Origin of the sequence: Amycolatopsis sp. NPDC051758, assembly GCF_044453095.1 — a bacterium.
Classification (GTDB): Bacteria; Actinomycetota; Actinomycetes; order Mycobacteriales; family Pseudonocardiaceae; genus Amycolatopsis.
The window spans coordinates 171,157-394,493 of record NZ_JBITCJ010000008.1; the positions used below are offsets into that span (position 1 = coordinate 171,157).

General features: G+C 70.6%; 224 protein-coding genes, 1 tRNA gene and 3 pseudogenes (2 of these 228 only partly in view). 102 read left to right on the forward strand and 126 right to left on the reverse strand.

Annotated features, from left to right (window positions below):
• The 5 genes from efeU to ACIA5G_RS33810 form a co-directional block, all read left to right on the forward strand.
• A protein-coding gene (gene efeU, locus ACIA5G_RS33790) for an iron uptake transporter permease EfeU (protein ID WP_395930628.1) crosses the window boundary here: on the forward strand, window positions 1-301 show its end. Its footprint begins 545 nt before the window's first position; only the last 301 of its 846 coding nucleotides appear in the window; the start codon falls outside the window, past its left edge; the stop codon is at window positions 299-301.
• 2 nt (window positions 302-303) lie between these two features.
• Window positions 304-1,428, forward strand: a complete 1,125-nt coding sequence (gene efeO, locus ACIA5G_RS33795; protein WP_395930630.1) for an iron uptake system protein EfeO — start codon at window positions 304-306, stop codon at window positions 1,426-1,428.
• A gap of 61 nt (window positions 1,429-1,489) precedes the next feature.
• Entirely contained in the window at window positions 1,490-2,401 is a 912-nt protein-coding gene (locus ACIA5G_RS33800) for an undecaprenyl-diphosphate phosphatase (RefSeq protein WP_395930632.1), read from the forward strand.
• Between the two features lie 26 nt (window positions 2,402-2,427).
• A complete protein-coding gene (locus ACIA5G_RS33805) occupies window positions 2,428-2,802 on the forward strand; it encodes a BlaI/MecI/CopY family transcriptional regulator (RefSeq protein ID WP_395930634.1) in 375 nt (124 codons plus the stop codon).
• Window positions 2,799-3,716 (forward strand): M56 family metallopeptidase, encoded by a 918-nt coding sequence (locus tag ACIA5G_RS33810; protein WP_395930636.1) that lies wholly within the window; start codon window positions 2,799-2,801, stop codon window positions 3,714-3,716. The genes ACIA5G_RS33805 and ACIA5G_RS33810 overlap by 4 nt, the downstream gene beginning before the upstream one ends.
• Here ACIA5G_RS33810 and ACIA5G_RS33815 read toward each other — a convergent pair.
• On the reverse strand, window positions 3,713-4,345 hold the full coding sequence (locus ACIA5G_RS33815) for a hypothetical protein (RefSeq protein ID WP_395930638.1): 633 nt from the start codon (window positions 4,343-4,345) through the stop codon (window positions 3,713-3,715). The two genes, ACIA5G_RS33810 and ACIA5G_RS33815, sit on opposite strands and share 4 nt — an antisense overlap.
• 67 nt (window positions 4,346-4,412) lie before the next feature.
• Here ACIA5G_RS33815 and ACIA5G_RS33820 point away from each other — a divergent pair, with 67 nt between their 5' ends.
• The gene (locus tag ACIA5G_RS33820) at window positions 4,413-5,660 is read left to right on the forward strand and encodes an alpha/beta hydrolase (protein WP_395930640.1); all 1,248 of its coding nucleotides are present in this window, start codon (window positions 4,413-4,415) and stop codon (window positions 5,658-5,660) included.
• Window positions 5,661-5,936: 276 nt separating this feature from the next.
• Window positions 5,937-6,470 (forward strand): hypothetical protein, encoded by a 534-nt coding sequence (locus ACIA5G_RS33825; RefSeq protein ID WP_395930642.1) that lies wholly within the window; start codon window positions 5,937-5,939, stop codon window positions 6,468-6,470.
• A gap of 123 nt (window positions 6,471-6,593) precedes the next feature.
• Here the strand turns inward: ACIA5G_RS33825 and ACIA5G_RS33830 are convergent, their stop codons facing one another.
• Window positions 6,594-8,219: an alkaline phosphatase family protein gene (locus tag ACIA5G_RS33830; protein WP_395930644.1), complete on the reverse strand. Its 1,626-nt coding sequence runs from the start codon at window positions 8,217-8,219 to the stop codon at window positions 6,594-6,596.
• Window positions 8,220-8,504: 285 nt separating this feature from the next.
• Here ACIA5G_RS33830 and ACIA5G_RS33835 point away from each other — a divergent pair, with 285 nt between their 5' ends.
• From ACIA5G_RS33835 to ACIA5G_RS33845, 3 genes are all read left to right on the forward strand, one after another.
• A complete protein-coding gene (locus ACIA5G_RS33835; RefSeq protein ID WP_395930646.1) occupies window positions 8,505-9,545 on the forward strand; it encodes a hypothetical protein in 1,041 nt (346 codons plus the stop codon).
• Window positions 9,542-10,273 carry a polysaccharide deacetylase family protein gene (locus ACIA5G_RS33840; protein WP_395930648.1) on the forward strand — a complete coding sequence of 244 codons (732 nt, stop codon included), beginning with the start codon at window positions 9,542-9,544 and terminating at the stop codon, window positions 10,271-10,273. Before ACIA5G_RS33835 ends, ACIA5G_RS33840 begins: the two co-directional genes overlap by 4 nt.
• Before the next feature lie 122 nt (window positions 10,274-10,395).
• On the forward strand, window positions 10,396-11,619 hold the full coding sequence (locus ACIA5G_RS33845; RefSeq protein WP_395930650.1) for a hypothetical protein: 1,224 nt from the start codon (window positions 10,396-10,398) through the stop codon (window positions 11,617-11,619).
• A 2-nt stretch (window positions 11,620-11,621) separates the two neighbouring features.
• On the opposite strand, the gene ACIA5G_RS33850 is transcribed toward ACIA5G_RS33845, so the two are convergent.
• The 9 genes from ACIA5G_RS33850 to ACIA5G_RS33890 form a co-directional block, all read right to left on the reverse strand.
• Window positions 11,622-12,251: a transglycosylase SLT domain-containing protein gene (locus ACIA5G_RS33850; protein WP_395930652.1), complete on the reverse strand. Its 630-nt coding sequence runs from the start codon at window positions 12,249-12,251 to the stop codon at window positions 11,622-11,624.
• 148 nt (window positions 12,252-12,399) lie between these two features.
• The gene (locus tag ACIA5G_RS33855) at window positions 12,400-12,684 is read right to left on the reverse strand and encodes a hypothetical protein (RefSeq protein WP_395930654.1); all 285 of its coding nucleotides are present in this window, start codon (window positions 12,682-12,684) and stop codon (window positions 12,400-12,402) included.
• 202 nt (window positions 12,685-12,886) lie between these two features.
• Window positions 12,887-13,663, reverse strand: a complete 777-nt coding sequence (gene uppS / locus ACIA5G_RS33860) for a polyprenyl diphosphate synthase (protein ID WP_395930656.1) — start codon at window positions 13,661-13,663, stop codon at window positions 12,887-12,889.
• A gap of 12 nt (window positions 13,664-13,675) precedes the next feature.
• The gene (locus tag ACIA5G_RS33865) at window positions 13,676-14,398 is read right to left on the reverse strand and encodes a hypothetical protein (RefSeq protein ID WP_395930658.1); all 723 of its coding nucleotides are present in this window, start codon (window positions 14,396-14,398) and stop codon (window positions 13,676-13,678) included.
• Window positions 14,395-14,691 (reverse strand): PadR family transcriptional regulator, encoded by a 297-nt coding sequence (locus ACIA5G_RS33870; protein WP_395930660.1) that lies wholly within the window; start codon window positions 14,689-14,691, stop codon window positions 14,395-14,397. The genes ACIA5G_RS33865 and ACIA5G_RS33870 overlap by 4 nt, the downstream gene beginning before the upstream one ends.
• Window positions 14,692-14,859: 168 nt before the next feature.
• Window positions 14,860-15,831, reverse strand: coding sequence for an aldehyde dehydrogenase family protein (locus ACIA5G_RS33875; protein WP_395930662.1), 972 nt, complete (start codon window positions 15,829-15,831; stop codon window positions 14,860-14,862).
• Window positions 15,746-16,306, reverse strand: a complete 561-nt coding sequence (locus ACIA5G_RS33880) for an aldehyde dehydrogenase family protein (RefSeq protein WP_395930664.1) — start codon at window positions 16,304-16,306, stop codon at window positions 15,746-15,748. The genes ACIA5G_RS33875 and ACIA5G_RS33880 overlap by 86 nt, the downstream gene beginning before the upstream one ends.
• Window positions 16,290-16,922 carry a hypothetical protein gene (locus tag ACIA5G_RS33885; protein ID WP_395930666.1) on the reverse strand — a complete coding sequence of 211 codons (633 nt, stop codon included), beginning with the start codon at window positions 16,920-16,922 and terminating at the stop codon, window positions 16,290-16,292. The genes ACIA5G_RS33880 and ACIA5G_RS33885 overlap by 17 nt, the downstream gene beginning before the upstream one ends.
• Before the next feature lie 449 nt (window positions 16,923-17,371).
• A complete protein-coding gene (locus ACIA5G_RS33890; protein WP_395930668.1) occupies window positions 17,372-18,664 on the reverse strand; it encodes a helix-turn-helix domain-containing protein in 1,293 nt (430 codons plus the stop codon).
• Window positions 18,665-18,813: 149 nt separating this feature from the next.
• Between ACIA5G_RS33890 and ACIA5G_RS33895 the strand changes: the two are divergent.
• Window positions 18,814-19,077, forward strand: a pseudogene (locus ACIA5G_RS33895) (flavodoxin); the annotation flags it as partial.
• Between the two features lie 46 nt (window positions 19,078-19,123).
• On the opposite strand, the gene ACIA5G_RS33900 reads toward ACIA5G_RS33895, so the two are convergent.
• Entirely contained in the window at window positions 19,124-19,804 is a 681-nt protein-coding gene (locus tag ACIA5G_RS33900) for a TetR/AcrR family transcriptional regulator (RefSeq protein ID WP_395930670.1), read from the reverse strand.
• Window positions 19,805-19,915: 111 nt separating this feature from the next.
• Here ACIA5G_RS33900 and ACIA5G_RS33905 point away from each other — a divergent pair.
• A pseudogene (locus tag ACIA5G_RS33905) lies at window positions 19,916-20,581 on the forward strand (3-hydroxybutyryl-CoA dehydrogenase); the annotation flags it as partial.
• Window positions 20,582-20,770: 189 nt separating this feature from the next.
• On the opposite strand, the gene ACIA5G_RS33910 reads toward ACIA5G_RS33905, so the two are convergent.
• Window positions 20,771-21,769 (reverse strand): TRM11 family SAM-dependent methyltransferase, encoded by a 999-nt coding sequence (locus ACIA5G_RS33910; protein ID WP_395931344.1) that lies wholly within the window; start codon window positions 21,767-21,769, stop codon window positions 20,771-20,773.
• 128 nt (window positions 21,770-21,897) lie between these two features.
• Entirely contained in the window at window positions 21,898-22,872 is a 975-nt protein-coding gene (locus ACIA5G_RS33915; protein WP_395930672.1) for a hypothetical protein, read from the reverse strand.
• Window positions 22,873-23,112: 240 nt separating this feature from the next.
• Here ACIA5G_RS33915 and ACIA5G_RS33920 point away from each other — a divergent pair, with 240 nt between their 5' ends.
• From ACIA5G_RS33920 to ACIA5G_RS33940, 5 genes are all read left to right on the forward strand, one after another.
• A complete protein-coding gene (locus ACIA5G_RS33920; protein ID WP_395930674.1) occupies window positions 23,113-24,078 on the forward strand; it encodes a sigma-70 family RNA polymerase sigma factor in 966 nt (321 codons plus the stop codon).
• 173 nt (window positions 24,079-24,251) lie between these two features.
• Window positions 24,252-24,560, forward strand: a complete 309-nt coding sequence (locus ACIA5G_RS33925) for a pilin (RefSeq protein WP_395931346.1) — start codon at window positions 24,252-24,254, stop codon at window positions 24,558-24,560.
• 354 nt (window positions 24,561-24,914) lie between these two features.
• Complete coding sequence (locus ACIA5G_RS33930) at window positions 24,915-26,765, forward strand: hypothetical protein (protein ID WP_395930676.1); 1,851 nt, start codon at window positions 24,915-24,917, stop codon at window positions 26,763-26,765.
• Between the two features lie 12 nt (window positions 26,766-26,777).
• Entirely contained in the window at window positions 26,778-27,821 is a 1,044-nt protein-coding gene (locus ACIA5G_RS33935; RefSeq protein WP_395930678.1) for a PrgI family protein, read from the forward strand.
• 6 nt (window positions 27,822-27,827) lie between these two features.
• The gene (locus ACIA5G_RS33940) at window positions 27,828-29,624 is read left to right on the forward strand and encodes a VirB4 family type IV secretion system protein (protein WP_395930680.1); all 1,797 of its coding nucleotides are present in this window, start codon (window positions 27,828-27,830) and stop codon (window positions 29,622-29,624) included.
• A gap of 17 nt (window positions 29,625-29,641) precedes the next feature.
• On the opposite strand, the gene ACIA5G_RS33945 is transcribed toward ACIA5G_RS33940, so the two are convergent.
• Window positions 29,642-30,454, reverse strand: coding sequence for a HEAT repeat domain-containing protein (locus ACIA5G_RS33945; RefSeq protein WP_395930682.1), 813 nt, complete (start codon window positions 30,452-30,454; stop codon window positions 29,642-29,644).
• Window positions 30,455-30,516: 62 nt separating this feature from the next.
• Between ACIA5G_RS33945 and ACIA5G_RS33950 the strand changes: the two genes are divergently transcribed.
• From ACIA5G_RS33950 to ACIA5G_RS33965, 4 genes are all read left to right on the forward strand, one after another.
• Window positions 30,517-33,042, forward strand: coding sequence for a type IV secretory system conjugative DNA transfer family protein (locus ACIA5G_RS33950; RefSeq protein WP_395930684.1), 2,526 nt, complete (start codon window positions 30,517-30,519; stop codon window positions 33,040-33,042).
• An 18-nt stretch (window positions 33,043-33,060) separates the two neighbouring features.
• A complete protein-coding gene (locus ACIA5G_RS33955; RefSeq protein WP_395930686.1) occupies window positions 33,061-34,137 on the forward strand; it encodes a replication-relaxation family protein in 1,077 nt (358 codons plus the stop codon).
• A gap of 18 nt (window positions 34,138-34,155) precedes the next feature.
• Complete coding sequence (locus ACIA5G_RS33960; RefSeq protein ID WP_395930688.1) at window positions 34,156-35,118, forward strand: C40 family peptidase; 963 nt, start codon at window positions 34,156-34,158, stop codon at window positions 35,116-35,118.
• Between the two features lie 178 nt (window positions 35,119-35,296).
• Window positions 35,297-35,929, forward strand: coding sequence for a hypothetical protein (locus ACIA5G_RS33965; RefSeq protein ID WP_395930690.1), 633 nt, complete (start codon window positions 35,297-35,299; stop codon window positions 35,927-35,929).
• A gap of 77 nt (window positions 35,930-36,006) precedes the next feature.
• Here the strand turns inward: ACIA5G_RS33965 and ACIA5G_RS33970 are convergent, their stop codons facing one another.
• The 18 genes from ACIA5G_RS33970 to ACIA5G_RS34055 form a co-directional block, all read right to left on the reverse strand.
• Window positions 36,007-36,603 carry a hypothetical protein gene (locus ACIA5G_RS33970; protein ID WP_395930692.1) on the reverse strand — a complete coding sequence of 199 codons (597 nt, stop codon included), beginning with the start codon at window positions 36,601-36,603 and terminating at the stop codon, window positions 36,007-36,009.
• 58 nt (window positions 36,604-36,661) lie between these two features.
• Window positions 36,662-37,342, reverse strand: coding sequence for a hypothetical protein (locus tag ACIA5G_RS33975; protein WP_395930694.1), 681 nt, complete (start codon window positions 37,340-37,342; stop codon window positions 36,662-36,664).
• A 76-nt stretch (window positions 37,343-37,418) separates the two neighbouring features.
• On the reverse strand, window positions 37,419-39,197 hold the full coding sequence (locus ACIA5G_RS33980) for a VWA domain-containing protein (protein WP_395930696.1): 1,779 nt from the start codon (window positions 39,195-39,197) through the stop codon (window positions 37,419-37,421).
• A gap of 38 nt (window positions 39,198-39,235) precedes the next feature.
• Window positions 39,236-40,456 carry an AAA family ATPase gene (locus tag ACIA5G_RS33985; protein WP_395930698.1) on the reverse strand — a complete coding sequence of 407 codons (1,221 nt, stop codon included), beginning with the start codon at window positions 40,454-40,456 and terminating at the stop codon, window positions 39,236-39,238.
• A gap of 773 nt (window positions 40,457-41,229) precedes the next feature.
• Window positions 41,230-43,734 carry a transcriptional regulator gene (locus tag ACIA5G_RS33990; RefSeq protein ID WP_395930700.1) on the reverse strand — a complete coding sequence of 835 codons (2,505 nt, stop codon included), beginning with the start codon at window positions 43,732-43,734 and terminating at the stop codon, window positions 41,230-41,232.
• 15 nt (window positions 43,735-43,749) lie between these two features.
• The gene (locus ACIA5G_RS33995) at window positions 43,750-44,157 is read right to left on the reverse strand and encodes a hypothetical protein (protein WP_395930702.1); all 408 of its coding nucleotides are present in this window, start codon (window positions 44,155-44,157) and stop codon (window positions 43,750-43,752) included.
• Window positions 44,158-44,176: 19 nt separating this feature from the next.
• Window positions 44,177-44,614, reverse strand: coding sequence for a pilus assembly protein TadG-related protein (locus ACIA5G_RS34000; RefSeq protein WP_395930704.1), 438 nt, complete (start codon window positions 44,612-44,614; stop codon window positions 44,177-44,179).
• Window positions 44,614-45,063: a TadE/TadG family type IV pilus assembly protein gene (locus ACIA5G_RS34005; RefSeq protein WP_395931348.1), complete on the reverse strand. Its 450-nt coding sequence runs from the start codon at window positions 45,061-45,063 to the stop codon at window positions 44,614-44,616. Before ACIA5G_RS34005 ends, ACIA5G_RS34000 begins: the two co-directional genes overlap by 1 nt.
• Window positions 45,064-45,068: 5 nt before the next feature.
• Complete coding sequence (locus ACIA5G_RS34010; protein ID WP_395930706.1) at window positions 45,069-45,950, reverse strand: hypothetical protein; 882 nt, start codon at window positions 45,948-45,950, stop codon at window positions 45,069-45,071.
• A gap of 19 nt (window positions 45,951-45,969) precedes the next feature.
• Window positions 45,970-46,401, reverse strand: a complete 432-nt coding sequence (locus ACIA5G_RS34015; protein ID WP_395930708.1) for a TadE/TadG family type IV pilus assembly protein — start codon at window positions 46,399-46,401, stop codon at window positions 45,970-45,972.
• 1 nt (window position 46,402) lies between these two features.
• Complete coding sequence (locus ACIA5G_RS34020; RefSeq protein ID WP_395930710.1) at window positions 46,403-46,597, reverse strand: hypothetical protein; 195 nt, start codon at window positions 46,595-46,597, stop codon at window positions 46,403-46,405.
• Between the two features lie 20 nt (window positions 46,598-46,617).
• Window positions 46,618-47,493, reverse strand: a complete 876-nt coding sequence (locus ACIA5G_RS34025; RefSeq protein ID WP_395930712.1) for a type II secretion system F family protein — start codon at window positions 47,491-47,493, stop codon at window positions 46,618-46,620.
• The gene (locus ACIA5G_RS34030) at window positions 47,490-48,380 is read right to left on the reverse strand and encodes a type II secretion system F family protein (protein ID WP_395930714.1); all 891 of its coding nucleotides are present in this window, start codon (window positions 48,378-48,380) and stop codon (window positions 47,490-47,492) included. The genes ACIA5G_RS34025 and ACIA5G_RS34030 overlap by 4 nt, the downstream gene beginning before the upstream one ends.
• Window positions 48,377-49,738: a CpaF family protein gene (locus ACIA5G_RS34035; RefSeq protein WP_395930716.1), complete on the reverse strand. Its 1,362-nt coding sequence runs from the start codon at window positions 49,736-49,738 to the stop codon at window positions 48,377-48,379. The genes ACIA5G_RS34030 and ACIA5G_RS34035 overlap by 4 nt, the downstream gene beginning before the upstream one ends.
• On the reverse strand, window positions 49,735-50,598 hold the full coding sequence (locus ACIA5G_RS34040; protein WP_395930718.1) for a carbon monoxide dehydrogenase maturation protein: 864 nt from the start codon (window positions 50,596-50,598) through the stop codon (window positions 49,735-49,737). The genes ACIA5G_RS34035 and ACIA5G_RS34040 overlap by 4 nt, the downstream gene beginning before the upstream one ends.
• Entirely contained in the window at window positions 50,598-51,296 is a 699-nt protein-coding gene (locus ACIA5G_RS34045) for a hypothetical protein (RefSeq protein WP_395930720.1), read from the reverse strand. The genes ACIA5G_RS34040 and ACIA5G_RS34045 overlap by 1 nt, the downstream gene beginning before the upstream one ends.
• Window positions 51,297-51,383: 87 nt before the next feature.
• Entirely contained in the window at window positions 51,384-52,313 is a 930-nt protein-coding gene (locus ACIA5G_RS34050) for a hypothetical protein (RefSeq protein WP_395930722.1), read from the reverse strand.
• A gap of 50 nt (window positions 52,314-52,363) precedes the next feature.
• Window positions 52,364-52,816 carry a hypothetical protein gene (locus ACIA5G_RS34055; RefSeq protein ID WP_395930724.1) on the reverse strand — a complete coding sequence of 151 codons (453 nt, stop codon included), beginning with the start codon at window positions 52,814-52,816 and terminating at the stop codon, window positions 52,364-52,366.
• Between the two features lie 270 nt (window positions 52,817-53,086).
• Between ACIA5G_RS34055 and ACIA5G_RS34060 the strand changes: the two genes are divergently transcribed.
• Window positions 53,087-53,710 carry a prepilin peptidase gene (locus tag ACIA5G_RS34060; protein WP_395930726.1) on the forward strand — a complete coding sequence of 208 codons (624 nt, stop codon included), beginning with the start codon at window positions 53,087-53,089 and terminating at the stop codon, window positions 53,708-53,710.
• A gap of 97 nt (window positions 53,711-53,807) precedes the next feature.
• Here ACIA5G_RS34060 and ACIA5G_RS34065 read toward each other — a convergent pair whose 3' ends face one another.
• From ACIA5G_RS34065 to ACIA5G_RS34075, 3 genes are all read right to left on the reverse strand, one after another.
• On the reverse strand, window positions 53,808-54,146 hold the full coding sequence (locus ACIA5G_RS34065) for a DUF6355 family natural product biosynthesis protein (protein WP_395930728.1): 339 nt from the start codon (window positions 54,144-54,146) through the stop codon (window positions 53,808-53,810).
• A 165-nt stretch (window positions 54,147-54,311) separates the two neighbouring features.
• Window positions 54,312-55,091: a hypothetical protein gene (locus ACIA5G_RS34070; protein WP_395930730.1), complete on the reverse strand. Its 780-nt coding sequence runs from the start codon at window positions 55,089-55,091 to the stop codon at window positions 54,312-54,314.
• Between the two features lie 42 nt (window positions 55,092-55,133).
• Window positions 55,134-57,434 (reverse strand): tetratricopeptide repeat protein, encoded by a 2,301-nt coding sequence (locus tag ACIA5G_RS34075; RefSeq protein ID WP_395930732.1) that lies wholly within the window; start codon window positions 57,432-57,434, stop codon window positions 55,134-55,136.
• Window positions 57,435-57,669: 235 nt separating this feature from the next.
• Here ACIA5G_RS34075 and ACIA5G_RS34080 point away from each other — a divergent pair, with 235 nt between their 5' ends.
• The 6 genes from ACIA5G_RS34080 (at window position 57,670) to ACIA5G_RS34105 (ending at window position 62,395) form a co-directional block, all read left to right on the forward strand.
• Window positions 57,670-58,086: a helix-turn-helix domain-containing protein gene (locus tag ACIA5G_RS34080; protein WP_395930734.1), complete on the forward strand. Its 417-nt coding sequence runs from the start codon at window positions 57,670-57,672 to the stop codon at window positions 58,084-58,086.
• An 81-nt stretch (window positions 58,087-58,167) separates the two neighbouring features.
• Entirely contained in the window at window positions 58,168-58,719 is a 552-nt protein-coding gene (locus ACIA5G_RS34085; RefSeq protein ID WP_395930736.1) for a hypothetical protein, read from the forward strand.
• Window positions 58,716-59,840 carry an MAB_1171c family putative transporter gene (locus tag ACIA5G_RS34090; RefSeq protein ID WP_395930738.1) on the forward strand — a complete coding sequence of 375 codons (1,125 nt, stop codon included), beginning with the start codon at window positions 58,716-58,718 and terminating at the stop codon, window positions 59,838-59,840. The genes ACIA5G_RS34085 and ACIA5G_RS34090 overlap by 4 nt, the downstream gene beginning before the upstream one ends.
• A complete protein-coding gene (locus tag ACIA5G_RS34095) occupies window positions 59,837-60,283 on the forward strand; it encodes a nitroreductase family deazaflavin-dependent oxidoreductase (RefSeq protein WP_395930740.1) in 447 nt (148 codons plus the stop codon). The genes ACIA5G_RS34090 and ACIA5G_RS34095 overlap by 4 nt, the downstream gene beginning before the upstream one ends.
• A gap of 13 nt (window positions 60,284-60,296) precedes the next feature.
• On the forward strand, window positions 60,297-61,487 hold the full coding sequence (locus tag ACIA5G_RS34100; RefSeq protein ID WP_395930742.1) for an amidohydrolase family protein: 1,191 nt from the start codon (window positions 60,297-60,299) through the stop codon (window positions 61,485-61,487).
• A 20-nt stretch (window positions 61,488-61,507) separates the two neighbouring features.
• Window positions 61,508-62,395 carry a 1-aminocyclopropane-1-carboxylate deaminase/D-cysteine desulfhydrase gene (locus ACIA5G_RS34105; RefSeq protein WP_395930744.1) on the forward strand — a complete coding sequence of 296 codons (888 nt, stop codon included), beginning with the start codon at window positions 61,508-61,510 and terminating at the stop codon, window positions 62,393-62,395.
• A gap of 4 nt (window positions 62,396-62,399) precedes the next feature.
• Here ACIA5G_RS34105 and ACIA5G_RS34110 read toward each other — a convergent pair whose 3' ends face one another.
• On the reverse strand, window positions 62,400-63,386 hold the full coding sequence (locus tag ACIA5G_RS34110; protein ID WP_395930746.1) for a hypothetical protein: 987 nt from the start codon (window positions 63,384-63,386) through the stop codon (window positions 62,400-62,402).
• Window positions 63,387-63,632: 246 nt separating this feature from the next.
• Here ACIA5G_RS34110 and ACIA5G_RS34115 point away from each other — a divergent pair, with 246 nt between their 5' ends.
• The 7 genes from ACIA5G_RS34115 to ACIA5G_RS34145 are packed head-to-tail and all read left to right on the forward strand — an operon-like array spanning window position 63,633 to window position 68,358.
• Window positions 63,633-64,103 (forward strand): hypothetical protein, encoded by a 471-nt coding sequence (locus tag ACIA5G_RS34115; protein WP_395930748.1) that lies wholly within the window; start codon window positions 63,633-63,635, stop codon window positions 64,101-64,103.
• A 55-nt stretch (window positions 64,104-64,158) separates the two neighbouring features.
• Window positions 64,159-64,989 (forward strand): Scr1 family TA system antitoxin-like transcriptional regulator, encoded by an 831-nt coding sequence (locus ACIA5G_RS34120; RefSeq protein ID WP_395930750.1) that lies wholly within the window; start codon window positions 64,159-64,161, stop codon window positions 64,987-64,989.
• Entirely contained in the window at window positions 64,986-65,246 is a 261-nt protein-coding gene (locus tag ACIA5G_RS34125; RefSeq protein ID WP_395930752.1) for a hypothetical protein, read from the forward strand. Before ACIA5G_RS34120 ends, ACIA5G_RS34125 begins: the two co-directional genes overlap by 4 nt.
• A gap of 19 nt (window positions 65,247-65,265) precedes the next feature.
• Window positions 65,266-66,372, forward strand: coding sequence for a radical SAM protein (locus ACIA5G_RS34130; protein ID WP_395930754.1), 1,107 nt, complete (start codon window positions 65,266-65,268; stop codon window positions 66,370-66,372).
• On the forward strand, window positions 66,369-67,001 hold the full coding sequence (gene tmk / locus ACIA5G_RS34135) for a dTMP kinase (protein ID WP_395930756.1): 633 nt from the start codon (window positions 66,369-66,371) through the stop codon (window positions 66,999-67,001). Before ACIA5G_RS34130 ends, tmk begins: the two co-directional genes overlap by 4 nt.
• Window positions 66,992-67,807 (forward strand): endonuclease/exonuclease/phosphatase family protein, encoded by an 816-nt coding sequence (locus ACIA5G_RS34140; protein ID WP_395930758.1) that lies wholly within the window; start codon window positions 66,992-66,994, stop codon window positions 67,805-67,807. Before tmk ends, ACIA5G_RS34140 begins: the two co-directional genes overlap by 10 nt.
• Before the next feature lie 56 nt (window positions 67,808-67,863).
• The gene (locus tag ACIA5G_RS34145) at window positions 67,864-68,358 is read left to right on the forward strand and encodes an NUDIX hydrolase (RefSeq protein WP_395930760.1); all 495 of its coding nucleotides are present in this window, start codon (window positions 67,864-67,866) and stop codon (window positions 68,356-68,358) included.
• Here ACIA5G_RS34145 and ACIA5G_RS34150 read toward each other — a convergent pair.
• Both ACIA5G_RS34150 and ACIA5G_RS34155 read right to left on the reverse strand, forming a co-directional pair.
• Complete coding sequence (locus ACIA5G_RS34150) at window positions 68,348-68,872, reverse strand: GNAT family N-acetyltransferase (RefSeq protein ID WP_395930762.1); 525 nt, start codon at window positions 68,870-68,872, stop codon at window positions 68,348-68,350. The two genes, ACIA5G_RS34145 and ACIA5G_RS34150, sit on opposite strands and share 11 nt — an antisense overlap.
• A 148-nt stretch (window positions 68,873-69,020) precedes the next feature.
• The gene (locus tag ACIA5G_RS34155; RefSeq protein WP_395930764.1) at window positions 69,021-69,734 is read right to left on the reverse strand and encodes a hypothetical protein; all 714 of its coding nucleotides are present in this window, start codon (window positions 69,732-69,734) and stop codon (window positions 69,021-69,023) included.
• Between the two features lie 508 nt (window positions 69,735-70,242).
• Between ACIA5G_RS34155 and ACIA5G_RS34160 the strand changes: the two genes are divergently transcribed.
• Window positions 70,243-73,974: a DUF4365 domain-containing protein gene (locus ACIA5G_RS34160; RefSeq protein ID WP_395930766.1), complete on the forward strand. Its 3,732-nt coding sequence runs from the start codon at window positions 70,243-70,245 to the stop codon at window positions 73,972-73,974.
• Window positions 73,975-74,084: 110 nt separating this feature from the next.
• Here the strand turns inward: ACIA5G_RS34160 and ACIA5G_RS34165 are convergent, their stop codons facing one another.
• Both ACIA5G_RS34165 and ACIA5G_RS34170 read right to left on the reverse strand, forming a co-directional pair.
• Window positions 74,085-74,549: a hypothetical protein gene (locus ACIA5G_RS34165; RefSeq protein ID WP_395930768.1), complete on the reverse strand. Its 465-nt coding sequence runs from the start codon at window positions 74,547-74,549 to the stop codon at window positions 74,085-74,087.
• A complete protein-coding gene (locus ACIA5G_RS34170; protein ID WP_395930770.1) occupies window positions 74,546-75,001 on the reverse strand; it encodes an FRG domain-containing protein in 456 nt (151 codons plus the stop codon). Before ACIA5G_RS34170 ends, ACIA5G_RS34165 begins: the two co-directional genes overlap by 4 nt.
• Before the next feature lie 687 nt (window positions 75,002-75,688).
• Here ACIA5G_RS34170 and ACIA5G_RS34175 point away from each other — a divergent pair.
• Window positions 75,689-78,685 (forward strand): DEAD/DEAH box helicase, encoded by a 2,997-nt coding sequence (locus ACIA5G_RS34175; RefSeq protein WP_395930772.1) that lies wholly within the window; start codon window positions 75,689-75,691, stop codon window positions 78,683-78,685.
• A gap of 6 nt (window positions 78,686-78,691) precedes the next feature.
• Here ACIA5G_RS34175 and ACIA5G_RS34180 read toward each other — a convergent pair whose 3' ends face one another.
• Window positions 78,692-79,093 carry a hypothetical protein gene (locus ACIA5G_RS34180; protein WP_395930774.1) on the reverse strand — a complete coding sequence of 134 codons (402 nt, stop codon included), beginning with the start codon at window positions 79,091-79,093 and terminating at the stop codon, window positions 78,692-78,694.
• A 372-nt stretch (window positions 79,094-79,465) separates the two neighbouring features.
• Complete coding sequence (locus ACIA5G_RS34185) at window positions 79,466-80,038, reverse strand: hypothetical protein (protein WP_395930776.1); 573 nt, start codon at window positions 80,036-80,038, stop codon at window positions 79,466-79,468.
• A gap of 187 nt (window positions 80,039-80,225) precedes the next feature.
• Between ACIA5G_RS34185 and ACIA5G_RS34190 the strand changes: the two genes are divergently transcribed.
• From ACIA5G_RS34190 to ACIA5G_RS34200, 3 genes are read left to right on the forward strand one after another with little or no spacing between them, the layout of a single operon-like run.
• Window positions 80,226-80,888: a hypothetical protein gene (locus ACIA5G_RS34190; RefSeq protein ID WP_395930778.1), complete on the forward strand. Its 663-nt coding sequence runs from the start codon at window positions 80,226-80,228 to the stop codon at window positions 80,886-80,888.
• A 30-nt stretch (window positions 80,889-80,918) separates the two neighbouring features.
• Entirely contained in the window at window positions 80,919-81,317 is a 399-nt protein-coding gene (locus tag ACIA5G_RS34195; RefSeq protein ID WP_395930780.1) for a helix-turn-helix domain-containing protein, read from the forward strand.
• Complete coding sequence (locus ACIA5G_RS34200; protein WP_395930782.1) at window positions 81,314-81,562, forward strand: hypothetical protein; 249 nt, start codon at window positions 81,314-81,316, stop codon at window positions 81,560-81,562. Before ACIA5G_RS34195 ends, ACIA5G_RS34200 begins: the two co-directional genes overlap by 4 nt.
• A gap of 55 nt (window positions 81,563-81,617) precedes the next feature.
• Here the strand turns inward: ACIA5G_RS34200 and ACIA5G_RS34205 are convergent, their stop codons facing one another.
• The 3 genes from ACIA5G_RS34205 to ACIA5G_RS34215 all read right to left on the reverse strand — a co-directional run bounded on the left by ACIA5G_RS34205 (window position 81,618) and on the right by ACIA5G_RS34215 (window position 84,853).
• Complete coding sequence (locus ACIA5G_RS34205) at window positions 81,618-81,908, reverse strand: hypothetical protein (RefSeq protein WP_395930784.1); 291 nt, start codon at window positions 81,906-81,908, stop codon at window positions 81,618-81,620.
• A gap of 339 nt (window positions 81,909-82,247) precedes the next feature.
• Entirely contained in the window at window positions 82,248-83,579 is a 1,332-nt protein-coding gene (locus ACIA5G_RS34210; RefSeq protein ID WP_395930786.1) for a phospholipase effector Tle1 domain-containing protein, read from the reverse strand.
• Complete coding sequence (locus ACIA5G_RS34215) at window positions 83,579-84,853, reverse strand: pentapeptide repeat-containing protein (protein ID WP_395930788.1); 1,275 nt, start codon at window positions 84,851-84,853, stop codon at window positions 83,579-83,581. The genes ACIA5G_RS34210 and ACIA5G_RS34215 overlap by 1 nt, the downstream gene beginning before the upstream one ends.
• A gap of 415 nt (window positions 84,854-85,268) precedes the next feature.
• Here ACIA5G_RS34215 and ACIA5G_RS34220 point away from each other — a divergent pair, with 415 nt between their 5' ends.
• Window positions 85,269-85,448: a hypothetical protein gene (locus tag ACIA5G_RS34220; RefSeq protein ID WP_395930790.1), complete on the forward strand. Its 180-nt coding sequence runs from the start codon at window positions 85,269-85,271 to the stop codon at window positions 85,446-85,448.
• 90 nt (window positions 85,449-85,538) lie between these two features.
• Window positions 85,539-85,961: a DEAD/DEAH box helicase gene (locus tag ACIA5G_RS34225; RefSeq protein ID WP_395930792.1), complete on the forward strand. Its 423-nt coding sequence runs from the start codon at window positions 85,539-85,541 to the stop codon at window positions 85,959-85,961.
• A gap of 694 nt (window positions 85,962-86,655) precedes the next feature.
• Here ACIA5G_RS34225 and ACIA5G_RS34230 read toward each other — a convergent pair.
• Window positions 86,656-87,237, reverse strand: a complete 582-nt coding sequence (locus ACIA5G_RS34230) for a hypothetical protein (RefSeq protein WP_395930794.1) — start codon at window positions 87,235-87,237, stop codon at window positions 86,656-86,658.
• Window positions 87,237-88,178: a RimK family alpha-L-glutamate ligase gene (locus tag ACIA5G_RS34235; protein ID WP_395930796.1), complete on the reverse strand. Its 942-nt coding sequence runs from the start codon at window positions 88,176-88,178 to the stop codon at window positions 87,237-87,239. The genes ACIA5G_RS34230 and ACIA5G_RS34235 overlap by 1 nt, the downstream gene beginning before the upstream one ends.
• 1,136 nt (window positions 88,179-89,314) lie before the next feature.
• On the opposite strand from ACIA5G_RS34235, the gene ACIA5G_RS34240 reads away from it, so the two are divergent.
• Complete coding sequence (locus ACIA5G_RS34240; protein ID WP_395930798.1) at window positions 89,315-90,373, forward strand: YaaC family protein; 1,059 nt, start codon at window positions 89,315-89,317, stop codon at window positions 90,371-90,373.
• Window positions 90,374-91,241: 868 nt separating this feature from the next.
• Entirely contained in the window at window positions 91,242-92,912 is a 1,671-nt protein-coding gene (locus ACIA5G_RS34245) for a recombinase family protein (protein WP_395930800.1), read from the forward strand.
• Here the strand turns inward: ACIA5G_RS34245 and ACIA5G_RS34250 are convergent.
• From ACIA5G_RS34250 to ACIA5G_RS34270, 5 genes are all read right to left on the reverse strand, one after another.
• Window positions 92,877-92,960: transfer RNA gene (locus tag ACIA5G_RS34250), tRNA-Leu, on the reverse strand. The two genes, ACIA5G_RS34245 and ACIA5G_RS34250, sit on opposite strands and share 36 nt — an antisense overlap.
• A gap of 81 nt (window positions 92,961-93,041) precedes the next feature.
• Window positions 93,042-94,685, reverse strand: coding sequence for a BTAD domain-containing putative transcriptional regulator (locus tag ACIA5G_RS34255; protein ID WP_395930802.1), 1,644 nt, complete (start codon window positions 94,683-94,685; stop codon window positions 93,042-93,044).
• Between the two features lie 28 nt (window positions 94,686-94,713).
• Window positions 94,714-95,751 carry a CE1758 family FMN-dependent luciferase-like monooxygenase gene (locus ACIA5G_RS34260; RefSeq protein WP_395930804.1) on the reverse strand — a complete coding sequence of 346 codons (1,038 nt, stop codon included), beginning with the start codon at window positions 95,749-95,751 and terminating at the stop codon, window positions 94,714-94,716.
• Window positions 95,751-95,930, reverse strand: a complete 180-nt coding sequence (locus tag ACIA5G_RS34265) for a hypothetical protein (protein WP_395930806.1) — start codon at window positions 95,928-95,930, stop codon at window positions 95,751-95,753. Before ACIA5G_RS34265 ends, ACIA5G_RS34260 begins: the two co-directional genes overlap by 1 nt.
• A gap of 77 nt (window positions 95,931-96,007) precedes the next feature.
• Window positions 96,008-96,691 carry an NmrA family NAD(P)-binding protein gene (locus ACIA5G_RS34270; protein WP_395930808.1) on the reverse strand — a complete coding sequence of 228 codons (684 nt, stop codon included), beginning with the start codon at window positions 96,689-96,691 and terminating at the stop codon, window positions 96,008-96,010.
• Window positions 96,692-96,857: 166 nt separating this feature from the next.
• On the opposite strand from ACIA5G_RS34270, the gene ACIA5G_RS34275 reads away from it, so the two are divergent.
• A complete protein-coding gene (locus ACIA5G_RS34275) occupies window positions 96,858-97,634 on the forward strand; it encodes a cellulose-binding domain-containing protein (protein ID WP_395930810.1) in 777 nt (258 codons plus the stop codon).
• On the opposite strand, the gene ACIA5G_RS34280 is transcribed toward ACIA5G_RS34275, so the two are convergent.
• From ACIA5G_RS34280 to ACIA5G_RS34290, 3 genes are read right to left on the reverse strand one after another with little or no spacing between them, the layout of a single operon-like run.
• Window positions 97,606-98,658, reverse strand: coding sequence for a cytochrome P450 (locus ACIA5G_RS34280; protein WP_395930812.1), 1,053 nt, complete (start codon window positions 98,656-98,658; stop codon window positions 97,606-97,608). The genes ACIA5G_RS34275 and ACIA5G_RS34280 overlap by 29 nt on opposite strands.
• A 58-nt stretch (window positions 98,659-98,716) precedes the next feature.
• A complete protein-coding gene (locus tag ACIA5G_RS34285) occupies window positions 98,717-98,908 on the reverse strand; it encodes a tryptorubin family RiPP precursor (RefSeq protein ID WP_395930814.1) in 192 nt (63 codons plus the stop codon).
• A 21-nt stretch (window positions 98,909-98,929) separates the two neighbouring features.
• A complete protein-coding gene (locus ACIA5G_RS34290; RefSeq protein ID WP_395930816.1) occupies window positions 98,930-99,823 on the reverse strand; it encodes a LysR family transcriptional regulator in 894 nt (297 codons plus the stop codon).
• Window positions 99,824-99,918: 95 nt separating this feature from the next.
• Here ACIA5G_RS34290 and mdlC point away from each other — a divergent pair, with 95 nt between their 5' ends.
• The 3 genes from mdlC to ACIA5G_RS34305 are packed head-to-tail and all read left to right on the forward strand — an operon-like array spanning window position 99,919 to window position 104,158.
• A complete protein-coding gene (gene mdlC, locus ACIA5G_RS34295; RefSeq protein ID WP_395930818.1) occupies window positions 99,919-101,493 on the forward strand; it encodes a benzoylformate decarboxylase in 1,575 nt (524 codons plus the stop codon).
• A gap of 2 nt (window positions 101,494-101,495) precedes the next feature.
• A complete protein-coding gene (locus tag ACIA5G_RS34300) occupies window positions 101,496-102,923 on the forward strand; it encodes a benzaldehyde dehydrogenase (RefSeq protein ID WP_395930820.1) in 1,428 nt (475 codons plus the stop codon).
• Window positions 102,924-102,943: 20 nt separating this feature from the next.
• Entirely contained in the window at window positions 102,944-104,158 is a 1,215-nt protein-coding gene (locus ACIA5G_RS34305) for an MFS transporter (RefSeq protein WP_395930822.1), read from the forward strand.
• Window positions 104,159-104,218: 60 nt separating this feature from the next.
• Here the strand turns inward: ACIA5G_RS34305 and ACIA5G_RS34310 are convergent, their stop codons facing one another.
• Together ACIA5G_RS34310 and ACIA5G_RS34315 are read right to left on the reverse strand one after the other, a co-directional pair.
• The gene (locus ACIA5G_RS34310; protein ID WP_395930824.1) at window positions 104,219-104,401 is read right to left on the reverse strand and encodes a hypothetical protein; all 183 of its coding nucleotides are present in this window, start codon (window positions 104,399-104,401) and stop codon (window positions 104,219-104,221) included.
• A 52-nt stretch (window positions 104,402-104,453) separates the two neighbouring features.
• Complete coding sequence (locus ACIA5G_RS34315) at window positions 104,454-105,062, reverse strand: HSP18 transcriptional regulator (protein WP_395930826.1); 609 nt, start codon at window positions 105,060-105,062, stop codon at window positions 104,454-104,456.
• Window positions 105,063-105,169: 107 nt separating this feature from the next.
• Between ACIA5G_RS34315 and ACIA5G_RS34320 the strand changes: the two genes are divergently transcribed.
• From ACIA5G_RS34320 to ACIA5G_RS34330, 3 genes are all read left to right on the forward strand, one after another.
• Window positions 105,170-105,610 (forward strand): Hsp20/alpha crystallin family protein, encoded by a 441-nt coding sequence (locus ACIA5G_RS34320; protein ID WP_395930828.1) that lies wholly within the window; start codon window positions 105,170-105,172, stop codon window positions 105,608-105,610.
• 67 nt (window positions 105,611-105,677) lie between these two features.
• The gene (locus tag ACIA5G_RS34325) at window positions 105,678-106,478 is read left to right on the forward strand and encodes an ANTAR domain-containing protein (protein ID WP_395930830.1); all 801 of its coding nucleotides are present in this window, start codon (window positions 105,678-105,680) and stop codon (window positions 106,476-106,478) included.
• 79 nt (window positions 106,479-106,557) lie between these two features.
• Window positions 106,558-107,193, forward strand: a complete 636-nt coding sequence (locus tag ACIA5G_RS34330) for a maleylpyruvate isomerase family mycothiol-dependent enzyme (protein WP_395930832.1) — start codon at window positions 106,558-106,560, stop codon at window positions 107,191-107,193.
• A 2-nt stretch (window positions 107,194-107,195) separates the two neighbouring features.
• On the opposite strand, the gene ACIA5G_RS34335 is transcribed toward ACIA5G_RS34330, so the two are convergent.
• The 3 genes from ACIA5G_RS34335 to ACIA5G_RS34345 all read right to left on the reverse strand — a co-directional run bounded on the left by ACIA5G_RS34335 (window position 107,196) and on the right by ACIA5G_RS34345 (window position 108,544).
• Window positions 107,196-107,642, reverse strand: coding sequence for a nitroreductase family deazaflavin-dependent oxidoreductase (locus ACIA5G_RS34335; protein WP_395930834.1), 447 nt, complete (start codon window positions 107,640-107,642; stop codon window positions 107,196-107,198).
• Between the two features lie 53 nt (window positions 107,643-107,695).
• On the reverse strand, window positions 107,696-107,881 hold the full coding sequence (locus ACIA5G_RS34340) for a hypothetical protein (protein ID WP_395930836.1): 186 nt from the start codon (window positions 107,879-107,881) through the stop codon (window positions 107,696-107,698).
• An 84-nt stretch (window positions 107,882-107,965) separates the two neighbouring features.
• Window positions 107,966-108,544 (reverse strand): TIGR03086 family metal-binding protein, encoded by a 579-nt coding sequence (locus ACIA5G_RS34345; protein WP_395930838.1) that lies wholly within the window; start codon window positions 108,542-108,544, stop codon window positions 107,966-107,968.
• 100 nt (window positions 108,545-108,644) lie between these two features.
• On the opposite strand from ACIA5G_RS34345, the gene ACIA5G_RS34350 reads away from it, so the two are divergent.
• Genes ACIA5G_RS34350 through ACIA5G_RS34360 form a run of 3 tightly spaced genes read left to right on the forward strand, consistent with a single transcriptional unit; the run spans window position 108,645 to window position 111,289 of the window.
• The gene (locus tag ACIA5G_RS34350; RefSeq protein WP_395930840.1) at window positions 108,645-109,907 is read left to right on the forward strand and encodes an amidase family protein; all 1,263 of its coding nucleotides are present in this window, start codon (window positions 108,645-108,647) and stop codon (window positions 109,905-109,907) included.
• Window positions 109,908-109,914: 7 nt separating this feature from the next.
• Entirely contained in the window at window positions 109,915-110,718 is an 804-nt protein-coding gene (locus ACIA5G_RS34355; RefSeq protein ID WP_395930842.1) for a MerR family transcriptional regulator, read from the forward strand.
• Between the two features lie 19 nt (window positions 110,719-110,737).
• Complete coding sequence (locus ACIA5G_RS34360) at window positions 110,738-111,289, forward strand: hypothetical protein (protein ID WP_395930844.1); 552 nt, start codon at window positions 110,738-110,740, stop codon at window positions 111,287-111,289.
• Window position 111,290: 1 nt separating this feature from the next.
• Here the strand turns inward: ACIA5G_RS34360 and ACIA5G_RS34365 are convergent, their stop codons facing one another.
• The gene (locus tag ACIA5G_RS34365) at window positions 111,291-111,653 is read right to left on the reverse strand and encodes an ArsR/SmtB family transcription factor (RefSeq protein ID WP_395930846.1); all 363 of its coding nucleotides are present in this window, start codon (window positions 111,651-111,653) and stop codon (window positions 111,291-111,293) included.
• A 55-nt stretch (window positions 111,654-111,708) separates the two neighbouring features.
• On the opposite strand from ACIA5G_RS34365, the gene ACIA5G_RS34370 reads away from it, so the two are divergent.
• A complete protein-coding gene (locus ACIA5G_RS34370) occupies window positions 111,709-112,689 on the forward strand; it encodes a cation diffusion facilitator family transporter (RefSeq protein ID WP_395930848.1) in 981 nt (326 codons plus the stop codon).
• A gap of 58 nt (window positions 112,690-112,747) precedes the next feature.
• On the opposite strand, the gene ACIA5G_RS34375 is transcribed toward ACIA5G_RS34370, so the two are convergent.
• Genes ACIA5G_RS34375 through ACIA5G_RS34410 form a run of 8 tightly spaced genes read right to left on the reverse strand, consistent with a single transcriptional unit; the run spans window position 112,748 to window position 121,412 of the window.
• Complete coding sequence (locus ACIA5G_RS34375; protein WP_395930850.1) at window positions 112,748-113,935, reverse strand: MFS transporter; 1,188 nt, start codon at window positions 113,933-113,935, stop codon at window positions 112,748-112,750.
• Window positions 113,936-113,978: 43 nt separating this feature from the next.
• Entirely contained in the window at window positions 113,979-115,316 is a 1,338-nt protein-coding gene (locus ACIA5G_RS34380; protein ID WP_395930852.1) for a uracil-xanthine permease family protein, read from the reverse strand.
• A gap of 16 nt (window positions 115,317-115,332) precedes the next feature.
• A complete protein-coding gene (locus tag ACIA5G_RS34385) occupies window positions 115,333-115,941 on the reverse strand; it encodes an SRPBCC family protein (RefSeq protein ID WP_395930854.1) in 609 nt (202 codons plus the stop codon).
• Window positions 115,941-118,298, reverse strand: a complete 2,358-nt coding sequence (locus ACIA5G_RS34390) for a xanthine dehydrogenase family protein molybdopterin-binding subunit (RefSeq protein ID WP_395930856.1) — start codon at window positions 118,296-118,298, stop codon at window positions 115,941-115,943. Before ACIA5G_RS34390 ends, ACIA5G_RS34385 begins: the two co-directional genes overlap by 1 nt.
• Window positions 118,291-118,773 (reverse strand): (2Fe-2S)-binding protein, encoded by a 483-nt coding sequence (locus tag ACIA5G_RS34395; protein ID WP_395930858.1) that lies wholly within the window; start codon window positions 118,771-118,773, stop codon window positions 118,291-118,293. Before ACIA5G_RS34395 ends, ACIA5G_RS34390 begins: the two co-directional genes overlap by 8 nt.
• Window positions 118,766-119,644 (reverse strand): FAD binding domain-containing protein, encoded by an 879-nt coding sequence (locus tag ACIA5G_RS34400; RefSeq protein WP_395930860.1) that lies wholly within the window; start codon window positions 119,642-119,644, stop codon window positions 118,766-118,768. The genes ACIA5G_RS34395 and ACIA5G_RS34400 overlap by 8 nt, the downstream gene beginning before the upstream one ends.
• On the reverse strand, window positions 119,641-120,417 hold the full coding sequence (locus ACIA5G_RS34405) for an alpha/beta fold hydrolase (RefSeq protein WP_395930862.1): 777 nt from the start codon (window positions 120,415-120,417) through the stop codon (window positions 119,641-119,643). The genes ACIA5G_RS34400 and ACIA5G_RS34405 overlap by 4 nt, the downstream gene beginning before the upstream one ends.
• The gene (locus tag ACIA5G_RS34410) at window positions 120,414-121,412 is read right to left on the reverse strand and encodes an amidohydrolase family protein (RefSeq protein ID WP_395930864.1); all 999 of its coding nucleotides are present in this window, start codon (window positions 121,410-121,412) and stop codon (window positions 120,414-120,416) included. The genes ACIA5G_RS34405 and ACIA5G_RS34410 overlap by 4 nt, the downstream gene beginning before the upstream one ends.
• A 164-nt stretch (window positions 121,413-121,576) precedes the next feature.
• Between ACIA5G_RS34410 and ACIA5G_RS34415 the strand changes: the two genes are divergently transcribed.
• From ACIA5G_RS34415 to ACIA5G_RS34430, 4 genes are all read left to right on the forward strand, one after another.
• A complete protein-coding gene (locus tag ACIA5G_RS34415) occupies window positions 121,577-122,185 on the forward strand; it encodes a UbiX family flavin prenyltransferase (protein ID WP_395930866.1) in 609 nt (202 codons plus the stop codon).
• Complete coding sequence (locus ACIA5G_RS34420) at window positions 122,182-123,114, forward strand: LysR family transcriptional regulator (protein ID WP_395930868.1); 933 nt, start codon at window positions 122,182-122,184, stop codon at window positions 123,112-123,114. Before ACIA5G_RS34415 ends, ACIA5G_RS34420 begins: the two co-directional genes overlap by 4 nt.
• Complete coding sequence (locus ACIA5G_RS34425; RefSeq protein ID WP_395930870.1) at window positions 123,111-123,815, forward strand: GntR family transcriptional regulator; 705 nt, start codon at window positions 123,111-123,113, stop codon at window positions 123,813-123,815. Before ACIA5G_RS34420 ends, ACIA5G_RS34425 begins: the two co-directional genes overlap by 4 nt.
• 178 nt (window positions 123,816-123,993) lie before the next feature.
• Window positions 123,994-124,254 (forward strand): hypothetical protein, encoded by a 261-nt coding sequence (locus ACIA5G_RS34430; RefSeq protein WP_395930872.1) that lies wholly within the window; start codon window positions 123,994-123,996, stop codon window positions 124,252-124,254.
• A 1-nt stretch (window position 124,255) separates the two neighbouring features.
• Here ACIA5G_RS34430 and ACIA5G_RS34435 read toward each other — a convergent pair whose 3' ends face one another.
• The 9 genes from ACIA5G_RS34435 to ACIA5G_RS34475 form a co-directional block, all read right to left on the reverse strand.
• Window positions 124,256-124,960 (reverse strand): GntR family transcriptional regulator, encoded by a 705-nt coding sequence (locus ACIA5G_RS34435; RefSeq protein WP_395930874.1) that lies wholly within the window; start codon window positions 124,958-124,960, stop codon window positions 124,256-124,258.
• On the reverse strand, window positions 124,960-126,384 hold the full coding sequence (locus ACIA5G_RS34440; protein WP_395930876.1) for a UbiD family decarboxylase: 1,425 nt from the start codon (window positions 126,382-126,384) through the stop codon (window positions 124,960-124,962). Before ACIA5G_RS34440 ends, ACIA5G_RS34435 begins: the two co-directional genes overlap by 1 nt.
• Window positions 126,381-126,815: an isochorismatase family protein gene (locus ACIA5G_RS34445; protein WP_395930878.1), complete on the reverse strand. Its 435-nt coding sequence runs from the start codon at window positions 126,813-126,815 to the stop codon at window positions 126,381-126,383. Before ACIA5G_RS34445 ends, ACIA5G_RS34440 begins: the two co-directional genes overlap by 4 nt.
• Window positions 126,812-127,093 carry a hypothetical protein gene (locus tag ACIA5G_RS34450; protein WP_395930880.1) on the reverse strand — a complete coding sequence of 94 codons (282 nt, stop codon included), beginning with the start codon at window positions 127,091-127,093 and terminating at the stop codon, window positions 126,812-126,814. The genes ACIA5G_RS34445 and ACIA5G_RS34450 overlap by 4 nt, the downstream gene beginning before the upstream one ends.
• Entirely contained in the window at window positions 127,090-128,058 is a 969-nt protein-coding gene (locus tag ACIA5G_RS34455) for an ABC transporter substrate-binding protein (RefSeq protein ID WP_395930882.1), read from the reverse strand. The genes ACIA5G_RS34450 and ACIA5G_RS34455 overlap by 4 nt, the downstream gene beginning before the upstream one ends.
• Complete coding sequence (locus ACIA5G_RS34460) at window positions 128,055-128,813, reverse strand: ABC transporter permease (protein WP_395930884.1); 759 nt, start codon at window positions 128,811-128,813, stop codon at window positions 128,055-128,057. The genes ACIA5G_RS34455 and ACIA5G_RS34460 overlap by 4 nt, the downstream gene beginning before the upstream one ends.
• Window positions 128,797-129,693, reverse strand: a complete 897-nt coding sequence (locus ACIA5G_RS34465; RefSeq protein ID WP_395930886.1) for an ABC transporter ATP-binding protein — start codon at window positions 129,691-129,693, stop codon at window positions 128,797-128,799. Before ACIA5G_RS34465 ends, ACIA5G_RS34460 begins: the two co-directional genes overlap by 17 nt.
• 686 nt (window positions 129,694-130,379) lie before the next feature.
• A complete protein-coding gene (locus tag ACIA5G_RS34470; protein WP_395930888.1) occupies window positions 130,380-131,579 on the reverse strand; it encodes an MFS transporter in 1,200 nt (399 codons plus the stop codon).
• Window positions 131,576-132,358 carry a DeoR/GlpR family DNA-binding transcription regulator gene (locus ACIA5G_RS34475; RefSeq protein ID WP_395930890.1) on the reverse strand — a complete coding sequence of 261 codons (783 nt, stop codon included), beginning with the start codon at window positions 132,356-132,358 and terminating at the stop codon, window positions 131,576-131,578. The genes ACIA5G_RS34470 and ACIA5G_RS34475 overlap by 4 nt, the downstream gene beginning before the upstream one ends.
• Before the next feature lie 123 nt (window positions 132,359-132,481).
• Here ACIA5G_RS34475 and ACIA5G_RS34480 point away from each other — a divergent pair, with 123 nt between their 5' ends.
• Window positions 132,482-133,069: a TetR/AcrR family transcriptional regulator gene (locus tag ACIA5G_RS34480; protein WP_395930892.1), complete on the forward strand. Its 588-nt coding sequence runs from the start codon at window positions 132,482-132,484 to the stop codon at window positions 133,067-133,069.
• Here ACIA5G_RS34480 and ACIA5G_RS34485 read toward each other — a convergent pair.
• On the reverse strand, window positions 133,066-134,169 hold the full coding sequence (locus tag ACIA5G_RS34485) for a Gfo/Idh/MocA family protein (RefSeq protein ID WP_395930894.1): 1,104 nt from the start codon (window positions 134,167-134,169) through the stop codon (window positions 133,066-133,068). The two genes, ACIA5G_RS34480 and ACIA5G_RS34485, sit on opposite strands and share 4 nt — an antisense overlap.
• A complete protein-coding gene (locus ACIA5G_RS34490) occupies window positions 134,166-134,897 on the reverse strand; it encodes a sugar phosphate isomerase/epimerase family protein (protein WP_395930896.1) in 732 nt (243 codons plus the stop codon). Before ACIA5G_RS34490 ends, ACIA5G_RS34485 begins: the two co-directional genes overlap by 4 nt.
• Window positions 134,898-135,097: 200 nt before the next feature.
• Between ACIA5G_RS34490 and ACIA5G_RS34495 the strand changes: the two genes are divergently transcribed.
• Window positions 135,098-135,292, forward strand: coding sequence for a hypothetical protein (locus tag ACIA5G_RS34495; protein WP_395930898.1), 195 nt, complete (start codon window positions 135,098-135,100; stop codon window positions 135,290-135,292).
• 78 nt (window positions 135,293-135,370) lie between these two features.
• On the forward strand, window positions 135,371-136,225 hold the full coding sequence (locus ACIA5G_RS34500; protein WP_395930900.1) for an SAM-dependent methyltransferase: 855 nt from the start codon (window positions 135,371-135,373) through the stop codon (window positions 136,223-136,225).
• Window positions 136,226-136,303: 78 nt separating this feature from the next.
• Here the strand turns inward: ACIA5G_RS34500 and ACIA5G_RS34505 are convergent, their stop codons facing one another.
• Entirely contained in the window at window positions 136,304-139,159 is a 2,856-nt protein-coding gene (locus ACIA5G_RS34505; protein WP_395930902.1) for an RICIN domain-containing protein, read from the reverse strand.
• 140 nt (window positions 139,160-139,299) lie between these two features.
• Between ACIA5G_RS34505 and ACIA5G_RS34510 the strand changes: the two genes are divergently transcribed.
• Window positions 139,300-139,965 carry a DNA alkylation repair protein gene (locus ACIA5G_RS34510; RefSeq protein WP_395930904.1) on the forward strand — a complete coding sequence of 222 codons (666 nt, stop codon included), beginning with the start codon at window positions 139,300-139,302 and terminating at the stop codon, window positions 139,963-139,965.
• Here the strand turns inward: ACIA5G_RS34510 and ACIA5G_RS34515 are convergent.
• The 3 genes from ACIA5G_RS34515 to ACIA5G_RS34525 are packed head-to-tail and all read right to left on the reverse strand — an operon-like array spanning window position 139,962 to window position 142,236.
• A complete protein-coding gene (locus tag ACIA5G_RS34515; RefSeq protein ID WP_395930906.1) occupies window positions 139,962-140,939 on the reverse strand; it encodes an ABC transporter permease in 978 nt (325 codons plus the stop codon). The genes ACIA5G_RS34510 and ACIA5G_RS34515 overlap by 4 nt on opposite strands.
• Complete coding sequence (locus ACIA5G_RS34520) at window positions 140,936-141,829, reverse strand: ABC transporter ATP-binding protein (RefSeq protein ID WP_395930908.1); 894 nt, start codon at window positions 141,827-141,829, stop codon at window positions 140,936-140,938. The genes ACIA5G_RS34515 and ACIA5G_RS34520 overlap by 4 nt, the downstream gene beginning before the upstream one ends.
• Window positions 141,830-141,840: 11 nt before the next feature.
• Window positions 141,841-142,236, reverse strand: a complete 396-nt coding sequence (locus ACIA5G_RS34525; protein ID WP_395930910.1) for a GntR family transcriptional regulator — start codon at window positions 142,234-142,236, stop codon at window positions 141,841-141,843.
• Between the two features lie 119 nt (window positions 142,237-142,355).
• Between ACIA5G_RS34525 and ACIA5G_RS34530 the strand changes: the two genes are divergently transcribed.
• The 4 genes from ACIA5G_RS34530 to ACIA5G_RS34545 all read left to right on the forward strand — a co-directional run bounded on the left by ACIA5G_RS34530 (window position 142,356) and on the right by ACIA5G_RS34545 (window position 146,689).
• On the forward strand, window positions 142,356-143,129 hold the full coding sequence (locus tag ACIA5G_RS34530; protein ID WP_395930912.1) for a cyclase family protein: 774 nt from the start codon (window positions 142,356-142,358) through the stop codon (window positions 143,127-143,129).
• Window positions 143,126-144,754: a thiamine pyrophosphate-binding protein gene (locus ACIA5G_RS34535; protein ID WP_395930914.1), complete on the forward strand. Its 1,629-nt coding sequence runs from the start codon at window positions 143,126-143,128 to the stop codon at window positions 144,752-144,754. Before ACIA5G_RS34530 ends, ACIA5G_RS34535 begins: the two co-directional genes overlap by 4 nt.
• 92 nt (window positions 144,755-144,846) lie before the next feature.
• Complete coding sequence (locus ACIA5G_RS34540; protein ID WP_395930916.1) at window positions 144,847-145,842, forward strand: hypothetical protein; 996 nt, start codon at window positions 144,847-144,849, stop codon at window positions 145,840-145,842.
• 40 nt (window positions 145,843-145,882) lie between these two features.
• Window positions 145,883-146,689 (forward strand): tyrosine-protein phosphatase, encoded by an 807-nt coding sequence (locus tag ACIA5G_RS34545; protein WP_395930918.1) that lies wholly within the window; start codon window positions 145,883-145,885, stop codon window positions 146,687-146,689.
• Between the two features lie 34 nt (window positions 146,690-146,723).
• On the opposite strand, the gene ACIA5G_RS34550 is transcribed toward ACIA5G_RS34545, so the two are convergent.
• Complete coding sequence (locus ACIA5G_RS34550) at window positions 146,724-147,953, reverse strand: DUF222 domain-containing protein (protein ID WP_395930920.1); 1,230 nt, start codon at window positions 147,951-147,953, stop codon at window positions 146,724-146,726.
• Between the two features lie 93 nt (window positions 147,954-148,046).
• Window positions 148,047-148,493, reverse strand: a complete 447-nt coding sequence (locus ACIA5G_RS34555) for an Lrp/AsnC family transcriptional regulator (protein ID WP_395930922.1) — start codon at window positions 148,491-148,493, stop codon at window positions 148,047-148,049.
• A 154-nt stretch (window positions 148,494-148,647) separates the two neighbouring features.
• On the opposite strand from ACIA5G_RS34555, the gene ACIA5G_RS34560 reads away from it, so the two are divergent.
• Entirely contained in the window at window positions 148,648-152,040 is a 3,393-nt protein-coding gene (locus ACIA5G_RS34560) for an indolepyruvate ferredoxin oxidoreductase family protein (RefSeq protein WP_395930924.1), read from the forward strand.
• On the opposite strand, the gene ACIA5G_RS34565 is transcribed toward ACIA5G_RS34560, so the two are convergent.
• The 3 genes from ACIA5G_RS34565 to ACIA5G_RS34575 all read right to left on the reverse strand — a co-directional run bounded on the left by ACIA5G_RS34565 (window position 152,021) and on the right by ACIA5G_RS34575 (window position 154,195).
• Window positions 152,021-152,647, reverse strand: coding sequence for a response regulator (locus ACIA5G_RS34565; RefSeq protein WP_395930926.1), 627 nt, complete (start codon window positions 152,645-152,647; stop codon window positions 152,021-152,023). The two genes, ACIA5G_RS34560 and ACIA5G_RS34565, sit on opposite strands and share 20 nt — an antisense overlap.
• A gap of 65 nt (window positions 152,648-152,712) precedes the next feature.
• A complete protein-coding gene (locus tag ACIA5G_RS34570) occupies window positions 152,713-153,681 on the reverse strand; it encodes a GlxA family transcriptional regulator (RefSeq protein WP_395930928.1) in 969 nt (322 codons plus the stop codon).
• A gap of 4 nt (window positions 153,682-153,685) precedes the next feature.
• Window positions 153,686-154,195 (reverse strand): ATP-binding protein, encoded by a 510-nt coding sequence (locus ACIA5G_RS34575; protein ID WP_395930930.1) that lies wholly within the window; start codon window positions 154,193-154,195, stop codon window positions 153,686-153,688.
• 98 nt (window positions 154,196-154,293) lie between these two features.
• On the opposite strand from ACIA5G_RS34575, the gene ACIA5G_RS34580 reads away from it, so the two are divergent.
• Window positions 154,294-155,013, forward strand: a complete 720-nt coding sequence (locus tag ACIA5G_RS34580; RefSeq protein WP_395930932.1) for a M24 family metallopeptidase — start codon at window positions 154,294-154,296, stop codon at window positions 155,011-155,013.
• A 70-nt stretch (window positions 155,014-155,083) separates the two neighbouring features.
• Here the strand turns inward: ACIA5G_RS34580 and ACIA5G_RS34585 are convergent, their stop codons facing one another.
• Window positions 155,084-155,725, reverse strand: a complete 642-nt coding sequence (locus ACIA5G_RS34585) for an FMN-dependent NADH-azoreductase (RefSeq protein WP_395930934.1) — start codon at window positions 155,723-155,725, stop codon at window positions 155,084-155,086.
• An 82-nt stretch (window positions 155,726-155,807) separates the two neighbouring features.
• Here ACIA5G_RS34585 and ACIA5G_RS34590 point away from each other — a divergent pair, with 82 nt between their 5' ends.
• Window positions 155,808-156,287, forward strand: a complete 480-nt coding sequence (locus tag ACIA5G_RS34590; protein WP_395930936.1) for a MarR family winged helix-turn-helix transcriptional regulator — start codon at window positions 155,808-155,810, stop codon at window positions 156,285-156,287.
• Window positions 156,288-156,291: 4 nt separating this feature from the next.
• Here the strand turns inward: ACIA5G_RS34590 and ACIA5G_RS34595 are convergent, their stop codons facing one another.
• From ACIA5G_RS34595 to ACIA5G_RS34620, 6 genes are all read right to left on the reverse strand, one after another.
• Window positions 156,292-156,897 (reverse strand): SecDF P1 head subdomain-containing protein, encoded by a 606-nt coding sequence (locus ACIA5G_RS34595; RefSeq protein ID WP_395930938.1) that lies wholly within the window; start codon window positions 156,895-156,897, stop codon window positions 156,292-156,294.
• A 26-nt stretch (window positions 156,898-156,923) separates the two neighbouring features.
• Window positions 156,924-158,705, reverse strand: coding sequence for a glycoside hydrolase family 76 protein (locus tag ACIA5G_RS34600; protein WP_395930940.1), 1,782 nt, complete (start codon window positions 158,703-158,705; stop codon window positions 156,924-156,926).
• Between the two features lie 123 nt (window positions 158,706-158,828).
• Complete coding sequence (locus ACIA5G_RS34605) at window positions 158,829-159,497, reverse strand: HAD family hydrolase (protein WP_395930942.1); 669 nt, start codon at window positions 159,495-159,497, stop codon at window positions 158,829-158,831.
• A gap of 22 nt (window positions 159,498-159,519) precedes the next feature.
• Entirely contained in the window at window positions 159,520-160,119 is a 600-nt protein-coding gene (locus ACIA5G_RS34610) for a lysostaphin resistance A-like protein (RefSeq protein WP_395930944.1), read from the reverse strand.
• Entirely contained in the window at window positions 160,116-161,012 is an 897-nt protein-coding gene (locus ACIA5G_RS34615; protein WP_395930946.1) for an NAD(P)H-binding protein, read from the reverse strand. The genes ACIA5G_RS34610 and ACIA5G_RS34615 overlap by 4 nt, the downstream gene beginning before the upstream one ends.
• 10 nt (window positions 161,013-161,022) lie before the next feature.
• Window positions 161,023-161,955, reverse strand: coding sequence for a DMT family transporter (locus ACIA5G_RS34620; RefSeq protein ID WP_395930948.1), 933 nt, complete (start codon window positions 161,953-161,955; stop codon window positions 161,023-161,025).
• Between the two features lie 74 nt (window positions 161,956-162,029).
• Between ACIA5G_RS34620 and ACIA5G_RS34625 the strand changes: the two genes are divergently transcribed.
• Window positions 162,030-162,953 (forward strand): LysR family transcriptional regulator, encoded by a 924-nt coding sequence (locus ACIA5G_RS34625; RefSeq protein ID WP_395930950.1) that lies wholly within the window; start codon window positions 162,030-162,032, stop codon window positions 162,951-162,953.
• 227 nt (window positions 162,954-163,180) lie between these two features.
• On the opposite strand, the gene ACIA5G_RS34630 is transcribed toward ACIA5G_RS34625, so the two are convergent.
• Window positions 163,181-164,071: a LysR family transcriptional regulator gene (locus tag ACIA5G_RS34630; protein ID WP_395930952.1), complete on the reverse strand. Its 891-nt coding sequence runs from the start codon at window positions 164,069-164,071 to the stop codon at window positions 163,181-163,183.
• A gap of 84 nt (window positions 164,072-164,155) precedes the next feature.
• Here ACIA5G_RS34630 and ACIA5G_RS34635 point away from each other — a divergent pair, with 84 nt between their 5' ends.
• Entirely contained in the window at window positions 164,156-165,103 is a 948-nt protein-coding gene (locus ACIA5G_RS34635) for a threonine/serine dehydratase (protein WP_395930954.1), read from the forward strand.
• On the opposite strand, the gene ACIA5G_RS34640 is transcribed toward ACIA5G_RS34635, so the two are convergent.
• The 5 genes from ACIA5G_RS34640 to ACIA5G_RS34660 form a co-directional block, all read right to left on the reverse strand.
• Window positions 165,057-165,872, reverse strand: coding sequence for an LLM class flavin-dependent oxidoreductase (locus ACIA5G_RS34640; protein ID WP_395930956.1), 816 nt, complete (start codon window positions 165,870-165,872; stop codon window positions 165,057-165,059). The genes ACIA5G_RS34635 and ACIA5G_RS34640 overlap by 47 nt on opposite strands.
• Window positions 165,873-165,957: 85 nt before the next feature.
• Window positions 165,958-166,788 (reverse strand): peptidoglycan-binding protein, encoded by an 831-nt coding sequence (locus ACIA5G_RS34645; protein ID WP_395930958.1) that lies wholly within the window; start codon window positions 166,786-166,788, stop codon window positions 165,958-165,960.
• A 78-nt stretch (window positions 166,789-166,866) separates the two neighbouring features.
• Window positions 166,867-169,029, reverse strand: coding sequence for a heavy metal translocating P-type ATPase (locus tag ACIA5G_RS34650; protein WP_395930960.1), 2,163 nt, complete (start codon window positions 169,027-169,029; stop codon window positions 166,867-166,869).
• On the reverse strand, window positions 169,026-169,928 hold the full coding sequence (locus ACIA5G_RS34655) for a hypothetical protein (RefSeq protein WP_395930962.1): 903 nt from the start codon (window positions 169,926-169,928) through the stop codon (window positions 169,026-169,028). The genes ACIA5G_RS34650 and ACIA5G_RS34655 overlap by 4 nt, the downstream gene beginning before the upstream one ends.
• Window positions 169,925-170,128 (reverse strand): heavy-metal-associated domain-containing protein, encoded by a 204-nt coding sequence (locus ACIA5G_RS34660; protein WP_395930964.1) that lies wholly within the window; start codon window positions 170,126-170,128, stop codon window positions 169,925-169,927. Before ACIA5G_RS34660 ends, ACIA5G_RS34655 begins: the two co-directional genes overlap by 4 nt.
• A 363-nt stretch (window positions 170,129-170,491) precedes the next feature.
• Between ACIA5G_RS34660 and ACIA5G_RS34665 the strand changes: the two genes are divergently transcribed.
• From ACIA5G_RS34665 to ACIA5G_RS34680, 4 genes are all read left to right on the forward strand, one after another.
• A complete protein-coding gene (locus tag ACIA5G_RS34665) occupies window positions 170,492-171,544 on the forward strand; it encodes an NlpC/P60 family protein (protein ID WP_395930966.1) in 1,053 nt (350 codons plus the stop codon).
• Window positions 171,545-171,598: 54 nt separating this feature from the next.
• Window positions 171,599-172,021 (forward strand): hypothetical protein, encoded by a 423-nt coding sequence (locus ACIA5G_RS34670; protein ID WP_395930968.1) that lies wholly within the window; start codon window positions 171,599-171,601, stop codon window positions 172,019-172,021.
• 66 nt (window positions 172,022-172,087) lie between these two features.
• Window positions 172,088-172,288, forward strand: a complete 201-nt coding sequence (locus ACIA5G_RS34675) for a DUF3072 domain-containing protein (protein WP_395930970.1) — start codon at window positions 172,088-172,090, stop codon at window positions 172,286-172,288.
• A 412-nt stretch (window positions 172,289-172,700) separates the two neighbouring features.
• Window positions 172,701-172,874 carry a hypothetical protein gene (locus tag ACIA5G_RS34680; protein ID WP_395930972.1) on the forward strand — a complete coding sequence of 58 codons (174 nt, stop codon included), beginning with the start codon at window positions 172,701-172,703 and terminating at the stop codon, window positions 172,872-172,874.
• Window positions 172,875-172,878: 4 nt separating this feature from the next.
• On the opposite strand, the gene rho is transcribed toward ACIA5G_RS34680, so the two are convergent.
• A complete protein-coding gene (gene rho, locus ACIA5G_RS34685) occupies window positions 172,879-173,940 on the reverse strand; it encodes a transcription termination factor Rho (protein ID WP_395930974.1) in 1,062 nt (353 codons plus the stop codon).
• Between the two features lie 223 nt (window positions 173,941-174,163).
• On the opposite strand from rho, the gene ACIA5G_RS34690 reads away from it, so the two are divergent.
• Window positions 174,164-174,667: an ATP-binding protein gene (locus ACIA5G_RS34690; RefSeq protein ID WP_395930976.1), complete on the forward strand. Its 504-nt coding sequence runs from the start codon at window positions 174,164-174,166 to the stop codon at window positions 174,665-174,667.
• A 175-nt stretch (window positions 174,668-174,842) separates the two neighbouring features.
• Here the strand turns inward: ACIA5G_RS34690 and ACIA5G_RS34695 are convergent, their stop codons facing one another.
• Window positions 174,843-175,055, reverse strand: a complete 213-nt coding sequence (locus tag ACIA5G_RS34695) for a hypothetical protein (RefSeq protein ID WP_395930978.1) — start codon at window positions 175,053-175,055, stop codon at window positions 174,843-174,845.
• Window positions 175,056-175,097: 42 nt separating this feature from the next.
• Window positions 175,098-176,270, reverse strand: coding sequence for a glycoside hydrolase family 64 protein (locus tag ACIA5G_RS34700; protein ID WP_395930980.1), 1,173 nt, complete (start codon window positions 176,268-176,270; stop codon window positions 175,098-175,100).
• 322 nt (window positions 176,271-176,592) lie between these two features.
• Here ACIA5G_RS34700 and ACIA5G_RS34705 point away from each other — a divergent pair, with 322 nt between their 5' ends.
• Both ACIA5G_RS34705 and ACIA5G_RS34710 read left to right on the forward strand, forming a co-directional pair.
• Window positions 176,593-177,498 (forward strand): glycoside hydrolase family 16 protein, encoded by a 906-nt coding sequence (locus ACIA5G_RS34705; protein ID WP_395930982.1) that lies wholly within the window; start codon window positions 176,593-176,595, stop codon window positions 177,496-177,498.
• 15 nt (window positions 177,499-177,513) lie between these two features.
• A complete protein-coding gene (locus tag ACIA5G_RS34710; protein ID WP_395930984.1) occupies window positions 177,514-178,014 on the forward strand; it encodes a methylated-DNA--[protein]-cysteine S-methyltransferase in 501 nt (166 codons plus the stop codon).
• Here ACIA5G_RS34710 and ACIA5G_RS34715 read toward each other — a convergent pair.
• A complete protein-coding gene (locus ACIA5G_RS34715) occupies window positions 178,011-180,245 on the reverse strand; it encodes a PHB depolymerase family esterase (protein WP_395930986.1) in 2,235 nt (744 codons plus the stop codon). The two genes, ACIA5G_RS34710 and ACIA5G_RS34715, sit on opposite strands and share 4 nt — an antisense overlap.
• 159 nt (window positions 180,246-180,404) lie before the next feature.
• Here ACIA5G_RS34715 and ACIA5G_RS34720 point away from each other — a divergent pair, with 159 nt between their 5' ends.
• From ACIA5G_RS34720 to ACIA5G_RS34730, 3 genes are all read left to right on the forward strand, one after another.
• Entirely contained in the window at window positions 180,405-181,988 is a 1,584-nt protein-coding gene (locus tag ACIA5G_RS34720) for an alkaline phosphatase D family protein (RefSeq protein ID WP_395930988.1), read from the forward strand.
• A 54-nt stretch (window positions 181,989-182,042) separates the two neighbouring features.
• On the forward strand, window positions 182,043-182,888 hold the full coding sequence (locus tag ACIA5G_RS34725; protein ID WP_395930990.1) for a helix-turn-helix transcriptional regulator: 846 nt from the start codon (window positions 182,043-182,045) through the stop codon (window positions 182,886-182,888).
• A 106-nt stretch (window positions 182,889-182,994) separates the two neighbouring features.
• Window positions 182,995-183,714 carry an SDR family oxidoreductase gene (locus tag ACIA5G_RS34730; RefSeq protein WP_395930992.1) on the forward strand — a complete coding sequence of 240 codons (720 nt, stop codon included), beginning with the start codon at window positions 182,995-182,997 and terminating at the stop codon, window positions 183,712-183,714.
• A 3-nt stretch (window positions 183,715-183,717) separates the two neighbouring features.
• On the opposite strand, the gene ACIA5G_RS34735 is transcribed toward ACIA5G_RS34730, so the two are convergent.
• Window positions 183,718-184,587, reverse strand: coding sequence for an NAD(P)H-hydrate dehydratase (locus ACIA5G_RS34735; RefSeq protein ID WP_395930994.1), 870 nt, complete (start codon window positions 184,585-184,587; stop codon window positions 183,718-183,720).
• Window positions 184,565-185,284, reverse strand: coding sequence for a histidine phosphatase family protein (locus ACIA5G_RS34740; RefSeq protein ID WP_395930996.1), 720 nt, complete (start codon window positions 185,282-185,284; stop codon window positions 184,565-184,567). The genes ACIA5G_RS34735 and ACIA5G_RS34740 overlap by 23 nt, the downstream gene beginning before the upstream one ends.
• An 81-nt stretch (window positions 185,285-185,365) precedes the next feature.
• Here ACIA5G_RS34740 and ACIA5G_RS34745 point away from each other — a divergent pair, with 81 nt between their 5' ends.
• Window positions 185,366-186,589: a PP2C family protein-serine/threonine phosphatase gene (locus ACIA5G_RS34745; RefSeq protein ID WP_395930998.1), complete on the forward strand. Its 1,224-nt coding sequence runs from the start codon at window positions 185,366-185,368 to the stop codon at window positions 186,587-186,589.
• 19 nt (window positions 186,590-186,608) lie between these two features.
• On the opposite strand, the gene ACIA5G_RS34750 is transcribed toward ACIA5G_RS34745, so the two are convergent.
• Window positions 186,609-186,989 (reverse strand): STAS domain-containing protein, encoded by a 381-nt coding sequence (locus tag ACIA5G_RS34750; protein ID WP_395931000.1) that lies wholly within the window; start codon window positions 186,987-186,989, stop codon window positions 186,609-186,611.
• Window positions 186,990-187,157: 168 nt separating this feature from the next.
• Between ACIA5G_RS34750 and ACIA5G_RS34755 the strand changes: the two genes are divergently transcribed.
• From ACIA5G_RS34755 to ACIA5G_RS34780, 6 genes are all read left to right on the forward strand, one after another.
• Complete coding sequence (locus tag ACIA5G_RS34755) at window positions 187,158-187,538, forward strand: STAS domain-containing protein (RefSeq protein WP_395931002.1); 381 nt, start codon at window positions 187,158-187,160, stop codon at window positions 187,536-187,538.
• The gene (locus ACIA5G_RS34760) at window positions 187,538-189,112 is read left to right on the forward strand and encodes a SpoIIE family protein phosphatase (protein WP_395931004.1); all 1,575 of its coding nucleotides are present in this window, start codon (window positions 187,538-187,540) and stop codon (window positions 189,110-189,112) included. The genes ACIA5G_RS34755 and ACIA5G_RS34760 overlap by 1 nt, the downstream gene beginning before the upstream one ends.
• Window positions 189,109-189,540, forward strand: a complete 432-nt coding sequence (locus ACIA5G_RS34765) for an ATP-binding protein (protein WP_395931006.1) — start codon at window positions 189,109-189,111, stop codon at window positions 189,538-189,540. The genes ACIA5G_RS34760 and ACIA5G_RS34765 overlap by 4 nt, the downstream gene beginning before the upstream one ends.
• Before the next feature lie 159 nt (window positions 189,541-189,699).
• Window positions 189,700-193,785, forward strand: a complete 4,086-nt coding sequence (locus tag ACIA5G_RS34770; protein ID WP_395931008.1) for a SpoIIE family protein phosphatase — start codon at window positions 189,700-189,702, stop codon at window positions 193,783-193,785.
• Window positions 193,782-194,084 (forward strand): STAS domain-containing protein, encoded by a 303-nt coding sequence (locus tag ACIA5G_RS34775; protein WP_395931010.1) that lies wholly within the window; start codon window positions 193,782-193,784, stop codon window positions 194,082-194,084. Before ACIA5G_RS34770 ends, ACIA5G_RS34775 begins: the two co-directional genes overlap by 4 nt.
• A gap of 255 nt (window positions 194,085-194,339) precedes the next feature.
• Window positions 194,340-195,074: an ANTAR domain-containing protein gene (locus ACIA5G_RS34780; protein WP_395931350.1), complete on the forward strand. Its 735-nt coding sequence runs from the start codon at window positions 194,340-194,342 to the stop codon at window positions 195,072-195,074.
• Window positions 195,075-195,083: 9 nt separating this feature from the next.
• On the opposite strand, the gene ACIA5G_RS34785 is transcribed toward ACIA5G_RS34780, so the two are convergent.
• Complete coding sequence (locus tag ACIA5G_RS34785; RefSeq protein ID WP_395931012.1) at window positions 195,084-195,494, reverse strand: ATP-binding protein; 411 nt, start codon at window positions 195,492-195,494, stop codon at window positions 195,084-195,086.
• A gap of 123 nt (window positions 195,495-195,617) precedes the next feature.
• Here ACIA5G_RS34785 and ACIA5G_RS34790 point away from each other — a divergent pair, with 123 nt between their 5' ends.
• The 3 genes and pseudogenes from ACIA5G_RS34790 to ACIA5G_RS34800 all read left to right on the forward strand — a co-directional run bounded on the left by ACIA5G_RS34790 (window position 195,618) and on the right by ACIA5G_RS34800 (window position 199,957).
• Window positions 195,618-198,899: a glucodextranase DOMON-like domain-containing protein gene (locus tag ACIA5G_RS34790; RefSeq protein ID WP_395931014.1), complete on the forward strand. Its 3,282-nt coding sequence runs from the start codon at window positions 195,618-195,620 to the stop codon at window positions 198,897-198,899.
• Between the two features lie 27 nt (window positions 198,900-198,926).
• Window positions 198,927-199,261: pseudogene (locus ACIA5G_RS34795) on the forward strand (DUF664 domain-containing protein); the annotation flags it as partial.
• Window positions 199,262-199,411: 150 nt separating this feature from the next.
• Window positions 199,412-199,957 carry a DUF4232 domain-containing protein gene (locus ACIA5G_RS34800; RefSeq protein ID WP_395931016.1) on the forward strand — a complete coding sequence of 182 codons (546 nt, stop codon included), beginning with the start codon at window positions 199,412-199,414 and terminating at the stop codon, window positions 199,955-199,957.
• Between the two features lie 73 nt (window positions 199,958-200,030).
• Here ACIA5G_RS34800 and ACIA5G_RS34805 read toward each other — a convergent pair whose 3' ends face one another.
• From ACIA5G_RS34805 to ACIA5G_RS34815, 3 genes are all read right to left on the reverse strand, one after another.
• The gene (locus tag ACIA5G_RS34805) at window positions 200,031-200,420 is read right to left on the reverse strand and encodes a hypothetical protein (protein WP_395931018.1); all 390 of its coding nucleotides are present in this window, start codon (window positions 200,418-200,420) and stop codon (window positions 200,031-200,033) included.
• Window positions 200,421-200,493: 73 nt separating this feature from the next.
• Complete coding sequence (locus ACIA5G_RS34810) at window positions 200,494-201,771, reverse strand: HAMP domain-containing protein (protein WP_395931020.1); 1,278 nt, start codon at window positions 201,769-201,771, stop codon at window positions 200,494-200,496.
• On the reverse strand, window positions 201,768-202,457 hold the full coding sequence (locus ACIA5G_RS34815) for a response regulator transcription factor (RefSeq protein WP_395931022.1): 690 nt from the start codon (window positions 202,455-202,457) through the stop codon (window positions 201,768-201,770). The genes ACIA5G_RS34810 and ACIA5G_RS34815 overlap by 4 nt, the downstream gene beginning before the upstream one ends.
• A 101-nt stretch (window positions 202,458-202,558) precedes the next feature.
• Here ACIA5G_RS34815 and ACIA5G_RS34820 point away from each other — a divergent pair, with 101 nt between their 5' ends.
• Window positions 202,559-203,023, forward strand: coding sequence for a hypothetical protein (locus tag ACIA5G_RS34820; RefSeq protein ID WP_395931024.1), 465 nt, complete (start codon window positions 202,559-202,561; stop codon window positions 203,021-203,023).
• Here ACIA5G_RS34820 and ACIA5G_RS34825 read toward each other — a convergent pair.
• Complete coding sequence (locus ACIA5G_RS34825) at window positions 203,020-204,030, reverse strand: aldo/keto reductase (RefSeq protein ID WP_395931026.1); 1,011 nt, start codon at window positions 204,028-204,030, stop codon at window positions 203,020-203,022. The genes ACIA5G_RS34820 and ACIA5G_RS34825 overlap by 4 nt on opposite strands.
• 206 nt (window positions 204,031-204,236) lie before the next feature.
• On the opposite strand from ACIA5G_RS34825, the gene ACIA5G_RS34830 reads away from it, so the two are divergent.
• From ACIA5G_RS34830 to ACIA5G_RS34840, 3 genes are read left to right on the forward strand one after another with little or no spacing between them, the layout of a single operon-like run.
• On the forward strand, window positions 204,237-204,773 hold the full coding sequence (locus tag ACIA5G_RS34830; protein WP_395931028.1) for a YbaB/EbfC family nucleoid-associated protein: 537 nt from the start codon (window positions 204,237-204,239) through the stop codon (window positions 204,771-204,773).
• Window positions 204,770-205,084 (forward strand): hypothetical protein, encoded by a 315-nt coding sequence (locus ACIA5G_RS34835; protein WP_395931030.1) that lies wholly within the window; start codon window positions 204,770-204,772, stop codon window positions 205,082-205,084. The genes ACIA5G_RS34830 and ACIA5G_RS34835 overlap by 4 nt, the downstream gene beginning before the upstream one ends.
• Window positions 205,084-206,868 carry a WXG100 family type VII secretion target gene (locus tag ACIA5G_RS34840; protein ID WP_395931032.1) on the forward strand — a complete coding sequence of 595 codons (1,785 nt, stop codon included), beginning with the start codon at window positions 205,084-205,086 and terminating at the stop codon, window positions 206,866-206,868. Before ACIA5G_RS34835 ends, ACIA5G_RS34840 begins: the two co-directional genes overlap by 1 nt.
• A gap of 4 nt (window positions 206,869-206,872) precedes the next feature.
• On the opposite strand, the gene ACIA5G_RS34845 is transcribed toward ACIA5G_RS34840, so the two are convergent.
• The 8 genes from ACIA5G_RS34845 to ACIA5G_RS34880 all read right to left on the reverse strand — a co-directional run bounded on the left by ACIA5G_RS34845 (window position 206,873) and on the right by ACIA5G_RS34880 (window position 216,186).
• The gene (locus tag ACIA5G_RS34845) at window positions 206,873-208,360 is read right to left on the reverse strand and encodes a PucR family transcriptional regulator (RefSeq protein WP_395931034.1); all 1,488 of its coding nucleotides are present in this window, start codon (window positions 208,358-208,360) and stop codon (window positions 206,873-206,875) included.
• Window positions 208,357-209,427: a DUF917 domain-containing protein gene (locus tag ACIA5G_RS34850; RefSeq protein ID WP_395931036.1), complete on the reverse strand. Its 1,071-nt coding sequence runs from the start codon at window positions 209,425-209,427 to the stop codon at window positions 208,357-208,359. Before ACIA5G_RS34850 ends, ACIA5G_RS34845 begins: the two co-directional genes overlap by 4 nt.
• A gap of 22 nt (window positions 209,428-209,449) precedes the next feature.
• The gene (locus ACIA5G_RS34855; protein ID WP_395931038.1) at window positions 209,450-210,163 is read right to left on the reverse strand and encodes an SDR family oxidoreductase; all 714 of its coding nucleotides are present in this window, start codon (window positions 210,161-210,163) and stop codon (window positions 209,450-209,452) included.
• On the reverse strand, window positions 210,160-211,254 hold the full coding sequence (locus tag ACIA5G_RS34860; RefSeq protein WP_395931040.1) for a DUF917 domain-containing protein: 1,095 nt from the start codon (window positions 211,252-211,254) through the stop codon (window positions 210,160-210,162). The genes ACIA5G_RS34855 and ACIA5G_RS34860 overlap by 4 nt, the downstream gene beginning before the upstream one ends.
• Window positions 211,251-212,321 (reverse strand): DUF917 domain-containing protein, encoded by a 1,071-nt coding sequence (locus ACIA5G_RS34865; RefSeq protein ID WP_395931042.1) that lies wholly within the window; start codon window positions 212,319-212,321, stop codon window positions 211,251-211,253. Before ACIA5G_RS34865 ends, ACIA5G_RS34860 begins: the two co-directional genes overlap by 4 nt.
• Window positions 212,321-213,862, reverse strand: a complete 1,542-nt coding sequence (locus ACIA5G_RS34870) for a hydantoinase/oxoprolinase N-terminal domain-containing protein (RefSeq protein WP_395931044.1) — start codon at window positions 213,860-213,862, stop codon at window positions 212,321-212,323. Before ACIA5G_RS34870 ends, ACIA5G_RS34865 begins: the two co-directional genes overlap by 1 nt.
• Window positions 213,863-213,882: 20 nt before the next feature.
• On the reverse strand, window positions 213,883-215,208 hold the full coding sequence (locus ACIA5G_RS34875) for a purine-cytosine permease family protein (RefSeq protein WP_395931046.1): 1,326 nt from the start codon (window positions 215,206-215,208) through the stop codon (window positions 213,883-213,885).
• A gap of 114 nt (window positions 215,209-215,322) precedes the next feature.
• Complete coding sequence (locus ACIA5G_RS34880) at window positions 215,323-216,186, reverse strand: SDR family NAD(P)-dependent oxidoreductase (protein ID WP_395931048.1); 864 nt, start codon at window positions 216,184-216,186, stop codon at window positions 215,323-215,325.
• A 32-nt stretch (window positions 216,187-216,218) separates the two neighbouring features.
• Here ACIA5G_RS34880 and ACIA5G_RS34885 point away from each other — a divergent pair, with 32 nt between their 5' ends.
• Both ACIA5G_RS34885 and ACIA5G_RS34890 read left to right on the forward strand, forming a co-directional pair.
• A complete protein-coding gene (locus tag ACIA5G_RS34885) occupies window positions 216,219-216,824 on the forward strand; it encodes a TetR/AcrR family transcriptional regulator (RefSeq protein WP_395931050.1) in 606 nt (201 codons plus the stop codon).
• A 40-nt stretch (window positions 216,825-216,864) separates the two neighbouring features.
• Complete coding sequence (locus tag ACIA5G_RS34890; protein WP_395931052.1) at window positions 216,865-217,698, forward strand: alpha/beta fold hydrolase; 834 nt, start codon at window positions 216,865-216,867, stop codon at window positions 217,696-217,698.
• Here ACIA5G_RS34890 and ACIA5G_RS34895 read toward each other — a convergent pair.
• On the reverse strand, window positions 217,685-218,053 hold the full coding sequence (locus tag ACIA5G_RS34895; protein WP_395931054.1) for a DUF742 domain-containing protein: 369 nt from the start codon (window positions 218,051-218,053) through the stop codon (window positions 217,685-217,687). The genes ACIA5G_RS34890 and ACIA5G_RS34895 overlap by 14 nt on opposite strands.
• A gap of 102 nt (window positions 218,054-218,155) precedes the next feature.
• Window positions 218,156-219,154 (reverse strand): LacI family DNA-binding transcriptional regulator, encoded by a 999-nt coding sequence (locus ACIA5G_RS34900; protein WP_395931056.1) that lies wholly within the window; start codon window positions 219,152-219,154, stop codon window positions 218,156-218,158.
• Window positions 219,155-219,275: 121 nt separating this feature from the next.
• Between ACIA5G_RS34900 and ACIA5G_RS34905 the strand changes: the two genes are divergently transcribed.
• Window positions 219,276-220,562 carry an ABC transporter substrate-binding protein gene (locus tag ACIA5G_RS34905; RefSeq protein WP_395931058.1) on the forward strand — a complete coding sequence of 429 codons (1,287 nt, stop codon included), beginning with the start codon at window positions 219,276-219,278 and terminating at the stop codon, window positions 220,560-220,562.
• Between the two features lie 69 nt (window positions 220,563-220,631).
• Complete coding sequence (locus ACIA5G_RS34910) at window positions 220,632-221,861, forward strand: DUF222 domain-containing protein (protein WP_395931060.1); 1,230 nt, start codon at window positions 220,632-220,634, stop codon at window positions 221,859-221,861.
• Between the two features lie 107 nt (window positions 221,862-221,968).
• Here the strand turns inward: ACIA5G_RS34910 and ACIA5G_RS34915 are convergent, their stop codons facing one another.
• On the reverse strand, window positions 221,969-222,370 hold the full coding sequence (locus ACIA5G_RS34915; RefSeq protein ID WP_395931062.1) for an ArsI/CadI family heavy metal resistance metalloenzyme: 402 nt from the start codon (window positions 222,368-222,370) through the stop codon (window positions 221,969-221,971).
• A gap of 84 nt (window positions 222,371-222,454) precedes the next feature.
• On the opposite strand from ACIA5G_RS34915, the gene ACIA5G_RS34920 reads away from it, so the two are divergent.
• Together ACIA5G_RS34920 and arsB are read left to right on the forward strand one after the other, a co-directional pair.
• A complete protein-coding gene (locus tag ACIA5G_RS34920) occupies window positions 222,455-222,817 on the forward strand; it encodes a metalloregulator ArsR/SmtB family transcription factor (protein ID WP_395931065.1) in 363 nt (120 codons plus the stop codon).
• Window positions 222,814-223,337, forward strand: the 5' portion of a protein-coding gene (gene arsB / locus ACIA5G_RS34925; protein WP_395931067.1) for an ACR3 family arsenite efflux transporter. It continues 523 nt past the right edge of the window; the window shows 524 of its 1,047 coding nt (coding positions 1-524); the start codon lies at window positions 222,814-222,816; the stop codon falls past the right edge of the window. The genes ACIA5G_RS34920 and arsB overlap by 4 nt, the downstream gene beginning before the upstream one ends.

Below are 223,337 nucleotides of genomic sequence, written 5' to 3' on the forward strand. Positions count from 1 at the left end.
GATCACCGGCGTGCTGCTCGTCTTCGTGGCCGCGGGCGTGCTCGGCTACGGCCTGCACGACCTGCAGGAGGGCGGCTTCCTCCCCGGCCTGTCCACTTTGGCTTTCGACGCCTCCGGCGTCCTCCCGGAGACCTCGTGGTACGGCACGCTGCTCAAGGGCATCTTCAACTACTCCCAGCAGACCACCGCACTCCAGGCAATCGCCTGGGTGCTTTACGTCGCGATCGTGCTGCCGCTCTTCCTGCGTCCGGCACGAGTCAACGCAACCCCGTCCCCGGCCGCGGCCGAACCGAAGGAGTGACCATGTCGACCGCCCTGCGGACCGGAGTCGCGGTGACCGCGCTCGCCCTCGTCGCGGCGTGCGACGCCCAGCCCTCGGCCGACGCGCCCGGCGGGCCGATCACGGTCACCGCCACGGACACCGCCTGCCAGGTGTCGGCCACCACCGCGCCGGCCGGGAACATCACCTTCCAGATCGTCAACCAGGGCACCAAGGTCACCGAGTTCTACCTCTACGGCGAGGGTGACCGGATCATGGGCGAAGTCGAAAACATCGCACCCGGCCTGAACCGGCGGCTGATCGTCGAGGTCACCGGCGGTGGCACCTACCAGACCGCCTGCAAACCGGGCATGGCCGGCACCGGGATCCGCGGCACGTTCACCGTGACCGGCGGCGCGGCCAAGGGCACCGACGCGAACGCCGAACTGGCCGACGCAACTCGCAGCTACGCCCGCTACATCGGCAGCCAGACCGGCGCGTTCGCCGACGAGTCGAAGAAGTTCGCCGCGGCGGTCAAAGCCGGGGACGTGGCCGGCGCCAAGGCGCAGTACGCCCGCACGCGCGTCTACTACGAGCGGATCGAGCCGGTCGCGGCCAAGTTCGGCGACCTCGACCCGGCCATCGACGTCCGCGAAGCCGACCTCGAACCCGGCCGGAAGTTCACCGGCTTCCACCGCCTTGAAAAGGACCTGTGGGTCACCGGCCTGCAACCGGACTCGGGCTCCGTCGCCGACCGGCTCGTCACCGACGTCACCTCACTCGGCCAGAAGGCCGCCGCTCTGCACCTGAGCGCGCTCGACCTGGCCAACGGCGCCAAGAGCCTGCTCGACGAAGTCGCAACCGGCAAGATCACCGGAGAAGAGGAAGCCTTCTCGCACACCGACCTCAGCGACTTCCAGGCCAATGTGGACGGCTCGAAGGCGGCCATCCAGTCCCTGCGCCCCGTACTCGCCCAGCGCGACCGCGCGCTGGTGACCGCGATCGACAGCCGGTTCGCCGACGTGCAGAAGCTGCTCGACGCCCAGCGCACCGGGGACACCTTCAAGCTCTACACCGACCTGTCGAAAGATCAGGTCAAGGAGTTCGCCGCCGCGGTCGATGCGCTGTCCGAACCCCTGAGCAAGGTCGCGGAGGTCGTGGCCAAGTAAACGTACTTCTACAGTCGGGTAGTATTTCTACATTATCGTAGAGATTCCCCTGGAAGGCGCCGTGCTGGACTACTTCGAAGCGATCGTCGTCGGCGCCTTCCAGGGCGTCACCGAGCTGTTCCCGGTGTCCAGCCTCGGGCATTCCGTCCTGATCCCGGCGGTGATCGGCGGGCGGTGGGCGCACGACCTGAGCGTGTCCACGCCCGAGTCGCCGTACCTGGCGTTCATCGTGGGCCTGCACGTGGCCACCGCCGCCGCGCTGCTGCTGTTCTTCCGGCGAGACTGGGTCCGGATCATCGGCGGGTTCTTCAGCTCGATCCGGCACCGCCGGGTCCAGACGTCCGGCGAACGGCTCGCCTGGCTGATCGTCCTCGCGACCATCCCGGTCGGGGTGAGCGGCCTGCTGCTGGAGCACCTGTTCCGCACCACGCTCGGCAAGCCGATCCCGGCCGCCGCCTTCCTGATCGCCAACGGCGTCGTCCTTTACGGAGGCGAGCTCCTCCGGCGCCGGGCGAACGCGACAGCGGCGCCGGTTCCGGCCGACTCGCCCGGCGCCGCCACCGACAGCGACGTCGCCGCCGACGAACGGCTGTCGCGCATGTCCTTCGGCCGCGGCGTCCTGATCGGCAGCGCCCAGGTGCTCGCCCTGCTCCCGGGGATCAGCCGGTCCGGCGTGACGATGGTCGCCGGGTTGCTGCGCGGGCTGTCCCACGAAGACGCCGCGCGATTCTCCTTCCTGCTCGCGACCCCGGTGATCCTCGCGGCGGGCGTACTCAAGATCCCCGACCTCTTCGGCCCGCTCGGCGCCGGGATCCACGGCCAGGTCCTGGTCGGCAGCCTCGCCTCCTTCGTCAGCGCCTACCTCGCCGTGCGGTTCCTCACCCGTTACTTCCACACCCGGACGCTCATGCCGTTCGCGATCTACTGCGTGCTCGCCGGAGCGGGCGCGCTGGCCGTGCTCACCCTCCGCTGATTACGACAGCGGTGTAGATTCAGGGCATGCGAGACCGGCGGAAGGACACGGCACGACGAGCGCCTGGCACACTCGAGGCCGAAGTGCTGAGCGTGCTGTGGAGTTCCGCCGAACCCCTCGCCCCGGCTGACGTCCAGGCCCGGCTCGAAGACGAACTCGCCTACACCACGGTCGTGACGATCCTCACGCGGCTGCACGACAAGGGCGTCGCGACCCGGGAGAAGCACGGGCGCTCGTTCCGCTACCACGCCGTCGACGACGAGGCCGGGCTGGCCGCGCGGAAGATGACCAAGGTCCTCGACGCCGAACCGGATCGCGACAGCGTGCTGGCCCGGTTCGTGACCCAGCTGTCCGAATCGGACGAAGCCGTCCTGCGCGACCTCCTGCGCGGCCGGCCGTGACCACGGACCTGGTGATCCCGCTGCTGCTGCCTCTGCTGGCGTGGCCGGCGGCGCGGCTGGTCGCGCCCGGGCTGCCGCCGCGGGCCGCGAGCTGGCTGCTCACCGGCGCCTGCTTGGTCCTCGCCGCGGGCAGCACCGCGGCACTGGCGCTGCTCGCGTTCGCCGGGCTGTCCCTGCTCCCGGCGGTGGCCGACCTCGGCAGCTGGTCACCCCAGGCGTTCCGGGCGGAGAGCGGGATCGACGTCCCGGCGTCGATCGCCGGCGGCGTCGCGCTGGCCGTCCTCACGGCTTTGCTCGCGCGCACCATCGTCCGGTACGTGCGATGGGCGCGGCGGCTGTCACGCGAACTGGACGAGCATGGCCGCGACGGCGTCGTGCTGCTGCCGGGCGACGAAGCGGTCGCGTTCGCCGTGCCCGGCCGCGGCGGGCGCATCGCGGTCTCCAGCGGCATGCTGGCCGCGTTGACCCCGCACGAACGGTCCGCGCTGCTGGCCCACGAACGCGCGCACCTCGCCTCACGTCACCATTTCTTCCTGATGGCGCTGACCCTGTCCTCGGCCCTGAACCCGCTGCTGCGCCCGCTGTGCTCGGCCGCGAGCTTCGCCCTCGAACGCTGGGCCGACGAAACCGCGGCACACCGGATCGGCGACCGGACGGTCGTCGCGCACGCGGTCGCCAAGGCCGCCCTCGCCGGTCGCCCGCACCACGGCTTCGCGCTCGCCGCGACCGGCGGACCGGTCCCCCGCCGCGTATCGGCGCTGCTGAATCCCTCGACCGGGCCCCACGGCCTGCTTCCCGTGGTGCTGCTGAGCGCGGTGGTCATCGGAATCGCGGGCCTTTCGGCCCAGACCGCCCTCGACAGCGCGGCCGACCTCCACGACGGCATCGAGATCGCCCAGGCCGACAGCCGCTAATTGCCGCCGTCCCTCCTTCTACCGCGTTTCGCGACGCCGAAGCTCACGACCGCGATGACCGGCGACGCGATCGCGACCACCCGGAGTGCGATGACCGGCAGGCCCGGCTTCGGCTCGGGCATTCCCGGCGGGATGTCCCGTACCTGGAACCGCAGGGTCTTCGTCATGTGGTGCCAGCGGAAGATCTCGTGCCACACGAGGATCCAGCTGCCCGCCCACAGAACGACGGAGACGGCGCCCAGCCAGCTCGCCGTAGCGGTGATTCGCCCGTTCCCGGGGAGGCCCACCCGCAGTCGTTCCGGAAGCACCCGCTGAACAGCAAGCGCCTCCCGCTCCCACGCAGCGCGCTGGGCAGCGGCAGTCCGGTCCCGGCCGGCCCGGCGCAGCGCCGAATGAGGTCCTCGGGGCCGCCACCACCGCGGTGGCACCCCCGGAACCAGCCGTTCCCGGTACTCCCGGAGTTCGCCGTGGCGTCCGGCGAGAAGCAGCCGGGCGAGCTCGAGGTGCTCTGCGCCGATGTAGGGGTGCCCCAGCAGATCCGCCTCGTGATCGGCGACGGCGAGTACGGCCGGGCAGATCGGCTCGGCAGCGAGCGAACGCGCAGCGCGTCGGGTCAGACCTCGGCTCATCGACCAAGGATGGCACGTCTCAGGGAGTACTACGCGTCACGTAGTACGCGCCGTGTACTATCCAGCCATGGACGAGAAGGGGACGGCTGCGCCATCTCGACGTCAGCCGAAGCACCGCCTGATCCGGATTCTGCTGGTCGTGACCTTGTCGATCATGCTGTGCCTCGGCGCCTACGTCGGATACGCCGCGGTCCGAGCGTCGCGTCCGGTCAGCCTGCCTGCTCCGACCGGGCCCTACGCCGTAGGCCGCACCATCACCGAATGGGCCGACCCCGGCCGCGCCGATCCGCTGGCACCTCAGGCCGGCACGCCACGTCGGCTGGCGATCTGGCTGTGGTACCCGGCCGCGCCGCCGCCGAACGCCGCGCCCGCGCAGTACGCCCCGGGACTGTGGGCCGGCCTGCAGCTCGGTGGTGTGCTCGCTTGGAGCGAAACCAGCTTCGACAAGATCCAGGTTCACGCCGCCGCCGACGTTCCGGTCGCGGCCGGGCGGTTCCCCGTCGTGGTTCTGTTGCCCGGTTTGGGTTTCGCCGCGGCGCAGTACACCACGATCGCGGAAGACCTCGCGTCCCGGGGATATCTGGTCGTGGGCGTCACCCCGACCTACAGCGCGAACCTGACGGTCATCGGCGGCGTGACCATCCCGGCGGACGAGGCGGGCAACCCCGCCGTGTTCGAGGGCGGCGACCTGCACGCCGGTGCGGCGCAGGCCGCCGGTGACCGACTGGTCGACGTCTGGGCGGGTGACGCTCGCTTTGCCGCGTCCCGCGCCGCGGATCTGCAGACAGAAGGCCGGTTCGCCGGCCATGTCGACACCACCGCGACCATCTACATCGGTCACTCCTTCGGCGGCGCGGCCGCGCTGGAGGCCTGCCGGTCCGACGCGCGTTGCGCCGGTGCCGCCGACGTCGACGGCACCCAGTACGGCACCGTCGTCCACACCGGGCTCGCCAAGCCGATGATGCTCATCGGCAGCGAGAGCTCTTGCGTGACAGGGGCCTGCGAGCCTGCCGATGCCGGCGAACGTGCCGATCAAGCGACGGCCCGATCCTTGATCGACGCCGGCAAAGCTCCCGTCTGGTGCTACCGGATCACCGGGTCCGAGCATTTCAACTTCACCGACTACGGCGCCTATTACCTCGCCGCTCCTGCCGATTTCCTCATCGCGCTCGGCTCCGTCGACGGCCGGGACGCGCTCACCATCACCAGCACGTACCTCGACGCATTCCTCGACCACGTGGTCGGCGGGCGTTCCGAGCCGCTGCTCACCGCACCTTCGCTGCGGTCAGGCAAAAGTCTGCTATGCCGACGCTAACCTCGCGTTCGATTCACGAGCGTCTTCTTTCTGGCATCGAACAATCATCTGCGAAAAGGCAATGCGCTTGACCCATTGCGGGCGATCCGCCGTGTGCCGTGGTGAGGTGGCGACCTGAAAGAAAGGGCCGATGCCCCACTTGCGTGCGGCCGGAAGGCACCGACCGCCACGGCGATCGCCCTGAGCAGCCCGGCGAGCAACGCGGCGACGGAGAGCTACACTGGTCTCGACACGGCACTGCAGCACAACCTCGGCTTCATCGCGAGCCAGCAGACGGTGCCGGACGCGCAGAGCAGCGCCGCCGACCAAAGCGGCACCAGCCGACAGGGCATGGGCAACCAGACCGGCACCACCGGCCAAAACGGCACTGATCAGAACAGCATGACGGCCCAGCAGAACGCGACCGCGGGCCAGGACTGCGCCGCCATTCTGAGCTACGTCGGCCAGGCCGACCCCAACACGGCCGCGAACCAGCTAGGCATGGCGACCGGTCAGAACGGGGCCGACAACCAGAAGGCGAAGGCTACCGCCGATCAGCAGGCGGCCGACCAGGCAGCAGCCATCGCCGCCGGCTGCGTTGCCCAAGCTTCCGTGAACGGTGCCCAAGCCACCGACACCCAAGCCACCGGTAGCCAGGCCACCGGCGTCGTCTGTTCCGGCTCGACCGTCACCCTCTCCGGCGACGGCGGCTCCCCCGCGGCGTCCAGCAACCAGTTCCCGGTCGGAACCATGCTGAAGGTCACCAATCCGGACAACAACAAGTCCGTCACGGTGCCGGTCCCGCGACGTCCGGCAGCTGCGCGCTGCTGAGCAACTCGGCGTTCGCCAAGATCCGCGAGCCCGGCAAGCAGCTCGTCCGGCACGCGAAGATCTAGCAGGTCGGCTGACCGGCCTCAGGGGTGCCGGCGGAACGTCGGCACCCCTGAGCGCACATCAGTTCAGACCGGGCAGCACCCGCGTGCCTTCCGCACGCACCGCCTGCAACGCGGCCGGGTTCAACCCGAGCAACCGCAGGATCGTCGGCGCGATCTGCGTCGTCGTCACCGAGGCGCCGATCGTCCGCGCTTCCCGCTCCGGTCCGCTCACCACGAGCGGGACCGCCCGGTTGTCAGCCGCGACGCCGCCGTGCTCGGCGATCTTCTTCATCCCACCGGTGTAAACGACGCCGTACTGCGCAACACCGAACAGGTCCGGTACCCGGTCGTCGCCGGGCCGCACCCCGAAGTAACGGGCCGCGTCGGAGCCCGCGTACACCGTCTGCAAACCGGACCGGGTGAACGCCTTCGCCGCGCCGGTGCTGTCGGTGCCCGTTCCGTTCTGCGCCAGCAGATACTGCTTCGCGAAGGACGTCGCGGCGGGCGAGCGATCGGTCAGCCAGAGCAGCATCGCGTCGTCGTCGGTCGACTGGGCGACCAGGTCGCCGGCGCCGGGGTGCAGCGCTCGCCAGGCCGCGTTGAGTCCGTCGAGCAGCTTGCCGTCGTCGACGCGGGTCAGCGCGCGCGGGTCGGTCGGCGACTGGCCGTGCTTGGCGGACAGGATGATCGTCGTGGAGCGGTCGAGGTGCTCCCGGCGCAGCTCGGCGACGAACGCGCCGATCCGGCCGTCCACGAAGTCCAGCGCCGAGCTCAGCACCGGACCGGGCACCACGCCGCCTGCCAGGTAGCCCCCGGCCTTCCCGCCGGACGTCGGCAGCTTCTGCGCGGTGGACACGGACTGGAAGTTGAGGCCGAACACCGCCGGCGTGCCGGTGCGGTGGGTGCGGCCGTGGTCGTAACCGTCGATCTCGTTGAGCACGGCCTGCGCCTTGTAGCCGTCGTACTGCTGGGTGGCGGCGTTGTCGGTGGTCCAGTCGCCCCCGGCCGGGGCGGTGCTGTTGATCTCCGGGGTGAACAGGTCCTGCACCCCGGTACCCGACGGGCCGTTGAGGATCTCGTAGGCCGGGTGCTTGTCCGACCACGCCGTCCGCAGCCCTGCTTGGCGGGCGACCTCGAAGACGGTGTTGACCTTCAGGTACTCGTGCGGCTGGACGGGGCGGCACGTGCGCGGGTCGACCGGCAGGCCGGCCGGGTTCAGCAGGGTCTGCGGGGTGCCGGTCATCCCCAGCACGGACGCGGGCAGCCCGGCCAGGCCCTGCCCGGCGTCGAGGCGGCTCTGGTCGCGGTCGAGGTCCTCGGTGAGGTCGACCTGCGCCCCGGGTTTCACCCCGGCGCACGACGTCGTGCCCGCCGGCAGCAGGCCGTGGTTGTAGGTGGCGTCGTAGTAGATCCCGGTGGCCACCGGGTCGCCGCCGGTGAGCTGTCCGATCAGGCCCGGGAACGAGTCCGACGGCACCGGCGTGCGCGCACCCGTGTAGGCCGTGCCCCGGGCGAGCAGGACGGCCAGCGCCGACTGCGGGTGCCCGGCGGCGTACGCGGCCAGATCGGCCTGATGCAGGCCATCGACGGAGATCAGCAGGACGTGGCGGCCGCCGGGGTGGCCCGCCGCCGCGGCGACGGGGACGGCGGTGAGCAGGCTCAGCGCGGCGAGCGCGGCCGGAATGCGGATCCGGTTCGGGGACAAGGTTTCCTCCTCGGCACGCCCCGGGCGGAGCGTCCCCGGCATCCCACGCCACCGATCCGGCCTCGGGGAGTCGCCGGAGCGAACAGCAGATGAACAGACCTCGGCCGACGATCCACTGTGGACGGTTGCTGGCGTGCACGAGGAACCGGGCGCCCATTCGTCCATTCCGGACAAACTCCCGGTCGCGCCGACACGTGGCGATCGATCGCCGCCCAAGCCCGCGACACCACCTTAAACTACGAGCGTGTAGAACTTCTACATAGGTGTCGTAGACAGGAGTGGGGCATGACTCGCATCGTGATCGTCTCGGCCCGCGTCGGCGCCGGCCACGACGGAGCGGCACACGCGCTGGCCGACCGGCTGACCGGGCACGACGTCGAGGTCGTCGACTTCCTGGACTTCCTCCCGGGCTCCCTCGGTCGCCGGCTGTGCGACGTGTACCACCGGCAGCTGGAAGTCCTGCCGCGCAGCTGGGATTGGACATTGAGCCTGCTCGGCACCCCGTGGGGTGCGGCCCTGGCCGCGCGGGCCGCGACGCTCGCCGGTGACCGGCTGGGCGCGGCTCTCGGCGGCTCCGGTCTCGTCGTCTCGACCTATCCGCTCGCGACCCAGGCCCTCTCCGCACCGCGGACCCGGACCGCGGTCGCCGCGCCGATCGCGGTGTACCTGACCGATCCCTCCGTGCACCGGCTGTGCGTGCACCGCGAGGCCGATCTGCACATCGCCCAGAACCACCACGCCCGCGTGCAGGCGCGCGCCCTCGGCGCCGGCGAGGTGGCCGTCGCGGCCCCGCTCGTCGGCACGCGGTTCCGGCCGGCGACCGCGACCGAGCGAACCCGCGCCAGGCAGGCCTTCGGCCTCCCGGAGACCGCCAGGCTGGCCCTGGTCGTCGCCGGTTCCTGGGGTGTCGGCGAGGTTCGGGAGACGACCGAGGACATCGCGGCGTCCGGCACGGCCCTCCCGGTCGCGGTCTGCGGGCGCAACACCGTGCTGCGCGACCGCCTCGCGGCCGCCGGGTACCCGCACGTGTTCGGCTGGGTCGACGACATGCCCCGGCTGCTGCAGGCCGTCGACATCGTGGTGCAGAACGCCGGCGGGCTGACGACGTCCGAGGCGCTCGCTTCCGGACTGCCCGTGCTCACCTACCGCTGTCTGCCCGGCCACGGCCGCGCCAACGCACAGGTGCTCGACCGCATCGGGCTGGTTCCGTGGCCGCGCGGCCGGGACGAGCTTCGCGTCGCTCTCGCCACGGCCGACCACCCGACCGGGCCCGTCCCCGCAGTGGACGTCGTTCCCCTGCTGGAGAAGCTTGTGGAGGCGGCGTGAAGACCGCCCTCGCGCTCGCCGCTGCCGCCGTGGCTGCCCACGCGGCCCCGGCCGCGGCGTTCCTGCCCGCGCCCCGGCGCGCCCTCCTCCCCCGGCTGGCCGGGGCGACGGTCCCCGGCCGGGTCGCGCTGACCTTCGACGACGGCCCGGCCCCGGCGTCCACTCCGCAGTTCCTCCGGGTACTGGCCGAGCACGACGTGCGCGCGACGTTCTTCCTGCTCGGCTCCCAGGCCCAGCGGTCACCCCGGCTGGTCCGCGAGATCGCCGCGGCCGGCCACGAACTCGGCGTGCACGGCTGGGACCACCGCTGCCTGCTCCGGCGGACACCCCGTGCCACCGAACGCGAACTGCGCACCACCCGCGATCTCCTGCACCGGCTCACCGGCGCCCCACCGCGCTGGTTCCGTCCGCCCTACGGCGTGTTCAGCACAGCGTCGCTGCTCTCCGCGCGCCGCCTCGGGCTCACCCCGGTGCTCTGGAGCACCTGGGGGTTCGACTGGACCGAAGGCTGCACCCCGGCCTCCGTCCGCCGGCGAGTGGCATCCCGCCTCGGCGACGGCGGCACGATTCTGCTGCACGACAGTGACATCACCACCGGGAACGGTGCCTGGCGTGCCACCCTCGGCGCTCTGCCCGGCATCATCGCCGACTGCCGCCGCCGAGGCCTCGACTTCGGCGAGATTCCCGCCGGACAAAACGGATTTTGCCATTCGCTCACGTCACATTGACCGGACGGGAACCCGGTTCTCGCTACGGTGCGCCGAGCCGCGCCGTCGACCGGCCTTTGTAGACAATCACGATTTCGTCCGATTCATGCCCTTCAGCCGAATCCGAGAAGATTGCGAGCCTCATGACGTCAGTACGGGTCCCCGTGTCCAGCCGTGCCCTGGTGAACAAGGTGCCGGAAGTCACGCTCTACTTCTGGCTCATCAAGGTGCTGTGCACGACAGTCGGCGAGACTGCGGCCGACTTCCTCAACGTCGACCTGGGACTCGGGCTGACCGGGGTGTCCGCCGTGACCGGCTTGCTGTTGATCGTCGCGCTGGTCTTCCAGTTCCGCGCGACCCGCTACGTCGCCGGGCTGTACTGGCTCACTGTCGCGATCGTGAGCGTGTTCGGCACCCTCGTCACCGACAATCTGACCGACAACGCCGGGTTGCCGCTCGAGGTCAGCACCATCCTGTTCGGCGCTTTGCTGGCCGCGACCTTCGCGGTCTGGTACGCCTCCGAAAAGACGCTGTCGATCCACTCGATCGTCACGCGCCGCCGCGAGACGTTCTACTGGCTGGCGATCCTGTTCACCTTCGCCCTCGGTACCGCGACCGGGGACCTGATGGCCGAGGTGCTCGGGCTGGGCTACCTCGTCACCGGCGCCATCGTCGTCGCGCTCGTCGCCGTCACCGCCCTCGGCCGGCGCTTCGGCCTGCACCCGGTGCTGGCCTTCTGGTTCATCTACGTCCTGACCCGGCCACTCGGTGCTTCACTGGGCGACTACCTCTCCCAGCCGACGGATCAGGGCGGGCTCGGCCTGGGCGCGACGGTGACCAGCCTGATCTTCGTCGTGGCGATCATCGTCACCGTCGTCTACCTGTCGGTCACGAAGTCCGACGTCACCACGGGCAAGACCGACGAGCCGGTGCGGGGCGGCGGGTGGCAGACGCTCGTGTTCCTGGCCGTGGTCCTGACCGCCGGCGTTGTCGGCTACGGACTGCGCACGTCGGCGTTGCAGGCCGACGCCTCGGCCCCGGTCGCGCCGCAGCCCGTGCCCGGCGGCCCGGCTCAGCCCGCCCCGGCCCGCACGTCGCCGCTCGGTGACCTCTCGACGTTCCGCGACATCACCCAGGACACCCTTAACCTGCTTGAGAGCGGCAACCAGGCGGGCGCGACGAGCCGCGTCGACGACCTCGAAATCCAGTGGGACAACGCCGAAGCCCGGCTGAAGCCCAAGGACAAAGCCGAGTGGACGCGGGTCGACGGCAAGATCGACAAGGTCCTGCGCGAACTCCGCGCCACCAGTCCGGACCGGGCGGCCGAAAAAGCCGCCCTCGACGCCTTGCTGGCGGCGATCGGCTGAGCTCACGGCTTTCCGACGGCCGCACCGGCTTTCGCCCAAGCGGCGCGCAGGTCCACCAGGTAGGTCTGGGCCTGCGCGCCGGGCTTGGTGCCGCGGGCAAACGCTTTCATGTTCCCGGGCCCGGCGTTGTAGCCCAGGGCCAGCAGTTCGTCAGTCGTGTACTGGCCGCTGTGCTTTGCTGGAAGCTGGGCGGCCAAGTCGTGCAGGTACCACGCTTCGGCCTGGATGGCGAGGTCCGGGTCATCCGGCAGCTCCGTCCACTGCCGGGAGGCGAACGGGCGGCCGTGGCGGGTCTCGTCGAACGTCGCGCGGTGCATGTTCGCCACCCCGAACGCCGAGTCCGGCTTGAGGTTCTGCCAGGCCCGCTCGAGCTGCGGGTCGTGTGGCTTGTAGTCCTCGTTGTAGAGGATCGCCAGCACCAGCTGCGGATCGACGCCCGCCTCCCGGGCCCGCGCGATGACCTGCGGGACGAATTTCGCCGGGTCCGGGTTCACCGTCGAGCCGGACGCCGTGTCCGACGGGCTCGGGGGCGGTGCGGCCGACGTCGCGGGAGCCCTGCTCCCCGGGGTCGCCGCCGAGCACCCCGCCAAGGCGAGCGCACACGCGACCGCGAACACACCATACGGCTGCATGGCACCCGCCCTTCCGGTTCACCACCCACCATAGCCGGAGATGCCCAGCTGCCGTTCTTGTTGGCCTGCAGCGCGAACTCGGTCGTGAACGTCTTGGCGAGGTCCACGTTGTGGCCCTTGACGTTGGGGTCGAACGCGGAGAGGACGTTCAGCACGGTCTGCGGGCCGCCTCGGGCATGATCCCGTCCGGGGTGTAGATGCCCTTCTCGTCGGTCAGCGCCGTGACGTAGGCGGCCCGGCCGACGCCGGTGTAGTACTCCGGCGGCATCTGGTCGGTGATCTGGCCGGCGCTGCTCTTGGCGATGAACTTCATAGTCTTGACGAACGCGTTGGCCAGCTTCTGCACGACGTCTTTGTACGCGTCCACATAGGACGTCTGCATGTACAGCGCCGACGCCGGGTCTTGACCGTGGATTCCGACAGCACCGGACATTCGGCGATCTCGCCGGGGTTCACCGGCTGCCGACGGCGAGTGTGCCTCGATCATCGTTCATGCCCCGGATCCGCGGACCGGTCGTCCCGGCCGTTCTCCTCAACGGCAGGAAGGAATTCGGGCCGCGACGTGGTACCGCGGGAGGCTATCCGGCGCGGCGGGTGGTACTGCGGTACGACAGCTCACCGCCGGCGGTGCGGCGTCAAGCGCCGAACCGGCGTTGCCGGCCCGCGTAGTTGCGCAAGGCGCGGAGGAAGTCGATCTCGCGGAAGGCCGGCCAGTAGGCGTCGCAGAAGTGCAGTTCCGCGTAGGCGCCTTGCCAGAGCAGGAAGTTCGACAGGCGCTGCTCGCCGCTGGTGCGGATGATCAAGTCGGGTTCCGGGTGCTCCGGCGCGTACAAGTGGGCAGCGACGTCGTCGACGGTCAGGGTGTTCGCGACCTCGCTGAGCGAACTGCCGGAGCTCGCGCGTTCGATGAGGAGGTCACGGAGGCCGTCGACGATCTCCTGACGGCCGCCGTACCCGATCGCCAAGGTGACGTGGGCACCGGTCGAGCAGTCCCGCGTGGCCTCGGCGGCGTGTTTCAGCGCACGTGCAGTGCTGGCGGGGAGCAGGTCGACGGCGCCCGCGACGTGGACGCGCCAGCGTGCGCCCGGCCGGGCCAGCCGGTCGGTGGCGAGCCGCTCGACGACGTCCATGAGGAACGCCACCTCGCCGCCGGCGCGGTTGGCCAGGTTTTCCGTCGAGCACAGGAAGACCGTGACGTAGCGGATACCCAGGGACTCGCACCAGGACAGCACACGTTCGGCGTGCTCGGCGCCGTACTGGTGGCCGAGGCTGGGGTTGGCCATGCCCTGTTGCCGGGCCCAGCGCCGGTTGCCGTCCATGATCAGCCCGACGTGCTCCGGCAGTTCGGTGCCGGAGAGCTGCTTGCGCAGGCGCCGTGCGTACAGGGCGTAGAGCGGTGCGGTGATGCGCATCGTGTCCGCCTTTCAGGCCGCGGTTTCCGGGGCTCGCAGGACCAGAGGGGTCGCGAGCAGGCACAGCCCGAGCACTGCCGACACGGGCGCCGCACTGACGACCGCGGCGACCGATTGCGTCGCGCCGATGGCCGCGGCCGCCGCGGCCATCACCCGGACCCCGACCCGGAAGCGCCGCGGGGGCACGGCCGGCACGGGGCCGACCCCGGCGAACGCTCTGGCGACCTGGATCACGGCCAGGCCCCACGCACCCCACCAGCACAGGAGCAGCGTGAGCCGGAACGGCGGAGCGAAGGAACCATCGGTCGTGTGGACAACGGCGACCACGAGCCCGCACAGCACGGCGGGCCCGGCGAGCCCGCGCAGGAGCCGTCGCCCGAGGGCCGTCAGCGTGGCCACGGCAGGCCGGGGCGCAACGAGGACCAGGCCGGCGACCACCACCACCGCACAAGCGTCGAGCACCCGGGGAAGTCCGCGAGCGTCCTCGACGGTCAGGTGGACGGCGAACCAGCCGAGGCCTGTCACGATCACCGCCATCGCCGTGACCCGGGCTTGGCGCTGAGCCTCCGAGCGCGCGGGCCAGACAGCGGGGTGCAGCCACACATCGGCCGCGCTCACGAGCAGGTTCGGCCACGACCGGGCGCCGCACGCGCCGACGTCCGCCGCGAGGTCCGCGCCCCAGCGGTCCCGGAACGCACGGGGATAGAGCCGGACCAGCCGCTGCGCGACGGTCATGCCGGCCGCACGCCGAGCCGCCGCAGACCCGCGTCGGCCACCCGGGCCATGGCGCGCAGCTCGCGCTCCAGCACGGCGCGACCTTGCTCGGTGATCCGCACCGGACGCTGCCGACCTTCACCGTCGAGTGCCTCGATCAGCCCCTTCGCCTCCAAGCGGGCGAGCGCGCCGTAGAGGCTGCCCGGCCCCAGCCGTTCGCCGGTCAGCTCGCCGATTGCAGTGTTGATGGCGTAGCCGTGCAGCGGGCCGTCGGTCAGCGCGTAGAGCACCAAGATCTGAGCGTCGTTCGGCATGGTCGGCCCCTCCGGTCGACCGCACATTACTACGCGTTACGTAGTACGTGCAACGTACCGCTCTCCAGACGAATCGGTCACCGTATGGGCCGTCGGCCGTGACCTCTCCCGGCTCGACGACCGCCTCGACCTCCGCGCGGCCTTGCTCTGCTGATCCACTGTGGACGATCAGCGGGACAGGTACATCGACTGCACCGCTTGGTAGGCGGTCAGGCCTTCGGGACCGAGTTCCCGCCCGAGACCGGAGTCCTTGACACCGCCGAACGGAGCGGCCGGGTCGACCTGGTAGGTGTTCACGCCGATCGTCCCGGTCTGGATCCGCTGCGCGACAGCCTGTCCACGCGCCGGGTCGGTGGTCCACACCGACCCGCCGAGCCCGAACGCCGAGTCGTTGGCGATCGCGACGGCGTCGTCGACGTCCTGGTACTTGATCACCGACAGGACCGGGCCGAAGATCTCCTCCTGCGCGATGGTGGAGCGGTTGTCCACGTCGGCGAACACCGTCGGCTCGACGAACCAGCCCTGCGCCTGCCCGGCGGGCCGTCCACCGCCGGTGGTGAGCCGCGCGCCCTCCCCCAGTCCCTTCGCGATGTAGCCCTCGACGCGGTCGCGCTGCCGCGCGGAGGCCATCGGGCCGATCTGGGTGGCGGGGTCGAGCGCGTCGCCGACCGAGAGCCCGCCGGCGAAGGCCGTGAGCGTGTCGACCACCTCGTCGTAGCGGGACGCCGGCGCGAGGACCCGGGTGCCGAGGTCGCAGGTCTGCCCGTTGTTCATCAGGGTCGCCCCGAACAGGCTGTCCAGGTTCGCGACGAGGTCGGCGTCGTCCAGCACGATCGACGCGGACTTCCCGCCCAGCTCGAGCGTGACGGGCCGCAGCAGCCGCCCGCAGGTCTCCGCGATCTGCCGGCCGGCCGCGGTCGAGCCGGTGAACGCGACCTTGTCCACGCCCGGGTGCGCGACGAGGTGGGCACCGACTTCCCGGCCACCCTGAACGACGTTGATCACACCCGGCGGGAATCCGGCCTCCTCGACGGCTTCGGCGAGCAGCTGCGCGTCAAGCACTGTTTCCGGGCTCGGTTTGAGGACGACCGCGCAGCCCATCGCCAGCGCGGGCCCGAGCTTGAACGCCGTCAGTGTCATCGGGAAGTTCCAGGGGACGATGGCGCCGATCACGCCGATCGGGGGCCCGCCGCACGCGGATCTTGCCGCCGAGCATGCCGTCGCGGACTTCGTCGAGCACCGCCGTGCGGATCAGGTTCGCGTAGTAGCGCAGCACCAGCTGCGGGAACGCGCCTTCGGCACCCGTGGCGATGGTGATCGGCATGCCGTTCTGGTTGCTGACCCGACGCGCCATCTCGTCGCTGCGCGCGTCCAGAGCGACCGCCAGGCGCTCGATGGCGTCCGCGCGGGCGCCCGGTTCCCAGCCGCTCCAGCCCGCCGGGTCGTCGAAGGCGGCCCGGGCCGCGGCCACCGCGGCGTCGATGTCGTCCTCCACCGCCTCGGGCACCCGCCCGATGGGCTCTTCCGTGCTGGCGGAAACCACGTCGATGGTCTTCGTCGAGGCAGGCGCGACCCACCGGCCGCCGATGTACAGGGAGTCATAGACCAGCGCCATCGTCTTCAGCCGGCGTCACCTTCCGCCGGGGCGGTCGAGGCGGATCTGCCGCAATCGCATCCCTGACGCAAGTCCTCAAAAATGATGTCAATGCTTTGTGATAAGCCACCGCGGCGTCGTGATGCTGGTACCGCGGGTCGACGAGGTATTGAGCACTACCGTCAGACTGGAGCTTGACGACGGCACTGAAGAACGCGACCTCGTCTAACTCGTCGTTGTCGTTCGGATGAGTGAGTGGATTGCGTATATCGCGCAGGTGGGGGATGCTGGCTTCGAAACTTCGCTGAGCGTCGAGGAGCTCCTGCGGTTGACCGAAGATTTTGATGATCGATATCCCTACGGCACGTAGACGCGCCAGCTCGTAGACATAGTAATCTAGGTCGTTGCCGTCGTCGCCGGTCAAGTCGATGACTTCATGCGGGCTGTCGGGCAAAATTCGCGGCGCATTGGCCGATCGATCGAGGATTCGATGACGCTGTTTCTCAAGGCCAGCTCCGGTGCGCCGCAACGCGCTAAGAAACCGGCTCGCCGCCTTGTCGAAATCCCTCTTCGGCATAACCTCAACATACACCAGGCCTCGTAGGCGCACGCGGTCCAGCGTGGTCGACGTGATCATCAAACTGCACCCGAAACGGGCACGAGACACCTCACGGACAAGCGAAGGCGCTCAACTCAGGAGACTCGTGCGGCCGAAGAGCTGCCGTGCAACACCGGTTCGGCGTAGCGGATGGCGATAGAGCATGCCTCACAGCTCAAACGGGCGAGTCGACGAGACCGCCGTCGAAGCGTGGCGGCTGGCACCGGAGAGGTGGCGCACGCGGGTCTCCCTCGGGTTCCGCAATAGCCTCGGGACCTGCTAGCCGAGCAGCCGTTGCTTCATCATCTCGAGGTTACCGACGCCGGCCGGGCCGACCCTGTTGACCGGGCGACGGTGCCAGCTCGTCGCCAACGAACGCGGCCGAAACTACTTCTCGGAAGTGCCCTTCGACGCGGCCGCCACTACGGACATCGTTGGCATCTACGGGGCACCGGGTCAGCGCCCGCCGCAAACTTGGCACCACTAGGTCAGGACGAGCGGTACAGCTGCGAGACGACCCCGAACTGGTTGAGCATCGCCGACGACAAGTTCTCCGCCGACTCACGGGTTTCTTCGACCGCTGCGGCGGCCGAGATCTCCGTGATCCACGGTTGGATTCGATGAAGTTCCCGCGACCTGTCGGACTTGGCGAACTGGCTGATGTCGTTCCGCTCGGCGCAGAAGTACTTCCATGTCGGCTCCACCCCGCCGCCAATACCGGCGCGAACACCGATCGGTGAGTCGTGGTGCAGGTGCAGGTTCAGCAGCTGCGCCAACACCAAGAACTCCCCGGCCGCGACATCGACTGCTTCCGCGTTGACCACCACCTTCAGGTCGATGGGGCGGTCTTCCATGGTCTTCCAGCTGACGTGCACGGCGAAGGCGACGGTGCCGTCGTGGCCGAGCTGCAGGTAGACGGGGCGCAAACCGTTGCTGTCGGCGGCCGCGAGCGTGTTGCTCACTACCCACGAGCGCAAGCCGACGCGCGCGTTGTGCCTCTGGTCGCCAAGGTTTCGAAGCGCTTGAACACCGAAGCCAGGCCGCGTCCGGAGGCTCGCGCTGTCTTCGAGCGCTCGCTCGAGGATGTGCGCAACGTCGGTGCGGTCGATTCGGCCGGCGAGCCGCGGCACCTGCCGGACCGGCTGCGCCGCGAAGATAGCCCAGCCTTGGTGCACGCCCGGCTGCACCACCAAAGCGTGGGTCGAATCCCACAGGTTCCGCAGTTCCTCACCGTAGCGCTCCTGGGCGGTGAACCGGTCCCGGTACACGCGCGCGATCTGGTGTTCTTCCATCCACGCCGTGTGGTCTCCGTCCCGATACGGGACCACGAAGGCGTTCTGTTGCTTGTCGCGCGCCGAAGTGCCCATGACCGAATGCGGCGCGAGCTCGCTCGCCGGGACCTCAACCACCAGGACGGCCTTTGCCGCGTCGGGCGACCGAAGGACCGTGCAGCGGACATCGGCTAGGAAGGGGCGCACGTGGTTGCGCAGCCACTGGCCGTATTGCCGGTCGTCCACAGCGTCCGCGTCGATCCCCTCCAGACGATGATCATCGGTCACGCCGTAGATCAGCAGACCGCCGCGGGTATTCGCCATGGCGGTGACGTCTTTCGCGAACTCGTTCCACGCGCCGTCCCGGGGTGGCTGTGGGAGGGCTTCCTTCCAGTCCAGGACGTCCGCCTCGGACAGAGCGTCCGCGGCCGCGGCGGCGACGTGCTCGAAGCTGAGCGGTCCCGGACGCAGCCCAAGGTGTTCATGGATTCGCGTCCACGTGCTCGTCATCGCTTCAGGCTAATCAGGAACGCACAGCGAGCCCGGCAACACGCCCGCACCGCACAGCAGCCCTCATCGGGTGAACGAGGACAACGGTCGAGCGGCCCGAGCCACCGACCCACGCAGGTTGCGCGGTCGAAGGCCGCAAACGGGGGGCGGTGGCGCGCAACGTCCGCAAGCAGAACGCCAACGCCCGGCCCGCCATCGCCGGACCGCTCCCGGACATCACCGGTTACGACGTCGTGCTCCTGGCCAGCGGCCTCTGGAACGTCCAGCCGCCCCTGATCATGCGGACCTTCGCCGAGCGTCTCGACCTCACCGGCAAGACCGCCCTGCCGGTGACGACCTACGCCGTAAGCGGCCTGGGCAGGGCGGTTGAGAACTACACACAGGCGTGCCGCGGTGCGACGATCGGAGATGGCCTCGCAGTGCGTGGCGAAGAGGTCGGCCAGTCCCGCGATGCCGTTGTCATGGCTCTAGTGGGCCGGCTTGCGCTGAACGCGGCTCTCCGAGCAGCCGGTGGAGCTCCGGCAGCACGGCGCCGATGTCCTTCTTCGTCCGGAAGACCACGATGGAGCCGTCCTCGTCCCCGCCGGACCGCGCGAACAGGTCGACGGTCTCGGCCATCGCGGCGTCGAACTCCTGCTCCGGTGTGCTCGTCTGCCCGCGCAGCCATCGTCGCAGGACGTGGTTGTGCGCGGTCACCACCGCGCCGGCCATCAGCTCGGCGCGCAGCGCGTTCTCCTCGCCGCCGCCCATCCAGCGGTGCAGGAAGCCGCGGAACAGGCGTTGGTACTGCTGGACTCCGGCGATCTCACGGTCCCGCAGCGCCGGGACGCTGCGCGTCAGGCGGTACCGGGTCAACGCCCGCTCCCCCTCGGCGAGGTAGTGCCGCAACACGAGCCGGGACGCCTCGGTCACGGCGAGTAGGGCGGTGCGGTCGGTCGAGCCCGTCAACCTGGCTTCGATCGCGCCGAGCAGGACGTCGTGATCGGGAAAGATCACGTCCTCCTTCGCCCGGAACGCGCGGAAGAACGTGGTGCGCCCGACGCCGGCCCGCTCGGTGATGTCGTCGACCGTCGTCTGGTCGTAGCCGCGTTCGCCGAACAGCTCGAACGCCGCCTCGCTCAAACGTTCCTTCGCCGACATCACGCACCTCTCGTCGCGGCTCAGCCTAAGGCGTGGCGGCCGTCATACCCGGGCACCTTCACCTACTCGCCGGTACTCAGTACCGTTCTGATGGTACTCAGTCTCAGAGAGGTGGCGATGATGGAACGCGTCGGCGTGGTCGGCTGTGGACAGATGGGGGCGGGGATCGCCGAGGTGTGCGCCCGGGCCGGCCTCGACGTGGTGGTCGTCGAGGCCGATCCGGCCGCCGCAGCCGCGGGACGCGGGCGCCTGGAAAGCTCGCTGGCCCGCGCCGAGAAGAAGGGCAAGATCCCCGACGCCGGCGAGGTCCTGCAGCGGATCCGCGTGAGCGAAACCCTCGACGATCTGGCCGACCGCACCCTGGTCGTGGAAGCGATCGTGGAGGACGAGCAGGTCAAGGCGGAGCTGTTCGGGCAGCTCGACAAGATCGTGGCCGCGCCGGATGCGATCCTGGCGTCGAACACGTCGTCCATCCCGATCATGAAGCTCGGGACCGCGACGCAACGGCCCGCCCAGGTCATGGGGATCCACTTCTTCAACCCGGTGCCGGTACTCCCCCTGGTCGAACTCGTGCCCAGCCTGCTGACCGCCGACGCCACCGTCCAACGAGCCAGGACGTTCGCCCAGGACACGCTGGGCAAGCAGGCGATCTTCTGCCAGGACCGCGCCGGCTTCGTGGTCAACGCGCTGCTGATCCCGTTCATCCTCGCGGCGATCCGGATGCTCGAATCCGGCTTCGCCAGCCGCGAGGCTATTGACGAGGGCTTGGTCCGCGGCGCCCATGGGTGAGGCCGCGTGATGCTGTCGATCACCGTCCCGTCCACGGGCGTGCACATGCCGTCGTTCGCCCGCCTTCGAGTGGTGCAAGGCGATGAATATCCGCTCGTACCCAGATGGAGCAGACCTACCGGAACTGCCCGGCACGGCGTCGCATTCGATTACGCCGACACCGGTATCAAGCGCGCCTCACGCCGCCCATCGGCCGGGCCCGATCGCGCCGTACTCGTCTCGCGCCACAGCCCTCCCGCGAACTGCCCCGCGGCGAAGGCCTTCGACAGGACCACAGTTGACGGCTTTGCGGAACACGATGACGTCCTCGTGCGCGATCAAGTGCAGCGGCAGGCCAGCGTCACGCTGCTTGCGGATGAAGTCGCGCTGGAAAAAGCTGCCGCGCGCGACCAGGTCGGTCTCGGCGACGCGTGCAAGCAGTGCAACGCACCGCTCGACCGGCACCAGCCCGGCGGCGGCGCCGCAAGCGATGACCTGGGAAGGCAAGTCGATCAGCTCGGCGTGCTCGCGCCATGGCCGGACCGTGATCGTCACGTAGCCGCCTGGGCGCAGGACACGCGAGCACGCAGTGAGGATGCGGGTGAAGCCGGCCAGCAGGCGGTGATGGCCGATGTTGGCGAGGTTGCCGCGGTCTAGCGCGCTGCCGTAGCGGTAATGGCGCTTGCTGACCTTGTCGACGCCGGCCTCCCGGTCCGTGCTGACCAGACCGTGCACCGACGGGCCGTACGGCGGCGAGGTGACGACCAGCGCGACCTGACCGACGTATCGCTCCGGCAGCAACTTCGCGAGCTGGCGAGCGTCGCCGCGGACGACCTGGCCGTCGTGGTCGTAGCCGCGCTCGCGCGCAAATTCCAGGTTCGTCCGGGTGACGTCAACCCAGTGCGGTTCGTACTCGACGCCGACCGCGCGGCGACCGAGGTCGATCGCCTCGACCAGCGTAGTGCCGATTCCGCACATCGGATCCAGCACCACCTCGCCCGGCCTCGTGTAGTGCTCGATCGCGTGCGCGGCGACCGCTGGCAGCATTTTGGCTGGGTGCGCGGTTGACTCCGGCACGTACCGGCCCTTGCGCTGCGCGGCCGGCGACGTCTGTGCCGTCGCCCACACCGAGACCGGCAGCTCGTCGCGGTCCGTCGGCACGTCGACGGGCGGGGCGCTCACGGAGCCCTCGGGCATGGACGAGCGGGTGTCGAGGGTGTCGAGGAACGCGCGGGACAGCGGCATGGTCGGCTCGTCGACCTGCGACGGCGAGGTACTCGGCGGTGTAATGGTCATGGTGATGCACCTGTCCTTCTGCTGTTCGATCATCGGAGGTCTGCGGCGTCGGCGTGCGCCTGGCCGAAGACGAGGACGTTGCCGTGCACACGCGTGTGCGGCGCGGGCGAACCGAATTGCTGCGCACAGTGGTCGACGTCGTCGCGCACCGGCCATACGACTCGCGGTGGCGGCTGGAGGCGGCCGTTCCGGATCGGGGTGTGCAGGGTGACGATGTGCTGGAGGTAGAGCAGGTCGGCGTTCTGCGCGGCGGCGACCATCGCCCCTGACTGGTCGATCAGGCGCCCGGCCGAGGCATCGATGTGGGTGTAGACGGCGAGGATGCCGCCGAAGACAAGAAGGCGAGCGGCCGCGATCGCGAAGGTCTCGAGCGAGCTGCCGTCGTCGTTCTCTGTGTTCGACGGCAGCACCGTGATGATCAGGTCCGCCCGTGCACGACCAGCGGTCTGAGCCGAGCCTGGCCCGTCGAGCACGACGGCGTCTGCTGGCGACGAGGCGTCCGGGACGAGTTGGGCCACCGTGGCGTCCCGTCCCAGCGCGCGCCCGGCATCGCGCGCGACGCGCACATCGCGGTCGCGGGCCGCGCGGTGCGCTTCGGAGGCCGGCCATGGTGCGAGCAGCACGCGATCACCGACCGCAGAAAAGCTGGTCGTGATGGGCTCGACGATCGGCACCGGCCAGGTCGCCGCCGATCCGATCGGGTTCGAGCCGGTCGTCCAGACGGTCGACGGGATGGGCGTGAGCTCGCGCGTGCGTTTCGCCGCCGTATTCGTCTTCGCAGAGCGGCGCGGTCGCGCACCCGAGCTGCAGGGGTCGAGTGCGCCCGGGTACGGGATACCATTGGCCGGGCAAGTGCGTCGTGGACTGGTCGAGTCGTCGCGGTTGGACGGTCGATTATTCGAAGACGGCGGACGTCGGACCATGAGCAGAACCTCCGGGAGCGAGCCGCCGACGATCACGCCGGCGGTTCCTGCGCTGTCACCGGCTAACTCCGTGAACTGCATCGGCAAGAGACACCGTCGCACCGAAACAAGATTTCCGTCAGCCGATGACGAACCGTCCTGAGAGGCCGCGTGACAAGGTCCGCGGCACCGAATGAAGTCCATGAATCCGGGCGCACACGCACGCATGAAACGCTTTTGAAGCGACTTTGACACGGCTCTGAACTGGGCGTGAGGCGGTTTTGATGCGGTCGGGCTGACTTCCTGACGACGTCACCTTCCCTCTCGTTCAGGAGTGCCGTCATGGACTTGCCCACGTCACCGAAGAAGCCCGAACCCCGGACGCCGTCAGCTCGCGGTCGTCGTACCGAGTCCGGCGTCTTCGACACCGCCCGCACCGCCTTCGCCTGGCTCGTCACCGGACCGCACCCGGTCGCCCTCGACGGCCACCGGATCCTCGGACTGCCGCCGCGGTTGATGCCGCTGGACGAAATCGGCGCCGCGCTGATCGCAAAGGGATGTCCACAAGAGACGCGGGACGCGGTGTGGACCGCGCTCGTCACGCGGTCGCGGGCCGAGGGCGGCACGTGGACGGTAGCGTGCGTCGGGCTCGCGCTGCCGGTGCTGATCCCGGTCGCGGCCAAGCTCACCAACCGATTCCGCGGCGAAGTCCACGACATCCACGCCGCAGTGCTGACCGGCTTCCTCGAAGCACTCCCCGACGTCGATCTCACCCGGCCGGCGATCCTCGTGCGGCTGCGCTGGGCCGCCTGCCGCGCCGGCCACCGCGCGCTGCGCGATGCCCTCGACGCCGCAACACCAGTGGCTGACCTCGGCGCTCGCGCGCCCGGACCGCACGACGTCGGCGGACACCCGGACTTCGTCCTGCTTGCCGCCGTCGAAGCCGGCGTCCTGACCGCGGCGGAGGCGGCATTGATCGGCGAAACCCGGTTCGGTGAGCTGTCGCTGGCCGATGCCGCGAACGCGCGCGGCCAGACGTACAAGGCGACGCAGCAAGCGCGCCACCGCGCCGAGCGCAAACTCGCCGACCACCTCAGCGCCCTCCGCGATGGCGACGCGGACCTCCCACAGCGAGGTCGAACGGCACGACGGAGCCGGCCTGGTGCTGAGAAGACGCGGCGGCCGGTGTCTCCCCGCCCCTCGAATTCCGGAGTTGGTGATCGCGCGGCCCGATGGCCCGCATGCCCTCACCCATCCCGGTCCGAAGTGGAACCGGGCGCCGTTCAGGAGGCGTCCTCATGCGACTGATCTCGCACCGCACCGGTCGCCCTACCGGCGCTCGCCGGCCGTCGAACCGGCGCGACCGTCGAACGAGTGCCCGGACTCGAACCCACGCGACAAGCTGCCGACGCGACCGTCCTGTGCTGGAAGCTCCGACCTCTCCACGACCGCGACGCCGGTCAGTTGTTCTGCTCGGCTGTATCTTGGTCGCCGCCGCGCTGGTGCTTACCGGGTCGACGGCGCGCGCCGAGACCGTGTACTACGTCGCGCTGGCCCAGACGGTCGACCAGGTTTTGTCGAATATCCGGTCGTGGATCATGGGCATCCTCGCCGGCGTCGCTCTCGTGTTCCTCACCATCGGCGGATTGCGCTACCTGATGGCGTCCAACGACCCCGGCGAGATCGAGAAAGCGAAAGGCGCCTTCAAGGCCGCCGGCATCGGGTTCGGCCTGGCCGCCCTCGCGCCGCTCGTGGTCGAAATTCTCAAGACGATCGTCGGCGGGGTGTAGGCGATGTCTGCCCAGCGCCGGATGGTCACACCTCCAGAACCTACTTGCGCTAACGGACGATCGCGGTGGCGTTGTCGTGCCCGCCGAGCTGGCCTGGTGGCCGCGTCGCTGGTGGTCATACTCGGCCTGATCACGTCGGCCTCGGCGGCCTCGCACCCACGTCCCGCGGAATCCATGGGCCAACTCGATCCCGCGCAACCGCCGCTACCGCTACGGCCCAACCCCGGCTGCGCACCCGGCTCGGCCGAACCTGCCTGCCACCTCCCGAGCGCGACCTCGGGCCCGTCGATTCCGGCTTCTCCCCTGCCACCGATCACCACGCTGCCCGCGCCGCCGTCCTGCTTCCCGGGTTCGATGGCGCCTGACTGCACGCCACCAGCCAGCTCGGTGACGCCGTGCCAGGGACCGAACTGCATCCCGCAGCCCTCCACTTTGGTCCCGAGCACGCCACCGCCGGCACCGATTCCCGACGGCGTCGGCGACGTCGCGGAGTGCGGCCTGACCGACCTCGCGGGCTGCATGATCGTCGCCGCCAGCACACTATTCGCCGCGGTCGTCGCGGCCGGGCTGAACCCGCTGCTGGACCTGCTCGGCAAGACACTGCTGACCACCCCAGAACCGGATCAGCTGCCCGGTCTCGGCGCGATCTGGGTCGGCTCGTGGCACATCCTGCTCGCCTCCTACGTCGTGTTCGTGCTGCTGGCCGGGCTGATCATCATGGGCTACCAGACGCTGCAGGCCCGCTACACCGTCAAGGAGCTCGCGCCCCGGCTCGTCGTCGGGTTCCTCGCTGGCACGCTGTCGTTGTTACTCGCGACCAAGGGCATCCAGATCGCCAACGCGGTCTCCACCGCCATCCTCGGGATCGGTGCCGACCCGGCCGAGATGACCCGCAGGTTGATCACCATGGTGCAGGGCTCCCTGCACGGCGGCGGGCTGTTTCTCGGCATCCTCGGGATCGGCCTGGTGGCGATGCTGCTGGTCCTGCTGGTCGTGTTCGTCGTGCGGGTGATCGCCACGGTCCTGCTTATCGCCGGCGCACCGATCGCGCTGATGCTGCACGCACTCCCCCACACCGAAGGCATCGCCTACCTGTGGTGGAAAGGCACCGGCGGCGTGCTGGCCATCCAGGTCGGCCAGTCGCTCACGCTCGTGGTGACCGTGCGAATCTTCTTCGCGCCCGGCGGCTTCACCATCTTCGGGCCGTCCCTCTCGGCGCTGATGAACCTGCTCTTGTGCATGGCGCTGTTCTACGTGCTGATCAAGATCCCGTTCTGGTTCCTCGCCCCGCTGCGCTCCGGCCGCCCCAGCCTGCTCGGGCGGATCGCGCGCGGTGTCATCGCTTACAAGACGATGGGCCTGCTCGGCGGCGCCGCGGCCGGCCGGGGCGGCGGACGACCTCGCGCTGGCGGGCCGAGCGCACCGGCTGATCCGCCGACGACGCGCTCCGGCCAGTTCATGTTCCCGATGCGGGTGCGACGGGTTTCCCGCCCGTTCCGGACCGGGCGTCGCGGGTGGGACGAACCGCTGCGCGAGGGTGCGCTGAACGAGCTCGGACCCGGGTCCGGTCAACTGTCGATGTTCAGCGCCGCCGTGCGCGACGGGGAGACGACGGTCCGCGCGAACCCACGCGCGTTGCCGTCGAAGGACCTGCCAAACGCGCTGCCGGCCGACCAGCTCGGACTGCCGATGACCGTCCGCCGAGATGCCGATCGCGCGCCGCGGCGCACCCTCGCCGACGAGCTCGCCACTCCCGCGACCGCGCCTCACCGGCAGGCCGGGTTGCTGATGCCGGACGGGCGGATCAACCGCAACGCTCGTCCACCCGCGAAGCTGCCGAACGCGCTGCTCGCGCCGAGCACGGGCATGCTGCCGATCCACCTGCCACCCCAGACCCCGCAGCCGACGCGACGCACCCTCGCCGACGAGCCGACTCGCACCAACCACGTGCCGCAGACCGGCCCGGGACTGCTCACCTCGTCGGGGCAGATCAACCGCGCGGCCCGCGCCCACCGGCGTCCAGCCCCCGACGCCTACAGCCGCAACCGGCCGCTTGCCTCCGGGCAGTACCCGCTGCCCCTCGGCGTGCACCGCCAGCAGAAACCGGCACCGCCGGCCAAGCCTGCGCCGCCATCGAAGCTGGCCGGCAGGCAGCTGCCGTTGCCGCTGGATCTACCGTCTCGGCGGCGTCGTCCCAAGAAGTGAGGTAGCGACGTCATGTCCCGTCCCGTCCGCATTCCCGCCGACGTCGACCGCCCCGACCGCGTGCTCGGCCCGCTCACCGCGCGGCAGCTGGCGATCCTCGGCGTCACCGGCCTGCTGCTGTATGCCCTCTACGGCGCCACCCGCGCCTTCCTCCCACTGCCGCTGTTCCTTCTCGTCGCGACGCCGGTTGCGCTGGCGGTCACGGTGCTGGCGCTGGGTCACCGGGATGGCGTCGCCCTCGATCGGTTGCTGCTGGCCGCGGTCCGGCAGCGTCTTAGGCCGCGCCGCCAGGTCTCCGCGCCCGAAGGCATCCAACCAGCGCCGGCGTGGCTGACTGCCGGACGCGACTCCGCGGACGATGAGGTGGCGCCGACGCCGCTCGAACTGCCCGCGCGCGGCGTCACCAGCGGCAGCACCGCCGGCGTCGTGGACCTCGGACCGGACGGCCTCGCGGTGATCGCCGCCTGCTCCACGGTCAACTTCTCCCTGCGCACGCCCGCCGAGCAAGAGGCCCTCGTCGGCTCCTTCGCGCGCTACCTGCACTCGTTGACCGCGCCGGTGCAGTTCCTCGTCCGCGCCGAACGCCTCGACCTCGTCCCGCAGATCGACGAGCTGCGCACCCATGCCGGCGGGCTCCCCCACCCCGCGCTCGAAGCTGCCGCGCTCGACCACGCCGACTACCTCATCCAGCTCAGCCGGCACGCCGACCTCCTGCGCCGGCAAGTCCTGCTGGTCCTGCGGGAACCCGCGCGGCCCGCCGTCGTGAGCTCGGCGCTGGACCAGCTTCGCCGGAAACCTGCGGCAGCGCCGATCGATCCTGCCGCCCGCCAGGCGGCCGAACAGCGGCTCACGCGACGGTTGAACGAGGCCACCGAGCTGCTCGCGCCGGCCGGCATCGTCGTCACAGCCCTGGACGCCGCCACCGCGACCGGTGTGCTGGCCGCCGCGTGCAACCCGGACACCTTCCTGCCGCCGTCGGCCGCGCTCGCCGGCGCCGACGACATCGTCACCGCCGCACCGATCACCGACCTCTACGACGACTTCGAAGACAGGTGAACCTGCATGTCCCGCATCCATGACCTCGGGTCGACGGCCGAGGCGTTCACCCCGGACGCGCTGTCGATCGGCCCGCGACACCTGGAAGTCGGCAACGAATGGGTCGCCTCGTTCGGCGTCACCGGCTACCCGCAGGAGGTCTACCCCGGCTGGCTCGCCCCGCTGTTGACCTACCCCGCCCGGCTCGACGTGTCCGTCCACGTCCAACCGGTCGACCCGATCACCGCAGCCAGCGGCCTGAAGAAGCAACGCGCCCGCCTCGAATCATCCCGCCGCCACCATGCCCGGCACGACCACCTCGACGACCCGGACCTCGACGCGGCCGCCGAAGACGCCGCCGACCTCTCCCGCCGCGTCGCCCGCGGCGAAGGCCGGCTGTTCAAGTTCGGCCTCTACCTCACCATCCACGCACCGGACGAAGAAACGCTCGCCGAGGAGGTGTCGGCGCTGCGGTCGCTGTGCGCGTCGCTACTGCTGGACGCCAAACCCGCCACCTACCGCTCCCTGCAAGGCTGGGTCACCACCTTGCCGCTCGGCCTCGACTCCCTCGGTCTGAAAAGGACGTTCGACACCGCCGCCGCATCCGCGGCATTCCCGTTCACGTCACCGGACCTGCCGGCGGTCGACCCGACGTCGACTGCGCCGAGCGGTGTGCTCTACGGCTACAACGTCGGCTCCCAAGGGCTGGTGCACTGGGACAGGTTCGCCTGCGACAACCACAACTCCGTCGTGCTCGGCCGCTCCGGATCCGGCAAGTCCTACCTGGTCAAGCTCGAGACGCTGCGCAGCCTCTACCGCGACATCCAGGCGTTCATCGTCGACCCCGAAGACGAATACGCCCGCCTCGCCGCGCAGGTCGGCGGCGCCTACGTTCACCTCGGCGCCGGCGGCGTCCGACTCAACCCCTTCGACCTGCCCATCCACACCACCGCAGCCGGGCGGCGCACCGCTCCGCAGGACGCCCTCAACCGGCGTGCACTGTTCCTGCAGACCGTGCTCGCCGTATGCCTGGGCGCCGAGCTGACTGCCAGCGAACGCGCCGTCCTGGACACCGCCATCGTCGCGACCTACGCCGCGGCCGGGATCACCACCGATCCGCGGACCTGGACCCGCCCGGCGCCGTTGATGCGCGACCTGCGCGACACCCTCGCGGCCACCGCAGACGGCGCAGACGGCGCAGACCTCGCCGCCCGGCTCCACCCGTTCGTCGATGGCGCGTTCGCCGACCTCTTCGCCGGACCCACGACCACCACGCCCGACGGGCACCTCGTCGTGTTCTCCCTGCGCGATCTGCCCGACGAACTCAAGGCGATCGGCACGCTGCTGACCCTCGATGCCGTTTGGCGACGCGTCTCCAACCCCGCCGACCGCCGCCGTCGGCTGGTCATCGTCGACGAGGCATGGCTGCTTATGCAATCTGAGGAGGGCGCGAAATATCTCTTCCGGATGTCGAAGACCTTCCGCAAACACTGGGCCGGGCTCACCGTCGCCACCCAGGACATCGAGGACGTCCTCGGCAGCGACCTCGGCCGCGCGATCGTCGCCAACGCCGCCACCAGCGTGTTGCTGCGCCAATCCCCGCAGGCCATCGACCAGGTCGCCGCGACCTTCAACCTCTCCGAAGGCCAGCGACAGTTTCTGCTCACCGCTGAACGCGGCCAAGGCCTGCTCGGCTCCGGCACCGAATGGGTCGCCTTCCAGGCCCTCGCGTCACCAACCGAGGACGTCCTCGTCACCACCGACCCGGAGTTCCTGGCGACGCTGCAGAACTCAGAGTCGAATCCGGGCTGGGTCGAGCTGTGAGCGCGGCCTGCGGTGCCTCAGCGGTCGGCTTCGTCGATCCACTTGATCGTCGCGACCACGTCGTCCTTCAACGTCGCCCCCACGGCGATGGCAGCGGCGCGGCGAAGGGACTTCCCGATGAGCGAAGGCCAGGGCAGGGCGAAGTCCAGCGCCGGTTCGTTGTCCGGCACCGACGTCCAGTACCTCGTGTCGGACTCGACGCGCCAAAGCTGGAAGTACAGCGTCACCTGGCCATGCGACGCGAGATCGTCGAGAACTTCCGGCAGCCGCGTCGACGGCCACGCCTGGACCCCCTCGGCGGTGGTGAGCCGCAGGCTGGCGGTCAGCGGCGGGACAACCGGCCTCCGCGCGCCGAGCGCCGTCAACGCGAACCGATACCCCACCGGCTCGCTCCAATCCGGATCGACACCTCGGCTCCGGCACGCGTGATAGGCCCGCCACAGAGCCGGCACGGCCTCAGGCACCGGGAAATCGGAGAGGGCGAGCGCGGCCCATTCGCGCACGGTGTCGTGCTCGCTGGTCAGCAGCTCGATCAACGACGGCGCCGCGCGGGCATCGCCGAGCTCTTCGATGATCTCGATCGCGCACAGCTGCCCGTAGCGAGTCAGCGTGGGCAAGCACCGCAGCAGCGGCGTGATCACGTCGGTGTCGCGGCCGCGATGTGTCAGGGCCCCCTGCGCGTCCATCGCGTCGTCGGTGCTGTCGGCGTCGAGCCGGCGAACCAGCCGTTCAAGCTCGTCATCTCCGTCACCGCCGACCATGCCGTCCCCGCTCCTCGTCGTGATCGCGGCTTCCCCAGCCGATTCCTTCCGGGCCCGATTCTCGGACACCACGACTCCGCGGGACAGCGAATTTCGTCCTCTTCTCGCTTGCGTCGGAGGTCTGCAGCGACATGAACCGACACCTTTCTCGCCTCCACCAGAGCTGGGTCGGCGGCTACCTGACCGACCCCTGGGCTGCCGTGCATCAGCTGCTTGTCGACGCTGGTGAGTGGGCGGTGCGCTGGAGCCCGCTTGTCGTGCCCTTGCTCATTGCCGTCGTCGCGGGTCGGGTGGTCGGCCGGCGGTGGTGGCGACGCCGCGGCCACGTCGCGCTCCTCGCCGACGCGCGGTGCGTCACCGTGCTCGCCCCGCCGACCGTCGATCCCGCCGGCGGCGCCCTGCTGTGGTCGAACCTCGTCGGACTGCTGCGACCGAGCTGGCGACGCTGGCTCGCCGGCCAGCCGCACCTCACGTGGGAGTACCGCTTCTCCGAGCACGGCGTCGCTCCGCGGCTGTGGGTCCCGGGCGTCATCCCGCCCGGCCTCGTCGAGCGGGCGATCGAAGCCGCCTGGCCCGGCGCGCACACCCGCGCGGTCTCCGCCGACCCGCCGCTGCCCGAGCCGGGCGACGGCCGGCGGGCGGTCACGGTCGGCGGCCAGCTGCGGCTCGCCAGGCCCGAGGCGCTGCCGATCCGGACCGGGTTCGACGCTGACCCGATCCGCGGTCTGCTCGGCGCGCCGGTCGGACTCGGACGCGAGGACTACGCCAGCGTCCAGATCCTCGCCCGGCCGGTCACCGGCAGGCGAGTCAGTCAAGCACGTCGCGCGGCCCGGCGAGTGCACACCGGCGCGTCCGGACGAGTCGGTGGTCGTGTCCTCGACCTGCTTACGCCGAGCGCGGCGGCGACTCGACCCGGACGCGCCGGTGATGCCCGCCGGATCAGCCAGGATCCGCAGCTGTCGCTGGAGTACTCCGCGCAAAACCGGGCGATCGTCGGCAAGCAACGCGGCTCCCAGTACGAGACCGTCATCCGCTACGCCGTCACCACGCACCTGCCCGCCGACGCCCCCGACACCGAAGTACGGCGGGCTCGGGACACTGCGCGTGGTCGCGCCCACGCCCTGGCCGCCAGCTTCGCCGCCTACACCGAGCACAACTACTTCACCCGAACCCGCCTCCGCCACCCGCAGCGCGCGCTCGCCGAGCGTCGTCTCGGCCGCGGCGACCTGCTGTCCGTTCCCGAGCTGTCCGCTATCGCGCACCTGCCCGTCGACGCGGAGATTCCCGGTATCGAGCGCGCCGGGGCGAAAGCCGTCGCGCCGCCACCGGGCGTGGCCGTGCCTGGGCCCGAGGTCAAGCCGCTCGGGGTGGCCGACAGCGGCCACGCTCGCGGCGTCGGGCTGCGCGTGCCGGATGCCCGCCACCACCTGCACGTGCTCGGCGCTACCGGCTCGGGCAAGTCGACGCTGCTGGGCAACCTGATCCTCGACGACGCGGACGCCGGCCGCGGCATCGTGCTCATCGACCCCAAGGGAGACCTCGTCACCGACGTCCTCTCCCGGCTACCCCGCGACGCCGCCGACCGGGTCGTGCTCTTCGACGCCGACTCCAAACAGCGCCCGCCGTGCCTCAATCCGCTCGAAGGCGGGGAGACCGACCGCGAGGTCGACAACCTCGTCTCGGTGTTCCGCCGCGTCTACTCCGCGTTCTGGGGACCGCGCACCGACGACCTCATGCGCGCCGCCTGCCTGACCCTCCGGGCCCAGGACAGCGTCCCGACGCTGGCCGACCTGCCCAAGCTGCTCAGCAGCGAGGCCTTCCGCGCCCGCATCACCAGCGGGCTGACCGACCCGGTCCTCACCGGCTTCTGGGAGTGGTACGACGAACTCACCGACTCCAGCCGCAGCCAGGTCATCTCCCCGCTGATGAACAAGCTCCGCGCTTTTCTGCTGCGGCCGTTCGTCCGGGACGCCATCGCCGGTGGCCGCTCCACCGTCGACATGACCCAGGTCCTCAACGAGGGTGGCATCTGCCTGGTCCGCATCCCCAAAGGCTCGCTCGGCGACGAGACGACCCGGCTCGTCGGCTCGCTGGTCGTCGCCCGCACCTGGCAAGCCACCACCGGACGCGCCCGCGTCCCTCAGCGCGAGCGCCCCGACGCCTCGCTGATCGTCGACGAGTGCCACAACTTCCTCAACCTGCCCTACCCGCTCGAGGACATGCTCGCCGAGGCCCGCGGCTTCCGCGTCGCCATGACGCTCGCGCACCAGCACCTCGGCCAGCTACCCCGCGAGCTGAAGGAGGGCATCTCGACCAACGCCCGGTCGAAGATCTTCTTCAACGCCTCCCCCGAAGACGCCCGCGAACTCGCCCGCCACACCGCACCGAGGCTGTCCGAACACGACCTCGCGCACCTCGGCGTCTACCACGTCGCCGCCCGCCTCGTCGTCAACAGCGCCGAAACCGAGCCTTTCACCATGACCACCACTCCCCTGCGCCCCGCCGTTCCCGGGCGAGCCAAGCAAATCCGGGCCGAACTCCGCCGCCGTCAGTCCGACCCCACGGGTCGGACGGCTCCGCCGGACCGGACGACCCGGGACACCACGAGGCCGGCTGCGCACGGCCGGAAGACCGACCCGCGCCGCGCGCGGCTCTGAGACCCGCGGAGGTTCCCGTTGATCACCACCACCACCCGGCAGCACCAGCTGCGCCAGCATCTTCCCGGGGCAACCACCGCCCGCGCCGGCAATTCGATCGAGCACCAAGCCGCGCTCGCGACGCGCCTCACGCCGCGGGACAAGTGGCTGCTGGCGCTGCTCTACGAGCACCGCGTTCTGACCTCGACCCAGGTGCAGGAGGCCGCGTTCCCCTCCGGGCGCTCGGCTCGTCAGCGGCTGCGCGAGCTGTACCTCTGGCGGGCGGTCAGCCGGTTCCAGCCGTTCCGTCAGCTCGGCTCGGCGCCGATGCACTACGTCCTCGGGCCCGCCGGCGCCGCCGTCTTGTCCGCTGAGCACGGCTTGGAGGTCAAGGACCTCGGCTACCGGCACGACCGCGCCATGGCCATCGCGCACAACCAGCGCCTCGCCCACACCGTCGGCGTCGGCGACTTCTTCACCTCCCTGATCGCGCGCAGCCAACGGCGTGACCCTGCCCGAGATGGTGAGGGGGTCACCGCCTGGTGGTCGGAGACCCGCTGCGCCCGCCACTTCGGCGACCTCGTCATCCCCGACGCCTACGGCCGCTGGCACGGCGCCACCGGCGAGCTGGAGTTCTTCCTCGAATACGACACCGACAGCGAGTCGCTGACCAAGGTCTCCCGCAAGCTGCTCGCCTACGCCCGCCTCGCCGACTCCACCGGCATCGCCACACCCGTACTCTTCTGGCTGCCGACCAGCCGCCGCGAGGCCGGCGCGCGCACCGCGCTCGCCCGCATCCACGCCGACCTCGACCAGATCGCCGACGTCCCCGTCGCCACCGCAGCCGCCGAACTCCTCGAGCCCGGCGCCGCCTGCCCGAGCCCGGCAGACGAGGTCTGGCTCCCGCTCAACGCGAGGTCCTCGAGTCGCACTTCCCCGCGGTACGCGCTCGGCGAGCTGACGCACGCCTGGCCGGCCCATGCCCCCGCTGCGGCCTCTGACCTTGACGAAGCGACCGTCTCGGCCTCCGGGCAGACCGTGGCCTACCGGCTGCCGCCGCCTTCGCCCACTCCGCCGGTCTCCACGCCCAGCCGAACTCGCCGCCGCGGGTCCTGATCTCGCGAGGAGTATTTCATGGGATCGAAGATCGCAGTCGGCATCGCCGTCGCGCTCGCGATGCTGCCGATGCTGCTCGGCGCCGTGCCGCTGGCGGTGGTCACCTCGCTCACCGGCACAGGGAGCACAACGTGCACGCCGAGCGAGACGACTGCCGACAGTGTGCCTGGCTATGGGCAGGACCAGCTCGCCAACGCTGCGATCATCACCTCGGTCGGCAAGCAGCTGCAGGTCCCCGAACCCGGCTGGATCATCGCGGTCGCGGTCGCCATCCAAGAATCCGCCCTGCGCAACCTCGACCACGGCGACCGGGACAGCCTCGGCCTCTTCCAGCAACGCCCGTCCCAAGGCTGGGGCACGCCCACACAGATCATGGACCCGACCTACGCCGCGACGCAGTTCTACCAGCACCTCCAAGCCGTGTCCGGATGGCAGCAGCTGAGCCTCAACGACGCCGCCCAGGCCGTCCAGCGCTCCGGCACACCAAACGCCTACGGCCAACACGAGGCGACCGCCGAAGCGATCGTCGCCGCGGTCGCCGGAGTGACCTGCGAGCACACCGGCGCCGGGGACTGCGCGAACATCGCCGCGCCGACGCCCGCCGCGCTGACCGCTATCAACTACGCCTGCGGGCAACGCGGCTTGCCGTACGTGTGGGGCGGCAACGGCCCGCTGGACGGCGACGCCGGGTTCGACTGCAGCGGCCTGACCCGAGCCTCCTACGGCGCCGCCGGCGTCCCGTTGCCGCGGACCTCGCGCGAGCAGTACGCCGCCGGACCGCACGTACCCGCCGGCGCACCGCTGCTGCCCGGCGACCTCGTCTTCTACGCCACCTCCGGGCGCGTCCACCACGTCGGCCTGTACATCGGCGGCGGCAACATGATCGACGCCCCCGACTTCGGACAGACCGTCAAGGTGGAGCCCTATCGCCACCCCGGTGACGACTACGTCGGCGCAACCAGGCCAACCACATCCCGTTGATGGAGCGCACGTATGCACTTCTGGGCGATACGTGTGTCTTGTTTGGACGATGGCTTGACATGAAGCGATTGATGGAGCGTCCATAGACACGTAGCCCGAACCACCGGATGCGCACCGGCGGGCGAACGCCCCGGCCGGGGCATGACCATCCACCGCTTCTCCCGAAACGGAGCCCGTCATGCCCAAAACCCAGAATCCGCCGTCGAACGACACCAAACCCGAACCCGCGGACACGAAGGTACGCCGCGCCCTGGAAGCAAGCCCCGGCACGACCGCCGCCCAGCTAGCCAGCGCGGCCGGAATCGGACGGTCGACGGCCACGAAGATTCTTTCACGCTGGGCCAGCGAAGGACTGGTGATTCGAACCACCGGCAAGGACCAGTCAGTCCCCGTCACGTGGACGTTGCGCAACGAACAGAACGACGACGCTGCCGCCGAAGTCACAGCAACCGGCGAAGACGTGGCCCCCATGGCAGATCAGAAGGGCGACGCTCCCGCCGGAGACACCGGAGAACGAGAAGCGGATCCCTCACCATCGCCTGCCACCGGCGTCAGCACTGTCTCCGACCCGGCACCCTCCGGGGACCCGACGGCCGACACACCGAACAAGGAACGCCTGCCGAAGGGCGCGCTCTACGAGCTCGTGAGGGAATTTCTGCAGGCCCGTCCTGGCGAAAGGTTCGGACCCGCCAAGATCGGCACTGAGTTGGCCCGCTCCAGCGGCGCGGTAAACAACGCCCTCGAGAAGCTCGTCACCAACGGACTGGCAACAAAAACGTGCGAGGCACCGAAGCGCTTCACTTCCAACTGACCGTCACGCAACCAAACGGGGGCGGATCACCATCATGGTGATCCGCCCCCGTTAGTGCTGGAACCCGACAAAGAAGGTCAGTGTGTCGCCTGCTGGTTCACCTCGGCCGGATGGGGAAAGACGCACTCGTCGTCGCAGTCCTGCGCACCAGCAGTGGCAATGAACGGACAGTCGCCTCGGTGGGCCTTGGTGAAGGTGACGCTGCCGTCAGGATGCTCGAGTATGTGCAGCGCGCCGCCATGGTGGTACGCCCAAACGACGTCGTCCGGGTCGATGCGCTTCTCGCCATCGAAGCCGTAGGTCGTGGCCAGCAACGCACTGATCGCACCGTGAACATGAGGTGAGACGATCTGGGTGGACGGTGGGGCGGCGAGGATTTCGGCGGCCCTACCGAGGAGACGCTCGGTCAGCGCGCCGAGAGCAGTGGCGGCGTGGACGTCAGCGCTCGGTCGCGGAGTTTCGTGCCACCAGTTGCCGGGAGCGTCAGCGGCGATGCTTGTCCACGTCATCTGGTCGCTGAGCACCTCCGCGACAGCGAAGCTCTGGTTGATGTAGTAGCCGCGCTCGACGCATGCTCGAAGCGTGCGTCCGGCGAACTCGACTACGCGGATGTGGTGGTAGCTGGTCGGGGTAGCGCCTGTCGCTTCGTCGCGTTCGGTCATCGAGGCGTTCATCGTGGTCTCCTCCGTCTTCGTGTGCGATCTGTTGGTCGTGCGGGGTCCGCTCAGGTCGTCAGGTCGAGACAAACCCCAACAGGCGAGCCAGCTCTGGCGCGATCACAGCAGCGCGATCACGAGGCACCAGTAACGACATCTCCACGTACGGCGAACGAGTGTTCAACTGGATGCGCGATTCCCCGTCGTCGAGGCGGCAGACGGTGAGGCTCGACACTCCGGGCAGGACACGTACCGGGCCGCCGAACGCTTGCGCAACGTCGAGCATGGCCGCGCGTTCTTGCGTCAGTCGCTCGTGGCGTTGCGCGTTGCGCTCCCGGATGCGGCCAGCCCAATATCGATAGGAGGGCAGCACATCCTCTTCGAGGCGGTCGGCGACCTCCTTGATCGGCGTGCGAGTTTCCACGAGTACCGGGCGCGGTTGATGTTCCTTCGGAAAGAACCAGCCCGGTGGGTAGTTCGGACGATGGTGGACGTAACCGTCGGGTTCGGACCAGCCGGTTGAAGACTCGTCCTCGTCGTACGGCAGGACTGCCTGGAGGGTGTAGGCCCACGGCCGCAGGTTCCTGACCGGATCAACGCGAAGGGCTTCGCCCGCTGGCCCCAGGAGCACCGTGCCGCCGTACAGACTCTTCATGTAGCCAGAATGGCGCAGGTAGGTCGCCAGGCCCCACGATCCTTCCAGTTCGGATGTCAGGCCGAGTACTGCACTGATGATTCGTTCTTCGCGGGTAACCATGATGGTTCGCCTTTCGTTGATATTTCCGGTAAATAGGTGGTAGCTAGGTTTTCGCGCGTGCTGGCCCGGCACGGGTTTACCGGCGGGCAGCGGCGCGCAATGCGGTGGTGGCGGCGTGTCCGATGGCGCGGGCGGCGGTCGTGGGGTCGGTCAGCACGTGGACGGTGGCCCCGTCGAGCGGGGTGTCGGTGTCGCTGGTGGTCAGCCACAGCACCGCGCACCCGGACGCGCGCAAGCGGTCGAGCTTCTTCTGCCCGTCGCGGCGCGGGTCGGCGCGGTAGTTGCCGTCGGACACGATGACCACCAGCCGGGCCGCGCCCGGGCGGGACAGGCCGAGGGAGCCGTCGAGGGCGTCGAGCGCGCGGGGGATGTCCTCGTAGTTGTCGTTGGAGCGGAACTCGGTGACCTCGGCCGGCGGCTTGCCCGGGCGGGTCAGCGGGCGGACGTGGTGCCCGAAGATGACGCTCGCGGTGTCGGCGGGCACCCGGGTGTGGCGGGCGGCGTTGGCCAGGATCCAGGCGGCCGAGGCCACGTGGGCGCGCGCCCAGCCCATCGAGCCGGACACGTCGCACGCGATCCCGACCCGCAGCGGCGGCACGGTGACCGGTGTCCGGGTGGTGCGGGTGAACGGCTCGGCGGTCACCACGGCCCCAGCGGCACGCTGAGCCTCGGCCGCACGGACCCCGCGCATCCGCAGCCGTCCCGGCGGCACCTCCGAAGTGGATCGCACGGCGACGCGTTCCCGGGTCCCGGCGGTGTCCAGCGCCCGAGCAAGCACCCGCGCGGCCGTGCACTCCTCCGGCCTAGGCGGACGGGTGCCCGTCGTCCTGGTGTCGCCACCACGGGGGCCGCCGGTGCCGAACACCCGCCGCGCCACGGCCCCCGCTTTCTTCTCTGCGGCGTCGTCGCGTTCCTTCTCGGCTGCCGCGACGGCGGCCGGGTCTTCGGGTGCCTTCTCCCCCGCGACGTTTGCCGCCACCCCGCCCAGCACGGCGGCAATGGCATCCGCCAACGGTGACGGGACGGCCGGGGCACCGGGGCCTGACGGGCTGCCGGATGGATCCAGCGTGCCGGACGGGGCAGGCTGCGCGGCCGGATCCGGGCTGTTCGGGTCGGTGCCGAGGATCTCGCACCACTGCCGCCCGAGGTCGAGCATCTCCTCGCCCGCGTCGTCGGCGGTCCGCAGCGCCTGCCGCCACACCGCCCGCAGCTTGGCAAGGACTTCCGCGCCGAGCACGTCCTCGATCACCCGGGCGACAGGGGCGACCTCGGCGTGGGTGAGCACCCCGCCGTCAGCTCGTCCCAGCAGCAGCGCAGCGGTGTGCGCGGCGTCGGCGGGGGTCATCTTCGGGGCCGTGGCTGGGTCGGCGTACAGATGCAAGTCGGTGGCGACGATGCCCCTCACACACGCGCGCAGCCAGTGCCGGTCATCCGGACGACGGCGGATGTGCGCCGCTTCCATCCGTGGCTCTTCCAGCAGCATCGCAGCGGCGACCACCCCCGGCGGGGCGTCGTTCGGGGGTTCCCACGCGGTGTGTTTGGCGTGTCCGCACTCATGGGTCAGCGCGCCCCACACCGGGGCGTAGCGGGCACGGTCGGACAGGTTGGCGGGGTCGACGGTCGCGGGGTCCACGCCGAGGTGGTCGCCGTCGACCTCGATCAGCGCGCGGTGCGGGTAGAAACACGCGGGGGCACCGGCACCCGCGCCGGGGGCGACGGTGACCACGAGGTCGTCGCGGTCGGCGATCACGGGGACCTCGTCGGCGAACGCGGCGGACAGGGCCAGCCACTCCGGGCGCGCGGGAAACACGGCGGCACCGGCGGCGGTCGGGTCGGTGGTGACGTGGGCGCTCATGGCAGGTCCTTTCGCGACGGTTGGCGGGTCGTGGCGGTTCAGGGTTTGGTGGGGATGCGGGCACCGAGGGCGAGCGGGGCGACGGTGCGGCCGAACACGTCACGCACCACGGCGGCGACGGTGGCGCGGTCCTCTTCCGGCGCGATCCCGACCAGGTTTCCGGCGGCGGCGTCGAGGTCCCACGCGTCGGCGAGCTTCTTGAACGCCAGCAACTCTCGCAGCTGCGGTGCCCACCCGATCTCGCCCTTTTCCTGCCGGGTGGCGAGGTTGCGCGCCACCCGCACGGCCTTCTTGTCCACTCCCAGTTGTTCGGCGAGGGCGTAGTCGCTGGAGACCTGGATGTGCACGGAGAACCGGGAGGACAGCGCGTCGGTGAGGATGGCCCCGTGGACGCCGGGGTTGTGTCCGGCGACGACGTAGAACCCGGGAGCGGCCGTGACGACTTCGCCGCCGTTGGACTTGATCAGGATTTCGCGGCGTCCGTCCATCGCGGGGTAGACCACGGCCAGCACCGTCGGCGGGATCAGGGTCGCGTCGTCGATGAACAACGGAACCCCGGCGCGCATGGCGCGGACCAGCGGCCCGTGGACGAACACGAAGTCGCCGCCGGGGGTTTTGGTGTAGTCGCCCACGAGGTCGGCGACTACGGTGTCGCCGTCGCCTTGCACAGTGAGGCAGTCGTTGAACGCTGCCTCCACCACCGAGGTCTTGCCGGTGCCGGGCGGACCGTACAGCAGTGCGGCGACCCCGGCGTCCCGTAGGCGCGCCAGTGCGGTCACGTCGGGCATCCCGGACAGCAGCCGGGGGTGGTAGTCCATCCCGTTCGGACGTTTGACCGGCCCGGTCACCGCGCGCGCCGGTCGTGTGGTGGCGCTGCCCGTCGCGGACGGAGCGGGGCTGGTCGGGGGCGCGGTTGTCTTCGGGCGTGACGCGCGAGGGGTACAGGGTGGCGCGGGGGTGATGGCGGGCGCGGCGGCCGCCGCCGTGGTCGCGGTTGCCCGGTAGCCCAGTGGTGCGGCGGCGGTGAGTTCGGCTTCTCCCCGGTCGGCGAGCGCTTTGCAGGCGTTGCCGACCGCGCCGGATGAGCGGTTCAGGGTCGCCGCGATACCGCCCGGGGTGTGGGTGGTCGCGGGGTCGTCGGCCAGGACTTTGGCGACCATCGCGCGGAGTTCGCCGTTGCGGAGCCGGGTCGCCGTCCCACCTGCCGGGGTGGTCGGCCCGGTGGTGGGTGCCGTGGCGGGCGGGGTGGGTGTGGTCATCGCGGGTATTCCTTTCCAAGTGGGCGGCGCGGGTGATGCGGCGGATCAGAATGATTCGTCACGATTCTTGATTGATTTCCGGATTTCCTCGGCGACACAACAAAAGTAACTCGACAAAGCGGCCACGCGCAATCCTTTTCCACGTCCCATTCGGGTGACGAATTCGCACTCAATAGAAGAATCTCAAGCATTTCCGCCAAACCGTTTGCGCAGGTTCGCAGCACCTAGCGGCCGCCGGCACGCCCGGTAACCCAACAGTAATTGCCATTTCATGTGAAATGAAAATAAGGAATAGATGACTGCTGACACGAGGTGAGATAGCCGTCGGAACTGGACCGCGGAGACCTGATCATGGGAGCCGGATCGACGGGGCGGGCCTGATGTGCTTACCTGCTTGTCGCCAAGCGAGTCTGGGATATCAGCGGATCCCCGCATACCAGCGCTGACCTGCGTGTATCCGCGCGCACGGAGGATCCGTCTTAGCCGGTCCACGGAACGCCAGGGCGATCGGCACCCGGATGGGCACTCCCGGCGGCGGGCGGTCGCGCGAAAGGCGGGGCCGTTGGACGGCCGGTTCCAGCGAACAGGTCGATCAGAGGGTCGATGCAGTGCTGCGTCCGCCCATGAGAAACGTTGCGGAACCTCGACGGCGGCGCGGTCAATGACACCGACTCTGAACGGAAACACCGAGATACTTTTCTGCGCGATGACTATCAGTGCGTCGACACTAACATCCGTCGCGGCCGCTTGCCATTTCAGCTGTAGAGGCTCTTCTATGGTGTCGACACGGTGTTTCGGACCTTCGGGGTTGCGATTCCGGCGTGGAGGTCTTGCAGTCGCTCGGCGAGCTCGATTGTCGCGGCAGCGGGTGTTTCGTCGATCTCGGCGAGGCGGGCTTCGAGCAGGCGCAGCGTCCCGGCTATCGCGTCGTGCCGGCCGAGGTTGTGTTCGAGGCGCATGATGTCGCGGTAGAGCAGCTCGTTGTGCGGGTCCAAGTCCCGCGCCGATTCCAGAAGCTCCAGCGTGGACTCGGGATCGCTCTGGACCTGGGCGCGGGCCAGGGCGGCGACGGCGTCGAGGGCGTCGCGGCGGACGCCTTCCCGCAGCGCGGTGAGCCATTCGGCTTCGACGCCGGCCGCCAGCTCGCCGCCGTAGCTGGCGACGATCGCGGCGTGGGCCGCGGAACGGTGGTGCTCGTCGGTCATGGTGCGGCGGCGAGCGAGCGCGCCAGCGAATGCCCAATAGTCGACCTCGACGACGGTGGGTTCGAGGCGATACCGGCCGTGGGCCGCAACCACGACGTCGCCGATGTCGGGCGAGGTTGCTTTGTCGATGGTGCTGCGAAGGCGGGACAGGACGGTGCGCAGCACGGCGGCCGGGTCCCGCGCTGGGCGGTGGGCCCACAGGCTGTCGATGATCGCCGCCCGCGGAACGCCCTCCGGATGGAGAGCCAGGTAGATCAGCAGCTCCCACAGCCGCCGCGAGAGGCTACCGGTGACTTCGACGACGTCGTCCGCGCGAGTGACGTCCGGTCGCCATGCCAACGTCGGCTGTCCGAAGACCGACAGCACCAGCGGCGTGGCTACGTCGTGCTGGGCTTCGGTGGTAGGTGACGTGACCGGCTCAGGTGCTGCTTCGACTTGGTCTGGTGCGGGAGGGCCTGCGATCTCCAACCCGTGGCTTGACTCGACTGCGGGTTCGGGGTGGTCGTCCCGGACGCCGTGTGCGGCGTCGAAGAGAGCGAATAGCTCGCGGGTTGCCGATTCGGGGAGGGTGAAGGCTCGCCGGCCGCGTAACGGCTCCCCCGGACCTGGTGACGTCGCGGTGATGGCGCCGGCGGTGTCCACGTAGACCGTGACGCCGGGGTGCCATTGGCCGAGCAGCAGCACGGTCGCGTTGCCCTCCCCGAGGACCTGCTGCAGCCGGGTGCGATCGGGCTCGCCTGCCGGCACGTTCGCCAGGAGAATTCGGCGGACGCTCTCCGGCGTGCTGTCGAGGCGTGTGATCGCGGACGCGAGGTCATCGACGACGTGGACGCGGTCCGGCAGGTCGTCGACCTGCTCCGGGACGCCGAGCAAGCTGCGCAGATCCCGAGCCGGCGCGACGACCTTCGGGTCGCGAGAGGAGGTCATGGCCGTGAGCAGCAGCGCGCGGACCGCGGCGTGGCTGCCGGGTCCGATGAGACCGAGGCCGTGCGTCGCCGCGAGGTCCAGTGCCAGTTCTGCGGCGGTCTCATCGACGACGTCACTCAGCTCGAGCGTCGCATCTAGCTCGGCAACTTCGCCGTCTACTTCCGCACTGGCCGGATCGGCCTCGTCGAGTTCGGCCCGGGCGTGCTGGTGTGCCTGGTGCAGCTGGTAAACGACTGGGGCGACGGGCAGGTCGTCGCCGCGCCGGCCGCTGCCGGGCCGGTAGCCGGCGCGCTGCCGTCGTCGGGCGACCAGCAGCGCCGCGCTGGCCGCGCCCGCCAGCCCGAGACCGACGTATACGCCAGGCCCCCACGCCGAGCCGGGGCTTGGAGAAGCGGCGGGATTCGTTACCGGGCTCGGCGGGGAGACCATCGCGGGCTTCGGAGGCGGAGGCAGCGGCGATGGTTTCGGCTGGACGGGCTTGGTGGTCGGCGGCAGACGGACCTGGTCGCCGGGATGGATCAGGCTGGGCGACGTCAGCTTGCGACCGCCGGGCTGGGTGCTTGTGGCGCTCAGGCGCCAGATCTCCGGCCACCGGTCACCGTCGCCGAGACGGCGTTGCGCGATCCGGTACAGCGAGTCGTAGACACCGTCGCAGGGCGGACGCACCAGCTCGACATCCTCCGATTCGCCAACGACCGACGTCGCGGTGACCGACGTATTCACGCCGGCCTGGATCGCGCTGCTTCCGACGGGTGCGGCGAGGGCGGTGCGACTGAGGAACGACACCACGGCGGCGGTGATGAGCATCGCGGCGATCCGGCGGAGCGGGCTGCCGCCCCGGGCGAGGTCCGGCCGGCCGGCGGCGAGGACGAGCTCGCGTACGCAGCCGACCAGTTCGACGATGAACGCGCCCCACAGCAGCCACGCGCCGCACGCGAGCACGTGGAGCAGCAGACTCGTCGACAGCGGGCCCGCCAGCACCTCGCCGACCTCTGCCGTCGTCGGCAGATGATCTGGGAGGGGCCAGCCGATGAACCGCGCCAGCACCCACGGCAGCCCGGCACACAGCCCGGACAGCAGCGTGAACGCCACGCCGGCCTGCAGCAGCCGTCGCGCGCCGAGCAGGACCGCACGATGTGTCGGCACCACAGCGTCCCCGGCTCAGCTTCGCTGGCCCTGCGCAATCGGGGGCTGCGTACCCAGCGCTAACGGCCCAGGGCGGGGTTCCGGCGGTGCGGGTGCTGGCGAGGCCTCGGGCTGGGTGTCTGGTTTCGGGCGGCGGCTTCCGGGCGGGCGACCGCGCCGCGCGCGGGGTTTGCCGGCGGTGAGCCACCGGGTGAGGTCGGCGGCCGGGACGTCGGTGAACTCGGCCAGCTCCTCGACGCCGACGACGTCCGACGCCGCGGCGAGCACGGTGCCGAGCTTGCGTTCGACCTCGGCCAGTTCCTCGGCCAGCGTGGCTCGGCGGTGTGCGAGCTCGCCGACCTCGCGGGCTGCGGCCGTCCTCCTGGCGCTCTTGTCCGCGTCGGCCTTCTCGACACGGCGCTCGATCTCGTCGGTCGTGATCATGCTCTTCTCCTTCGAGGGGTCATGGCTCGAGCGCGGTGATGCCGCGCTGAGGATGTGCGGCACCGCTGCCGTGGGCACCGATCGCCGGGATGCCGATGAGTGAGAGCAGCTGCGTGGGCTGGCTGGTCGTGACGGTGACGGTCACGGTGTCGGTCGTGGCGGTCACTGTGCCGGTGGCGCCGATTCCGGCGAGGTAGTGGCGAGCGAGTTCGTCGGCGTGTGCGGGTATCAGCCGCAGTGCGCCGGTGGCTCGGTAGGCGGAGAGGTCGATCGCCTGTGCGCCGGCGCGGGCGGCGGACTCGGCTTGGCCGGTGGCGCGAACTTTGGCGGCAAGAGCGAGGCCGCCGTCCAGGCCGAGGCCAGCCAGAGCCAGGAGCCCGAGCATCAGCACGAGGACGAAGGCTGAAACGCGGCCCTCTTCGGCTCGCCACCACGCCGCGCGGCGGCGGGCGTCCATCACGCGCCTCCGGCGGCGGGCTGGGAGCGGTAAGTGTCGATGACTTCGCTGGCCGTGGCGCTGAGCGTCCGGGTGCCGGGGACACCTAATATCAGTGCTCGGCCGAAGTCGACGGTGCAGTTCACGCTGACGACGACGGTGCTACCCGGGCTCGCCGACGTGCTCGCGGTGACCGACGCGTCGCGGCAAACCAGCCTGGCATGTGCCAGCGCCGAGGTGGCGGTCGATTCCGCCGCGGTGCTGGCGGCCGCTGGGGTGCGCTGCAGGCTCGCTGCCCGTGCGGCCTGGTGTGCGGCGTCGTCCAGCCGCAGCCGCGCGTCGACGCCGCGGTGGACGACCACCGCGACGAACACCAGCAGCATGACCAGGACCGGTGCGATCAGGACCGCTTCGGCGGTCACCGACCCGCACTCGGCTCGCCACCAGCGGACCACCCGGCCGAGCTGCATGGCGGTCACCGGCTCGGCTCCGCGGACACCGGTTCCCAGGGGAACGGGCCGGCTCCGGTCAGGTCGCGGGCGGCCGTGACGTACGCGAACACGGACCTCGGCAACTCCGCCGCGGCGTCGACTGTCGCGTGGAGAGACGTGGCGTGCAGCTCGGCGCGGACGGTGTTGGTTCGCTCGACGAGGTCGGCGTGGCGGAGCTTGGCGTCCCATTCCCGGGTGAGCGTCACACAGCCCTGCAGGTGGAACAGCAGCTCGCCGAGCTGGGTGTCGAACTCGGCGATCGCCCTCGCGGTCGCCGACGCGAGGTCGGTCTCCCCCGGTGCCGCCGCGAGCTGCGCGGTGTGCCGACGCGCGGTGCGCGTGCGGGCCAGGCGGGTCAGTGCGTCCCAGACGGCGTGGTGAGCTCGGCGGGGCAGGTCGGGTTCGAGCCAGTCGCGTGCGGTGCTGTCGTGGAGTTCGCCGATGAGATCGATCAGAAGGCCGGCCGTCTGGTGAGCCTGATCGCCGAGGTCGGCGAAGTCGTCGCTGCGGTAGAAGAACTCGCCGGGCGGGCGTTCGAGACGGCATCGGCGTCCATGCGGATGCTGGTGATCGCTGGTCAAGCAAGCCGCAGTGATGACTGCATCGCAGAGGCCGCTCAGCAGCAGCGCGATGCCGCTGGCGATCAGGAGCGCGCCCGCGAGGGTCCGCGTGACGTCGGTCCCCAGGGCAGTGGCGAGCGTCAGCAGCCCGGCGACACAGCGAATCGAGCAGGACCGGAGGAGGAACGCGCGAACGACCTCGTGTCGCCAGCGTTTCTCTGTGATAGCAGGATTCCACAGCATGATGTCGGGACCGTCGGCGAAGTCGCCGGCGGCCACCGGATCCGGCTTTTCCAGCAATGGCATGGTTTCTTCCCCTCTTCGATCAGGCGTCGGGAACGAACCTTTCGACCTCGCCTGCGGATTCGGCGTGCACGTGCAGGTGCACACCGGGCAGGACGGCGACGACCTCGCCTTGCACGCTCACCGACGCCGAGGTCGCGGTGCGCGTCACCTCGACGTGCGAGGACCTCAGCGGCCCCTGCGCGAGGTCGTCGAGCAGGCGTTGGGCGGCAGCGTGGCCGGCCGCGGCGGTGCCGTCCTGGGTCCGGGCCGCGGCGAGCCCTTCGGTGGAGGCGGCCTGGGCGATGTGGGTCGCGTGGGACCAGAGTGCGAACTGGACGATCGCCAGCAGCGCCAGCAGAAGCAGCGGTGTGGCGATCACCAGCTCGACGGTGACTTCCCCGCGCTCCCCCGCCAACGCTCGCCGGATCCGTCGCCGGACAGCGGCGAGACGACCACGTGCAGCGGAGAGCATGTCAGCTGCCGAGGTCGATGCTGTTGGCTTTCGCGGTCAGCTTGGCGGCGATGATCGCGATCAGCGCGATGGCCAGGACCGCCATCAGCGCGGTGACGATGACCGTGGTGGTGATCTCGCCGCGGCTGTTGTCGCGGCGCAGCAGCAGGATCCGTGCGGCGAGGATGGTCCAGAGGGTTCGGCAGTAGGTCAGCATGGTGTCTCCTGTGGACGGTGTCAGAGGCCGTTGAGGACCTGGGTGATGGCCGGGTAGGCGATGAATCCGAGGAAGCCGAGGAACAGCAAGGTGACCGGCAGCGCCATGCGTTCCGTCGCGGCTTGCGCGTCGGCTTCGGCGTCGGCGACCAGGTGCGTGCGCAGCGCCGCGGCTTTCGCGGCCAGGGAGGTTCTGACCTTGGCGCCTTCGGTCCCCGCGAGGGAGATCGATGCCGCGAGCTCGGCGAGTTCGCTGATGTCCAGCTCGTCGCCGAGGCGGCGCAGGGTCGACCACGGTGCGGTGCGGGTCAGCTGGGCGGCGTCGAGCGCGCGGCGCAGCTGGTCGAACGCGCCACCGCGGCCGACGTTCACGGCGGCCAGGAGTGCCGCTTCGACTCCGGCGCCGCCGGCCAGGGTGATCCAGACGAGGTCGAGGAACGCCGAGAGCGCGGCGCGGAACTCTGCACGTGCACGCGCGGCCTTGGCCCTGACCTCGAGATCGGGTGCGACGAATCCGGCCGCCGCGAGCAGGACCGCGAGCGCCAGGGGCAGTTCGACGCCGAGGTGCACGTCGACGAGGACGAGCAGACCCTGGAGCAGCAGCGGCGTCAGTAGCCCGGCGCAGGCCAGCACGGCTTTCACGGCCAGGTGGGTGTCGGCGCCGCGACCCAGCACTCGCAGGTCCCGGGTCAGCCGGTCTCCGGGGAGGCCGAGGGCGTGTAGGGGCCGGGCCAGCGTGGTGGCCCACGGGGCGTCGGCGACCGCTGCGATCGGGACGAGGTCGTCCGTCACGATGGCGAGACGGCCGCGCAGGGTGGCCTGCGGCGGGATCGCCCAGGTCAGGACCAGCCAGAGGCCGAGGCCAGCTCCGGCGCCGAAGAGGATCGCGGCGGTCACGCCCGTTCACCGCCACGTGACTCCGCCTCGGCGACCCGGCCGTCGCTCAGGGAGAGGACGCGGGCGGTGGGGCGGCCAGCGGCGATCCGGTTCAGCCAGGCGAACCCGGTACTGAACAGTGCGCCGATGACGAGTAGGACGGTCTGGCCGAGCGGGCTGTCGTAGGCGGTGAGGTAGGCGCGGTTGAAGACCACGACGCCGACCGCGAACGCGATCGTGGTGGCCACGACGACCCGCACCGAAGTCCGGGTGCGGGCGCGGCCGGTCTCGACGCGCATCCGCATCGCGGCCTGCGCCCGCGCGGTCTCCGCCAGTGACCCGAGCAGTTCGCCGAGCCCGCGCGCCTGATGTTCGGCTGCCAAGACCAGGGACGCGATGACCAAGTCCGCAGTCGGGTCGGCCAGCTCCTCGGCCAGGTGCCGCAGGGCGGGGGCGAGCCGGTGTCCGCTGCGCAGCCGCGCGGCGAGGCGGCCGACGTCGTCGCTGATCGCGTTGGGCGCGAGCGGCGCGGTCGCGAGGATCGCCTGCTCGAGCCCGGCCGCGGCCGCGAGGGTGTCGCGCAGCATCTCCGTCCACGACGCCACCGCTTCGATCCGCGCCACCCGCCGCGCATGCGCACGGTCGGGCCCGACCAACGCGGGCAGGAACCATGCCGCGGCCGTGGCGAGCAGCCCGCCGACCACCCATCCGGTCGCCGCCGCGGCCACCAGGCCGACGCCGAGCGCCGCGCCCGCGCGCAGTGCGTGGGTTCGGTCGGCGCGCCACCGCGTCTGCCGGGCGGGCCGCGTCCGGGACAGCGGTTGCGGCCGGCGAAAGCCGACGAGGGTCAGCAGCAGGCCCGCGGCGGTGCCGAGCCCGGTGATACAGCCGATGAGGATGCTGGTCATGTCGCCCACCACCCCTCGGGCTGGGTCAGGAGGTCGGGATCGAAGCCGGCATCGACGAGGTCGTTCAGCGTGTCCGCGCGCAGTGCGCCGGCGACCGGGCGCGCTCGAAGATCGGAGCCGGGGCGGTAGACCTCGTTGGAGACGACGGTTCCGCCGTCGGCGTCGACGACCTCGCGGATCGAGGACACGACCCGGGTCGTGCGGTCGGCTGCCTTGGCCAGGTGCACGACGAAGTGCACGCTGGACGCCACCAGCAGCGCGGTCGCTTCCAGCGACAGTCGCTCGGCGCCTTGCGCGGCGTAGGACGCTAGCCGGGTGAAGGCGATCTTCGAGCTGCTCGCGTGCAGCGTCGCCATCGAACCGTCGTTACCTTGGGACATCGCGTTGCACATCGGAATGACCTCCGGCCCACGGATCTCCCCGACGATCACCCGGTCCGGGGACATCCGCAGACCCCAACGGACGAGCTCGGCCTGGCTGATCGCACCCGCGCCTTCGACATTGGGCTGACGGGCCTGCAGCGCCGTGACGTCAGCGTGCAGGCGCGGATCGAGACCGAGGCCGAGCTCGAAGGCATCCTCGATGGTGACGATGCGTTCCAGCGGGTCCATCTCGGCCGCCATCGCCCGCAGCAGCGTCGTCTTGCCGAACCCAGCGCCGCCAGTGATCAGGACGTTCTTGCGGGCTCGCACCAGCGCGCGCAGGAGCCGTTCGAGGCCGACGTCGAGGGTGCCGCGGCGGCGCAGCTGGGCGAGGCTGGTGGTGAGGTAGCCGTGACGCCGGATCGAACACGCGGTGACCCCGCCGGCGGTGAGTCCGAGCACGGCGAACAGACGCTCGCCGCCCGGAAGCTGCAGGTTCAGCGCGGGCGAGCCGCGGTCGAAGCGGCGTTCCTCCGAGGATGCCCGCGCGGCGAGGGTGCGGACGAGGTCGGTCAGCTCGTCGTTCGACGCGGCGACCGGCGCCACCTGGGCGCGGGTGCCGTTGGAGTACTGGACGAAGACGCGGTCGAAGCTGTTGACGTTGATCGTCTCGACCGCTGGGTCGTCCAGCAGCGGCTGCAACCCGCCGAGCCCGAAGACCTCGTCGAGCACGGCTTCGACGAGCTGGGCCTCGGTGTCCGGTGACACCAGCAACCGGCCCGCCTGCAGCTCGGACTCGCTGTGCGCCGCGCCCGCGCTTCGGAGCACCTCGCGGGCGAGTTCGCGGCGCCGCGTGCCGGTCATTGGCTCCGTGCCGGCGCCAGCGCGGCTCGGCAGCTCATCGGCGAGGATGTACCTCAGGTACTCCCGAAGGCGTGCCTCGGGACCGGAATCAGCCGCCGGGTCGGGCCGGCGGTGCTCGTCGAGCACGGTCATGGTCGGACGTCCTTCCCGGGAGCGGTGCTGTGGAGGTGGCCGTTGTGCAGGGCTGTCGGTGGCAGCACGCGAACGCCGGACGCTGCTGTGGGCTGGGCAGGTACACCCGGCGCCTGCTGCACGACGCTCGGCGATGGCGGTGACGGTTCGCGAGCGGGTTCACCAGAGAGGGCCTCAGCAACGGCGGTCGCGACCCGGGCAAGCCCACCTGCTCGCCGTCGACCAGGCGCCGCTCGCCCGGTGTAGCGGCCGGCGGCAGTCGGGTCGTGGGGAATCCTTGCCATGACCGGGATGCCCAGCTCGCGCGCGACTTCGTGGGTCGCGTGCCCGCGTCCGGCGAGTACCAGGCACGCGCGGGCGGCTGTCCGGCCCAGGTCGTGAACGCGAGTGGCCAGGTGGGCGAGCTCGTCGCTATACGTGCCGGAGATCAACAGCAGGACGTCCGCGTGACGGATCACCGCCTCAGCAGGGGAACCCGGGTCCAGGCGCCCGCAATCGGCGAACATCGCCACCGCCGGCCGACGGGCAGTGCCGTAGAGCGGTGAGGCCGCCGAGGTCAGAGTGCTCAGCGCGGCCCGAGCCTGATGCCCGCCCGGCGGACCGGCAATGACCTGGACGCCGCCCGGAAGCCGCTGGACATGGCTCCAGACGACATCGGGATCCACGGGCTGCCGTGCTGCCGCCGCAAGGCTGAGAAGTCCCGGCGACGCGGCCATACCGAATCGCTGCACCAGGTCCCCACCGGCGGGATCGCACTCGACGACCACACGCCGGACTTCGGTCGGCCAGCTCGCGGCCAGGGCGAGGGCGAAGGTGGTGACGCCCGGCGAGCCCTTCACGCTGGCAAGCGCGATCAACATCAGCGTTCACCGCCCGGGAGCATGACCAGCGCCACCTGGCCCACGGGCACCCGGGCGAGCGCAAACGCGGCGTCTCCCGGGAGTTGCAGCGAGATCACCGCGGTCGGGTCGGTTTCCGCCTCGACCAGCCCGATCACCGTGGCCGGCCACGTCTGTCCGCTCTCCAGCCCGGCCGACGACCCAACGGTCGAAGGCGTGGTGGTCACGACGCGGACGGGAGCGCCGGGCGCAAGCTCGAGCGGGAACTGCCCCGGCTTCAGCGCGACCGCCACGATCGCACGCCCGGCGGCGGGGATCGCTGCCGGGCCGACGCTGCCCGGGGTTAGCAACGCTCCCGGGTCGAGGCTCGTCGCCATCGGCCGCCCGAGCACGACGGTCGCCTGCTCGACCGGCACGGTCACGACCGCGTCGGCAGCCGAGAGCTCGACCTCGCGGAGGTCCGCTCGCTCAAGGATGTGTCCGACACTCACCGGCCGCGCGATAGCCAGCACTGGCACGCGTCCCTGCGCGCTGCTCGACCACCAGAGCGCCCCGCCGACGCACACCACGATGAGCAGGACACCGACCAGTAGGTGCGGCAGGCGTCGGCGCGTCCGGCGTCCTGTCGGCACCGCGGTGAGGTGGCCTTTCTTTCCCAGCCACGACTCGGAACCCACTTCGGTTCCGGCGCCGCGTTCGCCGGTGCGGATACTCGTCACGACGTTCCTCCAGGCATGGTTCGACCGCGTCATGCATCGTCGAATTCGTTGACGCACAACAGAGATTGATTCGAGAACGTGTTTGGGCTAGCGGTGACCGGTGCCGAGGGCTTGAACCTCGGCTACCCGGAACGCAGCCGTGGCGGAGGTCGTCAGGTCGGGGAACGTCCCACTCGCTCCGGCACCGGACCACGTCACCGTCCAGTGGGCCGTCGCCGTAACGGCGAAGTGCTGGCTAGGGGCTGAGGCCGAAGAACGACGGTAGGTGTGGCCGCAATCAGGCGAAGCTGATGTCGGCTCGGCGGTGGCCGAGTAGGGCGTTCCGGGGCCGGAGCAGCTGACGTTCTCGCCGTCTCCCATCTTCCAGGTCACCGAGGTCGGCGTGGCCACCGCGGTGACCGAGACACTTGGTACGGCCGCGGTTGCCTGCCGCGTTCCCCAGCTGCCGTGCTCCAGCCACAGCCAGGTCGGCAGGCTTACGAGCTTGTCGCCGGCCGGGTTCGCCTCGATCCGCGGTACGGGCAGCCGCAGCTGCGCCCGAGCCTGGTCGGCCAGCTCCTGCGGCGAGGGCAATGCGGCCGCGGGAGACGCCTGACCGTCGGGCAGCCAGATCGGCGCTCGGTAAAGACCGTCGTGCACGCCCGGTCCGGAGCACCGGTAGACGTACCAGGAGCCTCCGTCCTGCTGCGCGCTGACAACGGCCGACGGCGACCAGCGCGCGAACACCACATGCGGCGCCGTGACGTCGTGGTACGCGACGGTCTGCACTCCGTTCGCCGGTGGCTGGTAGTTGCTCCGGACGTACGAGCACTTCGCCGCGGTGTCGTTGTCCCCGAGGATGCTGTCGCCCGAAGGCGGCTGTTGATCAGGTGCTGAGTGGGGACGCCCTGGCTTCCCCGGATCTGCTGGCAGCTGCGGCGCCTTCCCGCCGTTGCGGCCGGCGCCGACGTCGCAGGAAGGATTCGCGCTCTGTCCGCAATGGACGTTTCCCCAGCCGTCGGCGGCCGCGAGAGGCATCGCTGACAAGCAGATCCCGAAGGCTGCCGCAGTCGAGGCCGCCGCCTTCGTCACCCGGTGCATGACCCGACCTCGTGGACGGCGAAGGTCGTTACCTTCCAGGAGCCGTCGACAGCCTTCTTCACGAGGGCCTCGATCCGGCGGCGACCACCGGGCCCATCGTCGGCGGGCTGACCGTTGTCGGCGCGGTATTTGAGCCAGCTTGTCGAATCCCCGCAGTCGGAGATCGTGACAGTCTTCGGGTCAGATTCCGGCTCGACGGCGTCGACATGCGGGTGGTTGAGGGGCCGGCCCTTGGTGACGAGTCCGTTGTAGTGGTCGGCGTAGAGGCTTCGGGAGATGGTCTGCAGCGCGTCCGCGGTCGCGTTCTGTGCGAGCTTGGGCGACTGCCAGTCCGAGGTCACTGCCGCATCGGCCATGTCGCTCCACATCCCGAGGTACGCGGCGGTAGCGCGCTGCTGTGCAATGTCGCCCAGCTGGGGCAGCTCAGTCGTCGTGGCCATGCTCGACGACGCTGGCGGCGCGCTCGGCTCGCTCGAGGCGCAACCTCCGAGCAGGACAAGCGCGGCGGACGACGCTGCGGTGACGCGAGCTGCTTTTCGTAGATCCACGGGTTCCCCTCCCATTGGAATGATCAGCTGGCTGTCCGGTCGGGAACACCACCTCGGCGGAGGTTCACTCGTTGGAAGGACGACCGGTGCGCTGAGGCGTCGAGCTGGCCAGCATGGCGTCGTGGGGAAGGGAACGAGCGCCGCCGACGGGCCGGTGACGAGATGAACCCCTGGCTTGGCGCGGCTGGTGCTTTGGCGGGCTTGCTGCTGGGTGCTGCGGGCAGCTTGATCACTGGACGCGTCCTGCATCAGCCGGCTCGGGTCGCGCAGTCGTGGTGGCTGGGCGCGCTCCTTACTGCGCCGCTCCTGGCCGCTCTCGGCTGGCGCATCGGTCTTCGAGGTGAGCTGGCGGTGTACGCGTTTGTACTGGCGCTGGGCGTTCCGCTGGCGGTTGTCGACTGGGTGGAACATCGGTTACCTCGTATCGTCGTGCTGCCCCAGCTGGCCGGCGGCGTTCTGGGATTCGGCTTCTTGTGCGTCGCGCACTCGGACCCGTTACCAGGTCTTCGGGCACTTTGGGCGGCGCTCGCGGCGGCGGGCTTCTACCTCCTGCTCGCCGTCTTGGTCGAGGGCGGAGTCGGCTCCGGCGATGTGAGCCTGGCGGCCGTCGTCGGCCTGGTAACTGGTTGGTCTGGTTGGACCGAACTCGCCGGCGCGTTGGTGCTCGCGTCCGTCCTGGCCCTGTTTCTTCTGCTTGTGCCGAACGACGGCGCCCGGCGCAAAGGCATCCCGTTCGGGCCTTGCCTCGTAGCGGAAATGGCAGTGGTGGTCGTGATCGCCGGTTGAGCGAGGGGACGTCGGCGCGGCGGGCACCGCTGAGGGGGCAGGGGCGCCCGCCGGGCCGACTGGCCGAGGACTGGGAGACGTCCTCGAGTTCGAACGACTACGCGGGCCCTTCGAAGCCCGGGATGCAGCCGACGCCGCCGTTCCACCAAGCGCCCGTCACTCGCCATCGGATCACCGGCTGGAGGTCGGTCTTGCCGGGCCCTACGCAGTAGCGATAGAGGTTGCCCCAGACGTCTTCGACGTCCAAGTCGACCCTCGAGCCGGTGCCGCCGTCGCAATGCCGGTACTCGCCCCAGCTGAGGTAGCCGCACTGCTCGCGGAGCTCGACGCCGGGTGCGGCGCCGGCGGATCCCGCCGCGACGACGCATGCGGCGAACGCGAGCGCAGGGGCACACAGGGCGCGGATGGCCGTGGCACGCAGAGTGCGCGGTTCCATTGTTCCTCCATGGATTCTTGAGCCGAAGAGATCGAAGGCTCTGTTGAATCCACTTTGGACCTGCCAACACACTCAGGGAACTGTCTGGGCGACCCAGGGTTGTGCTGTTTCAGTGCCGTTTCTGTGCTGGTCTTGTCAAGACGACAAGCCTTTCCAATAACTTGATCAGTGAGGTGGCGTGATTCCCTGCCGATCGAGGGCGGTCTGCGCCGTGCACGGGAGTTCGCCGGGCTGGACCTGTTCGAAGGTGGGGCGCCACACCAACGTCGCACCCTGCACGCGCGAGCCCAGCAGGCAGTCGATGCCGCCGGTCGATCGATCGCCCGCCTGATAGGCGACGCCGACGTCGTTTCCGCGCAGGGCAACGTCTTGCGCGGGCGGCCGCCACGGGGTTTGCTTGTCCGGATTAACGGACAAGGTCGGCATCGAACGTGCCAGGCGAGCGAGCAGCTCGTCCTTGGTCACGGACACGGGCAGCGCCGTCAGCACGGACTGCAGGGTCGGATCGAAGCCTTCCGGCACTTCCCAAGGCGGGATCTGCGGCGGGTTCAGCGGTGTCGCTCCGGCGGGGCAGTCCCTGCGGCGCGGCTCTTCCGCGAGCCCCCGGAAGTTGAAGCCGACGTCGTAGCAAGCCGTCACCGGTTCTTGTGGGAAGAACTCGTCTTGATTGCCGAAGTCGTGCACCTGGAAGACGAGGTGCATCGTCACCGCATCCGGGTCGTCGGACGTCGTGTCGCGCATCTCGACCACAGCGAAACCGGAGGAGCGGCCCAGCGTGGTTTCGAGAGCTTTCCGCGCGTACTTGGCAGCAGAGGTCTGTGGCGGAGAATCGATCTCTTCGGCGACCAGCCGAGCGTCCTTGTCGGTCTGCGAATTGCCCGGAGCGCACGCGACCAACGTCGCCGCGCACAGCGCCGCGAGGCATACCACCCCCACGATCCTCACCGGTTCGAGAGTACGCGAGCGGAGCTCGCGCCGGGACGGCTGTTATGCAGTGACCGACGTTGCGCCACCCCAGCTCGACGATTCGGCGAGCCGGGCGTCCAGCGAGGCCAACCTCGTGCGGACTTCCAGGGCTCGCACGTCGCGAAGGGTGTCGAGGATCTGCAGGCTCCGCAGGTATGCCTCCCTCGCTCGCTCGGCCTGTCCCAGCCGGGAAAGCGCCTCTGCTCGCGAAATCAAGGTTTCGGCTGCTCCCCAGCGCTGCCAGCTCCGGCCACGGACGGCCAGCGCTTCGTCGAAGTGCTTCAGCGCCGTGCGGTGGTGGCCGTGTCGGCTGAGCAGCACGCCGAGCCGTTGGTGGGCGATGCCGAGAACTGCCTTCGAGGTGAACATCTGGGCCCGGTTCAGTGCGTCGAGCGCGTACTCCATCGCCTTGTCCACGAAGCCAAGCTGGTCGCACACCTCGGCCAGCGCAGCCCGGTTGACCGCGATTCCGATCTTGACGCCGGAGTCCGAGAACAGCTGGTCGGCGAGCTCGTGCAGTTCACGTGCCTCGGCGGTCCGGCGGCGGCCGGCGCACGCCTGGCCGAGGCCATACGCGGTCCAGGCGCGCGATCGATCGTCGCCGAGTTCGCCGTGGCGCCGGAGCGCTTCCTCGAGGTGCGCGATGCCGTCGTCGGACCGGCCGAGCTCGTGTTCCACCCAGCCGAGGGCTTCCAGACTCCGCGCGACTCCGGCATCACTGCCGGCGGCGCGGGCGGCCGCGAGGCCGTCGTGCGCTGCGCTCAGCCAGGTGTTCCAGCTACGAGTCAGCACGAAGTACGGCAGGAACGCCGTGGGCAGCACCCACAGGACGTCCTTCGCCCCGTGTGTCCGCGCGCTCCGGGCCACCTGAAGCGCTGTGGCGACCTCTTGCTCGCACCACGTCATAGCTGCGTCGAAGCCACCTTCCCTGAAGGACATCGGCTCGATGCCAGCCAGGTGGTCCAGGGTGACGCCGCTGTCCGCCCAGCTGGGAATCAGGGTGTTGTTCGCGTTCCAGGCCGTCGCGGCGTACCAGCGCAGGGCCCGGTCGTGAGCGCGTTCGACTTCGCACAGCTGTTCCTCGACCAGCGCGCGCTGGTGCGCGTAGGCGCGGAGCAGGTGGCTGATCCGGTATCGGCCATTCGGGAGTGGCTCGACGAGATGCGCCTCCGCGAGCAGTCGCAGGGCTTCTCCGGTGCGTTCGAGGTCCAGCTCGGTGAGCACGGCGACCGATTCGATGCCGACGACATTGGCAGGCCCGACGCCGAGGTACCGGAAAACCCTGCTCGCCAGCGCAGGCAAGGTCAGATACGAGACATCAACGACGCCGTGAATGTTCACCGCCGGGTCGTTCGAGGTGAAGAGGTCGAGTCGGGTCTTGTCGGAGTCGAGGCGGTCGGCAAGTTCGTCCAGCGTGGTGTCCCGGTAGCGCTGAAGGTGCTCGGCTGCGATGAGGATCGTCATCGGCAAGCGACCGCACCGGTCGACGACAGCTTCCGCGGCAGCCGCGCCAGCCCGTACGCGAGCGTCACCAACTCGACGCCCGAGCAGTTCGAGCGCCTGTCCTGGCGGGAGCGGCGCAAGCTCGATCGCCGTTCCGCCCGTGCGTGCGAGCAAACCGGACTGCCGTTCCCGGCTCGTCGCCACCAAGACGCTACCGGCGCCCGGAAGCAGCCATTCCGCCTGTCGGCAGTCGGCGATGTTGTCCAGGATCACGACCGCCGGCCGCTCGGCGAGCAGCGATCGATAGCGCGCGACCCGAGCTTGCAGGCTGGACGTGCCGAGTTCGGCGGCGCTTACACCGAGCGCCACGAGAAATCCGTCCAGGACCTCTTCCGGCTCGGCCGGCGCGCCGGGCGCGAGACCGCGCAGGTCGGCAAACAGGCAGCCACCGGGAAAGCGAGCTTGCACGCCGGACGCCCAGTGGACCGCGAGTGCTGTCTTACCGGTCCAGAACCCGCCTTCGATGACGATGGTCACGGTCGCACCGGGGCGCCCCTGAGTGATCAGTGCGCGATCCATCGCCTGCAACTGTTCCACGCGACCGACGAAATCCGGGGCAACAGGAGGAAGCTGGACGGGACGGGTCACAGCGCAGGAGTCGCCGCGCTGTTCCGCGGCGATCTTGTCCAGCTCGCCCTCGGCCTCGAGCGCGGTATCGAGATCGTGCACGACGGCCGGCAGCAGGGTGCGGTGGCCGTGCAGCAGCTTCGAGAGATAGCTCGCGCTGTAGCCGGCCTTCTCGGCGACCTCGCTGAGCGTGAGACCGCGTTCTCTCCGCTTGCGGTGCACCGCCGCCGCGAAGCTGTCGATGGTTCGCATCGCGCCTCCCCGCGCATCGGGACGCGCCGGTTGACGCGTCTTCATGGGCGGGGACCCGGATCTTGACCGGACGACGAGGCAGACACTCGATCGGGCGGTTCCTCCACCGCTCTGCGTCCAGTAATTTGGAATGATCAACTTCAACGGTACGAAAGCCTGAACTCAGAGTCAAACAAATCGGACGCATAGCGGTCGAAATTCCAAGAAGTTGGAATTTCAACCGAAGGGGGTGACCGTGTCCGAGCCCGAAGATCAGCAGCTCCAGCCACCTGAACCTTTCGGCAGACTTCTCGAACGGCTGATCCACCTCAAGAAGCACGACGACGGCCGCTCGTACACCGTGTCCGAGGTCGCCGAAGAAATCGGCACCTCGAAAAGTCAGCTCTACAACCTGATCAAGGGTGCGAACGAACCGAAGTTGCGACTCGCCCAGGAGCTCGCGACCTACTTCGGCGTCGAGCTGGAGTACTTCGGAACCAGCGAGCGAGCCCGTGATATCCAGGAGCAGAACGCCCTCCTCGAGCGGCTGTCCCAGCAGGGAGTCCGCGACATCGCGTACCGGGCGAGCGCGCTCTCGCCGGACGTCCTGTCGAGCGTCCTGGACTTCATCGAATTCCAAGCCAGCCGCGGCGAGAACCACACGTCTGGGTGACTTGATGTCCAGTCGGCCGAACACCGCGCCTGATCTGCAACGATCTCCAGAGGTGATCATCAACGGGCTGGGAGGACCGTCGTGAGCAGCCTGGTTCAACGCGTGCGCCGTGACCGGCGAACCGCCGGCCTGCGCCGTCGCCTGCGGTCCGAACTGCGCGCCGCGGGCATTGAGGGCCCGACGCCGATGGCCGAAATCTGCGCCCGGCTCGGCGAGCACCGCGGCAAGCCGATCCGGCTGATGGGCGTGCCGATGGAGGTGCCCGGCCCGTTCGGCCTGTGGATCAAGACGACAGCCGCTGACGTCATCCTGTACCAGCGCACGGGAACCACGCGGTTCCACCAGGAGCACATCATCGCCCACGAACTCGGCCACCTCTTGGCCGATCACCCGTCGGACGAGGGCGACGACGAGATGTGGCGCCAGCTGCTCCCCGACATCCCGCCCGACGCCATCCGCAGCGCGCTACGGCGGCGCACAACCTACGCGAACGAGTACGAGCAGGAAGCCGAAGCACTCGCCACCGTGCTCTTGGAGGCGACGACCAAGGCGCAAGAGACCACCTTGCCGGGGCGCTCACCACGGGCTCGGCGGGCCCAGACGTCGCTCGGTGACCCGGTGGACGTCCTGTGAACCTCACGAACTTCCTGGTGCTCGTGCTGGCCTGGTTCCTCTACCGGCTGGCTCGGTCGCCACGCGACCCGGCGCTCTGGGCCGTCGTGGTGTCCATCGCCTGCCAACTGCTCGGCGCGTCGACGTTCGTCGCCTTCGCCCGGACGGTGTTCGGCGAGCTGCCGCCATCCAGCACGGTCAAGCTGCTCACCAACGTCGCGCTGAACACCTCGCGGTACGCACTCCTCCTCTTCTTCCTGCTCTCGGCAGGTGGTTCGTGGCGGCGGGTCCGCATCGAGACCGCGATCCTCATCGGCGTCTGCTCGGCGATGACCGCCGCGGTCCTCGTACTTCCGCCAGGAGCTCGTGACAGCGCATACCCGCTGTCCGGGAACCTGCCAAACGACATGAGCCATCCCGGCGTAGCACCCTTCTACATCATCGGCGGCAGCTACATGCTCTACGCCGCCGTGCAAACGGCCCGCTGGGCTCTGCGCTACGCCGCCGAGTCCAGCCGCCGCGCCCGGTTCGGGCTTCGCGTCCTCACCGTTGCGCTCGTCGCCGTGGCCCTCACGACGGGCATCCGGACGATCGTCGTGATCATCCGTTGGGCCGGCCATCCGGGATACGGCGCCACGCTCATGCAGGTGACCACCCGGCTGGTCCCGATCTGCACTTTCGTGTTCCTCGTCGGCGTGTTCTCGGTCGGGCTCTCGGCCCGATTCGCCGCGCTAAGGACGTGGCTACGCCGGCGACGCGCCTACGCCGAGCTGTGGCCGCTGTGGCGGGCGCTGCATGCGGTGTTCCCCGCGGACACCCTCGACCACGCCCCAACCCGAGGCTGGCTGGACACGCTGCTTCCCCACCAGGTCGGCCACCGGTACTGGCGACGTGTGATTGAAATCCGGGACGGCCTCCTGCAACTCAGCCCGCAGCTCGTCGATGCGGGCTTCGACGCAGAGCGACCGGCCGACCAGCAGCTCGGCACGTTCCGCCGCGCACTCCAGCTCCAGGCCAGCGGCCGGACGCCGACCAGCCGGACGGGCGTGCTCGTCGCGGCTCCCGAAGACGCGGGCATCAACTCCGATGTCCGGCAACTCATCCACCTCTCGCGGGCCCTGGCCCGGGAAGGAGCCAAGTGACCGCGGTTTCGAAGGCCGAGATCCGTGACCGGAACCTGCAGATGCTCAACCGCATCCGCGCACGGGACCCGCAGTCTCACCGCGAGGGTTACTACGCGCTGCGTGTCTTGACGGTGGCCGGCCGCACCAGCGGCGAGCCACGCACCGTCCCGATCGCACTCATGCAGCTCGACGGCATCCAGTACGTCTGCTCGCCCGACCGCCGCCGCGACTGGGTCCGCAACCTCCTCGCGGCCGGCCGGTGCACCGTCGAGCCCGATGAGCACGAGCTTCGCGACGCTCTTCTCGTGGAAGACGCCAGCGGCGCCGCAGCGGTCGCCGGATACTTGGGCCGCCTTCCCCGGGTCTCAGACGAATGGCCGTTCCCCGGCGACGCGCCACCGGAACAGGTGCTGCCCTTCATGGGGCAGATCGCCGTGTTCCAGCTGTGTGTTCCCGCCTGAGAGGTCCCCGACTGTGCTCCAGCAGCTCCTCACGGCCGACCAAGTTCTCCCTGGCCCGGCCGGACAGCGGATCCGCGATGGTGCCGTGCTCTTCCAGGACGGCACGATCCTCGCTGTCGGCCCGCGCGCGGACGTCGAACGTCTGGCCTCGCCCACCGCCAAACGGCAGGACTTCCCCGGCGGGACCATCCTGCCGGGTCTGATCAACTGCCACGTCCACCTCGTATTCGATGCTGCCGGCGACCCGGTGAAGGCTTCTGCCGAGGCGACACACACGGAGCTGGCCGGCCGCGCCGACCAGCTCCTGCGCTCTGGCGTAACCACGGCCCGCGACCTCGGTGACCGCGACGGCCTCGCCATCGAGTTCCGAGACCGACAGGCGCACGGTCTGCGGGTGGTCGCGTCCGGACCGCCGATCACCGTGCCGAACGGGCACTGCTGGTTCCTCGGCGGCGCAGCCGACGGCGAAGCCGAGCTCCGAGCGCAGGTCCGGAAGAACGCAGCGCTGGGCGCGGACGTCATCAAGGTCATGGCGTCCGGCGGCCAGGTCACCCCGAACTCCCCCTCGATGTCGGATTGCCAGTTCACGACCGCCGAGCTGGCCGCCATCGTCGACGAAGCCGGGAAGGCCGGGCTGCCGGTCGCGGCGCACGCGCACGGCACGGACGCGATCGCCGCGGCCGCCGATGCCGGCGTCACCACCATCGAGCACTGCACCTGGCTCCGCGAAGGCGGAGGCGGCTACGACCTGCGCGACGACGTCGCCGCGAAGATCGCCGAGCGCGGCATCTTTGCGTGCGTCGCCTGGCCCTCGGACTGGCGCGGCTTCATGAACCGCCTCGGGGCCGCCCGCGCCGACCTGGTGGCCGACCGGTTCACGTGGATGGCCGAGCACGGCATTCGGATGATTCCCGGCACCGACGCCGGCGCGGGGAGCTCAGGGTTCGATGACTTCGCCGGCGCCCTCCAGCTCTACGAGCACCTGGGGTTCGACCGCGAGCACGTCATCGAGATGGCCACGATGACGAGCGCGGAAGCGCTGGGCATCGGAGACACAACGGGACAGCTGTCGCCCGGCCTCTCGGCGGACCTGCTCGTCGTGGAAGGCGACCCCCTGAGCGACCTGGGGCTACTGAGCTGTCTCGAGCTCGTGGTGGCTCAAGGTCAGGTCGTCACGGATCCACTAGAGCAGCACGAACGATAGACAGCACTAAAGTGTCCTGCGTGAGCAGCATCGAAGACAGGATGGCCGGCCTTGTCAAACTGCCGTCCCCGGTCGTGGAGCTGCATGACGAGCGGCTCGACCACCATGGCGTTCACCTCCGGGTCAAGCGCGACGACCTGATCAGCTCGGACATACCGGGAAACAAGTGGCGGAAGCTCCGTTACAACCTCGAAGCAGCTGAGAGCCAAGGCTTCACGCGACTCTTGACGTTCGGCGGCGCGTATTCGAACCACATCCGCGCGACGGCGGCTGCAGGCGAGCACCTGGGGTTCGAGACCGTCGGCGTCATCCGCGGCGAGAAGCACGAACCGCTCAACGACTCGCTCGCCTACGCCAGTGCGCACGGGATGACACTGACCTATTTGGACCGTACGACATATCGACGCAAAGACGAAACCGACGTTGTGGCTGAGCTGAACCGCGAGTTCGGGCCGTGCTACGTCCTCCCCGAGGGAGGCAGCAACGGCCTGGCTGTACGGGGCACCGCAGAGCTCGTCGGCGAGATCGCGACGGACTTCGACCTCGTCTGCTGCGCCACCGGAACCGGCGGAACCCTCGCTGGGATCGCGGCCGCCTTATCAGGCCCGCAACGCGCGCTCGGTTTTGCTGTACTGAAGGGCGGTCGGTTCCTCGAGGATGAGGTTCGCCGCCTCCAGCTCGATGCGTTCGGCGCTGCTACGACGAATTGGGACGTGGACGTCGACTTCCACTTCGGCGGCTACGCGAAGCGTCGTCCAACGCTCGACAGCTTCATCGAAGACTTCAGTGATCGCCACGGAATCACTCTCGACTGGGTCTACGAGGCGAAGATGCTCTACGGGCTCTTCGCGCGCGCAGAAGCCGGCGGTTTCAAACCAGGGACACGTGTTGTCGCGGTGTTGAGCTAAGCCGCTACACCTTGCCGTGGAAGATCTCCTGGGCGGCTTGCGACGTGTCGGACCCGCATCGCTCCAGGCGCCATTCTCCGCTGTTGATGGCGAAATCCCGTCCGAAACCGAGCCACATCCCGCTCATCCGCCGCCCGGCCGGATCGACGACCAGCTGCAGGGTGCCGTGATAAGCGGCGCCCTTGTAGTAGCCGGTCGGTGAGGTCTGCTCACGCCAGGTACCGGTGGCGACCGCCATGTCCTTGTTCAGCTCGATCCGCAAGCGTGATCCCGTCGAATGCGGCAGGCCCTGGGCCACCAGACGAGCGCCGTGCTCCCGCAACACCACGTAGTGTTCGCCCGTAAGCACCTTCTGTCGACCCGAGCTGGGATACTTGTACTGGCTGAACCAGATTCCAGAGAGGCCGTCCCCGGCCAGCTGCCCAGCTTCCGATGAATCAGCGGCGGCCGTCGGCTCCATCCCGAGTGCCCATCCCGCCGACGCCAGCGACAAGGCCGCGCTCACCTTCAACAGCATCGATCGCCGGCTGACTCCGTCTCCCCCGGTATGCGACCAAGTCGACGCCATCTGCGCAAGATCACGAACGTCGATGCCATCGAGGCGGTCGACGAAATCCTGTAGCCCTCCAGATTCCGGTGGCCTGAGATCAATCAGTTGTTGACGTGCCTTGTGCGCGAGATCGGATGCGCGAAAGTCCGCGGCGTCGGCGACCAGGTCGGCGACACTGCATTCGTAGAGCGCCGCCAAGTTCCCAAGAACGACCAGAGAAGGCGCGTGCCCGGTCTCGGCCGGCCACAGCTCCCAATACGAGAAGTTCTTGAAGGTCTTGGGGTCTTCGGGCCATCGGGAATTCCAGTGCTCCGCGACATCGCGTTGGCTCCAATCGCGCGCCAGACGAAGAGCCACCCGCATGTTCACGTTGTACCGCTTGGAAAACACTTGTGCGATCTCGACCCATGTCTTTGACTGGGTACGGAGTTCAGCGGACAATTGCCGCTGCTCCTGTCGCAGGCTTCGTGTTGCGGGTGGCATCGAGCAGGCTCCTCATCTGGATTTCCGTGCACCGTATCCGACCTGGATTATGGCGCAGAATCTCCCGGTTCAACAGGGACAAATTGCGCAACAAGATCACCGTCGAACTGGGTGGTTCACCGGCCTGATCTGCTGTTTTGTGGTCCATACACCCCGGCGACGGACCACGTAGGCACCGACGCCATCCACCCGAAGGAGTTAACGATGGACAGCGCGGCCCGAACAGTGAACGTCGCAGGCGTGGCCTGCGGATGCGCTGTCGGGTTGGCGGCCATCCTGCTGTTCGGTTGGTGGCTGTGGGCCCGGTTCGCTCGTCCGCACGGCCAGCACAACAACCTCGACGACCACACCTCGGTCGCCCAGCTCCTTCGCCAGAACGCGACCCTGCCCGAATACACGCAGGCGGGCTGGTGCAAACACGAAGTCCCCATGGCCGATGACGAGACCACCGAAACCTTCTTCCCGCCGCATCAAGGAGTACCAGCGGCACGCGGGCGACAGCCTTCGAGCAGGTCTTCTACTGCCGCTCATCGATGGCCGAATGCAGGCGACCTCGCTCTGGCCGAGCAACCTCACCATGTGCTTCTCAGCCGGGTGGTTCACGGACTGCGTCGCCTGCCAGGTCCCGACGATCAGCGTGGAAGTTTTACCACGAATGCGAACTCGGCAGCCTGAACCACAAACACAAGCCGCCTCATGCCATCTGGCGACGCTCAGCAAAGGAATCACCGTGGCACCAGTCATAACCAAGCCTGCCCTGCTTGCTGTCAGCACCAGCTTGCGAGAAGCCCGTGAACGCCAAGGGCTCGGCGTACGAGAACTTGCCCGCCAGCTTGGAGTTTCCCCGTCACGTGTTTCGAACTGGGAACTCGGCACCCACGAGCCGAAGCCAACAGTCGCGGCGCGACTGCTCGGCAGCCTGCAAGTCGGCGGTTCCGAGTTCGACCAGATCCTGGAGATCTCCGAGCACCTCAGCGACCGGAACTTCATCGATCAGTCGTCGTCACGCCTCGTAAACCTCTTGTGGGCATACGAAAAGCTGGCGAGCCGCATCGTCGAATGGGCGCCGTTCGCCATCCCGGATCTCCTCCAAACGCCCACGTGTGGCGACGCCGTCGTCGATATCCCGCTGACGCGCTCGGACCGTCTGGAGCAAGAGCGATTTCATCGCCAGTTCCGCCACGAGACCTTGGACGAGGGCACCCGCCAGTACGTGTTCATGATCGGAGAGCAGGCGCTCGACAACCTTCGCAACGATCCGAACGCTGCCAGGCAACAGATCGCGCACCTTCGCGCGTCGGAAAAGCTCAAGCACATCACCATCCGGGTCGCTCCGACGACCGTCCGCGCATCACGGTCAATGTCCCCGTTCACGCTATTCGAGCTCGGGGCAGGCGCGTTCGCCGTCGCACTGCGGCACAACTACTGCACTTCATACCTGACGGACGCCGTCCTGGTCGGCGGATACAGCGACACCGCAAGGGCCCTTCAGCGGCAAGGCATCAAGGACTTTATGACTGTGGAGCAGTGGAGCGACTCAGTCGAAAGGCAGGCGTCGTGACGACCGCGGTGATCTACGTCGATCAGCAGACCACCCGTCCCGTCATCGACGGCGAGTGGCACCGGATGAAGATCGCCGAGTTCTCGGAACCCGGCCAGCCCATCACCATGCTCTGCGGCGCGTCCGGAGCTGTCCAGTTCCGGCCGTCGCATGCGCGCCGGAGCCGCCAGATCCCTCGGCAATGTGAGAGCTGCGACCGAATTTACCGCCTCGACCAAGGTATCCCGCTCCAGCAGGACCGGCTTCGCATCCGCTGAAACACTGGAGGACCGAACGATGACCGTCCGTCCGATCGCCATCGACGAGCAGGCGTCGAGCTGCTACTTCCGCACCACCGTCGACAGCCCGTACCGCAAGGCTTTGGTCCAGATCACCGAGCGGTGCAACCTGCGCTGCGCGCACTGCTTCGTCTCCGCAACCAAACACGGCAAAGACATGCCACTGACCGAGGTCGTGAAGAAGGTCGTCCCGCGACTGGCCGACGCCCGAGTCCGGCGGGTGACACTGACCGGCGGCGAACCGACCATCCACCCGGACTTTCTCGGCATCGTGCACGCCTTCCGCAACGCCGGAATCGACGTCGGCATCTGCACCAACGCCACCGAACTCGACGACAAGCTCATCCGACAACTCGCCACCGCCGGAGTCCACGTCAACGTCTCCCTCGACGGGTTCGCCGCCGACTCCCACGGCCTGTTCCGCGGCGACCGCGCCTCATTCGACGTCACCGTGGCCAACGTCCGCAAGCTCGCCGCCGCCGGCCTGCTTCAGGGGCTGCTATGCACGCCTAATTCCCTGGCCGCCAACGACGAGTACGTGCAGCTGTGCGCCTTCGCCCGCGAGAACGGGGCCCGCTACGTCCTGCTCAACCCTCTCGGCAGCATGGGACGTGGCGTGAAATCCCAGCGGAAACTGGCCAAGACCACCATGCACATGCAGGAGATCTTCGAGCTGACCGCGCCTTTCGACGGCCCCGACCTCGACATCGCTCACATCCGCTTCCCCAACACGGGCCGCAAGCCTCTGGCCGGGTGCGAGGCCGGGACGATCATCTACGTCTTCACCCCGGGCGAGGTCACCGTCTGCCCGTACCTCGTCTTCGCCGCCCGGACCCCGATCTCCCGCCATCCCGACACCGACTTCATCGTCGGCAACATCTTCACCGACCGCGACCTGGCGGCCCGTCTCGACAACTACGGCTTCCACGACCGATTCAAAGTCGGTGCGAACCCGACCTGCACGTCCTGCAGCCTCGAATCCGACTGCGGCAAAGGATGCCCGGCTGCGGTCGTCGCGGCCGGCGGACGCATCGGCGACGTCGACGCCGAGCTGTGCCCGGTCACCGCCGAAACCCGCCGCCTGCTGCCCCTGGACGTCGCATGAGCGCGCCGCGCCTGCCGGGCAAGCTGGTGACCTTCGAAGGACCCGGCGGCGTCGGCAAGACGACGATCACCGCCCTGGTCGCCGAGCTCCTCGAGGCTGACGGCATCCCCGCGCACGCCACCATCCAACCGTCCCGCTCTCCCCTGGGCGAGCTGGCCCGCCACGGCACCGACACCTACCGCGACATGGCGCTAGCCTGCCTCTGCGCAGCCGACCGGCACCACCAGCTAACCAGCGAGATCCTCCCAGCCCTGGCCGAAGGCAAAATCGTGCTCTGCGACCGCTACGTGGCATCGTCGCTGGTCCTGCAAGGGCTCGACGACATTCCCCTCGATGTCGTCTGGGCGCTCAACCACGACGTGTACCGCCCCGACCTCGTCTGCACGCTCAGCGCCGCTCCGGCAGCCGTCGAACAACGCCTCCGTGCTCGAGGCGGGCACAGCCGCTTCGAGCGCGCCACCGGGAGCAGCTTCCGCGAAACGTACGGCTACCTGGCGGCGACGACGTTCCTGCGTGACCAGGGCTGGCCCGTCCAGGTCATCGAGTGCGCCGACGATCCCCGCACGACAGCTGGCACCATCATCGACCTGATCCACCGCACCCTCACGGAGAACCCGGCATGCCCCTGACCGTCCTCACCCTCAACGTCGGCAACCCCGCGGCGGAGCGGGCCCGCCGTCAACGTGACTGGCTCGCCCGTCGCGGCGAGGACGTCTTCGTGCTCACCGAAACCGGCTCCGGGCCCGGCACCCGCCTGATCGCCGACTCGTTCACCGACGCCGGCTGGTCAGTCACCTTCCCCGAGCACCCCGACAAGGAACGCGGCGTCATGCTGCTGGCCAAGCTCGAGTCCACGGTGGATCCCATCGGCGCCGCGATGACCTACCTGCCCGCCCGGCTGGCCGGCATCGTGGTGGACACCGACCGCGGGCCGATGCGGATCCTCGGCGCCTACGTCCCTTCCCGCGACGCCACCGAGGCGAAGACCACCCGCAAACGCACGTGGATCGACGCCTTCCACCAAGCCTACGAGGCCACCGCCGACGACACCCCAGTCCTCCTCCTGGGCGATCTCAACGTCCTCGAGCCTGGCCACGTCCCACCGCATCCCGGCCAGTTCGCACCGTTCGAGACCGCCTTCTACACCGAGCTGACCCAGCGCCACGGACTCGCCGACGCCTTCCGCGCGCTGCAGCCGACCGCCGTCGAGCACAGCTGGGCCCGCCGCGCCGACCTCGGCTACCGCTACGACCACGCCCACGCCTCGACCGCGCTGCTCGAACACGTCGCGCACTGCTCCTACGTGCACGACACCCGATCCGGGGGCGCCGCGCTGACGGACCATTCGGGACTCGCCGTCGAACTGACACTGACCGCGACCGCTCCGCTGATAACGTCCGACCCGGCCGCGGACCACGAGGCAACGCTCTTCTGAACCTGGGGTACTCGCGCCCGGCCGCCATGGAGCCGCCGAGCACGAGGACCCACCGGATGACCGCCGCCAGCGAACCGGCCCTGCGGGTCGGCGCCCGCGTCCTGCTCCTCAACCGTGACGACGAGGTCCTGCTCATCCACGCCCGCGACCCCGACGACCCCGGCCACCGCTGGTGGGAACTCCCCGGCGGCGGGCAGGACCCCGGAGAGAAGCTCGAAGACACCGCACGCCGCGAGATCGCCGAGGAAACCGGGCTCGTCCTGGACGAGATCGGCCGCAAGCTCTGGACACGCGAAAGCCGGTTCACCTACCGCGGCCGCGAGCACCACCGCCTCGACCACGTCTACCTCGCCCACACCGACCACGACGCGCCGCAGGTCGCTCTCCGGCACACCGCCAACGAGCGCGCCGGCCTCATCGAACGCCGCTGGTGGCCGGCCGTCGCGCTGGGCGGGTGCGAGGACAAGCTGCTCCCGGCCGAGCTGCCGGAGCTCCTCGAGGCTCTCCTCGATGACCGGTTCCCCGATACTCCCCCGGCTCTTACCGCCTGACCTCGCCGTCACCGCGGTGGGTGCACGGTGGTTCTGCACGGCGCATGGCGATGCGCGCCCGGAACGACTGGGCCACCGGTCCGTCGGGTAGCGGGGCTGTCCACCGGTAGGCGGGAGCGCGGGCTACTGCGGCCGCGACGAGCGTGCGGCCGTAGCCGAGCAACCGGTAACCCGCGACGACGTGGACGTAGTCGAGGGTGGCGGTCCGGCACGGGACGCAGATGCTAAGCGTCGCGGTCGCGACCTGCGCGCGGTCGAGGTGGAGGTCGATCTGGCCGGCCAGCGTCCCAGGCGGTGGCTCGCGGACGACGAGGAGCAGTCCGTCGCCGAACGCTGGGTCGAACGCCCGCGGGCTCGTGACGTCGAAGTGGGCCCATTCGGCGAGGCGCCGCTTGGAGGGGTCGCAGGCTTCCATCGAGCGGCAGACCTCGCACAGGGTGGCGTGCAGCCGGTAGCGATGGCTGTAGGGCGCAAGCTTGTCGTAGAGATCGAGGTTCAGCCAATGCCCGCGCAAGCAGGTAGCCGGCTGGCCGGATGATGGCCGAAGCGGAATCAGCTCACCGAATTCCCTGCGCGCGCCCGATCGGACCGCGCCGCCGGCTTGATCGCCGATCATCGGGCGAGGCGCCGCTGACCGATAGCACCTGACCAGACTGAAGGGCTCATCCGGCGGCCTCGGTTAGGCCGCGCCGGGCGAGCGGACGGCCCGCGGCGGTCGCACCTCCCGGACCGGGCAGCTGGAGAGCAACGGTCTGCGGACGAGCTGCGCCGCCGCGGCCGCGGCTGGTGACGACGACGTCGCGGTACTCCAGGTGGCCGAACCCGTCGTCGGTCAGGCCACGCCACTTGCGTCGCGAGACGTGCAGCTCAAGGTCGACTCCCGGCCACGCGCCGGCGGCGATCAGCACCGCACCCCGGTTGCGAACCCGCCCGGCCAGCCTGCGGGCCAGCTGCGGCTGCACTCCTCGCACGGCGCCCGGGCCTAGAACGACCAGGTCGAACCCATCGATCAACGCCGACACGACCGCGACGACCTCGGCCCCGGGGTTGGGCACGAGCGCGAATCGTTCCAGGTCGATACCGAGCTCGGCCGCCGCGGTGACCCCGAGCTCCGGCATCCCGGCGATCGCCGCCCACGAGCCCTGCTGCGTCGCCTCGATGAGCAAAGCCAGAACCAGAGCGGTCGAGCCCGAGACCGACAACGTGGTGCCACGCCGCAGCCCACCTCCCGGCAGCAGCTCGGCGAGCGCAGGCGTCACCGGCTCCGACCCGGCCGCGGCCGCGGCCGGCGCCTCGGAGCTCGGCTGCTTCAGTTCGGCGGCCGTGCGGACACCCGGGATCGCCGCAAGCCCGGCCACCGCCTCCGGCACCGCCACCACGCACCTCCAGCACCACGAACACGCACCGGAGACACCCGCAGGGAAGACACGAGCGCACCCGAACACACATCGAACACTTGTTCGGATACTGCGAGACGGCGCGGGCGCTGTCAAGTCGAGCCGGGCAACCTCACCCCGCCAGGCCGCCGCAGCGCACGGCGCTCAGCTCCGTACCCACCGTCACCGATAGGGGGTGCCCCAGGTAAACACGGCGAGTATAGGGCCAACCGGGTTGCCGTCCTGCGAGGCGATGGCCCCCACTTCGGGAGGCCGGCCATGGCTGCTGTGCTTCCTCTGACGCGCCTAACCGAGTCCAGCCGATGCTGGCCAACCCCGACGGCGGCCGGCTGCGCGCGGATCCGGAACGGGCGTAAGGCACGGCCGACCGCTTCGTACACCGGCCGGGTTGCCGTAGCGCCATCGGCCGGTTGTAAAACACGATCATTCCGACGATTGCCGTCGGCTCGTATGATCGAGCGGTTAACAGGCAGTCTAGGATTCTCCCGTGCCAGGCAACACCAAAACCGCCTTGGTCGACCGCGAGGGCCTCGGGCTCTTCCAACGCGCCGTGACGCGGGATCTCGGGTGGATCTTCCGCGAACAGACCGTCGTCGACCAGGGAATCGACGGCCACGTCGAGATCGCCGACGAGGACGGACGAGGCACCGGGCGCCTGATCGCCGTGCAGATCAAGTCCGGGCCCTCGCACTTCAGGCGTGTCAAAGGTGGTTGGGCGTTCTACTACGACGAAACGAAACGCCGCTTATGGCTGGGGCACGCACTTCCGGTAATGGTTGTGTTCATCGACCTGGAAAGCGACGCGATCTACTGGCAGCGGATCCACACCTCGGTCGAACGGCGCACCGGGAAGCGCTACGCCGTCACCGTGCCCGAGAACCAGACACTGAGTACCGCCGCCGAGCCCTGGCTCCTGGCCGCGAGCGGCGTCGAGCAGCGAGCCATAGAGCGATACGAGTCCAACCTCGAGCTCCTGCCGCCTCCTGTCCGCCGGCTGCTCGAGGACGAGTCTGCTGCTCGCCTCCAACGTGCTCTCGTTGCGCAGCATCTGGCCGAAGGCCGGACAAATCCCTCCGGAACCGCGCAGGCGTTGATCTCCACCAGACCGCTTTGGATGCAGGCTTCGAACGCTTGGCCGTGGCGAGCCTTGGCATCTTTCTGTTCGCACCACGACGCCATGACCGAGAGCTCCGCGGCGTGGGAGATCGCCGCCGAAGATGGCGGTGACCAGGCCGGGGGGCGCCTGGCCGCCGCGGCCGCCAACATCGCCGCGGTGGATCGGACGCGAGCAGCCGAACTGCTGGAGGAGGCCCGACGACGTGGCGGCGCCGAGGTCGTCGTGGCAGTCGTCGAGGCAATCCTGGAGGTACCAGAAGGCGACCTCTCGCCATGGCGCACCGACACCGTTCTGGCCGCGGCAGGGGCGAAGGCGAACTCGACGGTCCAGCACTTTCTCACCGATCAGGCTCTCCAGAGTGACGACCTGCCCAAAGCTGCGCGCCACGCCGAGCGTGCGCTTGCTCTAGAACCGGATGATGCCGCAGCCATGTCCAAAGTCGCGTTGATCTGCGCGCGGCGCGCCGAAACCGCCGAGGCCCAAGCCGGTGACCTGGCGCGAGCCGCCGAACTGCTGCAGGCGGCAGTCACCCAGCGCCGACAATGGAGCGGCGAAACCCGAGGCCTCCTGGCGCTGCTGGCCCGAGTGCTGATGATCAGAGGCCAGTTCGGCGCCGTCCTCAACATGCTGCTCCCAGCACCGCTCGGCACTGCGAACGCCGACGAGGCCGACGATCCGGTCCTGCGGCGCCTCGCCCTCACTGCTGCGCACGGGTCCGGTGACAGCGAACTCGTCGCCTCGATCGAAGCCGCGATGACCGACAACGTCGAGGATCAAATCGCCCGCCTCCGGCTCGGCCTCCTCGAGCTGCCGGCTGCCGAGGCCGAAGCGCTTTGGACACCGCACCTCGCACGTGCCCGATCCGATTACGACGGCGAAGCGGCCGTCATGGCAACCCACCGCCTCGCCGCTTTGGGCGTCGACGCAACAGCGCAACTCGACGAGCTCATCCGGGCCGGAGCCCTCCCGCTAGGAACGGACCGTTTGCCCCGGGCCATCGCTACGTTCCGCCGCAACACGGCGGAAGGCCTTTCGCTTCTGCGCTCGCTTTCGACCGAAGATCCCGCCGCAGCCGAGCAACTCGTCCACGCTCTGGTCGAGGTCGGGCGCCCGGACGAGGCGATAGCAGCCAGCGCGTCGGCCGCCCAGCGCTTTCGCTCTCCTAGGTTCCTCACCCTTCACGCGCTGCTCGTCTTCCAGCACGCGACGGCCGAACGAGCTGACCGCGCGCTGCAGGACGCATTGCAGGCTGAGGACCGCCCCGCGGAACGAGTCGAACTGGCTACCCGGCTGGCCGACATCGCGGCCACAGCCCAGGACTGGGCACGGGCGGAGTCGACCCTGGCGCAGGTAGTCGCCTACCAGACGCCGCCGCCCGACGGGGTGGTGTGGAACCTCGTCCGGGCTCAACTGAACGGTGGCGGAGAAACCCGCGCTGCGGCAACTGTGGCCCGTCACCAGCCTCGAGTCAGATCCGAGGAAGAAGCGCAGCTCTGGGCACAGGCGATGGCTTCCCTCGCTTGGGATGACGAACTCGCCGAAAGAGCTATCGAGCTTGCTTCGGACTTCGCCGACAACGCACAGCTGGCGACCTTTCTACTCTCCCACCTGGTGACCGCCACCCGTGGCACCGTGCCCGAGAACGGCGGCGAGTACACGGACGACGATGCCCTCGATGCGATCCCGGATCCTCCAGATGATCGGCCAGTTGTACGAGGCAATCTGCACCGGCGAGCGTTCGAACTTCTTAACACGCTCTACGAGACACACGGCGATGCCACAGGGATGCGGATCCTGTCCACGACCTCCCCCGAGGAGTTCCTCGCCGAGGTTGAGCCGATCGTTCGCCGACCTGACCAAACGCACCTAGCCGGCCTGGCCGACCAGATATCCCGTGCTCAGGTACCCGCGGGCATGCTCGCCCTGAGCATCGGCCGCAGCTACACATCAGCGCTGGTTCAGCGAACCGCTGGCCTGCTGGTCGCCGTCGCGGTCGATGACGCCGAACATCAGGCCGAGGTGGACGCGGCAACGGCATCGGCAGGCCGGCCCGCTGTCGTCGACATCTCCACCCTGCTGGTGCTGTCACAACTGACGGACGCCGATGCCGTGTCCGGACAGGTCGGCGAACTGATCCTAGCTCTTCCAGCCCACCATGACGTGCTGCGTGCCGCGCTCCAAGCACGCACCCTCGCCGGAAGCGTCGGCAGTTTGGGTTCGAGCGCAGCAGAAGGAAGCTTGACGTTCTACGAGCGTAACGAGGAGCACTATCAGTTCGTACGAGACCGCACGGCCGCCGTCGAGGCGCTCGCGCACCGTTGTTCCATCCGCCCCGTCGGTACTACCTCCGTTTTCGGCGACAACTCCGAACGCGCGCGAGCCGTACCGTGGCTGGCCGCAATCGAAGTCGCCGCCCAAGAGGGAATGCCCTTATGGTGCGATGACCTGGCCGTGCGCAGACTGGCCCGGAGCGTCGGCGTCTCGTGCTTTTCCACGATGGCCATGGCCGAAGTGCTGCGCGACACCCGGCTCGAATCCGCGCACACCTCAGATGAGATCGACGCGGTGCTCGACGCCACCGCCAAGACAGTAGGTGAGCTCCACGCCGAATTCGTGGTCGACCTGCCGGTGAGTGAGGAGCAGCTCCTGGACCAGGCCGAGGCGGACGGCTGGGTCCCCGCTGCGGCCGCCCTCGCCATAGAACGTCCGTCGTGGTGGGGGTGGCAGCAGGATCCGGTCGGGCTGCTCATGAATCGGCTCTACCCGGCTGTACGCGAAGCCGAACCGGCTCAGCTGCCGAACTGGCAACGTGCGGCCATGCTCGGCGCCGCCCGTGCCCAGCCGACACCGGCTGAGCAGCGTCAGGCCCTCGCGAACTTGGCATTGCTCGGTTGGGAACTTGAGCCAGCGCTTGATGATCTGGTCGGTGGTTTCCGGACGGCACGGCGACTCGCCACCGCTCTCGGCGACATCAGGGACCCCCTTGAAGTATTGCCCGCGGCGCGCACTGTCCTGGCGGAGAACGGAATCAATCGTTCGGATCAAGTGGTTCAGCAGCTAACTGCGAGGCTACGAGCTGATGCTGGCGAAGCAGCCGTTTAGCGGATGCGCGAGGTGCTTGCAGCCAGCGGACGGCGCATCGTGGCCAGGTCCGGCGCTTGGCAGCGACCTGCGCGCGGCTTCCGCGCATCGCCTCCGGCGGCGAGACCACGTTAGTCCAGCTGCCCACGAAGGAGACCTTCGCGGAACCCATCGACATCCGGAAACAGCACACGTCGCCGCCGGTTGTAAGTGTGCTTGAGCGGATCCCTGATCTTGTCTTTCACGGCGGCGGTGATAACGATCGCGCAGAACGAGAGGCTCGTCGGTCGCCCTCGCCCTCGTTCGACGCTGAGCAGCTTGGCAAGTCTAGCCGGTCCCGGCGCCTTGCCGGTCGGGTTGAATCCCATTACACCCGGCGCTGTATGCCGCTTGGGTACAGCACTGCCGACGAAGAATCCCTCCTGCGCCTTCATCCGCTCGTCCGGCAATGCCGGAAATGCGCGGAAGATCTCCTTATCCGTTGCCGACTTCCTCAACGCTTCCTCATACGGACCGCTGAGCGGGTCGGACACCTTAGCCCAGGTCTGGGTTTGCGGCCCGTGCGAAAATGTCTCGTACCACGTCGTGTCGGTCACATCGATAGCGAACAGAACGCCCGGACTCCGGCGGACCTTGCCGTTTTTCCCAGGTGCATGCTCTTCGGTCGCAACCAGAGCGCGGTCATCGGGTTGGCGGTCACGTCGAGCAAGCGCGTCGGCACGCCGTGGTGTTGCAGAACCGCCAGCATGTGCATATCGGTGGCAGACGATCCAAGGTCACGGCCGAGCCCCCAACGACGCGCTTCCTCCAGGATCTCCAACTCTCGAGCACGGACTCGTTCCTCCGTGACTTCTCCACCCTTGTTCCTAATCTCTCGAAACAACGACGCGCTCAGATCCCAGGAGGCGTCGTTCTGGCCTCGCCATGCGTACGTGCGGTCCTGCCCCAGCAAAGCGATATGACTAATGATCCTGAAAAGCTGATGCGGTGTCTTAACTTCAAGACCCCACTCGTGGCTGAGCCAGTCATCGAACGCCGGCGGCTTCATACGCCCACCCTACCGATGGTTGCGCTCTGCGACATCTTGAGTTCCACCGCGCTTTCGAAGGTCACTACCGGACGTCGTCCATGTCGAATCGCCGCATCGGTACCTCGGTTCCATCCCCGGCCAGCACAAGCATCTCAGGGGCCGTCGCGCTGCACGCGGGCTCGAGCGCTTCCGCATCTTCGCAGGAGCATGGCGCCGTGGTCGCTTTACCAACGTAACGATCAAGCCGACGCCCGGGTGCCCGTGAGCCGGCGCAAGTCGACCACGCCCTCCGCGACACAGACGCCGAGCAGGCAGCCAGGGGGGTGGAGGTCGAACGTCGCACTGGCCGTCCAAATCGATGACGAACGCAAACCGGCGGCCCTGGCGCGGACGACAGAACCTCAATTTATCACTCCCCCCGTACCCGACGCCTGCTTGTAGTGGCCGGATACTGGGCGCGCGAGTGCAGCTCACTACTGACGGCACCAGAGCGGAGCTCGCTGGTCGGGGACGAAATCGCGCCTGTGAAGAGAGCACGTTTCGCGCGCCGCCTTCGAACACCAGATAGCCCTATGCAATATGCGGTCAACCGCAAGCATCCGGACAGAAATTCACCCGAAAGGGTGTCTCTCCAATCCGGACAGTAGCAAGTTGACCGGCTCCGCCGACTCATGGGGAAAGCACTCGACGCACTGTGAGTCTGCCATGGACACCGAAGACGGCTCGTATTTCGAACACCACAAAACGTCACTTCGCCTGACCATCCCCGGTCCACTGAGGATGGTGAGCCAGTCTCAAGACAGTGGCACTCTCCGCCGAGCCCAGCTCGGTGCTGCCTTCGCGGTCGCCGCGCACTTCACGTCCAGTCAGGACGCGGCATTGGTAAGCATGCCGACCGGAAGCGGGAAGAGTGCCGTTATGACGTTGTTGCCGTTCCTGCTTGGCAGTAAACGGATCCTCGTCGTCACCCCGTCGAGGTTGCTGCGCGACCAGCTCGAGACGGAGTTCATGCTGCTGCGCGTACTCCGCCGCACAGGAGTCGTCCAGGAAGGGCTTCCCGGCCCGCGAACGACAGCCGTGAGCAAGAGACTGAGCGAGGAGGGTGCGTGGGAGGATCTCCGCGCCTTCGACGTCGTCATCGGCACACCGAACGTGCTGTCACCCGCGTACCAAAGCATCGTCGACCCACCAGCGGAACTTTTCGACTTGATCGTCTTCGACGAAGGACACCACACCCCCGCACACACCTACCTCGAGCTCCTCAGGTCGCTCGGACCGGCGCCGATGGTCCTGTTCACCGCCACCCCGATGCGACGCGATAAGCAACCATTGCCTGCCACTCCCGTCTACACCTACAGCCTCACCCAAGCACTCGCCGACCAAGTCCTCTCGCCCATCGACTTCCACCCCGTCGAGGTCGCTCCCCACGCGGGTGCCGAGGAACGCGACACCGCACTGGCCACGGCGGCGATCACCCGTGTGAAATCGCCACAGCACGCTCGCAGCGAGAGCAAGATCATCGCTCGCACCAGCAGCGTGAAACACGCCGAAGACCTGGTGGAGCGTTATAGGTGCCTGGGCGCCCCGATGGGTCTCATCACCGCGAAAACCTCCATCTCCCAAGCCCGTAAGACCTTGCGCCAGGTCGAGGACGGGTTTTTGCATGGCTTGGTGAGCGTCGGAGTTCTCGGCGAAGGCTTTGACATGCCACGGCTCAAGGTAGCGGCGTACCACCGGCCACACTCGACTTTGCCGGCGACCTTGCAATTCCTCGGCCGCATCACCCGCCTCTTGCCCGCCGGACTACTCGCGATCCGAGAAGACGTGAACGACGAGACCAGGGACCTCTACAACAGCGATGTCGCGTGGGCCACCCTGGTTCCGGCGCTGGCCGACGCCGCCGTCGCCGACGAAGCGCGCCGGCGGGAATATCTTCGTTCCTTCGATCCCGAACCGACTGAACCACTCAGCCTGGCCGGTATCCACCCCCGGAAGGACGTCCAGGTCTTCCGAGTCCGGGAGGATCTCCTCGACCTCCGCACGAGCCTGGCGAAGCTGGGTGACGGCGACGTCGTCTACCAAGGTTGCGACGCCGACGGCCAGGTGCTCGTCGTGGTCACCGAGCATTTGATCCGTCCGGACTGGCTCGCGGCCGACACGCTCGACCGCTTCGGGTACGAGATCCACGTCGCCGTCCACCACCGGAAACGCGGACTGGTCTTCGTTCACGGAACTCGCGACAAAACGGTCGCCGACTTGCTTGAAGCGCTCAACGTCGATGCCCCGCGAATGATCGATCCGATCTGGTTGGACCGGCTGATGAACAGCCTTGCCGTGGACAACTACCACTCGGTCGGCATGCGGAGTGCGCGCGCCGCCGGTGGTCGGCTCGCCGCCTACCGAACAGTGGCCGGGACCAAAGTCGGCGACGCGGTGCTCCCCGCGGAGACACGCTCCTACGGAACGGGCCACGGGATCGCGCGCGTATACGATCCGATGATCGTCACCGCCGACATGGTCGCGGACGGGAAGAAACCACCTTCCGCAAGCATCACCTCACTCGGTGTGTCCTACGGTCGCGCCAAGGTCTTCAGCCCAGACCACGTCGGACTGCTGGCGTTCCGGGACTGGTGCCTGCGGCTCGGCGACCTGGCGCACGCGGCCGCGGACACATCGCCCGCTGGCCTTCCCGGCCTCGCCCTGCTGAGCCCGCGACGGCTCGACAGCTTCCCCCCAGGTCCGTACCTCGCGCAGTGGGAACCGACACTCTTGGGCACCGGACTGCAAATCCGCACCTTCGCCGACAACCGGCTGCACGCCCTCGAAGAAGTCATCCTTACCGTCAGCCGTGTAGCCGACGACAGCCTCCAGCTGTGCGCGGTCATCGACGACGTGCCGGCCTGGCGAGGCAACCAGGACCTCAACGGGCGAGTCCACGGGTACACGACACCCGAGTTGCGCGTAGTCGAGCCGGGCGCGCTGATCGAAGCACCGATGTCCGAGTTCTTGACCGAGTTCCTGCCCACCGTGTTCTACGCGGATGGCACCAGCAGCGTTGGCTCTGTCAAGTTTCAGCCGCAAACGAGCTATGACGATCTCGGCCCCGACGTCCTGAAGGAGTGGCCGTTCGAGAAGGTCGACATCAGACGCGAAGCGGAGACACCTCGCGACGGACTGGTGAACATCAAGACCTACACCGCCCGGCGGTTCACCGAAGAACCCACGATTGAATTCGTAATCGACGACGACCGCGCCGGTGAAGTGGCCGATCTGATTGCCATCGGCAAGGAATCCGGCGGTCGCCGACCGGTCTCACTCGTCCACCTCAAGTACACGGAAAAGAACTTCCCTGGGGTCCGGGTCGGCGACCTCTACGAAGTCGCGGCCCAAGCCAGCCGGAGCGTGGCGTGGCTGAGCGGATCCCGGCTCGCCCGGCGGCTCACCGACCGGCTCAGCTCTGGGAGCAGCCTGCTGACCGGACTGACGGGGCAGCTCGACGATCTGTTCGCGCTCTGGCTCACCGGGCGAGGGCAGATCGACTGGACCGTCGTCATCGTCCAGCCGGGGCTGATCACCAGCAGGGTCAATTCGTCGTCCAATGTGAAGACCATTCTCAGCGACACCCTGCAGAACGTCACCCAGTTCGCAGCCGACCTCATCGTCTACGGCAGTCCATTGCCCGAGAAAGGCAGCCACGGCTAGCAAAGGTCACGACACCGATCGGTCCACTACACCTGCCCGCGCACCGGCCACGAGGTCCATCTCCGCGCGTCCTCCCGCAAGCGGGAGTTCAACGCCAACATCTCTGGCCCGGACAAGCGCCGGATCTTCCCCGACACCAGGGCATTCTGACCGCGTGTCGCCGACCACCACCGAAGGCGGCGCGTCGTGGGCCTCGAGGCGTACGGCCTGGAACGGGTCGCCGGCATGACCGTGCACCCAGCCGTCCCCCGCGGTCGCGACCGTACCGGAGAGAGCTTCGGTCGCCAATTCGCCGAGCAGCTCGTTCTCCAGCGGCTCCAACCCGTCCACGGCGTGACGACCGCGAACCACCAAGGTTCCGTACTCGGGCTGGTACTCGTCGTCTTCCAAGAACCCCAGCAACGTCACACCACGACCGTAGCGAGCCCGACAGGGTTATCGCCGTTAGCTCACGACCACCACCCACCGGCTACCCAGTACCTCGACGGCGCCGGCACGTCGGCGATCGCGCCCACACGCTGGGACCCACGTCCATGGCGCCGGCGCGCCGCACGGCCACTCGTGGGGCGTCGTCCCGCCGCTGTCAGACACAACCGCCCTCCAGCGCGGCCTCGCCACCGACGCGGACGCCGGCCACGCTGAAGATGCGGGACCGGACGACTAGCCACCTGATCGGGTGGGGTAGCGTACCGGACCGGCGAGCCGAGCAAGGGCGCCGTGGCGCATGGTCATTGAGTGCTGCGGGACGCGATCAGCGAGCAGGACGAGTGCGGCGTCGCGCTACGGCTGGTCGGAGTCCAGCCTCGCCTTGGTGTCGGCTGGACCTGGCAGAAGGGTGTTCTGCTCCATCCTCCGCGTGAAGAGCTTCGCGGCACGACGGACGCGGCGTCCACGCCACCTCGGTTCGAAACCTTCGATGCCCAGATCTTCGCGAACCACCGCGAGTGACAGCGTGTGGACGGCTCGTTCGAGCTCAAGCAGAAGAGCTTGTTCCTCTTCATCGGCGTCGTTCCACGAGACGAGTTTCCGTATGCACTCGCGATACTCCTCGAATGCGTCGAGGACCATGCGGCTGGCGAACACCTGCATGTCTTCCTCAAGGCGCGCCAGCTCCACGTAGAGGGCATCGATGTCAGGCGTGCGCGGGTCCTGTTCGCCGCGAAAGAGTGAGGCGTTGCGCGTCATGACGTCCAGATAGGCCAGGTAGAGGTCGTATCGGCGCTCAATTAGGCGTGACAAGTGGACATTCGACCTGTTCTTGCGCTCACGGAGGCTCGTCAAACCGGCCGTCGCCACTGCGCCAAGCAGGGTGAGCCCGCCGCCCGCGAGCGCAGCGACGATCGTGTCCTTCATCGGCCAGACGTTAGCTGACGCTCGGTAGCGGTCGAGGGGAACACGCTGGTCCTGCGCCCCACTTCGCCGGGTTGAGCCGGCCAGGGGCCGGCGGCGGACCATCTGTCGATCGCCGCAGTCGTGGTGACGGTCGACACGCGACCCGCGCCTACCGCTGTCGATCTCCGCGGTGGACTTGGATGTGCCGATGAACGTGTTCGGCGTGCCCGTGGACGAGATCGCGAAGGTGAGCGGCGAGATTGCCACCAGCCTGAAGGCCGGCCACGCCGTGTTCTCGATCATCCCTCCCGGACGGGACAAGGGAGCGAAGAGCAAGGACGACCGCCGACGCGCCTACCAGGGACTTTTGGTCGCGACCGGCGACCTCATGACGTGGCACATGTACCTCGGCGAGATCGCCGTAGTGATGCAGCGGCCGGAGCTGTTCGCGTTTCGACACACCACGACCGCGATCCACCAGACCGCTGACGCGCGGAAGTCGATGGCGGCGTACCTTGCGGCACTGTCGGAGATCCGCCTGGTCGGGAATCCGGAGCCGCGCGCGGCCGCCGAGGAGATCAGCGCGATCTTGGGCCAGCTGTTCGCGGTCCTTCCGACCTCGAAGAAGGCCCCGGAGCGCGCGACCCAGATCGAGCACACCAGGCAGTGGATGCTCAAGCTCGGCGAGGCACAGAAGGACTTCGTCCAGGTCGCGCGACGCGATCTCGGCTATGCGAAGAAGCTGCGTACCCGCTGGTGGCAGTTCCGGCGCCCGCGAGCGGTCGAGGAGTGGCCGGGTGGATGGCCTGGCCCGACGGTCACGTTGGCCCTCGAACACGAAGTGTCCAAGAGCGACAGACCGGCGGGTTGACCGCGACTCATGTGGGTGTAATATCGCGATATGACAAGTTCATTAGGTGAGCACCTGCGCAACGCCCGCGATCGCCAGCAGCTCCAACAGAAGGACGTCGGCGACGCGGTCGGGGTGTCTCAGGGCCTGGTCTCCAACTGGGAGAAGGGCAAGAAGACGCCGTCGTTCGAGCAGCTTCGGGCATTGGCGGGCGTCCTAGATCTCGACGTCACCGCCCTGATTGACCGGCAGTACGACATCTGTGACGACGTAGAGCGGGCGATCTTGCAGTCGACACGGCTGAACCGGAAGGAGCAGGACGCGCTCCTTGCTTCCTACGGCATCTTCGCGGACCGGGAATCGGCCGGGAAGGCCGCGTTCTTCCGCACAAAGCTTCCGCGCACCAACGAACGCGGCGAGGCAGACCGGTCCGACGACGAGCCAGCGTGACCGCCAGCATCCTTCGCGTGCCCGCCACCAACGCCGTCAATTCGGCCTCGGACGATCCGGGTGACATCGTCGTGGTGGTCGCTCGCTACGTGCTGCTGGAGCCGCACGCCGGTCACCGGCTGCGCGGCGACTGCCCGTTCTGCCGATCCCCGGCCCCGACATTCATCGTCCGCCCGGCGCTCGGCACCTCCACTGCCTCAGCTGCGGTAAGGGCGGCGGCGACGCTGTCCGGTTCGCCGCGATGATCGGTCGCTGACACCCGACGCGGCGGCGCGACGCCGGTCCAGCAGCCAGCCAAGGTCAGGCGCCCGGCGGCAGCAGATGGTCGAAGTCGTGCACGGCGTCGCCGGCGTGGCCGCGCTCCTGTGCGGCAGCGAACATCGCGCCGAAGCCCTCGTCCCGGTCCCGGGCGGGCAGCGCGGCGGCGAGGTCCTCCAGCTGCACGAGCGCGCCGGCCTCACGGCCGCCGGTCGGTTCGTCGGCAAAGCGTTCGATCGCGCGTCGGCCGGTACGATCCTCGCCGCGGTCGACGATCAGCCAGCTGCCGTCGGCGCTCGGCTCGACCACCTGCCGCGATGTCGTCTGCGTCATCCCTCGCTCTTCCTCGCCTGCCCTCGCAGCTGGTCACCCCGGCCACCAGCGGCCGGGGGCCCTGGACCTGCTGCGCTAGCTGGATCGCTGAACGTTCCGGTGGCGCTCGTCGAGCGCATGCCGCCGCCGGAGCTGACCGCCTTGGCTATGGACGCGGTCACCACCGCGCACGTCCGCGGATGGTCTCGTTCTACAACGACTGGTGTTCGGGCGCGCAGTGCCCACGCCAGCAAGAAACATCTCGTATGAGATGTAATGGTGCGTGCGATAGTCCCGTACGCTGGCCCCGAGGGGAACGCGTCGGCGTCGAGTAAGGGCCGGGCCGCGCCGGTGCCGTACTCAGCTAGCGGTTTCCATCACCCGGAGATCGGGTGTATGGGCGTCCGCACCGAGTCTTTCGAGCGCCGAACTTGCAACGTATTCTGTTGTTGGGCTCTCCACACCTATCGTGCGGCGCGCCGACCCGAACAGCCGACTCCAAGACGACTGAGATTCGTGAACGTGGCCGTGTGGATCGGGCTCAAGGGAATTGAAAGCGCCAGCGTCGAACTGCAAACCCATCGCCTTCGCCCGGCTTGCCATCCAGGCGAGTGTGATGTCGCTCAAGCCGGACTCGGCGTAGCCTCCCCCGACATCGCCGTGCGCGCCGGAGAACCAGACCTGTTCGACAAGCTGCTGGTTCCAGTCCGCGACCTGCCACAGCGCCGGCACGTACGACGCCCGGCGTTCATCGATGGCCAGCGCCTGGAACGCCGACTCGACAATCGACAACAAAGAAACGTCATGAAACTGGTTCCGACGACCGAGCATCAAGAGCTTCCGCAAGCCGGCCAGCGGGACACCGAGCGCGCCTACCGTTTCCCAGACACCGATGAAACGCACCCGAGCTTCGTTCGAGTAGTGCTGCTGGAAGGTCCGCGCCGCAACACTGTCCGGGCCCGTGTCGATCGTCCGGCCGCGGTAAAGCGCATACGCCTCCGGAATGCGGTCGGCGTGCTCGTTCCGGAGTATGCCGCAGTTGCGGATCAGTCCCACGACACTGCGCGCGACGTAAGCGCCGCGACTGAAGCCGAAGAAGAAGATTTCGTCGCCCGGCGAGAAATTACGGACCAGGAAAGCGTACGCCTCGCAGACTTGCCTCGCCCCTGCCTGCCAACCGAAGAGCCCACCCAAGAGCGAACGGACGCCCTCGTTGTAGAACACGAGCTGCGCGCGGCCGACCGCGTCGCCGGCCGCGACCGAACGGAAGATTTTCGCCACGTTGGTGGGCGCTTCGGACCGGCGCTCCCACGTGCCGTCACAGCACACGACAAGCCGCTTGGGGCCGATTCCGACGGCATCGGCAGGTTCGCGCTCCGGCAGCCGCGCCGCGCTCGCGGGACCGGCGTCTTCGGCGATCGGATCTTCAGAGCGCAGGGCCACCAGGGCGGTTCCGTCGACCCGCGCACCCTCGATGTCGGCACGGGAGAAGGCAGCCGGGTCCAGAATCGCGTCACTAAGATCGGCGCCGCGAAGAACCGCCCCGGCGAAGCTAGCCCCTCGCAGGTCCGCGCGACGGAGGTTGGCACCCGTCAGGTCGGCCTCGTCGAGGCACGCACCGCGCAGGTCCGCGTCGCGAAGATCGGCATGACTCAGGTTCGTGCCTCGCAGGTTCGTCCGCTTCCGGGCCATCACATGTTTCCCTGGCGCGCGCGACGCAGTCGCCGATACGACGATCGCCAGTTCGGCCGCACATCGCCGGTCGAGCGCAGGTCCGCGCCACGCAGATTCGCCGCGCGCAGGTTCGCGCTGTCGAGGTTCGCGCCGCGAAGGTCGGCTTGCCGCAGGTCGGCTGAATCGAGGTCCGCCTTGAAAAGGTTCGCCTGCCTCAGGTCCGCACCCGCGAGATTCGCCGAGCTCAAATCGGCGGCGTCCAGCTGAGACCTCCGCATCCGCGCTCGCGTCAGGTTCACGCCGGAGAGCCGGGCCGCGCTGAGGTTCGCCTCCGTGAGCCAGGCTTCGTTGAGTTGCGCCGATTCGAGGACGGCGCCCGGAAGTTTCGCCTTGATCAGCTTCGCCCGCCACATGGTGGCATCCCGCAGGTCGGCGAAGCCCAGTTCTGCTCGGACGAGCACGGCGAACCGCAAGTCCGCGGAGCGGAGCACCGCCTTGACCATCGACGCGCCTGTGAGAACGGCTTCCTGGAGTTTCGCCTCGGTGAGATCGGCGGCGCCGACCTTGGCTCCGGCTAGTCGGGCGCGCTCCAGGCGAGCACCGAGCAGCAGGGCGTTGCGGAAGTCGGCCCTGATCAGTTCGGCCTCCCGCAAGTCGGCTCCTTCCAGCACGGCCCGACGGAAGTTCGCTTCCCGCAGACGGGCACCCCGCAGGTTCGCCCCCGGGTAGGAGATGCGCGCGAGATCCAGCTCAGTTCGGGCACGCCTCGACGTGGCGGGCCCCAGCCTGAGTACGGTGAGCGCCTCGTGGAGGTGATCGGGAGAGGCCACCCCCTGCAGGCCGGTCCAGACGTCGTTCGTCCCGGCCCTCGCGTGCCGCCGGATGTAGGCGAGGACCACCTGGACGACCTCGTCGCGATGCGCCGAGGATTCGCGCTTAATCTGCAGCAGCGCACGGAAGCCAGCCGACTGGACGTACTCTTCCGTGGCCCCGATCCGCTCGAGCGCGGTCGTAAACCGGTCGCTGACGTGTCCCCGGCGGGCCAGCGCGTAGTTGAACCCGGTGAACAGCAGCCCCAGCGCGACGACAAGGGCACCGCCGAGAGAAGCCAGTACCACACGCGCGTTGTGCTCCGCGGCCAGCCGGTCGCCGAAACTGAAGCCCGGAGTCGTGCGCAGCTGGTCTTCGTCTAGCAGCAGAGCGGGGGCGTTCACCACCGCCAGCACGTAGGCGGCCAGCAGGAGAACAAGCACGCCGACCACCAGCCCGCGCCCTGCGGCTTGCCGCGACATCAGCCGCAAACTGTCCACATGTGGAAGTCGTCCCGTTGTGGGAGTTCGCTACAAGGTCCCGGGTGACCGGGCCGAGCTGATGGCGGGCAACGACGCTCGTAGGTCATGGAATTCCTTGGATGCGGTGGGACAGTCCGCGATCGAAATGATCTTTAAGGATTCGGCCTACCGCTCGGCGCCGAAGAGGGCAGCAGCCCACCTCGCGTTCCGGCATCCGTTCAGCCTGCTCTGGTGCCCATCCTGCGGGAGCACCGGTGGTTCCTCAGGATGGCGGCGTATCCGGCGGAGCAGCTGCGAAACGGTGCGTTTGCCGACCTTGTGTACGGCTTCTCCGACTCGGCGGTGGGCGACATGCTCGCCAAGGCAAAGCGGGCGTGCAAACCAAGGTCGGCCGGCGCCCGGCACTGGTCACAGCTTGATCGAGTCGCACCGGACCTCCGGTGCGGACCCGGACGAGTACGCCGAAACCGCGAGCCTGCCGCTCGACTCGGCCAGGCAGCTCGGCCCGGTCGTGGGGGCCGCACCGGTGCGCGCCCGGCAGCTCGACCTCGCGCCGGTTCTGGCTCTCGCGCGCACCGTCTGGCGCGGGTCGTGATCGTTTTCCCTGTTCAGGCTGCATCCGCCGAGAGGGCAACAGCAGATGCAGCCGACCGGTTACCATTTCGCTCCCGGTAACCTCGACGTCTTGCCTTGGCGAGAGGACGCTCTCGCGTCGTTGGACTGGCCCCGGATCGGCTCGACCGGCCAGCAGTTGCTCGTGCAGCCGCGCGACATCTTCGCGGAGCTGCCGAACAAGCCGTTGTCCTACTCCTACCTGCGCCAGGAGCAAGGCGAGGTGCTGGAGGGTTGGTTCGCCCGCAAGAACGACCGCGACGTGGTGATCAAGCAGAACACCGGCGGCGGCAAGACCGTGGTGGGCCTGCTGATCGCGCAGAACACCCTCAACGAGGGTGTCGGGAAAGCGGTCTACCTCGCCCCCGACAACTACCTCGCGGCGCGGGTGCGCGAGGAGGCCGCGCGGCTGGGGCTGGCGACCGCCGAGCGGCATGAAGACCCGGCCTTCCTCGCCAGCCGCGCCATCCTGATCACCACCTTCCAGAAGCAGTGAGGGGTCACCTACGCTGTTCACGCTGGTCAACGACGTACCCGCCATTCGCCAACGCAAGTTCGACAGCGGTCATCGAGCGGGTCCGGCCGATGCTTTTGCGGCACGGAGTCCCCAGTGGACTCGATCAGCGCGGCGATGACATACCTACCGGCCCGGCTGGCCGGAAGGTGGTGCACACCGACTGCGGACCAACCTCGGCGCCTACGTCCCTTCCCGCAACACCACCGAGGCGAAGACCACCCGCAAACGCACGTAGATCAACGCCTTCCACCAGGCGTACGAGGCCACCGCCCGCGAAACCCCCGTGCTTCTTCTCCGGGACCTCGACGTCCTCGAGCCTGGCCACGTGCCACCGCATCCCGGCCAGTTCAGTTCGCCCCGTTCTAGAACGTCTTCTACACCGAGTTGAACCACCGGCACGGACTCGCCGGCGCCTTCCGCGCTGCAGCCGCCGACCGCCGTCGAGCACAGCTGGGCCCGCCGCGCCGAACGCCGGCACCCTAGAGGTCGACACAGCCAAGAAGCGTGCAAGCCCGATCGTTATCCACGGTCTCGACCGCTTCTGTATGAGTTACCGCTGCAGACTCTTCAAGTTCTTGTATAGTTTCCATATGTACCGGCGACACACCCAGTAGACCATAGAGATCGAGGGCCATATCTCCTCCAACTCACAACACTTGACACCCAGCAGAACCTAACGAGTGAATGGCCATATTCCGCCTAGCAGTAGTGCGCTCACAGTTTCCAGCAAGATAGCATCTCGAAATACGGTGAGTCTCGTGCGTACTGTAACTTCACTCTCACCGAGTGATCGCAGGAGTTCTTGCACGAGATGAGGCAATACGGGTGACGATGTGGCCGCAACTTGCCGGGGATTTATGGATCCCATGATTGCTTGCGCAGTCAGCACTGCTACGGCGCCGCCGATACCAAGAATGACGGCGACCGCACCAACACACCACAGGATCGTAATGACAGGCCCCTTCGCGAATGCACGCGGCGCCAAAGCGGACAGTGCTGCGATTTCTGCAAGTCCAAGCGTGAGCGACGTAGAGGCGCGAGAGCGAATGCGTTCCAGATTTATCTCTTGTTGATCCAGGGCGCGCCGCCCTTCTTCCAGGACGAGTTTCAGGTCCTCTACCGAAAGACCCACCATCGTGGTCTCGCCGTCCGGCGGAGAAGTGAAAGTCGGCACTCGAATACCAGGCCGAAGGACAGCATAGACGTAAAAGAGATACAGGCGTGCCTCAGCTAAACGACCGCTGATCGTCTTCATCAATCAACTCGCAGCCATTCCGACAAAGCCGCAGTTGCTGGTTCGGAGGTCGCACTAGGCAGAAAGAGCCATTGACCTGCGGGATTGAGGTCCAGGAAAGCTGGCCCGTCGTGGTCGAGAACCCAATCTTGGGAGCTGAATCCCACCCTAAGTGTTGCAGCCAACTTCGTCGCCGCGCCTTCAATTTCAGAGCAACCCGAGATTCCTCGGAAGGAGTGATGCGCTGGCGCATGGGCTCGCCAGTCCATCGGCAATTCTTCCGCCTCCAACTCAGCAACCCAAACCTTGTCCTCAACTGTCACAACCCTAAAGTGACGCTCCGTTCGAACCATGCGTTGTGCAAGAAATGGCGCACTGAGCAAGTCAACCTCTTCAAGATCGTCAACCCGAACAGAGCGAGCAAAAACGACGTTCTGCCGCCCGTCGCTATCGACAAAGTTTCCAGGCCCCAGCGGCTTCAGAACGAACGGTTCACCCAGTTTTTCACCAAGTTTGGACGAGGCACCGTCTACAATAAAGTCCGGCACTCGAATCCCTACTGCGAGAGCCGCCCGATATTGCACAATCTTATTTTCTGCTGCAAATAGGTCGTCGACCGCCGTCAGCCACTTCACAGTCGGGTCGCGAAGCACCGAAGCCAGCAATGCTAGCCTCGATGCGAGAACAGCGCTCGCGTGACTGCCCAGTACAACGCCATGATCCCAACCCGCCGGCGCCAGTCTTCGCACCCAGCCTCGGACCTGCTTATCAACACTGACACGGCAGGTATTACCGCGGACATCTGCCAGGAGCATGCCAGATTTATCAAGACTCAAGAGAACGCTTGAAATACTCTCGGCGTCTAAGACTATGAGGCCGGACGTGGGCAACGCCTCGACTACAGCTTCGACGTGGGGATCTTTGAGATCGCCGATGATGATCGCATACGCGGCTGAGATCACGGAGCGATTTGGCTAAGTAGGACTCGCGCACGATCATTACCATCGGCCGTCTCGGCCGTCAATGTGATTGTCTCGGTGCTGTACGAGGCTGAGACAGCCCGCCTTTGCCGTCCAGACGGCACCTCGAGCTCCTGGCCCGATACTTCTGCGAGATGTCTGTACAGGTCCATGCTGCGCTCCTCCCTGCGAGGCGTAGTGAACGTCGCGGACGTCGGCGTGATCAAACTCATCTCGACACTACCCGTCAGGGAGCGACCTGGCCAAGCAGAGCGCCGCGACCTCCTTCGTCCCCCGTTTCGACAACTCTGGTTTCGGTCTCTCGAGACTCCTTTGCCGCAGGAGACGTCCGCTCAGTCGCCAACACCTTCCAGGACGACTTCAGCGCCGACTCCGGTTCTCGCTCACCAAAAAGCTGGTAGACATCCATGTAGTTGACCTCCACTAGTTTACCCATAGATTAGACGAATCCCTTGACCTGCGGAAACGCCCGGGCTAGCAACCAGGCCAGATCGATGAGAGCGCTGCAGGTGCACCGGGTCGGCAAGGTTCTCCCGCGCTCGACGCGGTCGACCAGACCGAGGATGCTCACGACAGCGAAGAACCGTAAATTCAGTTGCGCCCACGACTGGCAAAATAGTCACGAACTATATGTCAAAGGTGTCCGAATCCCATCGAAACCGACGCTCCCGGCTGGCCGGCCTAGGAACCTGGCGCAAGGACGCCAAAGCCACCCTCCTGAGGCACCACCGGAGCCGCTGACCTGCAGAAAGTAGGCGATTGCCTGCTCGAACAGCGCATTGCTCTCCCTGATACGGAAGGGGTCATCCCGCGACCACGCCAGCCGCAGCGCAGGACCTGAACCGCAGGTCAACGTCCCGAACCTTCGTCACACAGCAAAGGCTCCGCGGTCGGATGACGATGAAAATGGCGATCGGCTTCGGACTGAGATCGGCCACTCCGCGTAGACAGCCTCGCAGTCGAACCAGATGGCTAACAGTTGGGCGTCGTGGCCTGACTCCTCCGACCGGCGACTCAACGGGTAGCCGCAGGTAGCCGGGTCGGCCAGCACGCAGGTCGAAACGCACTGGCAGTGAGGGGTCTAACGTCTTCGGATTCGATCGTGTAAGGATGCCACGATGACGCGGTTAACGTCTTGGCAGGACATCCGAGCTCTCCGCGCAACACCCCCCGGCCTTGCCACAGCCGATGTCGACCGCAGACGGGCCTTCGTCGCAGCTTTGCGTCAGGCCGAAGAACTCGCGGAAGCCGCCGCGTCGGCCAGCTACGCCACGAAAGCGCTGCCGTTGTTCTACGCGTTAAGCCAGGCGGGACGAGCGATCGCGGCCGCGCACCTACCAGATCCATGGCAGTTGCATGGACACGGCCTCAGTGTTCGATCGGAAGCTGACCGCATTCTCGACAGCGTCGTGAGGCCCGCATCCGGTGCCCAGAACTCGTTTCAAGGTACGGCCGCGGCGACCGGATCACCCGCTCTGAGCTCCTCGGTACCGCTCGGCGCGCTGTGGGCCGCAAATCCGGACCTCCGAGAGGTCCACTTTCCGGCGGCCACTGGTGCCTGGCCACGTCCGATCACCATTCCGCTAGGGACCATGCAAGGTCCTCTAGGATCAGATCCAGGCTATGCCCAGCGCGAGCTTCAAACGCACGGGATGGTTGAGACGGCGGTCGATGTGCCAGGGAAGACAGCAGCCGAGGTCACAACCGCGCTCAACAACTACCCGTCTCTTCGACCAGCGTTCGGTGTCAAGCAGGGCGTAATAGGCCCTGAAAAAGCCAGTGGCACCGACATCGTCGTCCGGACGACCGCGTTCGACGGCATGTCATTGGCGGCGATCGGACTCAGCTGCCCACGGGTGACGACGCCGAGCGTGCTCTGGGGCCGGATGCGCGAGTTCGTGTCGATCGTCGAGGTCGATCCTGAACATCGTCACGATGTACCCCGCCAGTTCCTGGGCTTCGCGTTGCCCGAGGTCGCCGGTGGGCCATCTCCTCACCCGCTCATGCTCTGGTGGGCGTTGCTCCTCGGCTTGTCGAGTCTCACCCGGTACGAGCCAGCAGCCTGGTCCGAGGCAGTCGACCTCGACCGCTCGGAAATGGCAGTACCCCTCGAACAGGTCCTCGATATTGCCGAGGAGAGGCTACCCGCCCGAATCCTCACGAGCTTGAGGCCCTGAGCGCCCTGCAGGCCGGCCAACCCGACCTTCATGCGGGCCGCGCCGTTCGGTTCGAAGAAGCGACCGTTCGCTCCTCCGATCTGGTACCGCTGCCGTCCACGTTCAACCGGTTCATAGGCCGGAGCGTGGTCACCCGGACCAGCCTAACCTGAGCACGCGTTATACATCGGCCATCCGCATTCATGGCGATCGCCCGGCGATGACAACCTGCGGGATCGGGGCCGAAGCTGCTCCGCCGGGAAGGAACAGAAGCGCCCAACCTGCGGTAGTACGCGTTCTCCTAGTCGAGCCGTGTATCGCACTTCCCTGATACGGAAGAGGTCACCCGGTAGCGAGGGCCCCTCAAACCACCTGAACACGCAGGTCAGAGGCCCCGGCTATCGTCGCGAAGCAAGGGCTCCGTTGTCGGATGGCGACGAAATGGCGATGGGTTCCGGACCAGGGCGACCACCCGGCGGCGCTGGACAGCGGCGACATCAAACCAGATGACCTTTACAACTTGGCGTCGTGATGTCTCCTTGCTGCTTCTCAAGCGGAGTTGGTCGGCGAGACAAGCGCCGTCAAAGTCGACCTGAGTAGGTACTTCCCCTCTGGCAACTACGACGGTGTCGTGGACGATCCGTGCACACCGACCAACCCCTGGGGCGAACATGACGACTCCTCCGAACACCTCTTCGCGACCAAGCCCAGCACCGCGCCGGTCACGACCGCCGACACGCCAGGACGCCGCTGGTAGTCGGCCTCGACCTGGACGTCGATGCGACGTTACGCCGACGGTGTTGCTGCCAGCGTCCCCGCCGCAGTTGTCGCCGGGTGCCGCCTGCGCTCTGCTGCGACTGCTGCTCGACGCGGACAAGGCGGCCTGATCATGCGGTTCGCGTTCTACGGCCGGGTTTCCACCGAGGACCAGCAGGACCCCGAGGCATCCCGGAACTGGCAGCTCGCCCGAGCCAAAGCCCTGGTCGGCAAGCACGGCGAGATCGTCACGGAGTTCTTCGACATCGGGCAGTCCCGCTCGATCCCGTGGAAGCGCCGACCCGAGGCGATCCGGCTGCTGGCGGCGATGCGCGAACCCGACCGCGGGTTCGACGCCGTCGTCATCGGAGAACCCCAGCGCGCCTTCTACGGCAACCAGTACGGCCTGACCTTCCCCGTCCTCGTCCACTACGGCGTCGGCCTGTGGGTGCCCGAGGTCGGCGGCGCGATCGAGCCGGAGTCCGAAGCCCACGACCTCGTCATGTCCGTCTTCGGCGGGATGAGCAAGGGCGAACGCAACCGGATCAAGATCCGCGTCCGCGCCGCCATGGCCGCCCAAGCCTCCGTCGAAGGCCGCTTCCTCGGTGGCCGGCCGCCCTACGGCTACCGACTTGCCGACGCCGGACCGCACCCCAACCCAGCCAAAGCCGCTGAAGGCAAACGGTTGCATCGGCTCGAGCCCGATACCGATACCGCGCCTGTCGTTCAGCGGATCTACGCCGAGTACATCGGTGGCCGCGGGAAGTTCGCCATCGCCGAAGCGCTGACTCGCGACGGCATCCTCTCCCCCTCGAGCAACGACCCCGCCCGTAACCGTCACCGCACCGGCGTCGCCTGGGCCAAGGGCGCGGTCGCCGTCATCCTCACTAACCCCCGCTACACCGGGCGGCAGGTCTGGAACAAGCAGCGCAAAGACGAGGTCCTCATCGACGTCGAAGACGTCGGACTGGGCCATGAGACCAAGATGCGCTGGAACACCCGCGACAAGTGGATCTTCTCCGAGCAGATGGTCCACGAGCCCATCATCGATGTCGAGACGTTCCAGCGCGCTCAGGAGATCGCCGCGGCCAAGGGCGCCGGCCGCAAGACCCGGGAACGGACCCGCACCCGTCATCCCTACGTCCTCAGTGGCCTGCTGCACTGCGGGGTCTGCAGCCGACGGATGCAGGGCCAGCGCAACCACGAGCGGCCGTTCTACCGCTGCCGCTACCCCACCGAATACGGGCTGGCGAACAAGACCGAGCACCCCCGCAACGTCTATCTGGCCGAACGGGACCTGCTCGGCCCCATCGACAGCTGGCTCGCCACCAGCTTCGCCCCGCATCGGCTGCACGACACCATCGATGCCCTCTACGCCGCGCAGCCCGACGTCGACGTCGATCCCGCCGCCGCGGCCGCCGAGAAGGTCATCGCAGAATGCGAACGCGCGCTCGAAAGGCACCGCGCCGCTCTTGAAGCCGGAGCCGACGTCCAACTGGTCACCGGATGGATCACCGAGACCCAGGCCCGACGAGCCGAAGCGAAGGCGCGCGTCAACGTGAAGCCAAAGCAGGAGCGGTTGACCAAGGACCAGATCCGCGAACTAGTCGAGCGGCTCGGTGACATCAGGAAGGTGCTGGCTGATGCCGACCCCGTCCGCAAACGAGAGGTCTACCGCCAGCTACAGCTGCAGGCCACCTACCACCCCGGTAAACGACAAGTGCGGATCGAGGCTAATCTCGATCCGCACTGGTGGGGTTATGGTAAGTGTCCGAGGGGGGACTTGAACCCCCACGCCCGTTAAGGGCACTAGCACCTCAAGCTAGCGCGTCTGCCATTCCGCCACTCGGACCTGCTGAAGAAAGAGTACTACGGCGTCTTCGCACCCTCCCGCAGGGGGGCCGGATCCGACCGGGCCCCGCATCTGGGAAGATCAAACGTTCTGCATCGATTCAGCCACCACGACCTGGCCGCGGGCGAACATGCGCAGTGGCTCCTGGTAGCGGTAACGATCGGTGCCGGATGGGTCCAGCAGGTGCGCGTCCACCAGGGACTCCAACAACAGGGCCGTGTCGCCCAGGGGTAGGCCCAACGTTGACGACGCCGCCGGGATCGAGATCTCCGGGGTGTCCGACAGCAGGCGGAATGCTCTCGCCTGGGCTGGGGACAGCTCGGCCAGCGCCGATTCGTACGGCTTCTCGATCGCGCCGCACTCCGGCGGCATCACCGGTGAGCCTGGGGCTGGGCGGCCCAGGCGGTCCACTGCCTCGGCCATCGTCCAGCTCGGGCGGGATGTCAGGCGGGCGCCCACCGCCTGGAGGACCTGGGGCAGACCGGCCGTGCGGGCTACCAGCGCACTGGTCGCCGCCGGCTCGTGGTGGATGCGGTCCGCGCCGACCAGGTGTTCCAGCAACTCGGTTGACGCCGCTGGGCTGAGGCCGCTCAACTTTGTCCAGTGGGCCAGGCCGTACAGGCGTCTGCGGGCTGTGATCATCACCGCGCCTGCGGCCGGGATGAGGGGGCGGACCGCGTCCGTGTCGCGGGCGTTGTCCAGGACGACCAGCAGGCGCAGACCCGTTGTGCGCGTGCGCCACAGGGCCGCTCGCTCGCTTGATGACGTCGGGGGGTTCGGGACGCCGATGCCGCGCAGCAGCTCGGCTAACGGGTCCGGGGAGGCTGACAGGTCCAGGAACAGCTGGCCGTCCGGAAAACGGTCGGCCAGGGTGTGGCCGACGTGGACCGCCAGTGTTGTCTTGCCGATCGCGGCCAGGCCTTCGATGCCGATCACCGCTCCGGGGCGGGTCAGCCAGGCTGAAAGTGCCGCTTTTTCGGACTCCCGGCCGACGAACTCCGGCAGGTCGGGGGGCAGCTGCGTGGGGTGGGACGACGACACTGCTTCGCCGGCCAGGATTCGGCGTTGCATCTCCTGGAGCTCTGGGCCCGGGTACAGGCCGAGCTCGGTCTCCAGCAGCCGCTGGATGCGGGTGAAGACTTCTAGGGCTTCCGCCTGGCGGCCCGAGCGGTACAGGGCCAGCATCTGCAACTCTCGGGGGCGCTCTCGCAGCGGCTCCGAAGCGATGAGGTCGGTCAGGTCCGAGATCGCCTCGGTGTGGCGGCCGGCTTCGATGTCGGCCGCCGCCGCGTCCTCGCGGGCTGTTGTCCGCAGCTCCGAGAGGCGGACTCGTGCCGCTTCCGCGAAGTCGCCGGTCAGGCCCGACAGGGGCGTTCCGTGCCACAGGCGCAGCGCCGCGCGGGGCTCGCCGGTGCGGATCAGGTGCTGGAACTCGGTGGCGTCCAGGGATGCGTCCCGCAGCGCGTAGCCGCCGCTGACGGACTCGATCTCGACGCCCGCCTGCCGCAGGCGGGACACGTACGAGCGCACCATGCCGACCGCCGCCCTCGGCTCGGCGCCGCTCCAGAGGGCCGAGACCAGCTGGGACGGCGACAGCGGCGTGCCCTCCTGGAGGAGCAGGACCGCCAGCGCCGCCCGCTGCTGGGGCGGCCCCAACTCCACCTCGACGTCGCCGCGCCACGCGCGGACCGGGCCCAGCACCTCGAACCGCAGTGATCCCGTCACGCACAGCGCAACCCGCGCCGGTCAACGGCTATTCCGGGACGTGCGCCGGGCGCAACCTCGTGAACTCCTTCCGCAGCTCCGGCACCACCTCCGCGCCCAGCAGGTCGATCTGGTCCAGCGCCGCCGCGTGCGGCAGGCCCATGCCGTCGACGTTGAACAGCTGCCGCTGGTAGTCGCCGAAGTCCTCGCGGAACCGCATCGTGCGGTCGATGACCTGCTGCGGGCTGCCTACCGCCAACGGCGTCTGCGCCATCGTCTCCTCGAGCGACGGCCCGTGGCCGTAGATCGGCGAGTGGTCGAAGTACGGCCGGAACTCGGCGATCGCGTCCTGGGAGCGGCGCCGCATGAACACCTGGCCGCCGAGGCCGACGATCGCCGTGTCGGCCGGGCCGTGGCCGTGGTGCTCGAAGCGCTCGCGGTAGAGCGAGATCATCCGCCGGGTGTGCTCGACCGGCCAGAAGATGTTGTTGTGGAAGAACCCGTCGCCGTAGAACGCCGCCTGCTCGGCGATCTGCGGACTGCGGATCGAGCCGTGCCAGACGAACGGCGGCACACCGTTCAGGGGCCGCGGTGTCGACGTGAAGCCCTGCAGCGGCGTGCGGAACTTGCCCGACCAGTCGACGACGTCTTCGCGCCACAACCGCCTCAGCAGCGCGTAGTTCTCCACCGCCAGCGCGATCCCGTCGCGGATGTCCTTGCCGAACCACGGGTACACCGGCCCGGTGTTGCCGCGGCCGAGCATCAGGTCGACGCGGCCGTCGGCGAGGTGCTGCAGCATCGCGTAGTCCTCGGCGATCTTCACCGGGTCGTTCGTGGTGATCAGCGTCGTCGACGTCGACAGCGTGATCCGGCTGGTGCGCGCCGCGATGAAACCCAGCAGCGTGGTCGGCGACGACGGCACGAACGGCGGGTTGTGGTGCTCCCCCGTCGCGTAGACGTCGAGGCCGGCTTCCTCGGCGCGGACGGCCGTCTCGACCATCCGCTTGATCCGCTCGTGCTCGGTGGGCGCCTGTCCCGTCACGGGGTCGGGGGCGATGTCCCCGACCCCGAAGATCCCGAACTGCATCACAGCCCCTTGAAGGCGTCGTGGTGCTCGGCGAGCCAGGTGGCGAAGTCCTGCAGCCGCGGGTTGAGCCGCCGCACCGCCTCCGGGTCGCGTGCGCCGGCGAACACGCTCTCGTGCTCGGCGTAGTAGAAGAACATGTTCGCGAGGTCGTCGGCGCCGGGCGCCCCGGACGAACGCACGTCCTCGACCCCCGCCGGCCGGTAGACGACCTCCGTGCCGAGCTCCTTCGAGAACGCTGCCGCATACTCCTCGCCGGTCAGGTTCTCGCCGGAGATGCTGACCGTCTCCCCCGCCAGCTCGGGACCGCGGAGGAAACGCCGAACGCGGTCCGCCCGATGTCCTCGGCGGCGATGCCTGGGAGCCGCCGGTCGCCCATCGGCAGGTGCAGCGCCACCACCCCGTCGTCGTCGCGGACCGGGCGGAAGAAGTCCACGAACGCCTCGAAGTAGAAGGTCGTGGACAGAAACGTCGTGGGCACGCCGGCCTCGACGAAGAACGCCTCGGCCTCGGCCTTGCCGTCGAAGTGCGGGACCTTGTACCGCTCGTGCAGCGTCGGCACGCTGTTGTCGCGCAGGTGCAGGCGCGTGTCCGGCAGGGTCGACCAGATCACGTGCCGCAGCCCGGTGGCCTTGGCCGCCGCGGCCATCGCGCGGGCCTGCTGGTGCTCCCGCTCCACGGAGTTGTACTCCCAGAACGCGGTGACGAGGTAGGCGCCGTACGCGCCCTCGAACGCCTTCGTCAGGCTTGCTTCGTCGTCGAGATCGGCGGACACGACCTCGGCGCCGCGTGCGGCCAGCGCCCGCGCGGCCGCGGAGTCCGGGTTCCGCGTGAGCGCACGCAGCGTGAACCGCTGCTCCGGGTCGTCGAGGATCGCGCGGGCGAGCCCGCCGCCCTGCTGGCCGGTGGCGCCGACCACGGCGATGGTTTTCCTGTCGGTCATCTGAACCTCCTGGGGTCCGGCCGGGTGGTCCGGCCACCAGCCCAGGAAACCGCCGCGGTGTCAGCGTCTTGTGCACGGCGGATGCACGCGGCGTGCACACGGTTTACAAGACCGCTCCGGATTCCTAGGATTCGCCGGTCGGGCCGCAGAACGGGAGGTTTCGCGTATGGCGCGCGCCGGTCGGCGGCGGGACGAGGAGATCTCGGTCAGCGAGCTGCTCCGGGAGACGGGGGCGACGCCGCGGTCACTCGGCGAGAAGCCGCCGGACGTGCGGACCCGCGAAGACGACACCGGCGAGGGTTACCGCGAACGGCTCGAGCAGCGGGCACGCGAGGCCGCTGCCGGTCAGCAACGGGCCGGCCGGCGGATCCGGTGGATCTCCGCGCTCGGCGGCGCCGTGGTGGTGCTCGGCAGCCTGGTGCTCATCGCGGTGACGTCGGAGGGCTCGCCGGAGCGGCAGGAGGCGACGGCGCCGGGGCTGCTCGCGCCCGCGACGACGACCCCGCGGACCACGACGGCCGCCTCACCGACGCCGAGTCCCACGCCGATTCCCACGCCGAGCCCCACGGTGCTGCGGCAGACCTCGTCGGTGGCCGCACCGAAGTCCGAGCCGCCTCCCGCCGCGACCTGCGCTGTGCGGTTCGTCGTGAAGGACCAGTGGAACGACGGTTTCACCGCGGAAGTCACCATCACCAACAAGGGCAGCGGCACGCTGTCACCGTGGACGCTCGGCTGGACCTTCACCGCCGGTCAGCGCGTCACCCACGGCTGGGACGGCAAGTACAGCCAGCGCGGCGCCCAGGTCACGGTGACCGCCGAATCGTGGAACACGACCCTCGCGCCGGGCGCGAGCGTCACCACCGGGTTCAACGGCGCAATCGACCGCGGCAACCCGGCACCCGGCGGGTTCGCGCTCAACGGCTCCCGCTGCGACGCGGCCTGACGATCTTCACGTCGGACGGCTCCAGCAACCCGTCGAGCTCGACCCGCGCGGTTGTGCGCCGCGGGTCGGGGACCAGGCCTTCGGCGCGGACGACGTCGAGCAGGCGGCTCGCCAGCGGCAGCACCAGGTGCCGGCCCCAGCAGCGCTCGCTGACGTGCCCGAACGGCAGGTAACCCCGGTGGCGGTCGGCGTCGAGCCCCGCCCAGCGCCGGGGCCGGAACTCGTCCGGCGCCTCCCACAGCTCCGGTGAGCGGTGGCTCAGCAGCGGCAGCAGCAGGACGTCGTCGCCTGCCGTGATCCGGGCGTCCACCTCGGTGAACTCCGGCGAGCGGACACGCAGGACGTTCCACGACGGCGGCAGCAGCCGCAGCGCTTCGTTGATGACGTGCTCGTTCGGGACGTCGTCGTCGAACGGCGCGCCCAGCCACACCGCGCTGGTCACCAACGCGGCCACGGTGAAGCAGATCGGCGCGGCGACACGGCGGTAGAGGTACATCCGGAAGCGCCGCTCGGCGAAGTCGTCGGCGGCCAGGACCTGCCGGGCCAGCACGGACAGCGGCGTGTCCTCCCGCGGTGGGCGGACCAGCGCGGCGCCGGCGGCGACGGCCGACCAAGTCAGCTTCGGCGTCAGCTCCAGGCGGCGGTCGACGAGCACGCGGAACCGGCGGGTCTCGGGCCCGAAGACGAACCGGCGCAGGTAGTCGTGCGGCACGGCCGGCCACGCTCCGGTGAGGTCGGGACGGTCCGCGGGCCGCTTCAGCGCCGCCCGCACGTCCGCGCCCAGCGCCTGCATCAGGCTCGCGGACTCGGCGCGGGTGACCTGGCGGCCCAGCACGGGTTTGAACGTGGGCCGCTCCTCGGCGTTGGCCGGGCGGGCGCGGAGCACCGCGTCCATCAGGTCCGGGTCCGCGATCCCGACGGTGTCCGGCTCGAGCCGGAAGAACCCGTCGGTGCGGTGCTCGTGCAGCAGCCGGTCGAGCCGGGGTGCGAAGACGACCTCGCGGCGGGCGGGGGCGATGACCACGTTCGGCACTCCTCGAGGGGAACGGGCCGGTCCCGGTGACCGGGACCGGCCGCGGTGATCAGATCCAGCCGTACCAGGCGTAAGCCTTCAGGCTCTTCTTGGGAAGCGCTTTCTTCACCAGACGGACGAGCTTCACCGGATTCCTCCCTAGTTCGGTTGTCAGGACCGTGATCGACACTAGGCAGCGCTGGATCGGTTGAGCACGAAGCACTACACGTTCGGCCCAGATCTTTCGGCGGGAAAAGGGCACCCGTGAAAAATGCGTGTTAAATCAGCCGAGCACTTCACGCATGAATGTCACAAGCCAAAACTGGGCCGGGCTGCGGGCGTGCGGGTGCCGGGCGTAGACCGACACCTGCGCCGGCTCGACGTCCATCGGCAGCTCGAACAGCCGGACCCGGTGCTCGGCCGCGAAGACCTCCGCCACCAGCCGCGGCACCATCGCCACCAGCTCGCCGTCCTGGACCAGGTACGGCAGGGCCGCGAACCGCGTCACCTCGAGCACCACGCGGTCGAGCAGGCCGTGCGCCTCCAGCGCGCGGCGGGGGCCGTCGTGGCCGGTCGGGCCGAACACCGTCACGTGGCGTTCCGCCGCGAGCGCGTCGAAGCCGACCGAAGAGCCCAGCCGCGGGTGGTCACGGGACACCATGCCCAGGTAGCCCTCCGAGAACAGCGGGATCCGCGCCACGCGCTGGGAGCTGATCAGCGGGGACGCGATGAACGCGTCGATCTCGCCACGGCCGAGCTGGTCGGCGGCGCGGTCGACGTCGAGCGGGCGGACGGTCAGCGTCACCCCCGGCGCCCGCACGGGCAGCGCCGCCATCAGACGCGGCAGCAGCGAGATCTCCCCCAGGTCGGACAGGCAGAGCGTGAACGCCGCCCGGGCGGTCGACGGGTCGAACGACCACGCGCCGCTGACCGCCGTTTCGATCTCCGACAACGCGCTGTGCAGCGGCTCGTAGAGCGCGCGGGCGGTCGTCGTCGGCACCAGGCCGCCGCCGGTGCGGCGGAACAGCTCGTCGGAGAACCGGCGCCGCAGCTTCTGCAGGCTGTAGCTGATCGTCGGCTGCGTGACGTGCAGGGACTCGGCGGTCGCGGTCACGCTGCGGGTCTCGTAGAGCAGCACGAACGTGCGCACCAGGTTCAGGTCGAAGTCCCGCATCATCGATCCCGTCTATGAACCACCGCGACAACATTTATTGGAACACACCCGCAAGCGTCCCTAGGGTCTGGGCCAACCCGCCCGAGGAGGACCCGCGCATGCCCACCGCCCGCCGGCTCGCCCACGAGTTCCTGCACCGCCGTGGCCTGACCACGATCTTCGGCAACCCCGGCTCGAACGAGCTGCCGTTCCTCGCCGGCCTGCCGGAGGACTTCCGCTACGTCCTCGGCCTGCACGAAGGCGCCGTGGTCGGGATGGCCGACGGCTACGCCCAGGCGACCGGCCGCCCGGTGCTGGTCAACCTGCACGCCGCCGCCGGGTCGGGCAACGCGATGGGCGCGCTGACCAACGCCGTCTACTCGCGCTCGCCCCTGGTGCTCACCGCCGGCCAGCAGGTGCGCTCGGCCATCGGGATGGAGGCGATGCTCGCCAACGTCGACGCCACGCAGTTGATGCGGCCCCTCGCCGCCTGGTCCGGCGAGCCGAGCTGCGCCGAAGACGTCCCCCGCTCGCTCGCGCAAGCCGTGTTCGAAGCCGAGCTGCACCGGCGGCCGAGCTACCTGTCGGTGCCCTACGACGACTGGGCCGTGGAGCTGGGCACGAACGCCGCCGTGACGCTCGACCGCAAGGTCCACAAAGGACTCGCACCGAGCGGAGCCCAGCTCGACGACCTCGTCGCGCAGGTCGCCGCCGCGCGCAACCCCGCGCTGGTGCTCGGCGGTGACATCGACGCCACCGGGCTGTTCGACCGCGCCGTCGCCCTGGCCGAGCACCTCGGCCTGCCGACCTGGGTGGCGCCGTCACCGCACCGGCTGCCCTTCCCCAACCGGCACCGGCTCTTCCGCGGGGTGCTGCCCGCCGGCATCGCGCCGATTTCGGCCGCGCTGACCGGGCACGACCTCGTGCTGGTGCTCGGCGCGCCGGTGTTCCGCTACCACCAGCACGTCCCCGGCCGGTTCCTGCCCGAGGGCACGCGGCTGGTGCAGGTGACCGACGACTTCGGCGCGGCGACCCGCGCGCCGATGGGCGAAGCGCTGGTCGCCGACCCGGCGCCGGTGATCGAAGCGTTGCTGGCCAAGGTGCCGGCGCGCGAATCGGGCGGCGATCCCGTCCCCGATCCCGAGCCGAGGGCCGGCACCACGGCGCTGCACCCGGAGCAGGTGTTCGCCGCGCTGCGCGACACCCAGCCCGAGGACACTCGTTATGTCGTCGAGTCGACATCGACGAACTCGGCGTGGTGGCGCCAGATGGACCTGCGCCGCGAAGGCTCGTACTTCTTCCCCGCGGCCGGCGGGCTCGGGTTCGGCCTGCCCGCCGCGGTCGGCGTGGCGCTGGGCAGCCCGGACCGCCCGGTGGTCGGCGTCATCGGCGACGGCTCGGCGAACTACGGCATCACGGCGTTGTGGACGGCGGCGCACTACCGCGTCCCCGTCACGTTCGTGATCCTGCGCAACGGCGTTTACGGCGCGCTGCAGTGGTTCGGCGAATTGCTCGGCACGCCGGACGTGCCGGGCACGGAGATCCCCGGGCTGGACTTCACCGCCATCGCCGCCGGATACGGCGTCCCGGCCACCACCGTCACCGGCCTCGACGACCTGCACACCCAGCTCAAGTCGACGACGGACGGCCCGCGGCTGATCCAGGTCGACACCGAACCGACCACACCGGAGTGATCATGACCTTGCTCGACGACGACTTCCGCCACGGCACCGGCGGCACCCACCGGGTGGTCGAACCGGCGACCGGGGAAACCCTGGGCAGCGTGGGCATCGCGACCCCGGACGACGTTGCCGCGGCAGCGGTCGCGGCGGCGAAGGCCCAGCGCGACTGGGCGCGCCGCAAGCCCGCCGAGCGGGCGGCCGTGCTGCGCCGCGCCGGCGAGCTGTGGGAGAAGCACGCGGCCGAGGTGCAGGACTGGATCGTCCGCGAAGCCGGTTCGACACGGCCGAAGGCCGGGATCGAGACGGAGATGGCGGCCGGGATCTGCTTCGAGGCCGCGGCGCTGCCCACCCATCCGCGGGGTGAGGTGCTGAGCACCGGCGAGCCTCGCTGGTCGCTGGCCCGGCGGGTGCCGGCCGGCGTGGTTTCGGTGATCTCGCCGTTCAACTTCCCGCTGATCCTGGCGATCCGCTCGGTCGCGCCCGCGCTCGCCCTCGGCAACGCGGTGCTGCTCAAGCCGGACCTGCGCACGGCGGTGTCCGGCGGGGTGAGCATCGTGCGTGTCTTCGAGGAGGCCGGCCTGCCGGAGGGCCTGCTGCAGCTGCTGCCCGGGGACGCCGCTGTCGGCGCCGCGGTGGTCGAAGCGCCCGAGGTCTCGGTGGTGTCGTTCACCGGCTCGACGGCGGCCGGGCGGAAGGTCGGCGAAGCCGCCGCGCGGGCGCTGAAGCGGGTGCACCTGGAACTGGGCGGGAACAACGCGCTCGTGGTGCTGCCGGGCGCCGACGTCGCCAAGGCCGCCTCCGCCGGCGCGTTCGGCTCGTTCCTGCACCAGGGCCAGATCTGCATGACCACCGGCCGCCACCTGGTCCACGAGTCCCAAGTGGACGAATACGTCGAAGCGCTGGCGGAGAAGGCGCGGCGGCTGCCCGTCGGGAACCCCGCCACCGGCGACGTCGCGCTCGGCCCGATCATCGACGACCGGCAGCTCACGCACGTCACCGACGTTGTCGACCGGAGTGTCGCGGCGGGTGCCCGGGTGCTGGCCGGTGGCAAGCCGGACGCGCCGTTCTACCCGCCGACCGTCCTCTTCGGACTTTCCGACGACACGCCCGCGTGGCGTGAGGAGATCTTCGGCCCGGTCGCGCCGGTGCGGGCCTACCGCGACCTCGACGAGGCGGCGCGGCTGGTGAACGACTCCGAGTACGGCCTGTCGGTCGGCATCCTCGGCGACGTCGGCACCGCGATGACGCTGGCCGACGAGGTCCGCTCGGGCAAGGTGCACATCAACGAGCAGACCGTCGGTGACGAGCCGACCGCCCCCTTCGGCGGGGTCGGCGACTCCGGCAACGGCTCCCGCTTCGGCGGGGCGCAGGCCAACATCGAGGCCTTCACCGAAACGCAGTGGCTGACCGTCCGCGCGGACATCGCGGGTTACCCCTTCTGATCTCGCCAAGGAGAACGACGATGACGACGTCTCCCCGTCCCGTGTGGACGGCGGTCCTGTGCTGGCTGACCGTCCTGCTCGAGGGGTACGACCTGGTCGCGCTCGGCGCGACCATCCCGACCCTGCTGAAGAGCGGCTACCTCGGCTTCACCGCGGCCGGCGCGACCGCGGTCGCCACCGTGTCGCTGATCGGCGTGGCCGTCGGCGCGGCCGGGCTCGGCCCGCTCACCGACCGGTTCGGCCGCCGCGGCATGCTGATCGGCTCGGTCCTGCTGTTCTCGCTGTTCACCCTGCTGACACCGCTGGCGCCGAACGTCGCGACGTTCGGGGTGTTCCGGTTCGTCGCCGGCCTCGGTCTCGGCGCGTGCATGCCGGTGGCGCTCACGGTGATGTCGGAGAACCTGCCCGCGCGGCGGCGTGCCAGCGCGAGCACGTTCACCATGACCGGCTACCACGTCGGCGCGGTGCTGACGTCGATCCTCGCGCTGTACGCGAAGGAAGACTGGCACCTGCTGTTCTACGGCGGCGGGATCGTCGGGCTGCTGGCCGTGCCGCTGATGTGGTGGAAGCTGCCGGAATCCGCGGCCTACCTGGCGGCCAAGGAGCAGCCGGACGCCGAGCGGGTCGGGCTTCGCGACCTGCTGGGCGCCCGGTTCCGGCGGATCAGCATCGCGGTGTGGACCGGCTCGTTCATGGGGCTGCTGCTGGTCTACGGGCTCAACACCTGGCTGCCGCAGCTGATGCGCACCGCCGGTTACCCGATCTCGACGTCGATCACGCTGCTGCTGGTGCTCAACATCGGCGCGGTGCTCGGGCTGCTGCTGGCCGGCACGATCGCCGACCGGTTCGGCATCCGCCCGATCGCCCGGATCTGGTTCGGCGCCGGCGCCGTGCTGCTGGCGGTGCTGAGCCTGCGCATCGGGAACGCGTTCCTGCTCAACACGGTCGTGCTGCTGACCGGGGTGTTCGTGTTCTCCGCGCAGGTGCTGATCTACGGGTACGTCGCCCAGGTGTTCCCGTCGCGGATGCGCGGTACTGCGCTCGGGCTGACGTCGGCGGTCGGCCGGCTCGGCTCGATCCTCGGGCCGTTCGTGACCGGCGCGCTGGTGACCGCCGGGGTGGCCTATCCGTGGGGTTTCTACTTCTTCGCTGTGGTGGCCGCGCTCGGCCTGGGTGCGGTGCTGGCGCTGCGCGGCGACGCGCGCAGGGAAGAGCCGGTGGCGCTGCGCAGTTGACGCTGCCCTCCTCCGGGTAGCCGAGCTACCCGGAGGTGGAGGCGGCAGGAAGTTCCGCGGCTAGGCCGTTTCCTCGGGCCGGCGCCGCATGGTGGGCTCCGGGTCCTCGGTCCGGCGGTCGGAGTCCCGCAACACTTCTCGGGCCTGGCCTTCCGGGTCGTCACTCTCGACGGCCTGCTCCTCGGGCAGCAGTTCGGCCCGCGTCTCGGAGCGCTCGGGGATCTTGTTGTGCTCTTGGTCCATGCCCGGCTGGTACCCGCCGGGGCGCGGTCTCAGACACCCGGGCTCCGCTCACTCAGTCCCGGGACCGCCGGTTTCCCGCCGCATCCCGGCGGAGCTGGTCGGTCTGCTCCGAGATCTCGCCGAGCTCGTGGGCCAGGCCGGCGTGCTCGGCGGCCAGGTGGGGACGGGCCTCGGCCAGCGGGGGCAGCAAGGTTGCCGGGTCGTCGTCGCCGAGGGCCGCACCGAGGCGGTCCGCGGTCTCCTGGGCCGCGGGGCCCAGGCCGTGGAGCGCGCTCACCCGGCCGGCGAGCTGCCGCAGGATGGCGGAGTTGCGGCGGGCCCAGTCGGCGACGGCGCGGTCGCCCGCGCGCCGGTCGCGTTCCGCGTCGACCCGCGCTTCGCCGGTCCGCTCCCCCGTGTTCGACGGCTGCAGCCGCAGATAGCGCCGTTCCGCGGCCTGCCGGCTCGCGACGCCCAGCGCCGGCGCCAGTGTCACCCAGCTGGCCCCGGCCGCCCTGGCCGCCGTGATCAGCTCGGGTTCCCAAGCGGCGAGTTCCTCACGCAGCAGGCGCAATCCGGCCAGCGCCGCCAGCAGGCTGTCCTGGTCCGCCGCGCCGCCGCGGGCGGCCGTGACCGCCTCGTGGATCCGGCGCACCGCTCCGGCGGGATCGGGTACATCCATTCCGTCATCCTTCCGACGACCCGTCACTTGTCATCGATCTGATGACATGCTAGAACAGCAGTGCGTGTTGACACCAGTGTTCTTCGAGCCCCAGGAGGTGGATCCCCATGTTGATGCGCACCGACCCGTTCCGCGACCTCGACCGGTTCGCCCAGCAGGTGTTCGGCACCACGACGGCCGGAACCTGGTCGAAGCCGGCCGCGATGCCGATGGACGCCTACCGCGCGGGTGACGAGTTCGTCGTCTGCTTCGACCTGCCCGGGGTCGACCCCGGCGCCGTCGAGCTGGACGTCGAGCGGAACGTCCTCACCGTCAAGGCCGAACGCCGGCCCCTGCCGACCGGTGAAGACGTCCAGATGCAGGTGTCCGAACGGCCGCTCGGCGTGTTCTCCCGCCAGCTGTTCCTCGGGGACACCCTCGACACCGAGCGCATCAGCGCGGACTACGACGCCGGGGTGCTGACGATCCGCATCCCCATCGCCGAGAAGGCGAAGCCGCGCCGCATCGAAATCGCCGGTTCCGGCGAACGCAAGGAGATCAAGGCCTGACCCCGCCGCAGGCGGGGCCGGGCACCGCGCCCGGCCCCGCCTTCACGGCGTCGAAGAGGGGTTTGTGATGACCGAAACAACCACGACGGACGAGCGCGCTCCGGTGACCGCACTGCTGGCGGAGCTCCTCGAGCGGATCGCCGAAGACGTGCCGGGCGCGCTCGGCACGGCGGTGTCCGTGCACCACGACGAAGGTCCGCCGTACCTGGCGGCGGCTTACGGCCTTTCGGCGGATTTCGTCTCGGTCCAGCTGACCGGGCTCGGCGGCCCGGTGCCGGCCGCCGGCCGCACCGGCGAGCCCGTGGTGACCGCCGACGTCTTCGCCGACGAGCGGTGGCCGTGGCTGACGCTGACCGGTCTGATCGAACACCACCCGCTGACGGCGGCGGACTGGACACGCGTGCGCGGTGTCGCGGCCCTGCCCGCCGCGTGGGACGCCGAAGGCACGATGGTGCTGTCGGTGACGCTCGACCGCCCGGCCACCGCCGAGACGCTGGCGGCGCTGCGGCGCCACGAACGGCTGACCGCGCTGGCCATGGTCGTCGCGGAAGCGGCCCGGCCGGACCGGACCACGCAGATGCTCGACCTCCTGCAGTCGCGCGCCGCGCTGGAAGAGGCCAAGGGCATCGTGATCGCCCTGCGCCGCTGCGATCCGGACGAGGCCTGGCAGACGCTGCGGCGGGCCAGCCAGCAGTTCAACGTCAAGGTGCGCGAACTCGCCGTCGCACTGGTCGAACTGCTGTCCGGAGCGCCGGCGCCCCAGCCGGACGGCGAACGCACGATCCGCCCCGGTGCCGCCGCGCGCGCCGCTGCCCACCAAGTGCTGCGGGCCTTCGACGGCGAGGTCGGCCTGACGCCGTCGGGCTGACACCTGTAACACCTTCGGCGTCGCGGACGACCTGCGTGCACCGGGATCACCGATCCCGGACGTCCGAAGAGGAGGTCCGATGCCGGACTCCGGCCCCTGGCCCGAGATCCACCGGGAACGTGCAGCACTCGCCGACGATCTCGCGGACCTGTCCGCGACCGCGTGGTCAACACCGTCACTGTGTCGCAAGTGGACGGTCCACGACGTCCTCGGCCACGTCGTCGCGACCGCGAAGCTGACACCGGTGACGTTCTTCACCCGGCTGGCCGGCTCCGGGTTCCGGTTCGCCGCGATGACCGCCGGGAACATCACCCGCGAGACCGCCGGCGGCCCGGAAGCCACGCTCGCGCAGCTGCGGGCCTGCACGAACGCCACCACCGGCCCGCCGGGGCCGGCCGACTCGTGGCTCGGCGAGATCGTCGTGCACGGGACCGACATCCGGTGGCCGCTCGGGCTCGACCGCGCCTTTCCCCTCGCGACGCTGGTCCAGGTGGCCGAGTTCTACCGCCGGTCGAACCTGCTGATCGGCGCGAAGAACCGGATCGCCGGGCTCACCCTGCGGGCGAGCGACACCGAATGGTCGACCGGTGCCGGACCCGAGGTGCGCGGCCCGCTGCTGGCCCTCGTGATGGTGATGACCGGCCGCCAGGCGGCGCTCGAGTGGCTGACCGGCGCCGGGCTCGACCAGTTGTCGGCGCGGTGCCACACCGCCTGAGCTCACGCCGGCTCGACCCGGAAGACCGCGATGCGGTCCGCCGCGGCCGCGACCGCCTCCGGGGTCGGGGCGTCCGCGAGGCCGGTGGTCACGAGCCGTTTCCCCACGCTCGCCGGGCTTTGCGCGACCAGCTTGTGCAGGAGCGGGCGCCGTTCTTCCACCGGCACCTCGGTCAGCCGGGCGGCCGACGTGCGCCGGCCGCGGGTGAGCGTCACCTCGCCCGCGGCCCGCACGTTCGCCACCCAGGCCGCCTTCGGATAGGCCTGGCAGATGTACCGGCCGCCGTTCACGCTGACGACCGCGATCGGGAACGTGCGCGGGACACCGGTGCGCCGCCCGGCGACGGTGAGCAGCTGCATCGGGCCGAAGGCGACCCCGAGCCGCTGCAGTCCCACGACGATCTTGTTCCCGGCGTTGACCATCCGCCGGTAGTTCTGCGCTGTTGTCATGCCTCCACGGTACACGAAGTCATACGAAACTCATATCATCTGCGTTCCGTATTTCAGCTTCGCTCCGGCCCGGGCTGAGGCTCCGGCGGGAGCGGGTCGGGCACGGGCGCGGTGCCCGGTTCCGGGGTCGGCCGCTCCCGGCCCGGGCCGGGCGGCGCCGGGTCCGGCACGACGGGGTCGGGCAGCGCCGGCTCGGGCGGCGCCGGAGGTGCGGTCAGGTGAGCAGGTGCGGTCGGCATCGGATGTCCCTCCGCCACGCTGCGCCGTCCGCTTCTCGGACGACGATCACCTTGAGCTACCACGGCGGAGCGAAACGGAAACCCTCAGGCCGGTACCGACGCCCCCACCCGGCGGCCGAGGAAGGCCAGCATCCGGGTCTGCTCGTCGGCCCCGGCGGGCGGGACGAGCTCCGGGCCGAAGAACCCGGGCCGGCGCACGACGTTCGCCCGCGCCCAGTCGTGGGCCACCGCGACGAGGTCCGGCGCGAGGCGGACGTCCTGGCCGAGGGCCGAGCCGATGTCCCAGCTGTGCGCGACGAGATCGGTGATGAGCAGCGTGACGACGCCTTCGAGCGGGATCTCGCCGAGCCCGGTGAGGGAAATCGTGCGGCGCAACGTCTCGTCGGCCAGCGGCGCCGTCCGCGCGGCCCGCCAGGTCTCGAGGGGATCCGCCCCGGCCAGCACGGCGGGGTGCGGCGATCCCGGCGCGCCCGCGGTCTCGGTGTAGTCCTCGCCGGTCGCCCAGGCCCGCAGCTGGTGCTGGCCCCAGACGACGTGGCCGGCGACGTCGCGCACCGTCCACTCCGCACACGCCGACGGCGTCTCCCACTGGTCGTCGCGCACTGCGGCCAGCACAGCGTCGAACCCGTCTTGGGCGCGTCCGTACAAGTCCATCGTGTCCATTTCGCTCCTTCGTCGAGGTGGTTCTTCCCCTCGAGGACGAACGAGCGCGCGCGGACTCGACACTTGACCCTGACACCGTGTCAGGTCCTATCCCGGACCCATGACGTTCTTCCGCACCGCCACCGAGGTGGCCGCCGACATCCGCCGCGGCACGCTTTCCGCACGTGAACTCACCGAACAGCTCTTCGCCCGCATCGACGCCTCCGAGGTCAACGCGGTCGTCGCGACTCGCCGCGACTTCGCGCTCGAGGCCGCTTCGAAGGCCGACACGACGAGCGGCGGGCCGCTGCACGGCGTCCCGATGACCGTCAAGGACGCCTTCGCCGTCACCGGACTGCCCACGACCTGGGGCGAGCCGGCGTTCGCCGACGCCGTGGCGGACCGGGACGCCGCGGTCGTCGAGCGGCTGCAGGACGCGGGCGCGATCGTCGTGGGCAAGTCGAACGTGCACCACATGCTGGCCGACTTCGGGCAGACCGCCAACCCGGTGTACGGGCGGACGGTGAACCCGTGGGACCACGCGCGGACGCCGGGCGGGTCGAGCGGCGGCGCGGCGGCCGCGCTCGCCGCCGGACTGTCCTTTTTGGAGTACGGGTCCGACCTGGCCGGGTCGATCCGCATTCCGGCCGCGTACTGCGGTGTTTACGGCCTCAAACCCACGCCGGGAACGGTGCCGTTGAGAGGTTTCCAGCCGCCGGGGCCGCCCGCCGAGCTCGTCCGGGAGTTCCCTTCGACGGTCGGGCCGCTCGCGCGGTCGGCCGCCGACCTGCGGCTCGCTTTGCGCGCCACCTGCGACCCGGCGCTCGCGCCGTCGCGCCGGTCACGGCTGGCGGAGTTCCGTGTCGGCGTTGTGCTCGACGACCCGGGCTGCCCGGTGACCGACGAGGTCGGGAAAGTCCTCTCGGACGCCGTCGACGCGTTCGCCCGGGCGGGAGTGCGGATCCGCGAAGGCTGGCCGGACGGCGTCGACCCGGCCGACCAGGCGGAGGCGTTCGGCTTCCAGGTCGAGCTGTTCTTCGCCGCGCAGGAAGGCCGTGAACTCGCGGGGGTGGCCGAGCAGGAGCGGCGCCGGGCGGAGTCGGGAGCGGCCTGGGCCCGCCACTTCCGGGACGTCGACGTCTTCCTCTGTCCCACCGTGTTCACCACGGCGTTCCGGCACGAGGACCGCCACCGCTACGACGACCAGGTGTTCTGGATCGCGCAGGCGTCACTGCCCGGGCTGCCCGCGGTGAGCGCACCGGCCGGCGGCGCGTTGCCGGTCGGGCTGCAGGTGATCGGGCCGGCGCACGAAGACGACACGGCGATCACGTTCGCGGAACTCGCCGCGGACGTCGTCGGCGGATTCACCGCGCCTGGGGAATGATCGGCGGGTGTTCTCGATCGGCGACTTCGCCCGCCACGGCCGGGTGTCGGTCCGGATGCTGCGCCACTACGACGCGATCGGGCTGCTCCGGCCGGCCCGCGTCGACCCCGCGTCCGGCTACCGCAGCTACACGGCGGGCCAGCTGGCGCGGCTCAACCGGATCGTCGCGCTGAAGGACCTCGGGTTCACCCTCGAGCAGGTGGCGACGCTGCTGGCCGACGAGGTCACGGCCGAGCAGGTGCGCGGCATGCTGGCGCTGCGGCGCGCGAAGCTCGAAACCGCGCTGGCCGAGGGTGCGGCCCGGCTCGCGCAGGTCGAGGCCCGGCTGCGGACGATCGAAGACCAGGGCCGGCTCCACGACGTCGTGGTGAAGGAGCTGCCGGCGATGCGGGTGGTCGAGCTGACGGGCGTCGCCGCGGGGTTCGCGCCGGAGGCGATCGGCCCGGTCGTCCGGCCGCTGTGCGCGGAACTGGGCCGCCGGCTGCCGCTCGCCGACGTCACGCCGGCGGGGCGCCTGACGTGTTATTACGAGCAGCGCGCGGAGGACGAAGTCGTGGTGCACGCGGCGATCCCGGCGTCGGTGGGGTCCGGGGACCTCAACGGCCTGGCGGTGGCGGACCTCCCGGCGGCACGCGCGGCGACGCTGGTGCACCACGGCGCCATCGACGGTGTCCTGCCGAGCTGGCAGGCGGTGGTCCGGTGGATCGACGACCAGGGTTTCACCTCGGCGGGTCCGCAGCGGGAGCTGTACCTGGACTGCCCGGAGGATCCGGCGGGGTGGGTGACGGAGCTGCAGGAGCCGCTCGGCTGAGCGTTGCTATCGTTCCGCGATGGACTCGCCCGTGCACGTCCCGGTCATCTGGCGCTCGGCGATCCTTCCGCGTGGGTACGAACCGCGGGGTCCGCTCGTCGAGGTGCACCTCGTCCCGGCCGATCCGGCGACACCTTACGAGGCGCACCAGCTCGAGCAGGTTCGTGACGAGCTGGCCGGGGCCGGGTCGTCGCGGGTCGGATCGTCGCCGGAGATCGCCTGGGCCTTCTCCACCGACGGGCCGGCCGGGGAGTGCGGGCTCGCGGTGCTGCGAGCCGGTCAGCGCACCTGCTGGTTCCCGCTGCCGGACACAACGGCCCTGGCGCGGGAGGTGGCCGTCCGGCTGACCACGCTGCTCGCCATCGGCCTGCCGGCACCCGGCCACTTCGCACCGGGGATCGGGCTGGATCCGATCACCGCGACGACGAAGAGCAGTGAGACCTCCCTGACCAGTCCCGGGCGGATCCGGATCGGTCCCGAGGACGTGTTTTCGCTCGAGGACCTGCACCAGGAAGCAGAGAAGATCGCTGACGAGCTGGTCGCGCGGCTCGTCGCCCCGCTCGAGCCCTGACCTACTCCGCTCGCGGGTGGTGCGCGTGCGCACCCGAGGTGATGCCGCGGTCGACGTGGTCCGCGTGGTGCAGGGCCTGGGCCAGCAGGCCGCGCACGTGGTTGTCGGCCGCGGAGTAGTAGACGAACGTGCCTTCGCGACGGCCCTTCACCAGGCCCGCCAACCGGAGTTTCGCGAGGTGCTGGCTGACCGCGGTCGGGGCCGCGCCGGCCAGTTCGGCCAGGCAGGCGACCGACGACTCGCCCTGCAGCAGCGCCCACAGCACCTTGATCCGGGTCGGGTCGGCCAGCAGCCGGAACGACTCCGCGGCCAGGTGGACCTGCTCTTCGGTGGGCATGTCGAACTCCGGCAGCGACGCGTGCATGCGAGCTACCTTACTACTTGCGTATCTGCGTGTGTGCGCAGATAGAATCGCACCCATGACCGGACACGGACACGGGCACCGGCACTCCCGGTGGCGGCCGCACAGCCACGACAGCGCCGACCGCGTCGACCACGCCCTCGAGACCAGCCGGCGTGGCGTCCGGGCGCTGGTGTGGTCGTTCGCCGCGCTGTTCGCGACCGCCGTCGCGCAGCTGGTGCTCGTGCTGATCACCGGGTCCGTGGCGCTGCTGGGCGACACGATCCACAACTTCGCCGACGCGCTGACCGCCGTCCCGCTCGGCATCGCGTTCCTGCTCGGCCGCCGCGCGGCGACCCGCCGGTACACCTACGGCCTCGGCCGGGCCGAGGACCTGGCGGGGCTGGTCGTCGTGCTGGTGGTCGCCGCTTCGGCGGCGGCCGTCGGCTACGAGTCCGTGCTGCGGCTGCTCGACCCGCGGCCCGTCGGGCACCTGTGGGTGGTCGCCGTGGCCGGGGTGGTCGGCTTCGCGGGCAACGAACTCGTGGCGCGGTACCGGATCAAGGTCGGCCGCGAGATCGGCTCGGCCGCGCTGGTCGCCGACGGACTGCACGCCCGCACGGACGGCTTCACGTCGCTGGCGGTCGTCGTGGGCGCGGCGGGGGTCGCGCTCGGGTTCCCGGCGGCGGACCCGATCGTCGGGCTGGGCATCACGGTCGCGATCCTGTTCGTCCTGCGCGACGCGGCGAAGGAGGTGTTCCGGCGGCTGCTGGACGCCGTCGACCCGGCGTCGGTCGAGCTGGCCGAGCGGACGGCGCGCGAGGTGGACGGCGTGCTGGGCACGCGGGACCTGCGGATGCGGTGGATCGGCCACCACCTGCGGGCCGAACTGGCGGTGACGGTGGCCGCGGACCTGACGGTCGCGGCGGCGCACGCGCTCGCCCACGACGTCGAGCACCGGCTGCTGCACACGATCCCGCGCCTGGCCGCCGTCGTGGTGCACACCGAGCCCGCCGTCGGAGCCGAACGAGTGCACAAAACCCTGGCCCACCACCACTAGCCGGGGCATCATCCGTGATCGGGCGGGCATCACGCGTGATCGGAGGGGCATCACGCGGCTAGGCCGCCGGGGCGAGGGCCTCCTGGCGTGTTGTCGAGCGCCAGACCGCGGCGGCCGTCAGGGCCGTCACCGTGGCCAGGCTGCCGGACACCGCGATCGCCACTTCCGGGCCCACCTGCTCCGCCAGCAGGCCCGCGCCGACGATCGCCACGCCCTGGGAGCTGTAGAGGCACGTGCTGAGCCGGCCCATCACCGTGCCGCGGCGGTCGTCCGGGATCAGGTCGACCACCGCGGCCTGGAGGCGGATCAGGTACACCGTCGACAGGCCGCCCGACACCGCCCAGAACCCGGCCGCCCACCACGGCCCCGGCAGCAGCGGGCCCGCCAGCAGGGGCAGCCCGGCCAGCGCCGCCGGCACCGCGACCGAGCGGGGCGCCGCCCGTGGCCGGGACGCCGTGCGGGCCGCCCACCAGCCGCCGAGCACACTGCCGACCGGGTCCGCCGCCATGAGGATCCCGACGCCGGCCGAGCCGACCCCGGCCGCCGACGCGTAGGGCGCCGCCAGTCCTTCGGGCACCACCAGGAAGCCGATCATCGCCGCGAACGCGTAGACCGCGACCAGCACCGGGCCCGCCTTCGCCGGCGGGCCGGACGCTCGCGTGGCCCGGGCCGCCGGCCGCGGCCGCACGAACACGACGACCACCGCGGCGCTCGCCAGGAACGTCACCGCGTTGCCGAGCAGCGCGACGGCCGGCCCGGTCGCCGTCACCAGCACCCCGCCGAGCCCGAACCCGGCGACCTGCACCGCTTGGGTGGTGATCTGCCGCAGTCCCATGCCCGCCTGGAAGAGCGCCCCGGGCAGGACGTCCGGGAGCAGCGCCAGCTGGGCGGCCTTGAACGGCGCGGCCGCCAGGGTCAGCACCCCGATCAGGGTCCAGAGCAGCCACAACGGCAGCCCGGGCACGGCCATCGCCGCCGCCAGCAGGCCACGCAGGAGGTCGGTCGTCACGATGACCGCGCGCCGCGGGTACCGGTCGGCCAGCCCGGACAGCAGCACCCCGCCGAGCACGGCCGGGACGAACGTCAGCGCGTACGTCAGCGCGGTCAGCGCCGCCGAGCTCGTCCGGTCGAAGACCACCAGCGCCAGCGCCACCCGCGCGATCTGGTCGCCGCACACCGACAGCGCCTCGGCCAGCCAGAGCGCCCGGAACTCCCGGACGCGCAGCACACCGCCGAACCCCGCCATTCGCATCACCCCGCGCCGTGCACGCGCGAGGCGGCCGCGCGGTTTAGCTCCGGCGCAGCCCGAACGCCAGTTTCAGCACCACCAGCAGCACGGTGCCGAGGATCAGCGGTTGCGCGAGGATCAGCTGGACGACCGCCGGCATCACCTTCAGCGTCGGCGCGGGAACGAACAGGCCGCCGATCGCCGTGATGAACGGGAAGCCGGCCAGCATCAGGTTGTCGCGGGACCAGTGCACACCCGAGAGGACGTCGATCGCGCTGGCGAACAGCACACCGAAGAGCACCGTGCCGGCCGCGGCCAGCACCGGCAGCGGGACCGCCTGCAGCAGCCGGTCGAACGGCGCGAGCCCGCCCAGCACCAGCAGGATCACCCCGGTGGCGAGCGTTACGTAGCGCGAACCGACCTTCGTCACGCGCAGCAGGCCGATGTTGTCCGGGTAGGCCAACGTGGACAGCCCGCCGAACACCGCGCCGACCGTGCTGCCGAGCACCTCGCCGAACACCCCCTGGGCCACCCGGTGGCCGGACAGCTCCTGCCCGCCCCAGCCGGCCACGATGTCGTAGGTGGCGATGCTCTCGGCGATCGCGGGCAGCAGCGTGATGAAGAAGATCAGCACCAGGTCGCCGTGCACCTCGAAGCCGAACGGGAAGATCCGCGGCACGGTGAACCCGAGGTGCTCCCCCACCGCGCCGAAGCTCGTCGGGGCGAGGAACGCGTAGACGACCGTGCCGGCGACCACCGCGACCAGGACCGCGCCGCGGCGCAGCAGGGTTCCCTTGGGCAGCAACGTGAGCGCGATGACCAACGCGGCCGCGACCCCGCCGGCGAGCAGGTTCACCCAGGGGAAGCCGGGGCCGCCCGGGGTGCCCAGCCAGTTCGGCAGGGCCGTGCTGGTCAGCTGGGTGGCCAGGATGAGCACGAGCACACCGGAGATGATCGGGTCGCGCACGAACTTCGCCAGGTAGGTGATCGGCCCGAACCGCTTGAGCGGGATCGCGAGCACACACCAGATCAGCCCGGCCACGACCATCGACCCGAACGCCGCGCCGAGCCCGCCGCGGCCGTGCCCGACCGCCAGCAGCGCGGCCAGCGAACCCGCGTACGGCCCTTGGATGATCGGCAACCGCAGCAGCAGCACCGACTGCAGGATCACCACCAGCCCGGACGTCATGAACGTGACGCCGTAGAGGTAAGCGGTGTCCACGGCGGACAGCTTGAAGGCCGTGCCGATCAGCGCGGGGAAGATCAGCAGGCCCGCCATGCCGAGGATGTTCTGGATCCCGAGCCCGACCGCGCTGCCGAGGCGGACCTTGTCGTTGATGCCGACGTCGAAGACGGGGACGGGGTCGGCCGGTGCCGGGACGGTGATGCGCGTGGTCATCGGAACTCCTGGGCTCTCACCGGGCGGGACGCGGCGCGCGGAGTCGGGCGGCCCAGCGTTCGAGCATCCCGGCGAGCACCGTGCGGATCAGGTCGGCCGCCTTCATCGGCGGGACTTCGGTTCGCGGTTTGCTCACCGGCGGCGCGGCGGGCGCGGACACGGTGGGCGCGGGTTCGTCACCCTGTTCGATCCGCTCCCGCACCCGGGACGCGAGCTCGCCGACCATCCGGCCGGAGACGTCGGCCATGATGCCGCGGCCGAACTGGGCGAGCTTGCCCGAGATCGTCAGGTCGGTCTGAAGCACCACGTTCGCGCCGTCGCCGGCCGGGGTGACCCGCATGGTCGCCTTCGCCTTGGCCGTCCCGGAACCGCGGGTGTCCTTGCCGTCGGCCAGCAGCACCGCGGTGCGCGCGACGGCGTCGCGTTCGACCACCTTCGCGACACCCTGGTAAGCCGCCGTCACCGGGCCGACCTTGATCTTCACCTTGCCCCGGTAGGAGTCGTCACCCAGGTCCTCGGTCAGCTCGGCGCCCGGGAAACACGCGGCGACGTTGTGCGCGTCCTGCAGGAACCGGTACACCTCGTCCGGGTCGGCGGCGACCTCGAAGGAGTTCTCGATCAGCATCAGGAGACCTTCTTTTCGGCAACTGAGTCGGTGACTGAGGCGGCGGCGACCAGGGCGTCGACGATGCGGGCCGGGGTGACCGGCGCCCGGGTCACTCGCGCGCCGAGCGGGCGCAGCGCGTCCTCGACGGCGTTGGCGATCGCGGCGGGCGGCGGGACCGTGCCGCCCTCCCCCGCGCCCTTCGCGCCGAGCGGGTTGAGCGGGCTGGGCGATTCGATGTGGAACAGCTCCACCGGCGGCACCTCGGCCGAGGACACCAGCGCGTAGTCGAGGTAGCTGGTGGCCTGCGGAGTCGCTTCGTCGTCGTAGACGGCCTCTTCGTACATGGCGTTGCCGAGGCCGTGGGCGAACCCGCCGAGCACCTGGCCGTCGACGAGCAGCGGGTTGATCACGGTGCCGCAGTCGTGGCCGATGACGTACTTGAGGATGGTGATCTCGCCGGTCTCCGGATCGACCTCGACCAGCGCGGCGTGTGCGCCGCTGGCGTACGCGGCGCGTTCCGGCGAGAAGTAGCTCGCTGTTTCCAGACCGGCCGTGATGCCTCGCGGCAGCGTGATGCCGTGTTTGCCGATGTTGGCGACCTGCGCGAGCTGGTGCAGCGAAACGGACTTCTCGCGGTCGCCGCCCAGGCACGCGTGGTCGCCGTCGAAATCCACTTCGGACGCGTCGCAGCCGAGCAGGACCGCCGCCGTATCGAGCAGCCGGGCCCGCATCTGCTTGGCCGCGTCGAACACCGCGGGCCCGCAGGTCGCCGTGATGCGGGAGGCGAACGTGCCCTGGCCGAACGGGATCCGCGCGGTGTCACCGGTGGTGACCTCGATGTACTCCATGCCGAGCCCGAGGCCGTCGGCGGCGATCTGGGCGTAGATCGTCTCGTAACCCTGGCCTTGTCCAGCCGCGGCGAGCGTCACCAGGATGCGGCCGCGGTTGGTGACGCGGATCTTCGCGCCTTCGTACGGGCCGAGGCCGCAGCCTTCGACGTACACGGCGAGCCCGATGCCGACATATCGGCCTTCCTCGCGCAGCCTCGCCTGTTCGCGGCGGGCGTCCTCGTAGCCGATGCGCTCGAGCGCGCCTTCCAGCAGCGCCGGGAAGTTCCCGCTGTCGTAGGTCAGCGGGCTGCCGTCACGGAACATGATGCCGACCCGGTACGGGAACTCGTCGGCCTGGATCAGGTTGCGACGGCGCACTTCCGCGGGGTCGAGGCCGAGGTGCGCCGCGATCCGGTCCATCATGCGTTCCATCACGAACACCGCCTGCGGCCGGCCCGCGCCCCGCACCGACGAGGTCGGGACCATGTTGGTGTAACAGGCTCGCAGCTCGATGTCGATGTTCGGCACCTTGTACGGCCCGGGCACCGTCGACGTCGTGATCGACGGGACCTGCAGTCCGGCACAATACGCGCCCTGGTCGTGCTCGATCACGTCCTTGACCGCCAGCAGCCGCCCGTCGTCGTCGAAACCGACCTCGACGCGGTGCGTCTGCGACCGTTCCATCATCGCCGAGACGAAGTTCTCCTGCCGATCCTCGACCCACTTCACCGCGCGGCGCAGCCTCTTCGCGACCCACGGGATCACGACTTCTTCGCCGTAGAACTGAGCTTTGGGGCCGAACCCGCCGCCGACGTCGGGCGGGGCGATCACGCGCAGGTCGTCCTCGGCCATCTCGTAGATCATCGACAGCTGCTGGCGCGCGTAGTGCGGTGACTGCGTGGTGTCCCAGATGGTCAGCTGCCCGGTCGCCGGCTCGAAGCGTGCCGCCACGGCCCGCGGTTCCATCGAGTGGCCGCCGCCGCGCATCTGGTAGAACTCTTCGCTCAGCGTGTGCGGCGCGGTGCTCAACGCCGCCGCGGCGTCACCGGCGCTCTGGGTCAGCAGCACGGCCACATTGGACTCGTCGCCGCTGTGCGCGAGGGGGCCGCCGGGCCGCAGTGCGGCGGCGGTGGAGCCGACCGCGGGCAGCACCTCGTAGTCGACGTCGATCAGTTCCAGCGCGTCCTCGGCGACGTACCGCGACTCCGCGATGACCACGGCGAGCGGTTCGCCGACGTAGTGCAGTTCTTCCGGCGGCATCGGCAGCCGCGGGTAGTCGCGCAGCTGCGGGTGCAGCACCTTGGGTGCCAGGGGCTTCTGGATCTCCATGAGATCCGCGCCGGAGAACACCGCGACCACGCCGGGCAGCGCGCGGGCCTCGGTCGCGTCGAACGCCGTGATGCGGGCGTGCGCGTGCGGCGAGCGCAGGAACGCCGCCGCGAGGGCGTCGGGCAGATCGAGGTCGTCGAGGTACCGGCCGCGGCCGGTGAGCAGCCGCTCGTCCTCGCGGCGCGGGAGCCGGACGCCGATCATCTTTTCAGGCACCACGCTGTCCTTTCGCGACGTCCAAAACGGACTGGACGAGCCCGGTGTAGCCGGTGCAGCGGCAGATGTTCCCGCTCAGCACCTCGCGTGCCTCGGTCTCGTCGCGAACGGTGTCCTCGCGCAGCGCGGCGGTGACGCTCATCAGGAACCCGGGCGTGCAGAACCCGCACTGCAGGGCATGGTTGCGCTTGAACGCCTGCTGCAGGGGCGCCAGCTCGCCCTCTTCGGCGAGCCCTTCGACGGTCTCGAGCGCTGCGCCGTCGGCCTGGACGGCCAGCATCAGGCACGAGCGGGTCGCGGCGCCGTCGACGATGATCGTGCACGCCCCGCAGACGCCGTGCTCGCAGCCGAGGTGCGTGCCGGTGAGCCGCAGCTTCTCGCGCAGGAAGTCGGCCAGCGTCATGCGCGGGTCGACGGCCTCGTCGAAGGGCTCGCCGTTGACCGTGCCCCGGACCGGATGGGTGACTTCAGGCATCGGCTTTCTCCCGCTTGTGCTGGATGTCGGCGAGCGCGCGCTTGACCAGCACGCCGGTGAGCCGGGCGCGGTACGCCGCGCTCGCGTGGATGTCGCCGGTGGGGTCGACCTGGGCACGGGCGGTGGCCTCAGCGGCCGCGCCCAGGTCGGGTCCGAGGGGCTGCCCGATGACGAGCAGCTCGGTGTCGGTGAGCCGTTGCGGAGTCGGCGCCACTCCGGCCGCCGCGATCCGGCACGCCGTGACGACGCCGTCGTCCACTTCGCACACCACGGCGACACCGGCCAGTGCGAAGTCGCCGCGCCGGGTGGCGAACTCGCGGAACGCGGCGAACTGGTTCGCCCCCGGCCGGTCGACGCTCACCTCGAGGAGCAGTTCGTCCGGCTCCAGCGCGGTGGTGAGGTGGAACAGGAAGAAGTCCGCCGCGGACACGGTCCGGACGCCCCGGGCCGAGGCGAGGGTGAACCGCGCGTCCAGCACGGTGAGCACGCTCGGCAGCTCGGCCGCCGGGTCGGCGTGGGCCAGGCTGCCGCAGATGGTGCCGCGGTTGCGGATCTGCGGGTGCGCGACCTGGTGCAGGGCTTCGGTGAGCACCGGCAGCAGCCGGGCGGCCTCGGGTGAGCGTTCGAGCTGCCGCTGCCGGACCAGGGCCGGGATGGTGACCGTGCGTTCCCCGAACGCCGGCCTCCCCCACTGCGACCCGATGCGGTTGATGTCGACGAGGTGGTCGATGTGGGCCAGGCGGAAGTTGAGCATCGGCATCAGGCTCTGGCCGCCGGCCAGGACCTTGGCCTCGTCGCCGTGTTCGCGCAGCAGCTCCAGTGCTTCGTCGAGCTCGCGGGGCGCGTGGTAGGTGAAGCGGGCGGGTTTCATCGGGTCTCCGTGACGTGCCGCAGGTGCCGCCGGACGCGGCCGGCCAGCAGGGGGCGTTCGATGAGCGACAGGTGCCGCAGGTCGGGCAGGATCTCGAGCTCGGCGCCGCCGATGCCGTCGGCGAGCGCGCGCGCCATCGCCGGCGGGGTCGCGTAGTCGTGCCGTCCGACCAGCACCAGCGTCGGCGCGGTGACCGCGGGCAACAGCGGCCGGGAGTCCATCGCACCCATGGCGATCGACGCCGCGGCGTGGGCTTCGCTGTTGGTGCGCAGGAAGATCTTGACCACCCGGTCGGCCTCTTCCGGATGCCGGTCGAGGAACTCCGGGGAGAACCAGCGGTCGAGCTGAAAGGTCACCTGTTTCGCCCGCGGCACGGCGACCGCCTTCTCGGCGCGTTCGGCCCAGGTGGTGACGGCGTCTTCGCCGTACCAGGCCGTGGTGTCGGCCAGCACCAGCGAGCGGACACGATCGGGGTACCGCCCCGCGAAGTTCACCGAGACGCTGCCGCCCATCGACAGGCCGAGCAGGCTCGCCGAGGGCAGGTCGAGCGCGTCGAGGGTGCGCGCGACGTCGTCGGCGAGGTCCTCGATGCTGAACGGCTTGCCGTCCCACGCGCTGTCGCCGTGCCCGCGCAGGTCGAAGGTGAAGACCTGGAACTCGTCGGCCAGCGCCTCGACAAGCGGGGTCCACAGTTCGCCCGAGAGCGCCAGCGGGTGCAGCAGGACCAGCGGCTCCCCCGCGCCCCGGCGGCGGACGGCCAAGGGCTTGCTCATGCGGGCCTCCGGAAGAGCGAGTCGGCGTTGGTGTGCAGGATCGCTTCGACTCCCTTGTCGTCGAGCCCGCTTTCGCGGACCGTCCGCACCGGCTCGGGGTCACCGAGCGCAAACGGGTAGTCGCTGCCGAGCAGCACCTTGCCCGGGTCAACGAGCCCGGCCAGGAAGCCGATCGACGGGCCGGACAGCCCGACCGTGTCGTAGTGGAAGTCGCGCAGGTACGCGGACGGCTTCTCGCGCTGCAGCTCCCCGGCGAAGGCTTCCTTGGTGCGGTAACCGCCGTCGAGCCGGTGCGCCTGGTACGGCAGGAACCCGCCGCCGTGCACCAGGACCAGCCGGAGGCCGGGGTGCCGGTCGAGGACCCCGGCCAGGATGATCTTGGTGATCGCCACCGTGTTGTCGATCAGCCGGCCGTGGACGTTGCCCATCGTGCCCAGCGAAGCGAGGTCGCCGGACGGCCCGCACGTCGGCGGGTGCAGCACGACCGGGATGCCCTCGGCCGCCGCCAGCGTCCACAGTGGAGCAAATGACGGCTCGTGCGGGGCCGGGCCGGCAGGCGGGTCGGTGTTCAGGATCAGCCCGGCGAACTCCGGGCGTTTCCAGGCTTCCAGGAGGTCCTCGGCGGCCTGGTCACCGTCGTCGGTGGCCACCGAAGCGAGGGCGACGGTGCCGTCCGCCGACTCCGCCATCGCGTCGTTGACCGTGCGCGCCCAGTCCCGGGCGCGCGCCGGGTTCAGCGCAGCCGACTGGATGTCCAGCCACGGCGAGAGGATCTGCCGCGTGACGCCGGCCTGCCGCTGCCAGGCCGCGCGGGGCGCGGCTTCGGTCATCCGCGCGCCGATCGGCCGGGTTTCGCCGGCGCCGGGCACCGCGACCACCCAGCCCGCGTCGGTGCGCCGCGCCGAGAAACCCGTGACGGGGGTCTTTTCCAGCGCGGTCAGCAGCGAGCGCGGCACGATGTGCGCGTGTGTGTCGAGGACTTCCGTCCGACTCACCTCCACCGGTCGGGTTGGTGCCCTGACGCTAAGCCGGGGCCTCGCGGGTCACCAGCGCGCTTTCCTGGCAGCAGGCGTAAGGAGAACTGACAGCCGGGGTCTCGCTTCCGGCGGGCGTTCGTGCTGCGATGGCGGGACGAGTCCACAGAGGAAAGGTGACGGCCGTGACGGAGACCCGGAACGTGGTCGTGGCGATCACCGGCGCCAGCGGAGCGTGCCTGGGCGTGCGCATCCTGCAACTCCTGCGTGAACGGCCGGAGTTCCGCACGCACCTGGTGCTGTCCAAGGCCGGGATCCTCACCCTGCGCCACGAATGCGACCTCACGGTGGCCGACGTCCGCGCGCTCGCCGACGTCACCTACCGGCCGGGTGAGATCGGCGCGACCATCGCGTCCGGTTCGTTCCCGGTCGCGGCGATGCTGGTGGCGCCGTGCTCGGTGAAGACGCTCTCGGCGATCGCCACCGGGTACACCGACGACCTGGTCAGCCGGGCCGCCGACGTCTGCCTCAAGGAGGGCCGGCCGCTGCTGCTGATGGTCCGCGAAACGCCGTTGCACCTCGGGCACCTGCGGTCGATGGTCGCGGTGACCGAGGCCGGGGCGATCGTCGCGCCGCCGGTGCCGGCGTTCTACCCGCGGCCGCAGACCGTCGGTGACCTCGTCGACTACACGGCTCGCCGCGCGCTGGCCCGGGTGGGACTATGGGAGCTGGCGCCCGAACCGTGGGACGGCGAGCTGACCAGGGCCGATCCGACCGAGCTGCTGGGGCGGTGACGAAAGGGACCGGAGTGCTGGAAGCGCGGCGGCTGCAGATCTTCTCCGCGGTGGCCGAGCACGGCTCGTTCACCGCGGCGGCCGAGGCCCTGTTCATGACGCATTCCGCCGTCTCGCAGCAGATGGCGCTGCTGGAGCGGCAGCTGGGCGTGCCGCTGATGATCCGCGGGCCGCGCGGGATCGAGCTCACCGAAGCGGGCAAGCTGCTGTCCGAGCGCAGCACCGGGCTGCTGGGCACGATCGCCCACATCGAGCAGGAGATGTCGGACCTCAAGGCGCAGCACGCGTCGGTGCGCCTCGGCGCGTTCCCGACGGCCGGCGCCGACCTCATCCCCCGCGTCGTGCGCGAGTACCAGCGCCGGTATCCCGAGACGAAGATCGTGCTGAGGTCGGCGCACGCGTCCGACATGACGGCGGCCCTGCGCGACGGCTCGATCCACCTCGGCCTGGTCTGGGACTACGACTTCGACCCGCGGTCGGTGCCCGCCGACGTCGAGTGGGTCCACCTGGCCGACGACCCGCTGAGCGTGCTGGTGCCCCTCGATCACCCGGTCGCCGGGGAGTCCGAAGTGGAGCTGCGCGAGCTGGCCGGCGAGACGTGGGTGGTGCGCAGCCACCGGCCGCCGTACGACGAGGCGTTCACGACGTTGTGCCGGTTGTCCGGTTTCGAGCCGAGGATCGGGTTCGCGACCGAGGACTACCTGTCGGTGCAGGGCCTGGTCGCCGCCGGGATCGGCATCGGCGCGGCCCCGCGGCTCGCCCTGGTGGCGCAGCGCCCCGACGTCGTCGCGGTGCCGATCGCCGGGCCCGCGCCCCGGCGGCGGATCGCGGCCGTGCGCCTGCTGGAGGCGAGTCATCCCCCCGCCGCGCGGCAGATGCTGGAAGTATTGCGGGTGGTAGCGACCACCGACCCGGAGGATCACGCGTGACCGAACCGCCCGACGTCCTGCGCCGCATGCTGCTCGACGGGCGCGCGGACGTCTCGCTGGTCGACCGCATCGTCGAGGACCTGGCCCGCCGCATCATCGACGGCTCGCTCCCCCCGGGCGCGGACGTCAACTCCGTCGACCTGGCCCGCCGCTTCAGCACGTCGCGCACACCGGTGCGCGAGGCGCTGCTGACGTTGCAGCGCGAAGGTCTGGTCGACATCCCGGCCCGGCGCCGGCCGCGGGTCGCGCCGGTGACGCTGTCCCAGGCGCGGGAGCTGTACGAGATCCGGGCTTCGCTGCATGCGCTGGTGAGCGAGCTGATCGTGGCGGGTTCTCCGGATCTCTCGGTGCTCGCCACCTGGCAGGCGCACCTGCGTGACGATGCTGCCCGCGGTGACGTTGACGCGTATTTCTGGCACAACGTCTCGTTCCGGCAGGCGGAGGCGGAGGTGGCGGGCAATCGGCAGCTGACGCGGTTGCTGAGTTCGCTCGGCCTGCGGACGTTGCAGCTGCGGCACGTGAGTTTGTCGTTGCCGGGGCGGTTGGATCGTTCGGTGGCGGACCACGAACGGCTGCTGTCCGCGTATGCCGACGGGGATGCGCCGCTGGCGGTGGCGTTGACGCGGTCGATCATCATGACCGGGCTGCGGTCGATCGAGGCTTCCGGGTGGTCAGGGCTCGAAGTGGCGGACGAGGCGTAACGGATGACCGGCGCGCGGCGACTGGGACGAATGTCCGCGTGTTGCCATCGCAACCACCCGCAGAGCCCGGGCCTCGCGCCCGGTGCACCGGAGGAATCATGTCTCCAAACCAGGCCTGGCCCGGCGACCTCGTGCTTCTCCTCCCCCAATGAGTCGCGGTTGGCAGCACACGTCGGTGGTGTACATCCTCGACAAGCCCGTTTGGCTGGGTCGGTCGAAGTGGGTCTGGAAGTGGTACGACCCGACCAAAGAAGATTTTGTTCCGGTCCAGCCGCAACCGAAAAACCCGATGGATCTCTTGAACGGGTTCGGCCGCCAAGGCTGGGAGCTCGTGACCATCACCGTACTGCCTGCGAAAACTGTCAGAAATGCGGGCGAACCAGACTCCGAAGTGCCTGCACAGTTCACCTGGTACTTCAAACGCCCGATCCCGGAGTGATTTACACCCCGCCCGAACGCTCGATCGCCCGGTAACCCCGCATCACCAGCGACCGGCTCACCGCCGCCGCCAGACCGGCGTCCCGGTCCGCGTACGCGTTCACCAGCCTCTCGTGGTCCGCCACCGAATGCAGCAGCCGACCCGGCAACGACAGGCTCAAATGCCGGAACCGGTGCATCTGCAGGCCCAGCGAACTCAACCGCCGCTGCAGCTCGCCGTTCTTCGACAAACTCGCCTCCGCATTGCGGAATCCCACGTTGTGCCAGAAGTACGCATCCACGTCGCCGCCGGAAGCGTCCGCCGAAAGCAGACCCTGCCACCGGCGCAATCCGAAAATCTCCTCGTCCGACGCCCGCGCCACCAGCAGCTCGCTCACCAGTGCGTAAAGCGAAGCCCGGATCTCGTAGATCTCCCGCACCTGCGCCATGTCCACCGGGGACACGTACGGCCGCCGGCGTGGCGGGATGATCACCAGGGACTCGCGTTCCAGCAGCAGCAACGCTTCCCGCACCGGTGTCCGCGACGTGCTGAACCGGCGGGCCAGCTCGGCCGAGTTCACCTCGTGCCCGGGCGGCAGCCGGCCCTCGACGATGCCGATCGCGACCTCCTGGAAGATCGTGAACGCCAGTGAGGAGCTGCCCTCCACCCCGCGCAGTGCGGTGAAGAGCAGCTCCCGCCGCAGGTCCGGCAGGTCCACCGCCGTCACTAACCGAGCACCTCGGGCCAGCGCCGGCTCACGTCGGCGATCAACGACGGGCTCGACTCGGCCACCGCCGGGAAGTCGCCCAGCCGCTCGAACGGGCGGCACGCGTCGATGATCGCGCGGCTGTTGAACGCCACCGCGACGGGCAGCGTCAGCGGGTCGACGCGGCTGCCCCACGTCCGCTTCATCACTTCGATGTCGAGTGACGGGTCGGTCCGCCCGCACATCGCCCAGACGACCTCGCCCAGGTCACGCGGGTTGACGTCGTGGTCGACGACCACCGTGAACCGGTTCATGTACGCCGCGCTCGGCAGCTGCGAAGTGAGGTACGCGGCCTGGCGCGCGTGCCCCGCGTAACGCTGTTCGATCGCCACGATCAGCAGCGACCGCCCGCCGCCCGCCTCGTGCGCCCAGACGCCCCGCAGCCCCGGCAGGCCGGTCTTGCGCAGGGAGTCTGTGATGATCGCGGACTTCATCACCGTGCGCATGTACGAGTAGTCGTGTGGCGGCTTGCCCGGCGGGGCGCCGAGCAGGATCGGGTTGTCGCGGTGGTACACCTTTTCGACGTCGATGGTCAGGATCGGGTCGCGCGAGCCGGAGTAGTAGCCGGTCCACTCGCCGAACGGGCCTTCCGGGCGCTTGTGGTCCGGGCGCACCCAGCCTTCGATCGCGATCTCGGCGTCGTGCGGCAGCGGCAGCCCGGTCGCGAGCCCGGCGATCGTGTGCACCGGGGCGCCGGCCATCGCGCCGACGTAGTCGTACTCCGAGACGTCACCGGGCACCTCGACGCCGGCCGCCACCAGGTACGCCGGGTGGTGTCCCAGCGACGCGGCGATCGGCGCGCGTCCCTCGGCCTCGAACCAGCGGCGCAGGTGCTGGGCGCCGTGCTTGCCCGCTTCGATGTTGACGCTCACCGCGCGGCCGTCGTCCTGCACCTGCATCCGGTACGCGCCCAGGTTGATCCGGCCGGTGTCGTAGTCGCGGGTGACGACCGCGCAGCCGGTGCCGATGTAGCGGCCGCCGTCACCTTCGTGCCAGCGCGGCACCGGGAACTTCAGCAGGTCGACCTCGTCGTCCACATGGGACAGCAAGGGGCCGTCCGACACTGTCTCCGCGCGGAAGTCGCCCGAGCGCGAGATCCACTCCCCCGGCTTGACGGCGAGCTTCTCGACGAGGTCCTCGTCGGTGTTGTCCCAGCCGAGGCCGAGCACCGAGCCGAGCAGCCGCGGGTTGCTGACCGAGCCGGACAGCACGCGCAGGCCGGACGCGTAGTCCTTGATCCCGTCGAACATCAGGGCCTTGGGGTGCGGACGCCGGTAGTTGACCTGGGACAGCGCGCCGATCTCCAGCTCCCAGTGCGCGCCTTCGACGGTCTGCACCTCCCCGGCTGCCTCGGCTTCGGCCAGCCATTTCCGCAGGTCGGTCATACCGGAGTCCTTCGTGAGGTCTGGCGGAGGTGGCCGATGGCCGCCTCGGCGGTGAGCACGTCCGCGTACTTCTGGTCCAGGTCGAACAGGCTGAGCCAGTGCGAGGCCTCGAACCGGTCGAAACAGCAGTCGCCGACCACGCCGACCCGGTAGCCCCGGGTGCAGGCGTCGACGACGGTGGAGCGCACGCACCCGCTGGTGGCCTCGCCGGCCACCAGCAGGGTGTCGTGCCCGCCCGCTCGGAGGATGGTGTCGAGCGGGGTACCGTGGAAGCAGCTGGGGCCGATCTTCTCCAGGACGATGTCGCCGGCCCACGGCTCCACTTCGGACACGATCGCGTTCGGATCCACAGTGGACTTCGGGCGGAGGGCCGAGCCCGGCTTCCGGTTCCACCGGCCGTACCGCGGCGGCGTCGCGTGGAAGTAGATCACCGGCGCCCCGGCGCCCCGGCGTCCCGGGCCGCGCGCAGCAGCGGGACGGTCCGGTCGACGGCGGCCCAGCCGTCACCGCCGCAGGCGCTGGGCCACTCCCCGACCGCGTCCAAGATGTCCTGGCGGGGCAGGCCTAGCGCCGCGTAGTACAGGTCGACGACCACCACGGCCGGGCTGGCACCAAGCCCGAACGGGCGCCGCTTCGCCCACGACGTCGCCGTCAGCAGCGCGCGGTCCCGTTCGGTCAGGTACTTCGTCCACTCGGCTTCGAAGTTCATGACGTGGTGAAGCTGTTGTCGATGTACTTCGTGATGTCGGCCGGCGGTGCCGTCTTGGCGTTCTCCGCGGCTTCGTCGAAGGCCTGCTTGATCACCTTTTCGTCCACCACCGGGGTCTTCGCCCAGACGTCGAGGAAGAAGTCGTAGGCGTAGGCGGCGAGTTCGGTGCTCTGCACCCCGCTGTACTTCTGGATGCTCTTCACCGTCTCGTTCTTGTGGCCGCGGATGTACTGCAGCGCCTCGGCTTCCGCCGCGACGAACCGCTTGACGACCTCGCGGTTGTTCTGCAGGTACTTCGACTGCACGGTGTAGGCCCCGAGCGGGAACGGCATGTTCGACAGCGCGGCGAGCCGGTGCGCGCCCTTGTTCCGGCTCTCGGTGCCGTTGGGCGGCTGGGTGAGGATCGCCGACACCGCGCCGCTGCCCAGCGCCGCCACTTCGGCCGGGACCCCCTTGACGAACACCGCCGTGACGTCCTCGCGTTTGAGGCCGTTCGCCTCCAGCAGCGCGGTCAGCCCGAAGTCGCTTTCCGACCCGGGTGAGGTGATCGCGACCTTCTTGCCCTTGAGCTCGGCGACCGACTTGACGTCCGGGCTGGCCCACATCTCCAGGTTGTAGTGCGGCTCGGACATGGCCACGTACTTGAGGTCCGCGCCCTTCATGATGGCCGCCGCCGTGTCGGCCGCGACGCCGACACCGACCTGGACGCTGTTGCTGGCCAGCCCGGCGACCAGCTGCGAGCTGTCGTTGAGCCGGGTGAGCTTCACGTTCAGGCCGTGCTTGGCGAAGATGCCGTAGTCCTGGGCGGTGTAGAGGTCGGAGTAGCCGGCGCCGAGCGCGGTGTAGCCGATGGTGACCGGCAGCGCGCCGCTCGCGTCGGCGGAGACGGTGCCGCCCGCGCCACCGCTGCACGCGGTGAGGCCGAGCAGGAGACTGGCGGCCAGGAATGTGCCCCGGAGTTTCATTGTGCACCTGCCCAGTGGGTGAAACGGCGTTCGACGAGCCGGACGGCCCAGTTCAGGACCAGGGCGAGCACGGCGAGGATGACGATCCCGGCCATCGCCGAGTCCATGTTGAAGTTCGAGGTCTGCGTCTGGACGAAGTAGCCGAGGCCCTGGCTGGCCAGGAACAGCTCGGCGACGATCGCGCCGACCAGCGCGCGGCCGACGGCCAGCCGCACGCCCGCGAGGATGTACGGCAGCGTCGCGGGCAACGCGATGGTGTAGAAGAACTTCAGCCGCGGTGTGCAGAACACCGTCGCGACGCGGGTGTAGTCGCTGTCGAGGTTCCGGACACCCGCGGTGATGTTGATGATCAGCGGCAGGATCGCCGCCCACACGATGACGATCACGCGGGAGGTGTTGTCGATGCCGAACCAGAAGATGATGATCGGCAGGAACATCACGTACGGCACCGAGTAGAGGATGTTGACCATCGGCTCGGTCATGTCGTGCAGGACCCTGCTGCGGCCCAGGACGAGCCCGACCGGGATGCCGAGGACGAACGTGATGCCCAGGCCCCACAGCAGTTCCAGGCCGGTCGCGCCGAGCGCCGGGTAGATCTCGCCGCTGCCGAACAGCTTCCCTTCGGCCGCGGCGATGCGCAGCGGGTTGCTGCTGAAGGAGACGTCGACGAGGCCGAACGCCGTGGCGAGCTGCCACAGCACCAGGACGATCAGGATGCCGGCCGCGCCGAGCAGGCCGCTACGGTGTCGCTGCACCCAGGCGGAGTTCGCCGGTCGTGCCGGCGGTGGTGTGGTCGGTGTTGTGCGCGGGAGTGACGCTGTGGTCATGGTTCGGCTCCGAGGCGGGGACGGGTTCGTGGTGGAGGGCCGAGAGGATCTTGTCGCCGTAGGCCAGGAACTCGGCGCTGCGGCGCCAGGCGGCGTCCCGCGGGCGGGGCACGTCGATGACAACCTCGAGCGCGACGTGCGCGGGTGACGGGGAGAAGACGAGCACGCGGTCGGCGAGCAGCACGGCCTCGTTGACGTCGTGGGTCACGAACATCGCGGTCTTCTTCGTGCCGACGGCGCCCGCCTGCCAGATCCGCAGCAGCTCGTCCTGCAGGTTCTCGCGGGTCTGCGCGTCGAGCGCGCCGAAGGGCTCGTCGAGCAGCAGCAGCGTCGGGTCGGTGGCCAGGGCGCGCGCCAGGTTGACGCGCTGCTTCATCCCGCCGGACAGCTCGTGCGGGTACTTCTTCGCGACCTTCGCGAGCCCGACGATCTCGAGCAGGTCTTCGGCCCGTTTCCGGGCCTCCGCGGTGAGCCTGCCCTGCACCTGGGGTCCGAAGAGGACGTTGTCGAGGACGGTCCGCCACGGGTAGAGCGAGGCGTGCTGGAACACCAGCGACCGCTCCGGCCCGGGCCCGGTGATCGGGCGGCCGCCCAGCTCCAGGAAGCCGCCGGCAACCGGGACGAGCCCGGCGACGGCCTCGAGGAAGGTGGTTTTGCCGCAGCCGCTCGGCCCGACGATGACCACGAACTCCTCGTCGCGGATCTGCAGGTTCAGGTCCAGGCACGCGGTGGAGAACGCGCCGCCGCGCCGGGCCTTGTGCCCGAGCAGCAGGTCCCGCGCGTCCAGGCAGACGTTCGGATCGGACATCAGCGCGTCCTCGCCTGGTCCGGGGATTCTGGGTTGTTCACTACCGCTCCTCCTTGCCGATGGCTGCACTGCGGATCGCAAGGTGTCGACACTTCGGGAGAGTCTGCGGCTGTGACCGAGGTGATGTCAAGGAGTCGGAATCGAACAAGAAGAGTTTTGACGTCAACTGTCGACACTAGCCACTTCGCCACGGCGCTCACGCACAAGATCGCCGGGCGGTTTCTGTCGGTGGCCCTCGCTCGCTTTCCGCGCGCTCTGCGCGATCCTCGGCCGCGCGGGCAGCCACGGGCACCTCGTCGAGCTGTGTGAACGGCGGCTCGCGTCGTGGCCCGACGGAAACGCGCGAAGCACCATGGTCCTGGCTCGCGGCGTTGCACGCGGGCACTCGCAGCCGGGCCGCGGCTCGCGCGGTCACTGGCGAAGCCGGGGCACATCGGCACGACCGGCCCGCCGTTCCTGGATCCCCGGAAGCACCCGCAGGTCCGCACGATCCGTCACGTCGACCTCGGCTGGTTCGCCCGGGAACCGCTCGCGGCGGTCGTCCGGGACCTGCCGCGGTGGGAGAAACCTGCGCTCACTGCGCGTCGGTGTCCTCACGCCGATGGACGCCGCGCTCATCGCGGACTTCGCGGCCGCTCCCGACCTCGTCCGCCGTTCCGCCCACCGCCGGACGGGTCCGCCGGCGCTCAGCCGACGGGCTGCTCCGCCGGTTCCGGCTTCGGGCTCAGCACACCCGCGAACGCCGCCGCGAGCACGCACAGCACCACCGGCACCACGAACGTCACGTTCAGCGGCATCCACCGGGTCAGCCCGCCGATCAGCGCCGGCCCCGCCAACAGGCCCACGTAACCCAGCCCGACGACCCGGGCCATCAGCGCGCCCGACGCCCGGGTGTCCAGGTTGCCCGCCGCCGTGAACAGCTGCGGGACGCCGCCCGAGAGACCCAGCCCGAACAGTGCCCAGCCCACCAGTGACAGCGGCACCCACGGCGCCGCCGCGGCGATCGACAGGCCGACCGCCGCCAGTGCCGCGCCGTAGCGGACGATCGCCGCCGGGCCGGCCCAGGCCGCGACGCGGTCGGTCAGGAAGCGGCCCGTCGTCATCGCCACCGCGAACGCGCCGTACGCGAAGGCCGCCGTCGACGGCGAGGTGCCCAGCACCTTTTCCATGTGCAGCGCGGCCCAGTCGTTCGCCACGCCCTCCGACAGCATCAGCGCCAGCGCCAGCCCGCCGAGCAGCCAGACCACGCGACCCGGCGTCCGGCGGCGTGCAACCGGCTCCGCTTCGGCCGGGGAGTCCGAGGCCTCGGCGGGTGCGTCGGACGGCTCCATCAGGAACCGCGCGGACACCAGCGAAAGCAGCACACACAGCAGGCCGGTACAAGTGAGCGTGACGCCGGTGGGCACGCCGGCGCCGAGCGTCGCCGCGCCGATGACCGCGGCGAACGCGCCGCCGATCGACCACATCGCGTGGAAGGCCGCCATGATCGGGCGCGGGTAGGCCCGCTCCACCACCACGGCGTGCGCGTTCATGCCGACGTCGATCGCGCCGTTGCCGAAGCCGAAGAGGGCGAGCGCGAGCCCGAGCGTCCACCAGGAGTTCGCGAACCCCGGCGCGCACAGGGCGAGGCCGAGGAACACCCCGGCCGCCGGGACCAGCTTGCGGTGCCCGAGCCGGTCGACGAGCGGGCCGGAGATCTGCATGCCGGCGAACGCCGCGCCGCCGAGCACCAGCAGCAGCGCGCCCAGGGTGCTGTGCGAGATGCCGGTCGCGCGCTCGACGCTCGGGATGTGCACCACCCACATGCCCATCCCGAACCCGTTGAGGGCGAAGAACATGAAGGTCGCGAACCGGGCGGCACGCGGGCGGGGTGGGGCGGTGGTCATCGGCTCTCCGTGGGGGTGGGGACGGCGACGTGCACGAGCACGCCACGTTCGGCGAGGGCCGCGCGCTGGTCCTCGGGCGCGCCCGGGTCGGTGATCACTACGTCCGCGCGATCGGCGGGACAGACGTGGGCGAGCGCGGCACGGCCCCACTTGGCGCCGTCGGCGAGCACGATCGCCCGGGCCGCGACGGCCAGGGCCTGCTGCTTGACTTCGGCGTCGCCGAGGTCGAACGCGGTGAGGCCGGCGTCGAGGCCGAACGCGCACGGGCTCAGCACGGCGACGTCGAACCGCAGGGCGCGCAACGACGCCAGGGTCAGCGGGCCGACGAGGGCCTGCTCCCCCGGCCGCGGCTCACCACCCGGCAGCAGCAGCCGCACGCCCGGCGCGTCGGCCAGCTCGCGGGCCGCGTGCAGGGACAGCGGCATCACGGTGACCGCGCGCCCGCGCAGCAGCCGGGCCAGCTCCAGGGCGGTGGTGCCGCTGTCGAGGATGATCGTTTCGCCGTCGTGGATCAGCTCCGCCGCCGCGGCCGCGATGGCCCGCTTCGCAGCGGTCGCGGCCGTCGCGCGAGCCGCGAAGGGCGGCTCGATCCCGGACGGCGACGCCACCACGGCGCCCCCGTGCACCCGCCGCAGCACGCCGCTCGCGGCCAGGTGGTCGAGGTCGCGGCGCACGGTCATCTCCGACGCGCCGGTCGCCTCGGCCAGCTCGGCGACGGCCACCTGGTCGAAGTCCCGCAACCGCTCGACGATGATCCGCTGGCGTTCCGCGCTCTTCACTCGGCGATGCTCGCAAGCCGCCCGCATTCGCACAACTGATTTGTTCGTCCGCTCACGTGACTTGTGCGAAATCCCGCTGCGGCATGATGGTGCCGTGCACGCCGCCGAGACCACCACAACCCCGTGACCGGGGGCTACCTGAAGGGCCGGATCCGCCGCGAGGACATCATCACGGCGGCGGCCGCGGCCTACGGCGAGCTCGGTTACCAGGGCTCGTCGCTGCGGGAGATCGCCAAGCGCGTCGGGATCTCCCACGCCGGCCTCCTGTACTACTTCCCCACCAAGGAAGCCCTGCTCGCCGCGGTGCTCGAGCGGCGCGACGCCGAGGACTCCGAGCGCGAGCAGCTGACGGTGCAGCCCGGCCTCGACGTCCTGCGCCACTTCGTCGCGCTCGCCGAGCACAACGTCCGCCACCCCGGCATCGTCGACCTCTACTCCCGGCTGGCCGCCGAAGCCGTCACCGCGGACCACCCGGCGCACGCGTACTTCGAGCGCCACTACCGGGCCGCGCGCGACGGCGTCCACGAGTCCTTCGAGGTCTTGTCGGCCCGCGGTGAGCTGCGAGAGGGTGTCGAGCCCGGGATGGCCGCGCTGACGTTCATCGCGCTGATGGACGGCCTGCAGGTGCAGTGGCTGACCGTCCCCGGCGACGTGGACCTGGTCGGCTCGCTGCGCTTCTACCTGCAGAACCTGCTCACCGTCCCGCTCTAGAGGGTCTTCGCATACGGGTCCCAGGCCGCCGGCAGCGCGGGCGGCACCTCGACGCTGCTGGTGACCTCCACGGTCTGCCCGCGGGTCAGGGACTCCTCGATCGCCAGCATCGTGTCGAGCACGTGGTAGGCGAGCTCGCCGGACGCGCGTTCCGGCACGCCCGCGCGGATCGCCCGGGCCAGTTCCAGCGCGCCGGTGCCGCGAGACGCCGTGTGGCCGTGTGCCGTCAGCTCTTCCGGCTCCTCCTGCCCGAGCAGGTGCAGCACGGTCGGCCCGTCGAAGCGGTTGGGGTCCGGGAGCACGGCGGTGCCGAGCGTCCCGGTCAGCTCGACGAACCCGGTCCGCTTGAGGGCCGAGTCGAAGCTGAGCACCAGCTGGGCCGAGCCGCCCGCCTCGAACTCGACGAGCGCGGTGACCGTGGTCGGCACCGTCACCGGGAACTCCGTGCCGGCGCGCGGCCCGGACCCGATGACCCGGGTTTCGCGGGCCCGGCCGCCCGCGCCGGTGACGCGCCGGACCGGGCCCAGCAGCTGCACCAGCGTGGTCAGGTAGTACGGGCCCATGTCGAGCAGCGGCCCGCCGCCGGCCTGGAACAGGAACTCCGGCGCCGGGTGCCAGCTCTCCGGGCCGGGCACCTGGAACAGCGCGAGCGCGGTGAGCGGCTGCCCGATCCGGCCCGCGTCCAGCGCCTGGCGGGCGGTCTGCAGCCCGGCGCCGAGGACGGTGTCGGGCGCGCTGGCCACCCTCAGGCTCTTCTCCCGTGCGCGATCGAGGAGCTTGCGGCCGGTCTGGCGGTCGAGCGCCAGGGGTTTCTCCGCCCAGACATGCTTGCCCGCTTCGAGAGCGGCGAGCCCGACGTCGACGTGGGACGCCGGGATGGTCAGGTTGACCACGATCTCGATCTCGGGGTCGTCGAGCAGCTCGGGGACCGTGCCCGCGTGCGGGACGCCGAACTTCTCCGCCTGTGCCGCGGCGCGGCCGGTGTCGAGGTCGGCGATCCGCAGCACGCGGACGTCCGGGAAGCTCGTGAGGTTCTCGAGGTAGGTGCCGCTGATGACGCCGGCGCCGACGAGCCCGACGCCGACCGGGCCGCCGGTCACCGGCCGGCGCCGGTCAGGAAGGCGTGGCTGGCGGTGACGGCCTCGAAGAGGTCGCCGTCGTAGGCGTCGAACTCGATCACGCGCAGGGCGTCCGGCGCGGCCGCGAGGACCTCGGCGATCGGCACCTGCCCCTGTCCGGCCGGGACCTGGCCGGAGGCGTCGGTGGCGAGGCCGCCGTCCTTGACGTGGATCGCGCGGACGCGTTCGCCGAGCCGGCCGAGCAGCGCGGGGGCGTCCTCACCGCCGGCGGTGGCCCAGTAGGTGTCGACCTCGAGCGCGACGGCGGGGTCCAGCTGGTCCGCGAACACCTCGAAGGCGCTGCGGCCGTCGATCCGGGACTCCAGCTCCCACCAGTGGTTGTGGTAGCCGACTCCGACACCGTGCTCGGCCGCGACCTTCGCCGCGGCGTTGAGGGCGTCGGCGGTCGCGGCGATGTCGGCCGGGTCCTGCCACTGCTCGGGCTTGACGAGCGGGTCGATCACCAGGCCGATGCCCAGCTCGGCCGCGGCGGCGAACACCGCGGGCTGGTCGGCGCCGATCAGCCGGGCGTGCGCGGTCGGGGCGGTCAGGCCGTTGGCGGGCAGGCCCGCACGCAGGGCCTCGACGTTCTCGACGACGCCGTACGGCTCGACCTGGGTGAAGCCGATCGCGGCGAGCCGCCGCAGGGTGTCGGCGGGATCGGCCGCGAAGGCGTCGCGGACCGAGTACAGCTGCACGGAAACACTCATCCCCAGCTCCTGAGGTCACGGTGGCACGGCCCTCAATTTCTACCACTTGGTCAAAATTGACACCAGGGGTTTCGGGGCCGGTCCACCGGACGGCGGTAGCGGCGTGCCAGAGCTCACGACCCGAGGGGTTTTGGCGAGCGTCCGGTGGGGCAGTAACGCAAGGAAGGGCGCGGGCCAGGCCGATCCGGGAGGTGCCGGTAGTGGACAGGGCAGGGGACGAAGTGGACACGGGAGCCGTCGGGCACCCGGCGTCCCGTCGCGACCTGACGGAACTGTCCGAGGCCGCGCGGGACCTCGACCGCCGCATCGAGCAGCACCTCGAGCGGCTGCGCCGCGAACGTCCCGACCACGCCTGGGACGACATCCCGGACCAGCGGCTCCGGCCGAGCGGCTGACCTCGGGTTCACCCCCCGGACGCGACCTACTACGCTCGGTGGTGCCACGCCGCCCGCCGAAGTCCCTGCGAGGTCGCCATGTCCGACACCCCGTCCGCGCTGTCCCCCAGCCAGAAGCCGGTGGGGGTCGATCCCGACCGGCCGAGCATCGCGCGGATCTACGACGGGTTCCTCGGCGGCAACAACTTCTACGAAGTCGACCGCGTGGTGATGGAGAAGATCCGCACGGCGGTCCCGGAAGCGGTGGACATCGCCCGCGGCAACCGCGGCTTCCACAACCGCGCGCTGCGGATGCTCGCGAGCCAGACCAAGATCCGCCAGTTCGTCGACTGCGGCTCGGGCCTGCCGACCGCGGAGAACACGCACCAGATCGTCCAGCGCATCGACAAGGACACCAACGTCGTCTACATCGACAACGACCCGGTGGTCCTCGCGCACGGCCGCGCCCTGCTCGCCGAGAACGACTTCACGCACATGGTCGAGGCCGACATCTTCGAACCGCAGCAGGTCCTGGGCAACCAGGAAGTGCTGCAGCACATCGACTTCTCCGAACCGGTCGCCCTGCTGCACGTCGGCACGATGCACCACTTCGAGGGTGACGGCGTGGTCGACATCATGCGCGAGTACATCGACGCGCTGGCCCCGGGCTCCTATGTGGTGCTGTCGCACTTCTTCGACCCCGAGGTGCCGGAGCTGACGGAGATCGCCAAGCGCATCGAGCAGATCCTGGTCCAGGGACCGCTCGGCGCGGGCCGGTTCCGGACGCGCACGGAGATCGAAGCGATGCTGGCGGGCCTGGAGTTCGTCCAGCCGAACGCGACGTCGCAGCCGGGCCTGGCGGTGTGTGACGAGTGGTGGCCGGACGGCCCGCGGCTGACCCCGCTCAGCAACTCGGCGCGGTGCGTGGCGGGGATCGTCGGCCGCAAGCCGTAACGCCGGTTTTGTCCGGCTGCGGCGGCGCGCGGCGGTAGCGCCGATGTCCCGTGCCCGGCCATCAGGAGTGGACCGCCGCTACCGCAGCCGCCAGAGGTGGTCCGCGGTGCCGGAGTCCGCGAACTGCACCACCTGCGCGCTGTCCGCCGTCGACATCCGGTCCACGCCCAGCACCTTGCCCGAATTGCGGTTCACGATCCGGAACCAGCCGCTGCCGTTGTCGCGCAGGCGCCAGTCGTGGTCGGCCGAGCCGTTGTCCGCGAACTGGACCACCAGCGCACTGTCCGCAGTGGACATCCCCGCGATCCCCAGGACCTTGCCCGAGTTGACGTTGCGGATCCGGAACGACCCGTCCGCCGCGGGCGAGAAAGTCCACAAGTGGTCGGCCGTCCCGTTGTCGGCGAACTGCACCACGCGCGCGCTGTCCGCGGTGGACATCTGGTCCACCCCGAGCACCTTGGCCGAGTTTCGGTTCTCGATCCGGACCTGACCGTCCGGCACCAGCAGCCACACGTGGTCCGCGGTGCCCGAGTCCGCGAACTGCACCACCTGCGCACTGTCCGCAGTGGACATTCCGGCGACGCCCAGCACCTTGCCGGAGTTGCGGTTCTTCAGCCGCCACCAGCCGTCGCCGTTGTCGAGCAGCTGCCACAGGTGGTCCGCGGTGCCGTTGTCGGTGAACTGGACCACCGAGGCGCCGTCCGCAGTGGACATCAGGTCGACCCCGAGCACCTTGCCGGAGTGGTGGTTGCGGATCCGGTACCAGCCGTCGCCGTTCGGGACGAGGTGCCAGACGTGGTCGTCCGTGCCGCTGTCGGCGAACTGCACCACCCGCGCACTGTCCGCGGTGGACATCCGGTCCACCCCCAGCACCTTGCCGGAGTTGCGGTTCACGATCCGGAACCCCGCCCCGCCGCCGCCCGGCGACCACGGGTGCCCGTCCGGCGAGGCCGTCGGGAACGACGTCACGCGCAGACGGGCCGCACCCATCGGGATCAGCGTGACCGTCTCCACCGGCGCCTCACTGCGCGCGGGTGACGGCTGCAGCGGCATGACGACGTTCTGGTCGTCCGTGGTCCATTCGGCGATCTTCCGCGCGGGCGCGGTGATCTTCACCGGAACCGCGTCCGGGGTGAACGGATTCGCCGGCAGCGCGCCACCGGCCGCGGAGAAGGTCAGCGCCGCACCGGGGGTCAGCCCGTAGTTCCACGCCGTGGTCGGGTGCACCGCGTACTCGGGGAACTGCGCGGTCCCGCCGAGCTGCTCGTAGCGCTCCCCGATCTTCAGCGAATACGTCAGCGGGCCGTGGTCGACCGAAACGGAGTCGTGGTTGGCCGTCCACGTGCGCAACGACGTCTTCTGCGGCAGCGTCAGCGTGACGACGTCGCCGTCGGTCCAGGTTCGGGAGACCTTGACGAACGTCGGCCCGGCCGCCGCCGTCACCGGCGCGCCCGCCACCATCAGCCGCGGCGCCGCACACCACGCCGGGATCCGGAAGTACAGCGGGAAAGCCAGGCTGCGCGGCGTCCGAACGGTGAAGGTGACCTGCTCGGAGAACGGGTACGTCGTGTCCTCGGTGATCGTCACCGAGGTGCCGTCCGCGACCTTCGCCGTGACGCTGCTGGCCGCGTACATCGCCGCCGCGAGCCCGTTGTCCGGGGTGGCCAGCCAGAGTTCTTCGGTGAAGTACGGCCAGCCCATGCCGTAGTTGTGCGGGCAGCAGCGGTACTGGTCGACGCCCGGCAGGTAGGCCTGCATCGCAAAGCCGTTCTGGAACTGGCCTTCGCTCTTGGGCACGTTGTCGAGGTCGACGCCGTTCGCGCTGGTGATGTAGTGCACCGCGCGCCCGGCCGGGTCGAGCGCGGCCGGCAGGGAGTTGAAGGCCAGGTCCTCGCAGCGGTCGGCCCACACCGGGTCGCCGGTCAGCCGGGTGAGCAGCTGGTGGCTCGCCATGAACTCGACGATCCCGCAGGTCTCGAAACCCTGCCGCGGGTCGCCGAAGCCGGGCCGCGCGTTCTCGTCCCCGGCGAACCCGCCGCCGGCGAACTGGCCGTAGGCCGCCATCACGGTGTTGTAGTCGGAGTAGGTGGCTTGGGTGAGTGCCGCCGAGCCACTGCGCAGCGCGTACTGCGCCGGCTCCCGGAACCCCTGGGCGATGTTGACGTTGTGCAGGCTCGGCAGATTGCCGACCCAGTTGGCGCCGTAGGCGTGGATCTTGTCGGCGAGGTCGAGCAGGAACGGGTCGCCGGTGCGGTTGAACAGCCAGAAGACGCTGTCGAGCCCGTCACCCCAGCGGACGGACACCCAGCTGGAGTCGAACGCGCTCTTGCCCTGCGCGTTCATGTAGCGGAGGAACCGGGTGAGGAATCCGATGACGCGGGTGTCGCCGGTGTACTCCTGCCAGGACCGCAGCGCCTGCAGCAGCGGCAGGTACGGCCAGAAGTCGGGGCCGTTGTTCAACGCCGTGCGCAGCGTGGTGGGCCCGAAGAAGCCGTCGGACTGCTGGGTGGCCAGGATCGCGTCGATCCAGCGGCGAGCCGTGGCCAGGGCCGTCGCATCGCCGGTCACCGCGGCGAGGTCGACGTAACCGCGCAGCCAGTACGGCACTTCTTCCCAGCCGCCGCGCTCCGGGTGGACCCAGCCGCTGGTGGCGAAGTCGAGGAAGTGCGACGTTTCGGCGTAGTGCCCGCAGAGCCCGTCGAGCTGCAGCCGCAGCTGCCCGGCCAGCCAGCCCCAGGCGGTGACCGCGCCGGGCGGGAGCTTGAGGAAGGCGGCGGGCTTCAGCGGCGCCGCGTTCGGCGTGTAGAGGCCGCCGGCCGCGGGGGCGACCCGGCGGCCGCGGAGCACGGCGGCCCCGGCTCCCTGGGTGTTCGCCCCGGTCAGCAAGGTGGCGGCAACGGCTCCGGTGACGAACTGCCTGCGGCTCAGCGACACGGGTATCAGCCTCCGCGAGTCCTTACAACGTTGTAAAAGCAGTCTTACCCGGTGGATACAACGTTGTAAATCCGCCGTTCGCCGGAGACCCGCGCGACGCTCGTAGGCTGCACCCCACACGGAACGGCCAGGAGGCAACGGTGACGGGGACAACGGTGGCCGAGGTGACGGCCGAGCTCGCCGCGCTCGAGGACCCCAAGACGCGCGCGATCAACGAGAAGCACGGTGACGACCACGGCGTGAACCTCGGCAAGCTGCGTGCGGTCGCGAAGCGGCTGAAGACGCAGCAGGAACTCGCGCGCGAGCTCTGGGAAACCGGCGACACCGCGGCAAAACTGCTGGCGCTCCTGATCTGCCGCCCGAAGGCGTTCGAGCGGGCCGAGCTGGACAAGATGCTGCGCGAGGCGCGCACGCCCAAGGTGCACGACTGGCTCGTCGGCTACGTGGTGAAGAAGAACCCGCACGCCGAGGAGCTGCGCCTGGCCTGGTTCACCGACCCGGACCCAGTGGTCGCGAGCGCCGGCTGGGCGCTGACCACCGAACGGGTGGCGAAGCAGCCCGGCGGTCTTGACCTCGCCGGGCTGCTCGACCTCATCGAGTCGGACATGAAGGACGCGCCCGATCGGCTGCAGTGGGCGATGAACCACTGCCTGGCGCAGATCGGGATCGAGCACGCCGGGCTCCGCGCCCGGGCGATCGCCATCGGGGAGCGCCTGGAGGTGCTCAAGGACTACCCGACACCGCCGAACTGCACGTCCCCGTTCGCGCCCGTCTGGATCACCGAGATGGTGCGCCGCCAGGGTTAGGCGATCGTGCGCAGCCGCCGGACCGCGAAGTACACCAGCGCGGCCGTCAGCAGCACGAAGATCCCGGTCTCGATCCCCTGGAACGTCCAGAACCGGTCCCCCGGCTGGTACTCCATCCAGTTGTAGGCGCCCGGCCCCGCGCCGGCGCCGCCACTGCCGCAGCCGCCGGGCGGGCACGGGCCGATCCGGGCGTCGGGCAGCACCATCTCCCCCGCCGCGTTGCGGACGCCTTCCGACATCACCCAGTCACCCGAACCCGGGTTCGGCGTCTGCGTGCCTTCCGGGGCGAACGTCAAGGTCTGCGTCGGCAGGTACCGCGGCCGGGCCAGGACCTCGATCGCGACGCGGACCACCGCGAACCCGACCAGCGCGATCCCCATCGCGGGGAGGACCTTGTTCCAGTACGTCCCCACGAAGACGCCCAACGCGAGCGCGAACAGCGTGTACGCGATCGGGACGATCCCCTGGACGTCGAACGAGATGTAGGTCAGCCGGCCCGTGCTCGCGGAGACCAGCGGCTCGAACCACCACGACACGCCCAGCGCGTACCCGACCGCCAGCACCGCGGTGATCGCGCCGACCAGCCCGAACTTCACCAGCCCCCAGTGCAGGCGGCTGACCCCCTGCGTCCACACCAGCCGGTGGGTGCCCTGCTCGACCTCGCGGGCGACCAGCGGCGCGCCGAAGAACACGCCGACCAGCACCGGGAGGATCACGAACAGGACGGCGACGAACACCAGGCCACCGAACTGCTGCTGGAACTGGTGGCCGAGGCTCTCGCAGTTCGCCACCGCCTCGGTCTGCGTGATCATCGACGCGCTGCCGAGCGCCGCCCGGCACGCGGGCAGGCCGAGGTCGGTGTACTTCGTGTGCATCGCCAGCCCGGTGGGCACCATGATGCCCGCGAGCACGCCGAGGGTGATGAGCGTGAACAGCGCCTCCCTGCGGTGCTGGCGCCAGGTCAGCCAGATCATGCCGGCACCCCCCATTCTTCCGTCGTCACACCGGTTTCGGCTTCGGCGAGGTGGGCCAGCACCAGGTCCTCCAGCGTCACCTGGTGTTCGGTCCACAGTGGATCGATCGGCCCGTCGCCGCGCCGGACCAGCAACGTCGACTGGCGTTCGGTGTGGCTGGCGCGGACCACTTCCGCGACCCCGGTGACGGAATCGCTCCCGGCCCGCGGGCCGACGAGGGTGCGGTGCGTGTCGAGGAGCTCGTCGACCGGCCCGGTCAGCCGGACGCGGGCCCCCTGCAGGACGACCAGGTAGTCACAGCTGCGTTCGAGGTCGGCGAGCAGGTGCGAGGACAGCAGCACGGTCGTCTCGCTCTCGGCCACCGCGCCCATCAGCGCCTGCATGAATTCCCGGCGGGCCAACGGATCCAGGCTCGCGATGGGTTCGTCGAGCAGCAGCAGCCGCGGGCGCTTGGCCAGCGCCAGGGCCAGCGCGACCTGCGCCCGCTGGCCGCCCGAGAGCTTGCCCACCGGCTTGCCCGGCGGGATGCCCAGCATGGCCAGCCGCTCGCGGGCCAGCGCGGCGTCCCAGCGGCGGCGGTTCAGCTTGCCGCCCATGGTGATCAGCTCCGCCGCGGTGAAGTCGCGGTAGAGCGGGGTGTCCTGGGCGACGAACCCGACGTCGGCGAGCACCGAGGTGCCCTCGCGCGGGTCCCGGCCGAACACGCGCACCTCCCCCGCGTCGGGCCGCAGCAGCCCGACGACCAGGTGCAGCAGTGTCGTCTTGCCCGCGCCGTTCGGCCCGACCAGCGCGGCGATCCGCCCGGCGGGCACCTCCAGCGCACAGTCCCGCACCGCCCAGGTGCGCCCGTAGCGCTTGCCCAGCGCCCGGGTTCGAATCGCCGGCTCCATTTCGGAACTCCCTACGCAAGGTCGCGGGGCACCGGGGCGCCGCGCAACGTGGTCTCGATCAGTGCGGCGATGTCGTCGCCCGACATCCCCGCGGCTTCGGCGCGCTCCAGCCAGGCCACCAGCTCGTCACGCAGCTGCGCCTGGTTCCCCAGCGACGGCCCCGCGAGGGTGCCGGTGACGAACGTGCCCACCCCCGGCCGGCCTTCCGCGAGGCCCTCCAGCACCAGCTCGCGGTAGGCCTTGAGCACGGTGTTCGGGTTGATCGCCAGCGCCTGGGCCACATCCCGCACCTTCGGCAGCTGGTCGCCGGGACGCAGCAGCCCGACCCGCAAGGCCTGCTTCACCTGCACGACGAGCTGCATGTACGTGGCGACCCGCGAGCGGCCGTCCAGGACGAACTCGATCACCCCACACCCTCCTATTGTCTTACGACATTAAGACAACACCGGGGACCACAACGCTGTCAAGGAGGACCTCGCGGGCATAGGGTCTTGATCGAGACGCACACCGGCACCGGGAGGCAGGCATGTCGTTGTTGGACGGGCTGAGCAAGGCGATCACCGAGGGGTCGGTCGAGATCGTCGACCTCACCGCTCCCCTGAGCTCGAGCACGCCGATCCTGCAGCTCCCGGCGCCGTTCGCCAACACCATCCCGTTCCGCCTCGAAGAGATCAGCCGCTACGACGAGCGCGGCCCGCGCTGGTACTGGAACGACATCCACACCGGCGAGCACACCGGCACCCACCTCGACGTCCCCGTGCACTGGGTGTCCGGAAAGGACGGTCACGACGTCTCGCAGGTGCCGCTGAAGACCCTGGTCGCGCCCGCGGTCGTGCTGGACTTCTCCGCGAAGGCGGCGCAGGACCCGGACTTCCTGCTCTCGGTCGAGGACATCCAGGCCTGGACCGGCGAGCACGGGCCGCTGCCCGAGGGTGGCTGGCTGCTCTACCGCACCGGCTGGGACGCGCGCAGCGCCGACCAGGACGAGTTCCTCAACGCCGACGAAGCCGGCTCGCACACCCCCGGCGTCTCCGCCGAGTGCGCGCGGTGGCTCGCCGAGGAGGCGCCGATCACCGGGTTCGGGGTGGAGACCGTCGGCACCGACGCGGGCCAGGCGCCCGCGCTGGAGCCGATGTTCCCGTGCCACGAGCTCCTGCTGGGCGCCGGGAAGCACGGCCTGACGCAGCTGCGGAACCTGGCCGCGCTGCCGCCGACCGGCGTGCTGCTGGTGGTCTCGCCGCTGCCGATCGTCGGCGGGTCCGGCAGCCCCGCCCGGGTGCTCGCCCTGGTGGAGCGGTGAACGTCGCCGAGCTGGTCGGCCGGACGCTGGCCGGCCTCGGTGCCGGCACGGCGTTCGGCGTGGTGGGCAGCGGCAACTTCGAGGTGACCAACGCGCTGCGCGCGGGCGGCGTCCGGTTCGTCGCCGCCCGCCACGAGGGCGGCGCGGCGAGCATGGCCGACGCCTACGCCCGGATGAGCGGGAAGGTTTCGGTGCTGTCGCTGCACCAGGGCTGCGGGCTGACCAACGCCGTCACCGGGATCACCGAAGCGGCCAAGAGCCGGACGCCGATGATCGTGCTCACCGCCGACTCCGCGAGCGCGTCGGTGCTGTCCAACTTCCGCATCGACCAGGACGGCCTGGCCACGGCGGTCGGCGCGGTCCCGGAGCGGGTGCACTCCGCCGAGAGCGCCGTCGCCGACACCGTGCGCGCCTTCCGGACCGCCCGGCAGGAGCGCCGGACGGTGGTGCTCAACCTGCCGCTCGACGTCCAGGCGCAGCCCGCACCGGCACCGCCGGGCACGCTGCCGCCGATCGCCGGACCGGCCCCGATGCGCCCGGACATCGGCGCGGCGGCCGACCTGGCGGACCTCCTGATCGAGGCCGAACGGCCGGTGTTCGTCGCCGGGCGCGGCGCCCGCGGGAGCCGGGAACCGTTGCGGGAGCTGGCTTCGCGCAGCGGGGCACTCCTGGCGACGTCCGCGGTCGCACACGGGCTCTTCCACAACGACGAGTTCGCACTGGGCATCTCGGGCGGGTTCGCCTCGCCGGTGGCCGCGGAGCTGATCGTCGGCGCGGACCTCGTGGTCGGGTGGGGCTGCGCGCTGAACATGTGGACCACCCGCCACGGGAAGCTGCTCAGCCCGCACGCGAAGCTCGTCCAGGTCGACCTCGAGCAGGCCGCGCTCGGGGCGCACCGGCCGATCGACCTCGGCGTGGTCGGCGACGCCGGGTGCACCGCCGAAGACGTGCTGAGCGAGCTCGGTGACCACAAGGCGGTGGGTTACCGGACCGAAGAGGTCGCCGCCCGGATCGCGGCCGGCCGCTGGAACGACGTCGAGCACGAGGATCTCTCCCGCGGCGGCCGGATCGACCCGCGGACGCTCAGCAAGCTCCTCGACGAGCTGCTGCCCGCGGAGCGGATCGTGTCGATCGACTCGGGCAACTTCATGGGTTACCCGAGCGCGTACCTTTCGGTGCCCGACGAGCAGGGATTCTGCTTCACGCAGGCGTTCCAGAGCATCGGACTGGGCCTGGGCACCGCGATCGGAGCGGCGCTCGCCCGCCCGGACCGGCTGCCGGTGCTGGGCACCGGCGACGGCGGTTTCCACATGGCACTGTCCGAACTCGACACCGCGGTCCGGCTCGGCCTGCCCCTGGTCGTGATCGTCTACAACGACGCCGCATACGGCGCGGAGGTCCACCACTTCGGCGACGCCGACATGACCACGGTCCGCTTCCCCGACTCCGATCTCGCCGCCATCGCCCGCGGCTTCGGCTGCGACGGCGTCACCGTGCGGTCGGCCGAGGACCTCTTCGCGGTGCGCGAATGGCTCGCGGGGCCGCGCACAGCGCCGTTGGTGATCGACGCGAAGATCGCCGACGACGGCGGCTCGTGGTGGCTGGCGGAGGCGTTCCGGCACTGACCCGCCCTTGACAGCGTCTGGTCGGAGCTGGATGCTGACCGAGTTGTCCTACAGTCGTAAGACAATAAGTCTGTCTCTCTGGGGAGCTGGCCATGCGTGTCTTTCGTGTTCTCCTGACCGTGCTCGCGGCCGCGGTCCTGGTCGCCGTCCCGGCCGACGCGGGCCAGCCACGGCCCCCGTCCGATCCCGTCGGCGCGCTGCTTACGGAGTTCGACACCCATTCGATCGTCGCGAAGTCGAGCCCGGACGTCGGAACGTTCCTGTTCGACCTGATCCGCGACCCGCGCTTCCCGGGCCGCGTGAACGACATCGCCGTGGAGTGCGGAAACTCCCGCCTCCAGCCGCTGCTCGACGCCTACCTCGCGGGCGGCAACGCCCCGGACATCAGCCGCGTCTGGCGCGACACGACCCAGCCGAGCTGCGGGTTCTCGACGTTCTACGAACAGCTCTTCGCCCTGGTCCGGCAGGTCAACACCACACTGCCGGCGGCGAGGAAGATCCGCGTGCTGGCGTGCGACCCACCGGTCGACTGGAGCCGGATTCATACGCCGGCCGACATGGAACCGTTCTACGACCGCGATCCGGTGATCGTGTCGGTGGTGAAGACGCAGGTGCTGCAGAAGCACCGCAAGGCACTGATGCTGTTCGGCCTGGGCCACCTGACCCACGACACCGGAAGCGCGGTCGGCCGTCTGGAGCAGGAGTACCCGGGAGCGGCGTACGTCGTCGCGGACCACCGCGGGTTCACGTCGGACAACACGCGGCTCGAACAGCGGTTGGGTGCGTGGCCTGCTTTGGTGCCGCTGAAGGGGTCTTGGCTGAGCGGCCTCGAGACGAAGTACTTCCCGACGAACCGCGACTACCCGCCGGGGACGCGTGGGTATCCGGGCGTGGACGCGTACCTGTACGAGGGTCCGGCTGATCTGCTGCTGCGGGAGCCCTTGTCGGCGCGCGCGATCCTGGACACCGAGTTTCTGAACGAACTCCGTCGCCGAGCGACCGCGTTGGACACACCGCCGGGCGGGCTCGAGTGGCCGGAGACCTTCTTCGAGCGGGAGCGCGCGTCCGGGGTGCTGGTGCGCGGATAATGCTCCGGGGGATGTGGTGACCACAACTCCGGTGAGGACGATGAGCACGAGCAGAGCAGTGACCTGGGAAGGCTTCTTCAACACCAGGGACCTCGGCGGACTGCCCACCAAGTCCGGCAACACGACCGACTACGGAGCCTTCTTCAGGGCAGCGGACCTTCGTTTTGTCACCGAGACAGGGTGGGCCCAAGCGCGCGAGTCCGGCGTCCGCACCGTCATCGACCTCCGCAACGCGGACGAAATCCGGCCTGCCGAAACCTCGTTGACAACCCTGGCGGGCTCGGCACATTTCGCTGCCACCCCGGAAGGACCCACCACACCGACTGGCGTCAACCGGCTCGAAGTCCCGCTCGACGACATCAACGACATCGAGTTCTGGCAGCAGATCAACCGCGAGCGACTCAACGGCACCCCGCTCTACTATCCCGTCTTCCTCCAGCGGAAGGCCGAGCGTTGCGCCGCCGTCATCAAGGCGACCGCCCACACCGACCCCGACGGAGTCCTGTTCCACTGCGGCGGCGGCCGAGACCGAACCGGGCTGATCACGCTTCTGCTGCTGGCGCTGGCCGATGTCGAGCCCCAGGCGATCGCCGCGGACTACGCCATGTCCGCCGAAGCCCTCAAGGCCCTGTACGCCGCGATGGGAACCGCCGACCAACAGCCGTTCATCCAGGGTGTCCTCGCGGACCGGGGCACCACCACCGAGGAGGCCGTCATGGCGACCCTCGACGGCTTCGATGTCGAGCAGTACTTGCTCAGCGTCGGTGTCACCCGCAGCGAACTCCACAGCGTTCGCAGCAGGCTCCTCGGCCGCCGCGCGGTTCGCGACGTGGGTGTAGGCCCGTAGCCAATGGCTGCGGACCTTTCCCGTGTTCGGTTGTTCACGCCGCGAACGGCAACGGTTGATGAAGGTTGTTGCGCCGGGGTTTTCGGCGCTTGTCCAGGAACACCGGGGGTAGGAACTCCGGTAGGCCGTCAGCGGCGATGCGGACTTCCCAGCCGGAGCGGTGCAGGAGTCGGTGGTGATGGGCGCACATCAGCACCAGATTGCCCAAATCTGTCGGGCCACCGTCAGCCCAATGCCGGATGTGGTGACCTTGACAGTGCCTCGGTGGGCGATGACAGCCGGGGAAGGCGCAGCCGCGGTCGCGTAGGTAGAGGGCGCGGCGAAGGCTGGTCGGGACCGAGCGGCGTGAGCGGCCGAGATCAAGCAGTTCGCTCTTGTCGCCTAACACCGCCGGGATGAGCTTGCAGTCGCAGGCATGGATCCGAGCCTCAGCCGCCGACATGCGGCCGGTGTCGCCGAGAGTCGCCTGACCAATGCCGGACCGAAGGTCCTTCAGCGAGACTGCGATCATCACGTGGGCTCGTTCACCAGCCTGCGTCGGCAGGTCCGGAGTATTCAAGGCGAGGTCGATGGCGTCAGAGAACGCGTCGCCGTAGCGTTCCTGCGGGGAACGGAAGTCGCCGCCGTCGTCAGCCGTGCGGCGCTGGGCGAGCACGTCAAGCAGGGCGCTGGCGCGAGCGCCGGTCTCATCGTCGAAGCGACCGTTGAGCTCCCACACCCCGGATCTCTTCCGCCGCAACGAAAGCTCCCGGGTGAGCACAGACGGTTCGGTCTCAACCGGCTCAGCACCATCGGGATCGAGATGCGCCACGATCCGCGCCCCCAAGGCGGCGACCTGCTTGTGCCCGGCCTCGGCGGCGAAGGACAGCAGATCCCGCTCGGCGTCATCACGGTGTTCGGGCGGAACCTGCGCCAGCACCTCGACGATGGTGTCGATCATCGGGCTGCTCAACCGGCCATCCAACGCAGCGACCCCGGTGGCCGGAGCAACAGCAGGCACCGGACTGCCATCGAGAGCACGCCCGGGATTGACCGCCCGCGCCCGTTTCACCACACGTTCGGCTGCCGCCTTGGGAACATCAGCCAGGTGCTCGAACAACCGCGCCACAGACCGATACCCGAACAACTCCATAACCCCGCGAGACTCGATCTCCACCAGCAGGGAACCAATCTCAGCCTCAGCAGACCGCACCACGGTCAGCAGCGCGGAGAGACGGTCGGCCAGAGCCACCGCATCCGCTTGCCACACCGTTTCGCTGTCCACACACCAAGATTACCGATGATCGAACGAATGTTCATCACACGAAAGGATGATCACGTCGACCACAGCAACGGCGAAGCCGCATCTCGAAAACCCTCAACTCCCCCGCGACCAGGACTCCAAAGCGATCAACGTCTTTGTCCCGGTAACCTGATGATGCCGACGAATCTCATCGATGGTCTTCTGTAGGTGCGCCATATCCCGCACCCGCAACCACACCAGCGCATCCGGATCACCAGCGATCGTAAAGACAGCCTGAGCCTCAGGCATCCGCGTAGTCGTCCGCAGGATCTCGGCCACCTTCGTGTTCCCGACGAACCGCAGCTCCGTGAACGCCTCGATGCCCCAGCCCAGCTTCGCGTGATCCACCTGGACGGTGAACCCCGTGATCACCCCGGTCTCCCGCAGCCGGTCGATGCGGCGCTTGACCGCGGCCGTGGACAATGTGACGCGGCCGGCGATGTCGGACAGCGTGCGGCGGGCGTCCTCGCGCAGCAGGCCGAGGATCTCGTGGTCGGTCGCGTCGAGTGGCTCTTCGGTCATGCGCCGGAGCGTAACTTCGCGCAAAGATCGGGGCCACCGGAGCCGAAATCACCCCGAAGTTTGCGTCTGAGAGGGTGAACCGCTCAGACCTGTTGCGTGGCTGTGGCCCGCATCGCACTGTGCCCGGAAGCACACCGAGGCGAAGGGAAGCGCCGTGGAGACGTTCACGCTGGAGGACCGCTACCTGCGGGAGGCGGGAACCGTGCACCTGACCGGGGTGCAGGCCCTGGTCCGGCTGCTGTTCGACCGCGTCCGCCACGACCGGGCCCGCGGTGGTGACCCCGCCGTCTTCGTCTCGGGGTACGAGGGCTCGCCGCTGGCCGGCTACGACCTCGAACTGGGCCGCCGCGCGAAGCTGCTCGAGAAGCACGACGTCGTGCACCGGCCCGGCCTCAACGAGGAGCTCGCCGCGACGTCGGTCATGGGCAGCCAGCTCGTTGCGGGCGCCGGCGGGCAGCGGGGCGTCACCGGCTTCTGGTACGGCAAGGCCCCCGGCCTCGACCGGGCCAGCGACGCCCTCCGCCACGCCAACCTGGCCGGCACCGACCCCCGTGGCGGCGCGGTCGCGTTTGTCGGCGACGACCCGAACGCGAAGTCCTCGACGGTCCCCTGCGCGTCCGAGCTCGCCCTCGCCGACCTGGCGATCCCGATCTTCTACCCGGTCGACTCCCAGGACGTCCTCGACCTCGGGATGCACGCCGTCGAGCTGTCGCGGGCCAGTGGCTTGTGGACGTCGCTGAAGGTGGTCGCCAACGTCGCCGACGCGTCGGGCACCGCCGTCGTGAGCCCGGAGTGGACGGCGCCGGAGATCGAGCGGGCGTACCGGCACACGCCGACGTCGCGGCTGCTCGGCACCAGCCTCGCCGACCTGGAACGCAGCCTCTTCACCGTCCGGCTGCCACTGGCCCTGGAGTACCTGCGCGCGATCGGGGTCAACCGGATCACCACGCGCGGACCGGCCGACCGGATCGGCATCGTCTCCGCCGGAAAGTCCTATTTGGACCTCCGGCAGGCATTGCGCACCCTCGGCCTGGACGCGGAAGCCCTGTCGCGGTACGGCATCCGCGTGCTCAAGCTCGGCGCGATCCACCCGCTCGAGCCGTCGATCGTCCGTGAGTTCGCCGACGGCCTCGGCGAGATCGTCGTTGTCGAAGAGAAGCGGGCGTTCATCGAGACGGCGCTCAAGGAGGTCCTCTACGGCGTCCCCGGCGCGCCCGCCATCACCGGCAAGAAGGACCTCGACGGCCGGACGCTGTTCACCGAGCTCGGCGAGCTGGACCCGGACGGCGTCGCGGCCGGGCTGGCCCGGCGGCTGCCCGAAGGCATCACGTCGGTCGACGCCTACCAGGCGCGCCGCCGTCGTGAGCGCATCTCGGTGCCGCTGCTCGCGCGGACGCCGTACTTCTGCTCCGGCTGCCCGCACAACTCCTCGACGAAGGTCCCGGAAGGCACGCTGGTCGGCGGCGGCATCGGCTGCCACACGATGGCGCTGTTCATGGAGCCCGACCAGGTCGGCACGGTCCTCGGGGTGACGCAGATGGGCGGCGAGGGCACCCAGTGGATCGGCATGGCGCCGTTCGTCGAGGCCGGGCACTTCGTCCAGAACATCGGTGACGGCACGTTCACCCACTCCGGCAGCCTCGCGGTGCGCGCGGCGGTCGCCGCCGGCGTGAACATCACCTACAAGCTGCTCTACAACTCCGCCGTGGCGATGACCGGCGGCCAGGACGCGGTCGGCGGCCTGCCCGTCGAGAAGGTTGCCGAGCTGCTGCTCGTCGAGGGCGCGAAGCGGGTCGTGATCACCAGCGACGCGCCCGGCCGGCTGCGGCGGCGGAAGCTGCCGAACGGAGTCGAGGTCCGCGACCGCACCGAGCTCCTGACCACGCAGGAAGAACTGGCCGCCATCAAGGGCGTCACCGTGCTGATCCACGAGCAGGAGTGCGCGGCCGAGAAGCGCCGGAAGCGCCGCCGTGGCAAGCAGGAAACGCCCGCGACGCGCGTCGTGATCAACGAGCGCGTCTGCGAGGGCTGCGGTGACTGCGGCACGAAGTCCAACTGCCTGTCGGTGCAGCCGAAGCCGACCGAGTTCGGCCGCAAGACCACGATCCACCAGTCGTCGTGCAACGTCGACTACTCCTGCCTGGCCGGGGATTGCCCGTCGTTCGTGACGGTGGTGCCGACCGGGAAGAAGCAGCGCCGGAAGCTCGGCGAGCTGGCCGCGGACGCGGTGCCCGCTCCGGAAACGAACCAGAAGGACTTCACGGTCCGGATCACCGGGATCGGCGGCACCGGGGTGGTCACGGTGACGCAGATCCTCGCCACCGCCGCGGTGCTCGACGGCCGGCACGTCCGCACGCTGGACCAGACCGGGCTCGCGCAGAAGGGCGGCGCGGTGGTGTCCGACCTGAAGGTGACGGCCGAGCCGGTCGAGCAGGCCCCGAAGCTGGCCGCCGCCGAATGTGACCTCTACCTGGCTTGTGACGCGCTCGTCGGCGCCGACGCGACGAACCTCGGGGTGGCCGACCCGGCCCGCACGACCGCCGTCGTCTCCACCACGGAGGTCCCGACCGGCCGGATGGTCGTCGACACGTCGGTGTCCTTCCCGGACCCCGGCAGTGTGCTCGCCCCGCTGGAAGCCGCGGCGGCGCGCACGGTTTCGCTGGACGCGCGCGGCCTGGCCGAGACACTCTTCGACGACGACCAGTTCGCCAACGTGCTGCAGCTCGGCGCCGCCTACCAGACCGGCGTGATCCCGCTGCCGGCTTCGGTCATCGAGCGCGCGATCGAGCTGAACGGCACCGCGGTGGCCGCGAACATCCAGGCGTTCCGGCGGGGCCGCCAGCTGGTGGCCGACCCGGACGCGCTCACGACGTCGCCGGCTCCCGCGGCCTCCGTCGCGCAGCCCGCGGTGCGCGCGCTGGTGCACGCCGAGCCCGGCTCCGAGCTGGCGCGGCTGCTCGACATCCGGATCCCGGACCTGGTCGCCTACCAGGACGAGGCCTACGCCCGCGCGTACGCCGAGTACGTCGAGCAGGTGCGGGTGCTGGAGGACGGGCCGACGGAGGTCACCGAAGCGGTCGCGAAGCACCTGTACAAGCTGATGGCCTACAAGGACGAGTACGAGGTCGCCCGGCTGTCGCTCGACCCGGCGTTCCTCACCGGGCTTTCCGAGGAGTTCGGGTCGGGCACGCGTTATGCGTACCGGCTGCACCCGCCGGTGCTGCGCGCGCTCGGGATGAAGCGCAAGATCAGCCTCGGTCCGTGGTTCCGGCCGGCGTTCCGGCTGCTGCACGCGCTGCGCCGGCTGCGCGGGACGCCGTTCGACCCGTTCGGCCACGCGGAGGTGCGGCGGGTGGAGCGCGAGCTGGTCGACGACTACCGCGGGACGGTGCTCCAGGCCTTCCGGGCCGACGACGTCGACCGGGCGCGGGTGCTGGCGCTGGCCGAACTGCCGGACCTGGTCCGCGGCTACGAGGACGTCAAGCTCGCCAACGTCGCCAAGTACCGGGAGAAGCAAGCCGAGCTGCTCACGCTCGTAAATAGCTGAGCATCGCCTGGGCCTCGTCGGGGACGCGCAGCTTCGCGCTGACGTCCCCGGCGTGCTGCCGAGCCGCCGCGGTGCCGATGCCGAGCAGCCGCCCGATCGTCGGCACCGAATGGCCTTCGGCCAGCAACGCCACGACTTCGCGTTCGCGGGCGGTCAACGACGTGACGGGGTCGCCGGGGCGGCGGCGGGCCAGCTGGACGGCGACCACGTCGCGGTCCAGCACCGTGCCGCCGGCGGCCACGCGCCGCAGGGCGTCGAGGAACTCGCCGGGCCGGCCGACCCGCTCCTTGAGCAGGTAGCCGGCGCCGCCTCCTTCGGCGGCGAGCAGGTCGCCCGCGTAGCCGTCTTCGACGAAGGCGGACAGGGCGAGGATCGCCAGCCCCGGCACGCGGCGCCGCGCTTCGAGGGCGGCGCGCAGCCCTTCGTCGGTGAACGTCGGCGGCAGCCGGACGTCGACCACCGCCAGGTCCGGCGCCGCCGTCTCGACCGACGCCACCAGGTCACCGGGGTGGTCGACGGCGGCGACCACGTCGAACCCCTCGCTGCGCAGGAGCAGCACCAGTCCCTCCCGCAAGAGGGCGTCGTCCTCCGCGATGACGATCCGCACGGCGGCTGCCTCCTCGTGTCCACGCCTTCCCCTGCCTGGTGTACGGATGCGCGGGCGGGACCGGTTCAGCCGATGCCGGTGGTCCGGAACCGGGCCCGGAAGTCACTCGGCGTCACGCCGAGGCCGCGGGCGAAGGCGCGTCGCAACGTCTCGACGGACCCGAACCCGGACCGCCGCGCCACGACGTCCAGCGAGTCGGTGGTGCTTTCCAGCTGCTGCTGGGCGAACTCCAGCCGGACCTGCTCGACGAACCGCGCCGGGGTGCGGCCGAGCTCGTCAGCGAACAGGCGGGTCAGGTGCCGCGTGCTGACCCCGGCGCGGTCCGCCATCGTGCCGAGGGTGTGCGCGGCCGACGGGTCGGCGGCGACCGCGTCGAGCACCGCGCGCAGCACCTCGGTGCGCGGGCGGCCCGTCTCCAGCCGGACGCTGAACTGCGACTGGCCGCCCGGCCGTTGCAGGAAGACGACCAGGTGCTTGGCCACCAGCCGGGCGGTTTCGGCGCCGAGGTCCGCCTCGACCAGCGCGAGCGCCAGGTCGATGCCGGAGGTGACGCCGGCCGAGGTGATGACCGGGCCGTCCTGGACGAAGATCGCGTCGCCGTCGACCCGGACGAGCGGGAAGCGGCGGGCGAGCTGGTCGGTGAGGTCCCAGTGCGTGGTGGCGCGCCGGCCGTCGAGGACGCCGGCGGCGGCCAGCGCGAACGCGCCCGCGCACACCGACGCCGTGCGGCTCGCGCCGTCGGCGAGCCGGCGGATCTGCGCGACGAGCCTGGCGTCGGCGATGGTGCGGACCCACTCCGGCCCGCCGGGCACCAGCACGGTCGCCCCGCGCGGGTCGGCCGCCGCGAGGTCCAGGTCCGCGCCCAGCCGCGTCCCGGTGTTGGCGCGGACGTCCGCGCCGCCGGGGGATGCCGTCCGCAGCTCGTACCGCCCGCCGTGCTCGTTGGCCTCCGCGAAGACCTCCAGGGGCCCGGAGACGTCGAGCAGCCGGACGCCGTCGTAGAGCACCATGAGAACGGGCCGGGACTTCACCACGCCGTCAACCGTCGGCGGACCAGCCGCTCAGCCGCGACAGCAGGCGCTCCAGCACCTGCGGGTCCGCGGCCACCGGATCGCCCGAGACCGGCTCGTCGACGAGGCTCCGGCGGTCCTGGCGCCGCGGCAGGCGCACCTGCCGGGCGTTCATCCCGCCGGGCAGCTCGAGCTCGCACCAGGTCGTGCGGGCCCCGCCGGCGCCGGGGGTGACCCCCACGCGCTCGCCGGGCCCGGCGACCTTCGGCTCCGGCAGCCCGGGGACGTCGTCGTCGACCTCGACGGACAGCACTTCGGCCCGTAGCCGCAGCCGCAGCGTGACGAAGGCGGGCGACTTCGGGTCACCGGCCTCGATCACGGTCTCGACCAGCCGTTTCGCGGTCGCGGTCACCTGCTCCAGCATCGGCAGCAGGGACCAGTCGCTGAGAATGAGACGGACGAACAGTTCCGTGACCGGCAGCGCGCTGGGCTGCGCGACCAGCCGGATATCGTCCATCTGGGAGGTGTGCGCGCTCAAACCTGACCTTCCTCGCCCAGGTCGACTGTCCGGGTCCTGAATCACCCGGCCTCCGGCGGCACGGTACCGGCTGTGCCCGCGTTGCTACCGTCGGGGCCATGGGTGAGCTGGTCGAGAGTGAAGAACTGCGCGCCGAACGGTTGCTGGACGCGCAGGCGAAGGCGGTCGAACTGTTCGACGCGGTCGCCGAACGCGGCATCCTCGCACCCGGCGTCCGGGAGACCGAGGCGAGCGACGCGATCCGCGACCTGGCCGGTGACCTGCTCGGCATCCGCCGCTACTGGCACAAGCGGATCGTCCGCGCGGGTGTCAACACGCTGCGGCCCTACCGGGAGAACCCACCGGACCGCGTGCTCACCGAGGACGACATCGTGTTCGCCGACTTCGGCCCGATCTTCGAGGACTGGGAAGCGGACTTCGGCCGGACGTTCGTGCTCGGCGACGACCCGGTCAAGCACCGGCTGCGCGCCGCGCTGGCGCCGGTCTTCGACGCGGGGCGCGCGTACTTCGCCGCCCGGCCGGACATCACGGGCGCGGAGCTGTACGCGCACATGGTCGAGCTGGCCCGGGAGGCGGGCTGGGAGTTCGGCGGCACGATCGCGGGCCACCTGGTCGGCCAGTTCCCGCACGAGACCATCGACGGCACCCGCATCGACTCCTACATCACCCCGGGCAGCGACGGCCCGATGCGGCGGCCGGACCGCAACGGGCAGACGTCGCACTGGATCCTGGAGGTCCACCTCGTGGACCGGGAGCTGGAGATCGGCGGCTTCTTCGAGCAGCTGCTGACGATCGGCCCGAGCGCCGCCGAGTCCTGACGCAAGCGCCCCGACGTGGCGTTCGGTGCGTTGGACGCACCCAACGCCACATTGGGGCGTTCGGGCCGGGTCAGACCCGCGCCGGGACCCACAGCTCGTCGATGACGCGCTCCGCCGTCGCCAGGCTCGCGTCGGCCAGCGGGATCAGCTCGGCCATCGCCGGGTTGACGTGGGCCAGCGTCAGCTCCGCCGTGACGAAGCGCGGCTCCAGGCCGGTCAGCGAGACGCCGTGGGGCAGCCACTGCTCGGCGTGGTCCCAGCCCTCGCGCGGCGTGCCTTCGCCGTACCCGCCGCCGCGGCTGGCCAGCACGATGAACTCGCGGCCGCCGAGCAGGCCCGCCATCGTCTCGTGGTCGACCGAGTGCCCGGGGGCGATCAGGTGGTCCACCCACGACTTCACGCTGCTCGGGGCGCCGTAGTTGTACACCGGCAGGCCCAGCAGCACCGTGTCGGCGGCTTTCACCTCGTTGACGACCTCCAGGGTCCGCGCCCACGACGCGGCCTGCTCGGGCGTGTGCTGCTCGGGCGGCACCGCGCGGGCCGCCCCGCCCGCGGCGTCGAGGTGCGGCAGCGGGTTCGCGCCGAGGTCGCGGTAGGTGACCGTGCCCTCGGGGTGCGCGGCGCGCCAGGCGGCCGCGGCGCGGGCGCTGAGCCGGCGGCTCACCGAGCGTTCGCCCTGGATGCTCGAGTCGATGTGCAGGAGATGAGCCATGTCGTTAGCCGTCCATAGATCGTTGGTGTAGGACAAACCATTAATAGCACATCAGTTATCAGCTTGCCCATATACTGGGCGCATGACCTCGCTGCCGGTCGTCAACCAGCCGCCCCACCGCTGCGGGGCGCTGCTCGGCCAGGTCACCCGCCGGCTGCAGCTGCGCAGCGAATCGGTGCTGACCCCGCTCGGGCTGCGGCCGCGCCACCTGATCGCGCTCACCGTCCTGCGCGACCAGGGCGGCAGCTCGCAGCAGGACCTGGCGAAGACCCTGGAGATGGACAGCACGAACGTCGTCGGGCTGCTCAACGACCTCGAGGCCGAGAACCTGATCGAACGGCGCCGCTCGACCGTCGACCGGCGCCGGCACGTCGTCGAGCTCACCGACGTCGGCGCGAAGCTGCTCGCCCGGGCCGAGTTCGCCCTGGCGGCGGTCGAAAACGAGGTGTTCAGCGGGCTGAGCGACGACCAGCGCGAGCAGCTCTACGAACTGCTGCACCAGGTGACGAACAAGACCGAGACGGAAGCCTGCACCGAAGCCCTGCCCAGCACACCCTGCTGAGGCTTCAGCCCCCGGCGATGTCCCGCGCCAGCTGCCGGGCTTCCGGCAGCGTGAACTTCCCGGTGATCTGGGTTTCGCCGCCGGTGATGGCGGACTGCACGGTCGGCGCGGTCAGCACCCGGCTCTTCAGCACCATCGCGACCTGCTTGCCGATGTTCTGCCCGGTCCATTCGGCCCACTTCCGCGCCCCGGCGGCGGTGAAGCTGAGCTGCACGATCGAGCTGCCGGTCTGCGGGTCGACCGTGGCGTCGACCCGGCTGACGTCCGCGCCGCTGAGGAACCCCGGGCCGAGGATGTACTTCGTGCCCTGCGCGCGGTCACAGCTGACCAGCGGCAGCGCCGGGTCGTCGCGGCCGCCGAGCGGATCCGGCGTCCCCTGCACGCAGTCCAGCGCCTGGGCGGCGGCCTGCTGCGCGGCCGGGTCGGTGCTCTGCCGTTCGGTCACCGAGCCGGCCGGCGGCCCCGGCGGCAGCTCGGTCAGCACCGGCCGGAACCGCAGCTGCGTGCCGTCCTTGACGACAAATCCGGTGGGCGCGGCCTGCCCCACGATCTCGGACTGGCACCCGGCGACGGTGACGAGCACGGCCACGGCCGCGAGGATGATCCGCACCGGCCCATTCTGGCGTGCGGGAGCCGTCACTGGGAAGCCGCGAGCACCGCTTCGAGCCCGGACGCCTGCGTCCGCCAGTCCGTCACGTTCGGGGTGGTCCCGGTCCAGCGCTGGCCGATCCGGTTCAGCGGGTCCCGGTCCCCCGCCCACAGCGCGTCCGCCTGCCGCTGTGCGAAGGCGCGGTAGGTGGCCGAGCCCGTCGCCGTGGCCAGGTCGCCGAAGTAGCGCATGAAGATGCCCTTGAACTGCTTCTGGTTGTCGTCGCAGGACCCCGAGCCGGTGTCGCAGGACTCGACGAGCACGCCGCCCGCGGTCAGCCGGGTCATCGCCGCGTCCGCCAGCCGCCGCGCCGCGTCCAAATAGGACACGACGCCGGTGGCGCGCCACAGCTCCACCAGGCCGCCGATGCCGAGGCCCTGGTTGTACGTCCAGACGGTCTGGCCGTTGTTGGCGCACGACGAGGTCAAGCCGTCGTTCACCAGGCCGGCGGAGTTGACCAGGCCGCTGTTCAGGTACCAGTCCCCCGCGGTCTTCGCTCGCCGGCCCCACAACGTGTCACCGGTGATCCGCGTGTGCAGGGACGCCGTCAGCCGCAGGTACAACCCCGCCGTAACGGCGTTCTTGTACGTCCGCTCGCGGTCCCACCAGACCCCGCCGCCACAGGTGCCCGTGTCCCAGAACCCGTTGACGTAGTTCGCGATCGTCGTCGCTTCGGTGAGGTAGCGCGTGTCGTGGGTGCGGTCGTAGACGGCGATCCAGGCCAGGCCCCACCACGCGCTGTCGTCGATCGCCCGGCTGACGAAGTGCCCGTCGATCGGGTCGGAACTGCGCGCCCCGGCGGGGAACGCGGCCCGGTTGACGTCGAAGGAACGCGCCAGCGCGGTGTCGAAACCACCCGCGTCCGCCACCGCCGTCACCGCGACCGCCGAGTTCCACCAGCTCGACGGCCACCACGCGGTATACGGGTCGTAGGACCACATCAGCGCGTCGAGCGCCCCGGCCGCGCGGGTGGTGGCCGGGCGTGCCCAGGCCGTGCAGCTTCCCTGTGCGTGCGCGGCTTCGCGGCCGCACGCGCGCACCGCGCCGCCGTAGAGCCGGCCGCGGGGATCCCGGGTCGCGAACGCCGTGGTGCCGACGCCGGTCGCGCCCGCGGCGACGCTCGTGCGGCCCAGCGACGAGCCGTCCGGCCAGCTCGCCCCGGCGTCCCAGGAGCGGTCGAGCCAGACCTCGTCCCCGGCTCCGCCCGCCTCGATGCCCGCCCAGGCGAGGCCGCGGCCGTCGAAGTGCAGCCGGATGGAGCGGCCGAACAGCGTGGCCGGCGCCACCGGCTGGGTGTCACCGGCGGCGGGCGCGGAGCCGTCGCACGCGGCGTCGCAGACCGCCGGGTAGATCCACGCGGTGCAGCCGACCCCCTGCGCGTCCCCGCAGGCGCGGACCAGGCCTCGGCGGTGGTGCGCCGGATCGGTGAGGTTGTACATGAGCGTGCGGGTGCCGGTCCACGAGCCGGGGACGGTCGCCTTGCCCAGCAGGCCTTCCCAGCTCGCGCCGCCGTCCCACGACCGGTCGAGCCAGACGGCGTCCCCGGCGGCGCCGTTGTCGATGCTCGCCCAGGCCATGCCGTCGGGGTCGGACGCGTGCAGCCGCAGCACGCGGCCGTTGATCACCTTGTCCGGCAACGGAAAGCTCTCCCGCGCGGCCTTCGACGGATCGAGGGTGTCACACGACGTGACACACACCGCCGTCGCCGCCGCGGCGGGGATCGGAGCCAGGGAACCGAGCACGAGCAGCACCACGAGCAATGTCCGCATCGACATCCCTCTCCACGCACCGGGGTTGGCTCCAGGGTAAGGAACCAGGGCGCGATCCAGAAGGTTTCCGCCCGGTTCTGGCTCGTTCCGGACAAGGGTTTCCCAGACCGGTCACCCGGGGTGCTAACCGAGCAGGGCGCCGAGCTTCCCGATTTTGTCGATGACGAAGTCCGCGCCCGCGGCGCTCAGCTGCGCTCGCTGCGGTTCCGTGTGCCCGAGGCCGACCGCCGTCAGGCCGCCTTCGAGCGCGACCTTGACGTCATGCGGGGCGTCGCCGACCATCACGCCGGACCGGTTGAACTCGTCCCGCGGGACGCGCAGGTGCCCGGCTATCTCGGTGAAGTGGTCCTCACCCTTGGTCCGGCGCGGGTGCCCGTATTCGGCGCCGAGGAGCAGCTCGAACCGGCCGGTCAGGCCCGCGCTCGCCATCTTGGCCCGGACGACGCCGGTCGTGCAGCTGCTGGAGACGAACAGCTTCTTCCCGCGCCCGCGCAGTTCGTCGAGCAGGTCGCGGGTGCCGGGGAAGGGCACCACGGGCTCGGACTCGACGCCCTTCCAGAAGTCCTCGACGAGGTCCGCGACGGGACCGCCGGCCACCGAAGCGGCCGCGGACCGGAACTGGTCGTCGAGCGGCTGCCCCGCCGTCGCGTGGTAGTGCGCGCGGGAACCTTCGACCGGCAGCCCGAACCGGGTGCTCAGGATGGTGGCGAAGACCGCCGCGTGGGCCGGCATCGAGTCGATCAGCGTGCCGTCCATGTCGAACACGACGTACCGGGATTCCGCTTCGCTCACAACGGAAAACGTACCAGCCGGCTCAGCTGCCGGGCAGGTTCTCCGCAGGCGGGAAGAGGCGGGGCAGGAATCCGAGCATCAGCGCCGACCAGACCACGTGCGTCAGCAGCGGCGCCTGCACCCCGCCGGACCGGCTTCGCTGCACCGCGAAGAGCGTCCCCATGACGGCCGAAGCCAGCACCAGCGCGGGGTTCCGGGTCGCCGTGGTGGACAGGACGTACACCGCCGTCGAGCCGCGCGCGCCGAAAGCGTCGTACACCGCACCGCGGAAGAAGACTTCCTCGGCCGCACCCGTCACCAGCGTCGTCACCGCCACCGACGGCGTCGAACCGTGGTGCGCGTGGTCGAGCACCCCGGCGATCGCGCGGCGCAGCAGCGGGATGTGGCGGGACACCAGGGCGCCGGCGTAGAACACGCCGAACGCGGCGACCCCCGCCAGCACCGGCTGGACGACGTCGGGACGCCCCCGCCGCACCGGGCCGGCCGCCGTCGCGCCCGCGAACCAGGTCGCGGCGACCGACGCCGTGAGCGTGTGGAAGCGGCGCGAACCGGAGCGGCTGGCCAGCGACGCGCCGAGCAGCCCGGACCCGCCCGCGGTGACCGTGGCGAGGAACCCCTTCACGCCGGCCGCCGGTTCTTCGCCCGCTCACCCAGGGCCTGCAGCACGGCTTCGTCGTAACCCATCGGCTCGAACTCGACGATCCGGCGGATCGCGTCGTCGCGGACGACCACCTCGTTGGTCATCGAGTCGATCAGCGCGCGCCCGGTGGTGACGTCGATGTCGGTCACCAGGGAAAGCCAGTACGAGGACAGCTTCGGCGACAGCAGCGGCACCGGCACGATCAGCAGCGGCCGGCCCTCGATCGCCGCCACGCGCTGCAGCATGTCCCGGTAGGCCAGCACCTCGGGGCCGCCGATGTCGAACGCGCGGCCCTCGGCCTCCGGGTGGTCGAGCACGCCGACGAGGTAGCGGACGACGTCGGCGATCGCGATCGGCTGGGTGCGGGTGCCGACCCAGCGCGGGGTGACCATCGCCGGCAGGTGCTCGACCAGCTGGCGGGTCAGCTCCCACGACGTGCCGCCGTGGCCGACCACGATCCCGGCGCGCAGCACGGTCACCGGCACGCCGGTCTCCCCCAGCAGCCGCTCGACCTCGCGCCGGCTGGCCAGGTGCGCCGACAGCGAATCGTCGTCGTCACCGAGGCCGCCGAGGTAGACGATGCGGCGCAGGCCCGCGTCGGCCGCCGCGCGGGCGAAGGCACGCGCGGCGTCGGAGTCACGGCGCTTGAAGTCCGCGCTGTCGAGCGAATGCACGAGGTAGTAGGCGGCGTCGGCGCCCTTGAGCGCGTCACGCAGGGAACCGACGTCGGCGACGTCGCCGCGGACGGCCTTCCCGGCGCCTTCGTACTTCGCGGGGTGCCGGGTCATCGCGAGCACCTCGTGCCCCGCGTCTTCCAGTGCCGGGCACAACCGGCTGCCGACGAACCCCGAAGCCCCGGCCACCAGCACTCTCATGTCCGCGACGTTAGCCGGGGCTCCGCCCGGCCGCAGAACGTCCGGTGCCGGCGAAGCAGACCGCGGCGACCACACCCGCGCAGCCCACCAGCTGGAGCACCCCGGGCGACTCGCCGAGCAGGCCGATCCCCAGCAGCACCGCGCCGACCGGTTGCAGCAGCATGAGCGTCGCCCCGGCGGTCGCCGACATCCGCGGCAGCGCGGCGGAGATGAGCAGCCAGCCGAGCAGCTGGCCGACCAGGGCGAGCGCCACGAGCCACCCGAACGTGGGCCATCCGGGCGCCAGGTCGAGCGTCCCGGACGGGATGCCGAGCGCCAGCGCGACCACGCCGGCGGAGAGCGTCGCCAGGAGCAGCGACCGCGCCTGCGCCCCGCGGCCGCCGCTGAGCCGGATCAGGAAGAGGTAGGCCGCGTACCCGGCGCCGGCGAGCAGCGCCGCGACGGCGCCGGTGACCGGGTCGGGGCCGAACGCGCCGGTGCCGGCGAACCCGCCGGCCAGGACGACCCCGCCGAGCAGCACGGGTACCGCGGCGAGGAACCGCTTCGCCAGCCGTTCCGACAGGAACACGAACGCCAGCACCGGCACGATGATCACCTGCACCGCGAGCAGCACCGTCGCGATGCCGGCGCCGACCCGCGGGATCGCCTCGCCCCACAGCACGAAGTCCAGGCCGAGCCCGACCCCGGCGAGCAGCGGGAGGAGCGTGCGCCGGCGCGATTCCGGGCCCGCCGTCCGCCGTTCCCGCGCGGCGAGCACGACCAGGACCGGCAGTGCCAGCAGACAGCGCCAGAACGCGCTGGTGGCGCCGCTGGTGTGCGAGACCTTGATGAAGACCGACGACAGCGAGATGCAGAAGCCGCCGAGCGCGGCGAGCAGGCGCGGGTCGAAGCGCTGGGTGAACGGGGTGGTCGTGGTGTCGGGACGAAGCGCGGTCGTGGTCACGTCCTCCAGCCTGCGGACTTCGACTGTCAAGGACAAGCGAATGTTTCTGCGTGGATTCCGGTAGCATTACTACCGTGTTCGGACTCGAGCGGATGCGTGCGCTGCACGCCGTCGCCACCCAGGGCTCGGTCGCCGCGGCGGCCACGTCTCTGCACGTCACGCCGTCCGGGGTGTCGCAGCAGCTGGCCAAGCTGGAGCGCGAAGCCGGCCAGCCGCTGCTCGAGCCGCGCGGCCGCGGCGTCCGGCTGACGAAGGCGGGCCAGGTGCTGGCCGGGCACGCCGAACGGATCCTCGCGCAGGTCGCCGAGGCGAAGGCGGATCTGGAGCTGCTGCGCGAAGACGTCATCGGGCCGCTGCGGGTCGGCGCGATCCCGACCACGGTGCACGCGCTCCTGCCGCCCGCGCTGGCCACGCTCGCCGCGCAGCACCCGCGCCTGGCGGTGACGCTGCACGAGGGTGAGGCGGAGCAGACGATGCCGCGGGTGCTGGCCGGTGATCTCGACGTCGCGGTGCTGGAGAGCTGGGCGGACCGCCCGACGGTGCTCCCGCCGTCGACCACCCGGATCGAGCTGCTCTCCGACGTCGCCGACCTCGCCCTGCCCGCCGGCCACCGGCTGGCCCACCGCAAGACGGTCGAACTGTCCGAAGTGGACGATCTGCCGTGGATCGGCTGGAGCGCGGGTTCCGGCTGTTACGAGTGGCTGGTGCAGGTGCTGCGGAAGCAGCGGCTGGAGCCCCGGATCAGCTGCACGGTGGGCGGCTACCCGACCCAGCTGGCCCTGGTGGCGGGCAACGTCGGCGCGGCACTGGTCCCCCGCCTGGCCCGGGAGCGGCTGCCGGAGGGGGTCCGCATCCTGACCACGCGCCCGGCGCTGACCCGGACGATCTACGCGATCTGCCGGGCGGGCGAGGAGGACCACGGCGCGGTGCGGGCTTGCCTGGACGCGCTGCGGGCGTCGTCGGCGGGCTTCGAGGGTGCGGGCCGTCCGGTCGGCTGAGCCGGCGGCGGTAACGTGCCGGCGGTAATGGGACGAGTGATGCACAAAAGGACGATGGCACCACGAAGGGGAAACTGGGGGGTCGCTTCCACCGGCTCTTTGCTGCGACACTGGGCGTAGGTGTGGCCGTTCTGGTGCTGGGACTTGTCGCCAACGCGTGGGTGGCGGCTCTCATGGCGAGCGCCACGGAAGAATCAGCAGTGCGGGCGGGAGAACCTGGATAGGATCTACTGTGGACGGTTGAGGCGTTCGGCCATCTCGGTCACCAACCGGCCAGGACGCTTGTGGTGCACCAGGAAGATCTCTCGCGCCGGCCGTGCGTCGGTGGTGTCGCGGACCTCGATCCGCGCCGAACCCGCGCGGGCGAGCACGCTCTCCGGCACGAACGCGATCCCCAGCCCGGCCTCGACCAGCGCCAGGATGACCTGGTAGTCCCGGGTCTCGTAGGCGACGCGCAACTGCACCCCCGCGGCGTCGGCGAGCTGTTCGAGGCAAGCCCGGTTGGGCACCCCGGGGCTGCCGGAGATCCAGTCCTCCCCGGACAGCGCGCGCAGCGTCAGTCGGCGGACGCCGGCCTTCGGATGTCCTGCCGGCAGGATCAGGCGGAACCGCTCCGAGCGCAGCAGGGAACGTTCGAGCCCGCGCGGGTCGGGCAGCGGCGCGCCCGGGTAGCGGTGGGTGATCAGCAGGTCGAGGTCGCGTGAGCTGACCAGGCCGTAACCGTCGGGCGGCTCCAGGTCCAGCAGCCGCAGTGCGACCGCCGGGTGGTCGCGGCGGAATCCGGCCAGCGCGGTGGGAACCAGCGTCATGCCCGCGCTCGCGAACGTGCCGACGGTGAGCTGCGCCGGCTCCGCGTCGAGCAGGGCGCGGACCGTCCGCTCGGCGGTGCGCAGCTCCCCGACGATGGTTTCGGCGTGGGTGAGCAGCGCCTCCCCGACCGGCGTGAGCGTGACGCCGCGCGGGTTGCGGTGCAGCAGGCTCGCGCCGACGTCGCGTTCGAGCTTGGCCAGCTGCTGCGAGACGGCGGACGGTGTGAAGGCGAGTCTCCGAGCCGCGCCGGCGATCGATCCGGCGTGCGCGACCTCGGCGAGCAGGGCCAGGCGGTGGGCGTCGAGCACGGGGGCCTCCAGCCGTAAGCGTCGCTAACGCCAGCATAGGAGACGTCGCTGGTGCTTACGGCGGTCCGCGCGCATGCTGGTGCCATGATCAGCACTTCCGAGGTCGAGCGGGCGGCCGCGCGGATTCACGGCCGGATCCGCCGGACGCCGGTGCTCGCGGCGGACGACGGTGTGTGGTTCAAGCTGGAGCAGCTGCAGCACACCGGGTCGTTCAAGGCCCGCGGCGCCTTCAACCGGATCATCGCCGCGGGTGCGCTCTCGGCCGCCGGAGTCGTGGCCGCGTCCGGCGGCAACGCCGGTCTCGCCATCGCTTACGCCGCACGGGAGTTCGGGGTGACCGCGCGGGTGTACGTCCCGGCGAACGCGCCCGCGGTCAAGGTCGCGAAGCTGCGGAAACTGGGCGCGGCCGTCGAGCTGGTCGGTGCCAAGTACGCGGACGCCTACGACGCCGCCGTGAAGCACGCGGCGGACTCCGGCGCGCTCTTTTGCCACGCCTACGACCAGCCCGACATCTGTGCCGGCCAGGGCACCATCGGTTTGGAACTCCTGGAGCAGGTGGATGGACTGGACACGATCCTGGTCGCGGTCGGCGGCGGCGGGCTGCTGGCCGGCATCGCCGCGGCGGTCGAAGGCCGGGCGCGCGTGGTCGGCGTCGAACCGGCCACGGCCCCGACGCTGAACGCGGCACTCGCCGCCGGTGAGCCGGTCACCGTCGAGGTGTCCGGTGCCGCCGCCGACTCCCTCGGCGCGAGCCGCCTCGGTGACATCGCCTTCGCGGTGGCGACCCGCACGGACGTGGGTTCGGTGCTGGTGGACGACGCCGCGATCCTCGACGCCCGGGCCGCGCTGTGGGACCACTACCGCCTGGCCGTCGAACCCGGCGGGGCGGCCGCCTACGCCGCGCTGGCCGGCGGCGCCTACCGGCCGGCACCCGGCGAACGGGTCGCCGTCCTGCTCTGCGGAGCCAACACCGATCCCGCGACGCTCACTTCCCCGACAGCCGCGCCACCAGCGGCGCGAACTCTTCGATGAACGCGCTGTTGACGCTGAAGTAGGAGACGCCCAGCTCTTCGCGACGGCGTTCGAGCTCCGCTGCCATGTCGTCGAAGCTGCCGCGGATCATGGTCAGCGAGTCGTGCTCGATGAGCGTCTCGGCGTCGACGCCGATGAAACCGCGGATCCACGGCGGCACCTGCTCGCCGACGACGAAGATGTTCAACGCCAGCTCGATGTCCCGGTCACCGGCCGCCTCGCGGATTTCCCGGACGTAGCCGGTCGTCTCGTCCCGGGTGGTCAGCACCCCGCCGGCGAGGGTGACGATGTCGGCCTTCGCCCCGGCGAGCCGGCGCGCCTTCGGGCCGGCCGCGGCGATCATCACCGGGGTGTGCGTGTCACCGTCGAGCCGCCGGACGTGGTCGATGGTCTCGGAGATGGAGTCGAGGCGCTCCTGCCCGGAGCCGTAGGGCAGGCCGAGCTCTTCGGCCTGCTGCCGCATGGTCGGCAACCCGGTGCCGAGCCCGAGCTCGAACCGGCCGCCGGTGACCACGGTGAGGCTGTGCGACTCCCACGCCGCGGCCCGCGCCGTGCGCAGCGGACTGGCCAGCACGAACGACCCGACCCGCAGGTCGGTCGTCACCGCGGCGGCGGCCGCGAGCGACGCGGTCGGGGTCGGCAGGTTCAGGTTGTCCGGGGAGAGCAGCGTCGAATAGCCGAGCTCCTCGGCGCGCCGGGCGGTCGCGAGCCAACCGGCGGCATCATTGGCCGCCGCGACCACGCCGAACCGGAACGGCTTCTTCACCATGGAACGCACCCCCGCTGTGTCGGTGCCTCCGATCAAACCACCGGTGCGCCCGGCCGTGCCACCACGGCCGGGCGCGCGCCCGGTGTCAGCCGCGCTGGTACTCCTCCCAGGTGACCTTCGTGACCGACGGGCCGTCGTCGGCGCCGCGGCCGGCGAGGCCGTTCATGCCCAGGTAGTAGTCGCCCGTCTGGTGCTGCGCGCCCGACGAGAGGTCCGGGTCGGAGATCGCCTCGGCGTGGACGTGGTAGGCGAAACCCTGCGCCGGGGTGCGGTACCAGGCCGCGAACCCGACCTTGCGCAGCGCCGTCAACAGCTTCGTGCGGGTGGTCGACGACATGCCCGACACCGAGATGTCCAGCGCCCCGCCGCCGTCGTGGGTGCCGGCGGAAGCGTCGACGCCGCCCGGGTTGTAGCCGCCCTGGGTGAGGCTGACCGTGAGGCCGGCGATCCCTTCGGCGGCCAGCAGCATCGACTTGGTGCGGGTGTTGGTCGTGACGCCGCGGTAGGCGATGCGGCTGCCCGCGGACACCGCGTTCGTCACCGTGTACCGGGCCTCGCCCAGCTTCTCGAGCGACGTCTTGCCCGGCAGGCCCGACGCGTCGAGCCCGGTGTAGCCCAACGACTTCTGGTACGTCGAGTACGCGGTGATCGTGGTGGTGCCGAAATAGCCGTCGACGTACTTGCTGTCGAGCAACCCCTTCGCCTGCAACGCCTGCTCGACCAGCAGGACGCTGTCGTGCGCGCCGGGCGTCTGGGTGTCGTCGGCGCGGCGCGGGTCGATCTGGGCCGCCTTCAGCACGGCCTCCATGTTCGCCGTGGGCAGCGCCGCCGTGACCGCGGGCTCGGCCTGAGCCGGTGCGGCCACGGCGAACGCCGCGGCGGTGAGCGCCGTCAACACGGCGGCCTTCGTCAACATCCCTGTCCTCCACTGGTCGGAATCACTTCGGCCATCAGGATCACCCGACCGGATACAAGGGACGTACAAAAGGGGCAATCACCCCGCCCGGAACCCGCGCAGCCGCAGGCTGTTCGTGACGACGAAGACCGAGCTGACCGCCATCGCCGCCCCGGCGAGCATCGGGTTCAGCAGGCCGGCGGCGGCCAGCGGCAGCGCGGCGACGTTGTAGGCGAACGCCCAGAAAAGGTTTCCCTTGATCGTCCGCAGCGTCCGGCGGGAGAGCCGGATCGCGTCGACGGCCGCGAGCAGGTCACCGCGCACGAGCGTGAGGTCGGCCGCCTCGATCGCGACGTCGGTGCCGGTGCCCATGGCCAGGCCCAGGTCGGCCTGCGCGAGCGCGGCGGCGTCGTTGACCCCGTCCCCGGCCATCGCGACGACCTTGCCGTCCGCCTGCAGGCCGCGGACGACGTCGGCCTTGTCCTTCGGCAGCACCTCGGCGATCACGTGCTCGATCCCGACCTCGGCGGCCACCGCCCGGGCCGTGCCGGCGTGGTCCCCGGTCAGCAGGATCGGCGTCAGGCCGAGTTCACGCAGCTTCCGGACCGCTTCGGCCGACGTCGGCTTGACCGTGTCCGCGACGACCAGCCGCCCGCGCACCTCGCCGTCCCAAGCGACGTGCACCGCGGCGGCATCGGAGGCTTCGCCGCCCACGAACTCCGCCCGGCCGACGGCGACGGTGTGCCCCTCGACCACACCTTCGACACCGAGCCCGGGTGTGTTGCGGAAGTCCGTGACCGCGGGCAGCTCGCCGAAGCGCTCCCGAGCGGCGTCCGCGATCGCGCGGGCCACCGGGTGCTCGGAGGCGGCTTCGACGGCCCCGGCGAGCCGCAGCACCTCGCCGTCCCCCTCGACCAGCGCCATCCGGCCGGTGGTGACGGTGCCGGTCTTGTCCAGCACCACGGTGTCGACGCGCCGGGTCGACTCGAGGACCTCAGGGCCCTTGATGAGGATGCCGAGCTGCGCGCCGCGGCCGGTGCCGACCAGCAACGCCGTCGGCGTCGCCAGGCCGAGCGCACACGGGCAGGCGATGATCAGCACGGCGACCGCGGCGGTGAACGCGGCCGACGGCGAACCGCCCGCGCCGAGCCAGAAGGCGAGCGTCGCCACGGCCAGCGCGATGACGATCGGCACGAAGACCGCCGAGACGCGGTCCGCGAGCCGCTGCACGCGGGCCTTGCCGGTCTGCGCCTCCTCGACCAGCCGCGCGGTCTGCGCCAGCTGCGTGTCGGCGCCGACGCGGGTGGCGCGGACGACGAGCCGGCCGCCGACGTTGACGGTCGCGCCGGCCACGGTGTCCCCGGGTCCGACCTCGACCGGCACGCTCTCGCCGGTGAGCAGGCTCGCGTCGATCGCGGAGCCGCCGTCCTCGACCACCCCGTCGGTCGCGACCTTCTCCCCCGGCCGCACCACGAACCGGTCGCCGACGGCCAGGTCGCCGACCGGGATCCGCACCTCACGGCCATCGCGCAGCACGGCGACGTCCTTCGCGCCGAGGTCCAGCAGCGCCCGGAGCGCCGCGCCGGCGCGGCGCTTCGAGCGGGCCTCGAAGTAGCGCCCGGCCAGGATGAACGTCGTGACACCGGCGGCGACCTCGAGGTAGATGGCGCCGTCCCCGGCCATCCGCTCGATGGTGAATTCGAACGGGTGCGTCATGCCCGGCATGCCCGCGGTGCCGAAGAGCAGCGCGTACAGCGACCAGCCGAACGCGGCGAGCGTGCCGATCGAGATCAGCGTGTCCATCGTGGCGGCGCCGTGGCGGAGGTTGGCGAACGCGGCCCGGTGGAACGGCCACGCGCCCCAGACCAGCACCGGCGCGGCCAGGGTGAGGGAAATCCACTGCCAGTAGGTGAACTGCCACGCGGGCACCATCGCCAGCACGACCACCGGGACCGAGAGCACCGCGGAGCCCAGCAACCGCTGCCGCAATACCCGGGTGGGGTTTCCTTCCGGTACTTCCTCCGGTTCGTCGGCGGGCAGGGTCGCGCCGTAGCCCGCCGCTTCGACCTGCGCCACCAGGTCCTGCGGGACGACGTCGCCGGTGTGGACGACCTTCGCCTTCTCCGTGGCGTAGTTGACGGTGGCGGTGACGCCGGCCAGCTTGTTGAGCTTGCGTTCGATCCGTCCCGAGCAGGACGCGCAGGTCATGCCGGTGATGGCGAGCTCGATCTCGCCGGTCTTCGCTTCGAACTGCAGCGTCATGGCCGGTCCCCTGCCCCGGTGGCCGCGGTGAACGCGGCGGTGCGGACCACGCCGTCGTGGCGGAAGTCCAGGAACAGCCGGTAGGTCCCGGCGGAGGGCACCTCGGCGAAGAACGTCACGCCGGGCCCCGCGGGCGTCTTGCCGTCACCGGGCTCGCCGTCCGGGTGGACGTGCAGGTAGCCGAGGTCGCCGCCGCGGAGCGCGACGAGGTGGCCGAACGCGCCCAGGTAGGGCTGCAGGTCGGTCACCGCCCGGCCGGCCTTGGTCACCGTCACCGTGAGCCGGGACGAGCGGCCGGGGATCAGGTCGCCGTCGAGCCGGACGCGGTAGCCGTCGACGTCGGCGACGCGCGACTCCGGGTGGTCGACCGGCTGGAACAGCCCGGGCGCAACGAGGTCGATGCCGAGTGTCTGGGCCTGACCACCGGACGGCGTGAAGTCGGCGAAGGCGCGGTAGCTGCCCGCGTCGGCGACCGTGACCGGCACGGTCCAGGTGCCGTCGGCGGCGAGGTCCGGGTGCAGGTGCTGGTAACCGGCGTTGTCCCGGCGGACGACGATGAAGTGCATCCGCTTCTCGTGCTCGACGTCGTAGGCGGTCACCGCGGCGCCGTCCGGGCCGGTGATGGTGAAGGTGAACTTCGTGGTGGCGCCGGGGGTGAGCGTCGTGCCGGCGGGCGTGAGGGTGTAACCACCCGCGGCCGAGGCCAGCCCGCCGGGCTGGTGGTCCGCGACCGCCGCGACGGTGCCGCCGTGGACGTCCCCGTGCGCGGCTTCCTCGCCGCCGTGCGCCTCGGCCGCCGGGCCGGGGAAGGGGCCGACGGCGGTGCCGGCCACCCAGGCGCCCCCGGCGACCAGGGCGAGCGCCGCACCGTAGGCGGAGAGCTTCGCTGCGGTGTTCATGTCAGCCGGTATCCCGCTTCTTCCACGGCGCCGCGCACGTCCGGGGCGGCCAGTTCCCGGCTGCTGCGGACGGTCACCGCACCGGTGGCCAGGTCCACCGCGACGCCGGTGACGCCGTCGAGCTCGCCGATCTCCTCTTCGACCGCCCGCGCGCAGTGGTCGCAGGTCATGCCGGTGACGGTGTAGGTCGTGTCTGTCATGCCTCATGGATACCCTAGGGGGGTAGGGTACGCAAGTGTCACCCGCGGTGTAATCCACGCCACACCCATTTCGGACACCGCTGGTCCAAGCGTGTTTCTCCCGGTCACGGAGAGTGGCAACGAGCAGCCACTGGACGCTGTCGTGTTCTTTTCGTAACCTGTCCGAGATCTCGCGGCCCCCGGTCGTCTCCAAGACGGCGACGCGAGATCGCCGCCGATACCCCCCTGCCGGGGACCGGACCCCATTTCGCGCTTCACCTGATGCGGTGGAGCGCGGCCGATGCCAGGTCAGCGCGGACGAGGCCCCCGACTCGCCGCCCGGTGCCCGACGGCGGCCGAACAGCAAAGGAGACCCGCGCGAGAATGCATTCGCATCCCGTCAAGCGCGTGGTGTCAGGTGCCCTCGCGGCCGCCGCGGTGATCACCGTGATCACCGTCGCCCAGCCGCCGGCCACCGCCGCCCCGATCCCCGCCCTCCAGGCCCCGCCCACCGGGTCGGACGCCCTCGCCAAGTACCGCGACCTCGCGGCACAGGCGGAAAAGCTCAACGAGGACCTGCTCAAGGCCCAGGACGACCTGGCCGCCAAGCAGGGCCAGCTCGACAAGGCCAACGCCGACGTCACCGCCGCCAAGGACTCCGGCGCCCAGGCCATCGAGGCGAAGCAGAAGTACCAGTCCCAGGTGGACAAGTTCGCCGGCGCGTCGTTCACCAGCGGCGTCGCGATGAACAAGCTGTCGGCGCTGCTGGCCGGCACGTCCACGCAGGACTTCCTGGACCGCTCGGCCGCCCTCGAGGTCATCGCGACCCAGAAGAACGGCGCGATGGACGGCCTCACCACCGCGGCCGACAAGGCCACGGCCGCCGAGAAGACGGCGACCGACGCGGCGAAGCGGGCGACCGACGCCCGTGACGCGGCGGCGAAGCTGACGTCGGACATCGAGGGCAAGAAGAAGGGACTCCAGGCCCAGATCGACCAGCTCGAGGCGACCAGCCGGACGCTGAGCACGTCGGACAAGGCCGCCCAGAAGGACACGGGCGGCGTCCCGCCGACCGTGAAGGCGCCCACCGCGGCGGCGCAGAAGGCCGTCGACGCGGCGCTGAGCAAGCTCGGCAGCGCGTACGTCTGGGGCGCCACCGGGCCCAGCACGTTCGACTGCTCGGGCCTGATGCAGTGGGCGTACAAGCAGGCCGGCATCTCCTTGCCGCGGACGTCCTCGGCGCAGGCCGGGTTCGGCACGTCGGTCTCGCGGGACCAGCTGCAGCCGGGTGACCTGGTCGCTTACTACTCCCCCGTGTCCCACATCGGGATGTACCTCGGCGACGGCAAGATGGTGCACGCGCCGACCAGCGGCGACGTGGTCAAGATTTCGCCGCTGCAGAGCCAGTACGCGGGCGCGACGCGCCCCACGGCCTGACGCGGATGCCCCGTTCCGAGGTGTAAAGATCCCGGAACGGGGCATCTTCCGCGCATGGTCGAGAAACACGACGCCGCCACCCTCGATGCCGTCGGCAAGGTCACCGAAGCACTCGAGACGATCGAGCGGGCCCGCGGTCACCTCTACTCGTTCCACCAGCTGACCGGCTGGGCGGACCTCACGTTCGGCGACGCCGTCAAGCAGCTCGAACAGGCCGGCCACGCCGAGTGGGCGCGGCGGATCTCCGAAGAGCTCGTCGGGCTCAACGTGCTCCCCGATCGGTGGACGTTCCAGGTGGTCGAGGAGTACGACGACGGGTACTACAAGACCTGCCGCGACCTCGAGCGCGAACTGCTGGCCGACCTCACCGACGGCCGCCGCCACCTGCAGGAACAGCAGATGAAGGCGGAGCGGCGCACCCCGGGCCGGCCGGGTCACGAGGCGGGTCCGCCGAGCACTCCCCCCGCCGGCGCGTGACCGGCGATCGTCGTACCCCTGCGCTACAGTCGAGCGCGGACGAACAGATGTTCGATTGGAGGAGTCATGACGGACGCTGTCGAGCCGAACCCGGAGAAGGACCCGAGTGAGTGGACCACCGGCGCCGAGCCGATGACCGGGCCGCAGAAGTCGTACCTGCAGACGCTGGCCCAGGAGGCCGGCGAAGAGGTTCCGGACGGTCTCACGAAGGCTGAGGCCTCGGAACGCATCGACGAGCTGCAGCGGACGACCGGGCGGGGCGCCTGAGGGTGCCGCTGTGCGCGGCGCCACGGCGTGGCCGCCACGAGCGCGGGTAACCGGTACGCGAGATGCCCGACTCCGCGAAGGAGGACATCACCGTGTACCTGACCGTGCTGCTCGTGACCCTGGCCGGGGTGCTCGTGCTCGGCGTGGGGGCCGCCCGGGAGCTGCGGAAGCCGTATCCGCTCACTGCGAAGCGCACTCTTGTCGTGGCTTGGCTGGTGGCGGCCGCCGGGACAGCCTGGTGGGCGGTCGCACCGGGCGCCGCGCCGCTGGTCGTCGCCGTGGTCGGCTTCGGTTTCCTGGTGGCCGCTTTGAACCGGGGCCCGAACGCCCGGCCTATCCGCGGGCCATGCCGTACCAGCCGCCACGATGACCGGCGGGGTTGGCGGCGCCGCTGCGCGGGTAACACGCGGGAGTGTCCCAACCGAACGAACAGCCCGAGATCGCGCGGCCCGGCACGCCGGACCCGGGGCGGGCGGAAGACGATCTGTACGAACCCGGCGAGGGCGAACCGCCGGAGAGCGCCGACGCGGCCCACGGTGTCGGGCAGAAGGTGATCGGTGAACTCCGGGAGCGTCGCGAATCCTGAGGGCTCAGGCGGCTTGCGGCAGCGCCGCACCGGTGATCCTGAGCAGGAACTCGGCGTTCGAGCCGGTCTTGCGGAGCTGGTCGAGCAGCTGCTCGATCGCGTGCGGTCCCTGCAGCGCGCGCCGGACCTCGTGCATCGCGTGGAGTTCGCCCGGCGTGACCAGGAGCTCTTCGCGCCGGGTCCCGGAGGCGGCGAGGTCGACCGCGGGGAACACCCGGCGCTCGGCGGTTTTGCGGTCGAGCCTGAGCTCGGCGTTGCCGGTGCTCTTCAGCTCCTCGAAGAACACTGTGTCGGCCAGCGAACCGGTTTCCACCAACGCCGTCGCGACGATGGTGAGCGAGCCGCCGCCCTCGACGTTCCGCGCGGCGCCGAGGATTCGCTTCATCGGCATCAGCGCGGCCGCGTCGACCCCGCCGGACAGCGTGCGGCCGGAAGGCCGGGCCGAAAGGTTGTACGCGCGGCCGAGCCGGGTGAGGGAATCGAGCAGCAGCACCACGTCTTCACCGCGCTCCACCAAGCGTTTCGCACGCTCGACGGCGAGTTCCGCCACCGCCACGTGTTCGGCGGGCGGCCGGTCGAAAGTGGACGCGATCACCTCGCCGCGCACGGTCCGGCGCAGCTCGGTGACCTCCTCCGGGCGTTCGTCGGCGAGCAGCACCAGCAGCCGGCATTCCGGGTGGTTGACCGCGATCCCGTGGGCGATTTCGCTCAGCACCGTGGTTTTCCCGGCCTTCGGCGGCGAAACGACCAGGGCGCGCTGGCCCGTGCCGATCGGGGTGACGAGGTCGATGACGCGGGACAGCAGCCGCCCCGGCGTGGTTTCCAGCAGCAGCCGCCGGTCCGGGTGCACCGGCACGAGGTCGGCGAAGTGCGGACGCGGTTCGGCCGGATCGGCGCCGTGGACACTGGTGATCTTCTCGGTGGTGCCGGTGATTTCGTCACCGGGACGCAGCTTGTGCTTGCGCACGAGGGAAAGCGGCAGGGCGACGTCGTCCGGCGACGGCGCGTGGCCGGTGCGGACGACCGGAGTTTTTCCGGACAGGTCAAGGATTCCGTGAAAGGACATGGTTGTCTCCTGATGAGGTGGCCGGCCCGCACACGCACGGCGGGGCCGGGAAAAAGTGGAAAGAGGCCGATCGGCCTGGATCCGGGAGCTTCCTCCGGGCGGCCGCAGGGCCGACATCCGCGAGGAGCACCATCACTGTAGCGAGCCGCCGCACGAAGCACAACGGGTAAGACCCGGTGGCGGTGGGTAGCCCTCCAACGAAGCAAACCGATGGGAGCGGATCGTGCCTCGACACATCCCGGACCGCGGCGCCGACGCGGACGCCGACCAAACCGGGACCACGTCCCCGGTCACCGCCGGGACCGTGGTCGCCTCGACTTTCGAAGAACAGGCGCCGGCCCTGCCCAACGAGATGGCCGACCTGCGCCGCAAGCTGACCCGCTGGCTCGGCGAGTTCCCGCTGGGCCCGGACAGCAAGCACGACATAACACTGGCGACGTACGAAGCCTTGTCGAACGTCGCGGCGCACGCCTACCCGGACGGGCACGGCTGGGCCCGGCTGCAGGCGACCCGCAGCGGCGACGCGCTGACGGTGACGGTGACCGACACCGGCTGCGGCATCCCGGCGACCCGGCGGCCCCAGCCGGGCCTGCGGACCTCCGGCGGGCGCGGGCTGCTGCTGATCGAGAAGGTGGCGGACCGGTCCGACATCAACACCGGTGACCACGGAACGGAAATCCGGATGACCTGGCACCCGGCGGCACTGCGGACCGAGTGCCGCACCTGACGCGCGGCACACCGGCACGTCGGGTCCAGTGGCCGAAACCGGCCGAAGAAAGTGCCCCACAAGGCTTTGCCTGCACCGAAGCACGAAGATGCAGGACTCGCCTGGACGTCAGCTACAGCAATTCCCCCTGCTGCAGCCTTCCCCTCAACCCCAAAAAGTGTGCCAGCTCACACCCTCAGGCCGCGCCGGCCAACCGCACCAGCCGGTTCCTCGGGTAAGAAACCAACTCCCGCTCCTCGTCCGTCGTGAAGATTTCGACGGAATCCTCCACCAGCTCCGCCGAATTCACCTGCAGCTGCCACGCGGGCAGTCCCGGCGCCGGCTCGTGCCAGAACCACTGGCCCTTGGTGAGCTGGTGCGCCGGGACCGTCGCGTCGTCCGTGTTCATGTGATGAGGCTAGCCGCCACCACCGACAGTTTTTGCACTGCCTCAGCCGTGGGTGGCGCCGACGGTGATGGTGAGCACCTGCGGGTCGCCCGCGAAGACCGCCCCGCTGAAGTCCGGGCCGGGGCTGACGTCGTCGTACGGGAACGCGTATCCCCGGTTGTCCGGCAGTTTCGAGTGCACGATGCGGGCGTAGTGGTTGGTGACGTCGCCCTGGTAGAACTTCGCCGGGTCCTCCGCGGTGGGCTGGTTCGGGTTGTCCAGCAACGTCGTCCGGTTCAGCGCCGCCGCCAGGCGCGGGACGATGCTCTTGCGCGCGTCGCTCGCGCCCCCGGGGATCGCGAACGGGCCGCTGTCGCAGCTCCACACGTCCGCCGTCGCGGGCTTCGCGAACGATTCGGCGCCGAAGGTCAGCTGTCCCCCGCTGACCCGGCCGGTGAAGGTGCCCAGGCCCGGGTTCTGCGAATCCACCACGAGGTCCGTGCCCTCGTACTTCTGCCACACCTGGTCGATGTAGCCGTCCAGGTAACCGCCGAACTGGTCGGCGTGGTGGTGCGGCGACAGCACCCGCAGGTTCCCGCCACCGCCGGTCTGCACCAGGCCCGGCCAGTTCCCGCCCAGTGCCGACAGCTCCGCGGCGATCCCGTCCAGCGAGCCCGATGGCAGCCCGTTGACCGTTTTTGTGCCGGAGCCGCTGGTGGTCAGCTCCAACCCCATCGGGATGCCGACGAAGTCGACGTAGCTGATGTTGGCGAACAGCTGCTCGTCGTTGAACGTGAACTCGCTGAACGACCAGTTCTTGCCGAAGTTCGCATCACCGGAGTTGAGGAAGCTCGGGTGCACCAGGTTCGGTCCCGGGTCGAGGAAGAAGTCCAGCTTCGCGTCGGTGACGACGTACACCCGCGCCCCGCCCATCTTGGGCACCGCGACCTGCGCCCCGGAAGCGACCGGGATCGCGCAGTCCTCCGGCAGCGGTGTGGTCGGCGCGGACGGTGAGTCCGGGTAGTACGGCGTGCCGTCGGCGCGCAGCAGCACCAGCCGCCCGTCCGGCGTGGTGCCGGTGACGTAGGCGTACACGGTGCCGGAGCCGGAGTTGTTCACCAGCTCGAGCCCGAAGGTGTCCGGGGTGGCGGCGTAGGCGGACCGCGCCAGGGGCAGCACCGTGGCCGTGGCGAGCGTCGCCGCCGAGAGCCCGAGGAACGAGCGACGGGAGATCATGCGTCCTCCGCGTTGAGGATGGGGAACGTATTCCACAATGGACATTTCTCGCAGTTCGTTGTGGACGTGAACAAACTATGACCGCGCGCATCCGGCCTGACAACCCCTCGAAAGGAGGTCCAGACCACCTCAGCCCACGGCCCGCGCGCTGCCCAGCGCAAGGAAATTCCAAACGCGACCCGCGCGGCTCTGCCTCCGCGTACCGGGTCGAAAGTACTTCCGGGCACACCCCTTGACGGCACCACGCCGGTCCGGTGACAGTGGACGGCCTCGCAGGTCGTGGACGACCAGATTTCGGCTCATCCCACAGAAAGCGGGACCCATGCACCCCACCAAGCGCGCCCTGCGGCTGACCGCCGCGGTGGCAACGTTGTCATTCGCCTTCTCGGCCGCCCCCGCGGCCGCCGACGCGGAGTGGACGACGGTGTTCGAAGACAACTTCGACGGCGCCGCGGGCACCGGGCTGAACACCCAGGACTGGCTCTACGACAGGGGAACCGGCTACCCGGGCGGCGCGGCGAACTGGGGCACCGGCGAACTCGAGACGGCCACCGACTCGACCGCGAACGTCTACCACGACGGCGCCGGCCACCTGGCGATCAAGCCGCTGCGCGACGCCGCGGGCAACTGGACGTCCGGCCGGATCGAAACCCAGCGGACCGACTTCGGCGCGCCCGCCGGCGGCCAGCTGGAGATCAGCGCGTCGCTCAAGCAGCCGTCCCCGGCGAGCGGGCTCGGCTACTGGCCGGCGTTCTGGGCGATGGGCGCCGACGCGCGGCCGGTCGGCGCGACGAACTGGCCGAGCATCGGCGAGCTCGACATCATGGAAGACGTCAACGCGCTGAGCAAGCACTCCACCACGTTCCACTGTGGACAATGGCAGGGCGAGTGCCACGACCCGGACGGCATCACCAGCGACCTGCAGGACTGCGCGGGCTGCCAGGACGGCTACCACTCCTATTCGGTCGTCGTCGACCGCCGGGACGCCACCGCCGAGGAACTCCGGTTCTTCCTCGACGGGAACCAGACGTTCTCGGTGAAGCAGAACCAGGTGTCCGACGCGACCTGGAAGGCCGCGGTCGACCACGGGTTCTTCGTCATCTTCGACGTCGCGATCGGCGGCTCGTACCCGAACAAGGTGTGCGGCTGCACCAGCCCGTCCGCGGACATCACGCCGGGCGCCGAAATGAGCATCGACTCGCTCTCGGTCAAGGTCAGCACCACCTGACGGTAGGCTGGCGCCATGAGCGTCCGGCACACCGTCATCGACTCCCCCATCGGGCCGCTGACCCTGGTCGGGGAGGGCGCCGCGCTGCTCGGCCTGTACTTCGACGGCCACCTGCGCACCCCTCGCCTGACCGACCACGGGCCCCGGGTGGACGACGGCTTCGAAGCCGTGGAGAAGCAGCTCGGCGAGTACTTCGCGGGCACGCGGCGCGAGTTCGACCTCGAGCTCGCGCCGCGCGGCTCGGCGTTCGAGCGGCAGGTCTGGGCGCTGCTGACGAAGATCCCGTTCGGCGAGACGCGCACCTACGGGCAGCTCGCCGCCGAACTGGGTGACCCGGGCGCCGCGCAGGCGGTCGGGAACGCCAACGGCTGGAACCCGATCAGCGTCATCGTGCCGTGCCACCGCGTGGTCGGCACGAGCGGGAGCCTGACCGGGTACGCCGGCGGCCTCACCCGCAAGCGGTTCCTGCTGAGCCTCGAGGAACCGCCCGCGGACGAGGTCGGCCGCCTGTTCTAGCCGGTCCGGCAGGTCACGGTGGGCGCCGTCAGGTTCCCGCCGTGCTCGACGGTGAAGCCGATGACGTTCCCGCTCCCGTTGGGCTTCGCGGTCAGCACGTACCCGGTGCTGTCCCAGGTCCCGGTGTAGTTCCAGCTGCCGATCACCTTCTGGGGCGCCTGGAAGGTGATCGTGAGCACCCAGGAGTTCGTGCCCGACACCGAAACCTGGCCGTTGAAGCCGACGTTCCACTCCGCCGTCTTGCTGTAGGTCGCGGTGCAGTTCCCCGGCGGCGGGGTCGTGGTGGTCGTCGTCGGGGGCGGCGGGGTGGTCGTGGTCGGGCCGCCGTCCGGCGGCGCGCCGTTGTTCAGCGCGTCGAGCACCGCGGTGTAGGCCGCCTTCTTCGACCCGTTGCCGTCGAACAACAGCGGTGTGGCGGACGCCCGCCAGGAGTCCGTGTCCCGGATGCCCCACACCGTGATCCCGGTGCACCGCGCGACGGCGAGGCACGCCTGGGTCACCGTGCGGAAGTTGTTCGCCTGCGTGGTGCCCGAACCTTCGACGTCCAGCTCGGTGATCTGCACGTCCACGCCGAGAGCGGCAAAGCTCTGCAGTGTCGTCTGGTAGTTCGCCGGCACCGGGCTGTTGCTGTTGAAGTGCGACTGGAAGCCGACGCAGTCGATCGGCACGCCGCGGGTCTTGAAGTCCTGCACCATGCGGTAGACGGCCTGGGTCTTCGCGTGGCTCCAGTCGTCGGTGTTGTAGTCGTTGTAGCAGAGCTTCGCGCCCGGGTCGGCCGCTCGCGCGGCGCGGAACGCCGCTTCGATCCAGTCGTTGCCGGTGCGTTGCAAGTTCGAATCACGCCGGGCGCCGGAACTGCCGTCGGCGAAGGCCTCGTTCACCACGTCCCAGGCGTAGATCCGGCCGCGGTAGTGGGTCGCGACCTGGGTGACGTGGTTCAGCATCGCCGACCGCAGGGCGGAGCCCTCCATGCTCTGCATCCAGCCGGGCTGCTGCGAGTACCAGGCCAGCGTGTGCCCGCGCATCCGCGCGCCCTGGCTGGTGGCCTGGCTGACGATCCGGTCGGCGTTGCCGTAGGAGAACTGGTTCTGGCTCGGCTCGGTCGCGTCGATCTTCATCTCGTTCTCCGGGGTGACCATGGAGAACTCGCGGCTGAGGATGCCGGTGTACACGCTGTCCGAGAGCTTGTTCGCCGCGACCGCCGTGCCGAAGTAGCGGCCGGTCCGGTCGGCCGCGCTGCCCAGCGTGGTGCCGGCGGCCGGCGGCGCGGACGTCGTCGTGGTGGGGGTCGGAGTGCTCGAACCACCGCTGTTGAGGCCCAGGAAGGCGATCGCGTACGGCACCATCCCGTTCTGCGGCAGCGAATGCCCGGCTCCCTGGACGCTGATCCCCTCGACCGGCGGCTGCGTGCCGGCGCCGCCGTAGCGGGTGCGCGTCCAGCCGGACTGCGGCTGGTCGGTGGCCGACGGCGTCTGGCTCAGCCCGGCGAGGTTGGTCCACTGCTTGACCTCTTCGCCGAAGTTCGGGTAGCGCAGGGTGTCGTCGGCGGTGCCGTGCCACAGCTGCATGCGCGGGTACGGGCCGCTGCGGCCGCCGCTCATCTGCCGGGCCTGGTCACCCCACTGCTGCGCGGTCTTGGTGAGCTGCCCGTTGGCGCACTGGCTGTTCCAGCTCGACCCGTCGGTCGTGCCGAAGCAGCCGGCGGGCACCCCCATGAACGCCGACCCCGCGGCGAAGACGTCCGGGTACTCCGCGGCCAGCACGTTCGTCATCATCGCGCCGGAGGAGAACCCGGTGACGAACACGCGGGCCGGATCGACGTTGTAGTGCTGCTTGGCGTAGTCGACCATCGACAGGATGCCGACCGGGTCGCTGCCGCCGCCGCGGGTGAGGGCCTGCGGTGAGGAGACGTCGAAGCACTGCCCGCTGCGGGTGGCCTCCGGGAACACGACGACGTACCCGTACTGGTCGGCCGCGGTGACGTAGTCGCGGGCGTAGCCGTTGAACACCGCCGAAGCCGAACCGGTGCAGTAGTGGATCGCGACCAGCAGCGCCGGGCGGCTCGCGACCCGGTCCGGGACGTAGGTGTACATGTTGAGGTTGCTGGGGTTGTTCCCGAAGCCGGTCACGCGCGTCAGCGTGGCCGCCGACGCGGGCTGTGCGGCGAGCAGCACGACCACCGCGACGATCGGCACCACGGCGGCGAGGAGGGCAGTGAGGAGTCTTCGCACTCGAGGAAATCCTTTCCGGGGGCAGGAGAGGAGCTGCGACGATGGTTCGTCGCGGCGCGAAGCCGGTCAACGATTATCGAAATGTTTCGGGACCTTTCGAACGGGTCACCGAGGAGTTGCCGCACGGCCGGGACGGCGTACTTCTGGGAGGATCACCCGATGACCGAGCTGCTCCTGGGACCGCTGCTGCGGCACGTCGACGCCACCTCGGCGACGATCTGGGTCGAGACCGGCGGCCCGTGCGAGGTCCGGGTCGGCGAAGCGGCCGCGCGGACGTTCGAGGTCTCCGGCCACCACTACGCGCTCGTGGTGCTCACCGGCCTGGAACCGGGGCGGAGCACGCCGTACGAGGTCCGGCTCGACGGCGACGTCGTGTGGCCGGAGCCGGACAGCGACCTGCCGCCGAGCCGGATCCGCACCCTCGCCCCCGGCGACCCGCGGTTCCGGCTGGTGTTCGGGTCCTGCCGCAAGCCGCGGGAGCAGGACGCACTCGGCCCGGACGCGCTCGCCGCCTACGCCCACCGGATGGCCCGGCTCGACGAGGCCGAATGGCCGGAGTCCCTGCTCCTGCTGGGCGACCAGGTCTACGCCGACGAGACCACCGACGCGACGCAGGAGTGGCTGGCCCGGCGACGCGACACCAGTGAGCCGCCCGGCACGGAGGTCGCCGACTTCGAGGAGTTCTGCCACCTGTACTTCGAGGCGTGGTGCGACCCTTCGGTGCGCTGGCTGCTGTCGACCGTGCCGACGTCGATGATCTTCGACGACCACGACGTGCGTGACGACTGGAACACCTCGCACGCGTGGCGCGAGGAGATGGCACGGACGTCATGGTGGCCGGAACGGATCCGCGGCGCGCTGGTGTCGTACTGGGTCTACCAGCACCTGGGCAACCTCGGGCCGGACGAGCTGGCCACGAACGACCTCTACCAGCAGGTCAGCAAGTCCGGCGAGGACAACGCCGAGCGGCTGCGCGCGTTCGCCGACCACGCCGACGAGGAGGCCGACGGCGCGAAGGGCACCCGCTGGTCCTACCGGCGCGACTTCGGCCCGGTCCGGCTGCTGGTCATCGACTCGCGGGCGGGCCGGATCCTCGACGGCGGCAAGCGCTCGATGATCGGCGACGCCGAGTTCGAGTGGATCGAGGAGCAGGCCGCCGGCGGGTTCGACCACCTGCTGATCGGCACGTCGCTGCCGTGGCTGCTGCCCAACGCACTGGCCGCGGCGCAGTCGGTCAACGAACGCGCCTGCGCGCGGCCGGGCCTGCGCGGCCGGGTGTCCGAATGGTTCCGGCAGCTCGCCGACCTCGAGCACTGGCCGTCGTTCCGCGACTCGTTCGACCGGCTGGCGAAGCTCGTCGCCCGCGTCGCCGGTGAAGGCGCCGCTTCGGTGAACGTGCTCTCCGGCGACGTCCACCACGCCTACGTCGCGCGGGCCCGGTTCCCCGCGGAGACCGCCGCGCCGATCCACCAGCTCACCTGCTCGCCGGTGCACAACACCGTGCCCTGGTACATGAACCGGCTGTTCCGGGCCGGCTGGTCACGGCCGCTGACCAAGGTCAGCGAGTGGCGGGCCCGGCGCGCCGGGGTCCCCGACGCGCCGCTGACGTGGAGCTGCGTTTCCGGGCCGCACTTCGGGAACGCGGTGATGTCGGTCGACGTCGACGGGCGCACCGCCACCGCGACGCTGCTGCAGCCGGACGGCCACACCCTCGCCGACGGGCCGTCGGTCCGGCTGACCTGAAGGTGGGTGCGGCGCGGCCACCTTCGGGCGGCTGATCAGCGTTAACCTCGGATCATGGCCAAGGACAACCAGCTCGGGGAGTTTCTCCGGGCCCGCCGCGAACAGGTGCGGCCCGAGGATCTCGGCCTGGCCGCCGGCGGCGCGCGCCGGGTCCCGGGCCTGCGCCGCGAAGAGGTCGCGCTGCTGGCCGGGGTCAGCACCGACTACTACGTCCGGCTCGAGCAGGGCCGGGAGCGGCACCCGTCGGCGCAGGTCCTCGACGCGTTGGCGCACGGGCTGGCGCTGGACGAGGAAACCGCCGCCCACCTGCACCGGCTGGCCCGCCCGGCGCCGGGCGGACGGCGGCGCCCGCGGCGGCGGGAGCAGGTCAGCCCGAACCTGCTGCGCCTGCTGGACGGCTGGCCGGGCACACCCGCCGTGATCCTCGGCCGCTGCCTCACCGTGCTGGCGCACAACGCGCTCGGCAAGGCGCTCTTCGACGGGCACACCCACAGCGGCGACCTGGTCCGGCTGGTGTTCCTCGACCCGGACGCACGCGAGTTCTACCCGGACTGGGAACGAGTCGCGGTGAACACGGTCGGCGGCCTGCGGGCGGCCGCCGGGATCGACCCGGACGACCCGCGGCTGATCGAGACCGTCGGTGAGCTGTCGCTCAAGAGCGAGGCGTTCCGCCGGCTGTGGGCCCGGCACGACGTCCGGCAGAAGACGCACGAGACCAAGCGGTTCCACCACCGGCTGGTCGGCGAGCTCGTCCTGAGCTACGAGGCCCTGACCGTGAACAGCGCGCCCGGCCAGCAGCTGGTCGTCTACCAGGCCGAGCCGGGCAGCCCCTCGGAGTCGGCGCTGGCCCTGCTGGGCAGCCTCACCACCGAAAGCGCGCCGGAGCACATCCGCCGCTGATTCCCGGCCGATCCACAGTGGACGGGCCGGTTCGTCCTGCCCGAAAACTCCGCACCCCCGAAAGACTCCGCACATCAAAAGACTCCGCACTTTGAAGGGAAATCCCGTGAAGACCATCCTCATCACCGGCGCCAGCAGCGGCATCGGGCACGCCACCGCGCTGCGCCTGGCCCGCGAAGGCCACCACGTCGTGCTCGGCGCGCGGCGGGAAGACCGGCTGGCCGCACTGGCGAAGGAGATCCACGACGCCGGCGGCACTGCCGACGTGCACCGCCTCGACGTCACCGACCGCGCGGACGTCGCCGCGTTCGCCGACGCCGCCGTGCGCGCCCACGGGCGGCTCGACGTGTTCGTCGCCAACGCCGGCGTGATGCCGTTGTCCCGCCTGGACTCCCTGCACGTCGACGAGTGGGACCGGATGATCGACGTCAACGTCCGGGGCCTGCTCCACGGCATCGCCGCGGCCCTGCCGCACTTCCGGCGGCAGGGCGGCGGGCACTTCGTGACGATCGCCTCCACCGGCGCGCACGAAGTCGTCCCCACCGCGGCGGTCTACTGTGGAACGAAGTACGCGGCCCGGGCCATCACCGAGGGCCTGCGCCTCGAAGCCGACCCGGGCATCCGCGTCACGACCGTCTCGCCGGGTGTGGTCGAGTCCGAGCTGGCCGACACCATCACCGAAGCCGGCGCCAAGGAGGCGATGCGGGCCTACCGCGCGGTGGCGATCCCGCCGGAGAGCATCGCCGGGGCGATCTCCTACGCGATCGGGCAGCCCGACGGCGTCGACGTCAACGAGCTCGTCGTGCGGCCGACCGGGCAGCGGTGACGCTCAACGTTCCAGCTCGGCGATGACCCGCGGGATCTCGGCCACCAGCTCCCGCGCGAGCAGCCCGGTGGTGCCGGTGGTCGGGATCAGCCGCTGCCCGGCGACGGCGTGGACGTGCGTGGCCCAGCAGGCCGCCTGCTCGACGTCGGCGCCGCGGGCGAGGAAGCCGCCGGTCAGCCCGGCCAGCACGTCCCCGCTGCCGGACGTCGCCAGCCCGACGTGGCCGCTGCCGTCGCGCCAGGTGCGGCCACCGGGCTCGGCGACCACGCCCATGAGCAGCACCACACCCCGGTAGCGCTCGGCGATCCGGACCGCGGTGGCCAGGTCGTCGACGTCTTCTTCTTCGCAGCCGTCGAGAAAAGCGGCCTCGGTCCGGTTCGGGGTGAGCAAGAGCCGCCCGGCCAAGGGCTCGGCCAGCTCCGGCGCCCGGCTCAGCGCGCCGAGCGCAAAGGCGTCGAGCACCACCCTGGCGTCCGGCGCGATGGCGGGGAGCAAGCGCCGCAACAGGTCCTCGGTCTCGGCGGCGCCGGTGAGGCCGGGACCGACCACCACAGTGCCGGCGCCGGGCAGCACGTCGGCCAGCCGGTCCACGGCGGCACCGGCGATCGCGCCGGAGCCGGTCTCCGGCAGCCCGAACACCGAGCACTCGGGCACGGCCACCCCGATCGCCGTCGCGTGCCGTTCGCTGACCGCCAGCTGGAGTGTGCCGGCCCCGGCGCGCAGGGCGGCCGTCCCGGACAGCGCCGGCGCCCCGGGCACGGTCCGGGCGCCACCGAGGACGAGCACGGTGCCGCGGTCTTCGACGCCGATCCGGCTGCCCCGCAACAGGGCCGGGCTGATCGGCGCCGGGTCAGGAGAGCTGTTCGGCGGCATCGTCGTCCGCCGTCGGCGGGGTTTCGGTGGCGTGCAGGTGACCGACCTCCTGGGCCAGCACCATGGTGAAACCGCCGTCGCGGTCGCGTTCCCAGGCCGTCACGGAGCAGTTCGGGACGTCGGTGCCCGAGGCGGCGCGCATCAGGTCGGGCTCGGGCAGCCCTTCGAGGAGGTAGCGCAGGGCGAAGACCGTCATCTCGTGCGCGGACAGCAGCACCCGTGCGCCGGGCCGCTCGGCGCTCAGCTCGGTCAGCAGCGACCGCACCCGCAGCACGACGTCGGCCCAGGACTCCCCGCCCGGTGGCCGGTAGTAGAACTTGCCCAGCCGCCGTTTGCGCCGCAGCTCGTCGGGCCACCGCTCCTGGACGCCGTGCGAGGTCAGCAGGTCCAGCACCCCGAGCTCGCGGTCGCGCAGCCGTTCGTCCGGCACGATCACCACGCCCTCGGGTGCGGCCAGCCGGGCGGTGTCCCAGGCCCGGCGGTAGGTCGAGGTGACCACGAGGTCCGGCGGGCGCCCGGCGAAGAACTCGCCGGCGGCCTTCGCCTGCTCCTCCCCGAGTCCGGTCAGCGGCACGTCGGCGTCGCGTTCGGCGATGTCGATCACCTCGGCGCCCGCGTCCTCCGCCTCCTCCCGGGCCACGTTCCCGGTGCTCTGGCCGTGCCGCAGCACACCCACCCACTCCAAGTCGACGTTCACGCCCGCCTGGTACCCGCGGTGACCCGCCGACGAAACCCGGGATGGTTAGGCGCGCAAAGGGCTTGCGGCTAGATTCTGTCCATGTCGCGGAGTCTCGACGCCCAGGACCGGCTGCAGCTGCTGGAAACGATCATCGGCGCCCCGGCGGGCCACCTCGGCCTGACCGAGGTTCTCACCGAGACCCTGCACCGCCTGCGCGAGGTCATGGCCGTCGACACCGCGACCGTGCTGCGTTACCAGGCCGGCGGGCAACAGCTCGTCGCCGCTGCGGCCGCGGGCATCGAGGAAGAGGTGCACCAGGGGGTCCGGGTGCCGGTCGGCAGCGGGTTCGCCGGCCGGGTGGCGCTCGAACGGCAGCCCGTCGCGCTCGACCAGGTGGACGAGACCACCGTGGTCAACGCACTGCTCTGGGAGCGGGGCCTGCACGCCATGCTCGGTGTGCCCATGGTCGCCGGTGACGACCTGGTCGGCGTGCTGCACGTCGGCTCCGTCACGCCCCGGCGGTTCTCCGAGGCCGACGTCAGCACCCTGCAGCTGCTCGCCGACCGCCTCGCGATGGCGATCCAGGTGGAGGCCCTGGAAGAGAACCGCTCCGCCACCATGGCGCTGCAGCGGAGCCTGCTGCCGAACCGCCTGCCCGACGTGTCCGGCCTCTCGCTCGCCGCCCGGTACGTGCCCGGCGCCGAATCCGGCCTCGGTGGCGACTGGTACGACCTGTTCCTGCTGCCGGGCGACCGGCTCGGCGTCGTGATGGGCGACGTCTCCGGCCACGGCCTCGAAGCGGCCGTCATCATGGGCCGGCTGCGCAGCGCCCTGCGCGCCTACGCCCTCGACTGCGAGAGCCCCGCCGAAGTGCTCGGCAAGCTCGACCGCAAGGCCAACCACTTCGAGCACGGCGCGATGGCCACGGTCGCCTACGGCGTGATCGGCCCGAGCCGCGAGTCGATCACCCTCTCCCTCGCCGGGCACCTGCCGCCGGTGCTGGCCCGGCCGGGGCAGGGCGCCGGGCTGGTGGACGTGCAGCCCGATCCCCCGATCGGGCTGACGATCGGGATCCCCGAGCGCCGCGCCACCGTGCTCGAACTGCCTCCGGGCGCCGTGCTCGCCTTCTACACCGACGGGCTCGTCGAGCGGCGCGACCGGCCGGTGGACACCGGCATGGCCGAGCTGACGAAGGCGGTGCACGCCGAGGACCCGGAACGGCTCTGCGCCCGGGTGATGGCCACGATGATCGGCAACCGGCCGGCCCAGGACGACGTCGCCCTGGTCACCATCCGGCGCGAAGCCGTCCCGGCCGGCGGCTGACCGGCCGGGACACGCCTCATTACGCGCCGAGCGCCGCTTCGCGGGTCGGGAAGAGCGAAAGGCTCTCTTCGAGCCCGGTGAGCTGGATCGGGCGCAGGGTCGCCCGCCCGGCGGCGACGATCCGCACCGCGGTGGCGGTCCCGGCGTTGCGGTGGATGGTCAGCAAGGCGGTCAGTCCGGGCGAGGCCAGGAAGTCGACCCTGGTCAGGTCGACCACGAGCACCGGCGGCGCGGCCGCCAAAGCCTCGTCCGCGGCCCGCACGAGCGCCGGCGCCGTGGTCGTGTCCACGTCCCCGGCGACCTCGACGACGATCGCGCCGGACTGCTCCGATCGGGCGATCCGGAACTCGCCGAATGGCACAGCCGTGGTCGAGCCTTCATTGTGGGCCTGGTCAGTCATGGCGTTTCTCCCCGCCTTCGGCGCCACCCCCGGGATTTCCGGTGGGCGCGCGTGATCACGAAGGCTGTCTGCTCAACCGGGGTCAATCATGCCAACTCCCGCCGCGCGCCGCCGTGTCAGCGCGCGTTCCGCTTTGCGCCGCGCCTGCGAGCAGGCAGGATGATGGCCATGGCCGAAACGGACACGACCGGGAACTCGCCCGGCGGCGCGGCTGGCTCGCCGGGCTCGGTGGCGCTGGAGGACCGGGACGGGACAGCGGTGCTCCGGGTCGACGGAGCCCTCGACCTCGCACTGGCGCCCAAGCTCCGGCAGCTCGCCGAACGTGCGACGCGGCTGCGGCCCGCCGTCCTCGTCATCGACCTCACGGACGTCACCTTCCTCGCCTCGGCCGGCATGGCCGAGCTGGTGCGGGCGCACCGCGGGCTCACCGGCTCGGCGCCGCTGCGGGTGGTGGCCGGCAGCCGGATCACCCTGCGCCCGCTGGAGCTGACCCGGTTGACCGACGAGTTCGCGATCTACCCGTCGCTGCCCGACGCGCTGGCCCCCTGATGACCGCCCCCGCCGGCTTCGACGCCGTACTCGATGCCGTGCGCCGGGCCTTCGTCGACGGCACGGGCGCGCCGGTGGCCACCGAGGTCCGCGCGCTCGGGCCGGTCGAAGCGCAGGCCGTGCTCGACGGCCGGGTCGCGGTGGCCGTGACCGACCCGGCGGTCCTCGCGGACCTGGTGCCGGGCGTCACCGCCGCGCTGGCCGTCGCGGGCGACGGTGGCGAGCGGGCCGCGCTGGTCTACCCCACGGACGAAAACCGCGGGCTGCCGCCGATCGCCGCCGCCATCGAGGCGGCCACCGCGAACCTGGCGGCCACCGTGCGGCGGCTGCGCAGCGAAGCCGCGGTGGTCGACGCGCTGCACTCGACGGGCCGCGAGCTGACCGCCCAGCTCGACATCGACCGGATCGTGCAGGACGCGACCGACGCGGCCACCAAGGCGACCGGCGCCCAGTTCGGCGCGTTCTTCTACAACCTGATCAACGAGTTCGGCGAGTCGTACACGCTGTACACGATTTCGGGGGTGCCGCGGGAGGCGTTCACCCGGTTCCCGATGCCGCGCAACACCGCGGTGTTCGCGCCGACCTTCGACGGCGCCGGCACCGTCCGCAGCCCGGACATCACGCGGGACCCGCGGTTCGGCAAGAACGCGCCGCACCACGGGATGCCGGCGGGACACCTGCCCGTGTGCAGCTACCTCGCCGTGTCGGTGCTGAGCCCGACCAGCGGCGAGGTGCTGGGCGGGTTCTTCTTCGGCCACCCGGAGCCGGACCGGTTCACCGAGCGGCACGAGTACCTCGCCGAGGGCATCGCGAGTTATTCGGCCATCGCGCTGGACAACGCCCGGCTCTACGAACGCGAGCGCACCCTCGCCACCGAGCTGTCCCGGAGCATGCTGCCGGTCACCCCGGACATCCCCGGCCTCGACGTGCTCACCCGGTACCTGCCCGCGGCCACCGGCAGCAAGGTGGGCGGCGACTGGTTCGACGTCATCCGGCTGCCGTCCGGCGCGACCGCGTTCGTCATCGGCGACGTCGTCGGCCACGGCGTCACGGCGGCGACCGTGATGGGCCAGGTCCGGACCGCCGTCCGCTGTTACGCCCTGCTGGAGCTGCCTCCGTCGGAAGTGCTGCGCAACGTCTCCGCGCTGACCGTCGGGCTGTTCGGCGAAAGCTTCGTCACCTGCTTCTACGCCGTCCACCGGCCGGCCGACGGCTCGCTGACGTACGCGAACGCCGGTCACCTGCCGGCGATCCTGGTCCACCCGGACGGCGAGCCGGAGCAGATCGGCGAGGCGATGGCCCAGCCGCTGGGGGTCGGCGCCGACTTCCCGCAGCGCACCTCCGCCTTCCCGGCGGGCGCGGACCTGGTGCTCTACACCGACGGGCTGGTCGAGAGCCGCACCCGCGACCTGACGCTGGGGATCGAGTGGCTGCTCGCCGGGATCCCGGCGCTGCTGACCGCGGCCGACCTGGACACGGCCTGGGACAAGCTCGTCGGCGAGCTGACACACGGGCGCCACGACGACGACATCGCCGTGATCCACGTCCGCCACCGTGGAGAGGACGGCACATGACGGACCCCCTCCCCCCGGGCGCACCGGCTCCCCCGGCCACGTTCCACCGGCGCGCGGTGGCGATCGCCGACCGGCTGCCGGAGCTGCGCGAGGCGCTGGCCGGCTGGCTGGACTCCCTCGGCTTGAGCCTCGAAGAGCAGGAGGACGTCGTCCTCGCGGGCTACGAAGCGATGGCCAACTCGGCCGAGCACGCCTACCGCGAGGGCGACGCGGGCCCGATCGACGTCCGGGCCGAGGAGCTGAACGGACGGCTGACGGTGACGGTCACCGACTACGGCACCTGGCAGCCACCGGTCCCGACGAACGGGTTGCGCGGGCGCGGGCTGCTGCTCATCGACAGCCTCGCCGACCACAGCGCCAAGGTGCACCGCGAGGACGGCACGACCGTCACGATGACCTGGCTGCGCAACGGCGCCACGGCGGTCTGAGCCGGCGGCCGCCGTGAACGACCCGTTCACCACGTCCGACGCCGTGAACGACTCGTTCATGACATCCGGGCGGCCCACCAAAGCCGGACCTTCCCCTTACCCGGCGGGACCTTCCGCCGCCGAGTAGGCTCGCCCGGGGCCGCGTGAACCGGGAGAGTGATGAGCGTCGGCGAGGAATCCGGCCAGCGCGCCGTTTTTCCCGGGACCAGCCGGATGGCGGCCCGGATGCGGGAGTTCGACTGGACGTCGGCCACGCTCGGGGAGCCGGCGGACTGGCCGGCGAGCCTGACCACGGCGGTGCGGATCTGCCTCACCTCCCGCTTCCCGATGATCGTCTGGTGGGGCCCGGAGCTCCGGTTCCTCTACAACGACGCGTACCTGCCGCTGCTCGGCACCAAGCACCCGGCGCTCGCCAAGCGCGGCGCGGAGGTCTGGGACGACATCTGGCACATCGTCGGCCCGATGCTCGAAGGCGTGATGAGCACCGGCGAGGCGACCTGGTCGGAGGACCTGCTGCTGCCGATGAACCGGCACGGCTACTGGGAAGAGACCTACTGGACCTACTCCTACAGCCCGGTCCACGACGACCACGGCGCCGTGCGGGCGGTGTTCACCGCGGTCACCGACACCACCGAGCGCGTGATCGGCGAACGGCGGCTGGCGACGCTGCGGGAGCTCGGCGCGCAGGCCGGGATCGCCCGCACCGTCGGGGAAGCCTGCGAGCTGGTCGCGAACGTGCTCGGGCGGGCCGGCGCCGACGTCCCCTACGCCGCGATCCACGTCCGCGACGGGGACGGTGACCTCCGGGTCGCGGCCGTCACGCCCGGCGGCGAAGGCGCGGGCGACGCGGCGGCCTGGCCGCTGCGGCAGGTGCTGGACGACGGCGTCCCGCAGGTGGTGTCGGACGGGACGTTCGGCGAGCTGCCCGCAGGCGACTGGACCGCCCCGCCCACCGAGGCGATGGTGCTGCCGCTGCCCGGGGACGCCGGCGCCGCGGCCGGCGGCGTCATCGTGCTCGCGGCGAGCGCCGGGCGCGCGCTCGACGAGTCCTACCGGACGTTCCTCGGCCTGGTCGCCCAGCAGACGACGGCGCTGGTCAACGGCGCGCTCGCCTACCAGGCCCAGCAGCAGCGCGCCGAGGACCTGGCCGCGCTGGACGCCGCCAAGACCACCTTCTTCGCCAACATCAGCCACGAGTTCCGGACCCCGCTCACCCTGATCCTCGGCCCGGTCGCGGAGCTGGAGAAGGCCCTGAGCGAGGCCGACGAGCGGGTGCGTGAAGAGGTCGACGTCATCCACCGCAACGCGCTGCGGCTCGGGCGGCTGGTGAACAACCTGCTCGACTTCTCCCGCATCGAGGCGGGCCGGATGCAGGCACGCTTCGAGCCGGTGGACCTCTCGGCGTTCACCGCGGAGCTGGCGAGCGTCTTCCGCGCCGCCGTCGAGCGGGCCGGGCTGGCGTTCGAGGTCGACTGCCCGCCGCTCGCCGAGCCGGTGCACGTCGACCGCGGGATGTGGGAGAAGGTCGTCCTCAACCTGCTGTCCAACGCGGTCAAGTACACCTTCGACGGCGCGATCCGGGTGAGCACCGCCCTGGAAGCCGGGCACGCCGTGGTCGCGGTGTCGGACACCGGGATCGGCATCGACGCCGGCGAGCTGCCGCGGCTGTTCGAACGGTTCCACCGGATCCCGTCGGTGCGGGCGCGCTCGAACGAAGGCAGCGGGATCGGTCTCGCGCTGGTGCGGGAGCTGGTCGGCATGCACGGCGGCGGTGTCACCGTGGAGAGCACGCCCGGCGCCGGCACGACGTTCCGGATCCGGCTGCCGCTGGGCACCGGGCACCTGCGGGCCGAGCACCTCGCGCCGGCGCCCTCGGGCGGCGGGATCGCGGCGGAGGTCGCCGAACCGTACGTGCAGGAGGCCCTGCGCTGGCTGCCCGACGGCGGCCACGACACGCCGCCCGCACCCGCTCCGGTCGGCGGCGCCCGGGTGCTGATCGCCGACGACAACGCCGACATGCGCGACTACCTCGCCCGGCTGCTGCGCGACGACTACGCATTGACCGCGGTGCGCGACGGCGTCGAGGCGTTCGCCGCCGCCTGCGCCGAGCCGCCCGACCTGATCATCAGCGACGTCATGATGCCGCGGATGGACGGCCTGAGCCTGCTCGCCGAGCTGCGGCGCGATCCGCGCACCGCCGCCGTGCCCGTGCTGCTGCTGTCCGCCCGGGCCGGCCAGGAGGCCGCCGTCGACGGGCTGGGCGCCGGCGCCGATGACTACCTGGTGAAGCCGTTCTCGGCGCGGGAGCTCGTCGCCCGCGTCCGCACGACCATCCAGCTCGCCCGGCTGCGGACGCAGCATTCCCGGTGGCGGGCGGCGATGATCGACTCGCTGCAGGAGGGCTTCTTCGTCTGCGACGCCGCCGGGCGGGTCGTCGAGATCAACGCCGCCTGCGCCGAGCTGCTCGGGTTCGGTCCCGAGGGCCTGCCCTACGCGCCGCCGTTCCCGTGGCTGCCGAGCCGGGACACCGATCCCGTCGCGTACCGGCAGGTCGCGGACGCGCTGGGCCGGGCCGGGGCCGACCCCGCCGGGAGCTTCGTGCTGCCGCTGCGGCACCGGGCCGGGCACCGGGTGTGGGCCGCGATCGCCTACAACGAGCTGCACGACGACGAGGGCCGCCGCCGGCTCGTCGGCACGATCCGCGACGTCACCGCGGAGCGCTACGCCGTCCAGCGCGAAAGCGCGCTCGCCTCGATGAACCAGCGCCTGGCCGGCGTCAGCGGGGTGCCGGACGTGCTCCGCACCGCGCTCGACCTGCTGCGCGAGCTGTGGCAGGCCGAGCGGGTGCTCGCGGTGAGCTGGGCGCCGGACGGCGAGCCGGGCGTCACGTCGACCGATCCCGGCGACCGGCACTGGACGGACCTCGCGACCCCGCTGCGCGAAACGCTCGGCCAGGTCCGCGCGCTCCCGGCGCTGCACGCGACCCCGGCCGACGGCGGGGCCGGCACCACCCTCGACCACCCCGGCGGCCGGCTGACCCTCTGGGTCGACCCCGCACCGGACCGCCCGCTCGGCACCGAGGACCGGACGCTGCTGGCGCTGCTGGCCGGGACGCTGGCGCACGCCCTGCGCCGCGCCCACCGCGACGACCGGCAGCGCGAGGTCGCCTTCGCGCTGCAGCGTTCCATCCTCGGCCCGGCCCAGCTCCCCGACGGGTTCGCGGTGCGCTACGAACCGGCGAACCCGCCCCTGGAGGTCGGCGGCGACTGGTACGACGTCGTCGCACTGGCCGGCGACCGGATCGGCATCGTCGTCGGCGACTGCGTCGGCCGCGGGCTCGCGGCGGCCGCGGTGATGGGCCAGCTCCGCAGCGCCTGCCGCGCGCTGCTGCTGGAGGCCAACAGCCCGGCGCACACGCTGACCGCGCTCGACCGCTTCGCCGACCGGCTGCCCGGCGCCCTCTGCACCACGGTCTTCTGCGGGATCCTCGACCCGGCCACCGGCGCGCTCACCTACAGCAGCGCCGGGCACCCGCCGGCCACCCTCGTGCACCGCGACGGCACCGCGGAGTTCCTCGACGCGGGAGCCAGTGTGCCGCTCGCCGTCCGCGTCCCGGCCAGCCGCCCGGAGGCCACCGCGGTCGTCCCGATCGGCTCGCTGCTGATGCTCTACACCGACGGCCTGGTCGAGCGGCGCCGCGAGTCGCTCGACGACGGCATCGACCGGGCCACCACGGTCGCCCACGGCGCGCGCGACGCCGACCTCGCCGACCTGGCGGCCACCCTGATGGGCCGCCTCCGGCCGGACGACGGGTACGAGGACGACGTCGCGCTGCTGCTCTACCGCCGGACGGTGCCCCGGCTGGCGCTCGACTTCCCGGCGCACCCGGACAGCCTGGCCTCGACCCGCCACTGGCTGCGCGGCTGGCTGGCCACCGCGGTGCTCGACGAGGACCTCGCGCAGGACGTGCTGGTCGCCGTGGGCGAGGCCTGCGCCAACGCCGTCGAGCACGCCTACCCCGGGGGCACCGGGGCCGGGGCGAACGCACACCTGGCGGCCGAGCTCACCGGCCCGCGGCTGGTCGTCACGGTGACCGACCGCGGCCACTGGAAGCAGCCGCCGCCGGACAACCACGTGCTTCGCGGCCGCGGTGTGCCGATGATGGAGGCGCTGGCCGACGCGGTCACCCTCCGGCACGACACGGCCGGCACCACCGTCACGCTTGAATGGAGGATCGGTTCGTGACGACGGCACTCACGCTGGTCGCCGCCCCGGGTGACAACGGGGACCGGGTCCTGACCGTCACGGGTGAGATCGACATGAGCAATGCCGCGGAGTTCGGCGCGGCGCTCGACCGCGAGCTGGCGGCCGGGCCGGTGGTCACCGTCGACCTCACCGGCGTGGCCTACCTCGACAGCGCCGGGGTCGCGGTGCTGTTCGACCGGGCCGACGAGCACGACCTGCGGCTGGTGGCGCCGCGGCTGCTCGACCGCGTGCTGCGGGTGTCCGGCCTCACCCAGGTCTCGAAAGTGACCATCCGCTGAAGGATTGAGCAGCGGCTCACCGGGTATGAGGAACGCAGCGACGGTCGCGGGGTGGGTTGTGCCACCGGTCGCCGCGAGGTGGTTCCCGGCGCCAACCCACGACGTTCAGCAGTGAGCGCCGGGCCGGAGCCACCGCCCCCTCCAGTCTCGGTGTGTTGCGGAGCACGCGACACCTCCGAGTAAGGTTTCGCCGTTCCGTTGAAGCAGCAGCGGTCCACCACTCGACCGCAGCCGCCCGGGACGGAGATGACCAGAGTGACCGGTGAGCCGATTCCGTCCGAGCACCTCGACGAGCTGACCGCCGCGATGGCGGACCTCGCCGGCACGCTCGAAGCCGAACCCGGCGAGGCCGAGATCCTCGACGCCGTGTGCGCGGAGGCCGTCCGCGTGATCCCGGGCGCCGACATGGCCAGCATCACCGCGATCCGGGACGGCGAGCCGGAGACCGCGGCCTCCACCGACGAGCGTGCCGTCGACATCGACCGCGTCCAGTACGCGGCGGGTGAAGGACCGTGCCTGCGGGCGGCGGACTCGGGGGAGATCGTCCGGCTGCCGCTCGCCACGGCCGGACAGCTGTGGCCCGAGTTCACCCAGCACGCGCGGCGCCTCGGTGTCGGCAGCTACCTCGCCGCGCCCCTGCGGGTGGACGAGCACCTCGGCGGTGCGCTCAACCTCTTCGGTTACGGCGACCACGGGTTCGCCGAGACCGACTCCCGGCTGCTGGCGCTGTACACCACGATCGTCTCGTTCGGCCTGCGCACCACGCGGCGCTACCACCAGGCCCGGCAGCGGGCCGCCGACCTCGAGACGGCGATGAGATCGCGGGCGGTGATCGAGCAGGCCAAGGGCATCCTGATGGCCGTGCACCGGATCACCGCCGAAGAAGCCATGAAGCGCCTCATCGCGGAGTCACAGCACTCGAACGTCAAGCTCCGGGACGTCGCGACGCGGTTCGTCGATCAGCTGTCCTCGGGCGGCACCCCCGGCTGACGCGCGCGTTCAGGCGGTGCGACGGACGGGAAACGGCCAGGTCAAGGTCATCATGGTGCCGTCGCCGGTCGAGCGCAGGTCGAGCCCGTCGACGAGGTTCTGGATCAGCCGCAGCCCACGGCCGCGCCCGCCGCCCTCTTCGAGCGACTCCCACCGGCCCTGGTCGGCGATGGTGATGACCAGCACGTCCTCGTCGATCCGCGCCCGGACGTCGATCAGCCCCGGCCGGCCCCGGTAGGCGTGGTCCAGCACGTTGGCCATGGCCTCCCAGCAGGCCAGCACGACGTCGTCGGCTTGCCGCCCGACCTCGTCGCCCGCTCGCCGCCGCAACCACGAAATCAGGTGCTTGCGCAGACTGGGCAAAGTGCGCGGGGAAACAGTTCCGCGGTACCGCCAGCTGTCCGCTCCGTGCTCTTCCACGTTCACCTCCTCGGGGGACTGTGGGTTTGCTACCCACCGGTCCGGCTTTTCAATCACCGGTCACCACTTCCCTGCTGCCGTTCGGACCTGGCGCGGCGCGGACCGGCGTGATCGGATGTGCGGATGACTCGGTCGACGTCGTCCGTGGTGCTGTCCGTCGTGGTGTGCTCGGTGCTGGCCACGACCTGCTTGCCGGGGCCGGTGGCCGCCGCGGCGCCCGCGCCGGGGCCGGGTGCGGTTTCGCACTTCGGCCTGGCCCGCAAGGACTGCCTGGGCACCGCGCGGAACACGGCCAGCAAGGCGTGGTTCACCGTCGCGGGCGGGGTGCTCTCCGACGTCTACGCGCCGGTGATCGACAACACGAACGTCGAAACGCTGCAGTTCGCCGTCACCGACGGTCGCAGCTTCACCGACCTGCAGGCCCGCGACATGACCTACACGGTGCGGACCAGCGCGGGCGGGATGGCGTGCGAGGTGACGTCGACCCCGCGCAGCGGGAAGTACCGGCTGGTCACCGACTACCTGACCGACCCGGCGCGGACCGGCGTGCTGATCCGGACGCGCCTGGAGCCGCTGCGCGGCTCGGGCCGGGACCTCAAGGTCTACGTGCGGTTCGACGCGAGTGTCAACGGCAACGGCGGGGGCGGCCCGGCCAACGGCGGCGGGGACACCGCCACGGTCGACGCGGGGACGTCCGCGCTCGTCAGTGCCGACACCAACACCGTCTCCAGCGCCCCGGCCCGCGACTACGGCACTCCCCTGGCGGCCGCCTTGCGTGCCGACCGGCGTTTTCTGAGCACCGCCAGCGGTTTTGCCGGCACCGCGGGTGACGGGCTCGCCCAGCTGGACCGCGACCACCGGCTCACCGACACGACGCCGTCGGCGGTGAACGGCAACGTCGTCCAGACCGCCCAGCTGGATCTGGAGCCGCGCCGGCCGGCGGTGCTGGCGCTGGGCTTCGGCGCGGACGCGCGGGCGGCCGTCCAGACCGCGGGCGCGAGCCTGCGCACGCCGTTCGACCAGAGCTACCGCGACTACGCGCGCGGCTGGCGTGACTACGACAACGGGCTGATCCCGTTGCGCGGCAAGGACTCCGACACGTACTTCCAGTCCGTCAACGTGCTGAAAGCCAGTGAGGACAAAACGTTCCCCGGCGCGGTCGTGGCGTCGCTCGGCAGTCCGTGGGGCCAGGCGGTTTCGGCGGGTGACGCGCCCGGCGGCAAACCCGTCTACTTCGGGTCCTACCGCGAGATCTTCGCGCGTGACCTCTACGAAAGCTTCTCCGGCCTGCTCGCGGCAGGCGATCGCGAGACCGCGCGGGCGAGCGTGCGGTGGCTGTTCTCACGCCAGCAGCAGCCGGACGGCCGGTTCCCGCGCAACTCCCTGCTCAACGGCAAGAAGGCGCCCGACTCCGGCGGTGACCAGCTCGACGAAAGCGCGTACCCGATCCTGATGGCGTTGCAGGCCGGGCTCGACCGGGACCGGACGCTCTACACCGGCCACATCCGGGCGGCCGCGGACTTCGTCGTCGCGCACGGGCCGTCGTTCGGCTCGGAGCGCTGGGAAGAACAGGGCGGCTACTCCCCTTCGACGATCGCCGCCGAGATCGCCGGGCTCGTCGCGGCCGGCGTGATCGCCGACCGCAACGGCGACCCGGCGCGCGCCCGCGTCTACCGCGCCACCGCGGACCACTTCCAGCGCAGCATCAAGGGCTGGACGGTGACGCAGAACGGGCCGTACGGCGGCCGGTACTTCCTGCGGCTGACGAAGAACGGCGACCCGGACTCGGAGTACTTCTACAACCTGGGCAACGGTTCGATCGACGCGGACCAGCGCGCGGTGGTCGACGCCGGGTTCCTCGAGCTGACCCGCCTCGGTGTGCTGCCGGCGAACGACCCGGACGTCACCGCGTCGCTCGGTGTGGTGGACCGGGTGATCAAGCGGGACACCCCGGCCGGGCCGGGCTGGTACCGCTACGGCACTTCCGCGCCGGGCAGCGAGGACGGCTACGGCGACTGTTACGAGCCCGACCCGACGAACTGCGCCCCGAACGGCGCGCCGTGGCCGTCGACGAACACCGGGTCCGGGCACCTGTGGCCGGTGCTCGCCGGTGAACGGGGTGAACAGGCCGTGCAGACCGGCGACCGCGCGGGTGCGGCGGCGCTGCTGCGCGCGATGCGGGCCCAGACCGGCGGCACCGGGCTGATTCCCGAGCAGGCGTGGGAAAACCCGGCGCTGCCGGCGTCGCCCTACGGCACCGACCCGCGCACGGCGTCGATCGGCTTCACACCGGGGCAGCCCGCCGGTTCGGTCGCGCCGCTGAGCTGGGCGCAGTCCCAGTCGGTGCGGCTCGCCCGCGCGCTGGCCGACGGCCGGCTGCCCGAACAGCCCGCCGACGTCCGCTCGCGGTACGTCTCGCACGCGCCGCCCGCGGCCCTGGCGGTGACGCTGGACGCACCCGCGTCGGTGTCCACCGCGACCGCGGCGGTCACCGGCACCGCGCCCGCCGGCAGCCGCGTCGACCTCGCCGTGTCGGCCACCGACGCCGGGACGACGTCCGTGCTGTCGGTGCGGGCTTCGGCGGCGGGGACGTTCGGTGCGACGGTGCCGACCCCGCTCGGCGCGAACGTCGTCACCGCGACCGCCACCACCGGCGCGGGCACCGGGTACGCGCAGAAGACGATCAGCTCGGACTTCGTCACCGGCACCGTGCTGCTCGACACCACCGACCCCGACGGCGACGACAACGGCCCGGGCACGTACACCTACCCGACGGCGGGCGACTTCCACGCCGGCGCGTTCGACCTGCAGCGGTTCCAGCTCATCGACTCGGGCACGAACCTGGTGTTCCGGGCGCAGATCCGCGACCTGTCCCCGACGTTCGGCTCACCGCTGGGCGCCCAGCTGCTGACGATCTACGCGCACGACCCGGCCGCGACGGCGACGTCGACCGCGGCGCCGTTCCCGAGCCGGGCGTACACGATCGCGCCGCAGGACGCGTGGAGCCGGCGCATCGAGGTCCAGGGCTTCGCCGAACCGTCCCTCGTCGACGCTTCGGGTGCTTCGCTGGCAACGCCGTCAGTGCAGGCTTCGCAGGCGACGCGGTACATCACGGTCAGCGTGGCGAAGGCGGCGCTGGGGACACCGGCCGCCGGCTGGACGTTCGCGGTGGTGCTCACCGGCCAGGACGGCAACTCGCCGGACCAGGCGCGTCCGTTCACGCCGACGGCCGGGCAGTACACGTTCGGCCTCTGCGCGGCGGGCGGCACGGCGCCGCTCTGCACCGCGGACCCGGCCACCGCCCCGAAGGCGCTCGACGTGCTGACCCCGGCCGGGGTGGACCAGGCGGCCGAGCTCGACCCGACTCGCGGGCCGGTCGCGGTGCGCGGCGTGCCGGTGGGCTGATCTGGCAAAGTCGTGGTCGTGATCGACGACATCCGCCGACCACTGACCGGGACGGGCACCAACCTGCTCGGCCTGGTCAAGCACCTGACGCTGACGGAAGCCCGCTACTTCGGCGAGGTGTTCGACCGGCCGTTCCCCGAACCGTTGCCGCGGTGGGACGACACCGGCGCGCCTGCGACCACTCCGACACGACGATCGCCGCGCTCGCCGTCGACTCCCCCGGCCACGTGCCGTGGTGGCGGGAACAGCTGGACGGGACGACCGGGTCCGCGAACCACCTGCGGGACGCGGCTTTCTGGGCGGCCCGGCACGCGGAGGTCGAGCGGGCCGCACGAGCCGCGGCGGCCACGCCCGGTCGTTAGGGAGGACGTTCAAGATCACCCACGGTTGCTTTTGTGCGGGCAATCGCACTTCGGAGCTAACCTGATCGTGTTGTGGGCATCTTTCTTGGTGACCGCGGATTCCGGTGGACAGCTCACCGGACCGCCCGCCACCGGAAGGGGTTCCCGCTCATGTCCGTTCGTCCGAGCGTCCGCCGCACCGTGACCGCCCTGGCCGTGACCGGCGCCGCCGCGACCGCCGTAGTCGCCGCGGCCGGGACCGCGTCCGCGATGCCGACCGACTTCAACTGCGCGTCTTCGCAGATCGACACCACGCTGGTCGCCGGTTCGCCGGGTGCGGGCCAGCGCTACGCGTACGTGCAGTTCACCGCGAAGCCCGGCGAGTCCTGCACGCTGCAGGGCGCGCTGCCGATCGCGCTCACCGGCGCCGACGGCGTCACGGTGACCCCCGACCCGGCCGCCGCCGACGCCCCGCCGGTCACCGTCGCCGACGGCGCGCCCGCGTCGATGCTGCTGCACTGGACCGGCATCGAGGCCCCGGAGAACCAGGTGCAGCCGGCGAGCGTCACGGTCACCGCGCCCCAGACGACCACCCCGCGCGGCGACACCAGCGACCCGGCGATCACCCTGCCCTGGAACCAGGGCCCTCTCGACAAGTCCGCCGACGCGCACGAGCTGACCGTCAGCGCGGTGACCGCCGGCCCGGCCCAGCCCTGACCCGCGCTTCAAACGCCCCAATGTGTGCATGGGGCCGGTGCGGCGCCGAGCAACGTCCACTGTGGACAAATGGTCAGCGACGGCCGCCGTGGTCGTCGCCCGCTTCGCCGCCGTGGCGCCCGTGGTCGTCGTCGGACTCACTGTGCCGCCCGTGGTCGTCGTCCCGGCCGCCGTGGTCGTCACCGAGGTCGTGAGTCGGCCCGTCGTCGTAACCGCCCCGCGTCGGATACGTGCTCGGCGCGGGCAGGCTCGAGGTTCCGGTCGGCCGCGTCGTCTCCGGCGAAGCACTGGTCGCCGCGCTCGTCTCCGTGAGCCGGGTGGCCGACGACCCGCTCGTCGAGGTCGGCTGCACCGACGTCGGCGCCTGGGTCCCGTCGTCCGCTCCGGACTGGGCGAGCGCGACCGTCGTACCCCCGGCCGCGAGTGCCGCCCCGGCCGCCGCGATCACCAGAATCTTCCGCATGACTGCTCCTTCGTGTTCTCCGACAACGAGAGAAGCTTGTCCCGCAAGGTGATAGCGGCGCGCTGTGTGCTGCTTAAGGCATCCCTAAAGCCTTCCCGAGCTCCAGCACGATCCGCGCCCCGTGCGGCCGGACCTGCGTGACGGCGAACGTCCCACCGGACGCGCGTGCGGTCTGGCGCGCGATGTCGAGCCCGAGCCCGCTCGACCCGGCGCCGCTCGCGCCCCGGGTGAGGACGCCGTTGTCGAACCCCGGCCCCTCGTCCGAGACCTCCAGCCGGACGCCGTCGGGCGTGGCCGCGAGCCGGATCGCATACCCCGTGCCCTCGGGTGTGTGCGCAAAGACGTTGCCCAGCAACGCGTCCAGGCACGCGGCCAGCTCCGGCTCCCCCACCGCGACCGGGAGCGGGCCGGGATCGAGCAAGACCGTCACCGGTCGGTCCTGGTCCTGGGCCAGCACCGACCAGAACTCCGCCCGCGCACCCACCACCGCGACCGCGTCGCACGAACCGGGCGCGGAGTCGCGGGCGCGCGCCTGGTCGATGAGCGCGGTGACCTGACGCTCCAGGCTCTCGGCGTGCCCGGTGATCCGCTCGGCCTCGGCGGGGTCGGTGAGCGACTCGGCGTCCAGCCGCAGCACGGTCAGCGGTGTCCGCAGGCGGTGCGAGATGTCGGCGACGGCCTCGCGCTCCTGCCGAACGAGGTCGCGGATCCGCGCGGCCAGAAGGTTGAGCGCGGCGGCGACCGACCGCACCTCCGCCGGGCCGCCGGGGCGGGCGCGCGCGTCGAGGTCCCCTTCGGCGAGCCGGCGCGACACCGCGGCGAGCTCGTGCACCGGCCGCACGATCGAGCGGGCCAGCCAGTCGGCGACGAACACCCCGAGCGCCAGCAGCAGCACGCCCAGCGCGGCCAGCACCAGCCAGGCCGCGCCCAGCCCCCGGGTCAGCTCCGCGCGGTCGACGAAGGCTCGCACCACCGCCGTCCCCCGCGGCAGGCCTTGCACCGCGACGAGGATCTCGCGGCCGCCGGCGTCCTCGACGGTCAAGCTGCTGCCCTGCGCCGCCGCCAGCGCGACCCCGGGGGTGCGCGGGCTCGGAGCGCCGAGCACCGTGCCGTCGGGCAAGAACACCGTCACCGGGTGGCCCGCAGTGGTGTTGAGCTGGTCGACCGCCGGCCGCAGCGCCGCCGCCTCGGCCGTCGCGACCAGGGAAGTGAGGGACTGCGCCTTCGCCGTGGCAGCGGTGACCGCACGGTCGGCCGTGACCGAGCTCAGCAGGATCGCCAGCGGCACCAGGAAGGCGGCGAGCACCAGGCTCATCGCGGCGGCGACCAGCACCGCGAGCCGCCGCCTCACGCCCCGGCCCCCGGCTCGGCCAGCCGGACGCCGACCCGACGCACGGTGTGCAGGTACCGCGGCTCCTGCGCGGTCTCGCCGAGCTTGCGCCGCAACCACGACAGGTGCACGTCCACGGTCTTGTCCGCCCCGGCGTACGGCAGCTTCCAGACGTCGGCGAGCAGCTCGCGCTTGCTCACCACCGTCCCGGCCCGGCTCGCGAGGTAGTGCAGCAGGTCGAACTCACGCGGGGTGAGGTCCAGCGGCGCGCCGTCGAGGGACGCTTCCCGCGTCCGGGCGTCGACCGACAGGCCGCCGACGACCACCGGCGCCGTCGTCTCCTCCGGTTCGGCCCGCCGCAGCACCGCGCGGATCCGCGCGTCGAGCTGCGCGCCGCCGAACGGCTTGACCACGTAGTCGTCGGCCCCCGCGTCGAGCAGCCGGACGATCTCGTCCTCGGCGCCGCGCGCGGTGACCACGATGATCGGCACCGCGCTGACCGCCCGCACCATCCGCAGCACCTCGCGGCCGTCGAGGTCGGGCAGTCCCAGGTCGAGCAGGACGACGTCGGGCCGGTCGGTGACGGCCGCCTGCAGCCCGGACATCGCGGTCGGCGCGGACGTCACCGTGTGCCCGCGCTCGGTCAGCGCCCGCAGCACGGCCGTGCGGATGGTCGGGTCGTCCTCGACGAGCAGCACCGTCGCCATTTCCGGGAGGCTACACACGCACGGGCGCTCCGCCGGCTTCCCGGCGAACGCTAAGAACGCCTTAGCCGTGCTTTAACCCTCGCGGGTGGCACAGTGGGCACATGGGACGGCGTGCGCTGCTGATGACGGCGGGCTGGCTGCTGGCCGCCGGCGCCACCGCCGCGGTCGGCACGGCGGCCCTCGACGTGGTCGGCGCGGGCATCCTCGGCCCGCAGAACCAGCCTCTGTCCCAGGAGGACGTCGCCCGCGCGCTCGAAACCGTGCCGGTGACAACCCCGTCCGCGCCGCCGTCGACCGTGGCCACCACCTCGACCGCCCCGGCGCCGCGCGGCCTGACCGTCCCCGGCGGCACCCTGGTCGCGCGGTGCGCCGGGAGCCAGGTCGAGCTGATGTCGTGGAGCCCGGATCCGGGCTACCGCGCCGACGACGTCGTCCGCGGCCCGGCCACCACCGCGTCGGTGAAGTTCAAGGACGACGGCACCGAGAACGAGGTGGCCGTGACGTGCCGCGACGGCGAACCGCACGCCGAAACGGTCGCCGACGACGACCATCGCGGGCACGGCTAGCGCGGCAGCCCCGCGTTGAGCCGCGCCAGGATGCCGTGCGGGAACGGCAACTCCGGCGCGCTCACTTCGGTCAGCCGGTCCAGCTGCGCCTCGGTGAGGTCGAGGGCGAGCGCGCCGAGGGTGTCGGCGAGCTGCTCCGGTGACCGCGCGCCGATCAGCGGCGCCGGCATCGCCGGGCGGCGCGTCACCCAATGCAGCGCCACCTGCGCCGGGGTTGCGCCTGCCTCGGCCGCGATCTCGCGGACGACGTCCAGCACCGCCCAGCGGCTTTCGGGCAGGGATCGGTAGGGCGCGCCCTCGGCGAGCCGGCCCTCCCCGGCGCCGTCACGGGTGTACTTGCCGGTGAGGAACCCGCCGCCGATCGCGCCCCACGGCTGGACCGCGATGCCGAACTCCCGCGCCAGTGGCACGTGTTCGGCCTCGATCGCGCGCTCGACCAGGGAGTACTCCAGCTGCAGCGCCGTCACCGGCGGCCCGCCGAGCATCGCGGCCTTCGTCGCGTACCAGGCCGGGACGTCGCTAAGCCCCACCGCGCGGATCTTCCCGGCGCGCACCAGGTCGCCGAACGCGGCCATCACCTCTTCGGCCGGGGTGAAGCCGTCCCAGACGTGCAGCCAGTACAGGTCGACGTGGTCGACGCGCAGCCGGCGCAGCGAAGCCTCGAGCGAGGCGACCATGTTCTTGCGCCCGTTGCTGCGGTGGCGGGGATCCGACCGCGGCGCGCCGCCGCTGAAGCCGGGACCCGAGTACTTGGTGGCGAGCACGACGTCGTCGCGGTCGACGTCGCGGAGGAACTCGCCGACCAGTTCTTCGCTGCGGCCGGCGCTGTAGTTGTCGGCGGTGTCGACGAAGTTGCCGCCGCCCTCGACGTAGGCGCGGAAGATCTTGCGGGCGGTGCCGTCGTCGGCGCAGAAGGATCCGGTGCCGAAGGTCAGCGCGCCCAGCGCCAGCGGGGAAACCCGCAGGCCGGAGCGGCCCAGCGGCCGGTAGTCGTCCAGTTCGGTCATGCCCTCGATCGTGCAACCCGGAGCGCGGTCCGAGTCAAACCCGATCGAGGGACTGCCCGGAGGGCACAAGCGGGCAAGGATGGAGAGAAAACAAGGCATATCGCCGGTAATCCCCGGGTGAACATCCGGGGTGCGCTAGCCTGGCCGGATCGTGGGCCCGGCCGTGCGCGCCGGCCCGTACCCCGGCGTGGCGAGGAGTCGAATTCGTGCAACCGAACCTGGGGCCAGGTGAAGACTTCCAGCTGCTGCTCGAGCGGCAGGTCCGGGACATGCAGTCGAAGGCCGCCGCGCTGAGTGAAGCGCTTTCCGAGGCCGGCGCGACGGTCCGCACCCGCGACGGCGCCGTCACCGTGACGCTCGCGCCGAACGGCGCGCTCACGAACCTCGAGCTCGGGCACCGGGCGTGCGAAATGGGACCGGCCCGGCTGACCGCGGCGATCATGGGCGCGGTGCGTGACGCGCAGCGCCAGACCGCCCGCCGCGTCGCGGACTCCTTCGCCACCATCAACGGCGACGGCGAGTCCACCGAAATGGTCCGGTCCTTCCTGCCGCCGGACCCGCCGCCGGACGGCGACTTCGCCGCGCCGGCGGACGCCGAGCCCGAGCGCACCCCGCCGCAGGCCGCGACCCCGCCGCCACCACCGCCTCCCCCGCGGCCGGCCGGGCCGCCGTCGGCCGGGCCCGCGCCGCGGCGCCGTCCCCCGGTCGAGGACCACCCCGACGACGAAGCGAACCCCTGGTGAGCGGCGGCGGCTTCCGGGTCGACTCCGAGCCGCTGGCGAAGTTCGGCCAGCACCTCGACGAACTGGAAAGCAACCTCAAGAGCACGGCCGACCTGGTCGGCGGCATGACCTGCGACCCCGGCATGTTCGGCATCAACCCGGCGTGCCAGCTGATGGCCGCGGGCGCGAGCACCTGGACCGACAAGGCGCACCACCAGTTCGGGGACTACGCGAAGACCATCGGCGAGTTCGCGGACAAGGTCGCCGAGGCCGCGAAGCGGTACAAGTCCGGTGAGCAGGACGCCGTCGACTCGATCGTGAGGTTCGAATAGTGGCCGACGACTACCAGAGCAAGGACGTCAGCCTCCACGGTTCCGAGCTCTTCAACGAAGACAACCGGGCGGCCGGGGCGGGGTTCTTCGAGGCCGCCACGGGCCTCGACAAGGCCGTCAAGGAGAACGACAAGGTCGCCATCGGCATCGGCTCGGCGGGCATGGCGCTGGAGACCATCGGCCTGGTGCTGGACCCGATCGGCAGCCTGCTGACCGCCGGGATCGGCTGGCTCATCGAGCACATCACGATCCTGCGGTGGCCGCTGGACATCCTGATGGGCGACCCCATCGGCATCGCGGCGGCCAGCGAGGCGCTCACCGCCGAGAAGAAGAAGCTCGAAGAGTGGTCCACGGGTCATCAGCAGGCGATCGACGCGCTGATGAAGGACTGGTCCGGCAAGGCCGCCGACGCGTTCAAGAAGGACATGGACGCGGTGACCGAGCAGCTGAGCTCGCTCGGCTGGTACCTGGACCAGGCCGGCAAGAACATGAAGATCGCCGGCGGCATCGTCGGCGCGTTCCGCGGCATCTTCCGCGACCTGATCGCGATGCTGCTGGCGACGATCATCAAGGGCGCCCTGATCGCGGCGGCGCTCGCCCCGGTGACGTTCGGCGCGTCGATCGCGATCTTCATCGGCACGACGATCGGCACGGTGGCCACGGCCCTGGGCAAGATCGGCACCAAGCTCATCGAGCTGGCCAAGAAGCTGGGTGACCTGGTGGCGTCCCTGGCGAAGATGGGCAAGGCGGGCGACGAGCTGGCCGGGGCGAAGCCGCCCGCGAGCAGCCTGACCCCGACGCCCACCCCGAAGCCGGACGCGACTCCGTTGCCTAAGCCGGACGCGACGCCGCCACCGCCGAAACCGGGCGACAGCAGCGCGACACCGCCCCCGGCGACCCTCAAGCCCGACCCTGCGCCGCCGAAGCCCGACCCGGCACCGTCGTCCTCGTCGACGACCCCGGACCCGGCTCCCGCGCCGCCCAAGCCCGACCCGAAGCCGGACACCACACCGTCCTCGGCCACTCCGGACCCGACGCCGGCACCGCCGAAGCCCGACCCGGCGCCGTCGACCCCGGACCCGGCGCCGAAGCCGGACACAACCCCGTCCTCGGCGACCCCGGACCCGACGCCGGCTCCGGCACCGCCGAAGCCCGATCCCGCACCGCCGAAGCCGGACCCGGCACCGTCGTCGTCGGCCACGCCCGACCCGGCGCCGGCGCCCGCCGCGCCCAAGCCCGACCCGGCCCCGCCGAAGCCGGATCCCGCGCCGCCCAAGCCGGACCCGGCACCGTCCTCGTCGTCGGCCACCCCGGACCCGGCTCCCACGCCGCCCAAGCCCGACCCGAAGCCGGACACGACGCCGTCCTCGTCGTCGACGACCCCGGACCCGGCACCGCCCAAGCCGGACCCGGCACCGCCGAAGCCCGACCCGGCACCGTCGTCGTCGGCCACCCCCGACCCGGCACCCACCCCGGCGCCGACTCCGGCGCCGCACAAGCCGTTCACCGACCAGATGACCAACGTCATCCGGGACAAACTGTCCAAGATGGACGGTGTGACGCCGGAGATCATGCAGAAGTTCGACAAGATCAGCAACTTCTCCGTGCACGAGCTCGGCAAGGTCTTCGGCAAGGAGGGCGCCGAGAAGTTCGAGTCGGCGGTCAAGGTCATGACCGACCCGTGGTTCGGCAAGTCCGGGCTGGCCGGCAAGACCGTCGTCGACCTGATCAAGGGTGTGCCCGCGAGCATCGGCAACGTCACCGGCGGGGACGACGACAACTGACGGGTCAGGGGTCGGAGAGGATCACCGCGCGCGAGGCCAGGTGCAGGGCCAGGCGTTCGTCCGGCCGGGACAGGTCCACCCCGAGCAGCTGCTCGATCCGCGCGACGCGGGCGGCCACGGTGTTGCGGTGCACACCCAGCACCGTGGCCGTCTCCGCGATCGACGACTCGGCGTCGAGGTAGGCGGCCAGCGTCCGGACCAGGTCGCCCGGTGCCGGCCGCAGCGGTGCGACCAGGGCTCGCACCGCGGGTTCGAACGTGTCCGTGCGGGTCCACTCGAGCAGCAGCTGGGCCATGCCGAGCTGGTCGACGTGCAGGAAGTGCCCGGTTTCCGGGCGGGTCGCGGCCAGCCGGGCGGCGTCGTTCGCCTCGGCGACCGTCGCGGCCAGCCCTTCGGGACGCGGGTGCGGCCGTCCCACACCCATGTGTGTGCCCAGGCGCAGCGCCCGGTGCACCGCCTGCAGCCGGCTCGCCAGCGCCCGCACCCGTTCCGCGGTCGGCTCGTGGTCGAAGGTGACCCAGCCGGTCCAGCCGTCACCGTGCTCGACCACAACGGCGTCGACGTCCCCGGCCCGCAGCGCGCGCACCACCTCCTGGGTGCGCGCCACCGTGTCGACCGCCGCCGGCACGCCGATGTGCAGCCCGACGTGCCAGCCGCCGAGCCGCCAGCCCGCGTCCGCGACGCGGCGGCGCAGGTCCGCACCCGGCTCGGTGTCCAGCCGCAGCAGGTCACCGAGCAACGCCGTGCGCGAGCGTGCGTCCCGTTCCAGCTCCAGCCGATTGGCCAGCAGCCACCGCTGCAGGGCGCCGGCGGCGACCGCGAGCGCGGGCGGCACCACGTCGGCCCGGGCGGCCTCGGTGCCCCGCAGTTCGACGGCCAGCCACATCGCCGGCCGCTGCAGCAGCACGGGATGCGCCAGCAGGACACCGTCGTCGAGCTCGGCCCGCTGCGGCACCGGCTCGTCGAGCCGCACCCGCCCGTCCACATCCCCGGCGAGCGGAGCCCCACGATCATCAAGCACGGCGACCGGTGACCGCAGCAGCCTCCGCAGCACCGCGACGACCTCTTCGGGCGGCCGAAGCCGGTCCCCGAGCGCGCGATGCGTGGCCAGCAGCAGGCCGGCCCGGTCCAGCTCGGGCGCGGCGAGCCACAACCGAGCCTCGACAAGCAGATCCAGCGGCGGCGCACCGGTGCCCAGCAAGGGCACGCCCAGCCGCTCGGCGAGCAGCCGCGACGCGGTGAGCGGCTCGGTGCCGGGCAGCAGAACTCCGGTGGCCCCGGCGTCGGCACATCGGCGTAACAGGGCATCGATCTGCCAGTCGGTCCCCGCGACGGGCCGCGCGACGACGGTCAGTTCTTCGGCGGCTGGGAGGTGCGAGGCGTCCAAAGTGGCCTGGACCGTCGTGAGTGGACGGTCGAGGCCCGCGGCGCCGGCGAGCAGCCGGACGTGCTCGGCCCAGCCCGGCAGTGCGAGCACCCGCCGCAGGCTCATGCCACTCCCACCGGATCACAGTCGATGCCGTACGCCCGCGGCTGCAGCACCGGCAGCCGCCGGGGGTCGGTCCAGAACGGGGCCGCCGCCAAGCGGACCACGTCGACCTCCAGGCCGACCCGGATCGCGTCGCAGGACACCGGCACGCCGGTGCGGTGGTCGAGCACCGACAGCACGTCCGGCGTCGACGCCACCGGCGCGCCGTCACGCAGGGCCAGCAGGTACTCGTTCTCCATCTCCAGCCGCAGCAGCTCACCACCCGGGTGGTCGGCGAGGGTGACGCAGCCGCGGCCGAAGCCCGGGTTGCCCTGCCGGCCCGGGCCGACGTGCCGCGCCACCTCCAGGACCCGGCCGCGGGCCAGCACCGAACCGCCCAGCGCGGCCTCGAGTGCCGGACGCGACGGGCTCTCCCCGATGGCCAGCACGCGGCGGCCGAGGGCCAGCGCGGCGCTCGTGGTTCCCGGGATCGAGCACGCCGCCAGCTCGCCGGCCGGGATCGGGGCGAGGGCGAACGCCGCCCAGCCGCCGGAGCCGGCGACGAACGCCCGGGCGCCGCGCTCGACCATCGCGTCCGACCCCGCCGCCAGCAGCATGACCTGCCCGCTCTGCTCGGCCAGTGCGGCGGGCGCCACGCCGCGGCCGGTCGCGGCGACCGCCAGCTGGTCGAGCCGGGGCAGGCCGCGGCCGGACAGGTCGGCGTCCACGTAGGACAGCCCGAGCTCGCCGGCCACCACCAGCGGCATCAGCCCGTTCAGGCCGCCGATCTCGATGGACAGCACCGCGTCGGCGCGCTCATCGGTCCAGCGCTCGACCGCCGCCACCGCCGACGCGAACTCGTCGCCGCTCGGCAGCTTCTCGGTGAACGCGGCCGTCGCCCCGACCACACCGACCGGCACCACGCGGGCCGTCGGCGGCAGCTCGCCGAGGGACCGCACCACCGGCTCGGGGGCCCGCTCCAGCTGCCGCCGCAGCAGCACGGCGGCAGTGGCGGTGTCCCCGCCGCCACCGGAGCCGAGCAGGGCGGCGCCGCGTTCGAGGGCGGGCACGTCCGCGGCCGTGATGCGCATGGACGACCACATTAGCTTCAGGTCAGCGCAGCGCGTAGCCACCGTCGGGATAGAGCGTCGACCCGGTCGTGTAGCTGTTGCCGAACAGGTACAGCACGGCATCGGCCACTTCGGACTCCCGCCCGACGCGGTGCAGCAGCGTGTCGCGCGAGTACTGCGCGAAGCTCGCCTCCCGCACGGCCGTCGGCCGCCCGGCCCAGAGATTGCCGTCGATCGTGCCCGGCGCGACGACGTTCACCCGCACCGGCGCCAGCTCGACGGCCAGCCCGCGGCCGAGCCCTTCGATCGCCGCGTTGCAGGCGACGTACGCGGGCGCGGCGCCGGGCGGCCGGACGCTCGCCGCACCGGACATCAGCACGATCGACGCGTCGGGAGCCAACCGGGGCACCGCGTGCTTCACGGCGTGGTACTGGCCCCAGAACTTCGTCTCGAACGGACTCGCCGCATCCTCGTCGCTCAGCTCACGTATCGGTCCGACCACATAGGACGCACCGGGCGTGAACAGGTGGTCCACCCGGTCCACGGCGCCGAAGAACGCGGCCAGCGAGTCCTGGTCGGTGGTGTCGACAACCTGCCAGGTGGCGCCGATCGCCGACGCCGCGTCGGCCAGCTTCGCAGCGGTGCGTCCGCCGAGGTGCACCTTGGCCCCGTCAAGAGCCGCTCGCCGGGCCACCTCGAGGCCGATGCCCGACCCACCGCCGATGATCACGACGGTCCGGTCTTCCAGCCTGTTCACGCGATCTCCTCGACGGGGACGAAGGGGTGCGGCAGCCCGAACGCGACGGGCCCGAAAGTGTCGAGCGCTTCCGGCGTGCGCATCAGTGGCGGAGTCGAAATCCCGACGACGGTGACGCGCTGGCCGTACCGCAGGGTCTCGGTGGTGATCGGCTCGGCGGTCGCCGCCTCCAGCACGCAGATCAAGTCGGGCACCACGCACCGCACGGAACCGTCCACGGTGGCCAGCAGGTTCTCGTTCTGGAACAGGATCTCGAGCTTGTGCGCGCCGTCGAACGACACTGCTTCGGCGCGGCCGCGCGCAAAGCCCTCTTCGGTCCGGCGCTCCACATCGGACACCTTGCCGCGGAACAGCACCCGCAGGTGCTGGTACGGTGTCTCGACCAGCGCGGCAGCCAGCCGGTCGACCGGATCTTCGTTGCGCGAGCGCGCCTCCCGGATCGTCCGCCCCACGGTCAACGCCAGCGACAGCGTCCGGGGCACCGCCGTCCGCTTGACGTCGGCGCCGCTCATCGCGTACTCGGCGATGTGCGCAACCCCGCCGAGCCGGATGGTGACCCCGCGCGCCAGCCACTCCATCCGCCGGTTGTCGGCGCCGGTGCTGATCACCGTCGTCTCACCCCGCTCACCGCCGATCGCCATCGGCGAGCCCGGGACACCGTAGACACCGAACGTCTCCATCTGCAGTTCCGGGAACGCCCGGCCCATCCCGTCGGCGTCGACCACCGGCAGCCCGAGCCGCGCGCCGACGAGCAGCGGGATCATCGAGTTGATGCCCCCGCACTCGATCGGCATGGTCGCGTCAGCTCGGCGGCCGAGGTGCTGCTCCAGGGTCTGCAACGCCAGCACGGGTTCAGCGCCGTTGGGCAGCTTCTCGTGCACCACGGTCGGCGCGCCCATCTGCGCGGTCGGGATCACCAGCGCGTCGTCGTCCACTTCGGACGGATCCAGGATCGTGACGGGCCCGTGCTCGCGGATCGCCTCGCGGACGAGGAGCCGTCCGACGTACGGGTCACCACCCCCGCCGGTGCCCAGCACGGCGGCGCCGCGGGCGAGGTCGGGCAGGTCGTCGTCGGTCAGGGTCCAGCTCACCCGGCCACCCCGATCGGGTCGATGTCGTAACCGAAGTAGCGCGGCCCGGCCAGCGCGATGCCCTCCGGCGTGTGCCAGCGCGGGTCGGCGGGCGCGGCGATCACCGTGACGCGCTGGCCGTACCGCAGGCCTTCGGTCGTCACGGCTTCCCCGGACTCGCGTTCCAGGGTGCAGATCAGGTCCGGCACCGACGCCTCGACGATGCCGTCGCGCTCGGCCACCAGGTGCTCGTTCTGGAACCGCAGCACCAGTTCCGCACCGGAGTCACCGTCCATCCCGGACAGCCGGGCCTCACCGCGGGCGAAGCCGGTGACCGTGCGGCGGGCGACGTCGACCACCTTGCCGCTGAACAGCCGGCGGCCACCGAGCCGTTCGACAACCCGCGCGACGGGGTCGCCGTGCGCGGCACGTGCGGAACGCACCAGGGCACCCAGCTCGGCGCACAGGCTCAGCGTGCCCGGCACCAGCGCCTCACGGGCCTGCGCGCCGGACATCGCGTAGTTGCTGATCATCGCCGAACAGCCCATGTCGATGGTCGCCGACCGGGCCAGCCGCTCGGCCCAGTGGTTGTCGACGGTGTCCAATACCCCGCGGTTGCCCTTTTCGTCGGCGATCGACATCGGTGTCGCCCGGATTCCGTACAGGGTGGGAAGGACCATCTGCAGTTCCGGGAACGCCCGGCCCATGCCGTCCGCGTCCACCAAGGGCAGGCCGAGCTGCGCCGCCGCGACCACCGGGATCAGCGAGTTGACGCCGCCCGCCTCGGCGCACGCGATGTGCGTCAGCTCCTTGCCGAGGTACCCGGCGAGCGTCCGCGCGGCCAGGCCCACCTGCTCGGCCGACGGCAGCTTCTCGACCATCACCGTCGGCGCGCCCATCATCGCCACCGGCAGCACCACGGCGTCGTCGTCCAGGTCCGCCAAGGGAACCAGCGGCACCGGGCCGTCCGACCGGATCGCCGCAGTGGCCAGCAACCGGCCGATGTACGGGTCTCCCCCGCCGCCGGTGCCGAGGATCGCCGCACCCCGCGCGATGTCGTCCAGGTCGTTCGCGGTGATCTCGCGCATCACGCCCCCAGCTGCAGGTCGCCGACGGCCTTCGCGCGGATGCGCGTGGCGTTGCCGGGCAGGTACGGGATGGGCACCTCGTCGAAGTCGACGATGCCGACCGAAGCCGGCGACGCACCGGCCGCGACCGCCCGGTCGATGGCCTCCTGCTTCGCCTCCTCGACAACGGCGTCGCGACGGCCCGGCTCGATCACGTAGACGCGGTCGACCTCACCGCCGATCTGCGCGATCGCCGCGCCGATCGCGTTGGCCACGGCGTAGTTCTCCGGCCGGTGCACCACACCGCAGCCGGCCAGCTCGTCCGGCAGCAGCACCGAGCCACCGCCGACCGCCACCACCGGCAACGGCTCCGCGGACGTCCGCATCCGTTCGACCACATCGGACACGTCGGCGGCGATCCGGTCCAGCGCCGCCCGGACCAGCGAGCGGTCGAGGTGCGCCACCAGCGACGCGTCCCCGATGTCCGCCCGGCCGGCGGCGACCGCGATGTCGGTCGCGGTGAGCGTGTCCCCGCCGAAGACCAGGGCCTTCGACGTCAGCTCGTAGCCGACCGAGTCCGGGCCCACGGTGACGTTCCCGCGCACCCGGCTGCCCCCGCCGATGCCGATCGAGAGCACGTCCGGCATCCGGAAGTTGGTGCGGATCCCGGCAACGCTGACGTCCGTGGTCGCTTCGCGCGGGAAGCCTTGCCGCAGGACACCGACGTCCGAAGTCGTGCCGCCGACGTCGACCACCGCACAGGTGTCCAAACCGGACAGCACGGCCGCACCGCGCATCGAGTTCGTCGGCCCCGAAGCGAAGGTCGCCACCGGGTAGCGGCGGGCGAAGTCGACGTCCATCAGCGTGCCGTCGTTCTGGCTCAGGTACAGCGGCGCGGTGATGCCCGCACCGGTGACCGACGCGGCCAGGCCGTCGACGATGTGCGCGGCCAGCTCGCGCAGCGCCGCGTTGATCACCGTCGCGTTTTCCCGCTCCAGCAAGCCGATCCGGCCGATCTCGTGGGACAGCGAGATCGCGACGTCCGGCAGCTGCGCGGCGATGATCTCCGCCGCGCGGGTCTCGAACTCGGCGTTGACCGGGGAGAAGACCGAGGTGATCGCGACACTGCGCACCCCGGCCGCCCCCATGTCGTCGGCGGCCTTGCGCAGCTCGCTCTCGTCGAGCTCCGCGATGTGGCGGCCGTCGAACTCGTGTCCACCGTGGACCAGGTAGCTGCGCCCCGACACCGCGTCGACGAGCCGCTGCGGCCAGTCGACCATCGGCGGCAGCGACGCCCCGGCCGGCAGGCTCAGCCGGACGGCCGCGGTCGGCGCGAGCCGGTGCGCCTCCACCAGGGCGTTGATGAAGTGCGTGGTGCCGATCATCACCGCCCGCACCGCCGCCGGGTCGAACGCGCGCTGCCGCTGCAGGCCGTCGATCGCGGCGACGATGCCGGAGGTGACGTCCGCGGTCGTGCTGGTCTTGACCGTGGCGAGGACCTGCCTGCCGTCGAGCAGGACAGCGTCGGTGTTGGTGCCGCCGACGTCGATGCCGATGCGCACGAAGATTCTCCTTGAAGGACTCAGACGGCGGGAGCGGGCTCGGCGTCGGCGGTCCGGCTGCTGCCGATCCCCCGCACCAGGCCGAGCTTCCCGGCGACGACGTACAGGACGAAGGCCACGACGAGCGAGTTGATGCTCGGCAGGCCCCATTCGACGAACTCGCCGAAGAGCGCGGCGGCGACCCAGACGACGAGCGTCGCGGGCACCCACACCGGGGCGTCTTCGGGAACCGTGCCGCGGGCGCGAGCGCTTTCCAGGTCCCCGCGCCACTTCTTCACGACGAAGTACTCGGCGACCATGATCCCGGCGATCGGCGGGAACGCGACCCCCAGCACGGTGAGGAAGTCGGTGAACTTCGCCAGGATCCCGGCGGCGGCGAGCACACTGCCCGCCAGGCCGAGCACCGCCGTGACGAGGCCGCGGTGGGCGCGGCGGCCGGACACGGTGCCGATGAAGTTCACCACGCCGAGGCCGGAGGAGTACAGGTTCCAGTCGTTGATCTTGATCGTGCCGGCGATGACGATCAGCAGCCCGACCCAGCCGACCGACGACGTCACGATGGTGGTGATCCCGGCGCTGCCGACGGCGTGCGCGAGCAGGACGCCGGAGAGGCCGATGACGTACTCGCCGAGCGTGATCCCGACGAGCGTCTGCTTGACGACGTCCGAAGTGGACCGGTTGAAGCGGGTCATGTCCGGCGTGATCACGGCGCCGACGATGAAGCCGCCGGCGACCAGCGTGGTGCCCTGCAGCAGGCTCAGCGACGGGCCGGGCGGGGCCGAGGAGACGAGCGTGCCGAGGTCGTGGCGGGTCAGTTCGGAGATGATCGACCAGCCGACCAGGATCAGGAAGGCCGGCACGGTGAGGTACGCCGTCCAGGCCATGGAGTGGAAGCCCCGCACCACGATCGCGGTGACGAGCAGGCCGAACAGCAGCGCCCAGCCCCACTCCGGCAGGCCGCCGATGAGCGCGACGAGGCCTTGGGCCGAGACGGCGGACTGGATGCCGAACCAGCCGATGAGGCTGATCCCGATGGCGAGCCCGATGAGCGCCGAGCCGCCGCGGCCGAAGCCGGTCCAGCGGGCGATCATGGACGTGGACAGACCCTCGCGGACGCCGATGACGCCGACGAGGATCGTGATGAGCTCCAGGATGACCGAGCCGAGCGTGAAGGCCAGCACCGCGGGCCAGAAGCTCATCCCGAAGCCGACGGTGGCTCCGAGCAGGAACTGGGACAGGGCGGACACCTGGCCGAACCGCTGGACGGCGACCGACCACCACGAGTACCGGGCGTGGTCCGGCACTCTGGTGAGGGCATAGTCATCAACACCGACTGTTGAGGCCACGCCGACCTCCTAATCCGGGAAGGGAAACGGTTCCCCGCACCGTAAGCAGCGGTCCCGGCGACGTCACCGTGCGATGTGCACAACCACCACCTCGGCGCTGTGCATGTCGCCTGGTCAGGCGAGTGGGTCCACGCCGGTCAGCGTCACGCTTTCCGCCCACACCCGCGTGGCGGCCGCGTTGTCGGCCAGGTTCGCCCAGAGCGGTTCGAGCCGAGGGCGGCCACGCAGGCCGAACACGCGCGGACCCCACAGCTGCCCGCCGGTGACGTCCGGGCCGAGCACCGCGCGGACGGCGGGCCGCGCCCCGGCGTCCTTGCCCTGCAGGAGAACCCCGGCCGGCCGCCCGCGCAGCCACTGGCCGGTCGTGCGGGTGTGCACCCGCGGCCGTGACGGCGTCAGCGAGTCGAGCGCGCCGCCGGGGTGGGCGAGCACACTCAGCCGCTGCGAACCCGCGGCGCGCAGCCGCCGGTCGAGTTCGAGCGCGAACAGCATCTGGGCCAGCTTGGACCGCTCGTAAGCGCGTTTCGGCTGGTAGTCACGCTCGCTCTGCAGGTCGGCGAAGTCGAGGCTCGCGGACTTCGCGGCGAAGCTGCCGGTGGTGACGATGCGCGCGGCTGGGGCCAGCACCGGCATCAGCCGCGCGACCAGGGCGAAGTGGCCTAGGTGGTTGGTGCCGAACATCAGCTCGTGGCCGTCCGCGGTTTCGCGCCGCGGCGGGTGGTCGAGCGCCACCCCGGCGTTGCAGACGACGGCGTCGAGTTCGCCGGTGTCGACCGCTTCGAGCGAAGCCAGGTCGGCGAGGTCGATCCGGACGTGCCGCACCTTGGCCCCGGCGACCTGCGAACGGATCGACGTCAGCGCCGCTTCCGCCTTCGCCGGGTCGCGGCTGCCGATCACCACCTCCGCGCCGGCCGAAGCCAGCTGCTCGGCGGCGAAATAGCCGATCCCGGCGTTGCCCCCGGTCACCAGCACCCGCATCCCTCGCCCCTCCCCGTGCCAAGCTGTCCCGCATGGAGAACGCTACCGGTTACCGGCGGTCGGCCGGGTCGCCCCGCGGCGAAGCCCGGCGCCGGGAGCTGCTGGCGAAGATCACCGATGACGCCGCCGAGAACGGTCTGGTGGACTTCTCGCTGCGCCGCGCCGCGCGCGCCGCGGGGACCACGCACAAGGTGCTGCTCTACCACTTCGAGGGCGCCGAAGACCTGCTCCGGCAGGTGGTCCTGGCCCTGCGGGAACGCCGGATCGGCAACGCGCTGACGGCGGTCGCGGAGTCGCCGGCCACCTTGACCGACCGCGTCCGGGCCGCCTGGCACAGCCTTCGCGACGAGGAGTCACAGCTCCGGCGCGTGCTCGACCAGGCGATGGGCCTGGCGATGTACGACCCGGGCCGGTACGCCGCGCTCGGCCGGGGCGCGTCGCAGCAGTACCTGCCGACGCTGATGTCGTTCTGCCCGCCGGACTGGCCCGAGCAGCGGCGGCACGAAGTCGCTTCGATGATCCTCGCGACGATGCGCGGCTTCCTCGTCGACCTGTTGACCAGTGACGACGGCGCCGGCGCTGAGGCCGGGTTCGAGGCGTTGCTGCGCGCGGTGGCCCGGGAGGAAGCCGCTTCCTGAGCCCTCGACAGTTTGCGAACCACGTGGTTCACTTCGAACCATGCAGATCGAGCTGTCCGCGGGAACCGTCGAGTACACCGACACCGGCGGGCCGGGCCCGGTGGTCGTCTTCGTCCACGGCCTGCTGATGGACGGCTCGCTGTGGGACGGCCCGGTCGCGGACCTGACCGCCGGCCATCGGTGTGTCGTCCCAACACTGCCACTGGGCGCGCACCGGCAGCCGATGCGGGACGACGCCGATCTGTCGCTGCCCGGGATCGCCCGGCTGCTGAGCGAGTTCCTCGCGCGGCTGGACCTGCGAGAGGTGACCTTGGTGGGTGTCGACACCGGCGGCGCGCTGGTGCAGCTGCTGATGGCGGACGGGGACCCGCGGGTGAGCCGCGTGGTGCTCGCCTCGTGCGACGCGTTCGACAACTTCCCGCCCGGGCTGACCGGCAAGACGCTGGTCCTGACGGGAAAGCTCGCACCGGGCCTGTTCGGTGTGTTCATGCAGCAGATGCGGCTGCGCGCGGTGCGCCGGCTCCCGATCGCGTTCGGCTGGCTGACGAAGCGGGGCGACGCGGCGACGGCCCGCTGGATCCGCCCGCTGCTGGCCGACGCGGCGATCCGCCGGGACACGGTCCGCGTCCTGCGGGCGGCCGCGGCTTCGCCGGACTTCCTGCTGGAGGTGGCGGAACGGCTGCCGAGTTTCGACCGGCCGGTGCTCCTCGTGTGGGCGAGCGAGGACCGCGTCATGCCTCTCGAGCACGGCCGGCGGCTGACCGCGTTGCTGCCGAAGGGAAAGCTCGTCGAGGTGGCCGACAGCTACACGCTGCTGCCGTTGGACCAGCCCGCGGAGTTCGCCCGGCTGGTCCGGGAGTTCACAGCCGGCTGAGACCGTGCAGGATGCGCTCCATCAGGTCGATGCTGGGGCGGTTGCCCGAGCCCATCCGGACGGTGTGCACGGCGACGAGCCCGCGGTCGGCCAGATCGGACAGCAGGACCCGCGCCACCCCCAGCGGGATCCGCCGGCGCGCGGCGACCTCGGCGACCGACTGCGAAGTCCGGCACAGGACGCAGATCTCGGACTCCTCCTGCGTGCTCCCCCGCACGACGGACCGGCCCCGCTGCGTCGTCGACACCAGGGTCTCGACCGGCAGGTCGCGGGTCGGGCGGGTGCGACCATGGGTGCGGAAGTACGGGCGCACCATCCCGGCCCCGCCTTCTTCGAGCACGGACCCCCAGTGCACAGCCAGCTCCTAACGGCGATTAATCCTTGTCGGCGATTATTTGACCCGGTGATCGACTCCGCCGCAATCGACCGAACAGAGCAACGCCGAGATTATCGCAGGTCAACGCGTTGGTGCTGGCGCAGTACTACCCCGAAGGACCAGATGGGTCCCGACGATTGTCCGCGATTGTGCGACTTTTTCCCCGGAAAGCCGGGCGAGCACCCGGTGCCCGGCCCGCTCGCCGAGCTCGGCCACCGGCTGCGCGACGGTGCTCAGCTCGAGCAGGTCGGCCAGGTCGTGATCGTCGAACCCGAGCACCGAGACGTCCTCCGGCACCCGGAGCCCGGCCCGGCGAAGCGTCCGCAGCGCGCCGAACGCCATCTCGTCCGACGCGGCGAACACCGCGGTCGGCCGGTGCGGGAGGCCGAGCAGCGTGGCCATCGCCCGTTCCCCGCCCGCCACGGTGAACCGGCCGGTGGTCTCGAACGCCGGATCGGGCTCCGGGCAGACCTCGCGGTAGGCGGCCAGCCGGCGCAGCGGCGTGGTGAACCCCAGCGGGACCGGCGCGTCTTCACCGACGAACCCGATCCGGCGGTGCCCGAGCTGCACCAGGTGGCGCATCGCCGTCACCGCGGCGGCGTGGTCGTCGATCCCGACGGAGTCCGCGCCGGGCTCCTCGGTGCCGACGGTGACCAGCGGCGTGCCGAGGTTCAGCAGCTGCTCCCGCTCGGCGTCCGACAGCGGCAGGGCGAGCACGAGCACGGCGTCTACGCGGCGGCGCAGCGGAAGACCGGCGAAGAACCGGGCGCGGCCGGCGTCGTCCCCGAGGTTGTAGAGCAGCAGGCTGAGGCCGGCTTCACGCAGCACCCGCTCGACCCCGGAGATGATCCGCGAGAAGTACCAGCGGTCGACGTACGGCACGATCACGCCGACCGTGCCGGTCCGGCCGGTGGCCAGGCTCGACGCCGTCGGGGAGATCGCGTAACCGAGCTCGGCGGCCGCCGCCAGCACCCTTGTCCGCGTGCGCTCGGCCACCCCGGGCACGCCCCGCAACGCCCGTGAAACGGTCGCCGCCGAGACCCCGGCGAGCCGGGCGACGTCGTCGAGCTTCTCCGGCATCCTTGCTCCAGTCGATTGCAAGCGCTTGCAGCCATCTGCGTGTACGGCATTGACACCTGCCTTGATCACGGTAAATCATCGCTGCAAGCGCTTGCAATGCCTGTCCGGCAAGGAGGCCGACATGCGCCAGTTCATCCCGCTCGCGGGCGCGGCCCTGCTGGCCGGCACCACGCTCGTCGCGTGCTCCGGGGCCAGTGGCCTGACGATCAACCTGTACATCTCGCCGGAGGACCACCTCCAGACGGTGGTCGACCGCTGCAGCGAGGCCGCCGCCGGCCGCTACAAGATCGTCTACAACAAGCTGCCGCGCGGCGCGGACGGCCAGCGCGAGCAGATGGTCCGCCGGCTCGCCGCCGGTGACGAGACCCTCGACGTGCTCGGCCTCGACGTCACGTGGGTCCCGGAGTTCGCCGAAGCGGGCTGGGCCGAGGAGTGGACCGGCGCGAACGCGGCCGCCGCCACCCGCGACGTGCTGCCGGGGCCGCTGGCCACCGCGAAGTGGAACGGAAAGCTCTACGGCGCCACGAAGAACACCAACGTGCAGCTGCTCTGGTACGACGACCGGATCACGCCGGCACCGCCGAAGACGTTCGACGAGCTCATGACGCAGGCGCTGCAGCTGAAGGCCGCCGGGAAGCCGTACCAGGTCGTGTTCACCGGCGCGCAGTACGAGGGCCTGGTCGTCTTCTACAACACGCTGGTCGCTTCCGCGGGCGGGCACATCCTGTCCGACGACGGCAAGTCGGTCGTGATGGACGACGGCGCGGTGCGCGCCCTGGAACTCCTGAAGCGCCTCACGACGGCCGGCATCACCGACCCGTCGCTGACGAACCAGAAGGAGGACGACATCCGCCAGGCGTTCCAGCGCGGCCAGGCGGCGACCGAGCTGAACTGGCCGTTCGTCTACGCCTCCTACGCCAAGGAAAAGCCGCAGGACATCGCCCACCTCAAGTGGAGTCGGTACCCGTCGGTGCTGCCGGGCCAGGCCAGCCGCGTCACGATCGGCGGGTTCAACCTGGCGGTCTCGACGTATTCGCAGCACAAGCCGGAAGCGTTCGAAGCCGCGCTGTGCCTGCGCAACACGGCGAACCAGAAGTACCAGGCCCTGGTCGACGGCATTCCGCCGAGCATCGCCTCGATCTACACCGACGCGGCCCCGCTCGACCCGGCAAAACCGGCCGACGCCAAGGAAAACCCGACGATGGCCGACCAATACCCGATGAAGGGCGACATCCAGGCAGCGCTGACGGACGCGGCGGTCCGGCCGCTCACGCCCGCGTACCAGAACCTCTCGACGGTGATTTCGAAGGTGCTGTCCCCACCGGCGGAGATCGACGTCCAGGCGACGGCCGAGGAACTGCGTGAGCGTTTGGCGGATGCGCTGAACTCGCGGGGCATCATTCCGTGAGGCGGAGTGTTCGACGTGATCATCCTTTCGTGTGATGAACATTCGTTCGATCATCGGTAATCTTGATGCGTGGACAGCGAAACGGTGTGGCAAGCGGATGCGGTGGCTCTGGCCGACCGTGTCTCCGCGCTGCTCACCGTGGTGCGGTCTGCTGAGGCTGAGATCGGTTCCCTGCTGGTCGAAATCGAGTCTCGCGGGATCATGGAGCTGTTCGGCTACCGGTCTGTTGCTCGGTTGTTCGAGCATCTTGCCGATGTTCCCAAGGTGGCTGCCGAACGTGTGGTGAAACGGGCGCGGGCGGTCAATCCCGGGCGTGCTCTCGATGGCAGTCCCGTGCCTGCTGTTGCTCCCGCCACCGGGGTCGCCGCCCTGGAGGGCCGGTTGAGCAGCCCGATGATCGACACCATCGTCGAGGTTCTGGCGCAGGTTCCGCCCGAGCACCGTGATGACGCCGAACGGGATCTGCTGTCCTTCGCTTCCGACGCCGGGCACAAGCAAGTTGCGGCGTTGGGGGCGCGGATCGTCGCGCACCTCGACCCCGACGGTGCCGAGCCGATTGAGACCGAACCGTCTGTGCCCGCCCGAGAGCTTTCGATGCGCCGGAAGAGATCCGGGATATGGGAACTCAACGGTCGATTCGACGACGAGACCGGCGCCCGCGCCAGTGCCCTCCTCGACTCCCTCGCCGAGCGCCGTAGCAGCGAAGAGGGACCGGACTTGCGTTCCCCACAGGAACGCTACGGCGACGCCTTCTCCGACGCCATCGACCTCGCCCTCAACTCCCCGGACCTGCCGACGCAGGCCGGTGAACGAGCCCACGTCATGGTCGCGATCTCACTGGCCGACCTTCAGTCCGGCATCGGCCAGGCCACCCTCGGCGACACCGGCCGCATCTCCGCAGCCGAAGCCCGGATCCACGCCTGCGACTGCAAACTCATCCCCGCAGTCCTCGGCGACAAAAGCGAACCCCTCGACCTCGGCCGCTCACGCCGCTCGCTCCCAACCAGCCTTCGCCGCGCCCTCTACCTACGCGACCGCGGCTGCGCCTTCCCCGGCTGCCACCGCCCACCCCGGCACTGCCAAGGTCACCACATTCGCCACTGGGCCAACGGCGGCCCCACCGACCTGGGCAACCTGGTCCTGATGTGCGCCCACCACCACCGACTCCTGCACCGCTCCGGATGGGAAGTCCGCATCGCCGCCGACGGCTTACCCGAATTCCTACCACCAGTATTCCTGGACAAACGCCGAAAACCCCGGCGCAACAACCTTCATCAACCCCTGCCATTCGCGGCATGAACAACCGAACAACGGGAAAGGCCCGCAGCCAACCGGCTCCGGGCCTACACCCACGTCCGCAAGCCGAAAGCCTGCGAGAGGCGGCTCAACCACCTACAGGACACTCCCTAGGCGCAACATTCCTTGCCACCACTGAAAGTCTGCGAATCAGCCTTGACCGTGTAGACCTCCCACGGCTCCTGACCGGGACCGTGCACCCACACCTTGTCCTGGACGGCGTAGCAGCAAGTGGTGTTGTCCTCGGGCAGCGTCTCGAGACCTTCGCCGGTGAGCCGCTTGCTGGCTTCGCTGACCTGCTCGGTGGACTCGACCTCGACACCGAGGTGGTCCATGACGGTGGCCTGGCCGGGCTCGCCTTCCAGGAGCACGAGCTTGAGCGCGGGCTCGGCGATCGCGAAGTTGGCGTAGCCGGGCCGGCGCTTGGCGGGCTCCGCGCCGAACAGCTTCGAGTAGAAGTCGATCGAGCCCTTGAGGTCCCCGACCCGCAGGGCGAGCTGCACGCGTGACATCCCGATCCTCCTTGAATAGATGTTTGTCTAAACAGCGACGAGACTTAGATTGCTCTCTAGATAGACGTCTGTCAAGATAGACACATGCCGAAACAGCTGCCGCTCGTCGCGATGGACGCTTGCTGCTCCCCGCTCGCACGGGAGCCGCTGACCGAGGACCAGTCCGTCGAGCTGTCGAAGCTGTTCAAGGCGCTGGCCGACCCCGTGCGGCTGCGCCTGCTGTCGCTGATCGCGTCACACGCGGGCGGCGAGGCGTGCGTCTGCGACCTGACGGACGCCTTCGAGCTGACCGGCCCGACGATCTCGCACCACCTGAAGGTGCTGCGCGAGTCCGGCCTGATCACCGGCGAGCGGCGCGGGACCTGGGTGTACTACCGCGTCCACCCGGAGGTCCTGGCGCGCCTGTCGGCGGTGCTGGTTCCCGGCGACACGATCGTCCCGGCGTGACGACGCCCGCCAAGCTGTCCACAGTGGACCGGCTGCTGCCGGCGTGGATCGCGGTCGCGATGGCCGCCGGGCTGCTCGCCGGCCGGTGGGTGCCCGGGCTCGGGGCCGCGCTGACCGCGGTGCAGGTGGACGGGATTTCGCTGCCGATCGCGCTCGGGCTGCTGGTGATGATGTACCCGGTGCTGGCGAAGGTCCGCTACGACCGGCTCGGCACGGTCACCCGCGACCGGCGGCTGCTGTGGTCGTCGCTGGTGCTGAACTGGCTGGTCGGCCCGGCGCTGATGTTCGCCCTCGCCTGGCTGCTGCTGCCGGACCTGCCGGAGTACCGGACCGGGCTGATCATCGTCGGCCTCGCCCGCTGCATCGCCATGGTGATCATCTGGAACGACCTCGCCTGCGGCGACCGGGAGGCCGCCGCCGTGCTCGTGGCGCTGAACTCGGTGTTCCAGGTTGTCGCGTTCGGGCTGCTCGGCTGGTTCTACCTCTCGGTCCTGCCCGGCTGGCTCGGCCTCCCGCAGGC

Bases quoted from the DNA above. Each gene is read 5' to 3' on its own strand.
- efeO (WP_395930630.1), top strand. From the start codon at position 304: ATGTCGACCGCCCTGCGGACCGGAGTCGCGGTGACCGCGCTCGCCCTC.
- ACIA5G_RS33805 (WP_395930634.1), top strand. From the start codon at position 2,428: ATGCGAGACCGGCGGAAGGACACGGCACGACGAGCGCCTGGCACACTC.
- ACIA5G_RS33815 (WP_395930638.1), bottom strand. From the start codon at position 4,345: ATGAGCCGAGGTCTGACCCGACGCGCTGCGCGTTCGCTCGCTGCCGAG.
- ACIA5G_RS33820 (WP_395930640.1), top strand. From the start codon at position 4,413: ATGGACGAGAAGGGGACGGCTGCGCCATCTCGACGTCAGCCGAAGCAC.
- ACIA5G_RS33835 (WP_395930646.1), top strand. From the start codon at position 8,505: ATGACTCGCATCGTGATCGTCTCGGCCCGCGTCGGCGCCGGCCACGAC.
- ACIA5G_RS33845 (WP_395930650.1), top strand. From the start codon at position 10,396: ATGACGTCAGTACGGGTCCCCGTGTCCAGCCGTGCCCTGGTGAACAAG.
- ACIA5G_RS33850 (WP_395930652.1), bottom strand. From the start codon at position 12,251: ATGCAGCCGTATGGTGTGTTCGCGGTCGCGTGTGCGCTCGCCTTGGCG.
- ACIA5G_RS33855 (WP_395930654.1), bottom strand. From the start codon at position 12,684: ATGTCCGGTGCTGTCGGAATCCACGGTCAAGACCCGGCGTCGGCGCTG.
- uppS (WP_395930656.1), bottom strand. From the start codon at position 13,663: ATGCGCATCACCGCACCGCTCTACGCCCTGTACGCACGGCGCCTGCGC.
- ACIA5G_RS33865 (WP_395930658.1), bottom strand. From the start codon at position 14,398: ATGACCGTCGCGCAGCGGCTGGTCCGGCTCTATCCCCGTGCGTTCCGG.
- ACIA5G_RS33870 (WP_395930660.1), bottom strand. From the start codon at position 14,691: ATGCCGAACGACGCTCAGATCTTGGTGCTCTACGCGCTGACCGACGGC.
- ACIA5G_RS33875 (WP_395930662.1), bottom strand. From the start codon at position 15,831: ATGACACTGACGGCGTTCAAGCTCGGGCCCGCGCTGGCGATGGGCTGC.
- ACIA5G_RS33880 (WP_395930664.1), bottom strand. From the start codon at position 16,306: ATGGCGCTGGTCTATGACTCCCTGTACATCGGCGGCCGGTGGGTCGCG.
- ACIA5G_RS33885 (WP_395930666.1), bottom strand. From the start codon at position 16,922: ATGATCACGTCGACCACGCTGGACCGCGTGCGCCTACGAGGCCTGGTG.
- ACIA5G_RS33890 (WP_395930668.1), bottom strand. From the start codon at position 18,664: ATGACGAGCACGTGGACGCGAATCCATGAACACCTTGGGCTGCGTCCG.
- ACIA5G_RS33900 (WP_395930670.1), bottom strand. From the start codon at position 19,804: ATGTCGGCGAAGGAACGTTTGAGCGAGGCGGCGTTCGAGCTGTTCGGC.
- ACIA5G_RS33910 (WP_395931344.1), bottom strand. From the start codon at position 21,769: ATGCCCGAGGGCTCCGTGAGCGCCCCGCCCGTCGACGTGCCGACGGAC.
- ACIA5G_RS33915 (WP_395930672.1), bottom strand. From the start codon at position 22,872: ATGCAGTTCACGGAGTTAGCCGGTGACAGCGCAGGAACCGCCGGCGTG.
- ACIA5G_RS33920 (WP_395930674.1), top strand. From the start codon at position 23,113: ATGGACTTGCCCACGTCACCGAAGAAGCCCGAACCCCGGACGCCGTCA.
- ACIA5G_RS33930 (WP_395930676.1), top strand. From the start codon at position 24,915: ATGGCGCCTGACTGCACGCCACCAGCCAGCTCGGTGACGCCGTGCCAG.
- ACIA5G_RS33935 (WP_395930678.1), top strand. From the start codon at position 26,778: ATGTCCCGTCCCGTCCGCATTCCCGCCGACGTCGACCGCCCCGACCGC.
- ACIA5G_RS33940 (WP_395930680.1), top strand. From the start codon at position 27,828: ATGTCCCGCATCCATGACCTCGGGTCGACGGCCGAGGCGTTCACCCCG.
- ACIA5G_RS33950 (WP_395930684.1), top strand. From the start codon at position 30,517: ATGAACCGACACCTTTCTCGCCTCCACCAGAGCTGGGTCGGCGGCTAC.
- ACIA5G_RS33960 (WP_395930688.1), top strand. From the start codon at position 34,156: ATGGGATCGAAGATCGCAGTCGGCATCGCCGTCGCGCTCGCGATGCTG.
- ACIA5G_RS33965 (WP_395930690.1), top strand. From the start codon at position 35,297: ATGCCCAAAACCCAGAATCCGCCGTCGAACGACACCAAACCCGAACCC.
- ACIA5G_RS33970 (WP_395930692.1), bottom strand. From the start codon at position 36,603: ATGAACGCCTCGATGACCGAACGCGACGAAGCGACAGGCGCTACCCCG.
- ACIA5G_RS33975 (WP_395930694.1), bottom strand. From the start codon at position 37,342: ATGGTTACCCGCGAAGAACGAATCATCAGTGCAGTACTCGGCCTGACA.
- ACIA5G_RS33980 (WP_395930696.1), bottom strand. From the start codon at position 39,197: ATGAGCGCCCACGTCACCACCGACCCGACCGCCGCCGGTGCCGCCGTG.
- ACIA5G_RS33985 (WP_395930698.1), bottom strand. From the start codon at position 40,456: ATGACCACACCCACCCCGCCCGCCACGGCACCCACCACCGGGCCGACC.
- ACIA5G_RS33995 (WP_395930702.1), bottom strand. From the start codon at position 44,157: ATGATCACGACCGACGAGATCGAGCGCCGTGTCGAGAAGGCCGACGCG.
- ACIA5G_RS34000 (WP_395930704.1), bottom strand. From the start codon at position 44,614: ATGGACGCCCGCCGCCGCGCGGCGTGGTGGCGAGCCGAAGAGGGCCGC.
- ACIA5G_RS34005 (WP_395931348.1), bottom strand. From the start codon at position 45,063: ATGCAGCTCGGCCGGGTGGTCCGCTGGTGGCGAGCCGAGTGCGGGTCG.
- ACIA5G_RS34010 (WP_395930706.1), bottom strand. From the start codon at position 45,950: ATGCCATTGCTGGAAAAGCCGGATCCGGTGGCCGCCGGCGACTTCGCC.
- ACIA5G_RS34015 (WP_395930708.1), bottom strand. From the start codon at position 46,401: ATGCTCTCCGCTGCACGTGGTCGTCTCGCCGCTGTCCGGCGACGGATC.
- ACIA5G_RS34020 (WP_395930710.1), bottom strand. From the start codon at position 46,597: ATGCTGACCTACTGCCGAACCCTCTGGACCATCCTCGCCGCACGGATC.
- ACIA5G_RS34030 (WP_395930714.1), bottom strand. From the start codon at position 48,380: ATGACCAGCATCCTCATCGGCTGTATCACCGGGCTCGGCACCGCCGCG.
- ACIA5G_RS34035 (WP_395930716.1), bottom strand. From the start codon at position 49,738: ATGACCGTGCTCGACGAGCACCGCCGGCCCGACCCGGCGGCTGATTCC.
- ACIA5G_RS34040 (WP_395930718.1), bottom strand. From the start codon at position 50,598: ATGTTGATCGCGCTTGCCAGCGTGAAGGGCTCGCCGGGCGTCACCACC.
- ACIA5G_RS34050 (WP_395930722.1), bottom strand. From the start codon at position 52,313: ATGCCTCTCGCGGCCGCCGACGGCTGGGGAAACGTCCATTGCGGACAG.
- ACIA5G_RS34055 (WP_395930724.1), bottom strand. From the start codon at position 52,816: ATGGCCACGACGACTGAGCTGCCCCAGCTGGGCGACATTGCACAGCAG.
- ACIA5G_RS34060 (WP_395930726.1), top strand. From the start codon at position 53,087: ATGAACCCCTGGCTTGGCGCGGCTGGTGCTTTGGCGGGCTTGCTGCTG.
- ACIA5G_RS34065 (WP_395930728.1), bottom strand. From the start codon at position 54,146: ATGGAACCGCGCACTCTGCGTGCCACGGCCATCCGCGCCCTGTGTGCC.
- ACIA5G_RS34075 (WP_395930732.1), bottom strand. From the start codon at position 57,434: ATGCGAACCATCGACAGCTTCGCGGCGGCGGTGCACCGCAAGCGGAGA.
- ACIA5G_RS34115 (WP_395930748.1), top strand. From the start codon at position 63,633: ATGGACAGCGCGGCCCGAACAGTGAACGTCGCAGGCGTGGCCTGCGGA.
- ACIA5G_RS34130 (WP_395930754.1), top strand. From the start codon at position 65,266: ATGACCGTCCGTCCGATCGCCATCGACGAGCAGGCGTCGAGCTGCTAC.
- tmk (WP_395930756.1), top strand. From the start codon at position 66,369: ATGAGCGCGCCGCGCCTGCCGGGCAAGCTGGTGACCTTCGAAGGACCC.
- ACIA5G_RS34140 (WP_395930758.1), top strand. From the start codon at position 66,992: ATGCCCCTGACCGTCCTCACCCTCAACGTCGGCAACCCCGCGGCGGAG.
- ACIA5G_RS34145 (WP_395930760.1), top strand. From the start codon at position 67,864: ATGACCGCCGCCAGCGAACCGGCCCTGCGGGTCGGCGCCCGCGTCCTG.
- ACIA5G_RS34170 (WP_395930770.1), bottom strand. From the start codon at position 75,001: ATGAAGCCGCCGGCGTTCGATGACTGGCTCAGCCACGAGTGGGGTCTT.
- ACIA5G_RS34175 (WP_395930772.1), top strand. From the start codon at position 75,689: ATGGACACCGAAGACGGCTCGTATTTCGAACACCACAAAACGTCACTT.
- ACIA5G_RS34185 (WP_395930776.1), bottom strand. From the start codon at position 80,038: ATGAAGGACACGATCGTCGCTGCGCTCGCGGGCGGCGGGCTCACCCTG.
- ACIA5G_RS34190 (WP_395930778.1), top strand. From the start codon at position 80,226: ATGAACGTGTTCGGCGTGCCCGTGGACGAGATCGCGAAGGTGAGCGGC.
- ACIA5G_RS34195 (WP_395930780.1), top strand. From the start codon at position 80,919: ATGACAAGTTCATTAGGTGAGCACCTGCGCAACGCCCGCGATCGCCAG.
- ACIA5G_RS34205 (WP_395930784.1), bottom strand. From the start codon at position 81,908: ATGACGCAGACGACATCGCGGCAGGTGGTCGAGCCGAGCGCCGACGGC.
- ACIA5G_RS34210 (WP_395930786.1), bottom strand. From the start codon at position 83,579: ATGGCCCGGAAGCGGACGAACCTGCGAGGCACGAACCTGAGTCATGCC.
- ACIA5G_RS34215 (WP_395930788.1), bottom strand. From the start codon at position 84,853: ATGTCGCGGCAAGCCGCAGGGCGCGGGCTGGTGGTCGGCGTGCTTGTT.
- ACIA5G_RS34230 (WP_395930794.1), bottom strand. From the start codon at position 87,237: ATGAAGACGATCAGCGGTCGTTTAGCTGAGGCACGCCTGTATCTCTTT.
- ACIA5G_RS34240 (WP_395930798.1), top strand. From the start codon at position 89,315: ATGACGCGGTTAACGTCTTGGCAGGACATCCGAGCTCTCCGCGCAACA.
- ACIA5G_RS34245 (WP_395930800.1), top strand. From the start codon at position 91,242: ATGCGGTTCGCGTTCTACGGCCGGGTTTCCACCGAGGACCAGCAGGAC.
- ACIA5G_RS34260 (WP_395930804.1), bottom strand. From the start codon at position 95,751: ATGCAGTTCGGGATCTTCGGGGTCGGGGACATCGCCCCCGACCCCGTG.
- ACIA5G_RS34270 (WP_395930808.1), bottom strand. From the start codon at position 96,691: ATGACCGACAGGAAAACCATCGCCGTGGTCGGCGCCACCGGCCAGCAG.
- ACIA5G_RS34275 (WP_395930810.1), top strand. From the start codon at position 96,858: ATGGCGCGCGCCGGTCGGCGGCGGGACGAGGAGATCTCGGTCAGCGAG.
- ACIA5G_RS34290 (WP_395930816.1), bottom strand. From the start codon at position 99,823: ATGATGCGGGACTTCGACCTGAACCTGGTGCGCACGTTCGTGCTGCTC.
- mdlC (WP_395930818.1), top strand. From the start codon at position 99,919: ATGCCCACCGCCCGCCGGCTCGCCCACGAGTTCCTGCACCGCCGTGGC.
- ACIA5G_RS34300 (WP_395930820.1), top strand. From the start codon at position 101,496: ATGACCTTGCTCGACGACGACTTCCGCCACGGCACCGGCGGCACCCAC.
- ACIA5G_RS34305 (WP_395930822.1), top strand. From the start codon at position 102,944: ATGACGACGTCTCCCCGTCCCGTGTGGACGGCGGTCCTGTGCTGGCTG.
- ACIA5G_RS34310 (WP_395930824.1), bottom strand. From the start codon at position 104,401: ATGGACCAAGAGCACAACAAGATCCCCGAGCGCTCCGAGACGCGGGCC.
- ACIA5G_RS34315 (WP_395930826.1), bottom strand. From the start codon at position 105,062: ATGGATGTACCCGATCCCGCCGGAGCGGTGCGCCGGATCCACGAGGCG.
- ACIA5G_RS34320 (WP_395930828.1), top strand. From the start codon at position 105,170: ATGTTGATGCGCACCGACCCGTTCCGCGACCTCGACCGGTTCGCCCAG.
- ACIA5G_RS34325 (WP_395930830.1), top strand. From the start codon at position 105,678: ATGACCGAAACAACCACGACGGACGAGCGCGCTCCGGTGACCGCACTG.
- ACIA5G_RS34330 (WP_395930832.1), top strand. From the start codon at position 106,558: ATGCCGGACTCCGGCCCCTGGCCCGAGATCCACCGGGAACGTGCAGCA.
- ACIA5G_RS34335 (WP_395930834.1), bottom strand. From the start codon at position 107,642: ATGACAACAGCGCAGAACTACCGGCGGATGGTCAACGCCGGGAACAAG.
- ACIA5G_RS34340 (WP_395930836.1), bottom strand. From the start codon at position 107,881: ATGCCGACCGCACCTGCTCACCTGACCGCACCTCCGGCGCCGCCCGAG.
- ACIA5G_RS34345 (WP_395930838.1), bottom strand. From the start codon at position 108,544: ATGGACACGATGGACTTGTACGGACGCGCCCAAGACGGGTTCGACGCT.
- ACIA5G_RS34350 (WP_395930840.1), top strand. From the start codon at position 108,645: ATGACGTTCTTCCGCACCGCCACCGAGGTGGCCGCCGACATCCGCCGC.
- ACIA5G_RS34360 (WP_395930844.1), top strand. From the start codon at position 110,738: ATGGACTCGCCCGTGCACGTCCCGGTCATCTGGCGCTCGGCGATCCTT.
- ACIA5G_RS34365 (WP_395930846.1), bottom strand. From the start codon at position 111,653: ATGCACGCGTCGCTGCCGGAGTTCGACATGCCCACCGAAGAGCAGGTC.
- ACIA5G_RS34370 (WP_395930848.1), top strand. From the start codon at position 111,709: ATGACCGGACACGGACACGGGCACCGGCACTCCCGGTGGCGGCCGCAC.
- ACIA5G_RS34375 (WP_395930850.1), bottom strand. From the start codon at position 113,935: ATGGCGGGGTTCGGCGGTGTGCTGCGCGTCCGGGAGTTCCGGGCGCTC.
- ACIA5G_RS34380 (WP_395930852.1), bottom strand. From the start codon at position 115,316: ATGACCACGCGCATCACCGTCCCGGCACCGGCCGACCCCGTCCCCGTC.
- ACIA5G_RS34385 (WP_395930854.1), bottom strand. From the start codon at position 115,941: ATGCTGATCGAGAACTCCTTCGAGGTCGCCGCCGACCCGGACGAGGTG.
- ACIA5G_RS34395 (WP_395930858.1), bottom strand. From the start codon at position 118,773: ATGCCTGAAGTCACCCATCCGGTCCGGGGCACGGTCAACGGCGAGCCC.
- ACIA5G_RS34400 (WP_395930860.1), bottom strand. From the start codon at position 119,644: ATGAAACCCGCCCGCTTCACCTACCACGCGCCCCGCGAGCTCGACGAA.
- ACIA5G_RS34405 (WP_395930862.1), bottom strand. From the start codon at position 120,417: ATGAGCAAGCCCTTGGCCGTCCGCCGCCGGGGCGCGGGGGAGCCGCTG.
- ACIA5G_RS34440 (WP_395930876.1), bottom strand. From the start codon at position 126,384: ATGACCGACCTGCGGAAATGGCTGGCCGAAGCCGAGGCAGCCGGGGAG.
- ACIA5G_RS34450 (WP_395930880.1), bottom strand. From the start codon at position 127,093: ATGAACTTCGAAGCCGAGTGGACGAAGTACCTGACCGAACGGGACCGC.
- ACIA5G_RS34455 (WP_395930882.1), bottom strand. From the start codon at position 128,058: ATGAAACTCCGGGGCACATTCCTGGCCGCCAGTCTCCTGCTCGGCCTC.
- ACIA5G_RS34465 (WP_395930886.1), bottom strand. From the start codon at position 129,693: ATGTCCGATCCGAACGTCTGCCTGGACGCGCGGGACCTGCTGCTCGGG.
- ACIA5G_RS34470 (WP_395930888.1), bottom strand. From the start codon at position 131,579: ATGACCACCGCCCCACCCCGCCCGCGTGCCGCCCGGTTCGCGACCTTC.
- ACIA5G_RS34490 (WP_395930896.1), bottom strand. From the start codon at position 134,897: ATGAGTGTTTCCGTGCAGCTGTACTCGGTCCGCGACGCCTTCGCGGCC.
- ACIA5G_RS34500 (WP_395930900.1), top strand. From the start codon at position 135,371: ATGTCCGACACCCCGTCCGCGCTGTCCCCCAGCCAGAAGCCGGTGGGG.
- ACIA5G_RS34515 (WP_395930906.1), bottom strand. From the start codon at position 140,939: ATGATCTGGCTGACCTGGCGCCAGCACCGCAGGGAGGCGCTGTTCACG.
- ACIA5G_RS34520 (WP_395930908.1), bottom strand. From the start codon at position 141,829: ATGGAGCCGGCGATTCGAACCCGGGCGCTGGGCAAGCGCTACGGGCGC.
- ACIA5G_RS34530 (WP_395930912.1), top strand. From the start codon at position 142,356: ATGTCGTTGTTGGACGGGCTGAGCAAGGCGATCACCGAGGGGTCGGTC.
- ACIA5G_RS34540 (WP_395930916.1), top strand. From the start codon at position 144,847: ATGCGTGTCTTTCGTGTTCTCCTGACCGTGCTCGCGGCCGCGGTCCTG.
- ACIA5G_RS34545 (WP_395930918.1), top strand. From the start codon at position 145,883: ATGAGCACGAGCAGAGCAGTGACCTGGGAAGGCTTCTTCAACACCAGG.
- ACIA5G_RS34555 (WP_395930922.1), bottom strand. From the start codon at position 148,493: ATGACCGAAGAGCCACTCGACGCGACCGACCACGAGATCCTCGGCCTG.
- ACIA5G_RS34580 (WP_395930932.1), top strand. From the start codon at position 154,294: ATGGGTGAGCTGGTCGAGAGTGAAGAACTGCGCGCCGAACGGTTGCTG.
- ACIA5G_RS34585 (WP_395930934.1), bottom strand. From the start codon at position 155,725: ATGGCTCATCTCCTGCACATCGACTCGAGCATCCAGGGCGAACGCTCG.
- ACIA5G_RS34590 (WP_395930936.1), top strand. From the start codon at position 155,808: ATGACCTCGCTGCCGGTCGTCAACCAGCCGCCCCACCGCTGCGGGGCG.
- ACIA5G_RS34600 (WP_395930940.1), bottom strand. From the start codon at position 158,705: ATGCGGACATTGCTCGTGGTGCTGCTCGTGCTCGGTTCCCTGGCTCCG.
- ACIA5G_RS34615 (WP_395930946.1), bottom strand. From the start codon at position 161,012: ATGAGAGTGCTGGTGGCCGGGGCTTCGGGGTTCGTCGGCAGCCGGTTG.
- ACIA5G_RS34635 (WP_395930954.1), top strand. From the start codon at position 164,156: ATGATCAGCACTTCCGAGGTCGAGCGGGCGGCCGCGCGGATTCACGGC.
- ACIA5G_RS34640 (WP_395930956.1), bottom strand. From the start codon at position 165,872: ATGGTGAAGAAGCCGTTCCGGTTCGGCGTGGTCGCGGCGGCCAATGAT.
- ACIA5G_RS34645 (WP_395930958.1), bottom strand. From the start codon at position 166,788: ATGTTGACGAAGGCCGCCGTGTTGACGGCGCTCACCGCCGCGGCGTTC.
- ACIA5G_RS34650 (WP_395930960.1), bottom strand. From the start codon at position 169,029: ATGACGCTGCAGTTCGAAGCGAAGACCGGCGAGATCGAGCTCGCCATC.
- ACIA5G_RS34655 (WP_395930962.1), bottom strand. From the start codon at position 169,928: ATGAACACCGCAGCGAAGCTCTCCGCCTACGGTGCGGCGCTCGCCCTG.
- ACIA5G_RS34660 (WP_395930964.1), bottom strand. From the start codon at position 170,128: ATGACAGACACGACCTACACCGTCACCGGCATGACCTGCGACCACTGC.
- ACIA5G_RS34665 (WP_395930966.1), top strand. From the start codon at position 170,492: ATGCATTCGCATCCCGTCAAGCGCGTGGTGTCAGGTGCCCTCGCGGCC.
- ACIA5G_RS34670 (WP_395930968.1), top strand. From the start codon at position 171,599: ATGGTCGAGAAACACGACGCCGCCACCCTCGATGCCGTCGGCAAGGTC.
- ACIA5G_RS34675 (WP_395930970.1), top strand. From the start codon at position 172,088: ATGACGGACGCTGTCGAGCCGAACCCGGAGAAGGACCCGAGTGAGTGG.
- rho (WP_395930974.1), bottom strand. From the start codon at position 173,940: ATGTCCTTTCACGGAATCCTTGACCTGTCCGGAAAAACTCCGGTCGTC.
- ACIA5G_RS34695 (WP_395930978.1), bottom strand. From the start codon at position 175,055: ATGAACACGGACGACGCGACGGTCCCGGCGCACCAGCTCACCAAGGGC.
- ACIA5G_RS34700 (WP_395930980.1), bottom strand. From the start codon at position 176,270: ATGATCTCCCGTCGCTCGTTCCTCGGGCTCTCGGCGGCGACGCTCGCC.
- ACIA5G_RS34705 (WP_395930982.1), top strand. From the start codon at position 176,593: ATGCACCCCACCAAGCGCGCCCTGCGGCTGACCGCCGCGGTGGCAACG.
- ACIA5G_RS34710 (WP_395930984.1), top strand. From the start codon at position 177,514: ATGAGCGTCCGGCACACCGTCATCGACTCCCCCATCGGGCCGCTGACC.
- ACIA5G_RS34720 (WP_395930988.1), top strand. From the start codon at position 180,405: ATGACCGAGCTGCTCCTGGGACCGCTGCTGCGGCACGTCGACGCCACC.
- ACIA5G_RS34725 (WP_395930990.1), top strand. From the start codon at position 182,043: ATGGCCAAGGACAACCAGCTCGGGGAGTTTCTCCGGGCCCGCCGCGAA.
- ACIA5G_RS34735 (WP_395930994.1), bottom strand. From the start codon at position 184,587: ATGCCGCCGAACAGCTCTCCTGACCCGGCGCCGATCAGCCCGGCCCTG.
- ACIA5G_RS34745 (WP_395930998.1), top strand. From the start codon at position 185,366: ATGTCGCGGAGTCTCGACGCCCAGGACCGGCTGCAGCTGCTGGAAACG.
- ACIA5G_RS34750 (WP_395931000.1), bottom strand. From the start codon at position 186,989: ATGACTGACCAGGCCCACAATGAAGGCTCGACCACGGCTGTGCCATTC.
- ACIA5G_RS34755 (WP_395931002.1), top strand. From the start codon at position 187,158: ATGGCCGAAACGGACACGACCGGGAACTCGCCCGGCGGCGCGGCTGGC.
- ACIA5G_RS34760 (WP_395931004.1), top strand. From the start codon at position 187,538: ATGACCGCCCCCGCCGGCTTCGACGCCGTACTCGATGCCGTGCGCCGG.
- ACIA5G_RS34765 (WP_395931006.1), top strand. From the start codon at position 189,109: ATGACGGACCCCCTCCCCCCGGGCGCACCGGCTCCCCCGGCCACGTTC.
- ACIA5G_RS34770 (WP_395931008.1), top strand. From the start codon at position 189,700: ATGAGCGTCGGCGAGGAATCCGGCCAGCGCGCCGTTTTTCCCGGGACC.
- ACIA5G_RS34790 (WP_395931014.1), top strand. From the start codon at position 195,618: ATGACTCGGTCGACGTCGTCCGTGGTGCTGTCCGTCGTGGTGTGCTCG.
- ACIA5G_RS34800 (WP_395931016.1), top strand. From the start codon at position 199,412: ATGTCCGTTCGTCCGAGCGTCCGCCGCACCGTGACCGCCCTGGCCGTG.
- ACIA5G_RS34805 (WP_395931018.1), bottom strand. From the start codon at position 200,420: ATGCGGAAGATTCTGGTGATCGCGGCGGCCGGGGCGGCACTCGCGGCC.
- ACIA5G_RS34815 (WP_395931022.1), bottom strand. From the start codon at position 202,457: ATGGCGACGGTGCTGCTCGTCGAGGACGACCCGACCATCCGCACGGCC.
- ACIA5G_RS34820 (WP_395931024.1), top strand. From the start codon at position 202,559: ATGGGACGGCGTGCGCTGCTGATGACGGCGGGCTGGCTGCTGGCCGCC.
- ACIA5G_RS34825 (WP_395931026.1), bottom strand. From the start codon at position 204,030: ATGACCGAACTGGACGACTACCGGCCGCTGGGCCGCTCCGGCCTGCGG.
- ACIA5G_RS34845 (WP_395931034.1), bottom strand. From the start codon at position 208,360: ATGAGCCTGCGGCGGGTGCTCGCACTGCCGGGCTGGGCCGAGCACGTC.
- ACIA5G_RS34850 (WP_395931036.1), bottom strand. From the start codon at position 209,427: ATGCGCATCACGGCCGCGGACGTGCCCGCCCTCGAACGCGGCGCCGCC.
- ACIA5G_RS34865 (WP_395931042.1), bottom strand. From the start codon at position 212,321: ATGCGCGAGATCACCGCGAACGACCTGGACGACATCGCGCGGGGTGCG.
- ACIA5G_RS34880 (WP_395931048.1), bottom strand. From the start codon at position 216,186: ATGCGGGTGCTGGTGACCGGGGGCAACGCCGGGATCGGCTATTTCGCC.
- ACIA5G_RS34885 (WP_395931050.1), top strand. From the start codon at position 216,219: ATGGAGAACGCTACCGGTTACCGGCGGTCGGCCGGGTCGCCCCGCGGC.
- ACIA5G_RS34890 (WP_395931052.1), top strand. From the start codon at position 216,865: ATGCAGATCGAGCTGTCCGCGGGAACCGTCGAGTACACCGACACCGGC.
- ACIA5G_RS34900 (WP_395931056.1), bottom strand. From the start codon at position 219,154: ATGCCGGAGAAGCTCGACGACGTCGCCCGGCTCGCCGGGGTCTCGGCG.
- ACIA5G_RS34905 (WP_395931058.1), top strand. From the start codon at position 219,276: ATGCGCCAGTTCATCCCGCTCGCGGGCGCGGCCCTGCTGGCCGGCACC.
- ACIA5G_RS34915 (WP_395931062.1), bottom strand. From the start codon at position 222,370: ATGTCACGCGTGCAGCTCGCCCTGCGGGTCGGGGACCTCAAGGGCTCG.
- ACIA5G_RS34920 (WP_395931065.1), top strand. From the start codon at position 222,455: ATGCCGAAACAGCTGCCGCTCGTCGCGATGGACGCTTGCTGCTCCCCG.